This is a genomic window from Streptomyces sp. NBC_01525 (assembly GCF_045040405.1).
GTDB classification, from domain to species: domain Bacteria; phylum Actinomycetota; class Actinomycetes; order Streptomycetales; family Streptomycetaceae; genus Streptomyces; species Streptomyces benahoarensis.
The window spans coordinates 3,331,211-3,561,896 of the sequence record NZ_CP109397.1 but is presented as its reverse complement, the minus strand read 5'-3'; the positions used below and the strand labels follow the sequence as shown (position 1 = coordinate 3,561,896).

The 230,686-nt window shown below is 71.6% G+C and carries 201 protein-coding genes, 4 tRNA genes, 2 pseudogenes and 1 riboswitch (2 of these 208 cut by a window edge); of the genes and pseudogenes, 113 read left to right on the top strand and 94 right to left on the bottom strand.

Annotation, left to right across the window (positions count from 1 at the left end):
* The 3 genes from OG422_RS15940 to OG422_RS15930 all read left to right on the top strand — a co-directional run.
* On the top strand, positions 1-588 hold the 3' portion of the coding sequence (locus OG422_RS15940) for a DnaB-like helicase N-terminal domain-containing protein (protein WP_405743432.1). It extends 1,215 nt beyond the left edge of the window; only the last 588 of its 1,803 coding nucleotides appear in the window; the start codon falls outside the window, past its left edge; its stop codon occupies positions 586-588.
* Positions 589-838: 250 nt separating this feature from the next.
* Complete coding sequence (locus OG422_RS15935) at positions 839-1,015, top strand: helix-turn-helix transcriptional regulator (protein ID WP_384592194.1); 177 nt, start codon at positions 839-841, stop codon at positions 1,013-1,015.
* A 62-nt stretch (positions 1,016-1,077) separates the two neighbouring features.
* Positions 1,078-2,454, top strand: coding sequence for a tyrosine-type recombinase/integrase (locus OG422_RS15930; RefSeq protein WP_405743431.1), 1,377 nt, complete (start codon positions 1,078-1,080; stop codon positions 2,452-2,454).
* A 140-nt stretch (positions 2,455-2,594) separates the two neighbouring features.
* Here OG422_RS15930 and OG422_RS15925 read toward each other — a convergent pair.
* Together OG422_RS15925 and OG422_RS15920 are read right to left on the bottom strand one after the other, a co-directional pair.
* Positions 2,595-2,682, bottom strand: a tRNA-Ser gene (locus OG422_RS15925).
* 43 nt (positions 2,683-2,725) lie between these two features.
* Positions 2,726-4,426 carry a S1C family serine protease gene (locus OG422_RS15920; RefSeq protein ID WP_405743430.1) on the bottom strand — a complete coding sequence of 567 codons (1,701 nt, stop codon included), beginning with the start codon at positions 4,424-4,426 and terminating at the stop codon, positions 2,726-2,728.
* Positions 4,427-4,813: 387 nt separating this feature from the next.
* On the opposite strand from OG422_RS15920, the gene OG422_RS15915 reads away from it, so the two are divergent.
* The 3 genes from OG422_RS15915 (at position 4,814) to OG422_RS15905 (ending at position 7,907) form a co-directional block, all read left to right on the top strand.
* Positions 4,814-5,662, top strand: coding sequence for a glycerophosphodiester phosphodiesterase (locus OG422_RS15915; RefSeq protein WP_405743429.1), 849 nt, complete (start codon positions 4,814-4,816; stop codon positions 5,660-5,662).
* Between the two features lie 141 nt (positions 5,663-5,803).
* Positions 5,804-6,568: an ATP-binding protein gene (locus OG422_RS15910; RefSeq protein WP_405743428.1), complete on the top strand. Its 765-nt coding sequence runs from the start codon at positions 5,804-5,806 to the stop codon at positions 6,566-6,568.
* A 370-nt stretch (positions 6,569-6,938) separates the two neighbouring features.
* A complete protein-coding gene (locus OG422_RS15905; RefSeq protein WP_405743427.1) occupies positions 6,939-7,907 on the top strand; it encodes a DUF5926 family protein in 969 nt (322 codons plus the stop codon).
* A 628-nt stretch (positions 7,908-8,535) separates the two neighbouring features.
* Here OG422_RS15905 and OG422_RS15900 read toward each other — a convergent pair.
* Positions 8,536-9,240, bottom strand: coding sequence for a bifunctional DNA primase/polymerase (locus OG422_RS15900; RefSeq protein ID WP_405743426.1), 705 nt, complete (start codon positions 9,238-9,240; stop codon positions 8,536-8,538).
* A 455-nt stretch (positions 9,241-9,695) separates the two neighbouring features.
* Here OG422_RS15900 and OG422_RS15895 point away from each other — a divergent pair, with 455 nt between their 5' ends.
* Together OG422_RS15895 and OG422_RS15890 are read left to right on the top strand one after the other, a co-directional pair.
* A complete protein-coding gene (locus OG422_RS15895; protein ID WP_405743425.1) occupies positions 9,696-11,510 on the top strand; it encodes a PP2C family protein-serine/threonine phosphatase in 1,815 nt (604 codons plus the stop codon).
* 269 nt (positions 11,511-11,779) lie between these two features.
* Positions 11,780-13,243 (top strand): aminopeptidase P family protein, encoded by a 1,464-nt coding sequence (locus OG422_RS15890; RefSeq protein WP_143944494.1) that lies wholly within the window; start codon positions 11,780-11,782, stop codon positions 13,241-13,243.
* An 83-nt stretch (positions 13,244-13,326) separates the two neighbouring features.
* Here OG422_RS15890 and OG422_RS15885 read toward each other — a convergent pair whose 3' ends face one another.
* On the bottom strand, positions 13,327-13,605 hold the full coding sequence (locus tag OG422_RS15885) for a DUF1876 domain-containing protein (RefSeq protein WP_143944493.1): 279 nt from the start codon (positions 13,603-13,605) through the stop codon (positions 13,327-13,329).
* A 100-nt stretch (positions 13,606-13,705) separates the two neighbouring features.
* Positions 13,706-14,383 (bottom strand): TetR/AcrR family transcriptional regulator, encoded by a 678-nt coding sequence (locus OG422_RS15880; RefSeq protein ID WP_405743424.1) that lies wholly within the window; start codon positions 14,381-14,383, stop codon positions 13,706-13,708.
* A 459-nt stretch (positions 14,384-14,842) separates the two neighbouring features.
* Here OG422_RS15880 and OG422_RS15875 point away from each other — a divergent pair, with 459 nt between their 5' ends.
* Complete coding sequence (locus tag OG422_RS15875; protein ID WP_405743423.1) at positions 14,843-16,153, top strand: glycosyltransferase 87 family protein; 1,311 nt, start codon at positions 14,843-14,845, stop codon at positions 16,151-16,153.
* A gap of 77 nt (positions 16,154-16,230) precedes the next feature.
* On the opposite strand, the gene OG422_RS15870 is transcribed toward OG422_RS15875, so the two are convergent.
* Together OG422_RS15870 and OG422_RS15865 are read right to left on the bottom strand one after the other, a co-directional pair.
* Positions 16,231-16,527: a DUF397 domain-containing protein gene (locus OG422_RS15870; protein WP_143943720.1), complete on the bottom strand. Its 297-nt coding sequence runs from the start codon at positions 16,525-16,527 to the stop codon at positions 16,231-16,233.
* Positions 16,505-17,362 (bottom strand): helix-turn-helix transcriptional regulator, encoded by an 858-nt coding sequence (locus OG422_RS15865; RefSeq protein WP_143943721.1) that lies wholly within the window; start codon positions 17,360-17,362, stop codon positions 16,505-16,507. Before OG422_RS15865 ends, OG422_RS15870 begins: the two co-directional genes overlap by 23 nt.
* Before the next feature lie 114 nt (positions 17,363-17,476).
* Here OG422_RS15865 and OG422_RS15860 point away from each other — a divergent pair, with 114 nt between their 5' ends.
* From OG422_RS15860 to OG422_RS15845, 4 genes are all read left to right on the top strand, one after another.
* Entirely contained in the window at positions 17,477-17,701 is a 225-nt protein-coding gene (locus OG422_RS15860; protein ID WP_251076838.1) for a hypothetical protein, read from the top strand.
* Positions 17,698-18,183, top strand: coding sequence for an ATP-binding protein (locus OG422_RS15855; RefSeq protein ID WP_405743422.1), 486 nt, complete (start codon positions 17,698-17,700; stop codon positions 18,181-18,183). The genes OG422_RS15860 and OG422_RS15855 overlap by 4 nt, the downstream gene beginning before the upstream one ends.
* A 123-nt stretch (positions 18,184-18,306) precedes the next feature.
* The gene (locus OG422_RS15850; protein WP_405743421.1) at positions 18,307-18,981 is read left to right on the top strand and encodes a DUF4232 domain-containing protein; all 675 of its coding nucleotides are present in this window, start codon (positions 18,307-18,309) and stop codon (positions 18,979-18,981) included.
* A gap of 167 nt (positions 18,982-19,148) precedes the next feature.
* Positions 19,149-19,589, top strand: coding sequence for a hypothetical protein (locus OG422_RS15845; protein WP_405743420.1), 441 nt, complete (start codon positions 19,149-19,151; stop codon positions 19,587-19,589).
* Between the two features lie 78 nt (positions 19,590-19,667).
* On the opposite strand, the gene OG422_RS15840 is transcribed toward OG422_RS15845, so the two are convergent.
* The 3 genes from OG422_RS15840 to OG422_RS15830 form a co-directional block, all read right to left on the bottom strand.
* Positions 19,668-21,605: an FG-GAP-like repeat-containing protein gene (locus OG422_RS15840; protein WP_405743419.1), complete on the bottom strand. Its 1,938-nt coding sequence runs from the start codon at positions 21,603-21,605 to the stop codon at positions 19,668-19,670.
* A 127-nt stretch (positions 21,606-21,732) separates the two neighbouring features.
* On the bottom strand, positions 21,733-22,344 hold the full coding sequence (locus tag OG422_RS15835; protein WP_405743418.1) for a hypothetical protein: 612 nt from the start codon (positions 22,342-22,344) through the stop codon (positions 21,733-21,735).
* A 245-nt stretch (positions 22,345-22,589) separates the two neighbouring features.
* Positions 22,590-22,892, bottom strand: coding sequence for a hypothetical protein (locus tag OG422_RS15830; RefSeq protein WP_405743417.1), 303 nt, complete (start codon positions 22,890-22,892; stop codon positions 22,590-22,592).
* Here OG422_RS15830 and OG422_RS15825 point away from each other — a divergent pair.
* Positions 22,870-23,037 (top strand): hypothetical protein, encoded by a 168-nt coding sequence (locus tag OG422_RS15825; protein ID WP_405743416.1) that lies wholly within the window; start codon positions 22,870-22,872, stop codon positions 23,035-23,037. The genes OG422_RS15830 and OG422_RS15825 overlap by 23 nt on opposite strands.
* 109 nt (positions 23,038-23,146) lie before the next feature.
* Here OG422_RS15825 and OG422_RS15820 read toward each other — a convergent pair whose 3' ends face one another.
* A complete protein-coding gene (locus tag OG422_RS15820) occupies positions 23,147-23,608 on the bottom strand; it encodes an ATP-binding protein (protein WP_405743415.1) in 462 nt (153 codons plus the stop codon).
* A 246-nt stretch (positions 23,609-23,854) separates the two neighbouring features.
* Between OG422_RS15820 and OG422_RS15815 the strand changes: the two genes are divergently transcribed.
* The 11 genes from OG422_RS15815 to OG422_RS15765 all read left to right on the top strand — a co-directional run bounded on the left by OG422_RS15815 (position 23,855) and on the right by OG422_RS15765 (position 37,604).
* The gene (locus OG422_RS15815; RefSeq protein WP_405743414.1) at positions 23,855-24,721 is read left to right on the top strand and encodes a hypothetical protein; all 867 of its coding nucleotides are present in this window, start codon (positions 23,855-23,857) and stop codon (positions 24,719-24,721) included.
* Positions 24,722-24,909: 188 nt separating this feature from the next.
* A complete protein-coding gene (locus tag OG422_RS15810) occupies positions 24,910-25,701 on the top strand; it encodes a YcnI family protein (RefSeq protein ID WP_405743413.1) in 792 nt (263 codons plus the stop codon).
* A 70-nt stretch (positions 25,702-25,771) separates the two neighbouring features.
* Positions 25,772-26,422 carry an SCO family protein gene (locus OG422_RS15805; protein WP_405743412.1) on the top strand — a complete coding sequence of 217 codons (651 nt, stop codon included), beginning with the start codon at positions 25,772-25,774 and terminating at the stop codon, positions 26,420-26,422.
* The gene (locus OG422_RS15800) at positions 26,419-26,973 is read left to right on the top strand and encodes a copper chaperone PCu(A)C (protein ID WP_405743411.1); all 555 of its coding nucleotides are present in this window, start codon (positions 26,419-26,421) and stop codon (positions 26,971-26,973) included. The genes OG422_RS15805 and OG422_RS15800 overlap by 4 nt, the downstream gene beginning before the upstream one ends.
* Positions 26,974-27,108: 135 nt before the next feature.
* Entirely contained in the window at positions 27,109-29,502 is a 2,394-nt protein-coding gene (locus OG422_RS15795) for a copper resistance protein CopC (protein WP_405743410.1), read from the top strand.
* On the top strand, positions 29,502-30,869 hold the full coding sequence (gene efeB / locus OG422_RS15790) for an iron uptake transporter deferrochelatase/peroxidase subunit (RefSeq protein ID WP_405743409.1): 1,368 nt from the start codon (positions 29,502-29,504) through the stop codon (positions 30,867-30,869). Before OG422_RS15795 ends, efeB begins: the two co-directional genes overlap by 1 nt.
* A gap of 143 nt (positions 30,870-31,012) precedes the next feature.
* Positions 31,013-31,939: a prephenate dehydratase gene (gene pheA / locus OG422_RS15785; protein ID WP_405743408.1), complete on the top strand. Its 927-nt coding sequence runs from the start codon at positions 31,013-31,015 to the stop codon at positions 31,937-31,939.
* A gap of 741 nt (positions 31,940-32,680) precedes the next feature.
* Positions 32,681-33,970, top strand: coding sequence for a serine--tRNA ligase (serS, locus tag OG422_RS15780; RefSeq protein WP_143944908.1), 1,290 nt, complete (start codon positions 32,681-32,683; stop codon positions 33,968-33,970).
* A complete protein-coding gene (locus OG422_RS15775) occupies positions 33,967-34,794 on the top strand; it encodes an HAD family hydrolase (RefSeq protein ID WP_405743407.1) in 828 nt (275 codons plus the stop codon). The genes serS and OG422_RS15775 overlap by 4 nt, the downstream gene beginning before the upstream one ends.
* Positions 34,795-35,218: 424 nt before the next feature.
* The gene (locus tag OG422_RS15770; protein WP_143944850.1) at positions 35,219-35,929 is read left to right on the top strand and encodes a FadR/GntR family transcriptional regulator; all 711 of its coding nucleotides are present in this window, start codon (positions 35,219-35,221) and stop codon (positions 35,927-35,929) included.
* A 346-nt stretch (positions 35,930-36,275) separates the two neighbouring features.
* Positions 36,276-37,604, top strand: a complete 1,329-nt coding sequence (locus OG422_RS15765; RefSeq protein ID WP_405743406.1) for a CynX/NimT family MFS transporter — start codon at positions 36,276-36,278, stop codon at positions 37,602-37,604.
* Between the two features lie 167 nt (positions 37,605-37,771).
* Here OG422_RS15765 and OG422_RS15760 read toward each other — a convergent pair whose 3' ends face one another.
* The 6 genes and pseudogenes from OG422_RS15760 to OG422_RS15735 form a co-directional block, all read right to left on the bottom strand.
* Positions 37,772-38,401: an adenosylcobinamide amidohydrolase gene (locus OG422_RS15760; RefSeq protein ID WP_405747815.1), complete on the bottom strand. Its 630-nt coding sequence runs from the start codon at positions 38,399-38,401 to the stop codon at positions 37,772-37,774.
* Positions 38,402-38,533: 132 nt separating this feature from the next.
* Positions 38,534-38,752, bottom strand: a pseudogene (locus tag OG422_RS15755) (adenosylcobinamide amidohydrolase); the annotation flags it as partial.
* Between the two features lie 314 nt (positions 38,753-39,066).
* Entirely contained in the window at positions 39,067-39,834 is a 768-nt protein-coding gene (locus tag OG422_RS15750; RefSeq protein ID WP_405743405.1) for an ABC transporter permease, read from the bottom strand.
* 142 nt (positions 39,835-39,976) lie between these two features.
* A complete protein-coding gene (locus OG422_RS15745) occupies positions 39,977-40,888 on the bottom strand; it encodes an ABC transporter ATP-binding protein (protein WP_143944845.1) in 912 nt (303 codons plus the stop codon).
* Positions 40,889-40,943: 55 nt separating this feature from the next.
* Positions 40,944-41,900 (bottom strand): ABC transporter permease subunit, encoded by a 957-nt coding sequence (locus OG422_RS15740; RefSeq protein WP_143944844.1) that lies wholly within the window; start codon positions 41,898-41,900, stop codon positions 40,944-40,946.
* Positions 41,890-42,993: an ABC transporter ATP-binding protein gene (locus tag OG422_RS15735; RefSeq protein WP_405743404.1), complete on the bottom strand. Its 1,104-nt coding sequence runs from the start codon at positions 42,991-42,993 to the stop codon at positions 41,890-41,892. Before OG422_RS15735 ends, OG422_RS15740 begins: the two co-directional genes overlap by 11 nt.
* Positions 42,994-43,374: 381 nt before the next feature.
* Here OG422_RS15735 and OG422_RS15730 point away from each other — a divergent pair, with 381 nt between their 5' ends.
* From OG422_RS15730 to OG422_RS15720, 3 genes are all read left to right on the top strand, one after another.
* On the top strand, positions 43,375-44,241 hold the full coding sequence (locus OG422_RS15730) for a M24 family metallopeptidase (protein WP_405743403.1): 867 nt from the start codon (positions 43,375-43,377) through the stop codon (positions 44,239-44,241).
* Between the two features lie 56 nt (positions 44,242-44,297).
* Positions 44,298-46,136, top strand: a complete 1,839-nt coding sequence (locus OG422_RS15725) for an SDR family oxidoreductase (protein WP_405747813.1) — start codon at positions 44,298-44,300, stop codon at positions 46,134-46,136.
* 451 nt (positions 46,137-46,587) lie between these two features.
* Entirely contained in the window at positions 46,588-47,787 is a 1,200-nt protein-coding gene (locus OG422_RS15720) for a MerR family transcriptional regulator (RefSeq protein ID WP_405743402.1), read from the top strand.
* 98 nt (positions 47,788-47,885) lie between these two features.
* Here the strand turns inward: OG422_RS15720 and OG422_RS15715 are convergent, their stop codons facing one another.
* The gene (locus tag OG422_RS15715) at positions 47,886-49,205 is read right to left on the bottom strand and encodes a carotenoid oxygenase family protein (RefSeq protein ID WP_143943771.1); all 1,320 of its coding nucleotides are present in this window, start codon (positions 49,203-49,205) and stop codon (positions 47,886-47,888) included.
* Between the two features lie 4 nt (positions 49,206-49,209).
* Positions 49,210-49,797, bottom strand: coding sequence for a hypothetical protein (locus OG422_RS15710; RefSeq protein ID WP_405743401.1), 588 nt, complete (start codon positions 49,795-49,797; stop codon positions 49,210-49,212).
* A 116-nt stretch (positions 49,798-49,913) separates the two neighbouring features.
* Here OG422_RS15710 and OG422_RS15705 point away from each other — a divergent pair, with 116 nt between their 5' ends.
* Positions 49,914-50,531 (top strand): PadR family transcriptional regulator, encoded by a 618-nt coding sequence (locus tag OG422_RS15705; protein WP_143943773.1) that lies wholly within the window; start codon positions 49,914-49,916, stop codon positions 50,529-50,531.
* A gap of 45 nt (positions 50,532-50,576) precedes the next feature.
* On the opposite strand, the gene OG422_RS15700 is transcribed toward OG422_RS15705, so the two are convergent.
* Both OG422_RS15700 and htpX read right to left on the bottom strand, forming a co-directional pair.
* Complete coding sequence (locus tag OG422_RS15700) at positions 50,577-51,140, bottom strand: PspA-associated protein PspAB (protein WP_143943774.1); 564 nt, start codon at positions 51,138-51,140, stop codon at positions 50,577-50,579.
* A 114-nt stretch (positions 51,141-51,254) separates the two neighbouring features.
* The gene (gene htpX, locus OG422_RS15695) at positions 51,255-52,154 is read right to left on the bottom strand and encodes a zinc metalloprotease HtpX (protein WP_143943775.1); all 900 of its coding nucleotides are present in this window, start codon (positions 52,152-52,154) and stop codon (positions 51,255-51,257) included.
* 291 nt (positions 52,155-52,445) lie between these two features.
* On the opposite strand from htpX, the gene OG422_RS15690 reads away from it, so the two are divergent.
* Entirely contained in the window at positions 52,446-53,360 is a 915-nt protein-coding gene (locus OG422_RS15690) for an LLM class flavin-dependent oxidoreductase (RefSeq protein WP_405743400.1), read from the top strand.
* 113 nt (positions 53,361-53,473) lie between these two features.
* Complete coding sequence (locus OG422_RS15685; RefSeq protein ID WP_143943762.1) at positions 53,474-54,526, top strand: HAD family hydrolase; 1,053 nt, start codon at positions 53,474-53,476, stop codon at positions 54,524-54,526.
* A gap of 118 nt (positions 54,527-54,644) precedes the next feature.
* Here the strand turns inward: OG422_RS15685 and OG422_RS15680 are convergent, their stop codons facing one another.
* From OG422_RS15680 to hisC, 5 genes are all read right to left on the bottom strand, one after another.
* Positions 54,645-56,390, bottom strand: a complete 1,746-nt coding sequence (locus tag OG422_RS15680) for a GAF domain-containing sensor histidine kinase (protein ID WP_405743399.1) — start codon at positions 56,388-56,390, stop codon at positions 54,645-54,647.
* A gap of 126 nt (positions 56,391-56,516) precedes the next feature.
* Complete coding sequence (gene cydD / locus OG422_RS15675; protein WP_405743398.1) at positions 56,517-60,191, bottom strand: thiol reductant ABC exporter subunit CydD; 3,675 nt, start codon at positions 60,189-60,191, stop codon at positions 56,517-56,519.
* Positions 60,192-60,344: 153 nt separating this feature from the next.
* Positions 60,345-61,346, bottom strand: coding sequence for a cytochrome d ubiquinol oxidase subunit II (cydB, locus tag OG422_RS15670; protein ID WP_405743397.1), 1,002 nt, complete (start codon positions 61,344-61,346; stop codon positions 60,345-60,347).
* A gap of 9 nt (positions 61,347-61,355) precedes the next feature.
* A complete protein-coding gene (locus OG422_RS15665) occupies positions 61,356-62,861 on the bottom strand; it encodes a cytochrome ubiquinol oxidase subunit I (RefSeq protein WP_405743396.1) in 1,506 nt (501 codons plus the stop codon).
* A 267-nt stretch (positions 62,862-63,128) separates the two neighbouring features.
* The gene (gene hisC, locus OG422_RS15660; protein WP_405743395.1) at positions 63,129-64,208 is read right to left on the bottom strand and encodes a histidinol-phosphate transaminase; all 1,080 of its coding nucleotides are present in this window, start codon (positions 64,206-64,208) and stop codon (positions 63,129-63,131) included.
* 399 nt (positions 64,209-64,607) lie between these two features.
* Between hisC and OG422_RS15655 the strand changes: the two genes are divergently transcribed.
* Positions 64,608-65,708 (top strand): LacI family DNA-binding transcriptional regulator, encoded by a 1,101-nt coding sequence (locus tag OG422_RS15655; RefSeq protein ID WP_037680208.1) that lies wholly within the window; start codon positions 64,608-64,610, stop codon positions 65,706-65,708.
* 390 nt (positions 65,709-66,098) lie between these two features.
* The gene (locus tag OG422_RS15650; RefSeq protein WP_405743394.1) at positions 66,099-67,187 is read left to right on the top strand and encodes a metallophosphoesterase; all 1,089 of its coding nucleotides are present in this window, start codon (positions 66,099-66,101) and stop codon (positions 67,185-67,187) included.
* Between the two features lie 46 nt (positions 67,188-67,233).
* On the opposite strand, the gene OG422_RS15645 is transcribed toward OG422_RS15650, so the two are convergent.
* On the bottom strand, positions 67,234-67,626 hold the full coding sequence (locus tag OG422_RS15645) for a hypothetical protein (RefSeq protein WP_143943488.1): 393 nt from the start codon (positions 67,624-67,626) through the stop codon (positions 67,234-67,236).
* Positions 67,623-68,243, bottom strand: a complete 621-nt coding sequence (locus OG422_RS15640) for a TetR/AcrR family transcriptional regulator C-terminal ligand-binding domain-containing protein (RefSeq protein WP_405743393.1) — start codon at positions 68,241-68,243, stop codon at positions 67,623-67,625. The genes OG422_RS15645 and OG422_RS15640 overlap by 4 nt, the downstream gene beginning before the upstream one ends.
* A 157-nt stretch (positions 68,244-68,400) precedes the next feature.
* Between OG422_RS15640 and OG422_RS15635 the strand changes: the two genes are divergently transcribed.
* The gene (locus OG422_RS15635) at positions 68,401-69,444 is read left to right on the top strand and encodes an aldo/keto reductase (RefSeq protein ID WP_405743392.1); all 1,044 of its coding nucleotides are present in this window, start codon (positions 68,401-68,403) and stop codon (positions 69,442-69,444) included.
* Positions 69,445-69,545: 101 nt separating this feature from the next.
* Here OG422_RS15635 and thiC read toward each other — a convergent pair whose 3' ends face one another.
* Positions 69,546-71,339, bottom strand: a complete 1,794-nt coding sequence (gene thiC / locus OG422_RS15630) for a phosphomethylpyrimidine synthase ThiC (RefSeq protein ID WP_143943491.1) — start codon at positions 71,337-71,339, stop codon at positions 69,546-69,548.
* A riboswitch (TPP riboswitch) is annotated at positions 71,334-71,489 on the bottom strand. (Overlaps the previous gene by 6 nt.)
* 69 nt (positions 71,490-71,558) lie before the next feature.
* Here thiC and OG422_RS15625 point away from each other — a divergent pair.
* Complete coding sequence (locus tag OG422_RS15625) at positions 71,559-72,965, top strand: YibE/F family protein (RefSeq protein ID WP_405743391.1); 1,407 nt, start codon at positions 71,559-71,561, stop codon at positions 72,963-72,965.
* Positions 72,966-73,109: 144 nt separating this feature from the next.
* Here OG422_RS15625 and OG422_RS15620 read toward each other — a convergent pair whose 3' ends face one another.
* From OG422_RS15620 to OG422_RS15605, 4 genes are all read right to left on the bottom strand, one after another.
* On the bottom strand, positions 73,110-73,535 hold the full coding sequence (locus tag OG422_RS15620) for an SsgA family sporulation/cell division regulator (protein ID WP_143943492.1): 426 nt from the start codon (positions 73,533-73,535) through the stop codon (positions 73,110-73,112).
* 103 nt (positions 73,536-73,638) lie between these two features.
* Positions 73,639-74,415 carry an IclR family transcriptional regulator gene (locus OG422_RS15615; RefSeq protein WP_405743390.1) on the bottom strand — a complete coding sequence of 259 codons (777 nt, stop codon included), beginning with the start codon at positions 74,413-74,415 and terminating at the stop codon, positions 73,639-73,641.
* 739 nt (positions 74,416-75,154) lie between these two features.
* A complete protein-coding gene (locus tag OG422_RS15610) occupies positions 75,155-75,379 on the bottom strand; it encodes a DUF5326 family protein (protein ID WP_143944132.1) in 225 nt (74 codons plus the stop codon).
* Positions 75,380-75,680: 301 nt separating this feature from the next.
* Positions 75,681-75,998: a cupin domain-containing protein gene (locus OG422_RS15605; RefSeq protein WP_405743389.1), complete on the bottom strand. Its 318-nt coding sequence runs from the start codon at positions 75,996-75,998 to the stop codon at positions 75,681-75,683.
* A gap of 45 nt (positions 75,999-76,043) precedes the next feature.
* On the opposite strand from OG422_RS15605, the gene OG422_RS15600 reads away from it, so the two are divergent.
* The 4 genes from OG422_RS15600 (at position 76,044) to OG422_RS15585 (ending at position 78,770) form a co-directional block, all read left to right on the top strand.
* On the top strand, positions 76,044-76,424 hold the full coding sequence (locus tag OG422_RS15600) for a phage holin family protein (RefSeq protein WP_143944134.1): 381 nt from the start codon (positions 76,044-76,046) through the stop codon (positions 76,422-76,424).
* Between the two features lie 77 nt (positions 76,425-76,501).
* On the top strand, positions 76,502-77,002 hold the full coding sequence (locus OG422_RS15595) for a low molecular weight protein-tyrosine-phosphatase (RefSeq protein ID WP_405747811.1): 501 nt from the start codon (positions 76,502-76,504) through the stop codon (positions 77,000-77,002).
* Complete coding sequence (locus OG422_RS15590; protein ID WP_405743388.1) at positions 76,999-78,129, top strand: cystathionine gamma-lyase; 1,131 nt, start codon at positions 76,999-77,001, stop codon at positions 78,127-78,129. The genes OG422_RS15595 and OG422_RS15590 overlap by 4 nt, the downstream gene beginning before the upstream one ends.
* 161 nt (positions 78,130-78,290) lie before the next feature.
* Complete coding sequence (locus OG422_RS15585) at positions 78,291-78,770, top strand: NUDIX domain-containing protein (protein WP_030285604.1); 480 nt, start codon at positions 78,291-78,293, stop codon at positions 78,768-78,770.
* A gap of 119 nt (positions 78,771-78,889) precedes the next feature.
* On the opposite strand, the gene OG422_RS15580 is transcribed toward OG422_RS15585, so the two are convergent.
* The 3 genes from OG422_RS15580 to OG422_RS15570 all read right to left on the bottom strand — a co-directional run bounded on the left by OG422_RS15580 (position 78,890) and on the right by OG422_RS15570 (position 82,915).
* Complete coding sequence (locus OG422_RS15580) at positions 78,890-79,714, bottom strand: pyridoxamine 5'-phosphate oxidase family protein (protein ID WP_143944137.1); 825 nt, start codon at positions 79,712-79,714, stop codon at positions 78,890-78,892.
* A 49-nt stretch (positions 79,715-79,763) separates the two neighbouring features.
* Complete coding sequence (locus OG422_RS15575) at positions 79,764-81,803, bottom strand: globin domain-containing protein (protein WP_405743387.1); 2,040 nt, start codon at positions 81,801-81,803, stop codon at positions 79,764-79,766.
* Positions 81,804-82,279: 476 nt separating this feature from the next.
* On the bottom strand, positions 82,280-82,915 hold the full coding sequence (locus OG422_RS15570; protein ID WP_405743386.1) for an HAD family hydrolase: 636 nt from the start codon (positions 82,913-82,915) through the stop codon (positions 82,280-82,282).
* A 379-nt stretch (positions 82,916-83,294) separates the two neighbouring features.
* Between OG422_RS15570 and OG422_RS15565 the strand changes: the two genes are divergently transcribed.
* Positions 83,295-83,837, top strand: coding sequence for a MarR family winged helix-turn-helix transcriptional regulator (locus OG422_RS15565; protein ID WP_143943716.1), 543 nt, complete (start codon positions 83,295-83,297; stop codon positions 83,835-83,837).
* Positions 83,838-83,989: 152 nt separating this feature from the next.
* Positions 83,990-84,442: a GNAT family N-acetyltransferase gene (locus OG422_RS15560; RefSeq protein WP_405743385.1), complete on the top strand. Its 453-nt coding sequence runs from the start codon at positions 83,990-83,992 to the stop codon at positions 84,440-84,442.
* Between the two features lie 62 nt (positions 84,443-84,504).
* Here OG422_RS15560 and OG422_RS15555 read toward each other — a convergent pair whose 3' ends face one another.
* The 4 genes from OG422_RS15555 to dnaB form a co-directional block, all read right to left on the bottom strand.
* Positions 84,505-85,188: a TetR/AcrR family transcriptional regulator gene (locus OG422_RS15555; RefSeq protein WP_405743384.1), complete on the bottom strand. Its 684-nt coding sequence runs from the start codon at positions 85,186-85,188 to the stop codon at positions 84,505-84,507.
* A 743-nt stretch (positions 85,189-85,931) separates the two neighbouring features.
* Positions 85,932-87,059, bottom strand: a complete 1,128-nt coding sequence (locus OG422_RS15550; RefSeq protein WP_143943718.1) for an alanine--glyoxylate aminotransferase family protein — start codon at positions 87,057-87,059, stop codon at positions 85,932-85,934.
* A 182-nt stretch (positions 87,060-87,241) separates the two neighbouring features.
* The gene (locus OG422_RS15545) at positions 87,242-88,714 is read right to left on the bottom strand and encodes a serine hydrolase domain-containing protein (protein ID WP_405743383.1); all 1,473 of its coding nucleotides are present in this window, start codon (positions 88,712-88,714) and stop codon (positions 87,242-87,244) included.
* A 178-nt stretch (positions 88,715-88,892) separates the two neighbouring features.
* Positions 88,893-90,350, bottom strand: coding sequence for a replicative DNA helicase (gene dnaB / locus OG422_RS15540; RefSeq protein ID WP_185993797.1), 1,458 nt, complete (start codon positions 90,348-90,350; stop codon positions 88,893-88,895).
* A 477-nt stretch (positions 90,351-90,827) separates the two neighbouring features.
* On the opposite strand from dnaB, the gene OG422_RS15535 reads away from it, so the two are divergent.
* Together OG422_RS15535 and OG422_RS15530 are read left to right on the top strand one after the other, a co-directional pair.
* Positions 90,828-92,165 (top strand): MATE family efflux transporter, encoded by a 1,338-nt coding sequence (locus OG422_RS15535; RefSeq protein WP_405743382.1) that lies wholly within the window; start codon positions 90,828-90,830, stop codon positions 92,163-92,165.
* 39 nt (positions 92,166-92,204) lie between these two features.
* Complete coding sequence (locus OG422_RS15530; protein ID WP_405743381.1) at positions 92,205-93,065, top strand: trypsin-like serine peptidase; 861 nt, start codon at positions 92,205-92,207, stop codon at positions 93,063-93,065.
* A 70-nt stretch (positions 93,066-93,135) separates the two neighbouring features.
* Here the strand turns inward: OG422_RS15530 and rplI are convergent, their stop codons facing one another.
* From rplI to rpsF, 4 genes are all read right to left on the bottom strand, one after another.
* Complete coding sequence (gene rplI, locus OG422_RS15525; RefSeq protein ID WP_143939982.1) at positions 93,136-93,582, bottom strand: 50S ribosomal protein L9; 447 nt, start codon at positions 93,580-93,582, stop codon at positions 93,136-93,138.
* A gap of 18 nt (positions 93,583-93,600) precedes the next feature.
* Positions 93,601-93,837 (bottom strand): 30S ribosomal protein S18, encoded by a 237-nt coding sequence (gene rpsR, locus OG422_RS15520; protein ID WP_018838794.1) that lies wholly within the window; start codon positions 93,835-93,837, stop codon positions 93,601-93,603.
* Positions 93,838-93,940: 103 nt separating this feature from the next.
* The gene (locus OG422_RS15515; protein WP_405743380.1) at positions 93,941-94,549 is read right to left on the bottom strand and encodes a single-stranded DNA-binding protein; all 609 of its coding nucleotides are present in this window, start codon (positions 94,547-94,549) and stop codon (positions 93,941-93,943) included.
* 81 nt (positions 94,550-94,630) lie between these two features.
* Positions 94,631-94,921 (bottom strand): 30S ribosomal protein S6, encoded by a 291-nt coding sequence (gene rpsF / locus OG422_RS15510; protein WP_003978891.1) that lies wholly within the window; start codon positions 94,919-94,921, stop codon positions 94,631-94,633.
* 229 nt (positions 94,922-95,150) lie between these two features.
* On the opposite strand from rpsF, the gene OG422_RS15505 reads away from it, so the two are divergent.
* The 3 genes from OG422_RS15505 to OG422_RS15495 all read left to right on the top strand — a co-directional run bounded on the left by OG422_RS15505 (position 95,151) and on the right by OG422_RS15495 (position 97,872).
* On the top strand, positions 95,151-95,465 hold the full coding sequence (locus OG422_RS15505) for a hypothetical protein (RefSeq protein ID WP_143939984.1): 315 nt from the start codon (positions 95,151-95,153) through the stop codon (positions 95,463-95,465).
* A 197-nt stretch (positions 95,466-95,662) separates the two neighbouring features.
* Positions 95,663-96,781 (top strand): peptidoglycan bridge formation glycyltransferase FemA/FemB family protein, encoded by a 1,119-nt coding sequence (locus tag OG422_RS15500; protein WP_143939985.1) that lies wholly within the window; start codon positions 95,663-95,665, stop codon positions 96,779-96,781.
* Between the two features lie 59 nt (positions 96,782-96,840).
* Positions 96,841-97,872, top strand: coding sequence for an alanine racemase (locus OG422_RS15495; RefSeq protein WP_143939986.1), 1,032 nt, complete (start codon positions 96,841-96,843; stop codon positions 97,870-97,872).
* A gap of 85 nt (positions 97,873-97,957) precedes the next feature.
* Here the strand turns inward: OG422_RS15495 and OG422_RS15490 are convergent, their stop codons facing one another.
* Positions 97,958-99,436 carry a glycosyltransferase family 87 protein gene (locus OG422_RS15490; RefSeq protein WP_405743379.1) on the bottom strand — a complete coding sequence of 493 codons (1,479 nt, stop codon included), beginning with the start codon at positions 99,434-99,436 and terminating at the stop codon, positions 97,958-97,960.
* 152 nt (positions 99,437-99,588) lie between these two features.
* Entirely contained in the window at positions 99,589-102,252 is a 2,664-nt protein-coding gene (locus OG422_RS15485; RefSeq protein WP_143939988.1) for a transglycosylase domain-containing protein, read from the bottom strand.
* A 361-nt stretch (positions 102,253-102,613) separates the two neighbouring features.
* Between OG422_RS15485 and OG422_RS15480 the strand changes: the two genes are divergently transcribed.
* From OG422_RS15480 to OG422_RS15470, 3 genes are all read left to right on the top strand, one after another.
* Positions 102,614-103,294, top strand: coding sequence for a helix-turn-helix transcriptional regulator (locus OG422_RS15480; protein WP_405743378.1), 681 nt, complete (start codon positions 102,614-102,616; stop codon positions 103,292-103,294).
* A gap of 46 nt (positions 103,295-103,340) precedes the next feature.
* On the top strand, positions 103,341-104,423 hold the full coding sequence (locus OG422_RS15475; protein ID WP_143939990.1) for an inositol-3-phosphate synthase: 1,083 nt from the start codon (positions 103,341-103,343) through the stop codon (positions 104,421-104,423).
* A 78-nt stretch (positions 104,424-104,501) separates the two neighbouring features.
* Positions 104,502-105,782 carry an MFS transporter gene (locus OG422_RS15470; protein ID WP_405743377.1) on the top strand — a complete coding sequence of 427 codons (1,281 nt, stop codon included), beginning with the start codon at positions 104,502-104,504 and terminating at the stop codon, positions 105,780-105,782.
* Between the two features lie 251 nt (positions 105,783-106,033).
* Here the strand turns inward: OG422_RS15470 and OG422_RS15465 are convergent, their stop codons facing one another.
* Complete coding sequence (locus OG422_RS15465) at positions 106,034-107,512, bottom strand: CCA tRNA nucleotidyltransferase (protein WP_405743376.1); 1,479 nt, start codon at positions 107,510-107,512, stop codon at positions 106,034-106,036.
* 180 nt (positions 107,513-107,692) lie between these two features.
* Between OG422_RS15465 and OG422_RS15460 the strand changes: the two genes are divergently transcribed.
* The 7 genes from OG422_RS15460 to trxA all read left to right on the top strand — a co-directional run bounded on the left by OG422_RS15460 (position 107,693) and on the right by trxA (position 117,535).
* Positions 107,693-110,029 (top strand): DUF6049 family protein, encoded by a 2,337-nt coding sequence (locus tag OG422_RS15460; protein WP_405743375.1) that lies wholly within the window; start codon positions 107,693-107,695, stop codon positions 110,027-110,029.
* A gap of 45 nt (positions 110,030-110,074) precedes the next feature.
* Positions 110,075-112,279, top strand: a complete 2,205-nt coding sequence (gene murJ / locus OG422_RS15455) for a murein biosynthesis integral membrane protein MurJ (RefSeq protein WP_405743374.1) — start codon at positions 110,075-110,077, stop codon at positions 112,277-112,279.
* 104 nt (positions 112,280-112,383) lie between these two features.
* A complete protein-coding gene (locus OG422_RS15450; RefSeq protein WP_143939995.1) occupies positions 112,384-114,099 on the top strand; it encodes a protein kinase family protein in 1,716 nt (571 codons plus the stop codon).
* Positions 114,100-114,400: 301 nt separating this feature from the next.
* Positions 114,401-115,093 carry an RNA polymerase sigma factor SigM gene (sigM, locus tag OG422_RS15445; protein WP_405743373.1) on the top strand — a complete coding sequence of 231 codons (693 nt, stop codon included), beginning with the start codon at positions 114,401-114,403 and terminating at the stop codon, positions 115,091-115,093.
* Positions 115,090-116,073, top strand: a complete 984-nt coding sequence (locus OG422_RS15440) for an anti-sigma factor family protein (protein WP_405743372.1) — start codon at positions 115,090-115,092, stop codon at positions 116,071-116,073. The genes sigM and OG422_RS15440 overlap by 4 nt, the downstream gene beginning before the upstream one ends.
* A 113-nt stretch (positions 116,074-116,186) precedes the next feature.
* Positions 116,187-117,161 (top strand): thioredoxin-disulfide reductase, encoded by a 975-nt coding sequence (gene trxB / locus OG422_RS15435; RefSeq protein WP_143939998.1) that lies wholly within the window; start codon positions 116,187-116,189, stop codon positions 117,159-117,161.
* Positions 117,162-117,208: 47 nt separating this feature from the next.
* Positions 117,209-117,535: a thioredoxin gene (gene trxA / locus OG422_RS15430; protein ID WP_143939999.1), complete on the top strand. Its 327-nt coding sequence runs from the start codon at positions 117,209-117,211 to the stop codon at positions 117,533-117,535.
* Between the two features lie 72 nt (positions 117,536-117,607).
* Here the strand turns inward: trxA and OG422_RS15425 are convergent, their stop codons facing one another.
* The 9 genes and pseudogenes from OG422_RS15425 to rpmH form a co-directional block, all read right to left on the bottom strand.
* Complete coding sequence (locus tag OG422_RS15425; protein WP_405743371.1) at positions 117,608-118,225, bottom strand: GNAT family N-acetyltransferase; 618 nt, start codon at positions 118,223-118,225, stop codon at positions 117,608-117,610.
* 292 nt (positions 118,226-118,517) lie between these two features.
* The gene (locus OG422_RS15420) at positions 118,518-119,594 is read right to left on the bottom strand and encodes a ParB/RepB/Spo0J family partition protein (protein WP_405743370.1); all 1,077 of its coding nucleotides are present in this window, start codon (positions 119,592-119,594) and stop codon (positions 118,518-118,520) included.
* The gene (locus OG422_RS15415) at positions 119,591-120,661 is read right to left on the bottom strand and encodes an AAA family ATPase (protein WP_405743369.1); all 1,071 of its coding nucleotides are present in this window, start codon (positions 120,659-120,661) and stop codon (positions 119,591-119,593) included. The genes OG422_RS15420 and OG422_RS15415 overlap by 4 nt, the downstream gene beginning before the upstream one ends.
* A gap of 293 nt (positions 120,662-120,954) precedes the next feature.
* Entirely contained in the window at positions 120,955-121,680 is a 726-nt protein-coding gene (gene rsmG, locus OG422_RS15410) for a 16S rRNA (guanine(527)-N(7))-methyltransferase RsmG (protein ID WP_143940002.1), read from the bottom strand.
* A gap of 130 nt (positions 121,681-121,810) precedes the next feature.
* The gene (locus OG422_RS15405) at positions 121,811-122,317 is read right to left on the bottom strand and encodes a R3H domain-containing nucleic acid-binding protein (protein ID WP_143940003.1); all 507 of its coding nucleotides are present in this window, start codon (positions 122,315-122,317) and stop codon (positions 121,811-121,813) included.
* A gap of 13 nt (positions 122,318-122,330) precedes the next feature.
* Positions 122,331-123,506, bottom strand: coding sequence for a membrane protein insertase YidC (gene yidC / locus OG422_RS15400; RefSeq protein WP_143940004.1), 1,176 nt, complete (start codon positions 123,504-123,506; stop codon positions 122,331-122,333).
* 3 nt (positions 123,507-123,509) lie between these two features.
* On the bottom strand, positions 123,510-123,830 hold the full coding sequence (yidD, locus tag OG422_RS15395) for a membrane protein insertion efficiency factor YidD (protein WP_143940005.1): 321 nt from the start codon (positions 123,828-123,830) through the stop codon (positions 123,510-123,512).
* Between the two features lie 74 nt (positions 123,831-123,904).
* Positions 123,905-124,261 (bottom strand): annotated as a pseudogene (gene rnpA / locus OG422_RS15390) (ribonuclease P protein component); the annotation flags it as partial.
* A gap of 24 nt (positions 124,262-124,285) precedes the next feature.
* Positions 124,286-124,423 (bottom strand): 50S ribosomal protein L34, encoded by a 138-nt coding sequence (gene rpmH, locus OG422_RS15385; RefSeq protein WP_143940007.1) that lies wholly within the window; start codon positions 124,421-124,423, stop codon positions 124,286-124,288.
* Between the two features lie 376 nt (positions 124,424-124,799).
* Here rpmH and dnaA point away from each other — a divergent pair, with 376 nt between their 5' ends.
* The 12 genes from dnaA to OG422_RS15325 all read left to right on the top strand — a co-directional run bounded on the left by dnaA (position 124,800) and on the right by OG422_RS15325 (position 141,537).
* Positions 124,800-126,650 (top strand): chromosomal replication initiator protein DnaA, encoded by a 1,851-nt coding sequence (gene dnaA, locus OG422_RS15380; RefSeq protein ID WP_405743367.1) that lies wholly within the window; start codon positions 124,800-124,802, stop codon positions 126,648-126,650.
* Between the two features lie 1,036 nt (positions 126,651-127,686).
* Positions 127,687-128,817: a DNA polymerase III subunit beta gene (gene dnaN / locus OG422_RS15375; RefSeq protein ID WP_143940009.1), complete on the top strand. Its 1,131-nt coding sequence runs from the start codon at positions 127,687-127,689 to the stop codon at positions 128,815-128,817.
* A 161-nt stretch (positions 128,818-128,978) separates the two neighbouring features.
* The gene (gene gnd, locus OG422_RS15370; RefSeq protein WP_405743366.1) at positions 128,979-129,857 is read left to right on the top strand and encodes a phosphogluconate dehydrogenase (NAD(+)-dependent, decarboxylating); all 879 of its coding nucleotides are present in this window, start codon (positions 128,979-128,981) and stop codon (positions 129,855-129,857) included.
* A gap of 38 nt (positions 129,858-129,895) precedes the next feature.
* Positions 129,896-131,107, top strand: coding sequence for a DNA replication/repair protein RecF (gene recF, locus OG422_RS15365; RefSeq protein WP_405743364.1), 1,212 nt, complete (start codon positions 129,896-129,898; stop codon positions 131,105-131,107).
* Positions 131,104-131,634, top strand: coding sequence for a DUF721 domain-containing protein (locus OG422_RS15360; protein WP_143940012.1), 531 nt, complete (start codon positions 131,104-131,106; stop codon positions 131,632-131,634). The genes recF and OG422_RS15360 overlap by 4 nt, the downstream gene beginning before the upstream one ends.
* Before the next feature lie 320 nt (positions 131,635-131,954).
* On the top strand, positions 131,955-134,009 hold the full coding sequence (gene gyrB, locus OG422_RS15355) for a DNA topoisomerase (ATP-hydrolyzing) subunit B (protein ID WP_143940013.1): 2,055 nt from the start codon (positions 131,955-131,957) through the stop codon (positions 134,007-134,009).
* Positions 134,010-134,059: 50 nt separating this feature from the next.
* Positions 134,060-136,681 carry a DNA gyrase subunit A gene (gyrA, locus tag OG422_RS15350; RefSeq protein WP_405743362.1) on the top strand — a complete coding sequence of 874 codons (2,622 nt, stop codon included), beginning with the start codon at positions 134,060-134,062 and terminating at the stop codon, positions 136,679-136,681.
* 16 nt (positions 136,682-136,697) lie between these two features.
* On the top strand, positions 136,698-137,354 hold the full coding sequence (locus OG422_RS15345) for a DUF3566 domain-containing protein (protein WP_405743361.1): 657 nt from the start codon (positions 136,698-136,700) through the stop codon (positions 137,352-137,354).
* A 161-nt stretch (positions 137,355-137,515) separates the two neighbouring features.
* Positions 137,516-137,589: transfer RNA gene (locus OG422_RS15340), tRNA-Ile, on the top strand.
* 190 nt (positions 137,590-137,779) lie between these two features.
* Positions 137,780-137,914, top strand: coding sequence for a DLW-39 family protein (locus OG422_RS15335; protein ID WP_003958712.1), 135 nt, complete (start codon positions 137,780-137,782; stop codon positions 137,912-137,914).
* Between the two features lie 213 nt (positions 137,915-138,127).
* Positions 138,128-140,134, top strand: coding sequence for a vWA domain-containing protein (locus OG422_RS15330; protein ID WP_405743360.1), 2,007 nt, complete (start codon positions 138,128-138,130; stop codon positions 140,132-140,134).
* On the top strand, positions 140,128-141,537 hold the full coding sequence (locus tag OG422_RS15325; protein ID WP_405743358.1) for a hypothetical protein: 1,410 nt from the start codon (positions 140,128-140,130) through the stop codon (positions 141,535-141,537). The genes OG422_RS15330 and OG422_RS15325 overlap by 7 nt, the downstream gene beginning before the upstream one ends.
* A gap of 3 nt (positions 141,538-141,540) precedes the next feature.
* On the opposite strand, the gene OG422_RS15320 is transcribed toward OG422_RS15325, so the two are convergent.
* Positions 141,541-142,845: a serine/threonine-protein kinase gene (locus OG422_RS15320; RefSeq protein WP_405743357.1), complete on the bottom strand. Its 1,305-nt coding sequence runs from the start codon at positions 142,843-142,845 to the stop codon at positions 141,541-141,543.
* A 57-nt stretch (positions 142,846-142,902) separates the two neighbouring features.
* The gene (locus OG422_RS15315; protein ID WP_143941787.1) at positions 142,903-143,451 is read right to left on the bottom strand and encodes a DNA-binding protein; all 549 of its coding nucleotides are present in this window, start codon (positions 143,449-143,451) and stop codon (positions 142,903-142,905) included.
* Positions 143,452-143,579: 128 nt separating this feature from the next.
* Between OG422_RS15315 and OG422_RS15310 the strand changes: the two genes are divergently transcribed.
* Positions 143,580-143,652: transfer RNA gene (locus OG422_RS15310), tRNA-Ala, on the top strand.
* Between the two features lie 36 nt (positions 143,653-143,688).
* Here the strand turns inward: OG422_RS15310 and OG422_RS15305 are convergent.
* The 4 genes from OG422_RS15305 to OG422_RS15290 are packed head-to-tail and all read right to left on the bottom strand — an operon-like array spanning position 143,689 to position 145,084.
* The gene (locus tag OG422_RS15305; RefSeq protein WP_405747808.1) at positions 143,689-144,207 is read right to left on the bottom strand and encodes a hypothetical protein; all 519 of its coding nucleotides are present in this window, start codon (positions 144,205-144,207) and stop codon (positions 143,689-143,691) included.
* Positions 144,158-144,643, bottom strand: coding sequence for a ketoacyl-synthetase C-terminal extension domain-containing protein (locus tag OG422_RS15300; protein ID WP_405743355.1), 486 nt, complete (start codon positions 144,641-144,643; stop codon positions 144,158-144,160). Before OG422_RS15300 ends, OG422_RS15305 begins: the two co-directional genes overlap by 50 nt.
* Entirely contained in the window at positions 144,640-144,969 is a 330-nt protein-coding gene (locus OG422_RS15295) for a beta-ketoacyl synthase N-terminal-like domain-containing protein (RefSeq protein WP_405743354.1), read from the bottom strand. Before OG422_RS15295 ends, OG422_RS15300 begins: the two co-directional genes overlap by 4 nt.
* Complete coding sequence (locus OG422_RS15290) at positions 144,929-145,084, bottom strand: beta-ketoacyl synthase N-terminal-like domain-containing protein (RefSeq protein ID WP_405743352.1); 156 nt, start codon at positions 145,082-145,084, stop codon at positions 144,929-144,931. The genes OG422_RS15295 and OG422_RS15290 overlap by 41 nt, the downstream gene beginning before the upstream one ends.
* 445 nt (positions 145,085-145,529) lie before the next feature.
* On the opposite strand from OG422_RS15290, the gene OG422_RS15285 reads away from it, so the two are divergent.
* The 5 genes from OG422_RS15285 to OG422_RS15265 all read left to right on the top strand — a co-directional run bounded on the left by OG422_RS15285 (position 145,530) and on the right by OG422_RS15265 (position 148,730).
* Positions 145,530-146,027, top strand: coding sequence for a sigma-70 family RNA polymerase sigma factor (locus OG422_RS15285; RefSeq protein WP_251076624.1), 498 nt, complete (start codon positions 145,530-145,532; stop codon positions 146,025-146,027).
* Positions 146,012-146,689: a hypothetical protein gene (locus OG422_RS15280; RefSeq protein ID WP_405743350.1), complete on the top strand. Its 678-nt coding sequence runs from the start codon at positions 146,012-146,014 to the stop codon at positions 146,687-146,689. Before OG422_RS15285 ends, OG422_RS15280 begins: the two co-directional genes overlap by 16 nt.
* A gap of 491 nt (positions 146,690-147,180) precedes the next feature.
* Entirely contained in the window at positions 147,181-148,257 is a 1,077-nt protein-coding gene (locus tag OG422_RS15275) for a YncE family protein (RefSeq protein WP_405743349.1), read from the top strand.
* A 135-nt stretch (positions 148,258-148,392) separates the two neighbouring features.
* Positions 148,393-148,545, top strand: coding sequence for a hypothetical protein (locus OG422_RS15270; RefSeq protein WP_405743348.1), 153 nt, complete (start codon positions 148,393-148,395; stop codon positions 148,543-148,545).
* A gap of 14 nt (positions 148,546-148,559) precedes the next feature.
* Positions 148,560-148,730 carry a DUF5701 family protein gene (locus tag OG422_RS15265; protein WP_405743346.1) on the top strand — a complete coding sequence of 57 codons (171 nt, stop codon included), beginning with the start codon at positions 148,560-148,562 and terminating at the stop codon, positions 148,728-148,730.
* A gap of 461 nt (positions 148,731-149,191) precedes the next feature.
* Here OG422_RS15265 and OG422_RS15260 read toward each other — a convergent pair whose 3' ends face one another.
* The gene (locus OG422_RS15260) at positions 149,192-149,947 is read right to left on the bottom strand and encodes a DUF5324 family protein (protein ID WP_405743345.1); all 756 of its coding nucleotides are present in this window, start codon (positions 149,945-149,947) and stop codon (positions 149,192-149,194) included.
* A 295-nt stretch (positions 149,948-150,242) separates the two neighbouring features.
* Between OG422_RS15260 and OG422_RS15255 the strand changes: the two genes are divergently transcribed.
* On the top strand, positions 150,243-150,776 hold the full coding sequence (locus OG422_RS15255) for a peptidylprolyl isomerase (RefSeq protein ID WP_143941795.1): 534 nt from the start codon (positions 150,243-150,245) through the stop codon (positions 150,774-150,776).
* Positions 150,777-150,930: 154 nt separating this feature from the next.
* Positions 150,931-151,836: a rhomboid family intramembrane serine protease gene (locus OG422_RS15250; protein ID WP_405743343.1), complete on the top strand. Its 906-nt coding sequence runs from the start codon at positions 150,931-150,933 to the stop codon at positions 151,834-151,836.
* 270 nt (positions 151,837-152,106) lie between these two features.
* Here OG422_RS15250 and crgA read toward each other — a convergent pair whose 3' ends face one another.
* Positions 152,107-152,361 (bottom strand): cell division protein CrgA, encoded by a 255-nt coding sequence (crgA, locus tag OG422_RS15245; protein ID WP_143941797.1) that lies wholly within the window; start codon positions 152,359-152,361, stop codon positions 152,107-152,109.
* Between the two features lie 176 nt (positions 152,362-152,537).
* Between crgA and OG422_RS15240 the strand changes: the two genes are divergently transcribed.
* From OG422_RS15240 to OG422_RS15215, 6 genes are all read left to right on the top strand, one after another.
* Positions 152,538-153,308 carry a DUF881 domain-containing protein gene (locus OG422_RS15240; RefSeq protein WP_405743342.1) on the top strand — a complete coding sequence of 257 codons (771 nt, stop codon included), beginning with the start codon at positions 152,538-152,540 and terminating at the stop codon, positions 153,306-153,308.
* Positions 153,309-153,350: 42 nt separating this feature from the next.
* On the top strand, positions 153,351-154,055 hold the full coding sequence (locus OG422_RS15235) for a class E sortase (protein ID WP_143941799.1): 705 nt from the start codon (positions 153,351-153,353) through the stop codon (positions 154,053-154,055).
* A 71-nt stretch (positions 154,056-154,126) separates the two neighbouring features.
* Positions 154,127-154,303, top strand: coding sequence for a hypothetical protein (locus OG422_RS15230; protein WP_405743341.1), 177 nt, complete (start codon positions 154,127-154,129; stop codon positions 154,301-154,303).
* The gene (locus OG422_RS15225; RefSeq protein WP_143941800.1) at positions 154,300-154,938 is read left to right on the top strand and encodes an aminodeoxychorismate/anthranilate synthase component II; all 639 of its coding nucleotides are present in this window, start codon (positions 154,300-154,302) and stop codon (positions 154,936-154,938) included. The genes OG422_RS15230 and OG422_RS15225 overlap by 4 nt, the downstream gene beginning before the upstream one ends.
* Positions 154,935-156,521, top strand: a complete 1,587-nt coding sequence (locus OG422_RS15220) for a class E sortase (protein WP_405743339.1) — start codon at positions 154,935-154,937, stop codon at positions 156,519-156,521. Before OG422_RS15225 ends, OG422_RS15220 begins: the two co-directional genes overlap by 4 nt.
* A 25-nt stretch (positions 156,522-156,546) precedes the next feature.
* On the top strand, positions 156,547-157,287 hold the full coding sequence (locus OG422_RS15215; RefSeq protein WP_405743338.1) for a class E sortase: 741 nt from the start codon (positions 156,547-156,549) through the stop codon (positions 157,285-157,287).
* Between the two features lie 183 nt (positions 157,288-157,470).
* Here OG422_RS15215 and pknB read toward each other — a convergent pair whose 3' ends face one another.
* From pknB to OG422_RS15185, 6 genes are all read right to left on the bottom strand, one after another.
* Positions 157,471-159,456: a Stk1 family PASTA domain-containing Ser/Thr kinase gene (gene pknB / locus OG422_RS15210; RefSeq protein ID WP_405743337.1), complete on the bottom strand. Its 1,986-nt coding sequence runs from the start codon at positions 159,454-159,456 to the stop codon at positions 157,471-157,473.
* Positions 159,457-159,603: 147 nt separating this feature from the next.
* Positions 159,604-161,073, bottom strand: coding sequence for a peptidoglycan D,D-transpeptidase FtsI family protein (locus OG422_RS15205; RefSeq protein ID WP_405743336.1), 1,470 nt, complete (start codon positions 161,071-161,073; stop codon positions 159,604-159,606).
* A complete protein-coding gene (locus OG422_RS15200; protein WP_405743335.1) occupies positions 161,070-162,467 on the bottom strand; it encodes an FtsW/RodA/SpoVE family cell cycle protein in 1,398 nt (465 codons plus the stop codon). Before OG422_RS15200 ends, OG422_RS15205 begins: the two co-directional genes overlap by 4 nt.
* A 23-nt stretch (positions 162,468-162,490) precedes the next feature.
* A complete protein-coding gene (locus OG422_RS15195) occupies positions 162,491-164,068 on the bottom strand; it encodes a PP2C family protein-serine/threonine phosphatase (protein WP_405743333.1) in 1,578 nt (525 codons plus the stop codon).
* A gap of 130 nt (positions 164,069-164,198) precedes the next feature.
* On the bottom strand, positions 164,199-164,723 hold the full coding sequence (locus OG422_RS15190; protein ID WP_143941127.1) for an FHA domain-containing protein: 525 nt from the start codon (positions 164,721-164,723) through the stop codon (positions 164,199-164,201).
* 10 nt (positions 164,724-164,733) lie between these two features.
* Positions 164,734-165,558, bottom strand: a complete 825-nt coding sequence (locus OG422_RS15185; protein WP_143941126.1) for a DUF3662 and FHA domain-containing protein — start codon at positions 165,556-165,558, stop codon at positions 164,734-164,736.
* 481 nt (positions 165,559-166,039) lie between these two features.
* Between OG422_RS15185 and OG422_RS15180 the strand changes: the two genes are divergently transcribed.
* A tRNA-Leu gene (locus OG422_RS15180) sits at positions 166,040-166,123 on the top strand.
* 174 nt (positions 166,124-166,297) lie between these two features.
* Here the strand turns inward: OG422_RS15180 and OG422_RS15175 are convergent.
* The gene (locus OG422_RS15175) at positions 166,298-166,948 is read right to left on the bottom strand and encodes an FMN-dependent NADH-azoreductase (RefSeq protein ID WP_405743331.1); all 651 of its coding nucleotides are present in this window, start codon (positions 166,946-166,948) and stop codon (positions 166,298-166,300) included.
* Positions 166,949-167,074: 126 nt separating this feature from the next.
* Here OG422_RS15175 and OG422_RS15170 point away from each other — a divergent pair, with 126 nt between their 5' ends.
* Positions 167,075-167,437 (top strand): winged helix-turn-helix transcriptional regulator, encoded by a 363-nt coding sequence (locus OG422_RS15170; RefSeq protein ID WP_405743329.1) that lies wholly within the window; start codon positions 167,075-167,077, stop codon positions 167,435-167,437.
* Between the two features lie 10 nt (positions 167,438-167,447).
* Here the strand turns inward: OG422_RS15170 and OG422_RS15165 are convergent, their stop codons facing one another.
* Entirely contained in the window at positions 167,448-167,882 is a 435-nt protein-coding gene (locus OG422_RS15165) for a MarR family winged helix-turn-helix transcriptional regulator (RefSeq protein ID WP_405743328.1), read from the bottom strand.
* Positions 167,883-168,016: 134 nt separating this feature from the next.
* On the opposite strand from OG422_RS15165, the gene OG422_RS15160 reads away from it, so the two are divergent.
* The 3 genes from OG422_RS15160 (at position 168,017) to OG422_RS15150 (ending at position 170,630) form a co-directional block, all read left to right on the top strand.
* Entirely contained in the window at positions 168,017-169,225 is a 1,209-nt protein-coding gene (locus OG422_RS15160) for a hypothetical protein (RefSeq protein ID WP_405743326.1), read from the top strand.
* 129 nt (positions 169,226-169,354) lie between these two features.
* Positions 169,355-170,278 (top strand): hypothetical protein, encoded by a 924-nt coding sequence (locus OG422_RS15155; protein WP_405743325.1) that lies wholly within the window; start codon positions 169,355-169,357, stop codon positions 170,276-170,278.
* A gap of 22 nt (positions 170,279-170,300) precedes the next feature.
* Positions 170,301-170,630: a rhodanese-like domain-containing protein gene (locus OG422_RS15150; protein ID WP_405747806.1), complete on the top strand. Its 330-nt coding sequence runs from the start codon at positions 170,301-170,303 to the stop codon at positions 170,628-170,630.
* A 67-nt stretch (positions 170,631-170,697) separates the two neighbouring features.
* On the opposite strand, the gene OG422_RS15145 is transcribed toward OG422_RS15150, so the two are convergent.
* The gene (locus OG422_RS15145) at positions 170,698-171,837 is read right to left on the bottom strand and encodes an acyl-CoA dehydrogenase family protein (protein ID WP_405743324.1); all 1,140 of its coding nucleotides are present in this window, start codon (positions 171,835-171,837) and stop codon (positions 170,698-170,700) included.
* A gap of 372 nt (positions 171,838-172,209) precedes the next feature.
* Here OG422_RS15145 and OG422_RS15140 point away from each other — a divergent pair, with 372 nt between their 5' ends.
* From OG422_RS15140 to OG422_RS15130, 3 genes are all read left to right on the top strand, one after another.
* Positions 172,210-172,878: a DUF5819 family protein gene (locus OG422_RS15140; RefSeq protein WP_143941120.1), complete on the top strand. Its 669-nt coding sequence runs from the start codon at positions 172,210-172,212 to the stop codon at positions 172,876-172,878.
* A gap of 155 nt (positions 172,879-173,033) precedes the next feature.
* Positions 173,034-174,335 carry an HTTM domain-containing protein gene (locus tag OG422_RS15135; RefSeq protein ID WP_405747804.1) on the top strand — a complete coding sequence of 434 codons (1,302 nt, stop codon included), beginning with the start codon at positions 173,034-173,036 and terminating at the stop codon, positions 174,333-174,335.
* Positions 174,336-174,363: 28 nt separating this feature from the next.
* Complete coding sequence (locus OG422_RS15130; protein ID WP_405743323.1) at positions 174,364-175,080, top strand: TrmH family RNA methyltransferase; 717 nt, start codon at positions 174,364-174,366, stop codon at positions 175,078-175,080.
* A gap of 138 nt (positions 175,081-175,218) precedes the next feature.
* Here the strand turns inward: OG422_RS15130 and paaN are convergent, their stop codons facing one another.
* The gene (gene paaN, locus OG422_RS15125; RefSeq protein ID WP_405743321.1) at positions 175,219-176,901 is read right to left on the bottom strand and encodes a phenylacetic acid degradation protein PaaN; all 1,683 of its coding nucleotides are present in this window, start codon (positions 176,899-176,901) and stop codon (positions 175,219-175,221) included.
* A gap of 347 nt (positions 176,902-177,248) precedes the next feature.
* Between paaN and OG422_RS15120 the strand changes: the two genes are divergently transcribed.
* The gene (locus OG422_RS15120; protein ID WP_405743320.1) at positions 177,249-177,833 is read left to right on the top strand and encodes a TetR/AcrR family transcriptional regulator; all 585 of its coding nucleotides are present in this window, start codon (positions 177,249-177,251) and stop codon (positions 177,831-177,833) included.
* A 25-nt stretch (positions 177,834-177,858) separates the two neighbouring features.
* On the opposite strand, the gene OG422_RS15115 is transcribed toward OG422_RS15120, so the two are convergent.
* Positions 177,859-178,395, bottom strand: coding sequence for an Lrp/AsnC family transcriptional regulator (locus OG422_RS15115; protein WP_405743319.1), 537 nt, complete (start codon positions 178,393-178,395; stop codon positions 177,859-177,861).
* 221 nt (positions 178,396-178,616) lie between these two features.
* Here OG422_RS15115 and pdhA (OG422_RS15110) point away from each other — a divergent pair, with 221 nt between their 5' ends.
* The 9 genes from pdhA (OG422_RS15110) to OG422_RS15070 all read left to right on the top strand — a co-directional run bounded on the left by pdhA (OG422_RS15110) (position 178,617) and on the right by OG422_RS15070 (position 189,850).
* Entirely contained in the window at positions 178,617-179,786 is a 1,170-nt protein-coding gene (pdhA, locus tag OG422_RS15110; protein ID WP_405743318.1) for a pyruvate dehydrogenase (acetyl-transferring) E1 component subunit alpha, read from the top strand.
* Entirely contained in the window at positions 179,783-180,817 is a 1,035-nt protein-coding gene (locus OG422_RS15105) for an alpha-ketoacid dehydrogenase subunit beta (protein WP_405743317.1), read from the top strand. The genes pdhA (OG422_RS15110) and OG422_RS15105 overlap by 4 nt, the downstream gene beginning before the upstream one ends.
* Complete coding sequence (locus tag OG422_RS15100) at positions 180,817-182,217, top strand: dihydrolipoamide acetyltransferase family protein (RefSeq protein WP_143941113.1); 1,401 nt, start codon at positions 180,817-180,819, stop codon at positions 182,215-182,217. The genes OG422_RS15105 and OG422_RS15100 overlap by 1 nt, the downstream gene beginning before the upstream one ends.
* A gap of 191 nt (positions 182,218-182,408) precedes the next feature.
* On the top strand, positions 182,409-183,377 hold the full coding sequence (locus OG422_RS15095) for a DUF6457 domain-containing protein (RefSeq protein ID WP_405743316.1): 969 nt from the start codon (positions 182,409-182,411) through the stop codon (positions 183,375-183,377).
* 539 nt (positions 183,378-183,916) lie between these two features.
* On the top strand, positions 183,917-185,599 hold the full coding sequence (locus OG422_RS15090; RefSeq protein ID WP_405747802.1) for a molybdopterin molybdotransferase MoeA: 1,683 nt from the start codon (positions 183,917-183,919) through the stop codon (positions 185,597-185,599).
* Complete coding sequence (locus OG422_RS15085; protein ID WP_405743315.1) at positions 185,596-186,738, top strand: potassium channel family protein; 1,143 nt, start codon at positions 185,596-185,598, stop codon at positions 186,736-186,738. Before OG422_RS15090 ends, OG422_RS15085 begins: the two co-directional genes overlap by 4 nt.
* Positions 186,739-186,972: 234 nt before the next feature.
* Positions 186,973-187,950 (top strand): NAD(P)H-quinone oxidoreductase, encoded by a 978-nt coding sequence (locus OG422_RS15080; RefSeq protein ID WP_143941110.1) that lies wholly within the window; start codon positions 186,973-186,975, stop codon positions 187,948-187,950.
* Between the two features lie 317 nt (positions 187,951-188,267).
* Entirely contained in the window at positions 188,268-189,119 is an 852-nt protein-coding gene (locus OG422_RS15075; protein ID WP_405743314.1) for a hypothetical protein, read from the top strand.
* Between the two features lie 176 nt (positions 189,120-189,295).
* Positions 189,296-189,850, top strand: a complete 555-nt coding sequence (locus tag OG422_RS15070) for a bacterial proteasome activator family protein (RefSeq protein WP_185993921.1) — start codon at positions 189,296-189,298, stop codon at positions 189,848-189,850.
* An 85-nt stretch (positions 189,851-189,935) separates the two neighbouring features.
* Here the strand turns inward: OG422_RS15070 and OG422_RS15065 are convergent, their stop codons facing one another.
* Positions 189,936-191,603: a protein kinase domain-containing protein gene (locus OG422_RS15065; RefSeq protein ID WP_405743313.1), complete on the bottom strand. Its 1,668-nt coding sequence runs from the start codon at positions 191,601-191,603 to the stop codon at positions 189,936-189,938.
* Positions 191,604-191,933: 330 nt separating this feature from the next.
* On the opposite strand from OG422_RS15065, the gene OG422_RS15060 reads away from it, so the two are divergent.
* A complete protein-coding gene (locus OG422_RS15060; protein ID WP_405743312.1) occupies positions 191,934-193,562 on the top strand; it encodes a protein kinase domain-containing protein in 1,629 nt (542 codons plus the stop codon).
* Between the two features lie 73 nt (positions 193,563-193,635).
* On the opposite strand, the gene OG422_RS15055 is transcribed toward OG422_RS15060, so the two are convergent.
* The 3 genes from OG422_RS15055 to OG422_RS15045 all read right to left on the bottom strand — a co-directional run bounded on the left by OG422_RS15055 (position 193,636) and on the right by OG422_RS15045 (position 195,872).
* A complete protein-coding gene (locus OG422_RS15055; RefSeq protein ID WP_143942298.1) occupies positions 193,636-194,676 on the bottom strand; it encodes a phosphotransferase in 1,041 nt (346 codons plus the stop codon).
* Between the two features lie 15 nt (positions 194,677-194,691).
* Complete coding sequence (locus OG422_RS15050) at positions 194,692-195,117, bottom strand: pyridoxamine 5'-phosphate oxidase family protein (protein ID WP_143942299.1); 426 nt, start codon at positions 195,115-195,117, stop codon at positions 194,692-194,694.
* 98 nt (positions 195,118-195,215) lie between these two features.
* Positions 195,216-195,872, bottom strand: coding sequence for a response regulator (locus OG422_RS15045; RefSeq protein ID WP_405743311.1), 657 nt, complete (start codon positions 195,870-195,872; stop codon positions 195,216-195,218).
* Positions 195,873-196,200: 328 nt separating this feature from the next.
* Here OG422_RS15045 and pdhA (OG422_RS15040) point away from each other — a divergent pair, with 328 nt between their 5' ends.
* Genes pdhA (OG422_RS15040) through OG422_RS15030 form a run of 3 tightly spaced genes read left to right on the top strand, consistent with a single transcriptional unit; the run spans position 196,201 to position 199,851 of the window.
* The gene (gene pdhA / locus OG422_RS15040; protein WP_405743309.1) at positions 196,201-197,391 is read left to right on the top strand and encodes a pyruvate dehydrogenase (acetyl-transferring) E1 component subunit alpha; all 1,191 of its coding nucleotides are present in this window, start codon (positions 196,201-196,203) and stop codon (positions 197,389-197,391) included.
* A 2-nt stretch (positions 197,392-197,393) separates the two neighbouring features.
* A complete protein-coding gene (locus OG422_RS15035) occupies positions 197,394-198,377 on the top strand; it encodes an alpha-ketoacid dehydrogenase subunit beta (protein ID WP_143942302.1) in 984 nt (327 codons plus the stop codon).
* A gap of 22 nt (positions 198,378-198,399) precedes the next feature.
* The gene (locus OG422_RS15030) at positions 198,400-199,851 is read left to right on the top strand and encodes a dihydrolipoamide acetyltransferase family protein (protein WP_405743307.1); all 1,452 of its coding nucleotides are present in this window, start codon (positions 198,400-198,402) and stop codon (positions 199,849-199,851) included.
* Positions 199,852-199,947: 96 nt separating this feature from the next.
* Here OG422_RS15030 and OG422_RS15025 read toward each other — a convergent pair whose 3' ends face one another.
* Positions 199,948-200,124, bottom strand: coding sequence for a hypothetical protein (locus tag OG422_RS15025; RefSeq protein WP_185993923.1), 177 nt, complete (start codon positions 200,122-200,124; stop codon positions 199,948-199,950).
* Positions 200,125-200,420: 296 nt separating this feature from the next.
* Here OG422_RS15025 and OG422_RS15020 point away from each other — a divergent pair, with 296 nt between their 5' ends.
* The 3 genes from OG422_RS15020 to OG422_RS15010 all read left to right on the top strand — a co-directional run bounded on the left by OG422_RS15020 (position 200,421) and on the right by OG422_RS15010 (position 203,421).
* Positions 200,421-201,260 (top strand): GNAT family N-acetyltransferase, encoded by an 840-nt coding sequence (locus OG422_RS15020; protein WP_405743306.1) that lies wholly within the window; start codon positions 200,421-200,423, stop codon positions 201,258-201,260.
* A 149-nt stretch (positions 201,261-201,409) separates the two neighbouring features.
* The gene (locus tag OG422_RS15015; RefSeq protein WP_143942304.1) at positions 201,410-202,105 is read left to right on the top strand and encodes a GntR family transcriptional regulator; all 696 of its coding nucleotides are present in this window, start codon (positions 201,410-201,412) and stop codon (positions 202,103-202,105) included.
* Positions 202,102-203,421 carry a nitrate/nitrite transporter gene (locus tag OG422_RS15010; RefSeq protein ID WP_405743305.1) on the top strand — a complete coding sequence of 440 codons (1,320 nt, stop codon included), beginning with the start codon at positions 202,102-202,104 and terminating at the stop codon, positions 203,419-203,421. Before OG422_RS15015 ends, OG422_RS15010 begins: the two co-directional genes overlap by 4 nt.
* Before the next feature lie 139 nt (positions 203,422-203,560).
* Here the strand turns inward: OG422_RS15010 and OG422_RS15005 are convergent, their stop codons facing one another.
* Together OG422_RS15005 and OG422_RS15000 are read right to left on the bottom strand one after the other, a co-directional pair.
* On the bottom strand, positions 203,561-204,385 hold the full coding sequence (locus OG422_RS15005) for a maleylpyruvate isomerase family mycothiol-dependent enzyme (protein ID WP_143942306.1): 825 nt from the start codon (positions 204,383-204,385) through the stop codon (positions 203,561-203,563).
* Between the two features lie 182 nt (positions 204,386-204,567).
* The gene (locus OG422_RS15000) at positions 204,568-205,098 is read right to left on the bottom strand and encodes an LURP-one-related/scramblase family protein (RefSeq protein WP_405743303.1); all 531 of its coding nucleotides are present in this window, start codon (positions 205,096-205,098) and stop codon (positions 204,568-204,570) included.
* A 64-nt stretch (positions 205,099-205,162) separates the two neighbouring features.
* Here OG422_RS15000 and OG422_RS14995 point away from each other — a divergent pair, with 64 nt between their 5' ends.
* Complete coding sequence (locus OG422_RS14995) at positions 205,163-206,971, top strand: NHL domain-containing thioredoxin family protein (RefSeq protein ID WP_405743302.1); 1,809 nt, start codon at positions 205,163-205,165, stop codon at positions 206,969-206,971.
* Between the two features lie 49 nt (positions 206,972-207,020).
* Here OG422_RS14995 and OG422_RS14990 read toward each other — a convergent pair whose 3' ends face one another.
* The 7 genes from OG422_RS14990 to OG422_RS14960 all read right to left on the bottom strand — a co-directional run bounded on the left by OG422_RS14990 (position 207,021) and on the right by OG422_RS14960 (position 216,647).
* The gene (locus OG422_RS14990) at positions 207,021-207,710 is read right to left on the bottom strand and encodes a hypothetical protein (protein ID WP_143943881.1); all 690 of its coding nucleotides are present in this window, start codon (positions 207,708-207,710) and stop codon (positions 207,021-207,023) included.
* 109 nt (positions 207,711-207,819) lie between these two features.
* Complete coding sequence (locus tag OG422_RS14985) at positions 207,820-208,842, bottom strand: helix-turn-helix domain-containing protein (protein ID WP_405743301.1); 1,023 nt, start codon at positions 208,840-208,842, stop codon at positions 207,820-207,822.
* 143 nt (positions 208,843-208,985) lie between these two features.
* Positions 208,986-209,933, bottom strand: a complete 948-nt coding sequence (locus OG422_RS14980) for a hypothetical protein (RefSeq protein ID WP_405743300.1) — start codon at positions 209,931-209,933, stop codon at positions 208,986-208,988.
* A 352-nt stretch (positions 209,934-210,285) separates the two neighbouring features.
* Positions 210,286-211,122 carry a DUF4232 domain-containing protein gene (locus OG422_RS14975; RefSeq protein WP_405743299.1) on the bottom strand — a complete coding sequence of 279 codons (837 nt, stop codon included), beginning with the start codon at positions 211,120-211,122 and terminating at the stop codon, positions 210,286-210,288.
* 293 nt (positions 211,123-211,415) lie between these two features.
* Complete coding sequence (locus tag OG422_RS14970; protein WP_405743298.1) at positions 211,416-213,308, bottom strand: BTAD domain-containing putative transcriptional regulator; 1,893 nt, start codon at positions 213,306-213,308, stop codon at positions 211,416-211,418.
* Between the two features lies 1 nt (position 213,309).
* The gene (locus OG422_RS14965; protein ID WP_143943392.1) at positions 213,310-214,602 is read right to left on the bottom strand and encodes a M18 family aminopeptidase; all 1,293 of its coding nucleotides are present in this window, start codon (positions 214,600-214,602) and stop codon (positions 213,310-213,312) included.
* A 218-nt stretch (positions 214,603-214,820) separates the two neighbouring features.
* Positions 214,821-216,647, bottom strand: a complete 1,827-nt coding sequence (locus OG422_RS14960; protein WP_143943393.1) for an acyl-CoA dehydrogenase — start codon at positions 216,645-216,647, stop codon at positions 214,821-214,823.
* A gap of 193 nt (positions 216,648-216,840) precedes the next feature.
* Between OG422_RS14960 and OG422_RS14955 the strand changes: the two genes are divergently transcribed.
* From OG422_RS14955 to OG422_RS14945, 3 genes are all read left to right on the top strand, one after another.
* Complete coding sequence (locus OG422_RS14955; protein WP_143943394.1) at positions 216,841-217,311, top strand: SseB family protein; 471 nt, start codon at positions 216,841-216,843, stop codon at positions 217,309-217,311.
* A gap of 178 nt (positions 217,312-217,489) precedes the next feature.
* Positions 217,490-218,443, top strand: a complete 954-nt coding sequence (locus tag OG422_RS14950) for a pirin family protein (protein WP_405743297.1) — start codon at positions 217,490-217,492, stop codon at positions 218,441-218,443.
* 272 nt (positions 218,444-218,715) lie between these two features.
* Entirely contained in the window at positions 218,716-219,867 is a 1,152-nt protein-coding gene (locus OG422_RS14945; protein ID WP_405743296.1) for an AI-2E family transporter, read from the top strand.
* Here OG422_RS14945 and OG422_RS14940 read toward each other — a convergent pair.
* Complete coding sequence (locus tag OG422_RS14940) at positions 219,771-222,038, bottom strand: SpoIIE family protein phosphatase (RefSeq protein ID WP_405743295.1); 2,268 nt, start codon at positions 222,036-222,038, stop codon at positions 219,771-219,773. The two genes, OG422_RS14945 and OG422_RS14940, sit on opposite strands and share 97 nt — an antisense overlap.
* A 403-nt stretch (positions 222,039-222,441) precedes the next feature.
* On the opposite strand from OG422_RS14940, the gene aspS reads away from it, so the two are divergent.
* Positions 222,442-224,214 carry an aspartate--tRNA ligase gene (gene aspS / locus OG422_RS14935; RefSeq protein ID WP_405743294.1) on the top strand — a complete coding sequence of 591 codons (1,773 nt, stop codon included), beginning with the start codon at positions 222,442-222,444 and terminating at the stop codon, positions 224,212-224,214.
* A gap of 81 nt (positions 224,215-224,295) precedes the next feature.
* On the opposite strand, the gene metG is transcribed toward aspS, so the two are convergent.
* The 4 genes from metG to OG422_RS14915 form a co-directional block, all read right to left on the bottom strand.
* Complete coding sequence (metG, locus tag OG422_RS14930; RefSeq protein WP_405743293.1) at positions 224,296-226,026, bottom strand: methionine--tRNA ligase; 1,731 nt, start codon at positions 226,024-226,026, stop codon at positions 224,296-224,298.
* Between the two features lie 156 nt (positions 226,027-226,182).
* Complete coding sequence (locus tag OG422_RS14925) at positions 226,183-227,625, bottom strand: DHA2 family efflux MFS transporter permease subunit (protein ID WP_405747800.1); 1,443 nt, start codon at positions 227,623-227,625, stop codon at positions 226,183-226,185.
* Positions 227,626-227,895: 270 nt separating this feature from the next.
* Positions 227,896-228,054, bottom strand: a complete 159-nt coding sequence (locus tag OG422_RS14920; RefSeq protein ID WP_405743291.1) for a hypothetical protein — start codon at positions 228,052-228,054, stop codon at positions 227,896-227,898.
* Between the two features lie 141 nt (positions 228,055-228,195).
* The gene (locus OG422_RS14915) at positions 228,196-229,689 is read right to left on the bottom strand and encodes a VWA domain-containing protein (protein WP_405743290.1); all 1,494 of its coding nucleotides are present in this window, start codon (positions 229,687-229,689) and stop codon (positions 228,196-228,198) included.
* A gap of 694 nt (positions 229,690-230,383) precedes the next feature.
* Here OG422_RS14915 and OG422_RS14910 point away from each other — a divergent pair.
* A protein-coding gene (locus OG422_RS14910) for an alpha/beta hydrolase (RefSeq protein ID WP_405743289.1) crosses the window boundary here: on the top strand, positions 230,384-230,686 show its beginning. 1,014 nt of this gene lie beyond the right edge of the window; 303 of the gene's 1,317 nt are visible here — the first part of the coding sequence; its start codon is at positions 230,384-230,386; the stop codon falls past the right edge of the window.

The window sequence follows — 230,686 nt, the reverse complement described above, 5'->3', positions numbered from 1 at the left end:
AACCGCTTCCTGCCGATCTTCTGCCACCGCAACCTGATCCTGCCCGGGTCGCGGGGCGCCAGCGTCGAACTGATCACCAACCTGGCGGCCAGCTGGCGCACCGTCCTCGCCGACGCCGCCCGCATCGACGAGGTCCAATTCAGCGACTCTGCCTGGGAGTTGTACTGCGACCAGGTCTACCCGGCCCTGAGCGATGACTCGGCCGGCGGCGTCATCACGCAGTTCACCGCCCGCGCCGCCCCGTACGTCCAGCGCGTCGCCATGGTCTACGCCCTGTGCGACCACACCGCCACGATCTCCGCAGCCCACTTGCGGGCCGCGTGGCAACTCCTCAACTACGCCCGCGCGTCCGCCGTCCACCTGCTCGGCGGCACCACCGGCGACCCGAAGGTCAACAAGCTCGCCGAAGCGGTCCGCACGGCTGGCCCCGACGGCCTCACCGCCGACCGCATCCGCCGCCTGTTCAAGAACACCACCCGCCCCGAACGCGACCGCCTCGTAGCCCAGTTGCTCGACCTCCCCGGCTACACCCGCTTCCAAAAACCCACCGGTGGCCGCCCCACCACCGTCGTGAAGTACGCGGGCTGAGAACGGTAAGGGCGGTAGTGCCGGTATGCGCCCTGACCTGCGGAAACCTCGGAGCGATATGCGATGCGGTCGGCGGTGCGGTAAGCCCGCCGCCCCCTCGTAGCGGTCTTATCGCACCGCTCACCGCCCCGCATACCGCCCGCCTGAAACCCCAGGTCAAACGGCTTACCGCCGCTACCGCCCTTAACGCCCCCGACTCACCGCGCTCTCCCCCTCGATGAGAGGACCACTGCCCTTGCCCAAGGCCGAAATGCTCAAACTCCCCGAAGCCCTCACCGAGCTCAACATGTCCCGCGCTGCGTTCTACCGCATGCGCGCCCGCGGCCTCGGCCCTCGAATCGTCAAGTTGCCGAACGGACAGCTCCGTATCCGCCGTGCCGACCTCGACACCTGGCTGGTCGACCACGAAGAAGCTCCCGCCGCCTGATCCCCGCTCGGTGGGCCCGGCCCTCGTGGCCGGGCCCACTTCGTTGTCAGGAGAACAACTCAGTGCTGACCTTTGAATTCACGGTCTACACCATCCGGGAAAGGGCAAACCGCCCCAAGCCCTTTCAGCTTCGCTGGAAGGTGGGCCCGCGCACTCACTCAAAGAGCTACAGGACAAAGACGCTTGCCGACGGACGCCGCTCCCAGCTAATGGCAGCGGCACAGCGCGGCGAACAGTTCGATGTGGAAACCGGGCTTCCGAAGTCCGAACTGGAGGCGTCCAAACCGAAGCTGACCTGGCTCGACCACGCAACGGATTACGCCCGGATGAAATGGTCCGAAGCAGCATCAGCAAAGGGCCGGGCCACCCGCGCCGATGCGCTCGCGGCCGTCTCCGCCGCTCTGGTGCAGGACATGCGAGGAGCACCCGCACCGGCCGTACTGCGCCGCGCACTGACCGGCTACGCCTTCAACTTTTCCAAGCACCGCACGCCACCTCCCGACCACCTCGCCGCGGCGCTCACCTGGATTTCGGGAAAGTCTCTCCCCATGCCATCGCTGGAGGACGACTCCGAGGTGATCCGTATCGCCTTGAAGGCGCTGAGCACACGGCTCGACGGCAAGAAGGCCGCGGCGACGACCATCACGAACCGCCGTACGGTCTTCAACAACGCTCTCCGGTATGCCGTGGAACGAAAGCTCCTCACAGCCAATCCGCTGCCATCCATCGATTGGTCTCCGCCGCCGACGGACGACGAAATCGACCTGCGGTACGTCCCCAACCCACAGCAGGCGAAAGCCCTGATCGACGCTGTCGGGACGCTCGGCCCCCGCGGCGAGCATCTCCAGGCGTTCTTCGCATGCATCTACTACGCGGCTACCCGACCGGCCGAGGCCATGAATCTCCGGAAGTCCGACTGCACCCTTCCCGAAACCGGATGGGGCGTCCTGCTGCTCTCGGGCAGCGCGTCCCGAGTAGGAGCCGCCTGGACCGACGACGGCGAGTCCTACGAAGAACGCGGTCTGAAGCACCGGGCTCGCTCCTCCGTCCGCGATGTACCCATCCCGCCGGAGCTGGTGAAGATGCTGCTCGCTCATATCGAGCGGTTCGGCGTGGCACCAGACGGCCGACTGTTCCGGGCGGCACAAGGCGGGGTTGTGCTCAGCAAGGAGTACTCGGAGCTCTGGCAGAAGGCACGGAAGGCGGCCCTCACCGAGACGCAGGTGCTGCACCACTTCGCTGAGGTGCCGTACACCGGCCGTAAGGCGGGCATCTCGTTCTGGATCGCTTCCGGCGTCGATCCGACCGAAGTCGCCCGCCGCGCTGGCCACAGCGTGGCCGTCCTGCACAAGTTCTACGCCAAGGTCCTGGACGGCAGACGGGAGCACGCCAACGCCCTGATCGAGCAGGCCATGCGCGCGGCCGAGGCCGCGGAATGAGCCGAATCCTGGTCCACGGCTGGTCCACACAAGCTGATCCCGCGCGGGACATCCGTGACGCAGGGTGAGACACCAAGCAGAAGGGAGGGGCCTCGGGTTTCCCCGAAAGCCCCTCCCACCTGCATGTTCACCGACCTCTGCGGAGGCTGTGGGATTTGAACCCACGGTGAGGGATCACCTCACGACAGTTTTCAAGACTGTTCCCTTAGGCCGCTCGGGCAAGCCTCCCCGCGGCAGCGCCGGGGCGGTCCCGCGGGGTCAGGGTAGCGCGTCACTTGTCTCCTGTGCGCTGGCCCAGGGTGACGTCGGCGGTGTGCTCCTTGCCGGCGCGCTGGAAGGTCAGGGTGATCTTGTCGCCGGGCTTGTGCTGCCAGATCTCGCTGATCAGGGTGGGGCCGCTGTCGATGACGGTGTCGTCGAGCTTGGTGATCGTGTCGCCGGGGCGCAGGCCCGCGCGGTCCGCCGGGCCGTTGGGGGTGACGGAGTCGGAGCCGCCGTTGCCGTTTTCGGCGATGGTCGCGCCGTTGCCGGTGTCCTTCATCGCGACCTGCACGCCGATCTGCGGGTAGACCGGCTGGCCCGTACGGATCAGGTCCTGGGCAACGCGACGGGCCTGGTCGATGGGGATGGCGAAGCCCAGGCCGATGCTGCCGGACTGTTCGCCCTCGCCGCCCATACCGCCGTTGCCGGCCGACTGGATCGCGGAGTTGATGCCGATGACGTTGCCCGCGGCGTCCATCAGGGGGCCGCCGGAGTTGCCCGGGTTGATGGACGCGTCGGTCTGCAGGGCGCTCATGTACGAGGCGCTGGAGCCGCCGCCGTCGCTGGAGGCCACCGGGCGGTCCTTGGCGCTGATGATGCCGGTGGTGACGGTGCCGGAGAGGCCGAAGGGGGCGCCGATGGCGATGGTGGCGTCGCCGACCTGCACCTCGGAGGACTTGCCGAGCGGCAGCGGGGTCAGCTTGGCGCCCGCGGCGTTCTTCAGCTTGATGACGGCGACGTCGTAGCCCTGGGCGCGGCCGACGACCTCAGCGGCGTACTTCTTGCCGTCGGAGAACGTCGCGGTGAGCTTGCCGCCGTCGGCGGCGCTGGCAACGACGTGGTTGTTGGTGAGGATGTGGCCCTGCTTGTCGTAGACGAAGCCGGTACCGGTGCCGCCCTCGCCGGTCGCGCCCTGCGCCTCGATAGTGACGACGCTGGGCAGCGCCTTCTGCGCTATCCCGGCGACGGAGGTGGGCTTGCGGTTGAGCGCCCCGGCGTCGCCGGACGCGGAGACCGTCGTCGAGGAGCGGTCGTCACGGCCCGCGGCCCAGAAGCCGATGCCGCCGCCGACGCCGCCCGCGACCAGCGCGGCGACCAGGACCGCGGCGATCAGACCGCCGTTGCGCCGCCGGGGCGGCTGCCCGTCCGGGGCGCCCCAGCCGTTGCCGCCGCCACCGCCGCCGTACGGGGGCTGCTGCGCGCCCCAGCCACCGCCGCCGCCGTACGCGGGCAGCTGGGTGGTCGGCTCGCCGCCGGGGGCGCCCGGGGCGCCGTACGCGCCGGGGGCGGCCGGGCCGGAGGCGCCGGGTCCGATGGGCCCCGGCTCACCGGGGTGCCCGGCCGGGCCGTGCGGCGGTTCCTGCCCGGAGGCGACAGGTCCGGACGGGATGGGCCCGGACGCGACAGGCCCGGAAGCGGCGGGTCCGGATGACGCGCCACCGGGCGCCGCACCCCCGAAAGCCGCGCCACCGGGCGCCGCACCCCCAGGCACCGCACCCCCGGACGCCACGGATCCGGGCTCCCCACCCGGGGCACGCTCGGCAGCCCCCGGGGCGAACCCGGGGGTCGGGGGCGCCGCGGGCGGGGGCGGGGTGCCCGGGGCGGCAGCCGGGGCGGCGGAGGCGGACGTGGGTGCGCCGTCCGACGCCTGGGGCGCCGTTTGGGGCTCGGCCTCCGGCGGGACGGAAGCGCCCTCGTTCTCGGTGCTCACAGCTCTCTCCTCGCTCACGACTGTGCCGGCCCGCGGCCCGCCCCTGGGAGGCCCGGTCGGCCGGGGCGCCTTCTGGCGCTCCGGGCGTCCGGGCCGCCGCGGTACGGGGCCGGGCTCCGGTGTCCGGACGTTCCGGTCCTCGGTGCCGGGGACGCGCCTGTGGGACCGTGAACCGGGCTCCAGGATTCCGGATCCCGGCGGTCCGGGCGAGTCCCGGCCGGACGGGCGAACCTCGGCCTCAGCCTTTCCCACCGTGCGTCAGCGCACCGTAAGGCGAGGCTGTGACCGTCCCCTCATCCTTGATGCCGGGCCCCGGCGGCGCATCCCCTGTCGCCGCCCCCGGTCAGCGCGGGGCGGCCCCGGGACGGCGGATGGCACGATAACGCGGTGACCTATGCACGCCCCGCCAAGGACGCCCGTCCGGGCCGCCCCGCCCCCTCCGTCGTCGCCCACCGGGGCGCGTCCGAGGATGCCCCGGAGCACACGCTCGCCGCGTACCGGAAGGCCATCGAGGACGGCGCGGACGCCCTGGAGTGCGATGTCCGGCTCACCGCGGACGGCCACCTGGTGTGCGTGCACGACCGCCGGGTGAACCGCACGTCCAACGGGCGCGGCGCCGTCTCCGCCCTGGAGCTGGCCGATCTCGCCACTCTCGACTTCGGCTCCTGGAAGGCCGGGGCGGACGAGCCGGAGGCGCCGGACCGGCGGTACGCGGACCCAGAGCGGACGGGTGTGCTGACCCTGGAGCGGCTGCTTGAGCTGGTCGCGGACGCGGACCGGCGCGTCGAGCTGGCCGTCGAGACCAAGCACCCCACCCGCTGGGCCGGACAGGTGGAGGAGCGACTGGTCACCCTCCTCGGCCGCTTCGGGCACACCGCGCGGCCCGGACGCCCGGTGGCGGAGCCGCCCGCGGTCCGGGTGATGAGCTTCTCGGCCCGTTCGCTGTACCGGCTGCGGGCCGCGGCGCCGGAGATCCCGTCGGTGTACCTGATGCAGTTCCTCACACCGCGCTACCGTGACGGACGGCTGCCGCCCGGTGTCACCATCGCCGGTCCCGGTATCCGCATCCTGCGTGCCCACCCGGAGTACGTCGACCGCGCCCACCGCGCCGGGCACCCCGTCCATGTGTGGACCGTCAACGAGCCCGAGGACGTCGCGCTCTGCCGTGATCTCGGCGTGGACGCGGTCATCACGAACCGCCCGAAACAGGTACGAACCCAGCTCGGCCTCGGGTAGCCGCCCCCGCCGCGCGTGCGCCCGCGCCTGCGCCTTGATGGGACCACATGTCGGATGCGTCACTGCTTGGCATGTGGCCGGTTTCCGGTCCAGTCCATTGGGGAATTCATCCCGTGGCGTGGGGCAAAGGAGGTCTCGGGGGTGGCGTTGATGGTGGCACAGGAGGTGCCGACGTCGTCGATCATGGCCGTACCCCATGGTCCGGCGGGCGTGGGTATGGCCAGGCGGCGCATGCGCGGCGAGCTGTCGGCAAGAGGAATTCCGGACACGGTCATCGATGATGCCGCGCTGGTGCTGTCCGAGCTGTTGAGCAACGCCTGCCGGCACGCCCGCCCGCTGGACGCGAAGCATCTGCCGGACGCGGTCCGTGACGGCGCCGGGCGTCCGGGCAGCGCGTACGGGGCGTGTCACGAGGGCCGCGCGTACGGGCCGCGCCAGGAGGGCGCCGCGTACGGGCCGGAGGACGACCGCGGGGGTACGCCGCCCGAGGCGGTGCTCGCCTCCTGGCGGGTGGACGACCGGGAGCAGCTGACGGTCGCGGTCACCGACGGCGGCGGGCCGACCCGTCCCCGTCCGGCCACGCCCTCGGTCACCGCCCGCGGCGGCCGGGGCCTGGCCATCATCCGTTCGCTCTCCCGCGACTGGGGCGTGCGCGAGGTGATCGAGGGCGAGACCACGGTCTGGGCCGAGCTGTCGCTGCGGGACGCCTTCGCCGACCGCGTCGCGCTGACGCCGACGGCCACGGCGCCCGCCGCCGTCCCCGCCCAGGCCCCGGGCCCGGAGGCCGCCTACGCGGAATTCCCCGCCCCGGCCGCCCTGTCCGGCCTGCCGGGCCTGACCGAGCTGTCGGACCTCGCCGACCTCTCCGCCTTCCCGGACCTGGACGACCCGCTGCCGCCGCGCTGAGGGCCGGGCGGGAGGCGCCCCGGGGCCACGGCCACCAGGACCTCGACGCCCCGCACCGCCTCGACGCGCACCCGGCCACCCGGCCCGCCCGCGGGACGTACCGCCCGGCCCCGCGCACGTACCCCCGCCCCCGGCGCGCGCCCCGCGCCACGCGCCCCCTCAACGCCCGCGCCCGCCCCGGGCCGATCCGCGACCCTGCGCACCCCACGCCACAGCCGCCCCGTACCGCCCGAATCCGGCCACACCCCGTACCGTCCCTCGCGGCGCGCGCCGTGGCGCGGGCTCGGCCGACGCGCCCGCGCGCGTACTCCTCTAGGCTCGCGCCGACACCCGTCCACACGCACCGGATCGACCAGGAGACACCGCCGCCATGGCCAAGAAGCGCCGCCCCCAGCCCCAGGCCGCCGCACGTTCCACCCAGGACGGGCCGGTGCCGGTCGTCGGTGCCCGGGAGCCCTGCCCGTGCGGTTCCGGCCGCCGCTACAAGGCATGTCACGGCCGGAGCGCGGCGCAGGCCGTCACCGAGCTGGTGCGGCGGCCCTTCGAGGGGCTGCCCGGCGAGTGCGACTGGGTCGCGCTGCGCGAGCTGGTGCCCGCCGCGACCGCCCCGCTGACGCTCAAGGGCGGGCTGCCCGAGGGCGTGCCGTCGGTGACGCTGGCGACGGTGCTGCCGATGGCGTGGCCCGCGCTCCGCCGGGACGACGGTTCGGTCCTGATCGGGCTGCAGAACGACACCTCCTCGGGCGACCTCAGCCGCGACCTCGCGGACACCCTGCGGCGCGCGCTGGCCGCCGAGCCGGGCACCCCGGTGACCGCCGGTCGGCCCGCCGCGGACGGCCCGCGCCTCCAGGACCTGCTGGACACCGAGGCGCCCTTCGAGCCGGAGGTGCACACCGGCTTCGAGTTCTGGGTGGAGAACGCGGAGCAGGCGACCGGCGAGGTCGCCGCGTCCCTGGAGCGGGCGAACGCCGCCGCCCTGCCCACTGCCCGGATCGCCGGTCTGGAGGGTGCCTACTGGTGCGAGGCGCCCGGCAAGAACCACCTGCGCTGGGTCACCGCGCACCCCGAGGAGCGGCTGCTGGACGCGCTCGCCCGGCTGCACGCCGCCGGGGAGTCGTCGCTCGGCGAGGACACCCGGCTGGTCGGCTCGTTCCGCGCCCACGGGCTCGTCGTCCCGGTGTGGGACCTGCCGTCGTCGATGAGCGCCGAGGACGTCACGGCGCCGGCGGTCGCGTTCGGTGAGCGGCTGACGAAGGCGCTCGCCGACGAGACGCCGCTGACCTCGGAGGAGCGCCGGGCGCGCGGCGGCCTCACCAACCGTCAGGTCACGCTGAGCTGACAGTGACCACCCCGGACGCCTCTGACGTGACTCCTGTCACAACCCCCTCTCCTTCCGGGTAAAGAGGCGTCCGGAATCCCGCGATCGAATTTGCGAACCGCCGATCTCTTGTTACGGTTCTAGGAGCCCGGTCGCTGGTGCATCCCCCGTCGCCAGCGACCGGGCGCTTCCATGTCCGCGGCCGGGTGTTCCGTCCCCGCCGCCCCGCGCCTCCCGCCCCGTGATCGGCCGCCCGGCGCCCCTCCCCGAAGCCCCGCTCCGTACGGCCCGTACGGCGCTTCCACGGCCGCGCGGGCAACGAATCCCGCAGGGCGCCGCGGAGTTGCCCCGCGCCGCAGACGGCGGCGTACGGCCGCGAGGCCGGCCGGGAGGGCAGGGAGCCGGACGTACGCCACGGGTCCGGGCGAACGGGACCCCAGAAAGATGGCAGAGCGTCAGCTACCGCTCATGCCGCAGGTTTCCATGGCGTACCGCTGTGCCATCCGGGTGTTTTCCGTGGCGGGTCGCCGGGGCCGGGCCGCCTGGGGCCGTGGGGGCCGCCGCGCCGTCCTCGTGACAGCTCTCCCCAGGGCCGTGGGGGCGCGCGCACCGCACGCGCGCGCCCTTCAGAGGCCGCGGGCGCCCCGCCTCAGTAGGCGAGGCGGCTGCCGTCCGGGGTGCGGTTGCTCGCGGTGACCAGGGCGTCGACGACGGTGGCCACGTCGGGGAGCCAGGGGGCCGCGGAGGTGGCGGCAGGGGCGCGCTCCCAGCGGACCGCACCGGCGCCGGTCTGCGAGGGCGGCAGCACCAGATAGCCGCCGTCGCCGTGGAACCGCAGCGAGCTGGGCACCTCGTCCCGCGAGTGCAGCAGCTCGCCCAACTCCGCGAGGTCGTACGGCTCGACGAGCAGCGAGACGCGGGTGGGGGTGGCGACGACCGGGCCGAGGCGGACACCGAAGTGGTCCAGGGCGGCCAGCGCCCGCGCACCGGCGGTGGCCGGGAGGCTCACCGCGCACGGCGCGCGGCCGCCGGTGGCGAGGACGACCGGGGCGTCGGGCCGGTTCATCCACCACCAGCGGACCATCCGGGCGTCGGTGGTCGCCGCGAACAGTCCGGGCTCGAAGGGGTGCGCGCCCGGTACGACGCACCCGGCGTCGGGACAGCTGCACCGTGGAGCCGCGCGTTCACCACGTCCGGACCGGGTGCCGGGCGGCCGGGCTCCGGAGCGAAGCCGTACGCCGGGCACCACCGGCCACTGCCATTCGGTGGCGCAGTGGAGCGCCGCGCCGACCAGGGCCGACTTCCCGGTGCGCCGGAACAGGTACTTGCGTCGCCTTCCGAGGATCTCGCGCATGAGCGCTCGTTCCTTTCGTTAACGCCGAGGGTTGCGTCCATCGCACTACATGCCGGTTCGTCCCGCTGCGCGGCGCGTGGTCGTCCCGGTCGCCCGGCCCGGGGCCGGCCACGCCACGTGGAGCTTTGGTCACCGCGTTGTCGAAGGGGCAGCGCATCACGCCGTACGCCGAGCGTGGAACGTGGCGGGAGGTGGCGCGCCGGGGGCGCTTGCGGTGCGGTGGTGCGATCCCGCCACTTGTGGGTGCGTCGCGGTCGTCGTCCGTAATGACGCCCGTGCCTGCCGGTGGGTTCCGGTGCGGCCCCAACTGGCCCCGCATCTCTCGGAGTACGTACCCGCCATCGTGCATATGACGCGCTGCCGATCGCGGCCAGTCGACCCCAAATCACCTTATGCAGGGCCGTTTTCAGGCCACACAAAGGGTCCGATCGGGGGCCACAAACCCTCGCGGAACAGTGCTGGACATCACATCTCCGGTCCGTGTAGATGTGGAGTCGTGGAGAGCTGAGCGGCACGATATGGGGGTTTGCGATGCTATTCCTGGCAGCGAATGGGCGGCAGGGCCGCGCAACATCGCTCAACAAAAGGCGGCATTTCCCGCCCCGATCGGCGCTGAGCTGGGGAAACGGCCGGGTCGTCGGACGCCGCCGCTCGTGAGCGCCTCCCACGTCCCGAAAGTGGCCGGAATCGATCCTTCTTCTTCCGGACACGCGCACACTGCCGCCGCCCCTGCGGCGCCTCCGGCCGTGGAGCACTCCCCCGCCGCCGACACGGCCCCCGGACCGGACGCCCCCGAAGCTCCCGGCGCCGCCCGCCCGGCCGTCCCCGCCGAGGCCACGCCGCTCGACCGGATCGCCGTCGTCCAGGACCGGCTGGCGGGCTGGATCTCCGGGCTGACGACCCTCCACGACCTCGCCGAACGGCTCGCGCGCACCCGGACTCTGGACGCGGCGCTCCATGAGGTGCTGCGGGCCGGTGCCGCTCTCGTCGGCGCTCCTCGGGGCCTGCTCGTCCTCGAACCGGCCGACGGGCTCGGGCCCGTCACCACCGTCGGCCGCGGCCTCGACCACGCCGAGCTGGGCCAGCTCGAAACCGTCCCGCGCACCGCTCTGGCATACGGCCGCCTCCTCGACGGCCTGCCGGAGCCGGAGCCCGCCACCGGGCCGGGCACCGCGCCTGCCGCCCTGCCCGCCCCCGCGCCCCCGGCGCACGACGAGCCCCCGCACGCCCCCGGCCGCCCCGGGATCGCCGAGCCCGATGTCCTCGGGGCCCCGGGGCTCGATCCGCGGGTGCGGGAGGTCGCGACCCGGCTCGGGTACGCGGCCAGTTACGCCGTGCCGCTGGATGCCGCGCCCGTGGGGCGGCTCGGGGTCGCCGTCTGGCTGTACGACGAACCGGCCGAGCCCGACGATCACCGCCGCCATCTGCTGGGCCTGTACCGCGCGTACGCCGCCGAGCATCTGGCCCGCGTCCTGGAACTGCACCGGCAGCAGAAGGCCGCGGCGGCGCTCGCCGAGGGGCTGCTGCCGCATCGGCTGCCCCGGGTGCCCGGTATCCGGCTGGCGGTGCGGCACGCCGCCGGGCCGCGCGGCGGCGGTGACTGGTTCGACGCGCTGCCGCTGCCGGACGGCGCCCTCGGGCTGGCCGTCGGCTCGGTACCCGGGTCCGGGCCCGAGGCGGTCGCCGCAATGGGGCAGCTGCGGGCGTCGCTGCGCGCGTATGCGGTGATGGAGGGCGAGGATCCGGTCGCCGTCCTCTCCGATCTGGAGCTGCTGCTGCGGCTGACCGAGCCGGCCCGCGCCGCCACTGTGCTGTTCGCGTTCGCGGAGGCGCCGGGCGGCCCGTCGTCCGGCGCGCCGGACGGCCCGGTGGCGGGTTCCGGCGGAACGTTCCCGCGCACGCTCACCCTGGCCGGGGCCGGGCACTGTCCGCCGCTGCTCACTGGGGAGCGCCGCACCGAGTTCGTCGAGACGTCGCTCTCCGCGCCGCTGACGATGCTGGCGTGCTGGGAGGCGCCGAGCGTGGAGATCGCACCGGCGCCCGGCGAGACGCTGCTGCTCTACAGCGACGGGCTGCTGCACCGCACCGGCGACTCCACCGACCGCGCCTTCGCCCGGCTGCACGCGGCCGCCGCCGGGGCGCCCCGGGCCGTCCGGCAGGACCCCGAGGCCCTCGTCGACCACATCCTGGGCCGCCTGCTGCCCCAGGGGCTCGACGACCCGGCCTCCCCGGAGGACGTCGTCCTCCTCGCCGCCCACTTCGAGGCGTGAGCCGGGGGCGCGCCCGCCACTCATCAGGAACCCTCCCTGAAAGAAACCACCGCCTCGCGCGCCCGCCACTCACAGGAACCCTCCCTGAAAGAAGCCGCCGCCCCGTACGCCCGCCAGCCCGGCGACACAAGCCGCATGCCCCGCCCCGCAAGCCCGCCGCCCGCGGGCTCCCAAGACGAAGTGCCTGAGACGTCACACCTTCCGCCCTCTGGACCCGTTTCGGTGCGCACATACGATGGAGTGCGGTTCAGTCTTTACAAGGAGGCACCGTGACGGACGAGCTCACCCCGGAGACCCCGGACGAGGACGAGCAGCCGATCAAGCAGCGCAAGAACGGCCTGTACCCGGGCGTTTCGGATGAGCTCGCCGCGAGCATGCAGAGCGGCTGGGCCGACACCGAGCTGCGCGACCTGGAGCCGATCGAGCAGGCGCCGAACGCCGCCCGCCGCCGCGCCGCGCTCTCCGCGCGCTTCCCCGGCGAGCGCCTGGTGATCCCGGCGGGCAACCTCAAGACCCGCTCGAACGACACCGAGTACGACTTCCGCGCGTCGACGGAGTACGTCTACCTCACCGGCGACCAGACCGAGGACAGCGTCCTGGTGCTGGAGCCCCGCACCGGCGAGGACGGCCACGACGCGACGATCCACCGGCTGCCCCGCTCCAACCGTGAGAACGGCGAGTTCTGGCTCGACGGCATGGGCGAGCTGTGGGTCGGCCGCCGCCACAGCCTGGCCGAGGCCGAGGCGCTGCTCGGCGTCCCCTGCAAGGACGTCCGCGAGCTGGCCGCCGCGCTGACCGAGGCGACCGGCCCGGTCCGTGTCGTCCGCGGCCACGACGCCGGTATCGAGGCGGCGCTGCGCGACAAGGTCACCGCCGAGCGGGACGAGGACCTGCGCGTGTACCTCTCCGAGGCGCGCGTGGTGAAGGACGACTTCGAGGTCGGCGAGCTGCAGAAGGCCGTCGACTCGACCGTCCGCGGCTTCGAGGACGTCGTGAAGGTCCTGGACAAGGCCGAGGCGACTTCCGAGCGGTACATCGAGGGCACGTTCTTCCTGCGCGCCCGCGTCGAGGGCAACGACATCGGGTACGGCTCGATCTGCGCCGCCGGTCCGCACGCCACCACGCTGCACTGGGTCCGCAACAACGGCCCGGTCCGCTCCGGTGACCTGCTGCTGCTCGACGCCGGCGTGGAAACGCACAGCCTCTACACCGCGGACGTCACCCGCACCCTGCCGATCAACGGCCGTTACACCGACCTTCAGCGGAAGATCTACGACGCGGTGTACGAGGCGCAGGAGGCCGGTATCGCCGCGGTGAAGCCGGGGGCGAACTTCCGCGACTTCCACGACGCCTCGCAGCGCGTCCTGGCCGAGAAGCTGGTCGCGTGGGGCCTCGTCGAGGGCCCGGCCGAGAAGGTGCTGGAGCTGGGTCTCCAGCGCCGCTGGACGCTGCACGGCACCGGCCACATGCTCGGCCTCGACGTCCACGACTGCGCCGCGGCCCGCACCGAGGCGTACGTCAACGGCACGCTGGAGCCCGGCATGGTGCTGACCGTCGAGCCCGGTCTGTACTTCCAGGCGGACGATGTGACCGTCCCCGAGGAGTACCGCGGCATCGGCGTCCGGATCGAGGACGACATCCTCGTGACGGCGGACGGCAACCGGAACCTCTCCTCCGCCCTACCGCGCCGTTCCGAGGACGTCGAGGCGTGGATGGCCGAGCTGCGCGGCTGACCTGCCCGTATCCGTCCGTACACGCCACGGCCGGTGGCCCCGCGCGTCGGGGACCACCGGCCGTGGTGTGTGTACGCCCGCGTTCAGACCGACAGCGGGTGCGACGTCCGTCCCGACGCCTGGTCGATCTCGCCGTGGGCCTTGGTCAGCAGCCGCATCGCCAGTTCGTTGAGGGCTCTGGCGGCCGCGACCTCCTCGCCGACGCGCGGCTGGTTGGAGTCGATCGGGTGGCGGCTGGCGTAGCCGTGCGCCCGTACCTCCTGACCGTCCGGTAGCCGGACCAGTGCCGCGGCGCGGGTGCGGTGGGTGTCCTCCTGGAACTCCATCTCGATGTGCCAGCCGGCCACGGTGTTCACCGTCATGACGCTCACCTCCGGGGGGTCTCCTCTCCCTCCAGGGTGCGCCCGTCCGGCCTGCCCGTCAGCCCGTACGGGCCGGGCCTCACTCCGTACGGGCCGGGCCTCAGTCCGTACGGTCCGTGCGCTGCCGTCCGACGACGGGCGTCGCGCGTCCGACGCCGGGTGTCGCGCCGCCCACGCGGTACGCACCCGCCAGCGTCGCCGCCCAGACCGCGGTGGCGGTGGACTCGGCGAGGTCCGCGTCGACGGGCCCGCGGGCGATGAGGATGCGGTAGTAGAAGGGTGCGCCGAGCGCGGACATCACCGCTTCCGGGTCGGTGTCGGGCGGCACCTCGCCACGCTCGATGCCGCGCCGCACCAGCCCCCCGGCGACCCGGAGCCGGTCGTGGAAGAAGTCGGCGAGCACGGTGTCGGCACGGGGTATGCGGGCGGCGGAGGAGACGACGGCTTCGACGAGGCGCCGCATCGGGGCCGCGGTGTAGAAGGTGCCGATGCGGCGGGCGAGCAGCCGCAGGTCCTCGGGGAGGCTGCCGGTGTCGGGGAGCGGGATGCCGGTGGACGCCTCGGTGAGCAGTTCGCAGACCAGTCCCTCGACGGAGCGCCAGCGCCGGTAGAGCGTCGCGAGGTGGATTCCGGAGCGCTGGGCGATGCGTTCCATGCTCAGCGCGGCGAATCCGCCCTCGCTCAACTCGGCCTGTACGGCGTCGAGTACGGCCGCGCGGGTGCGGGCGGTACGTCCTCCGGGGCGGGTCTCTCCCGGCGGTTGCTGCGCGGGGGTCACAGGGGCTCCGTATTGCAGTGTGGGGTCATGCCACGTATCGTCCGTGAAACACTAACGCGAGCGATTTCGCGTTAGGGTGCGAGTGTCGTTCTTACAGGGACGGGGACACGGCGGGGGATGCCCTCTCGCCCTGTGAGACGACGCCACCCCCTTCGCCATGCGGCCTTTCCCGGGCACTGTGGGCACCTTTCACGGCATGACGACTCTCACATGGCGTTCGACCGCAGTCGCGTGATGCAATCGGGCAGGCGTCAGGACCACAGGGCCGGATTGTGCGGCACTTTGTCCGATTCGCACGTACACACCATGCGTATACCTCTTGCGTATACCTGGCGTTTATAGTTGCGGTATGACCCTCCCTCTCCCCCCACTCGGCATGCGCATGACCCGTGCCCGCCGAGCTGCCCGGCCCGCCCCGTCCGTTCCCGGCCCCCGGGCCCGCCGAGAGGCAGGCCGCTGATGGCTACGGACACCACGCACCCCGACGGCACGGCGGCGGCCCCCACCCGCCGCGGTGGCTGGCGCTGGGACTGGCCGGTCCTCGCGGGCTGCGCCATCGCGGGCCTCAGCGTCGGACTGGCCTCCCCGCCGAACACCTCGCAGCAGGCCTGGGGCCTGTGCAGCGCCGCCGGTTACGCCATCGCCGCGATCGTCGCCGCCTGCTCCGTCCGCCGCTGGGGCCGGCTGCCCGCGATCATCTCCGTCCTCGGCGCCGGCCTGGTGCCGCTGCTCTATCTGACGGTGATCGACAAGGAGCAGATGGAGGTCGGCGTCATCCAGCGCGGTGCGGCGCTGCTCCTGAAGTCCGGGACGCCGTACAACGCGGACCCGCACACCGTCCCGCAGTTCAACCCGTACCTGCCCGGGATGTCGCTGTTCGGCATACCCGACGCGCTGTTCGGCGACAATCCGCTGACCAGCGCGCGCCTGTGGTCCCTCATCGGTTTCCTGGTGGTGGTCGTGTGCGCGGTCCGCGTCCTGACGAAGGACCGCGGTCCCGCCCCGCTCGCCACGCCCGGCGGCGTCACCCCGAGCACCGGCGCCCTGTGGCTCATCGCCTGCCCCGTCCTCATCCTGCCGCTCACCATCGGCGGCGTGGACCCGCCGGTCATCGGCCTGATCGTGCTGGCCCTGGCGTTCCTCCAGCGGGACCGGCCGGGCGCCGCGGGGCTGGCGCTCGGCGCCGCCTCCGCCCTGAAGTGGACGGCGTGGCCGGCGATCCCGGTGGCGCTGGCGCTGCTGTGGGTGACGAAGGGGAAGGGCGCCGCCGCCAAGTGCGCGGCGGGCTCGGTGGGTCTCGCGGCGCTGGCCGCGATCCCGTCGGCGCTGATCGACTCCTCGGCCTTCTTCCAGAACGCGATCCTCTACCCGCTCGGCATGGGCGAGGCGAACTCCACGGCGCAGAGCCCGCTCCTTGGCCACCTGATCGTGCTGCTGCTGCCGGAGACCGGTAAGACGGTGACGGTCGCGCTGATCGGCGTGAGCGCGATCGGCGTCGCGGTGTCGCTGCTGGTCCGCCCGCCGCGGACGACCATCGCCGCCGCCGACCGCCTCGCCATCGGCCTCCTCCTGGCGATCGTCCTCTCCCCCGCGACCCGCCTCGGCTACGCGATCTACCCGGTCGTGCTGATCTTCTGGCCCCGCTTCGCGGCGGTACTGGCCCCGGCCACGCCGGACGCCGACCTGACGATCCCGCGCCAGAAGTCGGACGAGCCCGCGCTACCTGACGCGGAGTCCGGTACGAGCACGGAAGCCGCCAAGAACGGCTGACGCACCGCATACGAAAGGGCCGGGCCCGGGGATTTCCCTCGGGCCCGGCCCTTTGCATGCGTCCGCCCGGCTCTCGCTCAGACCGTGAGCGTCCCGCCCTTGACCGCCGTCACGAACCGGCCCCACGCACCGGCGCCCACCACGAGGGCGGGCCCACCGGGCACCTTGGAGTCACGGACGGGGACGATGCCGGGGAGGTCGTCGAGGATCTCGACGCAATTGCCGCCACTGGCGTTGCTGTAGCTGCTCTTGCGCCAACGGGCGGCACCGGCGAAGTCCTCGGCCACCTCGATGCAGTCGCCGCCGGAGGCGTTGCTGTAGCTGCTCTTCCGCCAACGGGCGCCGCTGAAGTCATTCCTGCTGTTGAACTGCATTCTCGTAGTCCTCTGCCGCCGCCTCGATCATGGCCAGGGACACACGCGGTGAGAGCGCCGTAGCCCTGAGCAGATCGTACGACCTGCGGTACTCGTTCACGAGGGGCGGATAGTCGATGAGTTGACCGCTGTGCACGCCCTCGGTGTACATCAGCGGCGGGGCGTCCGGGAAGGTCATGGACCGCACTTCGCCCATCATGAGCGGGTAGGCGACCTCGGTTTCCGGGAGGACCTGGAGAACGCCCTGGTTCGCCTGGACGATCTCCACGATGTGGCGGAGCTGGGCGGCCATCGGGCCGGGCTCCAGCAGCGGACGGCGGATCACCGACTCGTGCAGGATCACCCAGTACGCGGGCCGCGGTGCCTCCTGGTCCCAGATCTCCGCTCGCCTTATCCGGGCGGCGACCTGGCTCTCCACCGTCTCGGGCGGCAACCACGGGCGACCAGCCCGCACAACGGCCCGCGCGTACTCCTCGGTCTGAAGCAGTCCAGGAATGAGCATCGGCGCCCATTCCTCAATCCTGTCGGCGTGTTCCTCCATCTCCGCGACGTCGGCGAAGTACTCGGCGTGGCCCGCCATCCGGGCCTTGCGGACGTCTTCACAACGCCGCTCGAAAAAGCCGTCCGTGCCGAGCTTCCCGTCGACATGCTTGGCGAGGTCCATCGTCATGCGGCGCTCACCTCGCTCGACCTGGCTGAGGAACGAGAGCCCGCGAAAGCTCCCGTCCGAGCACTGTTCCAGCGTCAGGCCCGCGGCCTCCCGTCGGTAGCGCAGCTCGGCGCCGTAAAAGGCGGGCACGTCCGCGGATGCGTCGATCTCTTTGCGTGGGGGCACAACTCACCACCGTAATTAGCCAGTTACCCAGCGCAACCGTCGCTACTTCCACGCTACGACCGGCCGCGCCACTCTGTGAGGGATTCCTCACAGAACGCACTGGAAGGGTGAACCATGACCGACCACTCCCCCCACGGCACGCCCCCACGCGACGTCGACGAACAACTTGCCCTGCTCCGCGACGCGTTGCGGGCCAACGCCCTCACGCTGCCGTCGCTCGGCGTCGACCTGCCGAGCTTCGCGGCGCGGTACGCCCAGCCGCTGATCTCCCTCGGCAACTGCAACCTGGCCACCGCCGAGGCCCTGACCGCCGCCCTCCTGAAGGCGGCTGTGCGGTGAGGGAGTTGCGGATCGATGTGGCGGCCGTTCCGGAGGCCGTACTGGCCGTACGGCGGGTGATCCGGCGGGAGTTGGGGCCGGGTGGTTTCGATGTCGAGCTGTGCGTCGGGGAGTTGCTGAGCAACGCCGTACGGCATGTGGGCGGCGGGGTGCCGCTCTCGGTGCGGATCGCGGCGACGGCGTCGGGCGGGTGCCGGATCGCGGTGACCGATCCGGCGCGGCGGGCGCTGCCGGTGCTGCGGTACGTGGCCGGGGACGCGGAGTCCGGGCGCGGGTTGGCGCTGGTCAACGCCGTGGCGGTGCGGTGGGGGGTGTGGCAGCACGCCGACGGCAAGACCGTGTGGTGCGAGACGGCCGCGACGGTGCGGCAGGCACCGGTGACGCCAGGGCGGCAGGCGCCGGTGCGCGGTGCGCCGCGGCCTGGGGCGGCGCATTCGGCGGCGGGCGCGGTACGTGCGGGCGGAGGCGACGGGGCCTGGTAAGTCCGGGTGACGCCTCGCACCTTCACGGCGCCTTTCACCCGTACGTATTCCGCGGACATGTCAGGCTCGACGCCGAACGGCGCTCCCCCGCCGCTCTTCTGCCGAGCCCCACGAGGACCACGTATGCCCTTCCGCCTCCGCCGCTCCCTCGCCCTGGCCGCCGTCGTCGGCGCGACCGTGTTCGCCACCACCGCCTGCGACTCCGGCGCGGATGCCCCCGCCGCCGCCGTACAGAGCGGTGACGCAGGGTCACCTGCCGCCGGTTCGCCCGTCATCGGTTCGTCCGCCGTCAGTGCGCCCGCCGCCGGGACGCCGTCCGCGTCCGACGACGGGCAGGCGCCCGCGTCACCCGGCGCGGGCAAGGGCGGCGACTCCGGCGAGGAGGCGGGCGACGCCTGCACCACCGACAAGGTGCAGCTGGAGTTCGCGGACGCCGGGGGCACCCGCCCGGCGGTCCTCCTCAAGGCCACCAACATCTCGGACACCGCCTGCACCGCCTACGGCTTCCCGTCCGTCGGCCACCCGGGCGCGCAGGCACCCGTCGCCGCCGCCCCGCGCACCGACGCCCACGCCACGGTCGACCTGGACCCGGGCGAGACCGCGTACGCCGCGCTGCTCCTCCCCGAGAAGGGCGCGCACCCGCGCCAGGCGACCTCGTTCACCCTCGGCCTGCGCGGCAAGGACGGCGACCCGCTCGACGCGACGGCCACCCTGAAGGCCCCCGGTGAGGGCCTGACCGTCAACGACGCCTCCCGGGTCACGGCCTGGCAGGCGGACCAGGAGGACGCGCTCGGCTGACGCCGCCGTCTCCCCGTACGGGGCGGCCGGGGCCGTACGGCCCGGTCAGCGGCGTGCGGCCCGGCCGCCGAAACCCGGCTCGGCGAGGTTCGCCCGAATGGCGGCACCCCAGTGGTGGCCGCGGGCCGGGACCGGGACGGTGGGCGTAACCGAACAGAGGAGCGGTCATGGCGCATACGGCGACTCCGCACAACCGCCCGCACGGCGACGAACCGGACTCCACACCCCGCGCATGGGCGGTAGGCGGCACGGTGTTCGCCGGGATCGTCCTGCTGGTCGGCGGCGTCCTCGACATCCTCAAGGGCATCACCGCACTCTCCTCCGACGCGATCTACACGACCGTCAACCAGTACGTGTACCGGTTCAGCCTGAACACGTGGGGCTGGGTGCTGCTGGCGCTCGGCGTCGTCGCCGTCATCACCGGGCTCGGGCTGCTGACGGACGCGATGTGGGCGCGGATCCTGGGCGTGATGATGGCGTCCCTCACCCTCATCGCCAACTTCATGTGGCTGCCCTACCAGCCCCTCTGGGCCATCATCTCCATCGCCCTGGCCGCCTGGGTCATCTGGGCCCTCTGCGCCCACCGACCGCAGCATCCGACGCTCTGAGGTGAGGGTTCGGCCTGAGGGTTGCCCCGTACGGTGCCCGCCCGCGTTCCGCGTGGCGGGCACCGGTGTGTGAGGGACCTACGACAGATTCAGCTTGGGCTTCTGGACGTGGACGACGCCCATCTTTTCGATGTACAGGAATTCCGCCTTTCCGTCCCCGTCGACGTCGGCGAACTGGATGTCCTCCGGAGGGGCCTTGGTGTCACTCACGATCTCGCCGATGCCTTTGAGGTGTACACGCGTTTTCCCGCCGCGTTCGTTGAGCCAGGCCCGTGCGCCGCCCCGGGCGGTGATGAGGATCTGGTCAGCACGACCGTCCCCGTCGATGTCGGCAAACCTGATTTCACGGGGATGGGGAAGGGGGTTACTGATCAACTCGGGCGGGGACCATTCCAGGTACTTTCGGCCGTCCTTTTCCTTGAATCCCTGGTTGTACCAGGCGGTCACCCTGCCGTCCGGTTCAATCCGGAGGTAGTCGACGCGCCCGTCCCTGTCGAGGTCGGCAAACTGGATCTGCTTGATGTCCGGCACGCCGCCGATGGAACTGCCCAAGGGAACGTCTGCGACACCGTCGTACCTGTTCATGCACATCTTTGCGCCATCCTGACCGCCCGTCTTCCATGTGTGGACGGTCACCCCGCCGGTCCGATCGACCACCATGCAGTCGGGCCCGCCGTCACCGTCGATGTCGCCAAAGCGCAACGCAGCGCCGTCCGCCCCGGCGCCAGGGGTGTACGAGTTCTTCCCCGCCCCGTCGGAACGCAAGAGATTGCCCTTGACGCCACCGTTCCACCAGAACCGGAAGTGCTGGTCCTTGTAGACCGTCACATATTCGGCTTTATGGTTTTCGTCGACATCGACCAGCCAGAACCTGTTCGTGGCCGGAAATTTCTCGGGCGGGATGTCGCCGCTTCCGTACTGCGTCGGGCTCGGAGTGCTCGAATTGGTGCCGGCGGCAGATGGTTTGGCGTCTACAGCAGGTGGTTTGGCGTCTGCGACAGGTGAGTTGGCACCCGATGTCCAAGAAATCGGGGCGAAATACAGGACCGAGGCGGCGACCGCCAGGGCGGCGACCGCGGCGAACGTGATCACCGGGCGCCGCTGCTTCCCGGCGGGTTCTCCCTTGGCCGGGGCGGGCACGACGGGCCCCGTTGACGGTTCGGGGCCGGGTGCGGAGGCGGGCTCAGCGGTGGTCTTCGGCACAGGCTCACCCCTGCCTCCGAGCGGTGCACCGGCAGCTCCCGAGGCAGCCAACGCTTCGGGCGGAGACGGGAACAGGCTCGGCGACACAGGACCGGACGTGTGCAACTCGTCATGCGTGGCAAGAATGAGGCGGCGGAGTGCGGTGAATGTCCGATGCCGGGGCGAATCGGCCTTGAGGATGCCGGAGTGGTCGCCCGGTAGAGCGGAGCTGTCCGGGAAAACGGACTGCGCCGAGGAACGAGAGACCACGCCGTCGCTCTCACCCGCGTACACCGACACCGGAATGGGACAGGTCCGCTCGGTGACCGCAGTGGCGTGCACGACATCACGCAGGACCGTGCGCAGTGTCGCGCTGACTTGATCATTCAACGGGCGCAGATCCTTCTCCTGCGGATGACGCAGGCCCAAGGCGCGCCGACGTAAAGAAAGTAATAGCTCAGACCCATTGCTCGGGCAGGCGATCATCACCAGCCGCTGGATCCGTGCAAGCTCACTGCCTCTGCCGTCGTGGAGCATGCGCGCCAGGTAGCGTTGGGCGACCAGCCCTCCCTGGCTATGGGTGACCAGCAACAGCTGGTCGAATGCACCAGCTTCCGTGGCCAGATACTCCTTCAGGCTGTCGGCGACCGTGTCGATCGACGGGAAGACCCGCAGCGGATGGACCGGCCACAGCCCCGTTGCATATTCAAACCCGAGTGGCTCGACGAAATCGAGATCTCTGTCCGCGGCAATCAACTTGCGTAACGGCTCCCACACCGTCGGCCCGGACATGATTCCGTGGACCATCACCAGTCCCAATCGGCTGTCCACCACGACGCCAATCCTTCCCCGCACAGATGGAACAGAGGGAAACTCACTGTAATCCCCTCCCTCCACGTACAGCACCAGGAGTGTCTGAGCCGGGTAGCCGGGTCACGTTGCCGTGGCCCGGCCACCCGACTTAATGGAGCGTCCCGAGCAACCCGTAGTACAGCAGCGGGATCACGATCGAGAAGACCAGGGCGGAGGCTCCGAAGACGATGCGGGCGGTCGCGTACCGCTTGTGCGGGGGCAGCGCCGAACCGACGATCAGCAGGATGACGGGGAGGAGCAGCGCGCCGCAGTAGCCCCAGAAGTAGAGGCCGAAGCGGTGCAGTTCGGCGTCGTTGCAGGAGTCGCAGTAGATCGGCGAGAGGAAGCCGAAGAGCGCGTCGAGCGACACCATCGATGTGGTGAGGATGCTCGACGCCGATGTCCAGAGGATCGCCCAGGGATCGCGGGGCTCCGGCCGCCATCCCGGCACCCCGGCGAACGGGCCTCCGGCGTAGGGCCCGGTGCCGTCGTCCGCGGGGAGCCAGGTGCGGGGTGGGGCGGCGGTCGGCCGGGGGTCCGGGTGGGCGGAACCGGCGCCCGGCTGCGGCCCGTCCGCCGGGCCCGCCTCGTCCGCCTCGTCCGCCTCACCCACCGCGCCTTCCCGCACGAAGCCGGACGGGAGCGGGAGCGGCGGTACGGGGCGGGGCGGCGGCGTTCGGGCGTCGTCGACGGGCGGGCGTGCAGTTATGAGCCCATCCAACTGGGGAGCCTGGTGGGGTGCATGAGTCGCGGTACTCAGGGGGTGGCGGTCGTGATGAGAGTGGTCGTCGCGCCGGAGGGCGCGCGGAGGACATGCCTCCGCTCCAGGCCCGGTTGACGTTGTTCGACGGAATCCTCGGCCCGGCCCGGCGAGCCGATCCCGCAGATCGGCTACCTCATCTCGTACCACGCCTTCGCCATGGCCTACGGCGGCCCGCTGTTCGCCATCGCACTGCTGAGGTTGCGTCATAAGGCCAGCCTGGTGATGCTGTTCGTGACCTTCGTGATCGGTGAGGCGCGCTGGCAGTGGCCTCGCAGGGTCAGGGGGTGATGGTCCTCGCCCGGATCATCACCGGCGCGGTGTCCGGCGCGTTCTTCGGCGTGGCGCTGGCCGTCTGCGTCGAGGTCGTCGTCGCGCTGCTCGGCGTCGGGCTGGTGGGCGTCACCATGAACCCGGCGCTGGTCACCCGCGTGCGTGATGCGCACCGCCAACGGCTGCCCGCTGGTGAACACCGTCCGTACCTCCATGATCACCGTGGGCGTCGTCATCGGCTCCTGGACCGGCAGCCTGGGCATCGACGCGGGATACGGCCTACGCGCCCCGCTGTGGGTCGGCGTCGCCCTGGCGGTCCTCGGCTTTCTCTCCCTCCTGCCGGACCTCGTCGCGAGGTCTCGGCCCGGCGCGGCGGCCTGACGGGCCCGCGCACAGGAAACCTGATGGGCCCGCGCAGGAAAAAGGCGGGCCGCCATCAGCGGACCGTCGGAGAGCGGAGCCAGGAACGCCACCGGCGGCGCCGGGTGCGTTACGACGCCATGGGAAGCGCCGCGCCCTCGCGCCATTTGAGGATCTTGTCGAAGCTGACGACGGCGCCTCTTCGGCCGGTGCCGGTGGCGTAGCGGACGTGGTCGGTGAGGGCCTCGATGAGGAAGAGGCCGCGGCCGTCCTCGGCGTCGGCGGGGGCGGGGGGCGGAGTGAGCAGGGCCGGATCGGCGGGGCGGGGGGCGCGGACGAAGCCGGGGCCGGAGTCGCTGACCTCGATGTGGCAGGTGTCGCCGTCGATGTACGCCGTGACGCGGTAGTCGGAGCCGTCCTCGTCACCGCCGTGTTCGACGGCGTTCGCGCACGCCTCGGAGAGGGCGACCGACAGGTCGTAACAGATGTCCGGATCGACCCCGGCGGTCTCCATCGCCCCCAGAAGCAGTCGCCGGGCAAGCGGCACGCTGGCCGGTTCCCGGCGCAGATGGAGTGACCACCACATGCTCATCGCTCCAGCCTCCTGGCCGCGGCTCGACATACCGTTACGTATTGCCGCCGTAGGAGCGACGTAAGCATGCGCGGGGCGGCACACCGCTCGTTCGGCGGATGCGGAGTACCGAGCGCGCCGTGTAAGTGCGCTCCGGGGTATGCGCCCCCGCGCGCCCCGGCGTCCCCCGGTGGGCCCCCCTCGGGCGCCTCCGCGCGTCGACCTGCCGTAGGCCGCCGGGAAGGCGGGTGGGATGATGGCGCCGCCATGACTGCCCCCGCCCGCCACGCGCGTGCCGCCGCCGATCTGCGGCTGCTGAGGGCCGCGGTGTTCACCGCGGTCTGCGTCGTGCTGGCCGCGACCGGGCACATGGCCGGATCCCTCGCCTCCGTCCCGCTGTGGACGCTCGCCGCCGGGTGCGGCGTCGTCCTCGTCGTCGCCGCGCCGCTGGCCGGGCGGGAACGTTCCCTGCCCGGCATCGCCGCGGCGCTCACCGTCGGACAGCTCGCCCTGCACGCACTGTTCGCCGCCGGGCAGCACTGCGCGGCACCGTCCGTGACGGCCGACGGGCGGCTCGACGACGCCACCGTGATCGCCCTCGCCCGCCGTCTGACCTGCGGTCTCGACGGCGTACGGCTCGGCGGCGACACGGCGCACCGCATCGTCGCGCAGAACGGCTTCGACCCGTCCGACCCGCGCACCGCAGAGGTGCTCGGCACCGGCGGCACCCATGGCATGGCCGGGATGGATCACCTCGCGGGCGCGCCGATGGCGCACTCCGTGCTGCCGTCGCTGCCGATGCTGCTCGGCCATCTCCTCGCCGCGCTGGCCGCCGGGTGGCTGCTGCGCCGCGGCGAGGCGGCGCTGTGGCGGCTGGTCCGGCTGTCCGCGCCGGTGGCGCACGAGGCCGCGGCGCAGGCGCTGGCCGGGGCGCTGCGCTCCGCGCTCACGCTCGTCCGCGCCCTCCTCGCCGGACTCCCCGGCCACCGCACCGGCCCCTCGGCGCCCCTCGCCCACGCGGCGGGCCCGTCCGGGCCGGAGGATCCCGCACTCCAGCACAGCGTCGTCCGGCGGGGCCCGCCCGCCACGGCCCCGGGGCACGTCCGCACCGCCGGATACGCCCTCGCGGCCTGACGCGCGCGCAGCATCCCGCCCACCGGGCCGGACTCCCGCGCCGTCACCGCCTGCGCCGAACCTTCCCATTTGATGCTTTTGACGCTTTCGATGCTTTGGGTGTCGACACCGCTCTGTCGACGCCCGTGACGCTGATGTGGAGACATTTCGCCATGGCTTCTGAGATGACGCCCGAGAGGACGGCTGAGATGACGGCTGAGACGACGACCTCGAACACGACTCCGGGTACGAACCCGGGCACGAACCCGGGCACGCCTTCGTACGCGCCGCGGCGCGTACGCCGGATCGTGCGGCGGCTGCCGGTGCTCGGCGGCCTCGCGGCGGGCGGTGTGCTGATGCTGGCCGGGCCCGCGTTCGCGCACGTCAGCGTGCAGCCCGGCACCGCCGAACAGGGCGGCTACGCGACGATCAACATCAAGGTGCCCAACGAACGCGACCACGCCTCGACGGTCAAGGTCGAGGTGAACCTGCCGACCGACCACCCGCTGGCGTCCGTCATGCCGCAGCCGGTGCCGGGCTGGAAGGTCGAGGTCACCGAGGCCAAGCTGGCCAAGCCGCTGGAGATGCACGGCGAGAAAATCGACAAGGCGCCCTCGAAGATCACGTGGACGGCGGACGGCAAGGGCATCGCCCCGGGCCAGTTCCAGCAGTTCCCGCTCTCCGTCGGCCAGCTGCCCGACCACGCCGACCAGGTCATCTTCAAGGCGCTCCAGACGTACGACAACAAGGAGGTCGTGCGCTGGATCGAACCGGCGAAGAAGGGCGCCCCGGAGCCGGAGAACCCGGCGCCGGTCCTCGCCCTCACCCCGCCCGCCGGTGACGCCGGTGACGCCGGTGACGCCAAGCCCGCCGCCACCACCGCCGCCGCGGACGCCTCCGGCAGTGACACGACGGCCCGGGTCCTCGGCGTCGTCGGCATCGTCGTCGGCATCATCGGAGTCGGCTTCGGCGTCTTCGCCGGACGCCGCCGCACCGCCTGACCGCCTCCGGGCCGGCGTCCGCACGACGTCGGCCCGCCCCCCCCGTTCACCGACCCCCGGACATATCGCCATGCGTGGAAAGACCCTGATCGCGGCCGTCCTCACGGCCGCCGCCGCCCTCACCCTGACCGCCTGCGGGCCCGACGACGACGGCGGCGACAAGCCCGCCGCGTCGGTCTCCGGCGCCACCGCCAAGCCGATCGTCACGCTCGACAACCCGATCGAGAAGCCGGACCTCACCCTCACCGACTCCGACGGCAAGCCGTACGACCTGCTGGCGAAGACCAAGGGCCACCCGACCCTCATCTACTTCGGCTACACCAACTGCCCCGACGTCTGCCCGCTGACGATGGCCAACATCGCCGTCGCGGTGAAGCAGCTACCCAAGGCCGAACAGGACGATCTCCGGGTCCTGTTCATCACCTCCGACCCGGAGCGCGACACCCCGCAGGCCCTCAAGAAGTGGCTCGGCGGCATCAACAAGGACTTCACCGGCCTGACCGGGAAGTTCGCCGACATCCAGCGCGGCGCCCGCGACGTCAACATCGGCATCGACAAGCCGGTGGTGAAGAAGAACGGCGACGTGATCTCCACCCACGGCGCGCAGGTCCTGATGGCCTCCCCCAAGGACGACCGCATCCACTGGATGGGCATGCAGGACGCCACCGCCGACACCTACGCCTCCGCACTCCCGAAGCTCATCAAGGGGCAGAACCCGTGAACCGCCGCACCCTCACCGCCACCGCCCTCGCCGCCGTCTGCGCCCTCGGCCTCGCCGGATGCGGCGGCTCCGGTACGTCGGCCACGTCCGACAAGCCCGACGCCGCGGGCAGAGCCCCGCATCTGAAGGTCTCCGGCGCGTACATGCCGCAGCCGGTCACCGACAAGATGGCCGGGGCGTTCCTCACCGTCGAGAACACCGGCGGCGCCGACAAGCTCACCTCCGTCACCAGCGACCTCTCCGACGACGTCTCCCTGCACACCACCAAGGGCAACGCTATGGAACACGTCAGCTCCCTGCCTGTTCCGGCGGGCGGTGCGCTGAAGCTGGCCAGCGGCGGCAACCACGTGATGTTCATGGGCCTCAAGCACAAGCCCGCCGAGGGCGAGAAGGTCACCGTCGAGCTGCACTTCGCCAAGGCCGACGCGATCACCGTCGAGGTGCCGGTGAAGTCCGCGACGTACCGGCCCGGCACCGCCGCCACCGGCGGACACGACGCGGACTCCGGCCACTCCGGGCACGCGGACCACTCCGGGCACGCCCGCAAGTAAGCCGCCCCGGGGCGCACCGGGCCCGGCCGCCGCCCTCGGGCGCACCGGGCCCGGCCCGGCCCACGGGCCCGGGTACGTCCGCTCCGTACCCGGGCCCCGCGCCCGCGCACTCCACGAACACGAAGGGGAGCTTCCATGACGACGCCCACCGGCATCGCCGCCGCCCGTCCCCGCCCCGGTGCCGCCCGGCTCCGGCGGCCGGTGGCCGCGCGCCTGCTGGCCGTCGCCGTCGCCCTGTGCGGTCTGCTGCTCGCCACCGCCGCACCGGCCCAGGCCCACGCGGCGCTGACCGGCAGCAACCCGGCCCAGGGCGCGGTGGTCGCGCACGCCCCCGAGCAGGTCACCCTCAGCTTCTCCGAGGGCGTCGCGATGGGCGACGACTCCGTACGCGTCCTCGACCCGCACGGCACCCGCGTCGACCGCGGCAAACTCCGCGACCTGTGCAGCGGCGAGACCGTCAAATACGGCACCGGCCTGCCGCCCGGCCTGCCCCACGGCACCTACACCGTCGCCTGGCAGGCGGTTTCCGCCGACAGCCACCCGGTCTCCGGCGCCTTCACCTTCTCCATCGGCGCGCCGTCCGCCACCAAGGCACCGCTGCCGCAGCAGGAGGCGGGCGGCGGCCCGGTCGGCGCGCTCTACGGCATCGCCCGCTACCTCGCCTACGCCGGTTTCGTCCTGCTCTTCGGCGGCGCCGCGTTCGTCCTGGCGTGCCGCCCCGCCGCCGCGGGCGTCCGCTCCGTACAACGCCTGACCGTCCACGGCGGCTGGGTCCTCCTCACCGCCGCCACCCTCGCCCTCCTCCTGCTCCGCGGCCCCTACACCGGCTCCGGCGACCTCGCCGACCTCGCCGACCTCGACGCCCTCCGCGCCGTCCTGCCGACGAAGACCGGCATCGCGCTCACCTCCCGGCTGCTCCTCCTCGCGGGCGCGGCACTGTTCGTCACGGTGCTCTTCGGGGCGTACGAGCGGACGCGGGCGGCCGCGGCGGACGGTACGGGTCCGGTCCCGCTCTCGGACTCGGACTCGGACTCGGACCGGGAATCGGACGATGCGGTACGGGCCCCGGACGGCGCGGGCGGTACGGGTACCGCCCCGGGCGACGCGGCGCAGGTCCGGGGCGGCGCCCCGGGCGGCCCGGCGCGCACCCGGCTTCGGCGGCTCACCGTCGGGCTCGCCGTGGGCGGCACGCTGCTGGCCGCCGGGATCGCCGCAACCTGGTCGTTCGCCGAACACGCCTCCACCGGGCTGCAGCCGGGCCTCGCCATCCCCGTCGATCTGCTGCACCTGCTCGCCGTCGCCGCCTGGCTCGGCGGCCTCGCCGCCCTCGTCGTCTCCCTGTACTGGGGGCCGCCGGTGGAACGCACCGCCGTCCGCCGCTTCTCCCGCCTCGCCTTCGCCTCGGTCCTCACCCTGGTGGCCACCGGCCTCTACCAGTCCTGGCGCCAGGTCGGCACCGTGCCCGCCCTGACCAGCACCTCCTACGGGCAGCTGCTCATGCTCAAGGCGGGCCTGGTGATCCTGCTGGTCGGCCTCGCCTGGGTCTCCCGCCGGTGGACGGGGCGCCTGGCGGAGAGGGCGGCTACGAAGACGGGGGCGGGCGCTGAGGCCGGTACGGCCGCGGAGGCGGCCCGTACGGTTCCGGTTCCCGGCCAGGCGTCGGCGCCGGAGGCAGGGTCGGAAGCGGCGTCGGGCGCGGCCCCGGGCCAGGACTCGGCTCCTGCCCCGGAGCGCGCGGCAGCGCCGGAGCGCACCGCGGCCGACGCGCTCCCCGCACCCGCGCTCCGGGACGCCCCCGACACCGCCCCCGAGGCGGCCGCCCCCGACCCCGTACGGGAAACCACCCCGGCCCCCTCGGCCCCCGATGCCGAACGCCCCTCCTCCCCCGGGCCCGACCCCGTAGGGGCGACCGAACAGACCCCGGACGCCACCCCGGAGGCCGAGGCCCCCGACCCCGTAAGGGCCGCTCAACTCGCCCGGCAACGGTCCGCGTTGAGCACCGCCCGGGTCAAGCGGCTGCGCGACGCCGACCCGCAGCGGCTCGGGCTGCGCCGTTCGGTGCTGGCCGAGGCGGGCGTCGCCGTCGTCGTGCTCGCCGTCACCACCGTGCTGACCGGCACCGAACCGGCCCGCACCGAAGCCGCCCTCCAGGCCGCGTCCGCCGGGCGGTCCCCCGACGCCAACCAGCCCCAGGTGCTGACCATCCCGTTCGACACCGGCGGCCCGCACGGCAAGGGCACCGCCCGTATCGACCTCGACCCCGGCCGCGCCGGAGGCGGCAACCAGCTCCGGGTACGGATCTCCGACCCCTCCGGGGCCACCATGGACGTCCCCGAGATGAAGGTCTCCTTCACCCTGAGCGCCCAGCACCTCGGACCGCTCCCGGTGGCCGCCACCCCCACCGACAAGGGCCACTGGCGCGCCACCGACGTCCAGCTGCCCGTCCCCGGCCGGTGGCAGCTCTCCCTCCTCGTCCGGACCTCCGACATCGACCAGGTGACCGAAACCAGGAACGTGAAGATCGACTGATGAGCACGAAGAAGCCGCACGGCAACCGCGAAGCGACACCGGACACGAAGGCCGTCCCCCCGCAGGCCCCGCGCCCCGGAACCGCCCCGTCCGCATCGGCCGCCCCGGACGCGTCCCCCGGTGACGCCGGGCCCACCGTGGAGCTGTCCCGCCGCCGCCTGCTCGGCACCGTCGGCGCCGCCGGGGCGGCCGGACTCGTCGTCGGCGGCGCCGGGGGCGTGATCGGCGCGTCCGCCGCCCGCGGCGACGCCCCCGCCCCGCTCACCACCGTCGGCACCACCCGCGTCCCCTTCCGCGCCGACCGCGCCGCCCACCAGGCGGGCATCACCACCCCGCTCCAGGCCAGCGGCCACCTCCTCGCTTTCGACCTCGCCCCCGACGCCGACCGCAAGGCCGCCGCCGCCCTGCTGCGCCGTTGGACCCGCACCGCCCAGGACCTGATGGAGGGGCGCGCCCCCGCCCACGACACCGCCGTCGCCGCCGACGCCGGACCCTCCTCCCTCACCGTCACCTTCGGCCTCGGCCACTCCTTCTTCGACCGCACCGGCCTGACGAAACAGCGCCCCGTCCAGCTCGACCCGCTGCCCGACTTCTCCGCCGACGCCCTCGACGCCCGGCGCAGCAACGGCGACCTGTGGCTCCAGATCGGCGCCGACGACGCCCTCGTCGCCTTCCACGCCCTGCGCACCCTCCAGAAGGAAGCCGCCCCCACCGCCCGTCTGCGCTGGCAGATGAACGGCTTCAACCGCACCCCCGGCGCCACCGCCCGCCCCATGACCACCCGCAACCTCATGGGCCAGCTCGACGGCACCAACAACCCCAAGCCGTCCGACCCGGACTTCGACACCCGCATCTTCGTCGGCCGCGACGCCGACGCCACCTGGATGCGCGGCGGCTCGTACGCCGTCGTCCGCCGCATCCGGATGCTCCTCGACGACTGGGAACAGCGCCCCCGCACCGACCAGGAGAAGATCATCGGGCGGCGCAAGGACACCGGCGCACCCCTGACCGGCGGCGACGAGACCACCCCCATGCGCCTCGACGCCAACCGCCCCGACGGCCTCCCCGTCATCCCCGCCAACGCCCACGCCCGCATCGCCGCCCCCGAGTCCAACCAGGGCGCCGCCCTGCTCCGCCGCCCGTTCTCGTACCACGACGGCTTCCGCGACGACGGAGCCCCCGACGCCGGGCTCCTCTTCATCTGCTGGCAGGCCGACCCGCTGCGCGCCTTCACCCAGATCCAGCGCAAACTCGACCGTGGCGACGCCCTCTCCCCCTTCCTCCGCCACGAGGCCAGCGGTCTGTACGCCGTCCCGCCCGCCCCGGAGTCCGGCGGATACGTGGCCCAGCCCCTGCTGGAGGGCTGATCCGGCCTCCGTTTTCCACAGGGTGGCGGCAGGCGGCGGCCGCCCTGTGGACACCGGCCCGGCGCACACCGCGGGCTCGGTATCGTGACGGCACAGGGAGATCGGCGGGGCGTCCCCCGCAAGAACGCGAGGGAGACACCCGCATGTCGGCCAGTCGCTACACCTATCTCGGCCCGGCGGGCACCTTCACGGAAGCCGCGCTGCGCACGCTCCCCGAGGCGGCCACCCGCGAGCTGGAGCCGATGGTCTCGGTACCCGCCGCCCTCGACGCCGTCCGCAGCGGCGAGGCGGCCGCCGCCCTCGTCCCCATCGAGAACTCCGTCGAGGGCGGCGTCACCACCACCCTCGACGAACTCGCCTCCGGTGAACCCCTGATGATCTACCGCGAGGTGCTGCTGCCGATCGCCTTCGCGCTGCTGGTCCGCCCCGGCACCACCCTCGCCGACGTCAAGACCGTCACCGGCCACCCCGTCGCCCAGCCGCAGGTCCGCAAGTGGCTCGCCGCCCAACTCCCGCACACCGCCTGGGAGTCGGCCGCCTCCAACGCCGACGGCGCCCGCCTCGTCCAGGAGGGCCGCTACGACGGCGCGTTCGCCGGTGAGTTCGCCGCCGCCACCTACGGCCTGGAGCCACTGGTCACCGACATCCACGACGCGCAGAACGCCGCCACCCGCTTCGTCCTCGTCGGCCGCCCGGCCCGCCCCGCCGCGCCGACCGGCGCCGACAAGACCTCGCTGGTCCTGTGGCTGCGCGCCGACCACCCCGGCGCGCTCCTCGAACTCCTCCAGGAGTACGCGGTCCGTGGCGTGAACATGATGCGCATCGAATCCCGGCCGACCGGCGAGGGCATCGGCCGGTACTGCTTCTCCGTCGACTGCGAGGGCCATATCACCGACCGGCGGGTCGGCGAGGTCCTGATGGGCCTCAAGCGGGTCTGCCGCGGCGTCCGCTTCCTCGGCTCGTACCCCCGCGCCGACCAGGTCCCGGCCACCGTCCGCCCCGACATGACCGACGCCGCCTTCACCGACGCCGCCGACTGGCTCAACCGCTGCCAGGACGGGCGCCCTTGAGGGGCGGATTCCTGACGGGGGCGAGGTGGCCGGATCGGTGATTCCGGCCGGCGCCGGGAGGCCGTACGAGCCTCCGCCCGGCGCCCTCACCACGGGCGTTCCACCCCGCTGTGGACTATCCACAGAGTTATCCACAGGCGCGCCTCGGTGCCTGTGGGTAAGTCCTCGCGGGATTCGGACAGAATCGACAAATCACTCTACCGATCCCAGATCCCGCCACGCCGCCCCACACCGCCATGCCCCGCGCCGCGTCACCCCTTTTTCCGTGATCAGCCCTTTAGGGCTAGGTAACGCCACACGAAAGAGTGCGCGAAGGGGGCTTGGAAGCCCAATCCACCGCAGGTGATTCATCGCCCGGAGGGTGAAGTTCCGAGTTCCACAGATCTCACACACAGCCTGTGGATAAGAATGCCCACACCCCCCACACCTGTGGACAACTCACCTTTTCCCCACAGCCCGGACCCGGAAATCACCACCCCGCGGCACGCACCTCACCCGACGGACGCCGCCCCGGGACCCTCCGCACCGCCCCCGGGAAACCGCCACTCGCGACATAAACGACACCCCGCCCTCCCTGGCGGGAATGCCACCGAATTCCCTCCACCATTCCCGCCTCACCACCCCGCCCGAAGGCTCCGTACGGCCATCCACCCTCGCGGAATAAACAGCCCAAAACAGACATTGCGACATGCGCGGGAATATCGCGTCGAGCCCCGCCGCCCGCCCCGGTAGCCTGGGAGGGTGATTGACCTTCGCCTGCTCCGTGAGGACCCCGACCGTGTGCGCGCCTCCCAGCGCGCCCGTGGAGAGGACGTCGCACTCGTCGACGCGCTTCTCTCCGCCGACGAGCGGCGCAGGTCGTCCAGCGTCCGCTTCGACGAACTGCGCGCCGAACAGAAGGCGCTCGGCAAGCTGATCCCCAAGGCCACCGGCGACGAGAAGGCCGTCCTGCTGAAGAAGGCCGGCGAACTCTCCGCCGCCGTCAAGGCCGCCGACGCCGCCCAGGACGAAGCCAAGGAAGAGGCCCAGACCCTCCTCCGCCAGCTCGGCAACCTCGTCCACCCCGACGTCCCCGTCGGCGGCGAGGAGGACTTCACCGTCCTGGAGACCCACGGCACCATCCGCGACTTCGCCACCGAGGGCTTCGAGCCCAAGGACCACCTGGAGATCGGCGAACTCCTCGGCGCCATCGACGTCGAACGCGGCGCCAAGGTCTCCGGCTCGCGCTTCTACTACCTCACCGGCATCGGCGCCCTGCTGGAACTGGCCCTGGTCAACGCGGCCATCGCCCAGGCCACCGCCGCCGGATTCACCCCGATGCTCACCCCCGCGCTGGTCCGCCCCCGCGCCATGGAGGGCACCGGCTTCCTCGGCCAGGCCGCCGAGAACGTCTACCACCTGGAGAAGGACGACTACTACCTGGTCGGCACCTCCGAGGTCCCCCTCGCCGCGTACCACATGGACGAGATCCTCGAAGCGAGCCAGCTCCCGCTGCGCTACGCAGGCTTCTCGCCCTGCTTCCGCCGCGAGGCCGGCACCTACGGCAAGGACACCCGCGGCATCTTCCGCGTCCACCAGTTCGACAAGGTCGAGATGTTCTCGTACGTCACACCGGACGACGCGGAGAACGAGCACCGGCGCCTCCTCGACTGGGAGAAGCAGTGGCTGACCGGCCTGGAGCTGCCGTTCCAGGTCATCGACGTCGCCACCGGTGACCTCGGCGCCTCCGCCTCGCGCAAGTTCGACTGCGAGGCGTGGATCCCCACCCAGGGCAAGTACCGCGAGCTGACCTCCGCCTCGAACTGCAACGAGTTCCAGGCCCGCCGGCTCTCCGTCCGGATGCGCGAAACCGTCGACGGCAAGCCGAAGGTCCAGCCGCTCGCGACGCTCAACGGCACGCTCTGCGCCGTCCCCCGCACCATCGTCGCGATCTTCGAGAACCACCAGCAGGCCGACGGCTCCGTGCGCGTCCCGGCGATGCTCCGCCCGTACCTGGGCGGCCGCGAGATCCTGGAGCCCACCTCCAAGTGACCGCCCCCGGACCGGCCCCCGCCCTGCCCTACCAGCTCATCGCGACGGACCTCGACGGGACGCTGCTGCGGGAGGACGGAACGATCTCCGACCGCACCCGCGCGGCCCTCGCCACGGCCACCGCGGCCGGTGCCGCCCACATCGTGGTGACCGGCCGCGCGGTGCCCTGGACCCACCACATACTGGAAGGGCTCGATTACCGGGGCATCGCCGTCTGCGGGCAGGGGTCGCAGGTCTACCACGCGGGCGAGCGGCGCCTGCTGACCTCCGTGACCCTCGACCGCCAGCTCGCCGGTCTCGCCATCGCCAAGATCGAGACGGAGACCGGCCCGCTGCGGCTGGCCGCCAGCCGCGACGGCATCGAGGGCGAAGTGCTGGTCGGCCCCGGCTACCGCTACAAGGAGGGCCCGCTCCCGGCCCTCCCGATCGAGGACCACGCCGACCTGTGGACCGCCCCGGTCAACAAGGTCTACATCCAGCACTCGACGCTGGACGACGACGCGCTGGCGCAGGTCGCCCGCGTGACCGCCGGCGACCTCGTCGGCGTGACGGTCTCCGGACCCGGCATCGTCGAACTCCTCCCCCTCGGCCTGACCAAGGTCACCGGCCTCTCCCTGGCGGCCCGCCGCTTGGGCGCCAAGGCCGATTCCACCATCGCCTTCGGCGACATGCCCAACGACCTCACCATGTTCGCCTGGGCCGCCCACGGCGTCGCCATGGCCAACGCCCACCCCGAACTCAAGGCCGTGGCCGACGAGGTCACCGCGTCGAACGAGGACGACGGGATCGCGGTGGTGTTGGAGCGGTTGTACGGGGGGTTGTAGCGCGGTGCCTCCCGCCAGGAGCAGGACGCCTGCCCCTGGCGGGTCGGGGTACCTGCCCTGGGGTGCGTGGTCCGTCGCGGCTTCGATTACTCTCCGTGAACGAGTACAGGCTTCGCATCGTTCCAATTACCGAGCGTCATTATCACAGAGAGTGATGTGGGGTGTCGAGGGTGGCACCGACTCGGGTGAGCAGGTCCGCGCTCCGGGCCCGTGAGGCACCCTGAGTATCCGGCGCAAGCGCTGCTGCCGCCTCCCACCCTGCCGCCTCCTCCTCGATCACCTTCGGGGCGCCCTGCCGCTTCCGTCGCGCCCGGCCCGTCCCCGAGCGGGCCCCGCATTCACACGTCACGAACATTCCGTGTAGCGTGAACGTACGAGTTGTAGGATAACTGGGCAACCGGGCAGGAAGGATGCGTGAGGGCGGATGGCGCTGCAGGCGGCGGGACGGCGATCGTTGGTGGATACGGTCGTCGAGGCGTTGCGGGCCCAGCTCGTCGCCGGTGAGTGGAAGGTCGGGGAGCGGATTCCCACCGAGCACGCGCTTGCCGAGCAGCTTGAGGTGGGGCGTAACACCGTGCGGGAGGCGGTGCGGGTACTGGTGCATGCCGGGATGCTGCGTTCCCGGCAGGGTGAGGGGACGTTCGTGGTGTCCGCCGCCGACCCGGGCGCGATCATGCGTGGGGTGCAGCGGGCCGGCATCCGGGACGTGCTGGAGGTACGGATCGCGCTGGAGGCGGAGGCCGCCCGGCTGGCGGCGGTCCGCCATGAGCCCGCCGACCTGGAGCGGATGCGGGCGGCGCTCGATGCGCAGGCCCATTTGGAGGACGAGGACGGGCAGCCCGCGCACGGCAACCTGGAGCTGTACGCGGATCACGACATCGCGTTCCACCGGGCCGTGGTGGAGGCGGCGCACAACACCGCGTTGACGGCGACGTACGGCTGGTTCAGCAGTTCCGTGCGGGAGGCGCTGGTCAGCGCGTTGGACGACCACGCGATTCCGAAGATCGTGCACGGCGATCACCACGCGGTCATGGAGGCCATCGCCTCCGGTGACCCGGAGGCGGCGGAGCGGGCGACCCGGGTGCTGCTGGACAAGCCGAAGCGTGCTCTGGAGACGCTGCTCGACGGGCGGTGACGGGGGGGCGGCTGCGGGGGCGGCTGCGGGTGGTTCCCCGGCTGTGAGGTGGTATTCCCCAGTACCGGTCGGGTGGGGGCGGTCCCGGGGGCGTTGATCAGCGTCGGGCTGCCGGGTGGACCGGCCGCCGGTTCCGTGGCGTTGTCTTCCGGGCGCCGCGTTCGTCTGGGGCTGCTTCGTCCCCGCTGGCGTCTGCCTCCGTAGGGCCCCTTCTTAGGGCCCCGTCGCCCCACCGTTCGCCGTACTCCGTTGGTCGGCATCTTGCCGCCCGGCCCCTTTTCGATTCCTCAACTCCCTTTCTCAGTCCCCCCTTTTCTTCGAGTTCCGATGGGTGAGGTGTGTACGCATGTCCGGGATCAGATCCGAGGCCCCGTTGTCCGAGGCCCGGTTGTCCGAGGCCCCTTTGATCGAGGCCCCTTTGATCGATGCCGAGGAGGATCTGGCGGCGGCGCCGCAGGTCGTCGTGGCGCGGCGGCGGTTGCGGGCGCATCCGGCGTTGTTGCTGGCCGGGATCGTGCTGGCGTCGTTGAACATGCGGGCGGCGCTGGCAGGGGTGTCGCCGCTGCTCGGTGAGATCGGCGGCCACTTCGGGCTGGCGGCGACGGCGAGCAGTCTGGTGACGGTGATTCCGCTGGTGTTCATGGGGCTCGGTTCAATCGTCGCGCCGAAGCTGGCGCGTCGGTGGGGTACGGAGACGGTGCTGTGCGGGGCGCTGGTGCTGCTGTGCGGGGGCATCGTGCTGCGGGTCGCGCCGCCGGTCGTGGCGCTGTTCGCCGGGTGCGCGGTGGTGGGGACGGCGATAGCCCTGCTCAACGTGTTGATGCCCGGCCTGATCAAGCGGGACTTCCCGGAGAAGGCGGCCGGGATGACGGGGCTCTACACGACGGCGATGGTCCTGGGTGCGACGGTGTCGGCGGCGACCGCGGTGCCGTTGGAGGAGGCGTTCGGCAGCTGGCAGGGGTCGCTGGTGTCGTGGGCGTTGCTGGCGGGGGTGGCGGCGCTGGTCTGGGTGCCGCAGGCGGTGATGTCCCGTAGGGGTACGCACCACGGGGAGGCGGCCGCGCGTCCGGCGCACGGCGTCGAGGACGGGCCGCGGTTGAGCCGGTCGGCGCTGGCGTGGCAGGTGACGCTGTTCATGGGGTCGCAGTCGCTGATCGCGTACGTGACGATCGCGTGGATGCCGACGATCTTCACGGATCACGGCATGGGGAAGGGTGAGGCGGGGCTGGTCTTCGCGTTCAGCACGTTGGTGCAGATGGCGGGTTCGTTCGTGGTGCCGCTGCTGGCGGGGCGGATGCGTCGGCAGCGGGTGCTGGGTGTGATGGTGTCGGCGCTGATGGCGTGCGGTGTCGTGGGGCTGATGGTGGCGCCGGTCGCGGGGGCGTGGCTGTGGGCGGTGCTGCTGGGGCTCGGTCAGGGTGGTGCGCTGGGGCTGGCGCTGACGATGATGGTGCTGCGTTCCGGTGATGCGCATACGGCGGCCCGGGTGTCGGGGATGGCGCAGACCGGTGGGTATCTGCTGGCGGCGGTCGGCCCGTTGGCGCTGGGCGCGGTGCATCAGGTGACCGATGGCTGGAGTGTGCCGCTGGTACTGATGCTGGTGGTGTGTGCGGGGCTGGCGCTGCTGGGGATGGGCGCCGGGCGGGATCGGCGGATTGGGGTTTCCCAGGCCTAGGGGGGGCGTAGTGGGAGCGGGGCGGTGTCCGGGGGGAGCGCCGCCCCGCTTGGCGTTTGGGGGGCGCGGGCGGTGGCGGTTCGCTTGCGGGCGGGGTGCGTTGGGGGGCGTCCCTTACGGGGAGGGGTGCGGGTGCGTGTCCCGTACGGGTGCGAAGCGGCTAACTGTCAGGGGCACGGGTCCGGCGGGGTGGCGCGGAGGTGGGCGTCGCGGGCGACGGCTTCGTGGGTGGCGCGGTGGACGGCGCGGGCGAGGCGGGCGCCCCAGAGGGAGCGGGGACCGGCGAAATGTTCGGCGAGGGCGCCGGGCCTGGGGATGCGGGCGGCTATGCAGACGGCGTCGGTCGGGGTGCCGGAGGCGTCGTAGCCGTTGTCGCGGAGTGCCTGGACCTTGGCTTCGGTGGCGGTGGCGACGGCGTTGACGAGGGCGGCGTCGGTGAGGGCCACGGGGAGCGCGACGAGGATGTTGATCGTGCCGGGGCCGGGGTGGGGTGCGGCGCGCGGGGGCGGGACGGCGGCCCAGCCGGAGACGCCGACACCGGCGGTGACCAGGGCTTCGACGCCCTCGTCCGTGGTGTGGGTGGCGGTGGCGAGGATGTCGGCGGCGGTCATCAGCCCTACGCCGGGTGGGAGTTGGGGCGCGGGCTGGGCGGTGGGGGCGTGGTCCGTGGCTGAGCCCGTAGGGGAGGTGGCGCCCTTGAGGGGAGGCGCCGTTGGGCTCGGGATCGCGAGAAAGGCTTCCGCTGCGCCTGCGCCCGTACGGGGAGCCTCTACGGGACCTGCGCTCGCAGGAGGAATGCCCGAGCCCCCCGTTCCCGTAGGGGAAATGTCCGGGTGGCCCGTTCCCGTGGAAGGAGTGGGCGGAGGGTAGGTGCCTGGTGCGGGCGCATCGCCAGGAGCCGTGATGGTAGCGGGAGTTGGGGGTGCGGGAGGCCCGCTGAAGGCGAGGGCGGCTATGTCGGTGAGGTGGTGGTGTGGGTCGTGACGGGTGTAGCCGTGGGGGACCTGGGCGTTGAGGAACCAGTGGCGTTCGCCGATGCCTCCGCCGAGGACGGCGCTGGAGATCATGCGCCAGCCCGGTCCGGCCCGCCAGAGAAGAACCGGGAGGGTGGCGGGTGCGCCGGGGCCGGCGGGGCAGGGGTGGGACAGGGGCTCGGTGCTGATCAGCGGGGTGGCGACCGGTGCCGTGGTGGGCCCGGGAGGAGTCGGGGGTGTCACCCGGTCACCTTACGGAGGGCCCGTACGGGTGGGAGGGCGTCTCCCCTGCGGTGGCCCTGTGCCGTGCCCCGCACCGCGGCTCGGGCTGTGGCTCGGGCTCCAGGTCCGGGTTCGTGCGCGCGGCTCCGGGTCCGGCTCCGGCTCCGGCTCCGGGTCCGGCTCCGGCTCCGGCTCCGTACAACGATCGGCGGGGGCCCGGCCCGTACGGCGGGACGGCGCTCCGGCCCCGCCCGGCCGTACGGCGGTCACTCCTCCCCGGCGAGGGTGAGGGCGCGGAGTCGGCGGGTGGCGTACCAGGTAGCGGCGGTGGTGACGGCGATGAGGAGGACGGCGGCGGTGGGGAGGGTGACGTCGGAGGTGAGGGTGGAGTCGGGGGCAAGGCGGCCGCCGAGGGCGAGGGCCCACTGCTGGATGCTGAGGGTGCGGGCGCCGGGGACGAGGTTGCCGAAGAGGGATTCCCAGACGAGGGCGTAGACCAGGCCGATGACGACGGCGTGGCGGGTGATCGTGCCGAGGAGCAGGAAGACGGCGGCGTAGGCAACGGAGGCGATGGCCGCGGCGGTGGCGTAGGCGACGGCGATCTGCTGACTGTTGCCATTGAGGATGAATCCGGCGACGAGGACGGGGACGGCGGAGAAGGCGAGGGTGACGCCGGTGGCGACGGTGAGTTTGGTGAGGACGATGGTGCTGCGGCGGACGGGTTTGGCGAGGAGGTAGACGACGGAGCCGTCGTCGATCTCCGGGCCGATGGCGCCGGTTCCGGCGATGACGCCGATCAGAGGGACGAGGGTGGCGAGGGCGAAGCCGCCGAGGATTTCCTTGGCGGTGGTGTCGTCGGCGCCGGTGAGGGCGCGGACGGCGACGGCGATGACGAGGAGGAGGGCGGGCAGGGCGAAGAGGATCAGGGCGCGTCGGCTGCCGAGGAGGGTGCGGTAGGTGAGGCGGGCGACGGTGGGGTGGAAGAGGGCGGGGGGCGGGGCCGCCGCGGGGGTGGGTGGGCTGGTGGTGGACATGTGCGGGTTCCTTCCGGGGCGGGCGGCGTCGGGCGGGGGTGGTGAGCGGGGCTGCCGTACTCCGTGCACCGTGCGGGTGCGGGCGGCGGGCGGAGGTTCCTGGGGCGCGGACCGAGGCGGGCGCGGGCCGCGGCCGCCCAGGTCAGGCCGTGACGAGGTAGGAGAAGACGGATTCCAGGGATTCGTCGGAGGGGGTGACCGTCAGGAGGCGGATGCCCCGGTCGTGGGCGACGCGGGGCAGGAGGGTGGTGAAACGGGTGAAGTCGACGGCCTGGATGTGGAGGGCGCCTTCGGTGTGGTCGACCTGGATGCCCGCGGTGGAGGGGTCGGCGATGAGGGCGGCGGCGAGGGCTCGGTCGTCGTCGGAGCGGACGAGGTAGCGGTGCGGGCGGTCCGTCATCAGGCGGCGGATCTTGCGGAAGTCGCCGGAGGCGGCGTGGCGTCCGGCGACGACGACCTCGATGTGGGTGGCGAGTTGTTCGACCTCTTCGAGGATGTGGGAGGAGAAGAGGACGGTGCGGCCCTCGTCGCCCATGTGGCGCAGGAGTTCCATGAGGTGCATGCGCTGGCGGGGGTCCATGCCGTTGAACGGTTCGTCGAGCAGGAGGACCGAGGGGTCATGGACGAGCGCGGAGGCCATTTTGACGCGTTGGCGCATGCCCTTGCTGTAGGTGGAGATCTTGCGGTCCTGGGCGTACGTCATGTCGACGGTGGCGAGGGCGGCGGCGGCCTGGGTGCGGCCGAGGCCGTGGAGTTCGGCGTTGGCGAGGACGAATTCGCGGCCGGTGAGGACGTCGTACATGGCTTCGCGTTCGGGGACGATGCCGAGGTGGCGGTAGCTGCGTGCGTTGCGCCAGACGGGGTCGCCGTCGAGGGTGACGGTGCCGTGGGAGGGGGCGAGGAAGCCGCCCATCATGTTGATGAGGGTGGATTTCCCGGCGCCGTTGGGGCCGAGGAGACCGGTGACGCCGGGGGCGATGGTCATGGTGATGTCGTTGACGGCGACGACGTTGCCGAACCAGCGGGAGACATGGTCGATGCGGACGGTGCTCATGGGCGCGGCTCCTCGTCGGTGCGGGTGGCGGTGTGGACGTGGCGTACGGCGTGGGTCACAGGCCGGCCTTGCGGTAGCGGCGCATGAGCAGGGCGAACGAGGCGGCGACGGTCACCAGGGTGACGAGGAGGTAGAGGCCGCCCGCGGCGGTGGTGGGGGCCAGGGCCTGGGGGAAGGAGGTGGTGCCGCCGAGGAAGGTGGCCTGGACGCCGTCGATCAGGGTGATCGGGGAGAAGAGGCCGAGCCAGCCGACGGCGGATTCGTGGCCCTGGACGTAGGCGATGCCCTGGAGGGCACTGACGGCCCCGTAGGGGAGGGTGAGGGCGGCGATGACGGCGGCGACGCCGAAGCCGCGGCGTGGGGTGACGGCGGCGAGGACCAGGCCGATTCCGGCGAAGAGGAGGGAGAGGAGGGCGACGGTGAGCAGGCCCTGGGCGAGGCCCTTGGTCTGGTCGGCGAAGTCCAGCTTCGCGAGGAGGGCCCCGGCGTAGAGGATCACCAGCGGGGTGGCGGTGAGGAGGAAGAGGGCGGCGGCGAGGGCGGCGAATTTCGCGGTGACGTAGTCGACGCGCTCGATGGGGCGGGAGAAGTAGAGCGGCACGGACCGGAAGCGCAGGTCGCGGGAGACGGACTGGGGTGCCTGGGCGGCGAGGTAGAGGCCGATGACGGCCTGGAGGTAGATCGCGTAGCGGCTGTAGTCGAGGGGGAGGCTGTGGGCCTTCGTGACGACGGTGACCGCGACCATGATTCCGGCGGGCAGGCACATGACGCCGAGGAGGAGCATCGGCAGCACCTTGGATTTGGCGGAGCGGCCGAGTCCGTAGGCGCCGCGCAGGCTCTGGACGAAGAGTGATCTGCGGGCGTAGGCGCGGCCGAGGCGGGGGCCGTCGTAGTGGCGGTAGCCGATGTTGTGGATGACGTCGGGAGCGTGCGGCCCGTAGGGGGCGTCGGGGCCGGGGCGGTGGTCGCCGGGCGTGGCGGCGGGGACCGGTGACGTGCGGTCAGCGGGCATCGGGGGCGCCTCCCTTCGGGGTGGGGGTTGCGGGTTCGGGGCCGGTGCCGAGCGGGGTTCCGGTGCTGGTGGTGGCCTCGGATTCGGTGGTGGCCGCGGTTCCGGTGGTGGCCTCGGTGGCCGTGGTGGTTCCGGTGTCGGGGGTGCGGAAGACCTCGGCGATGTGGTGGCGGCGGGGTTCCATGCGGACGAGGCCGAGGCCGAGGGCCGCGACCGTGTCTCGGACGAGGTCGTGGGGGTCCGCGCCACTGGGTGCGCCGGTGGCCTCGATGTGGAGGAGGTGGCCGGCGGGGGTGGCCGGGGCGGCGCCGGGGACGTCGCGGGTGACGGTGGCTCCGGCGGCGGCGAGGGCGGTGTGGAGGGCCGCGGTGCCGTCGGGGTGCTCGTCGGTGTCGGTGACCTCGACGACGAGGGAGGTGGTGGCCCGGGTGAACTCGTCGGTGGCGGAGGAGCGCAGCAGCGTCCCGCCGTCGATGACGACGACGTGGTCGCAGGTGCGTTCCAGTTCTCCGAGGAGGTGGGAGGTCACCAGGACGGAGATGCCGAAGTCGGTGTGGACGCGGCGGATCAGGGCGAGCATGTCGTCCCGGCCGACGGGGTCTAGGCCGTTGGTCGGCTCGTCGAGGAAGACCAGCTCCGGGTCGTGGACGAGGGCCTGGGCGAGTTTGACCCGCTGTTTCATGCCGGTCGAGTAGCCGCCGATGGGGCGGTATCGCTCCTCGTAGAGGCCGACGTGGCGGAGGGTGTCCGCGGTGCGTTCGCGGGCCGCAGTGGGCGGCAGGCCGGACATGCGGGCCATGTGGACGACGAATTCGGTGGCGGAGACATCCGGGGGCAGGCAGTCGTGTTCGGGCATGTAGCCGACGCGTTCGCGGATGGCGGCGCCGTGGGTGGTGACGTCCATGCCGAGGACGTGCGCGGTGCCCTCGGTGGCCGGGGCGAGGCCAAGGAGGATCTTGATCAGGGTGGATTTTCCGGCCCCGTTGGCGCCCACCAGGCCGGTCACACCGGGCGCGATGTCCACGGTCAGCCGGTCCAGGGCGGTCACCCGCGGGAACCGCTTGCTGAGGCTTTCGGTCAGGATGACGGTCACGCCTCGACGGTAGTGGCGCCCGCCACACGGATCGTCAACCCAGGCGACGGTCCGGCCCTACCTCTTCGGGACGACGACCCTTAGGGGATGCCGTCCTCGGGGGGCATGGCGGAGGCGACGGGGGCGGGGTTCGGGGTGGTGAGGCCGGGTGGGGCGGGCCTGGGGCTCGGGCCGGGTGCGGCTTGCGGGGCCGGTGGGGGCGGGCCCAGGTCTCGGGCCCGGTGCGGGCGGTCCCGGTGCGGGGGGCGGCGGCGGGCCCGTGGTGGGTTCCGTGAGGGTTACCCGCACGCCTCTTGACGTAGACGTCAGCCATTGTCACATTCATCAGTGTCAAGTTACGCGCACGTACCGCGATGCTCTGCTACGGACGGACGGTTGACGATGCCTGCAGTGACCTCACAGAATCCGGCGGCGGCCGGGGCCCTCGGCGCGCGGCTGCGCGGCTTCCGCGAGGTCCAGCGCCTCGCCTACGCGTGCGCCGAGGCCGTCGCCGCGCAGCTCAAACCGGGCGTCACCGAGCGTGAGGCGGCGCGGATGCAGCGGGTGTGGCTGCGCGAGCGGGGGGTGCGGGACTGGTTCCACCTGCCGTTCGCATGGTTCGGGGACCGGACGGCGTTCGCCGGGTTCCGCGTCCCGCTGCAGTTCTTCCCGACGGGGCGGAGGCTGGAGCCCGGGATGCCGTTCATCCTCGACGTGGCTCCGGTGCACCGCGGCTTCACCGCCGACATCGGGTACTCCGGCTGCCTGGGCCTCAACCCGGTGCACGACCGGCTGATGGCCGACCTGGAGGCGCACCGCGAGCTGATCCTCCGAGAGGTGCGCGAGCGCCGTCCGCTGCGGGAGATCTACGAGGACGTCGAGCGCCTGATGGTGCGCCAGGGGCATACGAACCGGCACCGGGCCTATCCGTTCGGCGTCATCGCTCACAAGGTCGACCAGGTCCGGGAACGGCGGTGGGCGCCGACGGTGTTCGGCTTCGGGACGCAGTCCCTGAAGGGGCTGGCGTCGGACGCGCTGCACGGGCACCGGGAGGGCTGGTCCCCGCTGTGGAGCCCGTACTCCTTCTCCGACCATCCGCCACAGCCGGGCCTGTGGGCCGTCGAACCCCACCTCGGCTTCCGGGGCACGGGCACGAAGTTCGAGGAACTCCTCGTCGTGACGGACTCCAAGGACCCGCAGGAGAGCGCCTTCTGGCTGGATGACGATCTGCCGCATGTGCGGCGGTGGCGGGAGGAGAAGGGCGCGTGACGCAGCTTCCGGATCCGGTCGGGAACGAAGTCGAAGGAGAGGGCGAGGGCAAGGACATGGCGGACGCGGTGGAAGGGTACGGGGCGGATGGCGCTCCCGGTGCGGCGGGCTCCGGGGGCGGTGGTACGGCTGGGGCCGGGATTCCGGGGGCCCGGGAGCGGTGGGTGCGGACCGGCGGGATCGAGCTGTGCGTCGCCGAGCTGGGTGATCCGGAGCGGCCCACGGTGCTGTTGGTGCACGGCTATCCGGACAGCAAGGAGGTCTGGTCCGATGTCGCGCAACGGCTCGCCGACCGCTTCCATGTGGTGTTCTACGACGTGCGGGGCTGTGGGCACTCGACCGCGCCGCAGCCGCTGCGCGGCGGGTTCACGCTGGAGAAGCTGACCGATGACTTCCTCGCCGTCGCAGACGCCGTCAGCCCGGACCGGCCGGTGCATCTGGTGGGGCACGACTGGGGCTCGGTGCAGTCCTGGGAGTTCGCGACGGTCCGGCGGACCGAGGGCCGGATCGCGTCGTTCACCTCGATGTCCGGGCCGTCCCTCGACCACTTCGGCCACTGGATCAAGCGGCGGCTGTCGCGCCCCACCCCACGCCGCGCAGCGCAGCTCCTGTCCCAGTCCTTGAAGTCCTGGTACGTCTACCTGTTGCACACCCCGGCCCTGCCGGAGATGGCTTGGAAGGGTCCGCTCGGCAAGCGCTGGCCGACGCTCATGGAACGGTTCGAGAAGGTGCCGGGCGGCGCCTACCCGACGCCATCGCTGCCCCGTGACGCGGCCCACGGCGCCTGGCTGTACCGCGACAACATCCGCTCCCGGCTGAGCCACCCCCGCGACGACGCCTTCGCGCACTGCCCGGTGCAGCTCATCACGCCGACCGCTGACGTGTTCCTGTCCGAGCGGCTCTACGACGACCTGGACCGGTGGGCGCCCCGGCTCACCCGACGTACGCTCCCGGCCAAGCACTGGGTACCGCGCACCCGCCCCGATCAACTGGCCGCCTGGATCACGGAGTTCGTCGCCGCTCAGGAGGAGGGCGACCCGGCGAAGGAGGTCGCGGCGTCCGGGGCGTACGCGGACCGGTTCGGCGGGCAGCTGGTCCTGGTGACCGGTGCGGCGAGCGGGATCGGCCGGGCGACGGCGTTCGCGTTCGCGGAGGCCGGGGCGCGGATCATCGCGGTGGACCGGGACGCGGAGGGCGCCGCGCGGACCGCGGACATGGCCCGGCTGATCGGCGCTCCGCAGGCGTACGGCGAGGTGGTCGACGTCGCGGACGCGGCGGCGATGGAGAAGCTCGCGGACCACGTCGAGGCCGCCTACGGCACAGTCGATGTGCTGGTGAACAATGCGGGCATCGGGCTGTCGGGCTCCTTCATGGAGACGTCGGTGGAGGACTGGCAAAAGGTCCTGGACGTCAATCTCTGGGGCGTCATCCACGGCTGCCGGACGTTCGGGAAGCGGATGGCGGAGCGCGGCCAGGGCGGGCACATCGTCAACACCGCGTCCGCCGCGGCGTTCCAGCCGTCCCGGGTCCTGCCCGCGTACAGCACGTCCAAGGCGGCGGTGCTGATGCTCAGCGAGTGCTTGCGTGCCGAGCTGGCCGGGCAGGGCATCGGGGTTTCGGCGATCTGCCCGGGGCTGGTCAACACCAACATCACCGCCACCTCGCGGTTCACCGGGGTGTCGGCCGACGAGGAGAAGGCCCGCCAGACCAAGGCCACCCGCGCCTACGGGCTGCGCAACTACCCGCCGGAGAAGGTCGCGGACGCCGTCCTGCGCGCCGTGGCCCGCAACCAGGCGGTGGTCCCCGTCACCCCCGAGGCACGCGGCGCACGATTCCTCTCCAGGGTGGCACCGCGGGCACTACGGGCCATCGCCCGTATCGAGCCTCCGCTGTGAGACGGGCCTGGGCACGATGTAGCTGGTGGCGCCGGGGATGTCTCGCGGTGGGGGCCGGGCGAGCGGGACGGCGCTGGGCCGGGGGCGGGCGTGTGGGGTGGCCCGGGCCGGGTGGCCGTTGGGCGGCGGCGCGCCGGACGGCGGCTCATCCTGGCGCGGGCCGGGCAGTGGCGCGGCAGGCGGGAGCGCGTCCCGGCACGGGTCAGGCAGGACCGCGTCGCCGCGCATGCCAGGTCGGCACCTGCCGCGTCCCCGCAGGCCGGGCCCATGGCGAGACCCGGGCTCGTCAGCCTGGCCCGGCCGCCGGTGCGATGCGGGGCCGGGCGGGCCGCCCGTACCATCCCTCGCAGGGCGGGGCGTTGCACGGCCGTCGCCCCGCCGGCGCCGCCACGGTCGTACGCGCCGCGGCGGGTGCGGTGGGCGGCGCGGCCGACCTGTGAGGAGCACCGCCTTGACCGACCAGCCGCAGCCGGAGTACCGCATCGAGGACCTGGCCCGCCTCAGCGGTGCCACCGTCCGGACCATCCGCGCCTACCAGGACCGCGGTCTGTTGCCCCGCCCGGAGCGCCGGGGCCGCGCCAACGTCTACGGCGACGCCCACCTCGCGCGACTGCGGCAGATCACCGACCTGCTGGAACGCGGCTACACCCTCGCCAGCATCAAGGAACTCCTGGAAGCCTGGGATGCCGGACGGGACCTCGGCGGGGTTCTCGGGCTGGCCGCCGAGGTCGACGGGCCCTGGAGCGAGGAGCAGGCGTCCCGTATCAGCGTCGAGCAGCTGCACGACGCGTTCGGCGGCACATCTGACGGGCCGGGGCTCGACGAAGCGGCACTCGCCGAGGCCGTCGAACTGGGCGTCCTGGAGCCCGTACCGGGCCGCACCGACGTGTACGCGGTGCCCAGCCCGCGGCAGTTGGCCGTCGCCGCCGAACTGCACTCCGCGGGCGTCCCGCTCACCGCCGTCGCCACCCATCTGCGGGAGGTGCGCGCGCAGGTCGAGCACATCGCCTCCCGCTTCCTGGACTTCACCACCGAGCACGTCTTCCAGCCGTTCCTCGACCACCCGCCGACGGAAGCGGCGGCAGCCGAGGCGGCGGCGTTGATTCGGCGGCTGCGTCCGCTGGCCCGGCAGACCATCGACGCCGAACTCGCCCGCGCGCTGCGCACACTCGCCACCCGCCATCTGCGCCGGCACCTCGCCGGTGCCCTCCCACCGGGCGACACCCCCGGTGCGCACGGGACCGGCACCACCGACGCCCACTGGCCCGGCGTCGGGGCGGAGGCCCACGAGCCCTTCGCCGCCGCACCGCGCCGGTACGGCGGTATGCCCCTGCGCCCCCGGCGCGAGGACGGTTCCGCGCTGCTCGCCGTGCCCGGCCCCGCCTCGGCCCCCCGTGCCGAGGCGGGCCGGGTGTCGGTCATGCTGCCCACCGACGCGGTGGCGGCCGTGCGGGAGCTCGTCGGCCCGGAGAACACGGCCGCGTTCATCGCGGCGGCCGCGCGGCGGGAGGTGCAGGCCCGCGCCCTGGACTCCCTGGTCACGTCGGTGCCGCCCCACCCCCACGATGCGGGACCGGGCGGGGCTGCAGCGGCACCCGGGCCCGACGGTACCGGCAGCTCCGGCGAGACCCGCGGCACCATCGGCGGCTGAGGCCGTGGGCCCGGGCCGACGCCGGTACCGAGGCCCCAGCCTCGCCGCACTGTGCTGTTGTCAAAGAGCAAGCCGGAAGCGCCGTGGCGTCGGCACGGTCAACAGGCCGGGTCCGGCAGCCAGTTGCCGTGGAATCCGTAGGGGACGCGCCGGGGAAGGCGGACGGTGGCGACGGGGCCGGCGGCTATCTCCTCCGCGTCGAGGATCACGAGGTCACTGGTGTCCGTCGCCGCGTCATGGACGTAGGTGAGCAGCCAGCCGGGGCCGCCGGGGGTGTCGTCGGCGGGTGCGAAGGCCGCCTCTCCGGGGGTGCGGCCGGGCCCGAAGTCGTACCGCTCGGATGCTCCGGTCTCCAGGTCGTAGCGGAGCAGCGCGCCGGGCACCGGACCGGAGCCGGGGCCCTCGGCGGCGGTGGCGTGGCCGAAGCGGGTGGGGCGCCCTGCGAGGCGGTCGTCGATCCGGGGGAACTCGCAGTCCCGGTCGTCGAGTTGCTCCTCACGGACGGTGCCGGAGGACAGGTCGAGGGTCCACCGCCACAGGTGCGCCGGGGCCGGGCCGCCGTAGGACGCGTACCGGGAGACGTACAGGACGATGCGGTCGTCGCCGTCGTCGTGGGCGTTGAGCGCGTGGAAGACGTAGCAGGGGTCGATGGGCAGTCGGCGGACCGGGCCGAACGGGTCGTCGCGCCGCAGGACGCAGAGGCGGGCGCCGTACTCCGGGTCCCAGCGGTAGGGCATACCAGGGGTGGTGTGGTCGAAGACGACGGGGAGATCCATGAAGACGACGTGGGCGTCGGTGAGGTGGAAGTCGTGCATCATCGTGTGGCCCGGTACGTCGATCGGGCGACTGAGCACCAACTCCCCGGCGGCGTCGGCGCGATGGTAGGTGAGATACGGGGGCCGGAGCCCGCCGTAGCCGAAGAAGTGCAGCTCGCCGGTGGTGGGGCAGGTCTTCGGGTGGGCGGTCATCGCGGTGGTGAGGCGGCCGCCGAAGTCGTACGGGCCGAGTGTCTCCAGCTCATGGCCCGGGCGGTGGTCCAGGACGTAGGGGAAGGACGACTCGACGAGGGCCAGGGTGCGTCCGGCGTGCCGGACGACGTGGGTGTTGGCGAGACCGGCGGTGCGGTCGAAGCCTCCCCGGCCGTCGTAGAGCGGGGCGCCGTCGGTGAAGGTCTTGGTGCGCACCCAGCGGTTGCGGTAGGCGGTGGCGCGGCCGCCCTCCAGGCGTACGCCGTGGACCATGCCGTCGCCGAGGAACCAGTGTGCCGAGGCGGCGGCGTGCGGGTTGGGGCCGTTGCGCAGATACCAGCCGGTCAGCTCGGGCGGGATGGCGCCGGTGACCGGCAGGTCGTGTGCGGTGAGTTCGTCGAGCACCGGGGCGAAGTTGCCGGCCAGGTGCGGTGCGGGTGCGGTGGTCATGGCGTCAAGCTCCCTGGGTCTGTGCCGGGTGCTGCGGGACGGTGTCGCGGAGGTAGCGGGCGCGGGCCCGCTCCGGGTAGGCGGCGGTGAAGCGGGCCGGGAGGACGAACCCGGCGATCTGCACCACGGCGGAGAGGCCGGGGAGCCCGCTGCGGAAGGACAGTGCCGCCTGGGCGAGGGCGGTGAGGGTGAAGGAGAGCGCCCAGGCCGCGGTGAGGACGGTGTTGATCCTCAGGAAGAGCGGGCTCGCGGCGACCTCGGGCGTCACCCGGCGGCGGGCTATGGCGAGGGTGAAGGGGGAGCGCGCGGCGATCGATCCCCAGGCGACGAGCGCCAGCCAGCCCATGGACAAGGACCCGGCGTAGACCTTGAGGCCGCTGTCCGGCCGGAGGAAGGCGAAGGCGGTGAGGGCCGTGAAGAAGAGGACCGTGCCGTAGTCGAGGAGGCGCTCGGAGGGCGCCCAGCCCGTGGTGCGGTCGGTGAGGAGGAACGCCGCCGCGAGTGCCAGTCCGGCCAGCGCGCCCCACTGCCACCCGACCGCGGAGACGACTCCGAAGGCCAGCCAGGGAATGAATCCCCGTAGGTACTGCATGACTTCTCCCCCCCGTCGGCGGGCCACACCCGCACACATTTCTGTTTCGACATGTCGAATGTAGAAGGTCAATCTCTGACGTGTCAAGAGTGGAATGTGGGAGGTAGTGTGCGGGCATGAGCCTGAGACATGCCGTGCTGGGCCTGCTGTCCGAGTCCCCGGCCAGCGGCTACGACCTGATGAAGCTGTTCAACGCCTCGCTGGCCAACGTCTGGCCGGCCACGCAGAGCCAGGTCTACGGCGAGCTGGGCAAGCTGACCTCCGCGGGCCTGGCCGAGGTGTCCGCGCACGGCCCCCGCGGCCGCAAGGAGTACGCGATCACCGACGAGGGCCTGGCCGAGCTGCGGCACTGGCTCGCCGAGGTCCCGCCCAGCGGCCCGCACCGCGACGACAGCCTGCTGCGGGTCTTCTTCCTCGGCGTCCTCACCCCGCTGGAGGCCCGTACGTTCCTCCTCGGGCGCGCGCAGGAGACCGCCCGGCTCCATGCCACGTACCGCCGGATCGACGAAGAGGCGGAGTGGGACGACGACATGATCTCCGTCTACGGACGGCTCGCCCTGGAGTACGGCCTGCGCATGACGGCGGCGCAGGAGGAGTGGGCCCGGTGGGCCGCGGAGCAGATCGACTCCGTCAAGGCCCGCGAGGCGGGCAACCGCGCCCGCAGCCGCCTCCGGAACGGCACCGGCACCAGGAACGGCACCAGGAACGGCGACGACCTCACGCCCACGGAATAGCGCGCCACCGGGACGCGCCCCGGGCGGGGCCGTCGGCCGCGCGGCTCAGAGCCCGGGCGCTCCCCACACCGGGAACCACCGGGCGAGATCGCTCTCGATCCGCAGATCGTCGCCGAGCATCGCCTTGACCTGCAGTTCCAGCGGGTTGTCGCGCTTCTCGGCGCCGTCCGCGGCGGGTGCGAAGGGGTAGAACGTGCCGCGCTTGTAGAGGTAGACGAGCGCCAGCCGCCGCCCCTGCTCGTCCTCGAACCCCATCAGCGAACAGAGCAGCTGCGGGCCGAACCCGGCGCCCTCCAAGGCGGAGTTCACCGCGTGCAGGTCGTTGACCAGCCCCGCGACGTCCTGCGGGTCGTGCCGGGCCTGCATCCAGGTGTAGCCGTACGCGTCCCGGCTGAAGTCGACCGGCGCTCCCAGGAGGGCGCGGACCTCCGCCTGGATGCGGGCGAACTCCCCGCCCTCGACGCTGGCGAAACAGACCGACCCGCGGCCGGTCGGCCTGAAGTCCGCCGCCGCCTCCAGCGTCACCGCCGCGGACGGCAGCGCGAAGAGCTGATCGAGGTCGGGGCGTACCGGCTTGCTGCGGCCGAGAAGCGCGTCCAGAAATCCCATGGCGTCATTCTCCCCGCTCGCCCCGCGCCCCGCCCGGAGCACACCCGCCGGACACGACGAACGGCGCGCCTTCCGGAGCCCCGTGAGGACGTGCGCCCCGGGGCGCACGCGCCGTCACGGGCGCCCCAGCTGCGCCGAGATCCGCCCCAGCTGCTCCAGCCGCTGCTCCAGCGTCGGGTGCGAGGACAGCAGCTGGTTGAAGGTCTCCTTGTTGAACGCCGGGGCGAAGAAGAAGGCGTTGAACGGCTGCGACTTGCGCAGATCGTCGGTGGGGATCCGGGCGATCTGCCCGGTGACCTTCGTCAGCGCGGAGGCCAGCGCCGACGGGCGGCCGGTGAGGATCGCCGCGGCACGGTCGGCGGACAGCTCGCGGTACCGGGACAGCAGCCGGGTCAGCAGGAAGCTGATCGCGTAGACGACTGCGCTGACCGCCGTGACGACGAGGACGGCGACCGCGGCGTTCTGATCGCGGTTGCTGCGGCCGACGCCGCTCCACAGGGCGGCGCGGGTGATGATTCCGGCGAGCACCCCCAGGAACGACGCGATGGTCATCACCGCGACATCGCGGTGCGCGACATGCGACAGCTCATGGGCGAGCACGCCCTCCAGCTCCTCCGGCTCCAGCCGCCGCAGCAGGCCCGTCGTGGCGCACACCATGGAGTTCTTCTGGTTGCGCCCGGTGGCGAAGGCGTTCGGGACGTCCGTCTCGGCGATGGCGACCCGCGGCTTCGGCATGTCCGCCAGCGCGCACAGCCGGTCGACGGCACCGTGCAGCTCGGGCGCCTGCTCCGGGGTGACCTCCCGCGCGCCCATGCTGAACGCGGCGATCCGGTCGCTGAACCAGAACTGCGCGACGAACATCCCGCCCGCCAGGAGCAGCACGATCACCCAGGCGCCCTTGAGCAGCACCACCAGCACACCGACGACCACCACGTACAGCAGCCCGATGAAGAACATCGTGGTGACCATCCGCGAGGTCAGCCCGCGATCGGGGGCGAATCGGGTCCGTGCCATGACTTCCTCCACGCGCCGCGCCTTCGCGCACCGGCCGACCCCGGCGTACACACCTTCCTGCGCGCCGGGCCCTGCTCACTGCGCCGCTCGCTTCCGATTCTCCCTCTTCCCCGCCGTACGCGGCATAAGTCCAGGTCAGCGGGGGCGGCGGAACGGGCATGGACGCCGGTGCAGGCCGCACGCGCCCCGGCAGGCCCCGCGCGCCCCTGGGGCGGCGGGCCCTCGCCACCCGTATACGAGCCGACCGGACGTCCCGGCCCGTCCGTGGGGCGCCCCCGTACGCTGAGAGGCATGAGTCTGCGTCTGAGCACCGTGATCCTCCCGTACCGCAGGTGGCACGAAGGGGGTCGCGCCACCTGGCAGCGGGCGGAGGAGCTGGGCTTCCACACGGCGTACACGTACGACCACCTGTCCTGGCGCGTACCGTTCCGCGACGGGCCGTGGTTCGGCGCCGTGCCGACGCTGACCGCCGCCGCGGGGGTCACGGAGCGGATGCGGCTGGGGACGCTCGTCACCTCGCCGAACTTCCGCCACCCCGTCACCCTGGCCAAGGAACTGATCTCGCTCGACGACATCTCCGGCGGCCGGATCACGCTCGGCATCGGCGCGGGCGGCACCGGCTTCGACGCCGGCGCCCTCGCCCCCAGCGGCCGGGAACCGTGGACGCCGCGCGAGCGGGCCGACCGCTTCGCCGAGTTCGTGCCCCTCCTCGACCGGCTGCTCACCGAGGACACCGTCACCTGCGACGGCACCTTCTACGCGGCGGGCGGCGCGCAGAACATCCCCGGCTGTGTGCAGCGCCCCCGCCTGCCCTTCGCCGTCGCCGCGACCGGCCCGCGCGGCCTCAAGCTCGCCGCGCGCCACGGGCAGGCATGGGTGACCACCGGGGACCCGAAGCTGTACGCGACGGGCACCCCCGAGCAGTCCGTCGACGCGCTCCGGGCCCAGATGGACAAGCTCGGCAAGGCATGCGCCGACGCCGGACGCGACGCCACGGAACTGGACAAGATCCTCCTCACCGGCTTCACCCCGGACCGCGCCCGCCCCCTGGAATCCGTAGCCGCCTTCGTCGACTTCGCGGGCCGCCACCGGGAGCTGGGCTTCACCGAGCTCGTCGTGCACTGGCCGATCCCGGGGACGGATTTCGCGGCGGATCAGGGGGTGTTCGAGGCGATCGCCACGGAGGCGGTGGGGCAGCTGGGGTGACGGCGAGGCCGTCACCGGGGCCCGGCTCAGCTTCCCCGGAGCCCCCACCCCCACCTCGGAAAGCCCCCTGCCCCAGGGGTTCCGCCCGCCGCCCCGTGCGCGAAGATGGGCCGGTGACCTCTGCGACGCCTTCCCGATCCTCTGTGACGGGCGCCCTGCCCCGGCTGATCGCGACCGATCTCGACGGGACGTTGCTGCACGACGACAAGACGGTCTCGGAGCGGACGGTCGCCGCGCTCGCCGCCGCCGAACGGGCCGGCGTCGACGTCTTCTTCGTCACCGGGCGGCCGGCCCGGTGGATGGATGTGGTCAGCGCTCATGTCCACGGGCACGGTCTGGCGATCTGTGCGAACGGTGCGGCCGTCGTCGACCTGCACCGGGGGCGCCGGTTCGTCGAGGTCAGCCCGTTGCCGCTGGCGGCCGCGCGGGAGGTCGTGGAGGCGCTGCGGTCCGCCGCGCCCGGTACGTCGTTCGCGGTCGAGCGGACCGGGGGCATCCACTACGAGCCTCACTACCCGCCGTTCCACCGCGATCCGGCGGCCGTCACCGCCCCGGCGGAGAAGCTGCTCGCCGACGACTTCGACCCGCCTCCGGGGCCCGCACCCACCACCCTGGGCGCGGGGGACGAGGTGATCGCCGCGCCCCTGGGGGCCCCGGACGCCGTCCCGGTGGGTGCTCAGGGCGCCGTCCCCGTGGGAGCGTCGGACGCCGGTCCGCCCCGTACCGTGAGCGTCATTCCGGGGGCCTCGGCGCCCGGGGTCGTCGCGGGTGAGATCCCCACGGCGGGCCCGGGGCAGCCCGTGCTCAAGCTGCTCGCGCACCACCACGAGTGGGAGCCGGACGCGTTCCTCGCGCTGGCGCGGCGGACCGCCGGGACGCTCGCCTCGATCACCCGGTCCAGCCCCACCTCCCTGCTGGAGATCAGCGGCCTCGGGGTCAGCAAGGCCGGGACGCTCGCCCGGTGTTGTGCGGAACGCGGCATCGCCCCGGAGGAGGTCACCGCCTTCGGGGACATGCCCAACGACATGGAGATGCTGGCCTGGGCGGGCACCTCGTACGCCATGGCCAACGCCCACCCCGACGTCCTCGCCGTCACCACCGGCCGCACCGCCTCCAACAACGAGGACGGTGTGGCGGCGGTGATCGAACGACTGCTGGGCACCTAGAGCCAGCCGGGTCCGGCGCAACGCCAGCGGGCCCGGCGCACGCCAGCCGTTGCACGCCCCCCGCCCGGCCCGGCGCGCGCCCCCGAGCCGCGCGCCGGTCGCCGAAGGCACACCGCCCTCACAAAGGCGCCTCCCACACCACCGTCGTCCCCCCGCCATCCGGCCCGATCCCAGGGCCGTGCGTGCTCGATCCGCCCAGCGCCTCGGCGCGTTTGGCGAGGTTGCGGAGGCCGCTGCGGCGGCCGTCCGCGGGGATGCCGGTGCCGTCGTCGGAGACGGTCAGCCGGACGCCGTCCGTGCCGTCGGGGAGCGTCACCGTCGCGTCGACGACGACCTCGATCCGCGCCGCCCGGGCATGCCGGAACGCGTTCGACAGCGCCTCGCGGACCGCGGCGATGAGGTTCTTGCCGGTCAGCTCGCCGACCCGCGCGTCGACGGGGCCGATGAACGACGCCGACGGGCGGAAGCCCAGCGGGACGGCGGCCGTGCCGATCTCCCGCAGCACCCGGGTGCGCAGCCCGGACGGCGCCTCGGCGGGCTCCTGCTGGAGCGCGAAGATCGCCGTCCGGATCTCCTGGATCGTCACGTCCAGCTCGTCGACGGCCTTGGCCATGTTCTCCTTCACCTCGGGCACCACGGCCCGCCGCTGGGCGCTCTCCAGCAGCATCCCGGTGGCGAACAGCCGCTGGATGACCAGGTCGTGGAGGTCGCGGGCGATGCGGTCGCGGTCCTCGTAGACGGCGAGCCGGGCCCGGTCGCGCTGGGCGTCGGCGAGGACCAGCGCCAGCGCCGCCTGCGCGGCGAACTGCGTGGCCAGGGTGCGCTCCGCCCCGGTGAAGGGGCGGGCGCCGCGCGCCCTGGGGGTGGCGAGGGTGCCCAGGACCCGGCCGTCGCTCTTGAGGGGCAACATCATGCTCGGCCCGAACCGCGATGCCAGAGGGGTGACCATCCTCGGATCGGTCGCCGAATCGTCGAGGAACAGCGGTTCCCCGGCCAGCAGTTGCTCCGCCACGGGGCTGTCCGGCGGGATCTGCGTCCCCATGATGCCGACCGGGTCGTCCGCCGACACCGCGACGATCTCCAGGCCACCGTCCTCGTCGGGCAGCAGCACGATCCCGGCCGCCGAATCCGCCAGCCGTCGGGCCTGTTCGGCGACGACGGCGAGCGCATCGTCGACGTCGCTGCCCTTGAGCAGTTCGGTGGTGACGGCGACGGAACCGTCGATCCAGTGTTCCCGCTGCCGGGTCGCGGCGTAGAGGCGGGCGTTGCCGATGGCGATGCCCGCCTCGGTGGCGAGGACCCGCACCATGTGCAGGTCCTCCTCGCTGAACTCGCCGCCGCCGCGCTTCTCCGTCAGGTAGAGGTTGCCGAAGATCTCGTGCTGGACGCGGATCGGCACCCCCAGGAACGTCCGCATCGGCGGGTGTCCCGGGGGGAATCCGCACGCGCGGGGATCCCGGGTGAGATCGGCCAGCCGCACCGCCTGGGGGGCGTGGATGAGCGCGCCGAGCAGGCCCTTGTGGCCGTCGGGCAGCGCGCCGATGCGCCGCCGGTCCTCCGCGGTCACGCCGTACGTCACGAAGTCCGACAGGCCCTCGCGCGCCTCGTCGATGATGCCGATCGCGGCGTACCGGGCGTCGGCGAGTTCGGCGGCGGTCTGCACGATGCGGTCGAGGGTGACGTGCAGGTCGAGTCCGGCGCCGACGGTGCGCATCGCCTCCATCAGCCGCGGCACCCGCGCGGTCAGCTCCGCGGAGAGCCCCTGGAGGCTGCGGGTCGCCTCGGTGGCGGCCTGCAACGCGTCGGTGTCCGCCCCGGGATGCCCGGTGTCCTGCGGTACGGAAGACCCTTCGGTGGCTGCCATACCCAGAGCCTAATACGGGCTGGTTTGTGGGCGTTTGCGGTGCTGGACGGTGCCGGTGACCCGTGGCCGCGCCCGGGGACGGTACGTCCCGGGCGGGCGCCCCCGGGCGGGCAGGGGCACGTTCCCCTACCCGCGCGCCGCCCCCGCCATCGCCTCGCGCCCCTCCGGGCCCGGTACGGACCCGGCACCGTACACCGCGTCCACCGCCCGTTCGCGCTCCAGCATCCGGCGGAACGGGCCGTCCGCCGCGGCCAGCTCCCCGTAGCCGCCGTGCTGGACGGGGCGGCCGTCGGCCAGCACCAGGATCTCGTCGACCGCGTCGAGGCCGGTGAGCCGGTGGGTGATCAGGACCGTGGTGCGGCCCTCCGTCGCGGCCAGCAGATCGGCGGTGAGTGCGTCGGCGGTGGCCAGGTCCAGATGCTCGGCGGGCTCATCCAGGACGAGGACGGGGAAGTCGGCCAGCAGCGCGCGGGCCAGCGCCAGCCGGCGGCGCTGGCCGCCCGAGAGGCGGGCGCCGTGCTCGCCGACCATCGTGTCGAGCCCGTCGGGCAGGGACCGCACCCACGCGGCGAGCCGGGCCCGTTCCAGCGCCTCCCACAGGTCGTCGTCGCCGGTCACCTCCGGTGCGGCGAGCCGGAGGTTCTCCCGCAGCGAGCTGTCGAAGACGTGCGCGTCCTGCGCGCAGAGCCCGACGAGCCGCCGCACCGCGTCGCCGTCCAGCTCCGCGGCGTCCGTCCCGGCCAGGGTGTACGCGCCCGCCTCGCGGTCCAGGAACCGCACCAGCACCTGCGCCAGCGTGGTCTTGCCGGAGCCGGACGGCCCGACGACCGCGAGCCGCCGCCCGGCGTGCAACGTGAAACCGACCTCGTCCAGCGCCGGTACCGCCTGCCCCGGGTGGCGCGCCGTCAGCCCCCGTACGACCAGCGGGAACGGTGCGTCGGGCGCTGTCTTCGGCGCCTCCGGCTCGCGGACCGGTGCGGGCGCGTCCAGCACCTCGAAGACCCGCTCGGCGGCGCGCCGGGTCCGCAGCCGGTACTGCGCGGCGAGCGGCAGCCCGGACACCGCCTCGAAGGCGGCCAGCGGTGTCAGCACCACGACGGCGAGGGCGACGCCGTCCAGCCGCCCGGCGTGCACCGCCTGCACGCCCAGCAGCGCGGAGGCGGTGACGGTCAGCCCGCTCAACAGCGCCGACAGTCCGGCGCCCGCCCCGGCGGCCCGCGCGGAGCGGGACGCGATCCGGGTCAGCTCCCCGTCCGCGTCCTTCACCGACGCGGTACGGGAGGCGAGCGCGCCCGCGACGGTCAGCTCGGCGGTGCCGGTGAGCAGGTCGACGACGCGGGTGGCGAGGGTGCCGCGGGCCGGGGCCAGGCGGCGTTCGGCGCGCCGGGACAGCGCGGCCGACAGCAGCGGCACCCCGGCCCCGGCGAGCAGCAGTCCGACGGCGAGCACGGCGCCCGCTTCCGGCAGCAGCCAGGCGGTGAAGCCGACGGCGCCCACGCCGACCACCACGGCCGCCCCGGCCGGGAGCAGCCAGCGCAGGAAGTGGTCCTGCACGGCGTCGACGTCGGCGACCAGCCGGGAGAGCAGATCGCCGCGGCGCCGCTCCCGCAGCCCGGCGGGCGCCAGCCGCTCCAGCCGCCGGTAGACCGCCACCCGTACGTCGGCGAGCATCCGGAACACCGCGTCGTGCGCCACCAGCCGCTCCGCGTAACGGAACACGGCGCGGCCGATGCCGAAGGCGCGGGTCGCGGTGACCGCCACCATCAGGTAGAGCACCGGGGGCTGCTCCGAAGCCCGGGAGATCAGCCAGCCGGACGTCGCCATCAGGCCGATCGCGCTGGCCAGCGCGAGGCTGCCGAGCAGCAGCGCCAGCGCGAACCGTCCCCGGCGCGCCCGCGCCATCCGCCGCAGCCGGGCGAGCGCGGAGCCGCCGGAGGGGTGCGTGTCCGGGCTGCCCGAAGTCTCCGGTGCCGTCGCGTCCCCGGAGGCGTCCGCCGGGGCCGCCGCCCGCGCCGCCGCGCCGGGCTCCCGCCGCAGGGCCGCACCCTCGGCCTCCGCCGCATCGGCTTCCGGATCCGGCAGCCGCACCACCCGGTCCGCCACCGCCAGCAGCGCCGGACGGTGGACGACGAGCAGCACCGTCCGTCCGGCGGCCAGGCGGCGGACCGCGTCGACGACGGCCGCCTCCGTCGCGCCGTCCAGGTTCGCGGTCGGCTCGTCCAGGAGCAGGACCGGCCGGTCGGCGAGGAAGGCCCGGGCCAGTCCGATGCGCTGTCGCTGACCTGCGGAGAGACCCGCGCCGGACTCGCCGATGCGGGTGGCGGCACCGTCCGGGAGCGCGTCGATGAAGTCGAGCGCGCCCGCGTCCCTCAGCGCCCGGCGCAGCGCCGCATCGTCGGCGTCCGGGCGCGCCAGCCGGACGTTCTCGGCGAGCGTCCCGGCGAAGAGGTGCGGCTGCTGCGGCACCCAGGCGATCCGGGCGCGCCAGGCGTCGGGGTCGAGGGTGGCGAGGTCGGTGCCGTCGACGAGGACCCGGCCGCCGGACGGCGTGGTGAAGCCGAGGGCGACGCTCAGCAGGGTGGACTTCCCGGCGCCGGACGGGCCGGTCAGGGCGACGGTCTCGCCCTCCCGCACCTCGAACGACGTCGCCGGGAGCGACGGAGTCCGGCGCCCCGGGTGGCGGACGACGAGGCCGTCGACGGTCAGCGCGGTACCGGCGGGCGGCGGAGCCGTCCCGGCGGGCGTCAGCGGCGTCTCCAGGACGGCGAAGATCTCCTCGGCGGCCGCCAGGCCCTCCGCCGCCGCGTGGTACTGCGCGCCCACCTGCCGCAGCGGCAGATACGCCTCGGGCGCCAGGATCAGCACCATCAGCCCGGTGGTCAGGTCGAGTTCGCCGTGGACCAGCCGCATGCCGATGCCGACGGCGACCAGCGCGACGGAGAGGGTGGCGAGGAGTTCCAGCGCGAAGGAGGAGAGGAACGCGATCCGCAGGGTGCGCAGGGTCGCGCGGCGATAGGTGCCGGTCAGCGTGCGGATGGCGGTGGCCTGGGCCTTGGCCCGGCCGAAGACCTTCAGCGTCGGCAGGCCCTCGACAACGTCGAGGAAGTGGCCGGAGAGCCGGGACAGCAGCCGCCACTGCCGGTCCATCCGCGCCTGGGTGGCCCAGCCGATGAGGACCATGAACAGCGGGATCAGCGGCAGCGTGACGACGATGGTCAGCGCGGAGATCCAATCGCCGGTGACGATCCGCGCCAGCACGGCGACGGGCACGACGACGGCGAGGCCGAGCTGCGGCAGATAGCGGGCGAAGTAGTCGTCCAGCGCGTCGATACCGCGGGTGGCGAGGGTGGCGAGTTCACCGGTGCGCCGCTCGGCACCGTCCGCGCCCCGCGCTTCGCCGCCTTCCGGCACCGGCACCGGAACCGGCGCCGGTTCCGCAGAGCCGTCGCCGCCGGTGCGCCGCGTGGGCGCGCCCGGACCGAGCAGCGCCGCCCGTTCCACCAGCCGGGTCCGCAGCTCGGACTTGACCGCGGCGCTCGCCCGGTGCGCGGCGAGTTCGGTGAGCCAGGAGACCAGCCCACGCCCGGCAGAGACGGCGGCGAGCAGCGCGACCGGAACGGCCAGGTCACCGAGGTCGCGGCCCTGCTGGAAGGCGCCGACCACGATCTCGGCGACGAACATCGCCTGGCCGATGACGAGACCCGCGCCGGCCAGCCCTAGGAGCACCACGGCGACGAGGAATCCACGGGTGGCGCGGGCGTGACGGATCAAGCGCGGGTCGATGGGTTTCACGTGAAACATCCGTCCTGGCAAGCCGGTTGGCGCCGCTCCGGGGAGCGGAACCGCCCGGCGGGCTCGGGCTGGCGGTCCGGGAGGGCGCCGGTCCCCGGCAGGAGATCCGGCACCACCCCGGCGGGTGCCCGCGGCGCCCCCTAGTGGGAAGGCGCCACGGACCTAGTGGGCCTCGGCGATGTGCTGGGTGCCGATGCGCTTGCGGAACACCCAGTACGTCCATCCCTGGTAGAGCACCACGATCGGCGTCGCGATCCCGGCGCACCAGGTCATGATCTTCAGGGTGTACGGGCTGGACGAGGCGTTGGTGACCGTGAGGCTCCAGGCATCGTTCAGCGTCGACGGCATGACGTTCGGGAAGAGCGTCAGGAACAGCATCGCCACCGCGGCGATGATCGTGAGGCCGGAGAAGCTGAACGCCCAGCCCTCCCGGCCCGCCCGGTTGGCACCGAGCGCCGCGAGCAGCGCGACGACCGCCACGACCAGTGCGACCAGGCTGGCGCCGTCGCCCCGGTGCGCCTGCGTCCAGACCAGGAAGGCGGCCGCCAGCACCGCGGCGACCAGCCCGAGCCCGGTCGCCATCCGGCGGGCCCGCTCCCTTATGTCACCGACCGTCTTGAGCGCGGTGAAGACCGCACCGTGGAAGGTGAACAGCGTCAGCGTGACCAGCCCGCCCAGCAGCGCGTACGGGTTGAGCAGGTCCAGGACACCGCCGACGTACTCCTTGTGCGCGTCGATCTTCACGCCGTGGACGATGTTGCCGAACGCCACGCCCCACAGGAACGCGGGCAGCAGCGAGGTCCAGAAGATCGCGTGCTCCCAGTTGCGCTGCCACCTCTCCTCGCTGCGCTTGGCGCGGTACTCGAAGGCGACACCGCGCACGATCAGGCAGACGAGAATCACCAGCAGCGGCAGGTAGAAGCCGGAGAAGAGAGTGGCGTACCACTCCGGGAAGGCGGCGAAGGTGGCGCCGCCGGCGGTCAGCAGCCACACCTCGTTGCCGTCCCAGACCGGACCGATGGTGTTGATCAGGACCCGCCGCTCCGTGCGGTCCCGGGCGAGCAGTTTGGTGAGGACACCGACCCCGAAGTCGAAGCCCTCCAGGAAGAAGTAGCCCGTCCAGAGCACGGCGATGAGGACGAACCAGACGTCGTGGAGTTGCACGGTCGCCTCCTAGTACGAGAAGGCCATCGGCCGGTCGGCGTCGGAGTCGCCGCCGATCCTGGTGGGCGGGTTGAGGTCGTCGTCGGTGAGTTCTGGCGGTCCGGCCTTGACGTACTTCACCAGCAGCCGCACCTCGACGACGGCGAGGATCGCGTAGAGCGCGGTGAAGACGATCATCGAGGTGAGCACCTCGCCCTGGGAGACGCCGGGGGAGACCGAGTCGGAGGTGCGCAGCACGCCGTAGACGGCCCACGGCTGGCGGCCCATCTCGGTGAATATCCAGCCCCAGGAGTTGGCGATCAGCGGGAAGCCGAGGGTGACGAACGCCAGCGACCAGTACCACTTGCTCAGCCGGGCGCCGAGCGCGGTGTTCTTCGTGAGCGCGAGCCGGGGTGGCTCATCGTCCCCGGTCCGCAGCCCCGGCGCGAGCCAGAACTTCTTCCGGGTCAGCCAGAGCCCGGCCAGGCCGATGGCGAAGGACGTCATCCCGAAGCCGATCATCCAGCGGAAGCCCCAGTACGCGACGGGGATGTTGGGCCGGTAATCGCCCGGCCCGAACCGCTGCTGTTCGGCCTTGTTGACGTCGTTGATGCCCGGCACCGGCGAGGAGAAGTCGTTGTGGGCGAGGAAGGAGAGGAGGCCGGGGATCTCGACGGCGACCTTGTTGTGGCCCTTGTCGACGTCGCCGTAGGCGAAGACGGAGAACGGTGCGGGCTCCTCCTTGTCCCACAGCGCCTCGGCGGCGGCCATCTTCATCGGCTGCTGCTTGAACATCACCTTGCCGAGCGTGTCGCCGCTGATCGCGGTGAGCATCCCGGCGATCACCAGCGTGACCAGCCCGAGCCGCAGCGACGTTCGCATCACCGTGACGTGCTTCTTGCGCATCAGGTGGTACGCGGAGATGCCGACCATGAACGCGGCGCCGGTGAGGAAGGCGGCGGTGAGGGTGTGGAAGACGACGACCAGCGTGGTGTCCTGGGTGAGCACCTTCCAGAAGTCGGTCAGCTCGGCCCGGCCGTTCGCGGCGTTGTACTTGTAGCCGACCGGGTGCTGCATCCAGGAGTTGGCCGCCAGGATGAAGTAGGCGGACAGCATGGTGCCGATCGAGACCATCCACATGCAGAAGCAGTGGATCTTCTTCGGCAGCTTGTCCCAGCCGAAGATCCACAGTCCGATGAAAGTGGACTCGAAGAAGAACGCCAGGAGCGCTTCGAACGCGAGCGGGGCACCGAAGATGTCACCGACGAAGCGTGAGTAGTCGGACCAGTTCATGCCGAACTGGAACTCCTGGACGATGCCGGTGACGACACCCATCGCGATATTGATCAGGAAAAGCTTGCCCCAGAACTTGGTGGCTCGAAGGTACTTCTCCTTGCCCGTCCGTACCCATGCGGTCTCCAGCCCGGCCACCAGAGCCGCGAGGGAGATCGTCAGGGGCACGAAGAGGAAGTGGTAGACGGTGGTGATGCCGAATTGCCATCGCGCCAAGGTCTCTGGCGCCAACGCCAGCTCCACGTCGGTTCTCCTTACGTCGCCGCTTCACTACGGCTTTCGCCCTTTATGCACGCAGTGAAGCGGGACATAAACGGCGCGCTTGTGAACGCGTTCACATTCACAAGCGATTATCTCCTATGCCCCGGAGCTGCCCGGACGGGGGGTACGTGACCGTGGTCACGCCCCCGGAACCGCTCCGCATCGCGACTCCCGGCGGCCGAACCACCCCGCGCACGCAAAAGGCCGCGGGCCCGTAGGACCCGCGGCCTCCTGACCTGAAATGTTCCGTCACACCGTCTTGCGGAACTCCTCGGCGACCCCCAGGAACAGATCCATCGCCGCGCTCTCGCCGATCGTCACGCGCACACCCTCACCCGCGAACGGCCGCACCACGACCCCCGCCCGCTCACACGCCTCGGCGAACTCCACCGTCCGCTCCCCCAGCCGCAGCCAGACGAAGTTCGCCTCGGACGGCGGCAGCTCCCAGCCCTGCGCGGCCAGCGCCGCGACGACCCGCGTCCGCTCGGCGACCAGCGCATCGACCCGCTCCAGCAGCGCCGCCTCACTGCGCAGCGACGCCACCGCCGCCTCCTGCGCCAGCTGACTGACACCGAACGGCACCGCCGTCTTGCGCAGCGCCGCGGCCACCGGCTCGTGCGCCACCGCGAACCCGATCCGCAGCCCCGCCAGGCCGTACGCCTTGGAGAAGGTCCGCAGCACGCAGACGTTGGGGCGGTCCCGGTAGAGGTCGACGCCGTCCGGCACCTCGGGGTCGCGGATGAACTCGCGGTACGCCTCGTCCAGCACCACCAGAATGCCGTCCGGCACCCGGTCGAGGAACGCCTCCAGCTCGGCCCGGCGCACAACGGTGCCGGTGGGATTGTTGGGGTTGCAGACGAAGATCAACCGGGTGCGGTCGGTGATCGCCGCCAGCATGGCGTCCAGATCGTGCACCTCACCGGAGGTCAGCGGCACCTTCACGGAGGTGGCCCCCGAGACCTGGGTGACGATCGGGTACGCCTCGAACGACCGCCAGGCGTAGATCACTTCGTCGCCCGGACCGGCCGTGGCCTGCACCAGCTGCTGCGCCACACCCACCGAGCCGGTGCCGGTCGCCAGGTGCTCCACCGGCACCGAGAAGCGCTCGGCCAGCTCCGCCATCAGCCCCGTGCAGGCCATGTCGGGGTAACGGTTGAAGGCGCCCGCCGCCTCGACGGCCCGCTCCAGGACGCCGGGCAGCGGGGGATAGGGGTTCTCGTTGGAGGACAGCTTGTACGCCACCGGCCCGTCCGACGCCGCCGGCCGGCCGGGCTTGTAGGTGGGGATGCCGTCCAGCGCCGCACGCAGCTTCGGGGTCTTCTCGCTCACCGCAGGTCCTCCTCGACCGTCCCGCTCGACACGAATACTGCACACCTTATGAGGATTCCCCCGCCCGGCGGCAGTCCCCACGGAGCCATGGCGGCCGCCGCTCCGTGCTCCCATGCCGCGCCCGCCGCCCGGCCGCACAAGGGGCGCACGCTCCATAACCGTGCGCCGGTGGCTCACTCCCTGGCGCGCGTCCCCCGTGAAGGTGACTTGAGACCTCTTCGAGACCTGAGAACATCGCCAGGCGAACACCCCAACCGACCCAGCGAACCATCAAACACCCCGTTAACTACCTTTCTTTCCATGGCAACTGACGATGCATCACCATGCAGAAATGTTCCTCCTCCGGCACGTCAGGCGATCCCCTCCGATGGGCTTTCCGAGCCCTACTATCGGCTCGCCATGACAGCAGCAGGGAACCACCAGGTGAGCCGGTCGACCGGTCGCCGGCTGGGGCGGGCAGGCATCCGGGATGTGGCCGCCGCGGCCGGTGTATCGATCACGACCGTCTCCGACGCGCTCAACGGCAAGGGCCGGCTTCCGGACGCCACCCGCAGCCACGTCCGCGAAGTGGCCGACCGGCTGGGTTACCGCCCGTCCGCCGCCGCCCGCACGCTCCGTACCGGCAAGTCAGGGCTGATCGGCCTGACCGTGACCACGTACGGGGATGAACCTTTCACCTTTACGGAATTCCCCTACTTCGCCGAGATGGCGAGAGCCGCCACCTCCGCCGCCCTGGCCCGCGGATACGCGCTGGTCATCCTCCCCGCGACGTCCCGCCACGACGTGTGGTCCAACGTCGCCCTCGACGGCACCGTCGTCATCGACCCGGCGGACGGCGACCCCGTCGTCACCGAGCTCGTCCGCCACGGCCTCCCCGTCGTCTCCGACGGCCGCCCCGGCGGCTCCCTGCCCGTGACCGGGTGGGTCGACAACGACCACGAGGCCGCCGTCCTCGGCCTCCTCGACCATCTCGCCGCGGCCGGCGCCCGCCGCATCGGCCTGCTCACCGGCACCACGACCGACACCTACACCCGCCTGTCCACCACCGCCTACCTGCAGTGGTGCGAACGCGTCGGCCAGGACCCGGTCTACGAGTCCTACCCGGCGCACGACCCTTGTGCGGGCGCCGTCGCCGCCGACCGGCTGCTGGCCCGCCCGGACCGCCCCGACGCCGTCTACGGGCTCTTCGACCCGAACGGCACCGACCTGCTCGCCGCCGCGCGCCGCTACGGCCTGCGCGTACCGGACGATCTGCTGCTGGTGTGCTGCAGCGAGTCCACCGTCTACGCCACCACCGAGCCGCCGATCACCACGCTGTCCCTCAAGCCCCGCCGGATCGGCACCGCCGTCGTCCAGATCCTCATCGACGCCATCGAGGGGCTGGCCACCGAGGGCCCCGTCGAGCAGGTGATACCGACCGACCTGATCGTGCGGACGTCGTCCCAGCGGCGCTCGCCCCGCACGACCGTCAGTCCGCCGCGCGGCCCGGCCGGCGACTGACCGGGCGCGTGGCCGGTGCGCCGGCCACGGGCACCGTACGGTGTCCTCGGCCGACGCACCTCCGCGCGGCGGCACCGCACTTGTACGCCGTGGGCCGTGATCATGGGCCGATCGGCGGGTACGCTCCCGGAATCGGCGGGGCGCACGCCCCGGCGGTGAACGGGCGCCCTTGTCGGTGCCCGGAAAAAACGGGTTGATCTCGGGAGAAAACATCCGGGAACGCCGGGCTCCGGCGGATTGACCACCCCCTGGTGCGTCACAACCCGCGAGCAGCGTTCCTATGATGGGCGAACGACACCGCGGACCGCCGTCGACCAGGCAAAGGTCCGAGAGGTACACGGCGGCGCGATGGTGGAGGGGTCAATGACTCAGGGGGCCGGTCAGGGACCCATGGCATGGACCATGGCGGCACACACTCCGGCGTCCTCATCGCCGTCCGGACCGTTCGACGGCGCCCCCTTGGACCCGCCGCAGGACAACACCCCCGCACCGCCCCCCGCGGCGCCCGCCGCCCCGCCGCAACCCGACGAACTGCCCGACGGGTACACGCCAACCGCCCGCGATCTCCCGGTCATCGGCGCGGGCCGCACGGACACCCTCATCGACCAGCCCGCCGCGCATCTGCTGCCCGCCCCGGAGACCGAGGGCGAGGCGGCCGCCGGTCCCGGCCCCCTCTACGTCGTCGGCGATGTGCACGGCTACTACGACGAGCTGCGCGAGGCGCTGACCGCCGAGGGCCTGATCGACGCGGATGGCAGCTGGGCGGCGGGCAACGCCCGGCTGTGGTTCCTCGGCGACTTCACCGACCGTGGTCCGGACGGCATCGGCGTCATCGACCTCGTCATGCAGCTGTCCGCCGAGGCGGCGGCGGCCGGTGGGTACTGCAAGGCGCTGATGGGCAACCACGAGCTGCTGCTGCTGGGCGCCAAGCGGTTCGGTGACACCCCCGTCCAGTCCGGCGCGGGCACCGCGTCGTTCCAGGCCGCCTGGCTGCTCAACGGCGGCCAGAAGACCGATATGGACCGTCTGGAGGACCACCACCTCCAGTGGATGGCCCGGCTGGACGCCGTGATGGAGGAGGACGGGCATCTGCTCGTGCACTCCGACACCACCGCGTACCTCGAATACGGCGATTCGATCGAGGCCGTCAACGACACCGTCCACGACGTCCTGACCCGCAGCGAAGCCGACGAAGTCTGGGATCTCTTCCGGAAGTTCACCAAGCGCTTCGCGTTCCGCGACGCATCCGGCGCCGAGGCCGCGCGCCGTCTCCTCGACACCTACGGCGGCACGCGCGTCGTGCACGGCCACAGCCCGATCCCGTATCTGCTGGGCGAGGTCGGCACGGAGGACAGCGACGGCGAGCAGGTCGCCGTCGAGGGCCCGCACGTCTACGCCGATGGTCTGGCCATCGCGATGGACGGCGGCGTGACCATGGCCGGAAAGCTGCTCGTCACCCAACTACCGCTGAATTCCTGAACGTTGATACGCGGCGCGTCCCCCAAGGGTCGCCGTCCGGGGTGCGTCAGGTGACGGCGAGCCAGATGACCCCGGCGCTGAAGAAGGTGGCGGCGAGAGCGAGCGGCGCGTAACGGATGCGGCGTATGCGGTCGACGCGGTGGAGCCCGAAGCCCAGCAGCACGGCGAGGAGCAGCACGGCGAGCGTGCCGATCGTGCCGGGCAGGGCGCCCTGGCTGAATCCGAACTCCCCGGCATGCCGGAGAAACCAGACCACGCCCACCCACTTCATGTCCCACCCCTGTGTGTCTCCGCTGCCCAGCCCCTCGCCGAGGCGGGCCGGGACGGCCAACGTAGCAATCCCGGGCGGCGAGCCGCGGCACGGGGACGCGGCGGACGGCAACCGGAACGCGTCCGCCGGTACGGTCGCCGCGCCCGGTACGGCCGACAGCCCAGTCACTCCGCCGACCTGGTGAAGACCCCCGCCCGTGCGGCCGCGACCGTGGCTTCCGCGGCGCGGTCCGCGGCCGCCTCGTCGAGCAGCGCGTCGCTGGTCAGCAGGCGGTAGTAGAGCGGGGCCGAGACGGCGCGTACGACCTCGCGGGTATCGGTGTCCTCGGGGAGTTCGCCCCGTTCGACGGCCTGTTGGACGCACGGTTGCCACGCGTCGACGCGGATCTCGTAGAAGCGGTGGAGGGCGGCCGCCGTCTGGTCGTCGCAGGTGGCAGCGGCGATCACCGCTTTGAAGAGGGCCCCTTGGCGCGGGTCGGCGAGCGTGCGCCGCACCAGTCGGGCGTTCGCGCGGAGGTCGCCGAGGAGCGTGCCCGTCTCCGTACGCGGCAGTGACTGCTCGGCCATGTCCGCGAGCAGGTCGGCGACGAGCTGCGTCGGCGAACCCCACCGGCGGTACACCGTCGTCCTCCCCACCTCGGCGCGGCGGGCCACCTCGGCCAGGTCCAGGTGGGCGAGGCCGCCTTCCGCGAGGGCGTCCCCGGCGGCCCGCAGGACCGCGGCCCGCACGCGTGCGGTGCGTCCGCCCGGGCGCACGCTCCCGGGATCCGTACTTTCGGTCGCCATAACGGGACTCCCGTTCCATTAGATGGATGGACTCTGCTACGTTGAGCCTCATATTAACGGGATGGCAATCCCTTTAGTTGGGCTGTCCCGTGTCGTCGGGCACCGTCCCGTCCCACCCGTCTCCGCGGACGGGGCGGCACAAAGAAGGGGAAACGGCATGGAATACAGGCAGCTGGGCGCGTCGGGGCTGAGGGTTCCGCAACTGAGCTTCGGCGCGGGTACCTTCGGCGGACGCGGCGAACTCTTCGGCGCCTGGGGCACCACCGACGCGGTGGAAGCGCGCCGCCTCGTGGACATCTGCCTCGACGCGGGAGTCACCCTGTTCGACACCGCCGATGTCTACTCCGGCGGCGCCTCGGAGGAAGTCCTCGGCGCCGCCATCAAGGGCCGCCGCGACCGGGTCCTCCTCTCCACCAAAGCCGGTCTGCCCCTGGGCGACGGCCCGGCCGACTGGGGAACCTCCCGTTCCCGCCTGCTCAAGGCCGTCGACGACGCACTGCGCCGCCTCGGCACCGACCACATCGACCTCTTCCAGCTGCACGCCTTCGATGCCGGAACACCGGTCGAGGAAGTCCTCTCCACCCTCGACGGCCTCGTACGGAGCGGAAAGATCCGCTACACCGGGGTCTCCAACTTCTCCGGCTGGCAGCTGATGAAATCGCTCGCCGTCGCGGACCGGTACGGCTACCCGCGCCACACGGCCCACCAGGTCTACTACTCGCTCGTCGGCCGCGACTACGAGTGGGAGCTGATGCCCCTCGCCCAGGACCAAGGCGTCGGCGCCCTCGTCTGGAGCCCCCTCGGGTGGGGACGGCTGACCGGGAAGATCCGCCGGGGCGAGCCGCTCCCGGACGGCAGCCGCCTGCACCGGACGGCGGACTACGGCCCTCCCGTGGAGGAGGAACTCCTGTACCGGGTCGTCGACGCCCTCGACAAGATCGCCCAGGAAACCGGGAAGACCGTGCCGCAGATCGCCCTCAACTGGCTACTGCGGCGCCCGACCGTCTCCTCGGTGATCATCGGCGCCCGCGATGAGGCACAGCTCCGGCAGAACCTCGGCGCGGTCGGCTGGAGCCTGACCCCCGACCAGGTGGCGCGGCTCGACGCCGCGAGCGCCAAGGCCGCCCCGTACCCCTACTTCCCGTACGAGCGCCAGGAGGGCTTCGCGCGGCTCAACCCGTCGCCGCTGGGGCGCCCGTAGAGCCGGGACGCTGCCGCACGCGGCCGACCTGGGACGTTCGTCGGTCGACCGGAGCGCACCGGGGCCCGCCCATGGCGGAGGAGCCCCGGTGCGGCGGAGGGTCAGTCGGCCAGCGGGAGGTAGACGCGGTTGCCCGCGGCGGCGAACTCCTTGGACTTCTCCAGCATGCCCGCCTCGACCTCCTCGGGGCTGGCGCCGTCCCCGCCGCCGAACTGCTCCGTGATGCTCCTGCTGATCTTCATCGAGCAGAACTTCGGCCCGCACATGGAGCAGAAGTGCGCCGTCTTCGCCGGTTCCGCGGGCAGCGTCGCATCGTGGAACTCCCGCGCGGTGTCGGGGTCGAGGGCCAGATGGAACTGGTCCTCCCAGCGGAACTCGAAGCGGGCGTCCGACAGCGCGTCGTCCCACTCCTGGGCGCCGGGGTGTCCCTTGGCGAGGTCCGCCGCATGGGCCGCGATCTTGTACGTGATGACGCCGGTCTTCACATCGTCGCGGTCCGGCAGGCCCAGATGCTCCTTGGGCGTGACGTAGCAGAGCATCGCCGTACCCCACCAGGCGATCATCGCGGCGCCGATACCCGACGTGATGTGGTCGTAGGCGGGCGCGATGTCCGTGGTCAGCGGGCCGAGCGTGTAGAACGGCGCCTCCTCGCAGATCTCCTGCTGAAGGTCGACGTTCTCCTTGATCTTGTGCATCGGGACATGGCCCGGGCCCTCGATCATCGTCTGCACTCCGTGCGCCTTGGCGACCTTGTTCAGCTCGCCGAGCGTCCGCAGCTCCGCGAACTGCGCCTCGTCGTTGGCGTCCGCGATCGACCCCGGACGCAGCCCGTCACCGAGCGAGAACGTCACGTCGTACGACGCCAGAATGTCGCACAGCTCCTCGAAATGCGTGTAGAGGAACGACTCCTGATGGTGCGCCAGACACCAGGCGGCCATGATCGAGCCGCCACGGGAGACGATGCCGGTCTTGCGGCGGGCGGTCAGCGGCACGTACCGCAGCAGCACACCGGCGTGGACCGTCATGTAGTCGACGCCCTGTTCCGCCTGCTCGATGACGGTGTCCTTGTAGATCTCCCAATTCAGCTCCTCGGCCTTGCCGTCGACCTTCTCCAGCGCCTGGTAGAGGGGGACGGTGCCGATCGGCACGGGGGAGTTGCGCAGCACCCATTCGCGGGTGGTGTGGATGTTGCGGCCGGTGGAGAGGTCCATGACCGTGTCGGCGCCCCAGCGTGTCGCCCAGGTCATCTTCTCCACCTCCTCCTCGATGGACGAGGTGACCGCGGAATTGCCGATGTTGGCGTTGACCTTCACCAGGAAGTTCTTGCCGATGATCATCGGCTCGATCTCCGGGTGGTTGACGTTCGCCGGGAGCACCGCGCGGCCCACCGCGATCTCGTCACGGACGAACTCGGGCGTCACGCCCTCGCGGACCGCGACGTACTCCATCTCCGTGGTGATCTCGCCGCGCCGCGCATAGGCGAGTTGGCTGACCGCCGAGCCGCCCCGCCCGCGCCGGGGCCGGCGGGGCCGCCCGGGGAAGACCGCGTCGAGATTGCGCAGGCCACCGCGGGGTGAGGTGTGTTTGAGACCGTCGTCCTCGGGTCGCGGCGGGCGGCCCGCGTACTCCTCGGTGTCGCCCCGCGCGGTGATCCAGTTCTCCCGCAGCGGTGCCAGACCGCGGCGGACATCGGTGTCGATCTGGGGATCGGTGTACGGACCTGACGTGTCGTACAGCGTCACGTCCTTACCGTTGGTGAGGTGCACTCGCCGGACCGGTACCCGCAGGTCGGGGCGTGATCCGGCGACGTAGTCCTTGTGCTGGCCGAACTCCTTGACGGAGCCGTCCCGCTCGGACTCGCCGTTTTCGGGCGTGCGTGCATCCTGCAGAGCCATGAAGACCCAACTCCCTACGCCGGCATTACCCGGTAACAGGTTCGGCGGTCGACGCAGCGGCTTCCGTCCGCGACGTTTCACGTGAAACGTCGTCGGGACGAAGGTCAGCGCCCTCTCAGCCCGGTGCTCCGAGCTCCCGCGATTGCAAAGGTGGCACCACGGTAGCGGCCGGTACGGCGAGGTGGCCAGGGGGCCCGGGCTTCTTGCGATGATCGGGCGGTGACCGGCATCGACACGTCCTCGCCCTCTTCCGTCCCGCCCCAGGCCCACGGCCATGGGCACGGGCACGGGCACGGCCATACGCACGGGCACGGGCACGGCCCGGCGGCGCCCGTCTCCCGGCATCTGCGGAAGATCATCGCCGCGGTGCTGATCCCGTTCGCCGTCGCCGTCGCGGTCGGCCTGGTGGTGCTGTGGCCGGGCGGCGCACCCGGCCACAAACCGTCCGGCGTCGGCTTCGACCAGCCCCAGGAGTCGGCCCGCGTGACCAAGGTCGCCGAGGTCGACTGCGCCAAGGTCCACGCCCAGGAGCAGCCGGTCCCGGGCGAGCAGCCGAACGGGCGCCCGGCGAAGGCCAAGGGGCCCTGCGAGGTGGCGACGGTGGAGGTGACGACGGGCGAGAACGCCGGGCGGACCTTCGAGACGGTGGTCACCCCGGACGCGCTGCGCCACTACACCACCGGGCAGGAGGTCCGGGTCGCGTACTCCCCCAAGGCGCCGAAGGAGTTGCAGTACTCGATCAGCGATGTCGACCGGACCGTACCGATGTGGGTGCTGGCCGCGCTCTTCGCGTGCGCCGTCGTCGTGGTGGGAAGGCTGCGCGGGGTGCTGGCCCTGGTCGCTCTGGTGGCGAGCTTCGGGGTGCTGACGCTGTTCATCCTCCCGGCGATCCTGCAGGGCTCGAATCCACTGGTCGTCGCGGTGGTCGGCGGCAGCGCGATCATGCTGATCGCGCTGTACATGTGCCACGGTCTGACGGCCAGGACCTCGGTCGCGGTCCTCGGCACCCTCGCCTCGCTGCTGCTCATCGGGCTGCTCGGCTCGGTGTTCATCGGCTGGGCGCTGCTGACCGGCAACACCGACGACTTCACGGGGCTGGTGCACGGGCTCTTCCCGGACATCGAGATCCGGGGCCTGCTGCTGGCGGGCATCATCATCGGTTCGCTGGGGGTGCTCGACGATGTGACGGTCACCCAGACCGCGGCCGTGTGGGAGCTGAAGGAGGCCGATCCGTCGGCGTCCTGGCGCACGCTGTACCGCGCGGCGATGCGGATCGGCCGGGACCACATCGCCTCGGTGGTGAACACCCTCGTCCTGGCCTACGCGGGCGCGGCGCTGCCGCTCATGCTGCTCTTCTCGATCGCGCAGAGCGGGGTGGGCGCGGTCGCGGGGAGCGAGGTGGTGGCCGAGGAGCTCGTGCGGACGCTGGTCGGCAGCATCGGGCTGGTCGCGTCGGTGCCGCTGACGACGCTGCTGGCCGCGCTGGTCGTCTCGGCCGACCGCGTACGGCCGGGCACTGCCGGGAACGGGGCGGCCGGCCGGGACGCCGGTGCTCCACCGGCCGGGGGCCGGGCGGCCGCGCGGCGCGGCGGACGCGGGACGCGCGGGCGGCGCCGCAAGGTGTGAGGGCCGCCGGGGGCGGAGTCGGGTACCGGCGAGAGCGGTCGCCGGGCCGACCGGGCCCGAGGGTGGCGCTCGGCCCGGACCGCCGGGGGACAGGGTGGTTCGGGCCGCCGCGGACGGCGGGGCTGCCCGCGGACGAGGGCGAGGTCAACTCGCCTTCGACGCCTCGGTGAGGATGCGGTCCAGTACGGCCTCCAAGGTGTCGCACACCTCTTCCGCACCGAGCGGCACCAAGCGGTCCGTACGGTCGAGGAAGGCCACCAGAGGCGGGGCGCTGACGCGGAAAAGCGCGCGTTCGGAGCCCACTTGGAGACTGATGAAGACATCGCTGAGATGCCCGCCGCCGGCCGGTTCGATGCGCACATCGCCCTCACCGGAGGGTCTGCTCAGCCCGTCGAGCATCAGCTCACGACTGAAGGCCCAGGTCACCGGCATATCACCGGGTAGGTCGAAGGTGAGGCGGACGGCGTACGGATCGGCGCTGTCGAAGTCCAGCTGCACCGGGATCCGGAAGGCGAGTTCCTCGGAAACGAGGAAGCTCATGATCACTTCTGCCTGAACTGTGTCGGTCATCAACCACTGCCCCGCACTAGATCGGGATGGCCGGGATTCGTCCCCCGAGGCCCTATTGACGCCATCGTCTGTCACGTGCCAGCAGATCACAAGGAGTGAGTTTTCAGATACTGATAGAGAAGGCGAGTGTCGTTAGCGTCGCCTCCGCCATTTTCCGTAGTCGCACCGTGACAGAACGCAATCGATGCAGTTCCTCGGCGGGGAGAGAAATCGCCAGCGCCGCGGCGACGGAGCCGACTTGGACGGGAATCGCAGAGCAAACCGTGCCAAGGGCATATTCCTGTTGTTCGTACGCCACGTGCCCGCGACGCACCGTATCCAATCGGTGCAGCAGATCGTCCTTGGATCGCACGGAAAAGGGGGTTACGGACTGCACCGGATAACGGGACAGGTGTTCCTTGCGCGTGGCCGTGTCGAGCTGCGCCAGGAGGCACTGACCGATCGCATGGGCATGGGCGGTGGAGCGGAAGTCGGCCCACTCCTGCACCGGCGGCCGTTCCGGTGTGCCGCCGGCCGCGACCACCTCCACCTCGCCCTCGCGGTAGACGGCGAAGTAGACCGCTGCGTTCAGACGTTTGCCGAGCACGGCCAGCGCCTCGGAGAGCTCCTGGCGCCGGTGCCGCTGCTCACCGGCCCGGCCGAGGGAGTCCGCGGCCGGGCCGAAGACGAAGACGCCGTTGCGGCGACGGAGATAGCCCTCGTGGGTCAGGGTGCGGAGCAGGTGATACGTGGTCGGCAGCGGTAACCCGGCCTCGCGGGCGAGCTGCTTGGCCGGGGCACCCTCCGGATGCGCGCCGACCGCTTCGAGGAGCCGTAGGGCGCGCTGGACGGACCCGATCAGTGTGGGGTGAGAAATGGATTCGCCACTCTCGGCTGCCAACGTCAACCCCCAGTCCGATCGCCCGTGGGGCACGGGGAGCCCCGGTCACGGGACCGTTCCCGCGCCGCGCGCGTCTCCCAGGGCCCGTTCTCGACGTCCGGGCCGCATGCTCGCCTCGGTCGTTATTTTCCGGAACGTCATCATCCGGAAGACGCATGCGACGGCACTCTAACGCGGTGCAACCGAGTGGTAACCCGAATGGCCTGGTAGTTAACTCACCTGGCGCACTTCTTGACGCTGCCCACCAAGCGGCGCCACCCCACCCTCACGCCGGGCCCGCGCGGGCTCACAGCGCATAGCTGCAAGGCGGTTGAGCTGCTGCGATGTGACGGGCGGGGCTGCGCTGGGTGGGGTGCGAAACCCCCGCCGTCGCGGGGGAGCCGTGGGTGGGATGTGGCTGAATATGCCGGGGGGTGTGGGGGCCTGGTGTTCGGGGGTGAGGGTGGGGTGTCGGGCCGGCTCGATTTGGCCGGGGGAGGTCGGGCCTTGCTCCGTCACGCTCTGTGGGGGCCCTCCCCCTCCCCCTCCCCCTCCCACCCCACCCCTCCTCGCCCCCCGCCATGCCGTCAGGCAGACCGCCCCTCCTCGCCCGCCGCCGTGCAGCAGTCGGACAGGCCCCTTCCACGCCCCGAATCCCCCAGCGTCAGCCCCCGGACACACCGACGCCCCGCTCCAGGGGGAGGAAGCGGGGCGTCGGTGGCGAGCGGGGACGGCGGTGTCGTTACCGCCGCGGAGCGGGTTACCAGTCGCTCTTCGACGAGGTCGTGGAGGAACCGCTGAACCTGCGCACCAGATAGATGACGCCCGCGATGAGGGCCACCGCGATGAGGATCTTGAACAGCAGGCCGATCAGGAAACCGACCGCGCTGGCGATCAGCCCGCCGAAGACGACGAGCAGGACCACGGGCACCACGACCCAGGTCACCCACCACGGAAGCCCCGCGAATATTCCCTTACCTGCCACTGCTCTGCCCTGCTTTCTGTGTCCGCGGCGGGCCCGGCGCGGCCTGCCGTGTGCCGCACCGGGTCCTTGCCGTCGTCAACCGCTGCTGTGTGTACTGCGTACTGCCGTATCCGGAACTGCCGTTGACCGGAGATGGTCCGCTTCGCCTCTGCCTTGGGCGGAGTACGTGGTGCCCCTCCGCTGTGGGCTCGGGCTCTGCGTCCCCCTTCACTCACGATGCTAGGGCGGTGGGGGGCGGTGTGGGGGCTTTGTATCCCTGGGGCATCCCTGAACCGACCCTTACGGGTTCCGGGGGCCGCCCTCAGCTTTCGGGGGGAGAGAACACCACCATGACCCTCAGGTCCTCGCTGATGTGGTGGAACTTGTGGGGCACCCCGGCGGGGACGTAGACCACGCTGCCGCGGGCGACCGACTGGGTTTCGGTGCCGACGGTGATCGCGGCGCGGCCGCTGACCACGAGGTATACCTCGTCCTGGTGGTGCGGCTGCTGTGGGTCGGTGTCCCCGGAGTCGAGCGCGTACAGCCCGACAGACATGTTGCGTTCCTTGAGGAACTGCAGATACGCACCGTTGTGGGCGGCTCGTTCCGCCTCCAGCTCGTCCAGTCGGAAAGCCTTCACGTCCTACCCCTCAGTCATCCAGGACTCGTCTGCGACGATCTCACCATGAAGAACTTCTTGGTCAAGACGATCGCCAACGCCGCGGCGCTTGCCGTGGCCGTCTTCCTGCTGAAGCCGGACATCTCGCTGACCGGCGACAGCAGCGGTCATCAGGCGCTGACGCTGATACTGGTCGCGCTGATCTTCGGAGTGGTGAATTTCGTCGTCAAGCCGGTCGTGAAACTGCTGTCGTTCCCTCTGTTCATCCTCACGCTCGGCCTGATCACCCTGATCGTCAACGCGCTGATGCTGATGTTGACGTCCTGGCTGGCCGGCAACCTCGATCTCGCGTTCCACGTCGACGGCTTCTGGACCGCGGTGCTCGGCGGCGTGATCGTGTCGATCGTCTCCTGGGCCATGCACATCATGCTGCCCGACGAGGACTGACCCGCACCGTGACCCGCCCGCCCCGCCGCCCGTTCCGCGTCTGCTTCGTGTGCACCGGGAACATCTGCCGTTCGCCGATGGCCGAGTCCGTTTTCCGCACCGAGGCGGCCGCGGCCGGGCTCGGGGACCGCGTCGTGGCCGACAGCGCCGGTATCGACGGCTGGCACGAGGGCGAGGGCGCCGATCCGCGCACCGTCGCCGTGCTCACCACGGCCGGCTATCCGGCGGCCCACCGCGCCCGCCGCTTCGACGCCTCCTGGTTCGCGGACCGTGACCTGGTGATCGCGCTGGACGGCGGCCATCTGCGGGCGCTGCGCCGGATGGCGCCCGGGCCCGACGATGCCGCCAAGGTCCATCTGCTGCGCGCGTACGACCCGGCCGGGCCCGCCCCGGGGGCGCTCGACGTTCCCGATCCGTACCACGGCGGCCCGGCGGAGTTCGCGGGGTGCCTGGAGATGGTCGAGGCGGCGTGCGCGGGTCTGCTGGCGGCGGCCTCCGATGCCCTCACCCGGGGGAGCTCCGGGGCACCACCGCTCCCCCGGGGACGGCACCCCCTCTCACCCAAGGAGCGCTCATGACCGGTGACGGCACCCGCGCCGTCCGCGCCGGGCTCCCCGAGCCCGCCGCCCACGAACCGTCCCTGCCGGGGCCGGTGTTCGCGGCCCATTTCCATCTGCCCGGCGACGCCGTCGGCCCGTACACCTACGGTCGCGACGGCAATCCGACGTGGACGCTGCTGGAGGAGGGCATCGGCGCACTGGAGTCGCCGCACGCCCCCGCGCACACCGTGACGTTCGCCTCCGGGATGGCCGCGATCAGCGCGGTCCTCTTCTCGCAGCTCCGGTCCGGGGACGCGGTGGTGCTGCCCTCGGACGGCTACCAGCTGCTGCCCGCGGTCCGCACCCGGCTGGAGAGCTACGGCATCGAGGTCCGTACCGCGCCGACGGCGCACGACGCGCAGCTCGATGTCATGGACGGTGCCCGGCTGCTGTGGCTGGAGACGCCGTCCAACCCGGGTCTGGACGTATGTGACATCCGGCGGCTGGCCGACGCGGCGCACGAGCGGGGCGCCCTGGTGGCCGTCGACAACACCCTCGCCACCCCTCTGGGCCAGCGCCCGCTGGATCTGGGCGCCGACTTCTCGGTGGCCAGCGGCACCAAGGCGCTCACCGGGCACGGCGATGTCCTGCTCGGCTACGTGACCACCCGTGATGCCGCGCTGGCGGACTCCGTGCGGCTGTGGCGGAAGACGGTCGGTGCGATCCCGGGGCCGATGGAGAGCTGGCTGGCGCACCGTTCGCTGGCCACCCTCGCGCTCCGGGTGCGGCAGCAGTCGGCGGGCGCGCTGGCGCTCGCGGAGGCGCTGTGTGAGCGGGCGGAGGTCGCCGGGGTGCGTCATCCCGGTCTGCCGTCCGATCCGTCACACGGGCTGGCCGTGGCGCAGATGCGGCCGGGGCGGTTCGGCTCCGTGGTGTCGTTCACGCTGCCGGACCGGGCGCACGCCGAGCGGTTCCTCGCCGCGCTGACGCTGGTGGACGACGCGACGAGCTTCGGGAGCGTGCGCTCGACCGCGGAGCGCCGGGCCCGCTGGGGCGGCGACGCGGTACCGGAGGGCTTCATCCGCTTCTCGGTGGGGGTCGAGGACCCGGACGATCTGATCGCGGACGTCCACCGGGCGCTGGATACGGCGCTGCGCGGCGCCTGACGTTCGGACCCCGTGCCGCCGTCACCGGGCGAGCGGGGGTCGTCGCCGCCCGGTGGCCGCGGCCCTGCGGTGGCGGTGGTCCCCGGGTCGTCCCGTACGGGGTGCGGAACCGGCGGCTCCGGCGGGGTTTCGGTGGCCGGTGGCTGCGGCATCTGTCCTCTATGACCGTACGGCCAGTCGTCAAACGGACCGCCCGGGCGATTCTGCTCGACGGCGCGGACCTCATCCTGATCAAGCGCACCAAGCCGGGCCGCGCCCCTTACTGGATCACTCCCGGCGGTGGCGTCGAGCCCACGGACGCCACGGTGACCGACGCACTCCACCGTGAGCTGGACGAGGAGTTGGGCGCGAAGGTCAAGGACGTCGTCCCGGTGTTCGTGGACACCGTCGAGCACATCGGCGACAGCGGTGTGGACGGCGTGAAGGTGCAGCATTTCTTCGTCTGCCGGCTGGACACCATGGATCTCTCCCGGCGGCACGGGCCGGAGGTCGAGGAGCCGTGCGGGGAGTACGAGATCGTGCGGGTGCCGTTCACCCGCGTGGGCATCGCCTCCGTCGAGGTCGTCCCGCTCTCCCTGCGGCACTACCTGGACGGCAACATCGAGGGCGTACGGGCGATGCACGCCCCTGACCTGGGGTGATCGGGGACGGTCGGCGTTCCCGTCCGGCCGGCCCGAGGAGCGTACGGGCGTGACGCCAGGGCCCGGGGGCGCGCGGTTCCGCGCGCCCGCCGTCACCGCGCCCTCCGGGGCCGTGGGTGTCAGCCGAACCAGCCGCGGAACCCCGGTTCCTCGGCGGGACGGCGCTGCCGGGCTCGGGCCAGGACCCGTTCGACTTCGCCCTGGAACCCCTGGGTGAGCGCCTCGACGAGGCCGTCGGGCTCGCCGCGGAGCCGGGGCCCGGCGGTGTCCTCGTGGCGGCCGCCGCGGAGATGTTCCTGATCGTGGCCGGGGTGGCGGAACGGCGGGCGGGTGGTGGCCTCGGCTGCCGCGCCGAAGAAGTCGCCGCCCTTGCGCCGCTGGTCATCGGTGCCCCAGGCACGCGCGCCGCGCTCTTGCGGCGGCACCTTCCGGAGGTGCGGTATGTGCTTGGCGCAGTGGATGTACGCCTCCTCGACCTCGACGGCCACCCACAGCTGCGCGCGCCGCCCGGGGACGGGGTCGGTGGGCAGCCACGGGTACTGCTGCCGCATCTCCTCGTCGAGGACCACCCGGGCACGGCCGTTGATGTGCAGTCCGATCCGGTCCCGGAGGAAGTCGACCATCAGGATGCCCAGGCGGGGGTTCTCCGAGAGGTTGCCGACCGAGGCCATGACGCCGTTGCCGCGGTACTCGGGGTAGGCGAGATACCGGTCGCCGAGCACCTGGATGAAGCCGGGCGGTCCGGCCCGGAACGAGGAATCGCATTCGCCGTGCCGGTCCGCGGTGGCCAGGAAGAGCATCTCCTGCCGGGCCACGAACTCCCGCATGGCGCCGTTGAGGTGGTCGAGGACTTGGTCTCTGTAGAAGCGGTTCGCCCGCTCGGTCGTTCCCAGCCGCTGCTGGACGAGGTGCTCCCCGTCGCTGCCCGGACGCGCGTCGTGCATGCCGTGTCCCTCCCGTGAACCACTGGGTTCACCCTGTACTGGCAAGACCTCACTCCCCCACCGGGACCAGCTCGTCGACGGAGTCGTGCCGGATGCGGCCGGTCGGGACCCCGGCCCCCACCAGTGCCACCACTCCGCTGCGGATGAGTCCGGGCGGCCCGGACAGGTACGCGTCGAACTCCTGCCACGGGCCGTACTGCCGTACCGCGTCGGGCAGTTCACCGGTGACGCCGTTCGCGCGGCCGGCCGCCGGGCCGGTGGAGACGACCGGGCGCACCTGGAGCCACGGGTAGGAGGACTCCAGCCGCAGCATGGTGTCCATGTCGTAGAGGTCGTGGTCGCTGCGGGCTCCGTAGAAGACCTCGACGCGGCGCCGGACACCGTGGGTGGCGACGTCCTCGATGAGCGCCTTGATGGGCGCGATGCCGGTGCCGCCGCCCACGCACAGCAGGCCGTCACGGGTGGTGTGGTCGACGGTCATGGAACCCACGGGTCCGCCGAGGCGCAGGACGTCGCCGGGACGGGCGCGGTGCACCAGCACGTTGGAGACCCAACCGGCCGGGACCGCCTTGATGTGGAAGGACAGCAAGCCGTCCGAACGGGGCGCCGACGCGAAGGAGTAGTGCCGCCACACCCGCGGCCACCAGGGCGTTTCCAGGCTGGTGTACTGCCCGGCGCGGAACGGGTAGGGCTGGTCGGGGCGGACGGTGACCACGGCGATGTCGGGGGTGCGCAGTTCGTGGGAGACGACCTCGGCCTGCCACCAGGCGGGCGCGACCGCTTCGTTCTCCGCCGCCGCGTCGATCATGATCTGGGAGATCGCGGTGTACGCGCGCACCCACGCGGCCTCGGTCTCCGGGCCCCAGCTCAGCGTCGCGTACCGGGCCAGCGCGCCCAGCAGGCTCTCGCCGACGGCCGGGTAGTGGTCAGGCAGCGTGCCGTACTTGCGGTGACCGCGGCCGAGGTGCGAGAGGTACGCGGTGAGCCGGTCGCTGTCGTCGATGTGCCGGGCGGCGGTGAGCAGCGCCTTGAAGAGCCGGTCGCGCTGAGTGTCCATCGCGGCGGGGAACAGCGCCCGCAGATCGGGGTGCTGGACGAAGAGCATCGCGTAGAAGTACGACGTCACCTTGTCGGAGACCGGCTCAATCTCGGCCAGCGTGCGCCGGATGAGCGCCGCGTCGGCGGACTCCGGGGCGTCGGGGGAGACGGCCGAGACGAGGGATTCCAGCGCGGCCGGGGAACCCTGGGGGGCTGCGGTGGCCGGGGTGGTGGCTTCCGGGGTGGGCGCGGCGGCGGATTCCTGGGGGGCTGCGGGGGACTGGTCGGTGGGGGCAGCGGCCGTCGGGGCAGCCGGGGCCGGTGCGGTGGCCCCCGCTGGTGCGGCGGGAGCCGGTGTGGCCGGGGCCGGTGCGGTGGCTGCCGGAGCCGGTGCGGCGGGAGCTGGAGCGGCCCCGGCTGGCGGCGGGAATCCCGTCGGGACCGGTGCGGCGTCGGCCGGGGCCAGGGGTCCCGTCGGGGCCGGTCTCGTTGCGGCGGGCGGGGGGGCGGCCGGGGTGGGGCTCGCCGGAGCCGTCGGGGCCGGGGCGGTGTCCGGGGCCGACGCGGCCTGGAAGGGGCGGTTCCCGAAGGCGGAGAACGGTGCGGGCCCGGGCGGCGCGGCGGCCTCGTCGGGCCCGGGCGCTACGCCGCGGGCGGCGGCGGTGCCGACCGGGCGTACCGGGGTCGGCCGACGCTCGGGTATGCGCTCCTGGTGGGTCGCCGGAGTCTGCTCGGGCACGCGCGGCCCAGGCCCGTCGAACGCGGTGTCGTGGCGCTCGGCGAACCAGTCGAGGTCGGGGGCGTGGCCGTGCCCGTCGGCGGGTCCGTGGCCGCCGTGATCCGGCTCCGGTCCGAGGTCGTAGCCATGGGCGCCACCGTCGGGGATACCGCCGTCCACCTGGGCGTCGGGCCCGCCGTGTGCGCCGTCCGGTCGCTCCTGCTGTTCGTCGGGGGACTCCTTCGACGGTTTCGCCGGAGTGAACCAACCCCAATCGCCACTGCTGCCTCCGGAGGAGCCGTTATCGGCCGTCGCGGTGGTCGGAGCGTCCATGGTTTGCCTCGCCTCGAACGTCTTTTGGTTGTCGTCGCACTTTCCGTCGGCCGGAACGTGCCTGAATTCCCCCAGCCTGCCCCGGAATTCTTCAACACCACACGCCATTCCGGCAATACCCGCCAAGGCGGACAAAACTCACATTTCCGCCATAGCGCCGGTAGGCGCCCTCCATGCGCCTCGACCTCTCGACCCGTCAGAACGGACAGATGCACAGAAGTCCGGATACCGTGGCTGGTCTCACCGCCGGACCGCGTCGCTTCCACGCCCGTCGCGCGGGGGCTCACGCCGCCCCGTCGCCCCGCCGCCGAACCGCCCTGACCATACCGGCAGTAGTTGAAACCACAAGTCCCTTCCGCACCAGACTTCTGCACCACACCCGCGCACCCTCCACACGCGGCATCCGATATCCGCGGTTCCCTCCGGAGGGAAAAATCCATCCCGCGCAACGGACGAATCCGCCACGAAATCCCGAATTACCAAGGGGTGGCGGCGAGTTCATATGCCTCCCTGAGATCACGCCCGGTGTACGCGCATGTCGCCAGCCCACTGACGTGGTGATCGGCATTGACCGCGACCGACGTCGGCACCGCGGCGAACAGCGCACTGTCCGACATCGAATCGCCGTACGCCACGCAGTCCGTGCGGGTCAGCTCGTACCGCGCGCACAGCTCGTCGGCTATCTCGACCTTCGCGGCCGCGGAGAGGATGCCCGCCGGATCCACCCGCTCCCGGATCGGCACCGCGGGCCAGCGGGAGCCACGCGCGACGTCGACACCCCAGCCCAGCAGCCGCTCCACGAAGAAGCCGGGCGAGAGCGAGATCACGGCACACCGCTCGCCGCGCGCCCGGATGTCCGCCCAGACCTCCCGGATACCGGCCAGCCAGGGCGCCCCCTCGAACGCCGCGGCCACCAGGGGCTCCGTCAGCCCCTCCGCCCACAGATCGCACGCCCGCTGTGCGAACTCCGGCGGCGCCAGCTCCCCGGCCGCGAACCCACGCTCCAGCTCGGCGATCTCCCGGTCGAGCCCGAGCAGCCGGGAGATCTCCACGGCGGCGGCCGAACCGTGGAGCAACGTCCCGTCCATGTCGAACAGATGCAGCTTCCCCATGCCGCGGAGCCTAGGCGCTCCACGTCGCCCCGCCACGCCCCCCGTACCCCTACTTCTCACCCATTTCGACCCCTACCCCCCGGCTCAGGCAAACGGCTCTCATAGGGGTGGGCCGTCTCGGGGCGGAGATCTCCGGGAGAGTTCCGGGACGATGGCGGGACGGGCACTGAGGCGGGGTCGGGGGCCGTATCAGGGATCGGTCGGGGAGGGGCCCTGAGACCGGGCCGGAGGACGGGCCGGTCTCAGGCCGCCGTGTCGGCCTCCGGCGGCCGGCCGGGCGCTCCTCACCAAGCCGGCAACCGCTCCCCTCCCCTCCTTGCACACGCCCTCCATTTCGCTCGTGACCTACGCTGGTTCGTACGCCCCGAGGAGGTCTTCGATGACGCAGCCGACGCCCCGCACGCCGCAGGCCACCCCCGTGGCGCAGGCGGAACCGGCCACCGCCCCGGTCTCCGGCGACGCGTCCGGCTGCCCGACCCCCACCGCCCGGGGGCTCGCCCAGGGCTGGTGCGCGCTCTCCGCGCTGCACGGCCGCATCGAATCGCACATCGAGCGCGCACTGCAGAGCGGCCACCAGCTGAGCGTCCGGGAGTTCTCGGTGCTCAACGTCCTGAGCGAACAACACGACGGACCGGGCGGCCACCTGCGGATGCACCAGGTCGCGGACGCGGTGGTGCTCAGCCAGAGCGCGACGACCCGGCTGGTCACCCGCCTTGAGGAGCGCAGCCTGCTGTCCCGGTATCTGTGCGCCGACGACCGCCGGGGCATCTACACCGACGTCACCGCCGACGGCCTCGCCCTCCTCGCGGAGGCCCGCCCCACCCACGACACCGCCCTGAGCGAGGCCCTCACCGAAGCCGCGCGCCGCCCGGAGCTGGCCCCCCTGGTGCGAGCCGTCGAAACGCTCGCCCCGACGGTCTGACGGCACGCCGGTATGAGCCGGTGGCCGACGCGAACGGGCGGTCGGCCCGCCACTCCTCCCGGAACGGCCCACGCCCCGGGCGTGCCCACGCCCCTCGGCCGCCTCTCCCCGGGCCGTACCGGCCCTACCGGGTACCGCATAGGGTCGCGCGCATGAGCGATATCGAGATCCGCCGCGCGGCCGAAGCCGACCTCCCGGACATCGTCGCGATGCTCGCCGACGACCCGCTGGGCGCCACCCGCGAGTCCCCGGACGACCTGACCCCGTACCGCGCCGCGTACGAGGTCCTCGCCTCGGATCCGCACCAGCACCTGATCGTCGCGGTCCGCGACGGCCGCACCATCGGCACCCTGCAGCTCACCGTCATCCCGGGGCTCTCCCGGCGCGGGGCCACCCGTTCGATCATCGAGGGCGTCCGCGTCCACGCCGACGAGCGGGGGAGCGGCCTGGGCACCCAGCTCATCGAGTGGGCCGTCGACCGCTCCCGCGACCTCGCCTGCCACCTCGTCCAGCTCACCTCGGACGCGACCCGCATCGACGCCCACCGCTTCTACGAACGGCTCGGCTTCGAAGCCTCCCACCTGGGCTTCAAGCGTCAGCTCTGACGGCGCGGGCCGCCCCTGATCCTGGCCCGCGCCCACCTCCGAGGTCCGCACGTCACGCTCTCCTACGGGCGCCGTGGCTCGACCGACGCCCCGTCGCCGGTCCGCGCCCGTGCCCGCCGTGCGCGGTGTGCCTTCTGCCGGCACGCCCCGCCGCAGTACCGCGCCGGTCGTCCCGTTCGTGCCACCGGCACCGGGGCACCACAGGTGCCACACTCCGTTGCGTTACGCCTCCGGGGGCCGGACGGGAGTTTCGTTACGGTGCGGCTCGCCCTGAGCGCGTCGCACGCCAGTTCCGTCATCCGCCCCGGAACACCGGCCGTATCGCCCTCCGCCGCCCGCCGCCGCTCCATCGCCAGGCAGCCCACCAGCAGCGTCCGCACGTCGCCGATCACGACGTCCGCCCGTACAGCACCGGCCTCCTGAGCCCGCCGCAGCAGGACGTCGAGCCCCGCGACGAACTCCCGCCCGGCCTCCGCCGCTCCGCCGGGCCCGGCCGTGTCCGCCGCCTCCAGCGCCTCGCCCAGCGCCCGGTTCTCCGTGGCCAGCCGGACCACGGAGGCGAGGAAACGGAAGAACACTTCACCGGGTTCCGTGACATCCACCAGGTCCCGCGCGGTGTCGGCGAAGAGCCGGACGCGGTCCGTCACCGCCGCCGCGAACAGCTTCCCCTTCGACGGGAAATGGCGGTGAACGGTGCCCGCACCCACTCCCGCGCGCCGCGCGATCTCGTCGAGCGTGACCGCCAACCCACCTTTGGCAAAGGCTGATCGGGCCGCCTGAAGCACCAGCGCACGGTTACGCCGGGCATCCGACCGCGCAGCCCCCGAACCCCCGCCAGACATCCGCATCCCTCCAGCGAGCAGCACCCACGTACCTCGGATTCAGCCGCCATATTAAACGGGTCGAGGCACCCGTTTTATCTCTGGCCTCAAAACCGGGCTGTGACGGAGCTACGGACGAGCGTGAGGAAGCAAAAGAGGAAGAGCGAGCGGCGAGAAAACAGGGCAGGACGAGACGACCGCGCGGACGCGGAGGAATCCGAGGGAACGGAGAACGGAGAAACGCGAGGAGGAGAACCCGGAGAGAAGAAGGCTGGAGAGGAGAGACGAGGCGAGGAATTCCGCACAGAGAGCCCCAAGGCGCGCCCCGGCAGCACGTACAAGGCCCACGTACAGGCAAGGCCCGCGTACCGGGCGCACGCTCAGGCCCGCCTCAACAACGCGCCCCCGAATGTCCCAGCACGCCCCACATCCCCATCCGCCCCTGCCACCGAGCTACCCGCGGCGGCCACCCCGAGAAGACTCACGCCCCCTCTCCACCCCTCGCCCATCCACCCACAACTCGCCTACTTCACAGGGAAGTTGCCGCATAAATCTGCCAACTCCCCTTACCGCACAAAGGGGTGGGGCCGTGTTTCACGTGAAACACGGCCCCACCCCTCGGGTTCACCGTCGACCGGCGCCTCGCGCGAGCCCGCCGCCGCTCCGCGTCAGCCGCCGAGCACCCCGTGCCACGCGGCCTCGGCGGCCTCGACCGCGGCAGCGTCGTCGGCCGTCACACCCCGGGCCTCCAGCCCCGCGGCCAGCGCCGCCAGCGAGGACCGCACCACGGAAAGGTCCGCGGCCCGGCCGTAGTGGTTCACCCGGATCATCTCCGTGGCGAGCGCCCCCGCCGCGGCCTGCACCGGGACCGTGCCATCGGCGGCCAGCGCGGCTGCCACCAGCTCACCGGCGTCCAGCCCGTCCGGCGCCCGCAGCGTGGTCGCCGCCGGGGCCGCGTCCTCGTCCCGCGTCACGTACGGGGTGAGCCCGCCCAGCGCCCGGACGCCCGCCCGGGTGGCGGCGGACGCCGCGCGGTGCCGGACGATGACCGCGTCCAGCGCCGCGGCGTCGACGCGGTCGATGGCCTGCTCCAGGGCGAGCATCTCCAGCTGCGCCGGGGCGTGCGGCAGCGCGGTGCGGCCCCCGTCGATCCAGCGGTGCTTCCAGTCCAGCAGCGAGAGGTACGAGCGCCGGGGCGCCTGCGGGTTGGCCTCGATCCGCTCCCAGGCGCGGGCGCTGACCGACACCACGGAGACGCCCGCCGGGCCCGCCAGCGCCTTCTGCCCGCCGATCACGCAGAGGTCCACGCCCCACTCGTCGGTGAGCAGCGGCTCGGCGCCCACCGACGCCACCGCGTCCAGCATCAGCAGCGCGCCGTGCTCCCGCACCACCGCGCCGATCTCCGCCACCGGGTTGGTGTTGCCGGTCGCCGCCTCGGCGTGCACCAGGCTGACGAAGTCGATCTCCGGGTGCTCCCGCAGCGCCGCCGCGACCTGCTCCGGGGTGACCGCTCCCGTGAACGGTGCCGTCACCGTCACCACCTCGGCGCCGCAGGACCGCAGCCAGCCGCCGAAGGTCTCGCCGTACGGCCCGGTGATGATGTTGAGGGCCGTGCTGCCGGGCCGTACGGCCGAGCGGATGCACGCCTCCAGCGGCAGCAGCGCCTCCCCCTGCGTCGCCACGACATCGCAGCGGGTCCGCATCAGCGCGGCGACCTTGTCCTCGATCCGCGCGAAACGGGCCGCGTCGAGCGGCGGCAGATCCAGCAGAACCGGGGCTTCGGCATTCGCAGTCACGGCAGTCACGGCAGTCACAGTGGCCTTCCAGCGGTAGCGAGCCGCACGGTGGCACGGCTCCTGACATCTCGCTCGACTGTACGTCCGGGCCCGCCGCCCCCGCCGTACGGGCCCGGGGCGCCGACCGGAGGCCCGGCCGCCAGCCCGTACGGGCCCCGGCCACGCCCCGTCCGCGACCGGTATCAGATCCGCCAGCCCTCCGGATCCACCCCGCCCGGCACCGGCGCCTGCGGTGCGTACGGGCCCCGGGTGAGGACGAACGTCCCCAGGTCGAGATGGCTGACGGAGCCGTCGGCACCGCGCACCACGCGCAGCGTCTCGCCCGCGCAGTAGCCGTCGAGGCCGGTCCAGGTACCGTCCGGTTCCACGTGAAACCGCGACGCGCGGCCGGTGCCGGACAGCGGCGCCAGCTCCAGCCACCTCGCCTCGCGCAGCCGCAGCGCGAACGGGTTCGCGCCCCAGTACCAGGGGCCGGTGAGCGCCAGCAGCTCCTCGTCCAGCGGTCCGGTCAGCGGCCGCCACAGCTCCGGGATGCGTGGTTCACGGTCGGCCACGGCCTCCAGCAGGCCGGTGGCGATCCCGGCGACGGACGGCCCGTGCGTGCAGTTGGCCAGCGCGACGGCGGCGAGGTCCTCCTCCGGGTCGCACCACAGCGAGGCGAGGAAGCCGGGCATCGACCCGCTGTGCCCGGCCAGCAGCCGCCCGCCCGGTGCCGTACGGGGGCTCGTCCGTGCCAGTTGGAGCCCCAGGCCGTACCCCGCGTCCCAGCCGTCGCCCTCCGGCGGCACCGCGGGCACCCGCATCTCCGCGACGCTCGCCGTGGACAGCACCCGCTCGTCACCGCGCAGCAGGAACGCCGCCCACCGGCACAGATCCTCCACCGTGGACCACAGCTGGCCCGCCGGTCCCATCAGCCCCGTGTCGTGCGCCGGTTCCGGCAGCAGCGCGTCGGCCCACGGGTGCACGGCCCAGCCCCGCGCGTACGGTTCCCGGGGCCGCGTCGTCGTCTCCGTCATGCCCAGCGGCTCCAGCACCTCGGCGCGCAGCACCTCGTCCCAGGGGCGGCCGGCCCGGAGCCGTTCGACGAGCGCGCCCAGCAGGGCGTAGCCGAGGTTGGAGTAGTGGTGGCGGTCACCGGCCGGGAGGCGCTGCGGGCGCTTGCCGAAGAGGTCCGCGAGCTCCGGGCGCAGCGTGCCCGCGGTCCGCTCCCACCAGGGGCCGCGCGGCTCGGCGGCGAGCCCGGAACGGTGCGACAGCAGCTGGCCGACCGTCGCGTCGGGCGCCTCGGTCCCGTCGAGATGTCGCCCCAGCGGATCGTCCAGCCGCAACGCGCCCTCGTCGCGCAGCCGCAGCACCAGCACCGCGACGAAGGTCTTCGTCAACGAGCCGATGCGGTACTGCACGGTGCCGTACGCCGCGGGCGGATCCGCCGCCCGGACCCCGCTCCACGCCATGCGGCCGCCCCGCACGACCGCTCCGACCACGGACGGCGCCCGCCCCTCGCGCTGCCCGGCCGCGAGCCGGTACGCCAACTCCCGCCGGGTCTCCGGCAACAGCCCGGCGAACGCCTCATCCCCAGGACGGGCCGACGCTGCCTCGGCACCCGGCGCGCGGACGGACTCGGGACCCGAGCCCTCGGACGGCACGGCGGACATGCTCCTCCTCGACAACGTCCGACCGGCGGCCGCGATCCCGCCCGCCGCCGCGCCCACTCTCCCCCACCGGGCCCGCCCCGGGAGACCCCATCCCGCGCACCCGGCGTCCGCCGGTGCCCGGGCACAGCTGGTCGGGTGCGGCGCAGTAATGCGCCGCACCTACCCGACCAGCGGCCCCTTACGTCTGCGCCATGTCCACGAACCGCGAGTAGTGGCCCTGGAACGCCACCGTGATCGTGGCCGTCGGGCCGTTACGGTGCTTGGCGACGATCAGGTCCGCCTCACCGGCACGGGGGGACTCCTTCTCGTACGCGTCCTCGCGGTGCAGCAGGATGACCATGTCCGCGTCCTGCTCGATGGAGCCGGATTCACGCAGGTCGGAGACCATCGGCTTCTTGTCCGTGCGCTGCTCGGGGCCACGGTTCAGCTGGGAGAGGGCGATGACCGGGAGCTCCAGCTCCTTGGCGAGCAGCTTCAGGTTCCGGGACATGTCCGAGACCTCCTGCTGACGGCTCTCGGCCCGCTTGGAACCACCCGACTGCATCAGCTGGAGGTAGTCGATGACCACCAGCTTCAGTTCGTTGCGCTGCTTGAGGCGGCGGCACTTCGCGCGGATCTCCATCATGGAGAGGTTCGGCGAGTCGTCGATGTAGAGCGGCGCGGCGGACACGTCCGGCATCCGGCGGGCCAGCCGCGTCCAGTCCTCGTCGGTCATGGACCCGGACCGCATGTGGTGCAGCGCCACCCGCGCCTCGGCGGAGAGCAGACGCATCGCGATCTCGTTGCGCCCCATTTCCAGGGAGAAGATCACGCTCGGCAGATTGCTCTTGATCGAGCAGGCGCGGGCGAAGTCCAGCGCGAGGGTCGACTTACCCATCGCGGGACGGGCCGCAATGACGATCATCTGGCCCGGGTGCAGGCCGTTCGTCAGCGCGTCGAGGTCGGTGAAGCCGGTGGGGACGCCCGTCATCTGGCCCTGGCGGGAGCCGATCGCCTCGATCTCGTCGAGCGCGCCCTCCATGATGTCGCCGAGCGGGAGGTAGTCCTCACTGGTGCGCTGCTCGGTGACGGCGTAGATCTCCGCCTGGGCGCTGTTGACGATCTCGTCGACGTCGCCGTCCGCCGCGTATCCCATCTGCGTGATGCGGGTACCGGCCTCGACGAGGCGGCGCAGCACCGCCCGCTCGTGGACGATCTCCGCGTAGTACTCCGCGTTGGCGGCGGTCGGCACGGACTGCACCAGGGTGTGCAGATACGAGGCGCCGCCGACCCGGGCGATCTCGCCGCGCTTGGTCAGCTCCGCCGCGATGGTGATCGGGTCGGCCGGTTCGCCCTTGGCGTAGAGGTCGAGGATCGCCTGGAAGACCAGCTCATGGGCGGGGCGGTAGAAGTCCTCGCCCTTGAGGACCTCGACGACGTCCGCGATGGCGTCCTTGGAGAGCAGCATGCCGCCGAGGACGGACTGCTCGGCGTCCAGGTCCTGGGGCGGGACGCGCTCGAAGCCGCCGGCCCAGGAACCTCCCTCCTCGTCGCGCTCGGGGCGGTCGCCGCGGCCGCGGCCCTTGCCCTCGCCCCGTCGGAAGCGGCCGGCCGGCAGCCGGTCCCCCGGACCGGAGTCCGCCCAGGGGTCGTCCATGGGCTCTGCCACGCTCACCCCGGCACCTCCTCCCGTCCGCGACGCGGACCTCGCCGTGCCTCTTCCTTCTTACGGCACGGCTCCGACAATTGAGACGCCCGACTCCGGTTATGACGCGTCGAGTTCGCAAGGTCCTCGGGCCGAAAACAGGTGGCGGGCGCCGGTCAACGGTAGGCCCGCGGGCACCGTCCGCCAATCTGGTTATCCACAGGTGGTGTGGATGACCGGCCCTCAGCTGTGGAGAACTCCCCCGTTCCTGTGCACGGCCTGGGGGAAACCACTGTGTACAAGCACACAATCACCCCAGCCGCACCGCCGTGACCTGCAGGTTTGCCATCCAGAGGCTGTGGGGGAGAAAAACTTCGACAACCTGTTCATGATCGACGCCGCAGACGTGTGCCCCCTCACCCCGTCCGGCGAAAAGTAAGGATCACAATCGCCTTGCATCCATTACCTGTGGAAGATTAGATTGAGTGCATGACACAGGCTCCCGCGACGCCGCGGCGCTCCGCCCGCCGCCACGACCGCGAGATCATCACCCTCGCCCTGCCTGCCTTCGGCTCCCTCGTCGCGGAACCCCTGTTCGTGATGGTCGACAGCGCCGTCATCGGCCACCTCGGCACGCCACAACTCGCCGGTCTCGGCGTCGCCGCCGCACTGCTGACCACCGCCGTCTCCGTCTTCGTCTTCCTCGCCTACGCCACCACCGCCGCGGTCGCCCGCCGGGTCGGCGCCGGTGATCTGCCCGCCGCGATCCGGCAGGGCATGGACGGCATCTGGCTGGCCCTCCTCCTCGGCGCCGCCGTCATCGCCGCCGTCCTGCCGACCGCCCCCGCGCTCGTCGAGCTGTTCGGCGCCTCCGGCACCGCCGCGCCGTACGCCACCACCTACCTGCGGATCAGCGCCCTCGGCATCCCCGCGATGCTCGTCGTGCTGGCCGCCACCGGCGTCCTCCGCGGGCTCCAGGACACCCGCACCCCGCTCTACGTCGCCATCGGCGGTTTCACGGCCAACGCCGCCCTCAACATCGGCCTGGTCTACGGCGCCGGACTCGGCATCGCCGGTTCCGCCTGGGGCACGGTCATCGCCCAGTGCGCCATGGCCGCCGTCTACCTCGTCGTGGTGGTCCGCGGTGCCCGTCGGCACGGCGCCTCGCTGCGCCCCGACGCCGCCGGGATACGGGCCGGCGCCCAGGCGGGCGTGCCGCTCCTCGTCCGCACCCTGTCGCTCCGCACCGTCCTCATGATCGCCACCGCGGTCGCCGCCCGGCTCGGCGACGCCGAGATCGCCGCCCACCAGATCGTCCTCACCCTCTGGTCGCTGCTGGCCTTCGCCCTGGACGCCATCGCCATCGCCGGTCAGGCCATCATCGGCCGCTACCTCGGGGCGGGCGACCGGGACGGCGCCAGGGCCGCCTGCCGCCGCATGGTGCAGTGGGGCATCGCCTCCGGTGTCGCCCTCGGCATCCTCGTCGTGGCCGCCCGGCCCCTGTTCATCCCCCTGTTCACCAGCGACCCCGCGGTGCGCGGACCGCTGCTCACCACTCTTCTGGTCGTCGCCCTCACCCAGCCCGTTTCCGGCATCGTCTTCATCCTCGACGGCGTCCTGATGGGCGCCGGGGACGGGCCGTATCTGGCCTGGGCGATGCTGGTGACGCTCGCGCTGTTCGTCCCCGCCGCGCTGGCCGTCCCGGCGCTCGGCGGCGGGCTCACGGCGCTGTGGTGGGCGATGGCCCTGATGATGACCGTCCGCATGCTCACGCTGTGGCTCCGCGCACGCTCCGGCCGGTGGATTGTGACCGGCGCCTTCCGCTGAACCTCTACCGATCTTCGAAGCGTTGCCGATAATGACGGAGTGCGCCCGCTTGCCTGGAAAACGCTCCTCCCCCTGACGCTGGTGGTCATGGGGGCAGGCGTCCTCACGGGGTACGCCACCGAGGAGGCCCCGCCGCCCCTCGCCGCCCGGGACGGCTTCGGGAAGTCCGGCATCGGGGACGAACCACCCCAGGACCAGGACCCCGCCGCGACCGCTCCCGCATCGGACGGCAGCGCCTACACCCCGCGCCGTACGAAGGAGAACGCCCGGATCGGCGCGGTCTTCGAGAAGGACGACACCGGCAACCACTTCTGCACCGCCAGCGTGGTGCAGAGCCCCAGGCGGAACATGCTGGTCACCGCCGCCCACTGCGCCTTCGACCCGAACACCGGAAAGACCGTCGACGACCTCGTCTTCGCCCCGGACTACCGCGACGGCACGGAACCCACCGGCCTGTGGAAGGTCCGGAAGGTCTTCGTCGACCCCCGCTGGGCCGCCTCCGACGACGAGGACCTCGACGTCGCCTTCCTCACCCTGGACTCCAATGGCGGCAAGCAGATCCAGGACGTCCTCGGCGGCAACACCCTCGGCATAGACCGCGGCTTCGACAACGAGGTCAAGGTCACCGGCTACCCCACCAGCCGGAACACCCCGATCTCCTGCCAGAACCGCACCACGAAGTACAGCAGCACCCAGATGCGGATCCAGTGCGACGATTTCGCGGGCGGCACCAGCGGCAGCCCCTGGCTCGCCGACTACGACCCCAAGAGCCAGACCGGCACGGTCATCGGCGTCCTCGGCGGCCACCTCGGCGGCGGGGACGAGGACGATGTCTCGTACGCCGCGTACTTCGACGACGACATCGCCGCCCTCTACCGGCGTGCCCAGGACGGCGACTGAGCCTCCCTGGAGACGGCGAAGGGCCGCACCCCGTTCCCGGGATGCGGCCCTTCGGCGTTTACTGCCTGGCTCAGGCGGCGACGACCTCGACGCCGACCTTCGCGGTGACCTCGGCGTGCAGACGCACGGAGACCTGGTGCGCGCCCAGAGTCTTGATCGGCGAACCGATCTCGACGCGGCGCTTGTCGATGTCCGGACCACCGGCAGCCTTGACCGCCGAAGCGATGTCGGCCGGGGTGACAGAGCCGAACAGACGGCCGGCCTCGCCGGCACGGACCGCGAGCTTCACCTTGACGCCCTCGAGCTGGCCCTTGACCTCGTTGGCCTGCTCGATCGTGGCGATCTCGCGGATCTTGCGACCGCGGCGGATCTGCTCGACGTCCTTCTCGCCGCCCTTGGTCCAGCGGATCGCGAAACCGCGCGGGACCAGGTAGTTGCGGGCGTACCCGTCCTTGACGTCAACGACGTCGCCGGCGGTGCCGAGGCCGGAGACCTCGTGGGTGAGGATGATCTTCATGTTTCGGTCACCCTTCCCTTATCGCGCGGTGGACGTGTAGGGCAGCAGCGCCATCTCACGGCTGTTCTTCACAGCCGTGGCGACGTCACGCTGGTGCTGGGTGCAGTTGCCGGTGACTCGGCGGGCACGGATCTTGCCGCGGTCGGAAATGAACTTCCGCAGCAGGTTCGTGTCCTTGTAGTCGACGTAGGAGATCTTCTCCTTGCAGAACACGCAAACCTTCTTCTTAGGCTTGCGAGGAGGCGGCTTCGCCATTGTCTCTCTCCAGTGAGTTCAAGAAGTTTTGTACTGACGCCCTGGGCCGCGGGCCGGGATCCCGCGACGTTTCACGTGAAACGTCGCGGACGGCCGCGCGGACCTAGAAGGGCGGCTCGTCCGAGTAGCCGCCGCCGGAGCCACCGCCCCAGCCACCGCCGCCGCCACCCTGCTGGCCGCCACCCTGCTGGCCGCCGCCGGAGGGGCCGCCGGTCGCCCACGGGTCGTCGGCGGGAGCACCGCCGCCGCCCTGCGGCTGGCCGCCGCCGGGGCCGCCGCCCCAGCCGCCGCCACCCTGGCCACCGCCCTGCTGGCCGCCGCCGAAGCCGCCGCCCTGGCCACCGCGACCGCTGGTCTTGGTGACCTTGGCCGTGGCGTTGCGCAGGCTCACGCCGACCTCGTCGACGTCGAGCTCGTAGACCGTGCGCTTCACGCCCTCGCGGTCCTCGTACGACCGCTGCTTGAGGCGGCCCTGCACGATCACGCGGGTGCCCCGCGTGAGGGACTCGGCGACGTTCTCCGCCGCCTGACGCCACACCGAGCAGGTCAGGAACAGGCTCTCGCCGTCCTTCCACTCATTGGTCTGACGGTCGAAGGTGCGGGGAGTGGACGCGACGCGGAACTTCGCGACCGCCGCACCGGACGGGGTGAAGCGCAGCTCGGGGTCGTCGACAAGATTGCCGACGACCGTGATGACGGTCTCGCCTGCCATTAGGGGAACCTCTCGGCGGGTGTGCTGCTGGCTGCTGGTGTTGCTGCTACTCGGACCCGGTTACCGCTGACGCCGAAGCGTTCAGTGGGTCTCGGGACGGAGGACCTTGGTCCGGAGGACCGACTCGTTCAGGTTCATCTGACGGTCGAGCTCCTTGACGACCGCAGGCTCGGCCTGCAGGTCGATGACCGAGTAGATGCCCTCGGGCTTCTTGTTGATCTCGTACGAGAGACGACGACGGCCCCAGGTGTCGACCTTCTCGACCTTGCCGTTGCCCTCACGGACGACGGAAAGGAAGTTCTCGATCAGGGGAGAGACAGCGCGCTCCTCCAGATCGGGGTCGAGGATGACCATCACCTCGTAGTGACGCATGTGGAACCCACCTCCTTTGGACTCAGCGGCCACGGTCGTTCCGTGGCAGGAGGGTCGTGATGCGTTCCGCACCGGCCCTGCCCGGAGTATCCGGACAGAGATGGGCGCAGACCGTCCAGCGTACCCGCTGCCACGCTTCCGGTTGAAATCCGGCCACGGAACCCCGCAATCTGGAACACATCGGGCGTGAGCGGCGCCACACCGCGCCGCCTCTCTTGGGAGGTGCCGCATGGCACAGGCAGTAAAGACCCAGCGCAACCTGCTCTCGTTCCTCAACAGCGACGGCAGGGCACATCCAGTGGAAAACACACTGGCTGCCGTGACCCTGGTGCTCGGCGCCATCGCCGTCTTCACCACCCTCGCGCCCGGCCTGCACCTGGTCAGCTCCTGGGTCGGCATCGTCGGCATCGCCACAGGGCTCTGGGCACAGTTCATCTCGTCCACGACAGGCGAACGCTTCATGGCGATCATCGGCCTCGGTGCCTCGGCCGTCGGCCTCTACATCGGCATCGCGCACGGCGGCCCCTTCGGCGGCCTCTTCTGACCGGGCCGGACCGTTCCGCACCGGAGGCGACGCCCACAGCAGGCGCCGCCTCCGCCGTGGACCGCGGCCCCCTCGCCGCCCGGTGAGGCGGGCGCGCACCCGGCTCCCGTACGCCTGAACGGGACGCTCCCCAGTAGGCTTCGGCGCGAGAGCCGGAGCCCCGACCCTGGGGACACACCTGCCGAGGAGCGCCCCGCATGAGCCTGACCCTGAGGACCATCAGCCGAGAGCAGCATCTGGCATACATCCAGAGTCTGCCCGCGGCGAGCCACATGCAGGTCCCGGCCTGGGCAGACGTCAAGTCCGAGTGGCGCTCGGAGAACCTCGGCTGGTTCGACGCCGCCGGCGAGCTGGTCGGCGCGGGCCTGGTCCTCTACCGCCAGCTCCCGAAGATCAAGCGGTACCTCGCCTACCTGCCCGAGGGCCCGGTCATCAACTGGTACGCGCCGAATCTGGAGGACTGGCTCCAGCCCATGCTGGCGCACCTCAAGCAGCACGGCGCGTTCACCGTGAAGATGGGCCCGCCGGTGATCATCCGCCGCTGGGACGCCCCCGCGATCAAGGCCGGTATCCAGAACCCGGACGTCAAGCGGCTGCGGGACGTCGAGGCGACCCACATCGAGCCGCGCGCCTTCGAGGTCGCCGACCGGCTGCGCAAGATGGGCTGGCAGCAGGGCGAGGACGGCGGCGCCGGATTCGGTGACGTCCAGCCCCGGTACGTCTACCAGGTGCCGCTCGCCAACCGTGCGCTGGAGGAGGTCCACAAGGGCTTCAACCAGCTCTGGCGCCGCAACATCAAGAAGGCCGAGAAGGCCGGTGTCGAGGTCGTCCAGGGCGGTTACGAGGACTTGGCCGAGTGGCAGCGGCTCTACGAGATCACCGCGGAGCGCGACAAGTTCCGGCCGCGCCCGCTCGGCTACTTCCAGCGCATGTGGACGGCCCTCAACTCCGAGGACCCCAACCGCATGCGGCTCTACTTCGCCCGCCACAACGGCGTGAACCTCTCGGCCGCGACGATGCTGGTCGTCGGCGGGCACGTCTGGTACTCGTACGGCGCCTCCGACAACATCGGCCGCGAGGTGCGCCCGTCCAACGCCATGCAGTGGCGAATGCTGCGGGACGCCTACGCGCTCGGCGCGACCGTCTACGACCTGCGCGGCATCAGCGACTCGCTGGACGAGACCGACCACCTCTTCGGCCTGATCCAGTTCAAGGTCGGTACGGGCGGCCAGGCGGCGGAGTACCTCGGCGAGTGGGACTTCCCGCTCAACAAGCTGCTGCACAAGGCGCTCGACATCTATATGTCGCGCCGCTGACCGCTCCTCCGTACGTCCCTCCGTCACACCCAGCCACGAGAAAGGTTCCGGGCCCGGCCATGGCGCTCACCCTCTACGTCGACACCGCGCGCTGGCGGGCGCATCACCAGAGCGTTCTCCAGCAGTTCCCCGGGCTGGTCCCGGTCTGCAAGGGCAACGGCTACGGCTTCGGCCACGAACGCCTCGCCGATGAGGCCGCCCGCCTCGGGTCCGACATCCTCGCCGTCGGGACGACCTACGAGGCGGCCCGGATCAAGGACTTCTTCAGCGGTGACCTCCTCGTCCTGACGCCGTTCCGCCACGGCGAGGAGCCGGTGCCGCTGCCCGACCGCGCGATCCGTTCGGTCTCCTCGGTCGAGGGGGTGGGCGGCCTGGTGGGCGCCCGCGTCGTCATCGAGGTCATGAGCAGCATGAAGCGGCACGGTGTCACGCCGGAGGACCTGCCCAAGCTGGCCACCGCCATCGAGGACGTCCGGCTGGAGGGCTTCGCCATCCACCTGCCGCTGGACCGCACCGACGGCTCCGACGCCGTCGAGGAGGTCATCGGCTGGATGGACCGGCTGCGGGCCGCCCGCCTCCCGCTGCACACCATGTTCGTCAGCCATCTCAAGGCCGAGGAGCTGGCCCGCCTCCAGCAGCAGTTCCCGCAGACCCGCTTCCGCGCGCGGATCGGCACCCGGCTCTGGCTCGGCGACCACGAGGCCACCGAGTACCGCGGTTCGGTCCTCGACGTCACCCGGGTCGCCAAGGGCGAGCGCTTCGGCTACCGCCAGCAGAAGGCCGCGTCCGACGGCTATCTGGTCGTGGTGGCCGGTGGCACCTCGCACGGCGTCGGCCTGGAGTCGCCCAAGGCGCTGCACGGCGTGATGCCGCGGGCCAAGGGCGTGGCGCGCGCGGGCCTGGCGACGGTCAACCGCAATCTCGCCCCGTACGTCTGGTCCGGCAAGCAGCGCTGGTTCGCGGAGCCGCCGCACATGCAGGTGTCGATCCTCTTCGTCCCGAGCGACGCGCCCGCGCCGCAGGTCGGCGAGGAGCTGGTGGCGCATCTGCGGCACACCACGACGCAGTTCGACCGGATCGTCGACCGCTGACCCGCCCGGGCCACGGCCCGTACGGCGAAGGCCCGGCGCCGCGGCACTCCCGCGGGGCCGGGCCTTCGCCCGTTCCGGCTCCGGCTCACTCCCGTACGGCGCCCCAGCGCACCCGCGGGGCGCCCTCGAAGTGCACGGCGGGGCGGGGGAGCGGGGCCCGGCCCAGGACGAAGACGTCGGGTGCCCGGTCGAGGACGCCGCCGGACGGGTCGTCCTCGCCGTCCCGGCGGACCACGTCACGCTCCGGCAGCAGCACATCACGGATCACGACGGCGCACAGGTAGAGCGTGCCCAGCAGATGCACCAGGATCGCCAGCTGGTAGCCCTCCGGCGGCAGCCCCTGATGCTTGTCGCCGCTGCCCGTGTAGGCGAGGTACGTCCAGATCCCCAGGTAGTACAGGACCTCGCAGCCCTGCCAGACCAGGAAGTCCCGCCACCGTGGCCGGGCCAGCGCCGCCAGCGGGATCAGCCACAGCACGTACTGCGGGGAGTACACCTTGTTCGTCAGGATGAAGAGCGCGACGACGAGGAAGGCGAGCTGTGCGAAGCGCGGGCGGCGCGGCGCGTAGAGGGTGAGCAGGGCCAGACCACCGCAGCCGAGGAGCATCAGCAGCGTGGCGTAGAGGTTGGCGTTCTCCAGCGGGTTCCCGGTGCGTTGGGAGAGCAGCAGCCATACGGAACCGAAGTCGATCGGCCGTTCCTGGCTGAAGGTGTAGAACTTCGCCCACCCCTCACGGAGGTGGAAGCCGCTCGCATCGTGGGTGAGCATCACCGGGAGGTTCACCACGAGCCAGGAGGCCACGGCGCCGGTCAGGCACCGCCCGTAGGCGCGCCAGGCACCGGCCCGCCAGCAGAGCACCAACAGGGGGCCCAGGAGCAGTACGGGGTAGAGCTTGGCGGCGGTCGCCAGCCCGATGAGCACTCCGGCGCGGAGCGGGCGGCTCCGGGACCACAGGAGCATGCCCGCTGCGGTGAGCGCGACGGCGAGCAGGTCCCAGTTGATCGTGGCGGTCAGCGCCAGCGCGGGGGCCAGCGCGACGAGCAGCCCGTCCCAGGGACGGTTCCGGTGCGTACGGGCCACGCAGACGACGAGGACGGCGGCGCAGACCATCAGCATCCCGGCGTTGACCAGCCAGTAGATCTGCTCGCGCTGGACGATCTCGCCGCCGTTCGGGGTCAGCCAGGAGGCGACCTCCATGAACAGCCCGGTCAGGACGGGGTACTCCAGGTACTCCATGTCGCCGGGCAGCCGGTCGAAGTAGGGGATGAGCCCGTCGGCGAAGCCGCGTCCCGCGAAGAGGTGGGGGATGTCGGAGTAGCAGGCGTGGACGTACTGAGAGGTGGCGCCGAAGAACCAGCCGCCGTTGTAGCAGGGGAGCTTCTGCACCATCCCGAGGGCGAACATCCCGAGGGCCACGAGCACGATCACCCTGACCGGGGTCAGGCGGCCCGTGCCGGGCAGCGCCCGACGACCGAGCGGGCCCCCGAGCATCTCGCTGCCGGCTGCCGCGACCTCGTCCCGCTGTGTGGGCCGTACGGACTCGTCCCCGCGCACGCTCGTCATGGCCCCATCCTGCCGCACGCCCCTGTGTGGAACGCGGCGAAGCCCCCGCCCGGTCGAGCCGGGTCGGGGGCTTCGTGGTGCGCTGTTTCACGTGAAACAGCCGTGCGTTCGGCTGCCGTGGCGGCGGACCGTTTCACGTGAAACGGAGGGGGTCAGGGACTTTCCCCGCTGGGGCCACCGAACCAGCCGCCGCCGGTGCCGGGTCCGCCCGTCGGATCCGGCGACTGGGTGTCCCCACCGGTGTCGCCGCCGGGCCCGCCGCCGGGCCCGCCGCCTGGGCCGCCGCCGGGGCCGCCGGTCGTACCGCCGTTGTTCTGGCAGCCGATGTCCCAGTCGGCACACGTCTCCGTGGCCGTGGGCGTCGGCGAGTGGGTCGGCGTCTCGGAGTGCGAGGGCGTCTCCGAGGGCTTCTGGGACGGCGTCTCCGAGGGCTTCTGGGTCGGCGTCGGGGAGGGCATGCCCGGCTCGTCGATGCGCTGGCCGAGGGGCGTGGCAGCCGGGAAGTCCTGAACCGGCGTCCCCTGCAGCGCCTGGATCATGTACTGCGTCCAGACCTGGGTGGGCAGCGCACCACCGTGGATCGAGTCGAAGCCGCCGACGCCGTTCATGGAGAGCTGTCGGGGGTTCTTCGGGTCCTCACGGAACATCGAGATCGCGGTCGACAGCTGCGGGGTGTACCCCACGAACCACGCCGACTTGTTCTCGTCGGTGGTACCGGTCTTGCCCGCCGCGGGACGGCCCAGCTTCTGCGCTTCCTCCTTGGCCGTACCGTTCGTGATGACGTTCTCCAGCACCTTGGTGACGTTGTTGGCGATGTCCGGGTCGATCGCCGGTTCCGTCGTGGGCGCCTCGATACCGTCCACCGCCTCGCCGTGGTGCTTCACCTCCGTGACCGAGTACGGCTCCACCTTGGTGCCCGACTTCGCGAACGTCGCGTAGGCGTTGGCCATGCGGATCGCGCTGGGCGTCGAGGTGCCGAGGGCGAACGAGGGGTTGAGGTACTTGTCGAAGCTCGTGTCCGAGATGCCTGCGGCCCGCGCCATGTCCCGCACCTTGCTCATCCCGACATCCATGCCGAGCTGCACGAACGGGGTGTTGATCGACTGCTCCATCGCCTTGTTCAGGGTGATGTAGCCCCAGGCGTGATTGCTCTCGTTCTTCTGGTAGAAGGGCGAGTTGTCCTTTGACAGGTAGTCGGTGCCGTCGGCGTTCTTCACCTTGAGGTGGTCGTCACCGTTGTAGCGGCTCTCCGGTGACAGCGGCTGGCCGTTGCTGTGCTGCGTCCCGTACTTCATCGCCGCCGCGAGGACGAACGGCTTCCAGGTCGAGCCGACCGGCACACCGAAGGTGTCGGCGTTGTTGCTGAAGTGGCCCTTGTCGTAGCCCTCACCGCCGTAGAGCGCGACGATCTTGCCGGTTCCGGGCTCCACCGAGGCACCACCGAACTGGACGTACTTGTCCTTCTCCCGCTTCTCCGGGTCGATGTAGTGCTTGTCGACCTTCTTGACCGAGTTGGCCAGCGCGGTGACCTTCTTCTTGTCGAAGGTCGTGTAGATCTGGTAGCCGCCCTTGTCGAACGCCGCCTGACTGAGGTGGGTGTTCTTGAGGACGTACTTCTTGGCCGTGTCCATCAGATAGCCGATCTGGCCGTTCTGGCTGGCCGACGACTTCGGCTGCTTCGGCGTGGGGAACTTCGTGTACTTGGCCCGCTCGCTCTTCGACATCAGGCCCACATGGACCTCACGGTCGAGCACCCACGACCAGCGGCTCTTCGCCCGCTTCGCGTTCTCCTGGGGGCTGGCGTGCGGCACCGAGCCGCCCGCGGGGTCGTAGAGCTCGGGGCCCTTGAGCACCGCCACCAGGAGGGCCGCCTCGTCCGGCTTCAGATCGCGGGCGTCCTTGCCGTAGTACGCCTGGGCCGCCGCCTGGATGCCGTAGGAGCCGCGCCCGAAGTAGCTGGTGTTGAAGTAGCCCTGGAGGATCTGGTCCTTCCCCACCTTCCAGCCGACCTTGATGGAGATGAACAGCTCTTTGAACTTACGGGTGAGCGTCTGGTCCTGGCTCAGCATGGCGTTCTTGACGTACTGCTGAGTGATCGTCGAACCGCTCTGGGTCTCCTCGCCCTTGGCCATCTTGATCAGGGCGCGGATGATACCCCCGGGGGCGACGCCGGAGTCGTCCCGGAAGTTCTCGTTCTCCGCCGCGATCGCCGCGTTCTGCATCGACATCGGGATGTCGCTGATCTGGACGATCTGGCGGTTGGTCTCGCCGTCACGGGCCATGACGCTGCCGTTGGCCCAGTAGTAGATGTTGTTCTCCTGCCGGGCCGCGATGCTCTCCTTGGGCACCTCCACCAGCCACAGAGCAACACCGGCGACCCCGACTATGACGCCCAGGAAGGCGACGCACAACGTCGTGACCTGCTTCCACGACGGCACGAAGCGGCGCCACCCGACGCGTCCGGCCCGCGGGTAGTCGATGAAGCGCTTCTTGGCCGGACCGTTTCCGCCGCGGCCGCGCCCACCGCCCGCGCCGTCCGCGCCGCCACCGCGACGGCCCCGGCCGCCGCCTCGTCCGCCACCGGCAGCCCCCGCCGCGTCGGACGCGCGCCGGCGACCGCCGCGCTGAGCCGCACGACGTGCTTCCGCCCGCCCGCCTGGTGGCCGCTCCTGACCGTGCGCGGCAGAGTGGGATGTGGAGCCGGAAGCAGCATCACGGGGCGCCGAACGACGCCCCGATGACTGCTGTGCGGCACGTCGGGCCGCGGCGCGACCGCCACCTTGCGGCTGTGGCGGTTTGCGACGGTGCTCGCTCATGGAACGAATACTCCTCGGGCAGGCGCGCTATCTCGTCGCCTGAAGGCGGTGGTTGTCTTCAGGTCCCCCCGATGCACGGCCCGTTCCTGAAGCGCGGGCCGCACTACACCGAGCACAGGGACGCCAGTTATCGGCCCACGGTTCCCGGCAGTCTGCATGCCGCACAGACTACGCACGGCCAAAACCTGCCCACCGTTGAAATTCACTCCAAATCAGGCAGGTTGGACGCTATGAATCGGTGATGTGACGCCGTTCACCGCACCCTTGCTTGTCCCGCCCCACGTGGCGTTCTATCGTCTGGATGTATCGAGTCGATACATCAGCACGGCATAAAGAGTGCGCGAGGTCGAGGAGGCGGAGGATGAGCAGGCGCTCCGGTGTCCTCGAATTCGCCGTTCTCGGCCTGCTGCGCGAGTCCCCGATGCACGGCTACGAGTTGCGCAAGCGGCTCAACACCTCGCTCGGGGTTTTCCGCGCGTTCAGCTACGGGACCCTCTATCCCTGCCTCAAGGCGCTGGTCGCGAACGGCTGGCTCATGGAGGAGCCGGGCGGCCCGCCCGAGGGCGCGCCCGCCACGGCTCTGACCGGACGCCGGGCGAAGATCGTCTACCGCTTGACCGCGGCGGGGAAGGAGCACTTCGAGGAGCTGCTCTCGCACTCCGGGCCGGACGCGTGGGAGGACGAGCACTTCGGCGTCCGCTTCGCGTTCTTCGGCCAGACGTCGCGGGACGTGCGGATGCGCGTGCTGGAAGGGCGTCGCAGCCGGTTGGAGGAACGTCTCGAAAGAATGCGTACCTCCCTGGCCCGCAGCCGTGAGCGGCTGGACGACTACACCCTCGAACTCCAGCGCCACGGCATGGAATCCGTGGAGCGCGAGGTCCGCTGGCTGAACGGACTCATCGAGAGCGAGCGCACCGGGCGCGATCGGCATCCGCCCGGGACCGCTGAGCGGGACAAGCAGGATCAGTCAGGAGATACGGACGGCCTGCCCCGGCACCGGGGTGGTTCCCGGCCGGATCCGTCCGATGACACCACCACATGAGGTCCTGTCCGGCAGGACCTCAGCGAGAACACAGGGAGCAACCGGAATGGGTTCGGTTCGCGTAGCCATCGTCGGCGTGGGCAACTGCGCCGCCTCGCTGGTACAGGGCGTCGAGTTCTACAAGGACGCCGATCCGGAAAGCCGTGTGCCCGGCCTCATGCACGTGCAGTTCGGCGACTACCACGTCCGTGACGTCGAGTTCGTGGCCGCCTTCGACGTCGACGCCAAGAAGGTCGGCCTGGACCTCTCGGACGCGATCGACGCCAGCGAGAACAACACCATCAAGATCTGCGATGTGCCGAACGCCGGTGTGACGGTCCAGCGCGGCCACACCCTCGACGGCCTGGGCAAGTACTACCGCATGACGATCGAGGAGTCGGAGCAGGCTCCGGTCGACATCGTCCAGGTCCTCAAGGACAAGCAGGTCGACGTGCTGGTCTGCTACCTCCCTGTCGGTTCCGAGGAGGCGGCGAAGTACTACGCGCAGTGCGCCATCGACGCCAAGGTCGCGTTCGTCAATGCCCTTCCGGTCTTCATCGCCGGTACCAAGGAGTGGGCGGACAAGTTCACCGAGGCCGGTGTCCCGATCGTCGGTGACGACATCAAGTCGCAGGTCGGCGCCACCATCACGCACCGCGTGATGGCCAAGCTCTTCGAGGACCGGGGCGTCATCCTGGACCGCACGATGCAGCTGAACGTCGGCGGCAACATGGACTTCAAGAACATGCTGGAGCGGGAGCGGCTGGAGTCCAAGAAGATCTCCAAGACGCAGGCCGTCACCTCGCAAATCAGGGACCGTGACCTGGGCGAGGACAACGTCCACATCGGTCCCTCGGACTTCGTGGCCTGGCTGGACGACCGCAAGTGGGCGTACGTCCGCCTCGAAGGCCGTGCGTTCGGCGATGTCCCGCTGAACCTTGAGTACAAGCTGGAGGTCTGGGACTCCCCCAACTCCGCGGGGGTCATCATCGACGCGCTGCGCGCCGCGAAGATCGCCAAGGACCGCGGCATCGGCGGCCCGATCCTCTCCGCGTCCTCGTACTTCATGAAGTCGCCGCCCGTGCAGTACTTCGACGACGAGGCACGCGAGAACGTCGAGAAGTTCATCAGGGGCGAGGTCGAGCACTGACGCTCCCCTCATCACCACCTTCCGCGGGCCTCCGGGTATCTCTCCCGGGGGCCCGCGGGCTGTGTGAGGCTGTGCCTCATGTCTGCTGTGCGCGACCTCGCCGCCCTGCTCCGCCTGCGCGACTTCCGGTCCCTGCTCGCCGCACGGTTGCTCTCGCAGGCTGCCGACGGCGTCTTCCAGGTGGCGCTCGCAACGTTCGTCGTCTTCTCTCCGGAGAAGCAGGCCACGCCCGCCGCCATCGCCGGTGCGATGGCCGTCCTGCTGTTGCCCTATTCGCTGCTGGGGCCGTTCACCGGCGTACTGCTGGACCGCTGGCGGCGGCGTCAGGTGCTGCTCCACGGAAATCTGCTGCGTGCGGCGCTCACCACGCTCTCTGCGACGCTGGTGATCCTGCCGTCGGTGCCCCTCTGGCTGTTCTATGTCGCAGCGCTGTCGGTCACCGCGGTGAACCGCTTCGTCCTGGCGGGTCTCTCCGCCGCGCTGCCCCGAGTCGTCGATGACGCACGGAAGTTGGTCGTCGCCAACTCCCTCACGCCCACGGCCGGGACGCTTGCCGCGACGGCCGGTGGCGGGCTGGCCTTCGTGGTCCGGCTCCTCGGCCCGGACGCGGACGCCCTTGTCGTCCTCATCAGCGCGGCCCTGTATCTGACGGCGGCCCTCACCGCACTGCGTATGACGCCGGATCTGCTTGGGCCGGACGCCGCGCAACTTCAAGTCGACCTGAAGGCCGTCCTGTTAGAAACGGCGCATGGCCTCGTGGACGGGCTGCGTCACCTCGCCCGGCGGCGAGCCCCGGCGCGCGCCCTGGCGGCGATGACCGCCGTCCGCTTCTGTTACGGCGCGCTGACCGTCATGGTGCTGATGCTCTGCCGCTACGCCTGGTCCACAACGGCAGCCGACGGCTTAGCCCTGCTGGGGATGACGGTCGCCGTATCGGGCGCGGGCTTCTTCGCCGCGGCGCTCGTCACGCCTTGGGCGATCTCCCGGTTCACGCTCTTCGGGTGGATCGCCTGCTGCGCCGCCCTCGGAGCCGTCCTGGTCCCGGCGCTGGGCCTGCCGTTCACCCTACGGCCGATGCTGGTCGCCGCCTTCGTCCTCGGATTGAGCACCCAGGGCACGAAGATCGCGACGGACACGGTGGTGCAGGCCACGGTCGACGACGCCTATCGCGGCCGGGTGTTCGCCGTCTACGACGTGCTGTTCAACGTCGCGTTCGTCGGCGCCGCTGCGGTCGCCGCGCTCATGCTGCCGCCGGACGGACGCTCGGTCCCGCTCGTGATCGTGATCGCCTGCCTCTACGCGGCGACCGTCGTCGCGGTGACCCGCTCCGGATTCCTGAAGCTCCGCCCGTCCATGTGAGTCGCGCCCGGCGGCCGGAGGGCAGTACCGGTCCGCACCTCGGCGAACGCACCGGAGAATGTTTCACGGGAAACATCACTGAGGGCGGGGCGCCATGTTTCACCTGAAACGGCCCGTCGGGCACAGCGTTTCACGGGAAACCAGCGCGCACTCCACGTCGTGTTTCACGTGAAACACCACGCACCCGCCCCACTCGGTTTCACGTGAAACCGCGCGGTCGTCCACCCGGTTTCACGTGAAACACCACGACATCAGCCCTGCTGGGCTGCCCACCACTCCTTGAGCGCGGCGATCGCGTCCTCGCGCTCCATCGGGCCGTTCTCCAGCCGGATTTCCAGCATCTGCTTGTACGCCTTGCCGACGGCCGGGCCCGGGGCGATGTCCAGGATCTGCATGATCTCGTTGCCGTCCAGGTCGGGACGGATCGCGTCCAGCTCCTCCTGCTCCTGCAGGCGCGCGATGCGCTCCTCCAGACCGTCGTACGCGCGCGACAGGGCGCTCGCCTTGCGCTTGTTACGCGTCGTGCAGTCCGAGCGGGTGAGCTTGTGCAGCCGGGTCAGCTGCGGGCCCGCATCACGGACGTAGCGGCGGACCGCCGAGTCCGTCCACTCGCCGGTGCCGTAGCCGTGGAAGCGCAGATGCAACTCCACCAGCCGCGCGACGTCCTTCACCAGGTCGTTGGAGTACTTCAACGCGATCATGCGCGTCTTGGTCATCTTGGCGCCGACCACCTCATGGTGGTGGAACGAGACCCGGCCGTCGCCCTCGAACCGACGGGTCTTCGGCTTCCCGATGTCGTGCAGCAGCGCCGCCAGCCGCAGCACCAGGTCCGGCCCGTCCTCTTCGAGGTCGATCGCCTGCTCCAGGACCGTGAGCGTGTGCTCGTAGACATCCTTGTGGCGGTGATGCTCGTCACGCTCCAGCCGGAGTGCGGGCAGCTCGGGCAGCACTCGGTCGGCGATCCCCGAATCGACCAGCAGCCTGAGCCCCTTGCGCGGGTTGGGCGCCAGGATCAGCTTGTTCAGCTCGTCCCGGACGCGCTCCGCGGACACGATCTCGATCCGTCCCGCCATCGCCTTCATCGCCGCCACGACCTCGGGGGCGACCTCGAAGTCCAGCTGAGCCGCGAAACGGGCCGCACGCATCATCCGCAGCGGGTCGTCCGAGAACGAGTCCTGCGGCGTACCGGGCGTCCGCAGCACACGGGCGGCCAGGTCCTCCAGACCGCCGTGCGGGTCGATGAACTCCTTCTGCGGGAGGAAGACGGCCATCGCGTTCACCGTGAAGTCGCGGCGGACGAGATCTTCCTCGATGGAGTCGCCGTAGGAGACCTCGGGCTTGCGCGAGGTGCGGTCGTACGCCTCGGAGCGGTACGTCGTCACCTCGATGTCGAAGGAGCTCTTCTTGCAGCCAACGGTGCCGAACGCGATGCCGACCTCCCACACCGCGTCGGCCCACGGACGGACGATCTTCAGAACGTCCTCGGGGCGCGCGTCCGTGGTGAAGTCCAGGTCGTTGCCGAGCCGGCCCAGGAGCGCATCCCGCACCGAGCCGCCGACCAGGGCAAGCGTGAACCCGGCCTCCTGGAATCGGCGGGCCAGGTCGTCCGCCACGGGGGAGACCCGCAGCAGCTCGCTCACGGCACGGCGCTGCACCTGGCTCAGCGCGTTCGTCGACTGCGCAGACCGCTCGGGCTGCGGGGCGGGGATGTCATTGTTGGCGTTCGGCACAACTGAAAAGGGTACGTGCCCGTGCCACGCCCGGCGTCCCGCCGTCGAGGGCGCCGCCGTGACCGGTCCGGCCCGTGATCTTGTGGCGCACACCATGGCACGACGCCACTGCGCACCTCGTTACCATGCGTGGACGCACATTCCGACGACCACTGACGACGACGAGGGACGGGCGAGCGCGTGGCCGATGCGGCAAGGTTCCGGTGGACTGAACGGCCGCGCGGGCGCCGGCTACGACGCGGCGCCGCGCTGCTCACCGGGGTGCCCCTGCTCATGGGCCTGCTGCAGCTCCCGCAGGCCCCGGCGGCGCACGCCGCCCCCACCGGGCCGCGCTCCGTCGACGTCAGCATCGACTCGCTGACCCCGACGGCCCCCGGCAAGGGCGACACCGTCACCGTCTCCGGCACCGTGACCAACGAGAGCCGGTCCACGGTCACCGACGCCCACGTCGGCGTCCGGCGCGGCCCGGCGGTCAGCGGGCGCAGCGCGCTCGACACCGCCGCCCGGCGCACCGGGTTCTCCCCGGCGGAGGACGGCCCGGAGGTCAAGGGCCACACCGCAGACGTCGACGCGCTTCGGCCCGGCGTCAGCCGTTCCTTCTCGCTCCGCGTCCCGGTCAAGGACCTCGACCTCGGTGACGGCGGGGTGTACCAGCTCGGCGTCTCTCTCTCGGGCCGGACGCAGGGGCAGTACGAGCAGGTGCTCGGCATCGAGCGGACCTTCCTGCCCTGGCAGGAAGGCGATGCTGGGAAGAAGACCCAGCTCACCTACATGTGGCCGCTGATCTCCTCCACCCACCTCACCGCTCAGACGGACGCCGATGCTCAGCAGACGCCGGTCTTCCGCGACGACGACCTCGCCTCGGAGATCAAGCCCGGTGGCCGGCTGCAGCAGATGGTCGCGCTGGGCAAGGACCTCCCGGTGACGTTCGTCATCGACCCGGACCTCCTCGCGACGGTCGACGCGATGACCAAGCCGTACCGGGTGCACGGCCCCGACGGCCCCGCGGGCAAGAACCAGGCCGTCGCCAAGCAGTGGCTGAACGACCTCACGGAGGCGGTGAAGACCCACGAAGTCGTCGCGCTCCCGTTCGCCGACCCGGACCTCGCCTCCCTCGCCCACCAGGGCAAGAACGTGCCCAGCGCGCTCGGGCACCTCGGCCCGGCCACGGAGCTGGCGTCCACGACCGTCGACACGACGCTGGGTGTGAAGCCGCGCACGGACTTCGCCTGGCCCGTCGACGGTGCGATCGACTCCTCGATCGTGGACGTCGCCACCTCCGCCGGTGCCCACAACGTCATCACCCGCAGCGACAGCCTGCGGGAGTCCGACCAGCTGACCTACACGCCCACCGCCGCCCGGCCGATCGGCGGCGGCAACACCGCCATCGTCGCGGACGAGGGGCTGTCCACCGCCTTCGAGGGCGACCTCACACAGAGCGGCCGGGCCACCGAAGCGGTCCAGTCGTTCCTCGCCCAGACCCGGCTGATCGGCCTGCAGGACCCCGGCCGGCAGCGGAGCATCGTCGTCGCACCGCAGCGGATGCCGTCCACCAGCCAGGCACAGGCCATGGCCGGGGCGCTGCGGACGCTGGAGACCACCGACTGGACGCAGCCACTGGACCTCAGCGACGCCGCCAAGGCCGAGCCCGACGAGGCGGCGGCACGGAGCGTCCCGAGCCGCGCCGCGTACCCGTCGTCGCTGCGCCGTCAGGAGATGCCCACCGAGGCGTTCCGCCAGATCCAGGAGACCCAGGCGGCGCTGGACGACTTCCGGGTGAATCTGGACCGCCCCGAGCGCGTGGTCACGCCGTTCGGGAACGCGATCATGCGGGGGATGTCGACGCAGTGGCGCGGCAACCGGGCCGGAGCGGCCGCGTTCCGCGGCTCGGTGCGGGACTACCTCGACGAGCTGACGCGCAAGGTCCACCTGATCCAGAAGTCGAACGCCACGCTCTCCGGGCGCAGCGCGACGATCCCGGTGACGGTGCAGAACAACCTCCTGCAGGGCGTCGAGGGGATGACGCTGAAGCTGACGTCCTCGCAGCCGAACCGGCTGAGCGCGGGCGAGCCGCAGCGCATCAAGGTGGACGGCGGGCACAGCCAGTCCTTCAAGTTCGACACCACGGCGAACGCCAACGGCCCTGTCCGGGTGAACGCCCAGCTCTACACCGCGGACGGAAAGCCGTACGGTCAGCCGATGACGTTCGTCGTGAACGTCACGGAGATCACCGCGACGGTCATGCTCGTCATCGCGGGCGGCGTGCTGCTGCTCGTCCTGGCCGGTGTGCGGATCTACCTCCAGCGCAAGCGGGCGGCCGTCCGGAAGACCGGCGAGGGCCCGCAGGGCGAGGCCGGTCCGGACGGCGCCGCCGAGCCCGGTGACCCGGCCGGTCCGGACGGCCGGAACGGCATGGACGCGACCGACGAGGACGCCGGGCAGCCGAGTGACCCCACGCCGGACACCGGTTCGGGAAACTCCGGTCCGTCCGGCTCAGGTGAGAAAGTGGACCGTTGATATGTGGCGGGGCCGGATGGCCGGCGACGATGAGGTGGGGCAGCGATGAACGCGCCGTTTGACGGTGACCGCGGCCGGGGCGCCGAGGGCGACCCCGCGGGGCCGGTCCCACCGACGCCGCAGGCGCCGGGCGCCCACGACGCCTACGCACAGGAGCCGTACGGCCCGGACGCGTACGGCCGGACCCCCTACGTGCAGGGCGGCCACCGCTACGAGGCGCACCAGGGCCATGGACCCGCAGCCGCCCCGGCATACCCGGGCGGCGCGGCGCAGCCGCCATCGGGCGCGCCCGCCGAACCGTTCCCGCCGCAGCCCACGGCCCCGTACGCCCCCGAGCAGCAGGGCTGGGGCGCGCCCGCGCCGACCGGGCCCGCCGGGGCGCCGTACGCCGATGCGGCCGCGACGGTGCAGTTCGCCGGTGTGGGCGACGCGGTCGGGCAGACGGCGGATCAGCAGCCGGAGTCCGACGCGTTCGCGCACCTCTTCCGCGACCAGCAGTCGTATGAGCCCCGTCGTCCGATGGCGGCGGAGCCCGGTCCGGCGGCGGTCCCCGAGGCGGCTCCGGAGCCTCCGGCGCCCGAGCCGGAGCCGGTCGCGGCCGCCGGGAAGCCCTCCGGGGGCCGCGCCTCCGGTCTGCTCAAGTCCAGCGCCGTGATGGCCGCCGGCACGATGGTCTCCCGCCTCACCGGCTTCGTCCGCTCCGCGCTGATCGTCGCCGCGCTGGGCGGCGCGGTGCTGGGTGACTCCTGGCAGGTGGCATACCAGCTGCCGACGATGATCTTCATCCTGACCATCGGCGGCGGTCTGAACTCTGTCTTCGTCCCGCAGCTGGTGCGCGCGATGAAGGAGGACGACGACGGCGGCGAGGCGTACGCCAACCGCCTGCTGACGCTGGTCGTCGTCATTCTGGGCGTGCTCACGGTCCTGGCGGTCTTCGCGGCGCCGTTGCTCGTGAAACTCGTCTCGTTCGACATCTCACGCGATCCGGCGGCCAACGAGGTCGCCGTCGCGTTCACGCGCTACTGCGTGCCCACGATCTTCTTCATGGGGCTGCACGTCGTGATGGGGCAGATCCTCAACGCCCGCGGCCGCTTCGGCGCGATGATGTGGACCCCGGTCCTCAACAACATCGTCATGATCGCCACGTTCGGGCTGTTCATCTGGGTGTACGGCACCGCCAAGACCTCCGGCATCGGCGTCACCACCATCCCCGACGAAGGCATCCGCCTGCTGGGCATCGGCACCCTGCTCGGTCTCGTGGTGCAGTCGCTGGCGATGATCCCGTACCTGCGGGACGCCGACTTCACGTTCCGGCTGCGGTTCGACTGGCGCGGGCACGGGCTGGGCAAGGCCGCCAAGCTCGCGAAGTGGACCGTCCTGTTCGTCCTCGCCAATCAGGCGGGCGTCCTCGTCGTCACCCAGCTCTCCACCTGGGCCGGAAACACCGCGGACCACCAGGGACACCCCGGCACCGGCTTCATCTCGTACGCCAGCGCCCAGCTGATCTGGAACATGCCGCAGGCGATCATCACCGTCTCCGTGATGGCGGCGCTGCTGCCGCGGCTGGCCCGGTCGGCGGCCGACGGCGACACCGGCGCGGTCCGGGACGACATGTCCCAGGGCCTACGGACCTCGGCCGTCGCCATCGTCCCGATCTCGTTCGGCTTCCTGGCCCTCGGCATCCCGCTGTGCACGCTGGTCTACGGCTCGTCCGGCGCGGGCGTCCCGATGGGCTACATGCTGATGGCCTTCGGCATCGGCCTCATCCCGTTCTCGGTGCAGTACGTGATCCTGCGGGCCTTCTACGCCTACGAGGACACCCGGACGCCCTTCTACAACACCGTGATCGTCGCGGCGGTCAACGCTGCCGCCTCGGCCGCCTGCTTCCTGATCCTGCCCGCGCGCTGGGCGGTGATCGGCATGGCGGCCGCGTACGGCATCGCGTACATGATCGGCGTCGTGGTCGCCTGGCGGCGGCTGAGCAAGCGGATGAACGGTGACCTGGACAGCTCCCGTATCGTGCGCACGTACGCCCGTCTCGCGGGCGCGAGCATTCCCGCGACCGTCATCGCCGGTGCGGCGGTGTACGGCATCATGCAGGGGCTCGGCAGTGGGCTCCTCGGGTCGCTGGCCGCACTGATCGTGGGTGCGGTCGCCCTTCTGGGGGTCTTCTACGTGGCCGCGCGGAAGATGCGCATCGAAGAGATGACGGCGCTGGTCGGCATGGTCCGCGCCAAGCTGGGGCGCTGAGGCACAACCATCGACCGCCACCGCGTGTCGTGCATAGTGGCGGACTGTGGGCACAATTGTCGTGGCTCATTGAGCCTGCAACGGATGGGGAGGCAGGAACGACGGTGGCGGAACGGAGCACGGCTGCCGTCGACGTGGCCGACACAAGCGGTGACGAACCGCTGACCGCCAAGGCGGAGAAGGCCACGGACGACGGCACGAAGCCCGACAAGGCGTCCGGCGCGGAGGAGGCAGCCGTCGGCACCGATGACGCGACCACGGTGGCCGACGCACAACCCTCCGAGCTGCACAGCGGCCACAAGCTCGCCAAGCGCTACCGCTTGGAGGAGTGCGTCACCCGGCTGGAGGGGTTCAGCAGCTGGCGCGCGGTCGACGAGAAGCTGCGCCGCGCCGTCGGGGTGCACATCCTGCCCGCCGACCACCCGCGGGCCCGCCCGGTGCTGTCGGCGGCCCGTTCCGCGGCGCTCCTCGGTGACCCGCGCTTCGTGCAGATCCTCGATGCCGTCGAGGAGAACGATCTCGTCTACGTCGTCCACGAGTGGCTGCCGGACGCCACCGATCTGGCCACCGTGCTGGCCGCCGGGCCCCTGGAACCGCACGACGCCTACCAGCTCGTCAGCCAGGTCTCCCAGGCGATGGCCGCCGCCCACCGCGAGGGCCTGTCGCATCTGCGGATCAACCCCGGATCGGTGCTCCGCACGGAGTCCGGGCAGTACCGCATCCGTGGCCTCGCCATCATGGCGGCGCTGCGCGGTCTCACCTGCGACGAACCACAGCGTACGGACACGGAGGCGATCGGCGCGCTGCTCTACGCCGCGCTGACCCAGCGCTGGCCGTACGAGAACGACGCCTACGGCATGACCGGGCTGCCCAAGGGCGTCGGGCTGATCGCTCCCGACCAGGTGCGGGCCGGCGTCCACCGTGGTCTGTCCGAGCTGGCCATGCGCGCGCTGGTCAACGACGGTGCCACCGCCTCCCGCCAGGAGCAGCCGTGCACCACTCCGGACGAGCTGGCGAAGGCGGTGGCGGCGATGCCCCGCATCCGGCCCCCGGAGACGGCGTTCACCACTCCGCCCCCGTACCAGCGGACCCAGTACCAGCAGGGCAGTTACGGCCAGGCGGCGCGCAGCCACCCGATGAACCGCGCCACGCAGCCCGTGCCGACGCCGCCGCCCCCGTTGCAGAGCCGCACCGGCAAAGCGCTGAAGTGGTGTGTCTCCGCGCTGCTGATCGCTGCGCTGGGTCTCGGCAGCTGGCAGCTGGCGGACACCCTGCTCAAGCGGGAGAACGACACCTCCGGCAGCGGGACTCCGCAGGCCAACTCGCACCACGACACCAAGCCGAACGGCAAGCCGATCAAGATCGAGGACGCGGCCGAGTACTACCCGGACGGGCGCCCGCAACATCCCGATCAGGTGCGCTACACCTACGACAAGGACTCCAGCACCTACTGGCGGAGCATGAGCTACCGCGACGGTCCCGACATGAACCCGCACTTCAAGCAGGGCGTCGGCATCGTCTACGACCTCGGCTCGGAGCAGCCGGTCGGCGGCGCGTCGATAGACCTGCACTACGCGGGTCCGCACACCAAGGTCACGCTCTATGCGGCGTCGTCCCTGTCGCCCTCCGCTCCGCTAGGTTCGATGAAGCGCCTCGGCGGTGCGGATACCTCGGAGACCGTCGCGAAGGTCAACCTCAGCTCCCCGGCGAAGGCGCGCTACGTCCTGGTCTGGATGACGGCGATGCCCTATGCACCGGGCGACGACTACAGCAACGCGGGCTACAAGCAGGCCATCCGGGAGATCTCCTTCACCGGATGAGCGGGAAACTCCCCGAGACAGCGCAGGGGCCCGGCCGATCCGTCGGCCGGGCCCCTGTTTTTCCCACCCACCGGACGGATCGACCGGTACCGCCGGGTTTTCCCCCGCATTCCGGAACAAGCCCGGTTTTCCCCGTGCACGAATACCGCATTTCTCCCCTCTTTATCGCAGGCCGCGGCGGCACGGGATCGTTTGCGCTGGTCAGTGGCTTTCTTGTGAGGCTGTGCACCCGCCATTTCATTTACTTTCGCCATGCGGCGGGCTTCAATGGGGCGGGGGAAAGAGCACCTGTGGGAGGGCCGTGCGCGCCGAAGATGACGAAGCAGCCACGTCGAGTGACGCCGAGCTTCTCGCGCTGCACGTCAAAGGTGATCCCGATGCCTTCGGGGAAATCGTCCGACGCCACCGCGACCGGCTCTGGGCCGTCGCGATCCGCACCCTCGGCGACCGCGAGGAGGCCGCCGATGCCGTGCAGGACGCACTGGTCTCCGCCTATCGGGCCGCCCACACCTTCCGCGGCCAGTCAGCCGTCACCACCTGGCTGCACCGCATCACGGTCAACGCCTGCCTGGACCGGGCCCGCAAGGCGGCCTCCCGGCGGACCTCCCCCGTCGCCGAGACCGACCAGCTCGACCAGCTCCTGGAGCCGCAGGAGTCGGCCGCGGTACCGGCGGAGCGGCAGGACCTCCACCGCGAACTGCTCGGCGCGCTGCGTACCCTGCCGGAGGAACAGCGCGCCGCGCTCGTCCTCGTCGACATGCAGGGCTATCCCGTCGCGGAAGCCGCAGCCGTCCTCGACGTGCCGACGGGCACGGTGAAGAGCCGCTGCGCCCGCGGCCGGGCCCGCCTGCTGCCTCTGGTCCGGCATCTCAGAGCCGAGGACGGGGACGGAACGGCGGGGGCGGCAAGGAACCAGGAGCCGGGGGGATCCGTCCCACCGACACCAGGACCGAACGACACAGGTGCCGTGAAGGGCGGAGGTGGGCGAGCGTGACGTCGACAACCGGCACGGATGAGCACCCGGAGGTCTCAGAGATCTCCGACCTCACGGAGGGGCTTCTCTCCCCGGCCCGTACCGCCGCACTCCGCGCTCACCTGGAGTCGTGCACACTCTGCGCGGACGTCTTCGCCTCACTGGAGGAGATCCGGGGCCTGCTCGGTACACTCCCCGGCCCGGTGTCCATGCCCGCCGAGATCGCCGGACGCATCGACGCCGTTCTCGCGGCCGAGGCGCTGCTGAACGCCACGCCGGATCCCTCGGTTTCACGTGAAACACCTGACGAACCCACCGCGGATTCCCCCGAGTTCGCCGCCGGATCCGCGCCTGCTCCCCGCGAAACCCCTGACAAGCCCAGCACCGTTTCACGTGAAACCGAGGCCACGCCCCCGTCCGGGGGTGTCGACCGGCCCGCCGGGCGCCCCCGCGGCACCACCGGCCCCGGGCGGCGTGCACCGGGCGGTCGCTCGCCAGGGTCCCGTCGCTGGCCCCGCGTGCTGCTGGGCACGGCCGCGGCCGCTGCCCTGATCGGTGTGGGCGGAATCGTCGTACAGAACTCCTCGACCGAGACCGGCCACGACGGCGGGACGGACCGGCACACCACGGCGACGGAAAAAAGCACGGACACGCCCGGAGAGCTGTCCGCCGCGACGCTCGCCACACAGGTCCACAAGCTCCTCGCCACCAAGGGCTCGCAGAACTCCCCCGAGATCGGCACCCGCAGCGAAGCGGAGACCCCGATGCGCGGCGGGGACAACACCGTCCCGTCCTGCGTCAGCAGGGGCATCGGCCGCCCCGAGGCCCCGCTCGCCGCCCGGCAGGACACCTATCAGGGCAAGAACGTCTACCTCGTCATCCTCTCGATGCCCGCCGACCCGAAGCGCGTCACCGCGTACGTGGTCGACGCCTCCTGCATCTCCGCCACACCACCGGCGCCCGGGGACGTTCTGCTGAGCCGCTCCTACCCCCGGGACTGACCGGCCACTGTGCGCTGCGGCACGCCGGGAATGCTCGACCCGTAGGATCCGTTGGGTGGGGTGAGAGTTCCCAGAGCCCCAGCAAGCAGTCGGCAGAGACAAGGAAGACACCCGTGAGCGACGTCCGCAACGTGATCATCATCGGCTCCGGGCCCGCGGGGTACACCGCAGCGCTCTACACCGCCCGTGCTTCCCTGAAGCCGTTGGTGTTCGAAGGTGCTGTCACCGCCGGCGGTGCGCTGATGAACACCACCGACGTGGAGAACTTCCCCGGTTTCCGTGACGGCATCATGGGCCCCGACCTCATGGACAACATGCGGGCCCAGGCCGAGCGTTTCGGCGCCGAGCTGGTGCCGGACGACATCGTCGCCGTTGATCTCTCCGGGGAGATCAAGACCGTCACCGACACCGCCGGTACCGTGCACCGCGCGAAGGCCGTCATCGTCACGACCGGCTCGCAGCACCGCAAGCTCGGTCTGCCCCGTGAGGACGAGCTCTCCGGCCGCGGCGTCTCGTGGTGCGCCACCTGCGACGGCTTCTTCTTCAAGGACCAGGACATCGCCGTGATCGGCGGCGGCGACACCGCGATGGAGGAGGCCACCTTCCTCTCCCGGTTCGCCAAGTCCGTGACGATCGTGCACCGCCGCGACACCCTGCGGGCGAGCAAGGCGATGCAGGAGCGCGCCTTCGCCGACCCGAAGATCAAGTTCGTGTGGGACAGCGAGGTCGCCGAGATCCAGGGCGACAACAAGCTCTCCGGCCTGACGCTGCGCAACCTCAAGACCGACGAGACCTCCGAACTTCCGGTCACCGGCCTGTTCATCGCGATCGGCCACGACCCCCGCACCGAGCTGTTCACGGACCAGCTGAAGCTCGACGACGAGGGCTACCTGAAGGTCGACGCGCCCAGCACCCGCACCAACCTGCAGGGCGTCTTCGCCGCCGGTGACGTGGTGGACCACACCTACCGCCAGGCGATCACCGCCGCCGGCACCGGCTGCTCCGCCGCGCTCGACGCCGAGCGTTTCCTCGCGGCGCTCTCCGACGGCGACGCCACACCCGAGCCCGAGAAGACCGCGGCCGTCTGAGCCCGCGGTTCCCCAGCTTTCCACCACCCTTCACTAAGGAGACTGCCATGGCCGGCGCCACGGTTACCGTTACGGACGCCAACTTCGAAGAGGTCGTCCTCAAGAGCGACAAACCCGTTCTCGTCGACTTCTGGGCCACCTGGTGCGGCCCGTGCCGTCAGGTTGCCCCGTCCCTGGAGGCCATCGCCGCCGAGCACGACGAGATCGTCATCGCCAAGCTCAACACCGACGAGAACCCGGCCACCACCGCCAAGTACGGCGTCATGTCGATCCCGACCATGAACGTCTACCAGGGCGGCGAGGTCGTGAAGACCATCGTCGGTGCCAAGCCGAAGGCCGGCATCGAGCGCGAGCTGGCGGACTTCCTCGCCTGAGCGAAACGCCACAATGTTTCACGGGAAACGGGCCTGTCCCCTGCGGGGCGGGCCCGTTTCTCATGCCATCGCTCACAGGGGCCGTAGCGCGGGCTCCTTCTGCACCGCCCCCAGCAGCCGGTCGAGCGCCAGCTCCACGTCTTCCTTCCACGACAACGTCGACCTCAGCTCCAGCCGCAGCCGCGGGTACCGGGAGTGAGGCCGTACGGTCTTGAAGCCGACGGCCAGAAGGTGATCCGCGGGCAGTACACAGGCGGGCTCGGACCACTGGGCATCGCCGAAAGCCTCGATGGCCTTGAAGCCCCGCCGGATCAAATCCTTCGCCACGGTCTGCACCATCACCCGGCCCAGCCCCTGCCGTTGAAAGCCGGGCACCAACCGGGCCGTCAGCAGCTGCACCGCATCAGCGGACACCGGGCTCGTGGGGAACGCCGCCGCACGCGGCACATACGCGGGCGGCGCGTAGAGCACGAAGCCGGCCGGTACGTCGTCCACATAGACCACTCGCCCGCAGGACCCCCAGTCCAGCAGGACGGCGGAGAGCCAAGCTTCCTTCTCCGGACCGGCGCGGCCCGCCGCCACCGCGGCATCCCCGCTGACGGGGTCCAGCTCCCAGAACACACAGGAGCGACAGGGCTTGGGGATATCCGGAAGGTTGTCCAGGGTGAGCGGTACGAGCCGACGGCCCATGGCGCCAGATCCTCACTTCTCTCGCCCGCCGCACGCGGCCGCCCTCCGCACCGTCGCACCCGGCGAACCGCGGTGCCTCCTCCGGCACCCGAGCCGGATCCGACGGCGAGCGGTTCCGTGCGGCTCACCGGTCGCATGGCTCGCTCCCCGGTGTCAGGGCACAGGGGTGTGTGAGCCACTCCGCTCGCATCGTATCCACCCTTCAGGGGCGGAAGTACCGCGAGAAAGCAAAGGGCGGGCCGTGTCCCGGAAGGGATCCGGGACACGGCCCGCCCTTTCCCCGGCGGTCAGCTCACTTCTCAGTGCTGTTCTCCTGAGAGGCACCGAGCACGGGGCCTTCGCCCGGGGCGAGGGTCCCCAGGATGCGCTCCAGATCGTCCATGGAGGCGAACTCCACGACGATCTTTCCCTTCTTCTGGCCGAGGTCGACCTTCACCCGGGTCTCGAAACGGTCCGAGAGCCGGGACGCGAGACCGGTGAGCGCGGGGGAGACCCGGGTGCCCGCCCGGGGCCCCTTCGCCTTCGCCTTGGCGGCCGGTTCCGATCCCTGGAGCGCCACGATCTCCTCGGTCGCGCGGACCGACAGCCCCTCCGCGACGATCCGCCGGGCAAGCTCGTCCTGCACCTCGGCATCGTCGACCGAGAGCAGCGCACGGGCGTGTCCCGCGGAGAGCACACCGGCCGCGACCCGGCGCTGCACGGACGGGGAGAGCTTGAGGAGCCTCAGCGTGTTGGTGACCTGCGGGCGGGAGCGCCCGATCCGGTCCGCCAACTGGTCATGCGTGCAGGCGAAGTCCTTCAGCAACTGGTCGTAGGCCGCGGCCTCTTCCAGCGGGTTGAGCTGTGCCCGGTGCAGGTTCTCCAGGAGCGCGTCGAGCAGCAGCTTCTCATCGTCCGTGGCCCGGACGATGGCCGGGATCTTCGTCAGCCCCGCCTCGCGGCACGCCCGCCACCGGCGCTCACCCATGATGAGCTCGTACCGGACGGGCGACGCCTGCCGCACCACGACCGGCTGCAGCAGGCCCACTTCGCGGATGGAGGTGACCAGCTCCGCCAGCGCGTCCTCGTCGAACACCTCACGCGGCTGCCGCGGGTTCGGCGTGATCGCATCCAGCTCCAGCTCGGCGAAGTGCGCGCCCGCCACCTCCGGGCCCGCCGCGGGAGGCTCGGTTGTTTCACGTGAAACATGGGCAGCCGGCAGCGATGCCACCTTGGCCGCCGCCACTCCCCGTTCCGGTGCCAGCACCGGAACGGCCGACGGTGACGTCGCGCCGCGACCCACCGCCGTACCCCCCTGCTCGGCGCTCTGCGGCGCCGCGGGAATCAGTGCACCGAGCCCACGGCCCAGTCCCCTACGTCGTTCGCTCACTGCGTCCCCTCCGGCGTTCCGTGCTGCGGTTCATAGTTCACACTCAGTTCCTGTGCCGCGGTACCACCCGCGCCGCGCAGGGCAATCTCTCTGGCCGCTTCCAGATACGAGAGCGAGCCGCTGGATCCCGGGGCGTAGGTGAGCACCGTCTGGCCGTAGCTGGGCGCTTCGGAGATACGCACCGATCGCGGGATGCTCGTGCGCAGCACCTCTTTCCCGAAGTGGCTGCGCACCTCCTCGGCGACCTGGGAGGCGAGCCGCGTACGGCCGTCGTACATGGTGAGCAGGATCGTCGAGACATGGAGCTTGGGGTTGAGATGCCCGCGCACCAACTCAACGTTGCGCAGCAGTTGCCCCAAGCCCTCCAGCGCGTAGTACTCACACTGGATCGGGATCAGCACCTCGACACCGGCCACCAGCGCGTTCACGGTGAGCAGGCCGAGCGAGGGCGGACAGTCGATGAGGACGTAGTCCAGCGGCTGTTCGTACGCCTGGATCGCACGGTCCAGGCGACTCTCCCGCGCCACGAGGGAGACCAGCTCGATCTCGGCACCGGCCAGATCGATGGTCGCCGGTGCGCAGAACAGGCCCTCGACATCGGGCACCGGCTGCACCACGTCCGACAGTGGCTTGCTGTCCACCAGTACGTCGTAGATGGACGGCACTTCGGCGTGGTGGTCGATCCCGAGCGCGGTGGAGGCGTTGCCCTGCGGGTCGAGGTCGATGACCAGGACGCGCGCTCCGTGCAGCGCCAGCGACGCCGCCAGGTTCACGGTCGTGGTGGTCTTCCCCACACCGCCCTTCTGGTTGGCGACCACCATGACGCGTGTCTGCTCCGGCCGAGGCAGCGCCTCGCCCGAGCGGCCGACTGCCTGCACCGCCAGCTGAGCTGCACGACCGATCGGGGTGTCGTCCATCGGGGACGGTGTTTCACGTGAAACATCCTCCCCGAGCGACTCGCTGCGGGGACCGGGGACCGGATCGGTCATCGGTCCCGCGATATTGGCGTCGGACCGCAAGGATTCACTCTCCTCGACATCAGGCTCACAGTGCTCTGAGCCTGCCATGCTTTCGGTATCACGAACCAGTGAGGTCCGCTCTCCTGTGGATGAACCCACGTCTGTGGATACTTCGGTGCCCCGTGGGGGCTTACGATCCCGCGGCTCGGCTGAGGCTCGACCACGCACGATGATCCCTTGCAGCAGAGAACGACGTTTCACGTGAAACACGATGCCAGCGACGCGCCCGAATAGGACGCGACACTCCGCCTTGCCTCTTTTGCCTGGACCGCGCGGTGGGCGCGCCCTTCGTCGATCGAGGACGCGCCCACCGGTGCGTTGACAGTTCCGCCGAGGCCGGGTCAGCGGCGTCGCCCCCGCGACGCGCGGCTGGGGCGGGCCGCCTTGGCGCGCTTCGCGGCGAACCGCACGCCGCCGGGGCTCTCCCCGACCTCGACCCGGACCACGGTCGACAGCGGATCCACCACGCCCTCGCCGACCTGCACCACCGAGGTCTCCACCACGCCCAGCTTGCTCAGCGCGGCCCGGGAACTCTTCAGCTCCTCCTCCGCGGTGTCGCCCTTGAGCGCCAGCATCTGACCGTACGGACGCAGCAGCGGCACACCCCAACCCGCCAGCCGGTCGAGCGGCGCCACCGCACGGGCGGTCACCACATGCACCTGCGGCATCTTGCCCATGACCTCCTCGGCCCGCCCGCGGACGACCGTGACATGGTCCAGGCCCAGCAGCTCGACGACCTCCTGGAGGAAGTTCGTCCGCCGCAGCAGCGGCTCCAGCAGTGTGATCTTGAGGTCCGGCCGGACCAGGGCCAGCGGGATACCGGGCAGGCCCGCGCCCGAGCCCACGTCGCAGACCGAGACACCCTCGGGGACGACCTCGGAGAGCACCGCACAGTTCAGCAGGTGCCGCTCCCACAGCCGCGGCACCTCTCGGGGGCCGATCAGGCCCCGGGTCACACCGACGTCGGCGAGCAGTTCGCCGTACCGCACGGCCTCCGCAAAGCGCTCACCGAATACCTCCCGCGCCTCTTTCGGCGCGGGAGGGAGCTCCGCTGCTGCCTCCGTCACGGGAACCGCCCTTCCTCTGAACTGCTGGTGCTGCCGGAACCGGGATTTTCCCCGGGATAACACAGAAGGCTGACAAGATTTGGCCCCGCCTGGCATGCAGACGGGGCCAACGGCACGGGGGTGGAGAGGGTCAGGCCGGAAGGACGACCACGCGCCGCTGCGGCTCCTCGCCCTCGGACTCGCTGCGCAGCCCGGCCGCCGCCACCGCGTCGTGGACGACCTTGCGCTCGAACGGCGTCATCGGGTCCAGCTTCACCGGCTGACCGGTGTCCTTCGCCTCTTCCGCCGCCTTCGCGCCCAGCTCGGCCAGCTCCTCGCGCTTCCGCGCCCGGAACCCGGCGATGTCGAGCATCAGACGGCTGCGGTCACCGGTCTCCCGGTGCACGGCGAGGCGGGTCAGCTCCTGCAGAGCCTCCAGCACCTCACCGTCGCGGCCCACCAGCTTCTGCAGATCGCGGCTGGTCGAGTCGCTGATGATCGAAACGGCGGCGCGGTCGGCCTCGACGTCCATGTCGATGTCGCCGTCGAGGTCCGCGATGTCCAGCAGACCCTCGAGGTAGTCGGCCGCGATCTCGCCTTCCTGCTCCAGGCGGGTCAGGGTGTCGGTGCCCTCGGCGGCAGGGGTCGTGTCCGTCACGAAAGGACTCCTCTTACTTCTTGGACGGGTGCTTGGGGCGCTGCTGGCCCTTGCGCTGTCCGGACTTGGTGGAACGGGATCCGGAGGAGCTGCCCTCGGCAGCATCGCCCTTCCCCTTGCCGCTCTCGGTGGACTTGCTGCCCTGCGGGGTCTTCTTCTCCAGCGACTGCTTCTTCTCGTCGCCCTGCGCATCGGTCTCACCGGACTGCGAGCTGGCCCGGGTCCGGCCGCCGGCGGGACCCGGGGCCGCGGTACCGGTGGGCGCCTGGCGCTTGGACTTCGGCTGTCGCTTGGGCTGCTGGCGGTTCTGCCGCGCCTCTTCGGCAGCCTTCTTCGCCTCGACCTCGGCCGGGTCCTCGACGATCTTTCCCTTGGCCCGCAGCCGCTCCTGGCGCTCCTCGAACGCCTTGCTGCCGGGGGTCGGGTTCCGGCGGATGACGAACATCTGCTGGCACATGGTCCACACGTTGGTGGTCAGCCAGTAGACGAGGACACCGACGGGGAAGTTGATACCGAAGACGGCGAACATGATCGGGAAGACGTACATCAGCATCTTCTGCTGCTGCATGAACGGCGTCTTCACCGTCAGGTCGACGTTCTTGGTCATCAGCTGGCGCTGCGTGTAGAACTGCGACGCCGACATCAGGACGATCATGATGATGGTGACGACGTGGACGTTGGTCAGCGTGGCGCCGAGCGCCTCGACCTTCGACGCGGAGTCCATGAACTTCACGGACAGCGGAGCACCGAAGATGTGCGCCTTCTGCGCGCTCTCCAGCAGCGACTGGTCGATGACGCCGACGACCTTGTTCTGCGCGATGTGGTTCAGAACCTGGTACAGCGAGATGAAGAACGGCGACTGGGCCAGAATCGGGAGACAGCTCGAGAGCGGGTTGGTGCCCGACTCCTTGTAGAGCTTCATCATCTCTTCGGACTGGCGCTGCTTGTCGCTCTTGTAGCGCTCCTGGATCGCCTTCATCTTCGGCTGCAGCGCCTGCATGTTCCGCGTCGCCTTGATCTGCTTCACGAAGAGCGGGATCAGGCAGATACGGATCAGTACCACCAGCGAGACGATGGACAGACCCCACGCCGCGCCACTGTTCTTGTCGAAAATGAGGCTGTAGAACGAGTGGAACTGGACGATGATCCAGGAAACGGCGTAATAGAGGGGATTCAGGATCGTGTCCACGAATCAGGCTCCTTGGGCATTGGGCTGAGTCTCGGGCTGGGCGACGACGGGCTCAGGGGCGGTGGGCCCGCCCAGGCGGCTCCTCAGCCGCTGATGCCACACCGGACGCTTCCGGGGAGGGACGTGGTCGACGCCACCGAGCGACCACGGGTTGCAACGCAGAATGCGCCAGGCGGTCAGCGCAGTCCCTTTCACCGCGCCATGCCGGTCAATGGCGGTGTAGCCATAGTGCGAACACGACGGGTAGTACTTGCAGACCGGGCCCAGCAAGGGGCTGATGGTCCACTGATACAGCTTGATCAACAGCAGCAGCGGGTACTTCACTGTGCGCTCCCTCCCGGTCCCCTGTCGGGGATCCGAGGGTTGCCCCCCGTGGGATGGCAGCCGCGCGGCACCTCGCCCAGCAGCCGCTTCAGGGCGGCGTCCAGGTCGCGGGCCAGCTGATCGTGGTCCGACTCACCCGCACCGGGCAGTGCCCGTACGACAACCAGGCTACCGGCGGGCAGCGCGGGCAGCCGATCACGCAGCAGATGACGGAGTCGGCGCTTGACCTTGTTGCGGACGACGGCGCCCCCAACGGCCTTGCTGACGACGAAACCCGCACGCGCGGGGGAAACGTGTTCCCCCGCTGCGTGCGGGTCCGTTGCACCGCTACGTAGATGAACGACAAGGAGCGGGCGCCCGGCCCTGCGTCCCCGGCGTACCGCGGTCGCGAAGTCCTCGCGCCGCCTCAGCCGATTCTCGGTAGGCAGCACGTCATGGACCTAGGGTCTGGCTGCTCAGGCCGACAGGCTGGAGCGACCCTTGCCACGGCGGGAGGCCAGGATGGCGCGACCGGCGCGGGTCCGCATGCGCAGACGGAAGCCGTGGGTCTTCGCGCGGCGGCGGTTGTTCGGCTGGAAGGTGCGCTTGCTCACTCGGGGGCTCCAGAAATGCTTGTTGCCTCATAAGAGACAGATGTGGGGCGTCGACTGGCTGTCACCGTGCGCCCACGAGTAGCTCGCAACGCCCAAGTGCACCGCTTCTTGACCGCTTGGTGCGATCTTTGCCCATCGGAGGCAGGCGGCAGCAGCCATCGACAACTCGACCTGGTCACGGTACGCGCGACTACGCCATCCGGTCAAACCACCGCCCGATCCCCCCGGACCGGGGTCGACCGGGACACACTATGCACAGCCTGTGGACAACGACTTGAATCCCCAGGCCCAGCCTGACTACCGTGGCTGAACTCCGATTACTTCCCGCCCGTCCTGAGAATCACACATTCGTGGGACTGCTGAGAGAGCGTGTTCCGTGGCTGATGTACCTGCCGATCTTGCCGCAGTGTGGCCGCGTGTACTCGACCACCTCCTACGGGCGGACGGCGACGGCCTCAAGCCCAAGGACCAGGACTGGCTCAAGCGCACGCAGCCGCTGGCGCTGGTCGCCGACACCGCGCTGCTCGCCGTCCCCAACGAATTCGCCAAGGGCGTGCTCGAGGGGCGGCTGGCGCCGCTGATCGGTGAGGCCCTCAGCCATGAGTGCGGCCGCCCGATCCGGATCGCGATCACCGTCGACGACTCCGCAGAGGAGCCCGCGGCGCCCACGCACGCCCCTCTGCCGCAGGCCCCTCAGCATCCGCAGCAGGGCCAGCACCCGCAGCCGCACGAGACGTACGAGGGGTACGACGGACGGCAGGGCTACGCGCGTCAGGGCGACGAGCTGCCGCATGTGCGGCCCGCCTACCCCGATTACCCGCAGCACCAGCAGCCCCGGCACGAGCCCGGCTCCTGGCCGCAGCACTCCTCCTCCCTGCCGCCCGCGCCCGGTCCCCGGGAGGACTACGGCTGGCAGCAGCAGCGCCTCGGCTTCCCCGAGCGCGATCCGTACGCCACGCCGCCGCCCGCACACGTACAGCAGCAGGGCGAGTACCGCGGGCAGGTGCCCGAGCACCCCCGGGCGCAGCGCTCCGAGGGGCGCAACCCCTACGACCCGCAGGCGCCGCGCCGGGACGCCGCCGAGCGCCAGTCCGGGCGCCACGCCGGTCCCGGCGGCTCCTCGCTGCCCGCGTCCAGTGGTGCGCCCGGTCCGCTCGCGGCGCAGCCCGCGCCCGCGACCGGCCCCGGTGAGCCGACGGCCCGGCTGAATCCGAAGTACCTCTTCGACACCTTCGTCATCGGTGCGTCGAACCGCTTCGCGCACGCCGCGGCCGTCGCCGTCGCGGAGGCGCCCGCCAAGGCGTACAACCCGCTGTTCATCTACGGCGAGTCCGGGCTCGGCAAGACGCATCTCCTGCACGCCATCGGGCACTACGCGCGGAGCCTGTACCCGGGGACCCGGGTGCGGTACGTGAGCTCGGAGGAGTTCACCAACGAGTTCATCAACTCCATCCGCGACGGCAAGGCGGACGCGTTCCGCAAGCGCTACCGCGACATGGACATCCTGCTCGTCGACGACATCCAGTTCCTGGCGAGCAAGGAGTCGACGCAGGAGGAGTTCTTCCACACCTTCAACACGCTGCACAACGCCAACAAGCAGATCGTGCTCTCCTCCGACCGGCCGCCCAAGCAACTGGTCACCCTGGAGGACCGGCTGCGCAACCGCTTCGAGTGGGGCCTGATCACGGACGTCCAGCCGCCCGAGCTGGAGACCCGGATCGCGATTCTGCGGAAGAAGGCGGTGCAGGAGCAGCTGAACGCGCCGCCCGAGGTGCTGGAGTTCATCGCGTCCCGGATCTCGCGCAACATCCGTGAGCTGGAGGGGGCGCTGATCCGGGTCACGGCGTTCGCGTCGCTCAACCGGCAGCCGGTCGACCTCGGGCTCACCGAGATCGTGCTGAAGGACCTGATCCCCGGTGGTGAGGACGCGGCGCCGGAGATCACCGCGACGGCGATCATGGCGTCGACGGCCGACTACTTCGGGCTGACCGTCGACGACCTGTGCGGCTCCTCGCGCAGCCGGGTGCTGGTGACGGCCCGCCAGATCGCGATGTACCTCTGCCGGGAGCTGACGGATCTGTCGCTGCCGAAGATCGGCGCGCAGTTCGGCGGGCGGGACCATACGACGGTGATGCACGCCGACCGCAAGATCCGGGCGCTGATGGCGGAGCGCCGGTCCATCTACAACCAGGTCACCGAGCTGACCAACCGCATCAAGAACGGCTGACGCGCGCCGGCACCGCAGCCGGTGGTGCGCCCCAGGGCGCTCCGGGAGATCCCGGGGCGCCCTCCGTGCCTCCCGGGGCCCGTCTCCCCCTCCGGCCTCTCTCCTGTACCTCTTCTGTGCCTCTCCTTCGCCCTTGCTCCCGTCGTCGCCCGGTGCCTCCACAGGGCGGTCCGGCTTCGCTGTGCGGCGTTCTGCGGTGGCGGGGCGATCGTCCCCAGCGGGGTGCGGGAAGGGCCCGGGAAGGGGTTCCGAGGGCGTCGGCAGGCCCGCCAAGCCTGTGGATGGCGCCCAGATCTGTTCGATTCCGGGCGAGGTCACGGCCTCTCTCCACAGATTGGGGGAAAATCTTCCGTCCACACCCTGGGGACTGGAAAGTTATCCCTATGGCATCCACAGGCCGGGCTTCTGATGGATCATCGAGCGAGGTCAGGCGGGTGTGGATTTGTGGCAAACCGTAATCCACAGGCTGTGGACAGAGAGTTCGTCCACAGGGGGCCGTTCGGGTTGTCCACCGGCTGCCCACAGGCTGAGGGCTGTTGTCCCCAGCTTCTCCACACCCCTGTCCACTGTTCGGCAACACGACACCGCCTCTCACCGTCCTGAGTGAAAGCGGTCACATCAACACCGGGGGTTGGGCTGTGGGGAACGTGGGTAAAACTGGGGACGGCGCTGGGGAGAAGTGGCCTTCCCCTGTGCATGGGGTGTGCAGAACTTTCGGCGGTCCACAGATCCGCCGGGTTATCCACGACCGCCACCCACAGGCCCGGTGGATAAAAAATCCGCGTTGACCTGCGCAAAGGCAGTTGTCCACGGTTTCCACAGGCCCTACTACTACGACCACGGATATCTACCGGGGAACTCGTTCGGAAACGGGGCCTGTGCACAACTCGCGCTCGGGGCGCAGACCGCCCGCCGAGCCGACTTGACCCCGAGCAGCAACGGCTGTCGGTGGCGTGCGTCAGACTGGAATCCGGCAACTCAGCCGACGACGAAAGCCAGCAGGGCGAGAGCCAGCAACAGCAGGAGGCGGTTTCCGGTGAAGATCCGGGTGGAGCGCGATGTACTCGCGGAGGCAGTGGCCTGGGCGGCCAAGAGCCTCCCGGCCCGTCCGCCGGTGCCCGTCCTCGCGGGCCTGCTGCTGAAGTCGGAGGACGGCAAGCTGTCGCTCTCCGGCTTCGACTACGAGGTCTCGGCGCGGGTCTCGGTCGAGGCGGAGGTCGAGGAGGAGGGCACCGTCCTCGTTTCCGGCCGGCTGCTCGCCGACATCTGCCGGGCGCTCCCCAACCGCCCGGTGGAGATCTCCACCGACGGTGTCCGCGTCACCGTCGTCTGCGGCTCGTCCCGCTTCACCCTCCACACCCTGCCGGTGGAGGAGTACCCGTCCCTGCCGACGATGCCCACCGCCACCGGCACCGTCCCCGGTGAGGTCTTCGCCGCCGCCGCCGCGCAGGTGGCCATCGCCGCCGGTCGCGACGACACCCTGCCGGTGCTGACCGGTGTGCGGATCGAGATCGAGGGCGACACCGTCACGCTCGCCTCCACCGACCGGTACCGCTTCGCCGTCCGCGAGTTCCTGTGGAAGCCGGAGAACCCGGACGCCTCCGCCGTCGCCCTGGTCCCCGCCAAGACGCTCCAGGACACCGCCAAGTCGCTGAGCAGCGGCGACACCGTCACCCTGGCGCTGTCCGGGTCCGGCGCGGGCGAGGGTCTGATCGGCTTCGAGGGCGCCGGTCGCCGGACGACGACGCGGCTGCTGGAGGGCGATCTGCCGAAGTACCGCACGCTCTTCCCGACCGAGTTCAACTCCGTCGCCGTGATCGAGACCGCGCCGTTCGTCGAGGCGGTCAAGCGCGTGGCGCTGGTGGCCGAGCGGAACACTCCGGTCCGGCTCAGCTTCGAGCAGGGCGTGCTGATCCTGGAGGCCGGCTCCAGCGACGACGCACAGGCTGTGGAGCGCGTCGACGCGGACCTGGAGGGCGACGACATCTCGATCGCCTTCAACCCGGGCTTCCTGCTGGAGGGCCTGTCGGCGATCGACTCCCCGGTCGCGCAGCTGTCCTTCACGACGTCGACCAAGCCCGCGCTGCTCAGCGGCCGTCCCGCCAAGGACGCCGAGGCGGACGAGACGTACAAGTACCTGATCATGCCGGTGCGGCTCTCCGGCTGACGTCCGCGTTCACGGGCCGGCCGGGGCTCCCGGCCGGCCCTCCGCTTCTCCCGGCGGGCGCTGCCGATGAGCGCTCGGGCCCACAGGTGTGCACGCACCACCCGGCGTAGGCTCGGACTCGGGTACGAACAGCAACGACTACGTGCAAATGAGGGTCTCTGATGGAGCTCGGTCTCGTCGGTCTCGGCAAGATGGGCGGCAACATGCGCGAGCGCATCCGCCGCGCCGGCCACACCGTCGTCGGATACGACCGCAACCCCGATCTCGCGGATGTCCACAGCCTGGAAGAGCTTGTGGGCAAGCTCAAGGGTCCGCGGGTCGTGTGGGTCATGGTCCCGGCCGGTGACGCCACCCAGGCGACCATCGACGCGCTCGGCGAGCTGCTGTCCGAGGGCGACATCGTCGTCGACGGCGGCAACTCCCGCTGGACCGACGACGAGAAGCACGCCAAGGAGCTGGCGGCCAAGGGCATCGGCTTCGTCGACTGCGGCGTCTCCGGCGGCGTCTGGGGCCTGGAGAACGGCTACGCGCTGATGTACGGCGGCTCCGCGGAGCACGTCGCCACGGTGCAGCCGATCTTCGACGCGCTCAAGCCCGAGGGTGAGTTCGGCTCCGTGCACGCGGGCAAGGTCGGCGCCGGTCACTTCGCGAAGATGGTCCACAACGGCATCGAGTACGCGATGATGCAGGCGTACGCCGAGGGCTGGGAGCTGCTGGAGAAGGTCGACTCCGTCACCGATGTGCGCGAGGTCTTCCGCTCCTGGCAGGAGGGCACGGTCATCCGCTCCTGGCTGCTGGACCTCGCGGTCAACGCCCTCGACGACGACGAGCACCTGGACAAGCTGCGCGGCTACGCGGCCGACTCCGGTGAGGGCCGCTGGACGGTCGAGGCGGCGATCGACAACGCGGTGCCGCTGCCCGCGATCACCGCGTCGCTGTTCGCCCGGTTCGCCTCCCGCCAGGAGGACTCGCCGCAGATGAAGATGATCGCGGCGCTGCGTAACCAGTTCGGCGGCCACGCCGTCGAGAACAAGAAGTAACCAGCAGGTCCGCAGCCGCGGGAGGTCGGCGCAGCTCCATGCACGTCACGCATCTGTCGCTCGCCGACTTCCGTTCGTACGCCCAGGTCGAGGTCCCGCTCGAACCGGGCGTCACGGCGTTCGTGGGCCCCAACGGCCAGGGCAAGACCAACCTCGTCGAGGCGGTCGGCTATCTGGCGACGCTCGGCAGCCACCGGGTCTCCTCCGACGCGCCGCTGGTGCGGATGGGCGCCGAGCGCGCCATCGTCCGCGCCGCCGTCGCCCAGGGCGACCGGCAGCAGCTGATCGAGCTGGAGCTGAACCCGGGCCGCGCCAACCGCGCCCGGATCAACCGCTCCTCCCAGGTGAAGCCGCGCGATGTGCTCGGCATCGTCCGTACGGTGCTCTTCGCGCCGGAGGACCTGGCGCTGATCAAGGGCGATCCCGGTGAGCGGCGGCGGTTCCTGGACGAGCTGATCACCGCGCGGGCGCCGCGGATGGCCGGGGTGCGCGGCGACTACGACCGCGTCCTCAAGCAGCGCAACACCCTGCTGAAGTCCGCGGCCCTCGCCCGGCGGCACGGCGGACGGAGGGGGGCACCTCCCACGCGAGCGGATTCGAGCGTGGGGGCGGACCTGTCCACGCTGGACATCTGGGACCAGCATCTGGCGCGGGCCGGGGCCGAACTGCTGGCGCAGCGCCTCGACCTGATCGCCGCGCTGCGCCCGCTGACGGACAAGGCGTACGGCCAACTGGCGCCCGGCGGCGGCCCGGTGGGCCTGGAGTACCGCGGTTCGGCGGGCGAGGCGATGGCCCGTGCGTCGAACCGCGAGGAGCTGTACGGCGTGCTGCTGGAGGCGCTGGGCGAGGCGCGGAAGAACGAGATCGAGCGCGGCGTGACGCTGGTCGGGCCGCACCGCGACGACCTGCTGCTGAAGCTGGGCGACCTGCCCGCGAAGGGGTACGCCAGCCACGGCGAGTCCTGGTCGTACGCGCTGGCGCTGCGGCTGGCCTCGTACGACCTGCTGCGGTCGGAGGGCGAGCCGTTCCAGGTGCCGGAGGGCGGCGGGCGGCGCAGCGGCGAGCCGGTGCTCATCCTCGACGACGTCTTCGCCGAGCTGGACGCGCGGCGCCGGGAGCGGCTGGCGGAGCTGGTGGCGCCGGGCGAGCAGGTGCTGGTCACGGCGGCGGTCGAGGACGATGTGCCGGGGGCGCTGGCCGGGCGGCGGTTCGCGGTGTCCGGCGGCACGGTCCGCGCGGAGACGCCGTGAGCGACGGCGCGAAGGAGCCGAAGCCGCCGGAGCTGTCGGGCATCGATCTGGCCCGGCAGGCGCTGGTCGCGGCGAAGGAGCAGGCGCGGGCGCGGGGCGCCGCCGCGCAGCAGAAGAAGCAGGCGCGCCGCGGCGGGCTGCGCTCGGGCGCGCGCGCCGACGGCCGCGATCCGCTGCCGCTGGGCGCGGCGATCAACCGTCTGATCACCGAGCGCGGCTGGGAGACCCCGGCGGCGGTCGGCGGGGTGATGGGCCGCTGGCCGCAGCTGGTCGGGCCCGAGGTGGCGCAGCACTGCGAGCCGCAGCGGTACGACGAGGACGCCCGGGTGCTGACGGTGCAGTGCGATTCGACGGCGTGGGCGACGCAGCTGCGGCTGCTGGCGCCGCAGTTGGTCCGGCGGCTCAACCAGGACCTGGGCCAGGGCACCGTGAAGCTGATCAAGGTGCTGGGTCCGGGCGGACCGGCGCGGCGGTACGGACCGCTGCGCGCGCCCGGCAGCACGGGCCCGGGCGACACGTACGGCTGAGGCGGTTCACGCGTCTCGGGACGGTTGTGCACAAGGGTTGTGGATGAGACTCCGCTCACGGTTGCGACCGGTTGACAGTCCGAAGCGCTGAGTGCCGGTGTGAGCGTCCTGAGGCCCCGTTCCAGATATGGGGAGTCGGCGGACGTTAGTTCAGGGCGGCACGTGCGGACTCAGGCGCCCGCAAAGCCCCATGAGTGTCGGCGCCACCGGTACACTGGTACGTAATCCCGCCGGCTCGCGGGACACGTCGATCAAGACAGAACGACGCAGCCGCTCCCCTTCGACTCCGTGGGGTGTCCCCCACGGGCTGGGGAGGGCTCGTGCTGTGCCAGAAAGGGCGCTTCGTGGCCGACTCCGGCGACCTCAACGAGAACAACACGGCTTCCACCGCAGAGGGGGTCCCGGCAGGCGCCGTGGACGTCCCCTCGGGTGAGAAGTCGTACGACGCCAGCGCGATCACCGTCCTGGAGGGCCTGGACGCGGTACGCAAGCGACCCGGCATGTACATCGGCTCGACCGGCGAGCGCGGACTGCATCACCTGGTGCAGGAGGTCGTCGACAACTCCGTCGACGAGGCGATGGCGGGGCACGCCGACACCATCGACGTCACGATCCTCGCCGACGGCGGTGTGCGCGTCGTCGACAACGGCCGTGGCATCCCCGTCGGCATCGTGCCCTCGGAGAACAAGCCGGCCGTCGAGGTCGTGATGACGGTGCTGCACGCCGGCGGCAAGTTCGGCGGCGGCGGCTACGCGGTCTCCGGTGGTCTGCACGGCGTGGGTGTCTCCGTCGTGAACGCGCTGTCGCAGCGGGTGGCGGTCGAGGTCCGCACGGACGGCTACCGCTGGACGCAGGAGTACAAGCTCGGTGTGCCGACCGCCCCGCTGGCGCGGAACGAGGCGACGGAGGAGACCGGCACCTCCGTCACCTTCTGGGCCGACGGCGACATCTTCGAGACCACGGTCTACAGCTTCGAGACGCTCTCGCGCCGCTTCCAGGAGATGGCGTTCCTCAACAAGGGCCTGTCGATCGCGCTGACCGACGAGCGCCCCGACCATGTGGACGAGGAGGGCAAGCCGCTCTTCGTCCGCTACCACTACGAGGGCGGCATCGTCGACTTCGTGAAGTACCTGAACTCCCGCAAGGGTGAGCTGGTGCATCCGACGGTCATCGACGTCGAGGCCGAGGACAAGGAGCGGCTGCTCTCCGCGGAGATCGCGATGCAGTGGAACACCCAGTACAGCGAGGGTGTCTACAGCTTCGCCAACACCATCCACACCCATGAGGGCGGCACCCACGAAGAGGGCTTCCGCGCGGCGCTGACGGGTCTGATCAACCGTTACGCCCGCGACAAGAAGCTGCTGCGGGAGAAGGATGACAACCTCACGGGTGAGGACATCCGCGAGGGTCTGACCGCGATCATCTCCATCAAACTGGGCGAGCCGCAGTTCGAGGGCCAGACGAAGACGAAGCTCGGTAACACCGAGGCGAAGACGTTCGTCCAGAAGGTCGTCCACGAGCACCTGACGGACTGGCTGGACCGCAACCCCAACGAGGCCGCGGACATCATCCGCAAGGGCATCCAGGCCGCCACCGCGCGTGTCGCGGCGCGTAAGGCGCGCGATCTGACCCGCCGCAAGGGCCTGCTGGAGACGGCGTCGCTGCCGGGCAAGCTGAGCGACTGCCAGTCCAACGACCCGACCAAGTGCGAGATCTTCATCGTCGAGGGTGACTCCGCCGGTGGCTCGGCCAAGTCCGGCCGTAACCCGGAGTACCAGGCGATCCTCCCGATCCGCGGCAAGATCCTCAACGTCGAGAAGGCCCGGGTCGACAAGATCCTGCAGAACAACGAGGTCCAGGCGCTGATCTCGGCGTTCGGCACCGGTGTTCACGAGGACTTCGACATCGAGAAGCTCCGCTACCACAAGATCATCTTGATGGCGGACGCCGACGTCGACGGTCAGCACATCAACACCCTGCTCCTCACCTTCCTCTTCCGCTTCATGCGGCCGCTGGTCGAGGCGGGCCACGTCTACCTCTCCCGCCCGCCGCTGTACAAGATCAAGTGGGGCCGGGACGACTTCGAGTACGCCTACGCCGACGCCGAGCGCGACGTGCTGATCGAGCGCGGCAAGCAGGCGGGCAAGCGCATCAAGGACGACTCCGTCCAGCGCTTCAAGGGCCTCGGTGAGATGAACGCCGAGGAGCTGCGCGTGACGACGATGGACATCGACCACCGCGTGCTCGGCCAGGTCTCCCTGGACGACGCCGCCCGCGCCGACGACCTGTTCTCGGTGCTGATGGGCGAGGACGTCGAGGCGCGTCGCTCGTTCATCCAGCGCAACGCCAAGGACGTCCGCTTCCTCGACATCTGAGCCTGTCGGCCCACCGCAACAGCCGCAGCGCGAAAGGACTTTGATCAACCATGGCCGACGAGACTCCCCCCGTGACCCCTGACGGCGTGACCGCCGAGGGCGCACCCGCGACCATCGAGGGCGTGGGTATGCGCGTAGAGCCGGTCGGGCTCGAAACGGAGATGCAGCGCTCCTACCTCGACTACGCGATGTCCGTCATCGTCTCGCGTGCGCTGCCCGACGTCCGCGACGGCCTCAAGCCGGTGCACCGCCGCGTGCTCTACGCGATGTACGACGGCGGCTACCGCCCCGAGAAGGGCTTCTACAAGTGCGCCCGCGTCGTCGGTGACGTCATGGGTACGTACCACCCGCACGGCGACTCCTCGATCTACGACGCGCTGGTCCGCCTGGCGCAGCCGTGGTCGATGCGGATGCCGCTGGTCGACTCCAACGGCAACTTCGGCTCCCCGGGCAACGACCCGGCGGCGGCCATGCGGTACACCGAGTGCAAGATGAAGCAGCTCTCGATGGAGATGCTGCGGGACATCGACGAGGACACCGTCGATTTCCAGGACAACTACGACGGCCGTAACCAGGAGCCGACGGTCCTGCCGGCGCGGTTCCCGAACCTGCTGATCAACGGCTCGGCCGGTATCGCGGTCGGTATGGCCACCAACATCCCGCCGCACAACCTCCGCGAGGTCGCCGCCGGTGCCCAGTGGGCGCTGGAGAACCCGGAGGCGTCCTCGGAGGAGTTGCTGGAGGCGCTGATCGAGCGCATCAAGGGCCCCGACTTCCCGACCGGCGCGCTGGTGGTGGGCCGCAAGGGCATCGAGGAGGCGTACCGCACCGGCCGTGGCTCGATCACGATGCGCGCGGTGGTGGCGGTCGAGGAGATCCAGAACCGCCAGTGCCTGGTCGTCACCGAGCTGCCCTACCAGGTCAACCCGGACAACCTCGCGCAGAAGATCGCCGATCTCGTCAAGGACGGCAAGATCGGCGGCATCGCGGACGTCCGTGACGAGACGTCGTCCCGTACGGGTCAGCGCCTGGTCATCGTCCTCAAGCGAGACGCGGTCGCCAAGGTCGTCCTCAACAACCTCTACAAGCACACCGACCTCCAGACCAACTTCGGCGCCAACATGCTCGCGCTGGTCGACGGGGTGCCGCGCACCCTCTCGCTGGACGCGTTCATCCGCCACTGGGTCACCCACCAGGTCGAGGTCATCGTCCGGCGGACCCGCTTCCGGCTGCGCAAGGCCGAGGAGCGGGCGCACATCCTGCGCGGTCTGCTGAAGGCGCTGGACGCGATCGACGAGGTCATCGCGCTGATCCGGCGCAGCGAGACCGTCGACGTGGCGCGCGAGGGCCTGATGGGCCTGCTGAGCATCGACGAGATCCAGGCCAACGCGATCCTGGAGATGCAGCTGCGCCGACTGGCGGCCCTGGAGCGCCAGAAGATCACCGCCGAGCACGACGAGCTCCAGCTGAAGATCAACGAGTACAAGGCGATCCTCGCCTCGCCGGAGAAGCAGCGGCAGATCATCAGCGAGGAACTGGCCGCCATCGTCGACAAGTTCGGCGACGACCGCCGCTCCAAGCTGGTGCCCTTCGAGGGTGACATGTCCATCGAGGACCTGATCGCCGAGGAGGACATCGTCGTCACCATCACGCGTGGCGGCTATGTGAAGCGGACCAAGACCGACGACTACCGCTCGCAGAAGCGCGGCGGCAAGGGCGTACGCGGCACGAAGCTGAAGGAAGACGACATCGTCGACCACTTCTTCGTCTCGACCACCCACCACTGGCTGCTGTTCTTCACCAACAAGGGCCGCGTCTACCGCGCCAAGGCGTACGAACTCCCGGACGCCGGGCGGGACGCGCGCGGCCAGCACGTCGCCAACCTCCTGGCCTTCCAGCCGGACGAGCAGATCGCCCGCATCCTGGCGATCCGCGACTACGAGGCCGCGCCGTACCTGGTCCTCGCCACCAAGGCGGGCCTGGTGAAGAAGACGTCGCTGAAGGACTACGACTCGCCGCGCTCCGGCGGTGTCATCGCGATCAACCTCCGCGAGCAGGAAGACGGCGGTGACGACGAGCTGATCGGCGCCGAGCTGGTCTCCGGTGCGGACGATCTGCTGCTGATCAGCAAGAAGGCGCAGTCGATCCGCTTCACCGCCACGGACGACGCGCTGCGCCCGATGGGCCGCGCGACCTCCGGTGTGAAGGGCATGAGCTTCCGCGAGGGCGATGAGCTGCTGTCGATGAACGTGGTGCGCGCGGGGACGTTCGTCTTCACCGCGACGGACGGCGGCTACGCCAAGCGCACGCCGGTCGACGAGTACCGCGTCCAGGGCCGTGGCGGCCTCGGCATCAAGGCGGCCAAGATCGTGGAGGACCGCGGTTCGCTGGTCGGCGCGCTGGTCGTCGAGGAGAGTGACGAGATTCTGGCCATCACCCTCGGCGGTGGCGTCATTCGTACGCGGGTCAACGAGGTCCGGGAGACCGGTCGTGACACGATGGGCGTCCAACTGATCAACCTGGGCAAGCGCGATGCCGTCGTGGGCATCGCACGGAACGCCGAAGCCGGGCGCGAAGCCGAAGAGGTCGACGGGGCCGGGGAGCCCGAGGAGACCATCGAGGCGACGGGTGCCGAGCCGGCGGCCGAGGGCGGGCAGCCCGCGGCGGAATAAGCACAAGGAGTAGGTCGTGAGTGGAGCCACGGGCGCTGCGGCGGGTGGAGAGGGAGCCGGGAAGGGCGCCTCGTCCGGACCCGCGACCGTGACGGAGGACAGCGCCCGTGGCTCCGGCATGTCCGGCAGCCCGCATCAGGGGGGAAGCGTGACCGACACACGTCAGCCGTATCCGCAGCAGTCACAGCCGCAGCCCGAGGCACAGCCGCCGCACAAGCCGTACGAGCCGCCGCGGGCCTACCCGGCGGACGGCGGCACCGGTTCGGTGCGGCTGCCGCGCACCGACGCCCGTACGGCGCCGCGGACCCGTAAGGCGCGGCTGCGGGTGGCGCGCACCGACCCGTGGTCGGTGATGAAGGTGAGCTTCCTGCTCTCGCTGGCGCTGGGCGTCTGCACGATCGTGGCGGTCGCCGTGCTGTGGATGGTGATGGACGCGATGGGCGTCTTCTCCACCGTCGGCTCGGCGATCAGCGAGGCGAGCGGCTCCACCGACGGCAAGGGCTTCGATCTGCAGGCGTTTCTTTCGCTGCCGCGGGTGCTGCTGTTCACCACCGTCATCGCGGTGATCGACGTGGTGCTGGCGACGGCGCTGGCGACCCTCGGTTCGTTCATCTACAACCTGTCGGCGGGCTTCGTCGGCGGGGTGGAGCTGACGCTCGCCGAGGACGAATGACCCGTGGGGCCTGTCGTCCCACTCCCGTCGTCGCCCGGAGGGCGTCGCAAGGCAGGCGGGAGTTGGACCACAGGTCCCAGGGGAGCGGGCCGTGAAAGTGGCCCGTTCCCCGATTTTGGGAACGCCTCTGAAGTGCGCTAATCTTCTGGTGCAGCGAACGAGCGGCTATAGCTCAGACGGTTAGAGCGCTTCCCTGATAAGGAAGAGGTCCCAGGTTCAAGTCCTGGTAGCCGCACCGCCCATCGGCCCGGCCGGAGATTTCTCCGGCCGGGCCGATGTTGTTGTACGGGCGCGGCAGTTGGACCGCCGGTGGTGGCCGTGGGCCGGTCGTCGCCGGGCGCGGAGGAGATAACCGATCGGTATCGGCCGGTGTGTATCATCGGCCCACATAGGTCCCCTACGTCAACGAAAGACGAGGTCGCGCGGTGAAGAAGCTTCTCCTGGTCGCACTGGCCGCCATCGGCGGGCTCCTCGTGTACCGCCAGATCCAGGCGGATCGCGCCGAGCAGGATCTGTGGACGGAGGCGACCGACTCCGTGCCCGCAGGTTCGGGTGTGTGAGACCAGACGCCCAGCACAGTTTGTACGGACCCCGGTTGCCGCTGGCTTCCGGGGTTTCGTGCGTCGGGGGGCGGGCGTTCCCGGCCCGCGGGGTGCGGATGCCGCGGTGTGCGGCCGGTGCCCCCTCCCCTTGTATTTGCCATAGCACATGATTAAGTTGCACTAGCAAAGTTACGTGGTGGGGCACCCGTACGGCGCGAGGGGGACGAGGGCATGGCACGACGGCATCGACGGTGGCGGGCGGCGCTGACCTGTGGGCTGCTGCTGGCATCGGCCGCGGCACCGGCGCACGCCGCCCGGACCGCTCCGGCCACCCGGGCCGCCGACGGCGGTGGCATGGTGATGGTCCTCGACTCCTCCGGTTCGATGGCGAAGGACGACGGCTCCGGCACCACCCGGATCGCCGCCGCCCGCAAGGCCGTCGGTACCGTCGCCGACGCCCTGCCGGACGGCTACCCCACCGGGCTGCGGGTCTACGGCGCCGACAAGACGCAGGGGTGCGACGACACCCGGCTCGTGCGGCCCGTCGCCCCGCTGGACCGCGACGGACTCAAGAAGGCGGTCGCCGCCGTCGAGCCCAAGGGGGACACCCCCATCGGACTGTCGTTGCAGGCCGCCGCGGACGACCTGCGGGCGCACGGCGGGAGTTCCGGCGGCGGCCGGACGATCCTGCTGGTCTCGGACGGCGAGGACAGCTGCCGTACGCCGTCGCCGTGCGAGGTCGCCGCCCAGCTCGGGCGGTCCGCCGGGGACCTGCGGATCGACACCGTCGGCTTCCAGGTCTCCGGACGGGCCCGGCAGCAGCTGGAGTGCGTCGCCAAAGCCGGGAACGGGCGGTACTACGACGCCCCGGACGCCGGCGCCCTCGCCCGGCAGCTCCAGCGGGCCGGGCAACTCTCCGCCGACGGCTACCGCTTGAAGGGCGAGCGGGTGCGCGGGGAGCCCGCCCGCGAGACCGCGCCGCGCCTCACGCCCGGTCAGTACACCGACACCATCGGCCCGAACGAGAAGCGGTATTACGCCGTCGATCTGGACGCCGCCTCCACCGCCGACTTCTCGGCGACCGTGGCCCCGCAGCCCGGCGCCGCCGTCGACTCCCTCGACGCGCTGCACACCGAGATCGCATACGGCACGGACAGCGTCTGCGAATCCGCCACGGAGCTGTTCGGCCAGCGCGAGGGCGCCGCCCCGCTCGCCTCCGGGCTCAGCCGGGTGCCGTCGGAGAGCGGCTACCGCGGCTGCGACAAGGCCGGGCGGTACTGGTTCGTGGTCGAACGCAAGGCGGCGCAGGGTTCGGACGGCGCGCGGTGGCCGCTGGAGCTGACGTTTCACGTGGAACATCCGCTGAAGAAGGGCGTCACGCCCGCGCAGTCGGCGCCGGAGTACGGCATGGGCGGCAAGGACGCGACGCTGCCCGCGGGCGCCCCGCAGGACGTCCGGGGCGGCACCGGCTTCAACGACGCCCGGACGCTCCGTCAGGGCGTCTGGCGCGACCGGCTGCTGCCCGCGCAGACCGTCTGGTACAAGGTGCCGGTCGGCTGGGGGCAGCAGCTCCGCTACGACGTGCAGTTCGCCAACGAGCCGACGGTGAACGACCGCGGCGCGCACTACTCCTACGCCGCCACCCAGGTCTACACCCCGGACCGGGTGCCGGTGGGTGGCGGCACCGGCGAATTCACCCCGCGCAAGCTGTACGCCGGGAAGCCGACGTCGTTGCAGATGGGGACGGTGCCGGTGGCCTGGAGCAACCGCTACGAGTCCGGCACCCATGTCGTACCGGTGCACCGCGCGGGCGGCTTCTACCTCGCGGTGACGCTGGGCGCGAAGGCGGCCGAGATCGCCCGGAATCCGCAGATCGGGGTGGTGCTGCGGGTCGCCGTACTGGGCACCGCCAAGTCCGGCCCGGGGGCGAACGCGGGCCGGGCCGCGCACACCGCGTCCGGTGACGCCGCGCCGACGCCGGACAACGCCCCGGAATCCGGGGGCGGCTGGAAGCCGGGGCCGATGGTGGCCGGAGGGTCCCTCGGGGTGGGCGTCCTGCTGCTGGCCGGGCTCGCGGCGGCCTACCTCCGCGCGCGCCGGGGCCCCGTACCGGACGGCGCCGGGGCCGGGCCGGTGGACCCGCGGACGGCCGGGGAGCCGTTGCGGCCGGGCATTCCGGGGCAGGAGCGGCGGGCGCAGGACCATCAGGGGAACGCGGCGAAGGGGGAGACATGGTGACGGGGTGTGCGGTACGGAGGGGCGTCGCCGTGCTGGCGGCGCTCTCGGCGGTGGCGTGGGCGCCGGGGGCGGTGGGCACGGCGTCCGCCGCCGACGGCGCCGCGGACCTCAAGGAGGTCCCCCGCTACACCACGGCGCCGGACGCCACCCCGGTCAACGGCCGGGCCAGCGCGGCCGATGCGCCGGAGATCGGCAAGGGGACGTACACCGACTCCATCGAGCGCGGTGAGCAGAAGTACTACACCGTCCCCCTCGACGCCCGTTCCACCGCGTACTTCTCCGTGGTCGCCGCCCCGCCGCCGGGCACCAAGGTCGAGGACCACACCGACCGGCTCAAGATCAGCGTCCAAAACGTCGACGGCACCCTCTGCGACCGCGAGGCCGATCCGGCGTTCCGCGGGGGCGGCACGGCCTATCCCATCGCGGACTACGCGACCCGCGGCGTCGACGGCGACAGCGCACAGTGCCGGAACGCCGGGGCGTACTACCTCGTCGTCACCCGCGAGGGCTCGGCGACCTCCGGGCCGCAGGCGTGGCCGATCGAGATCACCCATCTCTCCGAACCGGGCCTGAAGGGCGCCGCCCCCACCACGCCCGCCGAGAGCAGCCAGCCGTCCGCCACGCCCGCGCCGCCCGCCTCCGGCACCAAGCGGAAGGCCCGCGGCGGCTCCGGTTTCCACACCGCCGGTGCCGTGGGCACGGGCCTGTGGAAGGACCGCATCCGGCCCGGCGAGTCCCGCTTCTACCGGGTGCCGGTCGACTGGGGCCAGCGCCTCAACCTCAGCGCGGAGCTGCCCAACGCGGCCACCGGCACCGCCGAGGGCGTCTTCAAGGCGCTCGGGGTGACCGCGTACAACCCGGCGCGCGGCGTGATCGACGAGGACACGTTCGTGCGCTACGACGGGCGGCCCGCCGCCTCCAAGCTGTTCACCGCGCCCGTGTCGTACGGCAACCGCTTCGCCGTCACCGACGACGTCCGGGCCATGCGGGTCGCCGGGTGGTACTACCTGGAGGTCACGCTCCACCCGGACGCCGCGCGGTTCTTCCCGGACGGCGCGGACGTCACACTGCGGGTGGACGTCCGTGGCGCGGCGCGGTCCGGGCCGGGGTACGCCGGGCCCGCCGGGGACTTCTCGGTGACGCCCGGGGACCGCGAGACGGCGGAGAAGGGGCTGGCCGGGGAGCAGGCGGGCGGCGGCAACCTGCGGACGCTGGGCTACGCGGGGATCGCCACGGGCGCGGTGCTGCTGGCCGTCCTCGCGGCCTGGACACTGCTGGCCCGCCGGACGGCCGTCGCCGCGGTCACCGCCCCCGCCCTGTCGCCGCAGGCGCACGCCGCGGAGCCCACCCGGTCCGGGCCGCGGGCCCCGGGCACGCCGCCCGGGTGGCCGGACCGCCGGTAGCGGTCAGGAGACGGTGAGCGCCCAGATGCCGAAGGCGATGCAGAGCAGCGCGACGACGAGGACGGGGACCGCCACCTTGGCCGGTGGCCCGGGCCGCCGCACCGCCACGGGCGCGGCCGGTTCCGGGACGCCGGGAGGTACCGGCGGCGCGGCGGCGGGCGGCTGCGGCGACGTGTAGGGCCGGGTCGCCGGCGGCTGCTGCCAGGAGCCCGAGGTCGGCCGGTACGTCCCCGAGGGCGGCGTACCCGGCGGCGTCGCGGGGGCCGGGATGTGCGGGGCGGCCACCGGGACCGGCGGGGTGGCGGGCGGCTGCGGGAGCGACTGCCCGGGAGGAGCGAGGACGAAGCTTCCGGTGTCGGACGGGGAGAGCGGCGCGCCGGTGGCGCCCGGCGCCCCAGAACCGGCCGTGCCGCCGTCGCGCGGCGCGGCGAGCGGACCGTCCGGCCCGAACCCCTCGGGCAGGGGGCCTATGTGGTCGAAGACCTCGACGGCCTCGTCGTCGAGCCCCGCCTCGGGCAGCAGCTCGACGGCGGCCAGCACCGCCTTCCGCGCCCCGGTGGCCGTACGGAACCGGGACTCCGGATCGGGGTGGAGCAGCGTCGCCAGCACCTGCCACAGCGGCTCAGGGACACCCTCGGGCGCGTGCGGTACGCCGTGCTCGGTGAAGTGCCGCACCAGGGCGTCGGCGTCCGGTTTGGTGCCGGTGATCAGATACAGCGCGACCAGGCCGACCGCGAACAGGTCGGCGGGGAAGTCCGGTTCCGCGCCCAGCATCTGCTCGGGCGCGAAGTAACCGGGTGTGCCCACCACGTAGTTGGTCTCGGTGAGCCGCGGCTCGCCCTTGCGCATCGCGATGCCGAAGTCGGAGAGGCGCAGATGGGGCCGGCCGGTGCCGGTCGCCTCCAGCAGGATGTTCGCCGGTTTGATGTCGCGGTGCACGACACCCTCGTCGTGCACCGCGGTCAGCCCGGCCAGCAGCTGGTCCAGCAGGGTGCAGACGTACCGCGGGGGCAGCGGGCCGTAGTCGCCGATGAGGTGGGCGAGCGAGCCGCCGTGCACCAGATCCATGGTGAACAGGACCTTGGCGTCGTCGGCGGCCCAGCTCGCCGGGGCGAGCACATGCGGATGGTCGATCCGCAGCGCCTGCTCCCGGACGAACCGCAGCAGGGTGTGCGCATCGCTCTGCTGAAGCACCTTGGCGGCGACATAGCGGCGTCGCCGGTGGTCCCAGGCGCGCCAGACGGCGCCCACGCCTCCGCGCCCGACCGGGTCGACCAACTCGTACCGCCCGGCGAAGATCTCACCCATGGTGCCCCGTCGCTTTCTGACCTGTGCGTACCCCGCGGTGACCGGCCCGCTGTACGGCTAGCTCTGGTGCGCCTCGTAGTGCGCGACCGCGTCCCCGGTGCGGCCGGCACCGTAGACCCGGAGGAACTCTGCCAGCTCCGGGTGGGTGGGGGCGAGGGCGTTCGCCGCCTCGATGATCTCTCCCGCGTCCGAAACCGAGCGCAGCAGCGACTGGATCTCGCGCACCACGCGCCGCACGGTGGTCGAGCCGGTCGACGAGACGGTCTGCGCGGTGTTGCTCAGCACCGAACCCCCCGCGGTCTTCTTGATCTCGTCCATCCGATCGGTGGCCTCGGCGGCGCTGACGCTGCCGTCGGCGACCTGACCTGCCAACTCCTGGAGCGCCTGGACCCGTTGGACCACGGCGGGGTTGCCTATCTTCGCCCGCTGACCGCTCATCAGCTGCGACAGCATCGGCGCGGAGAGACCGAGCACACCCGCGAGCCGGGCCTGATTGAGCCCGAGATCGTCGATGAGGCGGCGGAAGAGAGCGCCGAGTGGTTCCCCGTACCAATTGCGCTGCAGCTCCCGGGCCCGCGCGGTGGCTTCCTGCTGTGCTGCGTCCATGCCGTCTCCCCATCTCCCCGGTCACGCTTCGCTGCCGCGAATCTCGCGAAGCATCCTACGGAGAGCGACGGTGCCGGGCGATACCCGGTCGGGAATGCACCCCCGCACCAGGTACTCTGGTCGGCGACGGGGCCTTAGCTCAGTTGGTAGAGCGCTGTCTTTGCATGGCAGATGTCAGGGGTTCGACTCCCCTAGGCTCCACCCTTCAAATGCCCTCTGACCTGCGGAAACGCGGGTTCAGGGGGCATTTTTGGTGCGCATACGGTGCGCACATGTGCGCACGTCGGGGCGGGGGATGGGGCGTGCAGCCCTTGTTTCCCAAGGGGTGTGCGCACTCGCCTGTCTCCTGTTGCTCCCCTGGTGATCCCCCAGGTGTGGTGCCTCAGGGCAGAACTCGCGCCACGGATTGATTCCTCGCCGCTGTTGGCATGCATAAGTTCTTTTGGTGAGCCGGGTCGGACAGGGGCTCCACTGCCCGGCCGGCCAGGCACCCAGCCCTGGCGAGTCAAGTGGGACAGATGGAGGGCGGACTCGTCCTTGTCCGCCGCGTCGAAGAAGGCGATCGCCTTCACATCGTCTTCCGGGATCGCAGTGCGGGAGTTCGGCCCGGCTCGACGCCATCACCGCCCCGCGGTGCGGCTGGTGAGAGCGCCGCACGGCCAGCGTGTACGCGACATCGCCGAGTCCGGCCCCCTTGCCCTGCCCCTCAAGCCAGTCGCCAGCCGTCCTGCCGACGTCCGTACCGCTCCCGAGGATGCGGCGCTGAGCAGGAACGTGTGGTGCCGCGCGTCCGGCTGGTCCGTGACAGCCTGCGGGGACGGGACGGGCCTGGGGCTTCTTCGACGATGACGTGGGCGTTCGTTCCTCCCACCCCGTAGGAGGAGACCGCCGCGATGCGGGGACCGTCCACCGGCCAGGGCTGGAGCTCCGTGGGCACGAAAAGCCGGCACGCACGCGCGTCGATCTGCGGGTTCCACTCGGAGAAGTGCAGCGTGGCCGGTACTTTCCCGTGCCGTACGCTCGTGATTGTCTTCAGCAGGCCCACCACGCCCGAAGCCGACTCGGTGTGACCGATGTTGGTCTTGACCGAGCCGACCGCACAAGGCTGGTCACCCGCGCCGTACACCTGCTTCATCGCCGTGAGCTCCAGCGGATCGCCCACCGCCGTGCCCGTGCCGTGTGCCTCGATCATCCCCACCTGTTCACCGCGCCCCCTGACCGTTCCAGGGCCTGGGCGAACACCGCGGCCTGTGCCTGCGAGGACGGCGCCATGGGCATCCCGGCGTTCTCGCACGCCTCCCAGGCGACCATCAGCAGCAGCCGGTGCTGTGGATCAAGCCAGTTGGCCTCCGTCCCGGAGAGCCCGAAAGCCTGCGCGTCGAAGGCACCCAGGTCGCCTTCGAGGAAGCCCCCCAGGCGCATCCGGCGCGCCATGCGGTCAGGCAGTCCCGCAGCGATCGCCTCCGCATCCCAGCGGTCAGTTGGCACAGGCTTGGCGGTCTCCTGCTCCTCGACCAAGCAGGTCCCACAGCGAGTCCAGGGAGTCCACCCCGCCCGGAAGCCGGCAGCTCCCCCCGATCACCGCGACCGGTTCGGCCGCCGAACTCCCCGCAGAGCCTGTCTTCGCGCTCATGGACAAACACTTCTTCGTACTCCGCACTGATGTTCAGCTCCGGTCAGTCAAGCCGGGTGGGCACGAGGCGAGAAGCGGCTGGAGGCGGGCAAGGTGTTGAACGTGTTGAAAGCGCGCCGTGAGCCGGCCGTGTAGGGCGCGGGACGGCGAGCCGGGGGTGCCCCCGGTGCCGCGGCGATCGCCCTACGATCGTGGCCGGTACGGCAGGAGCGGGCGCGGAGTTCCCGGGCGGGTCGCGATTTTTCTTCCCGTCGTTTCAACACACGCGGTGGGGCACGCGTATCCCGTAGCGAACGTCGTCTCGGGAGATGGGGAAGCACCATGAACGCCTGGCGCCGAACGGATGCGAGCAGCCGTGGCTGTAAGCGGTAACCCGCTGCGGTGGCTTCGCGGACGGGCGGCGACGACCGCTCCGGAGCCCGTCAGATTCCGGACGGAGCGAGAGGTGGGGGCCGCCTACGATCTCTACGGCGGCGAACTCTTCGGGTTCGCCTTCAAGGCGCTGGACGACCGGCAACTCGCCGAGGACGTGGTGCAGGAGACCTTCCTCCGCGCCTGGAGGTCGCCACGCGGCTTTGACCCGGGGCAGGGCAGCTTGCGGACCTGGTTGTTCGCCATCGCCCGGAACGTCGTGGTGGACGCCATGCGGCGGCGCAAGGTCTGTGAGGGCCCCGGCCTTGCGCCGTGGGACGTGGCGCCCGAACCGTCGCCGGCGTTCAACGACATCGATCAGCTTCTTGACCGGATACAGCTCGGGGAGGCCCTGGAACGGTTGAGTCCGCAGCACAGAGAGGCGGTGGTGGGGGTGTACCTCGGCGGCCGTACCTGCGCCGAACTGGGGGAGGAGCTGGGAATTCCGGCTTCCACCATGCGCAGCCGCCTGTACTACGGAGTGCGGTCTCTGCGGCTCGTCCTGGAGGAGAACGGGTGGCTGGCACCATGAACAAGGAATGTCTTCCCCACCGCGCGCTCCTCACCGAGCTTCTGCTGCTCGGGAGGCCGCTGCCGAAGGAGCTCTCCCGGCATCTGGTCCAGTGCCCGGACTGCACACGTGAGGCATCCGAGACCCAGGACGTGGTCCGCACACTGCGGCGGGCGAACCCGCGCGAGGGCTGGGAGCCCGCACCGGGCTCCGGACCGCAGGCGCGCCCTTCGTGGGGGCTCGGGCACCGCATCCGCCGGGAGGCGGCCGGCGCCAGGACCGCCCGGTTCCGTCCCGGGCGGGTGACCGCGATGAGCGTCATCGTCGCCTTCGCCCTGGCCGTCGCGGTGATCATCCCGCTCGGCGCGGCGGACCAGGCGGGCCGCACGGCCGACGCGGCACCAGTGGTGATGGTGCGTCAGGGAAAGATGGTGGACCGCCCGTGGGGCACCGAGGTCCCGGTGGCCCTGTCGGGCCTGGAGGCGGGAGAGACCTACCGGGTGATGACCGTCAACGCCCGCGGTGTGCGCATCCCCGGCGGCACGGTACGGGCCGAGAGCGGCGGGCGGGTGTCCTTCCGCATGGTGACCGCCATGCGGAAGGACACCATCACCGAACTGCTCGCAGAGGATGAGGACGGGCACGTAGTGAGCCGCCTGCCCGTGGGCTCCTCCCCGGCCTGACAACCGCAGGGGCAACGGCCGACGGGGCGACGCCCCCGCCGGCCGTCGCCCGCGCCTCCCGCATGGCGGGTCGGCGAAGCCCCGTGAACGCGCGCTGTTCTCCGGTCCGTTCCCTCAATGTGCGGACGGAGGGACCTTCCGGGAGCGGACAGGTTCCGTGGGTCCGGCGCCGCATCTCCTGATGATCGGGCGACCTTTCGTTCAACGCGATGCGGTGCCGGTGCGTATCCCTCATGAAAGCAGTCGCCGGGCCATCAGAGAGCGCGAGCGGCACGCAGCAGAGCCGCTCCCTGGATGTGGCTGCGGTCATGTCCCGCTCACACGGGCGCGGACCAGAAAAGGGTTCACGCACCTCGGCGAACCCCCCGGTGGGAACCAATACGGCGAAGGCCGCCGGTGACCATGTCCGTACAGGTTCGGGGACTCGCGTCGTGCAGGGCCGTACGGGCATCCACAGCGGGTGGGTGCCCTGAAGCAAGGAGACATTCCAGGTGAAACACGCCAAAATTACTCGCCGGATGCTTACCGGCGCCACCGCCGCTGCCGTCCTGACCATCCCGGCCGCGATGGCTTCGGCGGACGAGAGCCCGGCCGCGGCCCCCGCGCGGCACGCCGCGGTACCGGCGTTCGGCGCCTACAGCGGAACCCTCGACGGAGCCCCCAAGCCGTTCGACCCTCACATCAGCAACAACACCATGGCGGTCAGCCCCGACGAGCGCGTCGCGGTGGTCACGAACTCCAAATCGGACCACCTCGTCGTCATCGATGTGCGCCGGGGCCGGAAGATCACGGAGATCAACGGATACGTCAGCCCGCGCAACATCCTCTTCGCCCCGGACGGCAAGACCTTCACCGTGTCCGACAGCACCCTCGGCGTCGTGGACCGGATCTCCCTGAGCAGCTTCCAGGTGGTGAACCGCCTCCCGCTCGGCGCCGGAGTGTTCGGCACCGCACAGTCCACGGACGGCAGGTGGCTGTACGCCAACAACGAAGCGGCGGGCACGGTCACGGTGGTCGACCAGGCCGACAGCAGGGCGGATGCCGTCCTCACCGGCTTCGCCGAACCGCGTCAAGGGGTCAAGCTCGCCCCCGCGGGGGACAAGCTGTACGTCACCAACTACAAGGGCGACCGGATCACGGTCGTCGACGTCAAGACCAAGAAGACCCTGCAGCAGATAGAGGGGTTCAAGGCAGTCCGGGGACTGTCCATCAGCCGCGACGGAACCCGGCTCTACGCGGCCAACAGCGAGACCGACACGGTGTCCATCGTCGACACCGCGTCCGGCGCGACCCTGAAGCGGGTCGCGGTGGGGCAGAAGCCCTACGGTGCCGCGCTCTCTCCCGACGGGAAGGTCCTCTTCTCCGGGAATCTGGAGGGTAATTCGCTGACCGCCGTCAACCCGGCCGACGGCGAGGTGCGCGGCACGGTGAAGGGCCTGAAGGAACCCCGTCAGGCCATCAGCTTCAGCGCCGACTCGAAGACCGCGTGGGTCCTCAACGAGGACCTGACCGTCGCCGAAGTCGACGTGGCCGCCCTCAAGGTGACCCGGACGCTCGGAACGGGCTGAGCCTCAGTGGCAGGTGGCTGTGAGGCTGCCTGCCACGGGGCGACAGTCAGGGCGGTCCTCTGCGGTCCGGGGCAGGATCTGGGCCGGCCGCGGAGGCCGCGTGCACGCTTACGGCCGGGTCTGTCCGGGCTTGACGTGGACGGGCTCCGGGCGCTGGTGGAGCGGCTGCGGGCGCTGGTGGAGCGGCTGCGGGAGAGCGCCGGGGCCGTGGCGGCCGAGCGGTGGGAGCCGGAGAGCGGGCGGGTGCCGTTCGTGCTGGTCGTGCCGCGTGCGCTGGTGGGCTCCTGACCCGGCACCCGCGGGTGCTGGTCAAGAACAAGTGCTTCTCCGTCGGCGGCTCGCGCTCCGGTGACCGCCGGGTGCCGGTGCTCTGGATCAGTCAGCGGGCGCCGAAGCTCGGCTGGTGCTGGGAGGGCAACCCGCACACCTGGCTCGGCATGGCCTTCGCGGGCGCCCTCCGCACGGCCGGGTAGCCGCGGCGGCGGGCCGGTGGGCGCGCCCGGTCCGGGGCCCATCGGCCGCCGCTCAGCCCTTCTGCTCCTCCGGCCTGCTCAGCGCCCGTACGAGGTGGGGCAGGGCGCGGTGGACGAGCGCCGGGGTGTCGCGGTCGCCGGTGTGGGTGACCTCCATGGCGGTTAGGCCCTCGAAGAAGGCGACGAGTGAAACCGGCGGTCGCCCCGAGGCGGCACGGCGGCCGTTTCACGTGAAACCGGCGATCGTCCCGGGGCGTGAACGCGCGATGTTTCCCGTGAAACCACGGTGGTGCCCCGGCCGCGTGCGTGCCGCCTACCGCCTGTCTGTACGCGACGGTGCCCGCCACCCACCAGGGGCGACGGGCACCGTTCGGCGTCCGGAGGGTGCGTGGCGGCCGTTCCGAGGCGTCGGGTCGGGCACGGGCGCCGCGTCGGGCGGCGGGGCCTCGGGAGGCTCCGTGTCAGGCGGAGGCCCCGCCCGGCCCGTCGCCGCGCTCCTTGTCCTCGTCCGGGCGGTCGGTCCGGGCCGTGGACCCACTGCCGTCGACGGCGCTCAGCCGACCGCGTTCGTTCACCTCGGTCGGCGCGGGCGGCTCCACCAACCAGTCCGGGTTGGCCTGCTTGTCCCACCACTTCCAGGCGGCAACGGCGCCCCCGGCCAGCAGGCCCACCACCAACAGCCGCTTGGCGGCCTTCCCGGCACGGGCCCGGCAGCGGTTCTTCCGCGCCAGCTTCTCGATCTCGGCGGCCGTCACCTGGCCGCGCAGCGCCGCGAGGGCCGCGGTGCCACGGGCGAACGCCTCCTCGCGGACCGGCTCGGCGGCCGCGCGGGCCTGGTGCACGGCGCTCTCGACCCGGGGCGCGGCGTAGTCGGCGGCCTGGCGTGCCGCACAGCGGGTGCGGTGGGCGGCGCGGCACGCCGCCGCGTCCATCTTCGGCGGCAGGGCGCCACGGGCGTGCTCGATACGCGGCACCAGATGGGTGTCGTAGTGGGCGCGCGCCTGCTGAGCGGCCTCCGACACCATGGGGGCCACCCGGGTGCGGGCCTGCTGCGCGGCCTCCGTCACCATCGGCGCCACGCGCGTCCTCGCCTCCTGGGCGAACTGCACCGCGGTGTCCCTGGCCGTACCGGCGTACGGAGCCACCACCTCAGCGGCGTGCCGCACGCTGTCCCTGGCCGAACCGGTCGCGGCGCGCACGCTGTCCTTGCGGGTCACTGGATCCTCCTCCTCGGTGGCGTGTCCGGGTCCATGGGGGCTGGTCCCCCAGGTCTGCTGTCTCGCCTGTCCACCCGATTGACGATCATGCCTGCTCGTCCGCCGTACGGCATGTACGCGCGGGCATCCGGGTCACGGCGGGGCCCCCGGCGGCGACGGGGTACGGGGTGCCCGCCGTCGGCGCCGGACGCGCCGGGGCCGGACGCGCCGGGGCGGGGCGCGGCATGGGCCGCGTGCCCGGTCGGTCCGTGCGAGGATCGGAACCCGTCAGCGAAGACTCATGGAAGGCAGATCCGTGGCTGAGCAGCTCTACGCCACCCTGAAGACCAACCAGGGCGACATCACCCTTCGGCTGCTGCCGAACCATGCCCCCAAGACGGTGAAGAACTTCGTCGAACTCGCCAAGGGCGAGCGGGAGTGGACCGACCCGGCGACCGGCCGCAGGTCCGCGGACAAGCTCTACGACGGCACCGTCTTCCACCGCGTGATCAGCGGCTTCATGATCCAGGGCGGCGACCCGCTCGGCAACGGCACCGGCGGCCCGGGGTACGAGTTCGCCGACGAGTTCCACCCCGAGCTGGCCTTCACCAAGCCGTACCTGCTCGCCATGGCCAACGCCGGTCCGGGCACCAACGGCTCGCAGTTCTTCATCACCGTCGCGCCGACCGCGTGGCTGACCGGCAAGCACACCATCTTCGGTGAGGTCGCCGACGAGGCCGGCAAGAAGGTCGTGGACGCCATCGCCGCCGCCCAGACCAACCCGCGCACCGACCGCCCGGTGCAGGACGTCGTCATCGAGTCGGTCGTCGTCGAGAACCGCGAGAGCTGACCCGAGAGCCGACCGGCGGGCCGCCGCGCCCGCCGTCTCCGGGAACCTTGCGCCCCGTCCGGTCGTAGACCAGGCGGGGCGCCCCGCGTGCTGGCCCGGCGGTGGGCGGGTGTGTTGTGATGACGCGTCCAGCCGCAGAGAGGACGACCGAGCGATGGACCAGGTGCCAGGCACCCCGCAGGAGCCGCAGGGCGCGGACGGCGCGAGTGGCCTGCCGGGCTGCTACGGCCATCCCGACCGCCCGACGGGCGTCACCTGCACCCGCTGCGAGCGGCCGATCTGCCCCGAGTGCATGGTCAGCGCCTCGGTCGGCTTCCAGTGCCCGGAGTGCGTACGCACCGGCAGCGGTACGGGCCACTCGGCGCACGCCACCACCCCGCGCACCCTCGCGGGCGGCTCCATCGCCGCCGACCCCAAGCTGATCACCAAGATCCTGCTGGGCCTCAACGTCGCCGTCTTCATCGCCGTCTACGCCTCCAGCGGCCTCATCGGACGCCTCGACATGATCGGCCTGGCCTTCGATCCGCAGCACTACCAGCTCGTCGGGGTCGCCGAGGGCCAGTGGTACCGCCTGTTCACCGCGGTCTTCCTGCACCAGGAGATCCCGCACATCGCGTTCAACATGCTGTCGCTGTGGTGGCTGGGGCCGCCTCTGGAAGCCGCGCTCGGCCGGCTGCGCTACACCGTGCTCTACCTGCTCGCCGGGCTGGGCGGCAGCGCCCTGTCGTATCTGCTGGCCGCGCAGAACCAACCGTCGCTCGGCGCCTCCGGCGCGATCTTCGGCCTGCTGGGCGCCACCGCGGTCCTGCTGCGGCGGCTGAACCACGACATGAAGCCCGTCCTGATCCTGCTGGGCCTCAACCTCGTCTTCACCTTCCTGTGGCCGAATATCGCCTGGCAGGCGCATGTCGGCGGCCTGGTGATCGGCGCGGCCGTGGCGTACGGCATGGTGCACGCGCCGCGCGAGCGCCGCACGCTGGTGCACACCCTGACGTGCGTCGCCGCGCTGTTGATGATCGTCGGCGTGGTGTGGGTGCGGACCCTCCAGCTGACCGGCTGAGGCGCCGCGCGAGCCTGGGGGTAACGGCTGCGCCCGGGCCCGTTCCGCGATGTTGTCCACAGTGCGTGGCGGATCTTGTGCACGCTGTGGGGAACACCCTTCCCGGATCGCACGAAACCGCGTTTCCCCAGTATGCAAGGGGGAGGCGGGCCGCCTGGAGGGGCGTGACCGGTCACACCGGCGTCAACATCCCGAGAGGTTATCCACAGATCTTCTGAAGTTTTCCCCGACTGTGGATAACTGTGTGGATGGCCTTGGGCAGGGCTTGCGTCACTTCCACTGCGTGGAGACGCCGAAGCCCACCGCGATGAAGCCGAATCCGCACACGATGTTCCAGTCACCCATCGCCTTGATCGGCAGATCCGCCTCGGACACGTAGTACAGCACGATCCAGGCGAGCCCGATCACGAACATCGCCAGCATCACCGGGGCGACCCAACCACGGCCGGAATTCATCTTCAGGCTGGTGGTCTTCGCCGGCGGCGGCGTGAAGTCGTCCTTCTTGCGGATCCGTGACTTCGGCACGAGGAACTCTCCTGTCGATGCGCTGCTCTCCCGCTCGCGACCCCTCTTGAGCGGGAGGTGCCCCCGTCCGCGCGGTGTACGGGCGGGAGCCGGACGGATGCGCCGGGGAGCGGTCAGGCGCCCCGGGGCGTCCGTTAGCGTAGTGCTTCCGCGGCGTCGTAAGGAGCAAGGGTACGTTGAGCGCTTCAGCTGACTCCTCCGGCCGCCCGGCCCGCCCGCGGCTGCGGCCCGTGCGCCTGCTCACTCTCGCCGTCTTCGCGCTCGCGGGCCTGATGTTCTGGCTCAGCTTCGACACCGCACGCGGCACCGATCTGCGCTCCGACGACTCCATGCTCCGCCTCTCCGACCTCATTCAGCAACGGAGCCAGAAGAACGGTGCCCACGACGAACGCAACGCGGCGCTCCGCGGGGACGTCGAGGCCCTGGCCCGGCGAGACAACGGCACTTCCCACGCCGAGGAGGCGAAGCTCAGGGCGCTGGAGGAGCAGGCGGGCACGGAGAAGCTGAAGGGCGAGGGCCTGTCCGTCACCCTCACCGACGCCCCGCCGAACGCCACCGCCAAGATCCCCGGCGTCCCGGAACCGCAGCCCAACGACCTCGTCATCCACCAGCAGGACCTGCAAGCCGTGGTGAACGCGCTGTGGCAGGGCGGCGCCACAGGCATCGAGGTCATGGACCAGCGACTGATCTCCACCAGCGCGGTGCGCTGCGTCGGCAACACCCTGATCCTCCAGGGCCGCGTCTACTCCCCGCCCTACAAGATCACCGCTGTCGGTGACCGGGACGCCCTCAACCGCGCGCTGACCGCGGCACCCGCGATCCAGAACTACCTCCAGTACGTCAACGCCTACGGGCTCGGCTGGAAAGTCGACCAGCGCGAGGCGGTGACTCTGCCCGGCTACTCCGGCACAGTGGAGCTCCACTACGCACAGCCGGTGCAGCCGTAGCCCGCGCGCCGGTGACGGCGACGGGAAGGGGCGGGGCCGGCGATGACGGTGCGGTGGATCGTCCGGACACTCAGCGAGCTCTGTGTCACGACCGGCACGCTCATCGTGCTGTTCGTCTGCTACCTCCTCTTCTGGACCGGCGTACGTGCCGACAGCGCCATGGACCAGGAGATCGGCCGTCTCCAGGAGCGCTGGTCGGCCGGAGCGCCCGCGACCGGTGCGGCGCGGCCCGGCCCGGCCACCGCACCCGCGCCGCCCGGCCGCCCCCGCCCGTACGGGAACGGCGCGGCGTTCGCCGTCATGTACCTCCCCCGCTTCGGTGCGGAGTGGTCCAAGCCCGTCCTCGAAGGCACCGGCACCGGCGTGCTGCGGCGCGGTCTCGGGCACTACGCGGTCACCGCGCGCCTCGGCGAGGTCGGCAACTTCTCCGTCGCGGGACACCGGCGCACGTACGGCGATCCGTTCAAGGACTTCCCGCGGCTGCGGCCCGGCGATGCGGTGGTGGTCTCCGACGGCACCACGTGGTTCACCTACCGCATCGACCGGCGGCCCTACCGGACGCTGCCCGACGACATCGGCGTGATCGACCCCGTACCCCGCGCCTCCGGCTACCGCGGACCCGGCCGCTATCTGACCCTGACCACCTGCGACCCGGAGTGGGGACACAGTCACCGGCTCATCACCTGGGCGCATCTCGACGCGACGCGGCCGGTGGCGGAGGGAAGGCCCCCGGCTTTGTCCGGCTGACCCACCCGGGCCCCTCCCCGCCCCGTACTCTGGTGGGGCAATCGACACCGTCATCGGCGAGTAGGGACAGCATGTACGGCTGGATCTGGCGGAATTTGCCGGGCAATACATGGGTGAAGGCGCTGATTTCACTGGTGCTGGTGCTGGCGGTTGTCTTCGTGCTTTTCCAGTACGTCTTTCCGTGGGCGGAGCCGCTGCTCCCCTTCAATGACGTCACGGTCGATCAAGGGATGGCAGCCGTCCGATGAGTGCACGCATTCTCGTCGTCGACAACTACGACAGCTTCGTCTTCAACCTCGTGCAGTACCTCTACCAACTCGGCGCCGAATGCGAGGTGCTGCGCAACGACGAGGTCACTCCCGGCCATGCGCAGGACGGCTTCGACGGAGTGCTGCTGTCGCCCGGCCCGGGTGCACCGGAAGAGGCCGGGGTCTGCATCGACATGGTCCGGCACTGCGCGGACACCGGCGTCCCGGTCTTCGGCGTCTGCCTGGGCATGCAGTCCATGGCGGTCGCCTACGGCGGGGTGGTCGGCCGGGCCCCCGAGCTGCTGCACGGCAAGACCTCGCTGGTCTCACACGCGGGCGAGGGCGTCTTCAGCGGCCTGCCGTCGCCGTTCACGGCCACCCGCTACCACTCGCTCGCGGTCCAGGAGGGCACGGTGCCGGACGAGTTGACCGTCACCGCCTGGACCGACAACGGCATCGCGATGGGGCTGCGTCACCGTGAACTGCCCGTCGAGGGCGTCCAGTTCCACCCCGAGTCGGTGCTCACCGAGTGGGGCCACCGGATGCTTGCCAACTGGCTCGTCGCCTGCGGTGACGCGGGAGCGGTGGAGCGCTCGACGGGGCTCGCCCCGGTGGTCGGCAAGGCCGGCGCGTGACCGACACACGCCCCGAGCGTGACGGCACCCCCCAGGATCCGTACGGCTCACGGGGCGTGGACGGTGATCCGTACGGCGGGGACGCGGCCTTCGAGGCGGCGGTGGGACGGCTCAACGACCCGCTGACGGACCCGCTGCCGAGCCCGGGCGGCCCGCCCGGCGGGACGGATGCCCTGGCCGGCGACGGCTCGGGGACCACGGGCCCGGCGGGCACGGCGAACCCGGCGGCTGGGCACGCGGCGGCCCCGGGCCGGACGGCCTCGCATCCCTCGCCCGGGGCCACACCGTCCGCCACCGGCACCCCCGTGCCCGACCGCCCCGGTGCCCGCGCCCGGATCGCCGGGACGCCGGCGCCCGGCAACGGCTCGCCGTGGTTCCGCCCGCGCCCGGCGGCGGAGGAGACACCGGCGGACGGCACGCCACCGGGCTCCGCCACCGGCTTCGGGCCCGAGGCGGCCGCGGGCCGTGGCCCGGACGGTGCCGCGGGCGCGGCCCAGGTCCCGGCGTTCGGCCCCGCGGGCGCCCGCCCGGAGGCCCCGGGCCCGTCCGCTCCCCCCGTACCGCAGCCCACCACCGGTCCGGTGGCCGACGACGAGACCATGGCGCTACGCCAGGCGGAGCGGACGGGGAGTCCGGACGGCGGCGACCCCTCCGACGACGCCGTTTCACGTGAAACAGCGTCGGGCGTGGCCCCGGTTTCCCGTGAAACCGAGGGCGTTTCACGTGAAACGGCGGGCGCCCCGGGCCCCGGCGGACGCGCCGCACGCCGTAAGGCGGCCCAGCAGGCGGCGAAGCGCGGCGGGCGTCGCGGCAAGCACGGCGGCACCGCGGTCGCGAGCGCCCCGCCGTCACCGCCGCCCGCGCCCACCTCGCGCCTGGAGGCCCGCCGCGCCGCCCGCGCCGCGAAGGAGAGCCTGAGCCTCATCGCCAGCCGCGCCATCGGCGAGGTGTTCATCACGCTCGGCGTGGTGATGCTGCTGTTCGTCACCTACCAGATGTGGTGGACCAACGTCCTGGCCCAGCAGGAGGCGGGCGGCGCCGCCAACACGCTCCAGCACCAGTGGGAGGAGGGCGGCGGGGAGAAGAAGTCGCCGGCTTCGGGCGAGCGCTTCGCCATCATGTACATCCCGAAGCTGGACGTGAAGGCGCCGATCGCCGAGGGCATCGACAAGCACTCCGTGCTGGACCGGGGCATGGTCGGGCACTACGGCAAGGCCAGCGGGATCAAGACGGCGATGCCCTGGGACAAGAAGGGCAACTTCGCGGTGGCTGCCCACCGCAACACCCACGGCGAGCCGTTCCGCTACATCAACAAGCTCAGCCCGGGCGACAAGATCGTCGTGGAGACGCAGAGTACGTACTACACGTACCAAATGGAGAGCATCCTCCCGCAGACCAGCCCGCAGAACGTCAGCGTCATCCAGCCGGTGCCGCAGGGGTCCGGTTTCAAGGCGCCGGGCCGCTACCTCACGCTGACGACCTGCACCCCGGAATTCACCAGTACCTACCGGATGATCGTCTGGGGCAAGATGGTCGCGGCGCAGCCGCGGAGCAAGGGCGAACCGGATGCGCTCACCGGCTGACCGAAGGTAAGAGGGGTACTACGCGGTGACTGCCACGGGCCATGACGAGGACATCGAACGGTCCGCGCCGCCGAACCGACCGCGCCGGATGCGTCGCTCCGTCGCCGCCGTGTTCAGCGTGCTCGGCGAGCTGCTGATCACCGCCGGGCTGATCCTCGGCCTGTTCGTCGCGTACTCGCTGTGGTGGACGAACGTCCTCGCCGACCGCGCCGCCGACAAGCAGGGCGACGAGGTGCGCCGTCACTGGTCCGCCCCGAGTCCCAAGGGGCCGGGGAAGCTGGACACCAAGGACGGCATCGGCTTTCTGCACGTCCCGGCGATGAAGAACGGCGAGGTGCTGGTCAAGAAGGGCACCGGCTCCGAGATCCTCAACGAAGGTGTGGCGGGCTACTACACCAAGCCCCTCGCGTCCGCGCTGCCGCAGGACAAGAAGGGCAACTTCACGCTCGCCGCCCACCGCGACGGTCACGGCGCGAAGTTCCACAACATCGACAAGCTCCGCGAGGGCGACCCGATCGTCTTCGAGACCAAGGACACCTGGTACGTCTACAAGGTCTACGCGGTGCTCGACCAGACCTCGAAGTACAACGTGGACGTCCTCGACCGTGTCCCCAAGGAGTCCGGGAAGCACCAGGCGGGCCGCTACATCACGCTGACGACCTGCACCCCGGTCTACACCTCGAACTTCCGCTACATCGTCTGGGGCGAATTGGACCGCACCGAGAAGGTCGACGCGGACCGCACCCCGCCGAAGGAACTGCGCTGACCGAACGGGAACCGCGCGCCGGCCGAAGGACCGCACCGGGCGTCCGCCCGAGCCCCGACCGGCCCGCGAGCCGCGACCGACCTGCGCCGCCACCCGCCGCATACGACATGAGCCCCGGCCCCCCATTTCAGGGGTCGGGGCTCATGTGCGGAGCGGGGTTGGTTAAGTAAATTCAGTTGATGGTCAGTGCCAGCCGGGCCAACCGCCGTCGTTGCCGTTGTCACCGCCGCCGCCGGCGGTGGTCAGCGTCACGGTCGTGGAGGCGGGGTCGGACGGGGTATCGCCCGCGGGGTCCTGCGACATGACCCGGGCGTTGTCGTCCTGGTTGCTGCCGTCCGCGAACTGGATGTTGGTGAACCCGGCGTCCTGGAGCGCCTTCTTCGCGTCCTTCACCTTCTGGCCGACGACATTGGGCACCGGCTTCTGCGCCGCCGCCTTGCCGACGGTCAGCGTGATCGTGGTGTTGACGTCGACCTCCGTCTGGCCCGCCGGATTCATGGCGGTGACCTTGCCGACCTGCGCCGGGTCGGTCACCTCCTGCTCCTGCTTGGTGACCTGGAGCTGGAGGTCCTTCAGCTGCTTCTCCGCCGCGGCGAAGTCGTTACCGACGACGTCGGGGACCTTCACCTTCGGGTTGGCCTTGGCGATCGTCAGCGTGATCGTGGTGTTCTTCGGCTTGCTGGCGCCCGGCTTCGGGTCCTGGTCGAGGACGGTGCCCGGGGACTGTTCGGATACCTTCTGCGCGACCTCGATGTTCTCGAAGCCCTTGGCCTTCAGCTCGGACCGCGCCTCGTTCTCGTTGAAGCCGCGGACGTTGGGGACCTGCACCTGCTTGGGGCCGGTGCACATCGTGACGGTGATCGTGCCGCCCTCGTCGGTGGTGCCGCGGTACGCCGGGTCCTGCTTGGTGATCTGGCCCTTGTCGACGTTCTCGCACGCCTCGCTGCCGCCCTTGACGATCTTCAGATCGCCGTTGTTCCGGGCGGAATCCTTCGCCTGAGCCAGGGTGCTGCCGACGACATTGGGCACCGACACCCCGCCCCCGGCCTTGTTGCCGCTGAACATCGCCTTGCCGATGAAGATCGCCCCGACCAGGACGAGGACACCGGCGACGGCCAGCAGGACCGTCGAGGTGTGGTTCTTCTTCGGGGGACCGGAGGCACCGGCGCGGCGCCCCGCGGGCCGTTCGTCGTAGCCGTAGCCGCCGTCGTCGGGGTTCATCGGCGGCAGCATCGCGGTCTGCGCGCCCGGGTCCTGCGGCCGCAGCATCGTCGTGGGCTGGTCCTGGTCGAAACCGCCCGCACCCATCGCGGAGGTGGCCGCGACCGGCTGGCCGTCCAGCGCCGCCTCGATGTCGGCCCGCATCTCATCGGCCGACTGGTAGCGGTAGTCCGGGTCCTTGGTCAGCGCCTTGAGGACGATGGCGTCCATCTCCGGCGTGATCTCGGGATCGAAGTTGCTGGGCTTCTGCGGCTCCTCCCGCACATGCTGGTACGCCACGGCGACCGGCGAGTCACCGATGAACGGCGGCCGGACGGTGAGGAGTTCGTAGAGCAGACAGCCGGTGGAGTAGAGGTCGGAGCGGGCGTCGACCTGCTCGCCCTTGGCCTGCTCCGGGGAGAGGTACTGCGCCGTGCCGATGACCGCGGCGGTCTGCGTCATGGTCATCCCGGCGTCGCCCATCGCCCGGGCGATACCGAAGTCCATGACCTTGACCTGGCCGGCGCGGTTCAGCATGACGTTGGCAGGCTTGATGTCGCGGTGCACGATGCCGGCCCGGTGCGAGTACTCCAGCGCCTGGAGCACCCCGGTGGTCATCTCCAGGGACCGCTCGGGCAGCAGCTTCCGACCGGAGTGCAGCAGCTCCCGCAGCGTGGAACCGTCGACGTACTCCATGACGATGTACGGGATCGAGACGCCGTCGACGTAGTCCTCGCCGGTGTCGTAGACCGCGACGATGGACGGATGGTTCAGGGAGGCGGCCGACTGGGCCTCACGGCGGAACCGGGCTTGGAAGGACGGGTCGCGGGCGAGGTCCACCCGCAGCGTCTTCACCGCTACGGTGCGGCCCAGGCGGCTGTCGTGGGCGAGGTACACCTCGGCCATGCCACCGCGGCCGAGCACCGAGCCCAGCTCGTACCGGCCGCCGAGGCGACGCGGCTCATCCATAAGCTTCTCCAGCCCTCTCCGTCAGTCCCGACCGCACCCGTGTGTGGTCCGGCGGTGTGCTGTCCGGGCACACCGTACCCGGCGCGCCGCACCGTGCCGGGCCGTAACCGCAACCTGATATCTGACCGGTACGGCCCCGCCCAGGAGTCACTTCTTGTCGCTGAGCACCGCTTCCATCACGCTCTTCGCGATCGGGGCGGCGAGCTTGCCACCCGCGATGTCGTTGCGGGTTGTGTCGGATCCCTCAATGACGACGGCCACGGCGACCGGGGTGCCCTTGTCGGTCTTCGCGTAGGAGATGAACCACGCGTACGGGTTGTCCTTGTTGTCCGCACCGTGCTGCGCGGTACCGGTCTTGCCACCGACCGTCACGCCCGGGATCTGGGCGGAGGTGCCCGTACCGTTCTTGACGACGGTCTCCATCATGTCCTGGAGCTTCTGGGCGTTCTCCGGCTTGAGCGGCTGGCTCATCTCCTTCGGCGTGTGCTGCTCCACGACGTTGAGATTCGGCGCGACCAGCTTGTCGACCATGTACGGCTGCATCAGCTTGCCGCCGTTGGCGATGGCCGCGGTGACCATGGCCATCTGGAGCGGGGTGGCGCGGTTCGACGCCTGGCCGATGCCCGCCTGGGCGTTCTGCGGGCGGTTGTCCTCGGGGTAGATGCTCTCGGAGAGGCGGACCGGGGTGTCGATCTTCGCGTTGTTGAACCCGAACTTCTCCGCCTCGGCCATCATCTTCTTGTTGCCGAGATCGGCGCTGATCTTGCCGAAGACGGTGTTGCACGACCAGCGCAGCGCCTCGCGCAGGCTGGCGTCCTTGCAGGGAATGTTGCCCTCGTTCGGCAGCGGGACGTGGTTGGTGTCCGGCAGGTACCAGGGCAGCGGCGAGCGCGTCGGGGCGTCGATGTCGGTGTAGAGACCGTTCTCCAGAGCCGCCGCCGCGGTGACGACCTTGAAGGTGGAGCCGGGCGGGTACGTCTGCCGCAGCGCGCGGTTCAGCGTCGGGTCGTCCGGGTCGTGGGTCTTCTGCAGCGCGTTGTACGCCTCGGAGTCCTTGTCACTCATACCGGCGAAGGTGGACGGGTCGTACGACGGCGCCGTGGCCAGTGCCAGGATCGCGCCGGTCTCCGGGTTGATCGCGGCGACCGCGCCCTTCTTGTCGCCCAGCCCCTCGAAGGCAGCCTTCTGGGCCTTGGCACTGAGGGTGGTGACGACGTCACCGCCCTCCTGCTTGCGGCCGGTCAGCATGTCGACGGTGCGGCTGAAGAAGAGCCGGTCGTCGGTGCCGGTGAGGATCTTGTCGTACAGCTTCTCCAGCTGGTTGGCGTCGAACGCCTGCGAGGCGTAGCCCGTGACCGGCGCCCACATCTTGCCGTTCTTGTACGTCCGCTTGTACTTGTAGTCGCCGACGCCGGTCGTCGTGGAGTCGGTGACGGCATTGCCGTCGACGATGATGTCGCCGCGCGGCGTGCTGTACCGCTCGATGGCGACGCGGCGGTTGTTGTCATCGTTCTTCAACTCGTCGGCCTGGACGAACTGCACCCAGTTGACGCGGACGAGCAGGGCGAGGACGAGCAGGCCGCAGAAGATCGCGACCCGGCGCAGGGGCTTGTTCACGGGCGGACCACCTGGGTCATCTCGGCATCGGTGGAGGGGGCGGGGGCCGGGGCGGGCCGCCGGGCGGTGTCGCTGATCCGCAGCAGGATGCCGACCAGCGCCCAGTTGGCGATCACGGACGAACCACCCTGGGCCAGGAACGGCATCGTCATACCGGTCAGCGGGATCAGGCCCGTCACGCCACCGGCGACGACGAAGACCTGGAGCGCGAAGGCGCCGGACAGGCCGACGGCCAGCAGCTTGCCGAACGGGTCGCGGGCGGCGAGCGCCGTGCGGATGCCCCGCTCGATGAGCAGGCCGTACAGCAGCAGGACGGCCATCAGACCGGCCAGCCCGGTCTCCTCGCCGACGGTGGCGAGGATGTAGTCGCTCTTGGGCGCGATGCCGCCGATCAGCCGGGAGTAGCCCTGGCCGAGACCGGAGCCGAGGATGCCGCCGGAGCCGAAGGAGTACATCGCCTGCGCGGTCTCGGTGACGCCGCCGTTGAGCAGTTCCAGCGGGTTGAGCCAGTTGTGGACACGGACCTGCACATGCGATTCGAAGGTGGCCACCGCGACGGCGCCGCCGGCGCTCAGCAGCAGACCGAAGACGATCCAGCTGGTCCGCTCGGTCGCGACGTACAGCATGATCACGAAGAGGCCGAAGAAGAGCAGCGAGGTGCCCAGGTCGGTCTCGAAGACCAGGATCATCAGGCTCAGCGCCCAGATGACGAGGATCGGTCCGAGGTCACGCCCACGCGGCAGGTACAGGCCCATGAAGCGGCGGCTGGCCAGCGCCAGCGCGTCCCGCTTCACCATCAGGTACCCGGCGAAGAACACCGCGATGATGATCTTCGCGAACTCACCGGGCTGCAGCGAACCGATGCCCGGCAGCGTGATCCAGATGCGCGCGCCGTAGCGGGCGGGGAAGAAGATCGGCGCGATCAGCAGGACCAGCGCGAGCACCATCGAGATGTAGGTGTAGCGCTGCAGGACGCGGTGGTCCTTGAGGAAGATCAGCACGCCGAGGAAGAGCGCGACCCCCAGCGTCGACCACATCAGCTGGCCGGGCGCCATCGGGCCGCCCAGCGCCGGAGTGGTGATCTTCGGCTCCTGGTCGAGCCGCCAGATGAAGACCAGCCCGAGTCCGTTGAGCAGGGTGGCGATCGGCAGCATCAGCGGGTCCGCGTACGGCGCCCACTTGCGGACGACGAGGTGCGCCACGCCCGCCAGCAGCGCCAGCCCGAGCGCGTAGCCGAAGACCCCGGCGGGGATGGCCTGCTCCTTGGCGAGCCCGACGTTGATGTACGCGAAGACCGGGATGATCACCGCGAAGACGAGCAGCGCCAGCTCGGTGTTGCGGCGGCTCGGGGCTCCGATGGTGCCGATGGTGGTGGTGTTGGTGGTACTGCTCATGACGTGTACGGCCCCCTACGCCCTCACTGCTGGGTGCTGCAATTCTTTTCCAGCTTCAACTGCTCCTCGGAGGGTGCCTGGCTGGTGATGTCGGCCGGGGGAGTCGACGGGGACACGAGCGCGCCGGGGGTGCCGGCGGTGGCGGTCCGGTCGCCCGGGACCGTGGGAGTACCGGGGGCACCGGGCTTGTGACCGGTCGTGTTGCCGGTCTGGCCGTGGCCCCCCGCCTTCTCCTGATCCTTCTTGGCCTTGGCCGCGGCGCGCTCGGCGGCCTCCCGCTGCTGCTTGCTCAGGCAGGCGTGGGCCTGCTTGCCCAGCTCGGTGACCTTGAGGGTCGCCTCGTCGCGGTTGTCGGCCGGGATCGTCTCCTTGACCTGGTTCCGCTGGTACAGCGGTAGGTACTTGAGTTCGATCTCGGGGTGATCCTGATCGACCTTGTTCAGCGAGATCCACGCGAGGTCCTGGCTGAGGCCCTGGTAGAGCGCGACATGGTCGTCCTTGGCGCCGACGAAGTACTGGGTCTGCGTCCAGCGGTAGCCCGCGTAGAGCCCGCCGCCGACGACGGCCAGCGCGAGCGCCGAGAACAGCGACCGCTTGATCCAGGTGCCGCGGCGCCGCGGCTTGGCGAAGTCCTCGTCGGCGAAGGTGCCGAACGAGCCCTGCGGCTCCCCGCCCGCCTCACCGTCGCCGCTGCCGGGCGGGCCGAAGGCGCCGCCGGGTGCCGCCTGCGCCGGGACGTCCCGGCCGCGGCCCAGCTCGGCGGCGCGGGCGGCCGGGGTCTGAAGGGTGCTCGGGTCGCTGAGCTGGTGCTGGTTCTCGGCGACCGCGCCGACGATGACCGGGGTGTCGTTGAGCTGCCCGGCCAGCGCCTCGTTGCCGTCGACGTCGAGGACATCGGCGACGATGCAGGTGATGTTGTCGGGACCGCCGCCGCGCAGCGCGAGCTGGATCAGCTCCTGGATCGTCTCGTGCGGTCCGTGATAGCTGGCGAGGGTCTCCTCCAGCGTCTGGTGGCTGACGACACCGGAGAGGCCGTCCGAGCAGATCAGGTAGCGGTCACCGGCGCGGACCTCGCGGATCGACAGATCCGGCTCCACGCGGTCACCGCTGCCCAGGGCCCGCATCAGCAGCGAGCGCTGCGGGTGCGTGGTGGCCTCTTCCTCGGTGATCCGGCCCTCGTCGACGAGGCGCTGCACCCAGGTGTGGTCCTGCGTGATCTGGGTGAGCTGACCGTCCCGCAGCAGGTAGGCGCGGGAGTCGCCGACGTGCACCAGGCCGAGGCGCTGGCCCGTCCACAGCAGCGCGGTCAGGGTGGTGCCCATGCCGTCGAGCTGCGGGTCCTCCTCGACCATGACGCGCAGCTGGTCGTTGGCGCGCTGCACGGCGTTGCCGAGGGAGGTGAGGATGTCGGAGCCGGGAACGTCGTCGTCGAGCTGGACGAGGGTGGAGATCACCTCGGACGAGGCGACCTCGCCCGCGGCCTGGCCGCCCATGCCGTCGGCGATGGCCAGCAGCCGCGGGCCGGCGTAACCCGAGTCCTCGTTGCCCTCCCGGATCAGGCCCTTGTGCGATCCGGCGGCGAAGCGCAGGGAAAGACTCATGCGCACCTCACCTGTCGGCTCGGGGTACAGCCGGTCTCGTCGAGCCACACTGCCCACCCTCCGGTCGGGAGCACGCTCGGGGCCGAGTGGACCGCCGCGGCTCGCTCGCTCCGCTCGCTCATAAGTCGTACTACTTCCGCAGCTCGATGACGGTCTTGCCGATGCGGATCGGGGCCCCCAGCGGGATCGGGGTCGGCGTCGTCAGGCGGTTCCGGTCCAGGTACGTGCCGTTGGTGGAGCCGAGGTCCTCGACGATCCACTGGCCGTCACGGTCCGGGTAGATCCTGGCATGCCTGCTGGACGCGTAGTCGTCGTCCAGGACGATCGTCGAATCGTGCGCCCGGCCCAGGGAGATGGTCTGGCCCTGGAGGGCGACGGTGGTGCCCTGCAGGGTGCCTTCGGAGACGACCAGCTTGGTGGGGGCGCCCCGGCGCTGCCGGTTGTTGCCGCGGCCGCCGTCCTGGCGCCGCTGCTGCGGTGGCGCGGCGGACTGCCGCTGGGCGCGCGCCTCCTGACCGCCCCGCCGGGCGGCGCCGCGCTGTGTGACGCGCGTGCCGAACAGATCGCTGCGGATGACCTGAACGGCCACGATGACGAACAGCCACAGTACGGCGAGGAAACCCAACCGCATGACCGTGAGGGTCAGCTCTGACATTGCCCCCGCTTCACCCTTCGGCTTGCCGGTAAACGATGGTGGTACTGCCCACGACGATCCGCGAGCCGTCGCGGAGACTAGCGCGGGTGGTGTGCTGCCCGTCCACCACGATCCCGTTCGTGGAGCCCAGGTCCTGGACCATGGGGGGCGGGCCGACGCGGATCTCACAGTGCCGCCGGGAAACCCCGGGGTCGTCGATCCGGACATCGGCGTCGGTGCTGCGGCCCAGTACGAGCGAGCCGCGTGAGATCTGGTGGCGGGTGCCGTTGATCTCGATCCAGCGCCGCATCTGTGCGTGCGGCTGCGGCCCGGCACCGGGCGGTGCCGTACGGGGTGGTGCGCCGGACGGCGGGGACGAGGGCATGGGGGGCGGGCCCACATGGCCGCCGCCGGTCTGGCCGCCCCGGGGCGCCGACGGGCCGCGCCCGGCGGGCGCCTGCCCCGGCTGCTCCTGGGACGTGCTGGAGGCGAGGGTGCGGCTGCGTACGCGGTACAGGCCGGTGTCGAGATCGTCGGCCTTCTCCAGGTGCACCTTGATGGAGCCCATGAAGGTGTACCGCTGCTGCTTGGCGTAGTCGCGGACCATCCCGGACAGCTCGTCACCGAGCTGTCCGCTGTACGGGCTGAGCCGCTCGTAGTCGGGTGTGCTCAGCTCGACGATGAAGTCGTTGGGGACGACCGTGCGGTCGCGGTTCCAGATGGTCGCGTTGTTGTCGCATTCGCGCTGGAGCGCACCGGCGATCTCAACGGGCTGCACCTCGGACTTGAACACCTTGGCGAAGGTGCCGTTGACGAGACCTTCGAGACGCTGCTCGAAGCGCTTCAGTACTCCCACGGGGCACCTCCTTCCTCAGTCTTCGACAGGGTCGTCCTGATACTGCTTACCGATCGTATCCACGCGCCGGGAAATCAGCTGGTTCCCCTTTCCCGCCCGGAGTGACGAGTGTCCCCCCTCACAGGGTTGCCTGTTGGGGCGTTGAGCCGTGCCCGTCGTCCGTGCACTGCGATGGTAGAGGTGCCCCGCGGACAGTGTCCCGCAACCGTTCACCTCGCTCCGGGCGGGGCCGGGTCCCGACGCCGGGTGGCCGGGACCGAGGGGGTGTCCGTCGAGGTGGGGCGCTTTTGCGCCCGCCGGGCGGACCGGCACCGGGGCCGCGGCCCGCTGTCGGCCGTCGGTGCGCGGCCTCGCCGGGGGCGAAAGGGCAGGTGAAACCACCCGCCGCGCCGTGCTAATGTTCTGCATGTCGCAAGGCACTCCCCCCGAAACGGGAAAGAAAAACCCGGGTCGGATGAGAGAATCGAACGACAACACCCATGCGCGGGTGGCGGAATAGGCAGACGCGCTGGATTCAGGTTCCAGTGCCCGAAAGGGCGTGGGGGTTCAACTCCCCCCTCGCGCACAGATGAGACCCCCGGTCTCCGGAGAAATCCGGAAGCCGGGGGTTTTTCGTTGTGCTTCTCACATCTCCCGTTCCGGGGGCGGGAGATCGTCCCGTCCGAAATATCGGCCGGGTTCCGCCCCGGGGTGACGCGGTGTGACCGGTCGTCCCCGGGGCGTACGGAAGCAGCGGGTGTCAGACGGCGGCGAGGGTGGCGGTCGCCCGGCCCTTGGCGGCGGCCTCGGCGAGGGCCTTCTCGCGGGACGCCTCGTACAGCGGCACCAGTTCGCTCATCGCGGGGTTGGTGGGGGCCATGGTCAGCTCGGGCACGATGAAGTCGACCTCCAGCCCGAAGCCGTCGCCCAGGACGGTCTCCAGGTAGTTCTGCACGAAGTCGGCTCCCTCGCGAGGGGTGCCCGGGGCGTACGAGCCGCCGCGGCTGGCGACGACGGTGACGGGGGTGCCCTTGGCGGACGGCTCGGCGCCGGCCGTGCGGCCCATGATGATCGCCTGGTCGAGCCATGCCTTGAGGGTCGAGGGGATCGTGAAGTTGTACATGGGGGCGCCTATGACGATGGCGTCGGCCTGCTCCAGCTCCTCGGCGAGGCGGGTGCGCAGCGCGAAGGCGGCCTGCTGCTCCGGGGTGTGGGTGGCCGGGTCGGAGAAGCCGGCCGCGGCGGCGGTGCCGTCGAGGTGGGGCAGCGGGTCGGCGGCTAGGTCGCGGTAGATGACGGTGCCCTCGGGGTGCTCTTCCAGCCAGGCCGCGCGGAAGGCGGCGGTCACGGCGCGGGACGCGGAGCCGTCCTCGGGGAAGACGGAGGAGTCGAGGTGGAGGAGTGTGGCCATGGTGATCGGTCCTTCGGTCGTGGCCGGACACTGCACGGCCCGATGGTTGAAGTTTGTACGTAACTATTCATAACATAGGTACTTACTTTTCCGCAGCACCAAACGGGAAGGCGGTACGCTGGGGGCATGGCGGACCACGGCGAGGCGGTGTGCAGGCAGGTCGACGGCGGGATCACGCGCGTCTTCGGGCTGTTCGGGAAGCGCTGGACCGGCCTGATCGTGGCCACGCTGATGCCCGGACCGGTGCACTTCGCCGATCTGCGGCGGGCGATCCCGGGCATCAGTGAGCGGATGCTCTCCGACCGCCTCGCGGAGCTGGCGGCGACCGGCCTGGTGGTGCGCGAGGTGGACGCCGGGCCTCCGCTGCGCGTCGCGTACCGGCTGACCGAGGCCGGTCGCGCCATGGAGCCCGCGCTCAAGGAGCTGGGGCGGTGGGCCGAGACGTATCTGGCCGACGGCGGCCGGTGCCCGGAGCGCTTCCGTACGTAGCCGCGGGCGGTCAGCCCTTCAGCTCCTGGGCGGTGTTGTAGCGCAGCAGGTAGGACGCGAAGCGGGCGAGGTCGGCGTCGTCCCAGTCGCCGAGCCGTTCGTGGAACGCCTGGCGGCGGCTGGTCATCGCGTTCGACAGCACCGCGGCGCCCGCGGGTGTGGGATGCAGCACCTGCACGCGGTGGTCGTCCGGGTCCACCCGGCGCTCCACGAACCCCAGCTTCTCCAGTGCGGCGATCTGCCGGCTGACCGTGGACTTGTCCAGGAAATAGTGCGCCGCGAGGTCCGTTGCCCGGCATCCCTGCTGGTCATCGAGGTGCGCCAGCAAGGTGTACGAGACCAGCGACAGCTCGGGATGGATGCGGGCGGCGGTGGCGCGGGCGCGCCGGGCGAAGGCGGTGAGCTGCTGCTGGATGATCTCGACGGACGCGTTGCGCTGGGTCATGGATTGCCTTTCCGGGAAGTAGTTGTATAGTACAACGTGAATTGAGTTGCATAAGCCAACCAATGAACCCTGAAGGTTGCAAAAGCCATCCATTGGCCCGCAGCCGAGCCGACTAGCGTGAGAAGGCATGCCCCATGAGTCCGGTCCGCTCCGACCCTCACCCCGATCACGGACGTGACCACCGCCGCAATCCGCACGCCGCCGGGCTGCGCCACGTACTGACGCACCTGATCACCCCGCTGTTGATGTGCATCGGGATGGGCCTGGCCTACCTGGGCGCGTTCGCCAACCCGGCACCGCACGACCTGCCGGTCGCCGTCGTCGGCTCCGGACAGAGCGCCCAACTGCTGGCCCAGTCGATCAACGGCAAGGCCGCCGGAGAACTCCAGGTACGGACGGTCGCCCACCGCGCGGACGCCGTGGACCAGCTCCGCCACCAGGACATCTTCGGCGCGTACGTCCTCAAGGGCCCCACGGCCCACGGCGGGCAGCGGCAGGCGCCCGAACTGCTCGTGGCCACCGCCGGATCGGACACCAGCGCCACCGTGGTCCAGAAGATCTTCACGCCGCTCGCCGCCGCGCAGGGGCAGCCGCTGAAGGTCACCGACGTCGCGCCGACGGCGAAGGACGACCCCACCGGCCAGGGCATCTTCTTCCTGCTCGTGGCGATCAGCATCGGCTCGTACGCGTCGGTCGCGGTGATCGGCGGCGCCGGAGCGGTCCTCCCGATGCGGCTGCGGGCGCTGCTGGCCGCCGGTACGTCTCTCGTGGTCAGCGTCCTCGGCGTGCTGTTCGCCGGACCCGTCTTCCACCTCGTCGACCACGGGCTGTGGGGGCTGTGGGGCATGGCCTGGCTGTATTCCGCAGGGATCCTGCTGATCGGCGTCGGCCTGCACACCTTCCTCAAGCGCTGGACGACGCTCGGCGTGATGGCCCTCTTCGTGATGCTCAACTTCACCTCGTCCGGCGGCATCTTCCGGCCCGAGATGCAGAACGGCTTCTTCGCGGCCCTGCACTCCTTCTGGAACGGCGCGGGCTTCGTCGAAGGCACCCGCAGCCATGTCTACTTCGACGGCCACGGGCTGGCCGGACACGTCTGGACCCTGGCGATCTGGCTGCTCGCCGGCGCCGCCGTGGTCACCGTCGCGGGCCTGGCGGAACGGCGCCGTAAGGCCGCCGAGAACGAGGCCGCCGAACGCGCCACGGCAGTGGCGGCAGCGGCGGTGGCCGCCACGGTGACCGAGGCCGGGCCACGGGCGGGCGCGGGGCGCGGCGGCGCTCCCCGCGAGACCGCTGAACAGGCCGCGGAGGAAGAGGAGATGGAGGAAGCGGTGGGGGTGTGAGTCCGGGCGCCGCTGGTGGCGCGTCGCGCTTCGCGCTTCGGGGGCCAGCCGGTGGCGACCGCCCCCCAGGCCACCCCACCTCCCCCGACGACAAACCGCCCCCCCATCCCAGGGCCGTACGCTGGCCGGGTGACGAACTCGTACGCGGAGAACGCGCAGGACGGCCGGCACGGAGCCGACGCCACGGGAGCGGCGGACGCCACCGACTCCAGGGGGGCGGCGGTCGCGCCGGATGCGACGGATGTGCCGGGGGCGTCCGGTACGGAGGGCGTGGCCGCGGAGGCGGCGACGGCGCGGCTTGCGGTGGCGGTGCGCGCTGCGGAGCAGGCGTTGATCGAGTTCGAGATCGCGGTGGAGACGTTCCGGGTGGAGGTGGAGAACTTCTCCCGCCTGCACCATCAGCGGCTCGGCCCGATGTATGCCCGGCTCGACGAGCTGGACGCGCAGATCGCGGAGGCGGTCGCCGCGCGGACCGGTGACCCCGAGGACGTCCGTAAGGCCCGGGAGGCGCGGGCGGCGGTGTTGCCGATGCCCGAGGTGGAGGAGTTGTTCCACGGCTGGATGGGGTCGGACGGGCTGTTCCCGGAGGCGCAGGCGATGCTCACCGAGCAGCCGGTGCAGCCGCCGCAGAAGGTGCGGCCCAGTGAGGGGGCGCGCCGGGCGTACCGGGATCTGGTACGCAAGGCCCATCCGGATCTGGCGCGGGATGACGCGGAGCGGCGGCGCCGGGACGCGTTCATCGCCCGGGTCAATGCCGCGTACGCCGCGGGGGACGAGGCGGCGCTGGGTGCGTTGACGCGGGAGTGGGAGGCCGGTCCGGTGCCCGCCGAGGAGCGGCTGACCGCGAGCGAGGAGCTGTACGCGCGGCTGGAGTGGCTGGCGGAGCGGAAGGAGATGCTCGCGGCGGTCGCGGCCGAGCTGGAGGACAGCGCGATCGGCGCGATGATCAAGATGGCGCCGCAGGACCCGGACGGGCTGCTGGACGAGATCGCCGAGAAGCTGCTCGCCGATGTCGCCGAGCGCGAGGCGCACCTCTCCCAGCTGGTCGGGTAGCGTCGGGGACATGCACACTTCTCTGCCCACGGTTGGTGTCGACGCGCTCACGTCCGAGGATTTCCTGCTGGACGTCCGGGAGGACGACGAGTGGACGGCGGGGCACGCCGAGGGCGCCCTGCACCTCCCGATGAGCGATTTCGTCGCCCGTTACGGCGAGTTGACGGAGGCGGCGCCGGCCGACGGCAAGGTCTATGTGATCTGCCGGTCCGGTGGACGGTCCGCGCAGGTCGCTCAGTATCTGATCCAGCAGGGCATCGACGCGGTGAACGTCGCCGGCGGGATGCAGGCGTGGGAGTCTGCCGGTCGCCCGGTCACGGACGGCAAGGGCGGCACCGGCGCGGTCGTCTGAGCCCGGGGCCGGTCGGCGCCCGCGCTTTCCGGCCTGCGGCGACTCCCCCTGAGCCCCGCCCCCAGGTTCAGTCCTCCTCCCGTAGCGGGTGGACGGCGAGGAGGTCGCCGAGGGCTTCCTCATGGGCGGCGGCGGGGCCGAGGGAGAGTTCCAGCTGTTTGGCCCAGGCGTGGTAGCGGTGCAGCGGGTAGTCGGTGTCCGCGCCGAATCCGCCGTGCAGATGCTGGGCGGTCTGCACGGTGCGGCGGATGCCGTCCGACGCCCAGATCTTGGCGACCGCCACATCCCCCTCCGGCGGCAGCGCGCCCGCCGTGCCCGTGCCGATGCGCCAGGCGGCCTGCCAGAGGGTCGCCGCCATCGCCCGTAGATCGATGAACCGGTCGGCGGCCTGCACCGCGACCGCCTGGAAGGTGGCGAGGGGGAAGCCGAACTGTTCGCGCTTGCCGGTGTAGTCGGCGGTCATCGCGAGCACCGCCTCGCCCAGGCCCAGGGCCAGGGCGCAGGTGCCGCAGGTCAGCAGCTGTCGTAGCTCCTCGGTGGCGCCGGGGGCGGTCAGGACGTCCGGGGCGGTGAGACGTACCGAGGCGAGCCGCAGTTCGGCGTACCGTTCGCCGGTGGTCGAGATCTGCTCGTGGCGGGTCAGGCCGGGGGCGGTGAGCGGGGCGAGGGCGAGGACCGGCCGTCCGTCGGGGGTGTGCGCGGGCAGCAGCACCCGGTCGGCGCCGTATGCCCAGGGGACGGCGGTCTGGACGCCGTCGAGCAGCCAGCCGTCGTCCTGTCGCGCGGTGACGGCCAGCTCCGCCGCGTCATGGCCGGTGCGGCCGTCGGAGGCCGTGGTGATCACCAGCTCGCCGCGGCCGATACGGGGCAGCAGTTCGGCGCGTACCGCCTCCGTTGCGTGGTGTTGCAGGAGGCGGGAGGCGGCGGCGCACTCCAGGAGCGGGACGCGGGCCAGTACGCGGCCGGCCTCGCGCAGCACCAGGCAGAGGGCGATCGGGTCGAGCCCGGCGCCGCCGTACTCGGGCGCCGTCAGCAGGCTCAGCAGGTCGGCGTGGGCGAGGGCGCGCCACAGGTCCCGGTCGAAGTCGTCGGCGACGGCGCCCGCGGTGAGCGCGGGGCTGGGCACCGCATCGGGCGCCACGTGCGCGAACACGGCCTTCGCCGCCTCGGTGGCGGCCTGCTGCTCCTCGGTGAAGGTGAAGTCCACTGGTTGTCCTTCCGCGGGCGGCTGACCTGACGAGGCGTCAAGGTAGAACAGGTTGCAGGAATTGGGAATGCGTACGGCTTCGGGGGCGGGGTCTTCGCCGGGCGGGGGTGGGCGCGCACGGCGCTGGCCCGGAGGGCGGGCGGTCCGGAACGCGTACGGCGGCGGGGCCGGAATGCGCACGGCGGCGGGCCCGGAATGCGCACGGCGGCGGGCCCGGGAGCTGTCCGGCGAGGCCCGTCCCGGGCGTCGGCCCCGTGCATCCGACCCGGCGCCAGGGCCGGCGGTGATCGGGTGCGGCTGTGCCCGGTGGGGGTCTCTGGGTACGGTTCCGGGGCGTAGTGGGCCGGTCAGGAATCTGGGAACGGGGCGGGAATGCAGTCAATCGGGGACGAATCGCGGTCGGTGGCTGCGCTCTCGCTGCCCTCGCGGATCGTCATATGCCTGGCGGTCAGTGCCGTGGCCGTGGCCGTGGCGATCCATCTGGCCATGATGTTTCTGCACGTCGCGCCGGAGAACACGCTCACCAAGGCGCAGGGTTCGGCGATCGGCGAGTACGTCTACCCCGAGTACGAGCAGAACTGGAAGCTCTTCGCCCCCAACCCGATGCAGCAGAACATCGCCGTCCAGGCGCGCGCGGAGCTGCGTACCGGCGACGGCGGGCTGCGGACCACCGGCTGGACCGATCTCACCGCGCGCGACGGCGGGGCGATCCACCACAATCCGGCCCCGAGCCATACGCAGCAGAACCAACTGCGGCGCGGCTGGGAGTACTTCGTCAGCACGCACAACGAGCAGAACGCCGCGATCGGGGTGCGTGGTGAGCTGTCCGAGCGGTACATCCGGCGGATCATGATGGAGCGGATGGGGCCGGAGTGGTCGCGGCAGGGCCGGGTCGAGCGGCTTCAGGTCCGTTCGGTGACGACGCCGGTCGCCCCGCCGCGCTGGAGCAGCGAGAAGATCAGCGACAAGCCCGCGTTCCGTGTGCTGCCCTGGTGGCAGGTCACCACGGCCGACCTGCCCGAGGGGACGAAGACCAAGTGACCGCAGCACCGGACGCGCCACGGGACCGGCAGGATCAGCGCGATCAGCAGGATCAGCAGGATCAGTTGGATCAGGGGCATCAGGAGGGGCAACGGGTCCCGCAGGCGCGGGAGGCCGCTCCGGGCTCGCCGGCCGCTCCGGCCTCGTCGGGCTCACTGGCCTCGTCGGGCTCACCGGCCACGCCCTCCTCGGACACCCCACCGTCCCCCGGCGCGCCGGAACGCTCCACCTCCCCCCTCCCCGAGACCCGTATCGAACGTCTCGTAGGGCGCGGTTTCCGGCTGGTCACCGGGCGGGCGATGGCGCCGTACCAGACGGCGGTGGTCCGGATCGGGTTCGCGGCGACCTGGCTGCTGTTCCTGCTCCGCGAGTGGCCGCACCGTGCGGTGCTCTACGGGCCGGACAGCCCGTTCAGCCTGGACATGGCGCGGCGGCTGCTCGACGGCAACCACGCCTTCTCGGTGCTGCCGTGGTCGGACGGGCGTGGCTGGTTCGAGGTGGTCTATCTCCTCGCGATCGTCTCCGCCGCGCTGCTGATGCTGGGCTGGCGCACCCGCACCATGTCGGTGCTGTTCATGATCGGCGTGCTGTCGCTGCAGAACCGCAGCGTCTTCATCGGCGACGGCGGCGACAACATCATCCATCTGATGTCGATGTACCTGGTGCTGACCCGGTGCGGGCAGGTGTGGTCGCTGGACGCCCGCCGCGCCCGGCGCGCGGCCGAGCGGGGCGAGGACGCCGGGCGTGATCTGCCCGGCATCGCGCTGTGGGCCGTCCTCGGCCTGGCCCTCGCCGTCGCCCAACTGCTCGGGTGCTACGGCCTGAGCTGGTTCGGGCACGGTCCGTTCCCGTACGTCGGCTGGGGTCTGGCGCTGTGGCTGTTGTGGGCCGCGCACGGGCTGCGGTGGGTGGTGGACCGCCGCGCGCCGGGCGAGCCGCGGACCGTGCTCGATGTTCTCGGCGCGGTGCTGCACAACGGCGCCCTGCTGGTGATCATGGTCGAGGTCTGTCTGGTCTACGCGACCGCCGGCTGGTTCAAGATCCAGGGCTCGCGCTGGCAGGACGGCACCGCGGTCTACTACCCGATGCACCTGGACTACTTCTCGCCGTGGCCGGAGCTCTCCGGGCTGTTCGCCACCAGTGGCCTGCTGGTCCTGCTGTTCACCTACGGCACGGTGATCGTGCAGGTCGCCTTCCCGTTCACCCTCTTCAACCGGCGGCTGAAGAACGCGCTGCTGGTTGTGATGGTCTGCGAGCACCTGTCGATCGCGTTCCTGCTCGGGCTGCCGTTCTTCTCCGCGGCGATGATCGCCGCCGACCTGGTGTTCCTGCCGACGCCCTTCCTGATCCGGGTCGGCGGCCGGATCTCGGCGCTCCGTGCCCGAAGCGTCCGGCGGGGCGGTCCGGCGGAGCCGTCGGCCGTACCGGAGGGCGAGCGGGCACCGGCCGGTGCGTAGCGCTTCGGCGGGGTTCTACGCTCGTGGGGTGAGCAGCGAGAGAACCACCCCGGCCGAGCAGGGCCCCGGGGCCGTGGCGGAGCCGTCCGCCGCGGCCGAACCGCTCCAGTACGACGAGGGCTACGGCCCGAAGGTCGGCGTCGGGCCGCACCCGGAGCCGTGGCCGGAGGGCGGCCGGTACGACCCGGAACTGCTCGCCGGGGGCGACCGGCGCAATGTCGTCGACCACTACCGCTACTGGACGCGGGAGGCGATCGTCGCGGACCTCGACACCCGGCGCCATGACTTCCATGTCGCCGTCGAGAACTGGGGCCACGACTTCAACATCGGCTCCGTGGTGCGGACCGCCAACGCCTTTCTGGCCAAGGAGGTCCACATCGTCGGGCAGCGGCGCTGGAACCGCCGCGGTGCGATGGTGACCGACCGCTACCAGCACGTCCGTCACCACCCGGGCACCGAGGAGCTGACCGCCTGGGCCGCCGCTGAGGGGCTGCCGATCATCGGGATCGACAACCTTCCCGGAGCCGTGCCTCTGGAGACCACCACGCTGCCGCGCCGCTGCGTCCTGCTCTTCGGCCAGGAGGGCCCGGGGCTGACGGAGGAGGCACGGCGTCACGCCTCGGTGGTCTGCTCGATCGCGCAGTTCGGCTCGACGCGGTCGATCAACGCGGGCGCCGCCGCAGCCATCGCCATGCACGCCTGGATCGGCCGCCACGCCGTCATCGAGCCGCCCGCCGCGCCCTGACGGCACCGCGGGCGCCCCGGCCGGAAGCGATCAGCGCCTCCGGCCGGGGCGTCGGGGTGCGGGCCACGGACGGGTGGCCCGGACCGGCGTGACGTTTCACGTGAAACGTCACCGACGGCCCGCCGCGCCCGCCATGTTTCACGCCGGTCGCCGTACCTCCACCGTCCGGAAGCGGTTGGCGACGAACGCGCCGTCGCACAGGGCCGCGTTGGCGGACGGGTTGCCGCCGGAGCCGTGGAAGTCGGAGAACGCCGCGGTCTGGTTCACATAGACCCCACCGGTCAGATTGAGCGACAGCTGGGCGCACTCCTCCAGGCAGACGTCCTGCACCTGCCGCTCCACCTCGGGTGAGGTGGTGTACGCGCCGACCGTCATGGCGCCCTGCTCCCGGACCGTGGTCCGCAGCAGCGCCACCGCGTCGTCCGCCGAGTCGACGGCCACCGCGAACGAGACGGGGCCGAAGCACTCCGTCCGGTAGACCGCTTCCGACTCCGGCTTCGCGCCGTCCAGCTTGATGATCGCCGGGGTGCGTACCGTCGCCCCGGGGAACTCCGGATGCGCCACCGACCGGGAGGCCAGCGCCACTTCGCCCAGCTCGGTCGCGCCGTCGAGACGTGCCTTGACCTGCGGGTTCACCAGCGCCCCGAGCAGGGCGTTGGCACGGGCGTCGTCCCCGAGCAGCCCGCTGATCGCGCCCGCCAGATCCGTGACCACCTCGTCGTACGACTTGGGCCCGGCGTCCGTGGTGATGCCGCCCCGGGGGATCAGGAGGTTCTGCGGGGTGGTGCACATCTGGCCGCTGTAGAGGGACAGGGAGAAGGCGAGGTTGCCGAGCATGCCCTTGTAGTCGTCGGTCGACTCGATGACGACGGTGTTGACCCCGGCCTTTTCGGTGTACACGTGCGCCTGGCGTGCGTTGGTTTCCAGCCAGTCTCCGAAGGCGGTCGAGCCGGTGTAGTCGATGATCCGGACCTCCGGCCGGACGGCCAGCGTCTTGGCCAGGCCCTCGCCGGGGCGGTCCACCGCCAGGCACACCAGGTCGGCGGGGAACCCGGCCTCGCTGAGCACCTCGCGGGCCACGCGCACCGTCAGGGCCAGCGGGAGCACGGCCCGCGGGTGCGGCTTGACCAGCACCGGGTTGCCGGTCGCCAGGGAGGCGAAGAGGCCGGGGTAGCCGTTCCAGGTGGGGAAGGTGTTGCAGCCGATCATCAGGGCCACGCCGCGCGGCACGGCGGTGAACGACTTGGTCAGCTCCAGCGGATCGCGCTTGCCCTGCGGCTTCGACCAGGGCGCCTGCTCGGGGACGCGCGCCTGCTCGGCGTAGGCGTACGCCACCGCCTCCAGGCCGCGGTCCTGGGCGTGCGGCCCACCGGCCTGGAACGCCATCATGAACGCCTGCCCGCTGGTGTGCATCACGGCCTGGGCGAACTCATGGGTGCGGGCGCTGATCCGGGCCAGGATCTCCAGGCAGACGGCCGCCCGTGCCTCGGGGCCCGCGTCCCGCCAGACCGGCAGCGCCGCACGCATCGCGGGCAGCAGCACATCGGGGTCGGGGTGCGGGTACGTGATGCCCAAATCCGGCCCGTACGGGGAGACTTCCTCGCCGACCCAGTCGTCCGTGCCGGGCTGGTCGAGGGCGAAGCGGGTGCCGCGCAGCGCCTCGAAGGCGGCGAGGCCGTCCGGCGCCGCGGTCTCGCCGTACGCCTTGGGGTGCTCGGGGTGGGGCGACCAGTAGGCGCGGGTGCGGATCGTCTCCAGCGCCGTATCGAGCGTCGGGCGGTGCTTCTCGATCAACTGCGCGGGGGTCATGTCGGCGGCCATCGAAGACCAACTCCTCGTCGAACCGGGCGGAGGGTGAACAGGAAAGCGGAGTGCAAAGGCTGGGCGGACGGGGTAACGGAGTTAGAGTAACCGAACGATCGGTCGGGGCAAGGGGGTCCGGTGAGCCTGTGGAAAACTCGGCCGGGAAGTGCCGGGCGGTGTAGGGCGCGGGGCGTCCGCCCGTACGGAGAAATTGTCGGGCGGGCGGACGGAGCTCGCGCGTGTGGGGCCGGTCCGGGGCGCCCGGCGGGAATTCCGCGAGACCTCGGCCACCTGCGTGAACGGCCGGTCGGTGCCGTCCGGTTTCCGAGGCGCCGTGCGCGGGCGGTGGAAGGGGTGCTGTAATCATGACCATGGCCAAGCGCGACACCTACACGCCCGATTCGCTGCTCGCGGTCGCCGTCGAGGTGTTCATCGAGCGCGGGTACGACGGCACGTCCATGGAGCACCTCTCCCGGGCGGCGGGCATCTCCAAGTCCTCGATCTACCACCACGTACGCAGCAAGGAAGAGCTGCTGCGGCGGGCGATAAGCCGTGCGCTGGACGGCCTCTTCGGCGTCCTGGAGGAGCCGGGCGCGACCGGTGGCCGGGCGATCGAGCGCCTGGAGTACGTCACCCGCCGCGTGGCCGAGGTGCTGTTGGACGAGCTGCCCTATGTGACGCTGCTGCTGCGGGTGCGGGGCAACACCGACACCGAGCGGTGGGCCATGGAGCGTCGCCGCGAGTTCGATCACCGGGTCGCCGAGCTGCTGATGGAGGCCGCCGCCGACGGTGATCTCCGCCCTGACGTCGATATCCCGCTGGCGACCCGGCTGCTCTTCGGCATGATCAACTCGATCGTCGAGTGGTACCGCCCCGGACGTGGCGCCAGCCGGGACGAGGTCGCCGAAGCCGTCGTCCGTACGGCCTTCGCGGGGCTGCGGACGTCCTGACGGGGGCGGGCCGTGGGGCGTTCGCTCACTGGGGCTGCGGGCCCAGCCCGGTCTCCTCGAAGACCAGCAGGGTGCGGGTGCTCAGCACCTCCGGCATCGCCTGGATGCGGGTCAGCACCAGCTCCCGCAGCTCGCGGTTGTCCCTGGTGTGCACCAGCAGCAGCACATCGAAATCGCCGCTGACCAGCGCGATGTGCGAGGCGCCGGGCAGCGCGGTGAGCTGTTCGCGCACGGTGCGCCAGGAGTTCTGGACGATCTTCAGCGTGATGTAGGCAGATGCGCCCTGACCTGCCCGTTCCTGGTCGACGCGGGCGCTGAAGCCGCGTATCACGCCGTCGTCGATCAGCCGGTTGATGCGCGCGTACGCATTGGCGCGCGAGACATGGACGCGCTCGGCGACCGACCGTATCGAGGCGCGTCCGTCGGTCTGCAGCATGTGCAGGATCGACCGGTCGATGGTGTCCAGCGGGCGGGCCGGAGGCGCCGACGGTGCGGGTGGAGGCGGCGGTCCCGTCGCTCCCGACGGCGCTGCGCCGGGATGGGCCATCTGTTCGTCCGGCATATGGTCCCGCCTCCCCTTCGTGGACGCCCTGCCTTCATCTGAAGCTGCGGAGAACCGTTTGTCCACAGGCTGGGCCCGCCTGTAGCCAAAATGCATCAGCGACCGAACAATCGGTAGGGAAGGGCTGGGTGCCCCGACCCGTTTCATCCTGCCCATCCGTCGCCCGCCCCCATCCCACGAGGCGCTTCGCGCCACCCCTTCGATTCGAGGAGGTGCTCGTCATGACGGTCCTTGAGCAGCCCGGCAGCAGCAGGCGCAAGGGCGGCCTGCCCGGCCCGCCGCCCGCCTGGCACCCCCGCGTCGACCCGGCGCCACTCCTGCCCGACGCGGAACCCCACCGGGTGCTCGGCACGGACGCCGCCCGGCAGCTCGACGCCGCGCTCCTGAAGCGGCTCTACGTCCAGCTCGTCCGCGGCCGCCGGTACAACACCCAGGCCACCGCCCTCACCCGCCAGGGGCGCCTCGCGGTCTACCCGTCGTCCACCGGACAGGAGGCGTGCCAGGTGGCGGCGGCGCTCGCCCTCCAGGAGCGGGACTGGCTCTTCCCCAGCTACCGCGACACCCTCGCCGCCGTCGCCCGTGGCCTGGACCCGGTCGAGGCGCTGACCCTGCTGCGCGGCGACTGGCACACGGGCTACGACCCCCGCGCCTGCCGCATCGCCCCCCTGTGCACCCCGCTCGCCACCCAGCTCCCGCACGCCGTCGGGCTGGCCCACGCCGCCCGCCTCCGGGGCGACGACGTGGTTGCGCTCGCCCTGGTCGGCGACGGCGGCACCAGCGAGGGCGACTTCCACGAGGCGCTGAACTTCGCCGCCGTATGGCAGGCACCGGTCGTCTTCCTGGTGCAGAACAACGGCTTTGCGATCTCCGTCCCGCTCGCCAAACAGACCGCCGCGCCGTCCCTGGCCCACAAGGCTGTCGGGTACGGCATGCCGGGCCGCCTGGTGGACGGCAACGACGCCCCGGCGGTGCACGGCGTGCTCACCGAGGCCGTGCGCCGGGCGCGGGAGGGCGGCGGCCCCACCCTCGTCGAGGCGGTCACCTACCGCGTCGACGCACACACCAACGCCGACGACGCCACCCGCTACCGCACCGCTGACGAGGTCGAGGCGTGGCGGGCGCACGACCCGATAGCCCTGATGGAGCGCGAGCTGACCGCCCGGGGCCTGCTCACCGACGACTTCGCCGCCGCGACACGGGACGGCGCCGAGGAGATGGCGGCCGACCTGCGCGAGCGGATGCACCAGGACCCGGCGCTCGACCCGGACGACCTGTTCACCCACGTCTACGCCGAGCGGACCACCCAACTCCGGCAGCAGTCCGACCAGTTGCGCGCCGAGCTGGCCGCGGAGGCCGCCACCGACGAGCCCGCCCAGGAGGCCCGGCCATGACCCCGACCGCCGCCGCCACCGCGCGCAAGCCCGCCACCATGGCGCAGGCGCTCACCCGCGCGTTGCGCGACGCCCTGGCCGAGGACCCGACCGTCCACGTGATGGGCGAGGACGTCGGCACCCTGGGCGGCGTCTTCCGCGTCACCGACGGACTGGCCGCCGAATTCGGCGACGACCGCTGTACGGACACCCCGCTCGCCGAGGCGGGCATCCTCGGCACCGCGGTCGGCATGGCCATGTACGGCCTGCGGCCGGTCGTCGAGATGCAGTTCGACGCCTTCGCCTACCCGGCGTTCGAGCAGCTGGTGAGCCATGTCGCCAAGATGCGCAACCGCACCCGCGGCGCCCTCCCGATGCCGCTGACGATCCGTATCCCGTACGGCGGCGGCATCGGCGGCGTCGAGCACCACAGTGACGCCTCCGAGGCGTACTACCTGGCGACTCCGGGGCTCCAGGTGGTCACGCCCGCCACGGTCGAGGACGCGTACGGGCTGCTGCGCGCGGCCATCGCCTCCGACGACCCGGTCGTCTTCCTCGAACCGAAGCGCCTCTACTGGTCCAAGGCCGACTGGTCGCCCGAGGCGCCCGGGGAGGTGCCGCCCCTGGGGCGCGCCGCGGTACGCCGCCGGGGCGCGGACGCCACGCTGATCACGTACGGGCCGTCGCTGCCGGTCTGCCTGGAGGCGGCGGAGGCGGCGCGCGCCGAGGGGTGGGATCTGGAGGTTGTCGATCTGCGGTCGCTGATGCCGTTCGACGACGAGACGGTCTGCGCGTCGGTGCGGCGCACCGGGCGGGCGGTCGTCGTCCATGAGTCGAGCGGTTTCGCCGGTCCGGGAGGGGAGATCGCGGCGCGGATCACGGAGCGCTGTTTCCACCATCTGGAGGCGCCGGTCCTGCGGGTGGCAGGATTCGACATTCCCTATCCGCCGCCGATGCTGGAGAGGCATCATCTCCCTGGAGTGGACCGCATTCTCGACACCGTCGCCCGCCTCCAGTGGGAGTCGGACTGGACCGAAGGGAGGGGCGAGTGATGGCTGTGGTCCGTGAATTCACCCTGCCCGACCTGGGGGAGGGCCTCACCGAGGCCACCATCGTGCAGTGGATGGTCGAGATCGGTGAGGTGGTCTCGGTCGATCAGCCGGTCGTCGAGGTCGAGACGGCCAAGGCGATGGTCGAGGTGCCCTGCCCGTACGGCGGTGTGGTCACCGCGCGCTTCGGGGAGGAGGGCACCGATCTCCCGGTCGGGGCGCCGCTGATCACCGTTGCCGTCGGCGCATCCACGTCGGCGGAGGCGCCCGCGGACCTGTCCCCGGACGCCGCTGCGGAGGCAGTGCCCGCGCCGTCGGAGGAGGCCGTTCCGGCGGAGTCCGGTGAGGGCTCGGGGAACGTCCTGGTCGGCTACGGCACGAGCGCCGCGGCGGCGCGTCGGCGGCGCGTCCGGCCTGGTGGCGGCGGTGGCGCCGCCGGGAACGGCGGGGCGGCGGACGGCCCCGGCACCCGGCCGGAGACCGCCGCACCCGAGGAGCCCGGGGCGAGCCGTACGGTGGCGGTCATCTCCCCGCTGGTACGCCGGATGGCCCGGGAACACGGTCTGGATCTGGCCACGCTGCACGGCACCGGGCGGCACGGGCTCATCCTGCGGACGGACGTCGAACGCGCGGTCCGGGAGCGGCAGGCCACGGCCGCCGCGGCCACCGGTCCCGCCACCGGAGTCGTGACGGCCACCGGCCGGTCCCGGGCCGAGGGCGAGCGGATACCGCTGCGGGGGATGCGCGGGGCGGCGGCCGAGAAGTTCACCCGCAGCCGCCGGGAGATCCCGGACGCCACCTGCTGGGTCGACGCCGACGCCACCGAACTCCTCGCCGCCCGGCGGGCGATGAATGCCCCGGGCGCCCCCAAGGTGTCGCTGCTGGCGCTGCTCGCCCGTATCTGCACGGCGGCGCTCGCGCGCTTCCCGGAGCTGAACGCCACGATCGACACCGAGACCCAGGAGATCGTCCGGCTGCCCGAGGTCCATCTGGGCTTCGCCGCGCAGACCGACCGTGGCCTGGTGGTGCCGGTGGTGCGGGACGCCCACACCCGTACGGTCGAGGGCCTGTCCGCGGAGATCGCCCGGCTCACGGACAGCGCACGCTCCGGCGGACTGTCGCTCGCCGACCTGACACGCGGCACCTTCACCCTCAACAACTACGGCGTCTTCGGTGTGGACGGCTCCACCCCGATCATCAACCACCCCGAGGCCGCGATGCTCGGAGTGGGCCGGATAACCCCCAAACCCTGGGTCCACAACGGCGAGTTGGCGGTACGCCAGGTCGTCCAGCTGTCCTTCACCTTCGACCACCGGGTGTGCGACGGCGGGACGTCCGGCGGCTTCCTGCGCTATGTCGCGGACTGCGTGGAGCAGCCGGCGGTGTTGTTGCGGGGGTTGTGAGACCGCGCTCCGGGGCCGGGTGGTGTCATCCGGCTCCGGGGGGCGATGGGGGGCGTGCTCCGGTGCCGGGCGCCGAGGTGGGGATGCCTGGCTCCGGGGTGCTGAGCTGGGTGGGGTGCATCCGGTCGTCGCAGGTGCGGGCTGTGGGCGGTGGGCGGTGTGAGCGTCGTGAACGCGGCGATACTCAGGGGGTGAGCGATACGCGACGTCCGCCCGGGGTCACCGGGGCACGCGAGGCCATCCCCGTCCATGACGCCCTCGTCCTGGCCGGGGGCGTGGCCCGTCGGCTCGGCGGGACGGACAAGCCCGCGCTCTCCGTCGGCGGCCGCTCGCTGCTGGACCGGGTGCTCGCCGCCTGCCCCGACGCGGCGACGACCGTCGTCGTCGGCCCCACGCGCCCGACCGCCCGCACCGTGGTGCATGCCCGGGAGGACCCGCCGGGCGGCGGTCCGCTGGCCGCCCTGGACGCGGGCCTGCGGCACACCACCGCTCCGACGGTGCTGGCCCTCGCCGCCGATCTGCCCTTTCTGACCGCGTCGACGGTGCGTGCGTTGCTGGCGGCGGTGGCCGGTGCGCCCGCCGACGGCGCCGCCCGTGTGGACGGCGCGGTCCTGCGGGACGCCGGGGGCCGCGATCAGCCGCTGGTGGCGGCGTACCGACGCGCCCCGCTGCACCGGGAGTTGACGGCGCTGCGCGCGGCGCACGGCACACTCTCCGGTCTGCCGCTGCGCGCGGTGACGGCCGCCCTGGCGCTGGAGCGCGTCGAGGACGTGACGGCCGCGGCGTCCTTCGACTGCGACACCTGGGAGGACGTCGGCGCGGCCCGCGCCCGGATCAGGGAGCATGGAGGCGTGTTGGACGAATGGATCACCGCAGTCAAGGCCGAACTGGGCATCGAGCTGGATGTCGACACCAAGGCGTTGTTGGACCTCGCCCGTGACGCGGCGCACGGGGTGGCCCGCCCGGCGGCACCGCTGACGACGTTCCTGATCGGGTACGCGGCGGGCCGTCAGGAAGGCGGCGGCGACGTGGCGGAGGCGTCCCGACGGATCGCCGCGCTGGCCGAGCGCTGGGCGGCGGAGAACGCTTCCGGCGATGGGGCTTCCGGCGGTAGCGCCTCCGGCGACGCGGGGCGGCCCGAGCCGAAGTCCGCCCCATGACCGAGGGCGATTTTGATGACGCCTTCGCTGATGCCCTCGCGGTGGCCAACGGCGATCGGGACGCGTGGGCGGAGGAACCCGGCCCGGCCGGGTCGGCAGGCTCCGGTGAAGGCCCGGCTGTGACGGTGGCGTCGGCGGCGGGCGGGGACGAGCCGGTTGCGACCCCGGCTCCGAAGCGGGCCCGGTCCACGGACACTTCCCAGGCTTCGAAGCAGGCCCGGGACACGGACACGTCCCTGACTCCTGGCTCCGACGCGGACGGGTCTCCGAGCCGGAGCCCGGACCCGATCCTGCCGTCGGCCCCGGCCCCGGCCCCGGCCTCGGACCTGGATCTTCTCGCCCGGCTGGTGGGAGAACCCGGTGCGGCGCGGCGGGCTGTGGCGGAGCGGGAGACGGCCGGAGCGCATGGCTCCGGAGATCCCGTTCCGGCGGAGTGCGGGGCCGCGGCTTCCCGTGCGGCCTCCGGGGCGACGACCGCCGCGATCGCCGGTCCTGGCGGCGCCGGTCCCTTGGACTCCTGGGCGGCGGTCCTCGGCCCGATGGCGCTTGGCGCGGTGCACCCCGGCCGGGCGGGGAGCGGTGGTTCCGGTGCGTCCGGTTCCGGGGCGACGGTGCCCAGCGGCTCCGGTACGTCGCCTGACGGCGTGGCACCGGGCGGCGCCGCGTCCTCGGCGGCGGGAAGTGGCCCGGCCTCCAGTGGCGTGGGCTCCGACGCCGGGACACCGGGCTCCGGTCCTGCTCGCGACGCGCGTACCGACCCCGACGACGGCCCCACGGGCCCCGCCGAGCAAGCGCATTCCAGGACCGAGCGGCACGGGCACCTCCGCTCCGGCCCCGCCGGGAACGTGCGCCCCGAGAACGCCGCCAGGGACGCGCGCCCGGAGGACACCACGGACGGCCCCACCCCCTGGCCGCTCGCCCGGAAGCGAGCCGCACGGGCGGCCGGGGGCCCCCGGCCCCCGGAACCCTCCGAGCCGGAGGACGCGCTGGGGCGGACGTTGGCGGAGCCGCTCACCGCGCTGACCGATCTGCCCCCGTTCGACACCTCGGCCATGGATGGCTGGGCCGTCTCCGGTCCCGGCCCCTGGGACCTCGACCGTGCGGCGGGAGGCGACCGCGGGATCCTCGCCGGGCACGCCGCCACGGCGCTGGCGGACGGGCATGCCGTCGCCATCGCCACCGGGGCGCGGGTGCCGGACGGTGCCACCGCGGTGCTGCGCAGTGAGCACGGTGAGGTCCACGACCGGGGTGACGGGCGGGCCCGGCTCGTCGCGCCGCGTGCGGTGCGGCTCGGCCAGGACATCCGCCCCCGCGGCCAGGAATGCGGCCGCGGCGAACCGCTGCTGCCGGCCGGTGTGCCGGTGACGCCCGCCGTTCTCGGGCTGGCCGCGGCCGCCGGGTACGACCGGCTGACGACCTACCCCCGGTCCCGCGTCGAGGTGCTGGTGCTGGGCGATGAACTGCTCCGGCACGGGCTGCCCCGGGAGGGCCGCATCCGGGATGCTCTCGGGCCGATGCTCGGGCCCTGGCTGCGGGCGCTGGGCGCCGACGTCACCGCGCCCCGGCCGCTCGGTGACGACGCCGACGTCCTCCACGCGGCGATCACCGGCTCCACCGCCGATGTCGTCCTCACCACCGGCGGCACCGCGTCGGGCCCCGTCGACCACGTCCACCCGGCCCTGCGCCGCATCGGCGCCGAGGTGCTGGTCGACGGCGTGGCGGTACGTCCGGGGCACCCCATGCTGCTGGCCAGGGTCGCCCCGGACCGGTATCTCGTGGGGCTGCCCGGCAATCCGCTCGCCGCGGTCTCCGGTCTGCTGACCCTGGCCGAGCCGTTGCTGCGGACCCTCGCCGCCCGCCCGCCCGCGGCGTCCTCCCGCACTCCGCTGGGCGCGGCAGTGGATGGGCACCCGCACGACACCCGGCTCGTTCCGGTCGCCTACCGCGACGACCCGCGCCACGGCCGCACCGCGACGCCGCTGCCGTTCCACGGGTCGGCCATGCTGCGCGGTATCGCCGCCGCCGACGCGCTGGCTGTCGTCCCGCCCGGCGGCGCCGACCGCGGGGACCTGGTCGAGGTGCTGGAGCTGCCCTGGCCTGCGGGCAGCGCGGCGCGTGGCCCGGAGGGTGCCGGGCGGCCGTACGGACCCGGTGCGCACCCCGGCGGCGACCGTCCCGTACGCTCCACCTTTTCCGCACCCCCGACCGGAGGCGCCGCGTGAAGCTTCCCTCCTACGACGCCGCGGCGCGTGAGGTCCCCGAGGAGAACTCCCACCGGGTCCTGCTGCCACGCCGGACACCCGTGGAGCCGATACGGCAGGTCGCCAGACGGCTCCTGATGGCGCTGCTCGTTCTCATCGCGACGGTCTTCATCGTCTGGATAGACCGCGACGAGTACCACGACAGTGCCAACGGCACGGTCGACTTCCTCGACTGCGTCTACTACGCCACCGTCACGCTCTCCACCACCGGTTACGGCGACATCGTCCCGTACGGCGACAGCGCACGGCTGCTGAACATCGTGCTGATCACGCCGCTGCGGGTGCTCTTCCTGATCATTCTGGTCGGCACCACACTGGAGGTGCTGACGGAACGCACCCGTGAGCAGTGGCAACTGAAACGCTGGAGAAAAACCTTGCGTGACCACACCGTCGTCGTCGGATTCGGCACCAAGGGCCGGTCCGCCGTCCAGACTCTCTGTGCCACCGGACTGACCCGCGAGCGCATCGTCATCGTCGACCCGAGTCCGAAGGTGATCGACTCCGCCGTCGCCGAGGGGTTCGTGGGCGTGGTCGGCGACGCCACCCGCAGCGATGTGCTCGTCCGTGCGGAGATCCAGCGCGCACTCCAGGTGGTCATCGCCACTCAGCGCGACGACACCGCCGTGCTGGTCACGCTGACCGCACGGCAGTTGAACAAGAAGGCCAACATCGTCGCCGCGGTCCGGGAGGAGGAGAACGCCCCGTTGCTGCGGCAGTCCGGCGCCGACTCCGTGATCACCTCGGCCAGCGCCGCCGGCCGGCTGCTGGGCCTCTCCGTCCACAGCCCCAGCGCCGGAACGGTCATGGAGGACCTCATCCAGCAGGGCAGTGGCCTCGACCTGGTCGAGCGCCCGGTCGTGAAGTCCGAGGTCGGCAAGTCCGTGCGGGAGACCGATGACCTGGTCGTCTCCGTGCTGCGTGGCCATCGGCTCCTCGGATACGACGACCCGGCGGCCAGCCCGCTGCAGGCCGCCGACCGGCTGATCACGATCGTCCGCGCCGCTGTCGCCGAGGAAGGCGACCTGCCGGGCAAGCCCCGCGCGCCCATGCCGCCGCTGCCGGGCTCCGGTGTCTCCTCGATGCGCCGCGCCGACGACTGACCGCGCGCTCTCCGGCCGACCCCGGCCCATGATCCGGCTCGTTTCACGTGAAACGAGCCGTTTCCCGTGAAACGCGGTGGGCCGGAGGGCTCGTCAACTCCCTTACCGCTCGGCCTGTTTCACGTGAAACAGGCCGAGCGGTTCGTCGTGCGGCACTCATTCGGGGGCCGTTCGGGCGTCGGCGGTGCGCGCGCACTGTCGCTGCGGGCATCCCCGGCGAGTAGCCTCGCGGCCATGCGAGCGATCACCATTCCCGAACCCGGTGGCCCCGACGCCCTTGTCTGGGCCGAGGTGCCCGATCCGCAGCCCGCCGAGGGCGAGGTCCTGATCGACGTCGCGGCGAGCGCCGTCAACCGTGCCGATCTGCTGCAGCGCCAGGGCTTCTACGACCCGCCGCCCGGCTCCTCGCCATATCCCGGGCTGGAGTGCGCGGGCCGGATCACGGCTCTCGGCCCGGGGGTGCACGGCTGGGCGGTCGGCGACGAGGTGTGCGCGCTGCTGGCCGGTGGCGGTTACGCGGAGAAGGTGGCGGTCCCGGCCGGTCAGGTGCTGCCGCTGCCGGACGGCCTCGATCTGGTGACGGCCGCCGCGCTGCCCGAGGTCGCCTGCACCGTGTGGTCGAACGTCTTCATGATCGCCCACCTGCGTCCCGGCGAGACGCTGCTGGTGCACGGCGGATCCAGCGGTATCGGCACCATGGCGATCCAACTCGCCAAGGCGGTCGGCGCCCGCGTCGCGGTCACCGCGGGCAGTGCCGAAAAGCTGGCGCGCTGTGCGGAGTTGGGCGCCGATGTGCTCATCGACTACCACCAGCAGGACTTCGTGGCGGAGGTGCGCGAGGCCACCGACGGCAAGGGCGCCGATGTCATCCTCGACATCGTCGGCGCGAAGTACCTGGAGCGGAACGTGAAGGCGCTGGCCGTCAACGGCCGCCTCGCCATCATCGGTATGCAGGGCGGGGTGAAGGCGGAGCTGAACATCGGCGCCCTGCTGGCGAAGCGCGCCGCGATCACCGCTGCGGGACTGCGTGCTCGACCGTTGCAGGAGAAGGCCGCGATCGTGGCGGCGGTACGCGAACACGTCTGGCCGCTGATCGGCAACGGTCAGGTCCGCCCGGTCGTCGACCGCACCCTCCCGATGGCGGATGCTGCCGAGGCCCACCGCGTGGTCGACGCGAGCAGCCACGTCGGCAAGGTCATCCTGACGGTCTGAGGGCTACGGAGACGGGCGGCGGCGAGGCCGGTGCCGAGGCCCTGGCGCGGATGCCGAAGCCGGGCGCCGGGTGGCCAGGTGCCAGGGCGAGCGCCCCGCCCGCCCTCCGGCCGCCACCTGGCCGCCGCCCGCCCTCCGTCCGCTCGTTCTCTGGTCGCCGCTCCCCGCCCCTCGGCTGCGGCCACCCGGCTGCCACCACCCAGCCCGCGCCCTCGCCCCTCACCCTCCCCCGCACAGATCGCCCGAGATGCCGGAATTGTGGCGTCATGTGACGCTGAGTAGGTCACACGGCGGCTCGGCACGGGAGGGGCACATCCGTGGCTCGGTTCCCTACGCGTATCCCCACCGGCCTGCTGGTGGTCACGGTGGCACTGCCCTTCTCCCTGGCGCTCGGCACGGTGATGGCCCATGCGGCCGCACCCGCACCCCTGGGGCAAGGAGCGCTTCGCACGGCCCGGGCTCTCGCGCCCGAGGCATCCGGCATCCGGGACCCGCGGCTCTCCGACCACCGGCACCGTTGGGGCGAGGGCTCCGGCCCGCTCAGCCTCACCGACGCCTTCGGGATCGCCGGTATCGGGAACCCCGTATCGGACTTCGCCGATCTGCCGGGCAGCGACGTGCTGCCCGGCGGGGGGCTCCGGCCGCCCCATCCCGCCGGGAGCACGGTCGGCCCGCCGCGGCCGCACGTACCGCCGCGTAAGCCGCACCGGCCATCCGCCCCAGCACCGCCCGCCCCCGTACCGCCCGCCCACGCGCCGGGCGCCGCCGCCCCACACCCCCCGGTCCCGCACGCCTCTCCTACGGCCGCGCCGCACCGCGCCCCGGGAGACCGCCCGGCCAAGGCCGCCGCCCCGTCCCGCGAGGCCGCACCGTCACACCGCCACACCGCGCACCGGCACCCCGCCGTCCCGCCGCACCGCCCGAAGCGGGTGCCCGCCGCCGTACCGCAGGTGGTCCCGGCGGAGACGCCCGCACCGGGGAACCGGACGGCCCGGGAAATGGACGACCAGCAGGCGCCGGACACCCAGGCCGAACCGCCGGCCAACGACAGCTCGTACCCCTTCGCCGGGACGGGCACCCACGCCGAGCGGGTGCTCCCGATGGGCGCGGGCATGACGCTCACCGGCCTGGGGCTGGCCTTCCTTGCCCTCCGGCTGCGGCGCGGCTGACCCGGCGGCCCGGCCCGTACGCCGTTTCACGTGAAACGTCATCGACGCGGCCCGCCTCCGACCACCGGCCCGCCTCCGAAGGAACCACCGGGCCCAGCAGCCAGCCCGCCCGCGCCCCTGTCGTAGCCCGATGGGGTCACCGCCTCCGGCGTACCCGTGTACGAGAGAATGGCGGTATGGATATGCCGATGAACGAACGGTCGCAGGAGAACCAGCACGTCCTGGTGGTCGGCCCGGACGGCATGGCGCTGGGCAGCGCCGCCTCCGGCGGCGAGGGCGACGGGGAGTCCCGGGAGACGCCGGTGGCGGACATGGTCGAGCAGCCCGCCAAGGTCATGCGGATCGGCAGCATGATCAAGCAGCTGCTGGAAGAGGTGAAGGCCGCGCCGCTCGACGAGGCCAGCCGGGTCCGCCTCAAGGAGATCCACTCCAGCTCGGTGAAGGAGCTGGAGGACGGGCTCGCGCCCGAGCTGGTCGAGGAGCTGGAGCGGCTGTCCCTGCCGTTCACCGACGAGTCGGTGCCCACCGAATCGGAACTCCGTATCGCACAGGCCCAGTTGGTCGGCTGGCTGGAGGGGCTGTTCCACGGCATCCAGACGGCGCTGTTCGCCCAGCAGATGGCCGCCCGCGCCCAGCTGGAGACGATGCGGCGCGCGCTGCCGCCCGGCGCCCCCGCCGAGGAGGGCGATCAGCCCGGCCACGGCGGCGCACGCTCCGGCCCCTACCTCTGAGCGGCGCCGCAGAGGGCCGAGGAACCACGAAGGGCCGGGCACACACTCCGTGTGCCCGGCCCTTGGCGTCTGCGCAGCCGGTGGATCAGTCGCTGCGGCCCGTCGAGACCGTGATCTCCAGCGGCTGACCGCTGTCCGGGTCCCAGGAGCTGAAGCCGCTCGGCTCCTGCTTGGTGACGGTGTTCTTCCCCCAGAGAACCTCGTTCACCTCCTTGACGGTGTACTTCCAGCCCGCCGCGTCCATGCACTCCTTCACCGAGTCCAGGTTCCGGAACAGGAAGGAGGGGACGTAGATCTTGCGCTTCTCGCCGTAAGGGTGCGAGGGGTTGGTGCACAGGCTGGCCTGGACCGTCGCGGACTTGTCCTCGGGCCGGGTGCTGACCTTCGGCGACGTGGGCTCGGGGGCGGAATACGCAGACGTCGACTCGTCACTCGTGGAGCTTTTGCTGTTGCCGTTACCGGCGCTCAGACCGATGGCGATCGCGATGGCGGTCACCACCACCACACCCACGATCGTCGCGACGACGACCACCGGGGTGTTGTTCTTGCGCGGCCGCGGTCCGTTCGCCGGGGGCATCGTCGGTGCCACCGGCGGCGGCGTGAACGGTGCCGGGGCAGGCGCCGGGGTCGGGTACCCGCCCGCGTGGTACGGCGCGGGGCCGGGTGCCGGGGTCGGGAAGGCGTTGTTCACCGGCGGCGGCGTCGACGGGCCGAACCCGGCGGTCTGCGTCGGCTGGTACGGCTGCTGCACATGCGGCGGCGCGGGGGTGTGCGGGGTGCCGGTCGCGGACGGGAAGACCGCGGAGGAGACGGACGAGCCGCTGGTGCGCGCCCGGGGGCCCTCGCTGATGATCAGCGGTGAACCGCCGGACTGCGCGGACCCGGCGATCCGCAGACACTCGTCCCGCATCGCCTCGGCGGTCGGGAACCGCTCATTGGGGTTTTTCTTGAGCGCCCGGGCGACCAGCGCGTCGACCGCCGGGGGCACCGACTGGTTGATGCTCGACGGGAGCGGCGGCTCCTCCTGCACATGCGCGTACGCGATGGCGAGCGGGGAGTCCGCGTCGAACGGCAGCTGCCCGGTGAGCAGCTCGAAGAGCATGATGCCGACGGAGTAGAGGTCGGAGCGGGCGTCCACGCCGCGGCCCAGCGCCTGCTCCGGCGAGAGGTACTGCGGGGTGCCGACGACCATGCCGGTCTGTGTCATCGATGTCACACCGGACTGCATGGCGCGGGCGATGCCGAAGTCCATGACCTTGACGACGTTGCGCTTGGTCAGCATGACGTTGCCCGGCTTGATGTCCCGGTGGACCAGGCCCATCTCATGGCTCACCTCCAGCGCGGCGAGCACATCGGCGGTGATCTTCAGCGCCTTCTGGGTCGGCATCGCGCCATGCTGGGCCATGTCGCCGTCCAGCTCCGAGCGGAGCGGCTGACCGGAGACGTACTCCATGACGATGTACGGCACCGTGGCGCCGTCGAGCTCGTCCTCACCGGAGTCGAAGACCGAGACGATGTTGGTGTGCGCCAGCTTCGCGACGGACTGCGCCTCGCGCCGGAAGCGTTCGCGAAATGCCTGCTCACGGCCGAGTTCGCTGTGCAGGGTCTTGATCGCGACCTCGCGGTCGAGGACGCTGTCGTAGGCGAGGTGGACGGCTGCCATGCCGCCCTCGCCGAGAAGGTCACGAAGCTGGTAACGTCCGCCGCCGACCGAACGGCCCTCGTATGGGCCCTGAGCGCCGTCCTGGCTCATCGTTCCGCTTCCCCCTCGGCGCAGTGCCCGCACGTATGGCGATCAAATCCGGTAATTGTGCAGCCAAGTCTGCCCCAGGGCAGTGACACGTCAAGCTGTGTGCCCGTTCCGTGACGGTTGTGCCCGATGCCACACGGGCGGCCGGATACGGTCCGCCGTTGGTCAACTTGCGACGCGGGGCGGCCGGAAGGTTTGATGGCCGGTCTGCTCGGACCAGCGGGCGTTCCCGAGCCTGTAGCGTGCTCCGGAGGGGCGGTGCGATCAGCGCGTCCGTCCCGCGAGGACCGAGACCTTACCGCTCAGGCGGATCGATTTCGACGGCGAGGACCGATGGCACCGACGCAGGGCCCCCAGGGCCCGTCCGACCCTGACGCCACCGGCTCCCACGCCTCCGATGCACCGGAGATGTGGGGCAACGGCGGACTGGTCGGCGACGGCCGCTACCGCCTCACCCACCGTCTGGGCCGCGGCGGCATGGCGGAGGTGTTCGCCGCCGAGGACGTGCGGCTGGGCCGCACCGTCGCCGTGAAGCTGCTCCGCGCGGACCTCGCCGAGGACCCGGTGTCCAAGGCCCGCTTCACCCGCGAGGCACAGTCCGTCGCCGGGCTGAACCACCACGCCGTCGTCGCCGTGTACGACTCCGGCGAGGACTACGTCGGCGGCAGCACCGTGCCGTACATCGTGATGGAGCTGGTCGAGGGCCGCACCATCCGTGACCTGCTGCTGAATGCCGACGCACCGCCGCCGGACCAGGCGCTGATCATCGTCTCGGGCGTGCTGGAGGCGCTGGCCTACAGCCATCAGCACGGCATCGTGCACCGCGACATCAAGCCTGCGAACGTGATCATCACCCACAGCGGCGCCGTCAAGGTCATGGACTTCGGCATCGCCCGCGCGCTGCACGGCGCCCAGTCGACGATGACCCAGACCGGCATGGTCATGGGCACCCCGCAGTACCTCTCCCCGGAGCAGGCGCTCGGCAAGACCGTCGACACCCGCTCCGACCTCTACGCCACCGGCTGTCTGCTCTACGAACTGCTGGCGCTGCGGCCGCCGTTCACTGGTGAGACGCCGCTGTCGGTGGTCTACCAGCACGTCCAGGACATGCCGGTGCCGCCGTCGCAGGTCGCCGATGTGCCGCCGGAGCTGGACGGCCTCGTCATGCGCTCCCTGGCCAAGGACCCGGACGACCGGTTCCAGACCGCCGAGGAGATGCGCGGTCTGGTCCAGTACTCGCTGCAGATGCTGCACGAGCAGGGCGGCCACACCGGCACCTGGAACACCGGCCCGGTCGCCGCGCACGAGGGCGGTGGCACGCCCGCGATGGGCGTCGCCGCGACCACCGCGATGCCGCACGCGGGCGCCGGGCCGACCGCGGCGAACCCGATCCTGCCGCCCGGTATGCACGCCGACGACGGTGCGTTCGAGGGCGGTCACCGGCCCGCGCGGCGCAGCCGCGGCAAGGTCTGGCTGATCGCCGCGCTCGCGCTGATCGCCATCGCGGTGGGCGTGGCCTTCGCGGTGCAGAACAGCGGCGGCGGCGGCGGTTCCTCGCCCGAGCCCACCAAGCCGCCCACGTCCTCCTCCGCGACCAAGGACGAGCAGACCGAATCGCCCAGCGACGAGCCGACGCACGAGACCACCGAGCCCGGCGGCATCGGCGGCTACACCCCGCCGGCCGAGGACACCGCGCCGCCGTCCCAGGCGCCCACCACGCCGCAGTCCCCGACCGCCCCGACCCGGACCCCGCAGACGACGCCGCCGACCTCGACGACCGGCGGCGGCAACAGCAACGGCGGCGCCGCCAACGGCGGTACGGACACGGGCGGCACGGACACCGGCGGTACCGACACCGGGGGCACCACCACGGGCGGCACGGACACCGGCGGCACGGACACCACCGGCGGCACGGGCACCGGCGGCACGGACGCGGGCACGGCGGCCGGCACCACCCCCTGACCGCACCGGAGGCCCGTACCTCCCCGCGCGGCTGCACGGCCCCGGACGGCGACCGCCCGTCCGGGGCCGTCGTTCATCCCGTGAACGCGTCCCGGACCGCCTGGTACTCGCGGGTCCACCACACCGCCAGCGCGGACGCGGCGGGGAACTGCGGGTCGGTGCGCCGGTCGCCGAGGCGGTAGCGCCAGGTCAGCATCCAGAAGTCGTTCAGCCGCTCCCACCACACCCGGTGGACGGCCGCGGCCAGCTCCCCGGCGTCCGCGCCGCGCGCGCCGCGGTAGGCGCCCGCGTACGCCGCCACCTTCGCCAGGTCCAGCGTGCCGCAGGGCCGGACGAAGAAGATCGCGGCGGCGCGGACCGCCTCCTCGGCGCGCGGCTGGACGCCCAGCCGGTCCCAGTCGACGATCGCGGCGGGCGCGGCGCCCCGGTAGAGGACGTTGAGCGGGTGGAAGTCCCCGTGCACCCAGCCGACGGCCGCGGCGCCGGGGTCGGCGGGGCGGCGGTGGGCGTGACGCTCCAGGAGCGCCCGGCGCTCCCGCAGCCGGTGCTCGGCCAGCTCGTCGAAGCTGGTGCGCGGGCGGGTCACCCGGGCCAGCGCCAGCAGCTCGTCGATGACGTCGAAGGTCTGCGCGGGCTCGGCGCTGGGCTGGGCGTACGGGGCGGGGCCCGGCCGCCGCTGGGCGGGCATGACCCGCTCCAGTGCGGTGTGGACGAGGCCGAGCAGCGCGCCGAGGCGGCGGGACTGGGCGAGGGTGAGCGCGGTGCCGCCGAGGTGTTCGCCGTCGACCCAGGGGTGCAGGGCGTAGCAGCGGCCGTCGAGCACGGTGACGGTGCGGCCGTCGGCGCGGGCGAGGGGCGGGGCGAGCGGCAGGCCGAGCGCGGCGAGTCGGAGGGTGGCGCGGTGCTGGCGGGAGATGGAGCCGCGGTCCCCGTCGAGATGGTGCTTGAGGAAGTATCTGCCGTCGGTGGTGACCAGCGTGTATCCGCGGTTGAGCAGGCCCTCGGCGACCGGCTCGCAGGAGAGCGGCTCCCCGGCGTCGGCGTAGTGGGCGAGTAAGGAGCCGAGCGTGCGGCCGTCAGGGGCCGCCGTCCGGACTACAGATGAGCGCAGCACGCGCCAGATGTTAGATCACTGGCCAGGGGCCCAGGGGGCGGTTCTGAATTCCGGTACATCGGTCAGGTGGTGCAAGGCGATGAATTCCGGCTCAATCCGCAGGAAAACCGGGTCGAACGGAACACCGTCGGCCAGCCGTGGCGTACGGCCGAAACGCTGCCGTTCGGCGTCGGTCGGCTCGGCGAGCCGGGCGGTTCCGGTCAGATGCACCGACCAGGCGTCGGCGGCCCCGCTGTGCAGGTTGTCCGCCTCGTACGCGACGACCGCACCGTCCATGGCGCGGTGGTATCCGTAGCCGCTGTGCAGGCGCACGATCAGCCGGTGGCCGGTGACCAGATGCCGGGAGATCGCGGTGAAGGGCAGCGCACGCAGGCTCGACGACACCCGCCCGTAGGGGGTGCGGTCGAGCAGTTCCGTCGCGCGGGGATCGTCGCAGGGCATGGCTCCCAGCCTGCCGCCGGGCGGGCCGCCGCCGACAGGGGCAGCGGCCCTCAGCTCGCCGGGACGTTGGTCCCGCCGGGCCCGTGCGGCCGGGGCCGTCAGCGGCGTTCGGCCTGGCGCCGGGCGACATACGCGGCGGCCTGGGAGCGGCGCTCCATACCGAGCTTGGACAGCAGGCTGGAGACGTAGTTCTTGATGGTCTTCTCGGCGAGGTGGAGGCGTTCGCCGATGGCGCGGTTGGTCAGGCCCTCGCCGATCAGGTCGAGGATCCGGCGCTCCTGGTCGGTGAGGGAGGCCAGCTTGTCGTCGTCCTTGGTGCCGCCGCCCCGCAGCCGCTCCAGGACCCGCGCGGTGGCCACCGGGTCGAGGAGGGATTTCCCGGCGGCGACATCGCGTACGGCGGCGAGGAGTTCGTTGCCCCGGATGGCCTTGAGGACATAACCGGCCGCACCGGCCATGATCGCGTCGAAAAGGGCCTCGTCGTCCGCGAACGACGTCAGCATCAGGCAGTTGATCTCGTCGTTCTGCGAACGGATCTCGCGGCAGACCTCGACGCCGCTGCCGTCCGGTAGCCGGACATCGAGCACCGCAACGTCCGGTCGGGTGGCCGGGATCCTGACCAGGGCGTCTGCGGCGGTGCCGGCCTCGCCGATGACCTCGATGTCCGGTTCACCTGCCAGCATTTCGTGGACGCCGCGCCGCACCACTTCATGATCATCGAGCAGGAATACCGTGATTTTTCCATCCTCGTGCACGGCCCCAGTCTCACACACCGCCCCTTCCCGTGCTCCAGGTCGCCGATATAACGTGCCGGTGTCCCGGCGGCCTGCAACGCTGTGACCAGGACTTGTTCCCAGCTTTCGCGATTTACTTGGAAATCCAAGCAAAATCGCAGGTCAGCGCCGTTTCCGCTTAGGCTTTGACAATGGGTAACGTGCGATGAGCAGGCCACCTTCCGGGACGCTTTGTTCCACCCGGATCCGGCCGCGTTCGCACCCACCCCGTGCGCCGTATCGGATACCGGGTGAGCCGCAATACGGCCACCGGCGGACCCCGGGGGCCGGACAGACGGAGGAGCAGCACGTGACCGTGGAAGGCACTGCCCAGCGGAAAAACACCCGCAGCGGCAGCAAGCGCACCACCGCCAAAAAGGCGTCACCGGCCAAGAGCAAGGCCACGCGCCCGGCGGAGCAGGACGAGCTCGTACAACTGCTGACCCCCGAGGGGAAGCGGGTCGAGCACCCGGAGTACGCGATCGACCTGTCGCCCGAGGAACTGCGCGGTCTCTACCGCGACATGGTGCTGACGCGGAAGTTCGACGCCGAGGCCACCACGCTGCAGCGCCAGGGCGAATTGGGCCTGTGGGCCTCGCTGCTCGGCCAGGAGGCGGCCCAGATCGGCTCCGGACGGGCCCTGCGCGATGACGACTACGTCTTCCCGACCTACCGCGAGCACGGCGTCGCCTGGTGCCGCGGGGTCGATCCGACGAATCTGCTGGGCATGTTCCGCGGCGTGAATCACGGCGGCTGGGACCCGAACAGCAACAACTTCCACCTCTACACCATCGTCATCGGTTCGCAGACGCTGCACGCGACCGGATACGCGATGGGGGTGCAGAAGGACGGCGCGGATTCCGCGGTGCTCGCCTATTTCGGTGACGGCGCCTCCAGTCAGGGAGATGTCGCCGAGTCGTTCACCTTCTCCGCGGTCTACAACGCCCCGGTGGTCTTCTTCTGCCAGAACAATCAGTGGGCGATTTCCGAGCCGACGGAACGGCAGACCCGCGTTCCGCTCTATCAGCGCGCCCGCGGCTTCGGATTCCCCGGCGTCCGCGTCGACGGCAACGACGTGCTGGCCTGTCTGGCCGTGACCCGGGCGGCGCTGGAGCGGGCACGCACCGGCCAGGGCCCGATGCTGGTCGAGGCGTTCACCTACCGGATGGGCGCGCACACCACTTCCGACGACCCGACGAAGTACCGCTCCGACGAGGAGACCCGCGCCTGGGAGGCGAAGGACCCGATCCTGCGGCTGCGCCGGTATCTGGAGGCAGAGGGGTTCGTCGACGACGCCTACCTCGCCGCCGTCGAGGAGGAGAGCGAGGCGCTGGGCAAGCGGGTGCGGGACGTCGTCCGGGCGATGCCCGACCCCGACACCATGGCGATCTTCGAGAACGTCTATGCGGACGGGCATGCGCTCGTCGACGAGGAGCGCGCGCAGTTCGCCGCGTACCAGGCGTCGTTCGCCGACGCCGATGTTGCCGCGGAGGAGAACTGACCATGGCCGTCCACGAGAAGATCACCATCGCCAAGGCGATCAACGCGTCGCTGCGCGCCTCCATGGAGGCCGACCCCAAGGTCCTCGTGATGGGTGAGGACGTCGGCAAGCTCGGCGGCGTCTTCCGCGTCACCGACGGGCTGCAGAAGGACTTCGGCGAGGACCGGGTGATCGACACCCCGCTCGCCGAGTCCGGCATCGTCGGCACCGCGATCGGCCTGGCGCTGCGCGGCTACCGCCCGGTCGTGGAGATCCAGTTCGACGGGTTCGTCTTCCCCGCCTACGACCAGATCGTCACCCAGCTCGCGAAGATGCACGCCCGGGCGCTGGGCAAGGTCAAGGTGCCCGTCGTCATCCGCATCCCGTACGCGGGCGGCATCGGCGCGGTCGAGCACCACTCGGAGTCCCCGGAGGCGCTGTTCGCGCACGTCGCGGGCCTGAAGTGCGTGACGCCGTCGAACGCCTCGGACGCCTACTGGATGCTCCAGCAGGCCATCGCCGGGGACGACCCGGTCATCTACTTCGAGCCCAAGCGCCGCTACCACGACAAGTCGCGTCTGGACACCGAGGCGATCCCGGACCCGTTGCACACCGCCCGGATCGCCCGCAGCGGCTCGGACCTCACGCTCGCCGCTTACGGCCCGATGGTGAAGGTCTGCCAGGACGTCGCCAATGTCGCGGCGGAGGAGGGCAAGTCGATCGAGGTTGTCGACCTGCGGTCGCTCTCCCCCATCGACTTCGACACCGTCCAGGCGTCGGTCGAGCGGACCGGCCGTCTGGTCCTGGTGCACGAGGCGCCGGTCTTCCTCGGCATGGGCGCCGAGATCGCCGCCCGGATCACCGAGCGCTGTTTCTACCATCTGGAGGCTCCGGTGCTGCGGGTCGGCGGTTTCCACGCGCCGTACCCGCCGTCCCGGCTGGAGGACGAGTACCTGCCCGGCCTGGACCGGGTGCTGGACGCCGTCGACCGCGCGCTGGCGTACTGAGGGGGAGAGGAGAGCCGTGACCATGACTGCAACCGCCGCCTCGGCGCAGCGTTTCCGCGAGTTCAAGATGCCCGACGTGGGCGAGGGCCTCACCGAGGCCGAGATCCTCAAGTGGTACGTCCGGCCCGGTGACACCGTCACCGACGGTCAGGTCGTCTGCGAGGTCGAGACCGCCAAAGCCGCGGTCGAACTGCCCATCCCCTACGACGGGGTGGTGCATACGCTCAACTTCGACGAGGGCACCACCGTCGACGTCGGCACCGTCATCATCTCCGTGGACACCGATCCGGGCGCCGGTCCCGTGCCGTCGGCCGAGGCCGCTCCGGTCGCCGAGCCGGAGCCCGCCGAGGCCGAGGAGCCGCAGGGCCGCCAGGCGGTGCTCGTCGGCTACGGCGCCGCCCCGGCGTCGACGAAGCGGCGGCCGCGCAAGGCGCAGGCCCGGCCCGCGGCGCAGCCGGTGACCGCGGGGCTCCAGGCGGAGCTGAACGGGCGGGCCGCGGTGCCCGCACCGGCCGTCGTCCCTGCTCCGGCCACCCCCGCGCCCGCCGTGCCCGCACCGGCCGCTCCCGGCGCGCCCCGGCCGCTGGCCAAGCCGCCGGTGCGCAAGCTCGCCAAGGACCTCGGCATCGACCTGGCCACCGTGGTGCCGACCGGCGCCGACGGGGTCGTCACCCGCGAGGACGTGCACGCCGCCGCGGCCGCCGCGGCGCCTGTTTCACGTGAAACGGTGACGGTGCCGACCGCCCTGCCGGAGGCGGTCGCCGTGCCGTCGGCCGGGGAGACCCGGATCCCGGTCAAGGGTGTCCGCAAGGCCACCGCGCAGGCGATGGTCGCCTCGGCCTTCACCGCGCCGCACGTCACGGAGTTCATCACCGTCGATGTGACCCGCACGATGAAGCTCGTCCAAGAGCTGAAGCAGGACCCGGACATGGCGGGGCTGCGCGTCAACCCGCTGCTGTTCGTCGCGAAGGCGTTCCTGGTCGCCCTCAAGCGGCACCCGGAGGTCAACGCGTCCTGGGACGAGGCGAACCAGGAGATCGTGCAGAAGCACGAGGTGAACCTCGGGATCGCTGCGGCCACCCCGCGCGGGCTGATCGTGCCGAACATCAAGGACGCGGGCGGCAAGACGCTGCCGCAGCTCGCCGAGGCGCTGGGCGAGCTGGTGGCGACCGCCCGCGAGGGCAAGACCTCACCGGCGGCCATGTCCGGCGGGACCGTCACGATCACCAACGTCGGCGTCTTCGGCGTCGACACCGGTACGCCGATCCTCAACCCGGGGGAGTCGGCGATCCTCGCCTTCGGCGCGGTCAAGCTCCAGCCGTGGGTCCACAAGGGCAAGGTGAAGCCCCGTCAGGTCACCACGCTGGCGCTCTCGTTCGACCACCGGCTGATCGACGGCGAGCTGGGCTCGAAGCTCCTCGCCGACATCGCGGGCGTCTTGGAGAAGCCGAAGCGGCTGATCACCTGGGGCTGACCCGGTAGCGCACGGAGAGCGGCCGACCCTCGCATCCGCGGCGGTCGGCCGTTGTGCTGGGTGTGCCGTGACGCGTCGGTCGTCCGGCGGCGCGTATCAGCTGCGGATGAGGTCGACGACGTTCCGGAGGTGGGCGACCGGGCCGGTCGGCGCGGAGGTGTCCGCGTGCGAGGCGTTGCGGACCACCGTGGTGCCGGCCCAGACGGCGGCGGCGATCAGCACGACCACGGCGGTGGTCCGGGCGCGGCGGGCGGTGTTCGTCCTGGTCTGCATGGCTTCTCCCCCTCAGGTGCCGGAACCTTCCCGGCGTGGTGCCTCCATTCACCCATGGATTTCCGGCCCGCCCGTACGCGTCAGGTACGGATTCGGCTACGACTTGAGAGGGAGCCGGTACCGCACTTCGGGCGGACCGGCGGGGGACGGGCACCCCGGAGAGCGGTGCGCCGACCGGTTCGGGCGGGCCCGGGGCGGCCACCTGCCACGGCGGGCGCGGGCCCGGTGCGCGGGGCCGTGCGGACCGGGCCGGAAAGGACTTGCCGCAGGCCAAGGCGGTGTTTAGCTTCGGTGCCATGAGTAGCAGCGACTTGATCATCCGGCGCTACCGGGGAACCGACGAGGACGTCGTCGTCGGCCTGTGGTCCCGCGCCGTCCGCCAGACACACCCCTTCCTCCCCGGGGAGGGCGGCGGCGAGCGGGCCCGCAAGCTCCGGGAGGTGTATCTCGTCCAGGCGGACAACTGGGTCGCCGAGCGGGACGGCACCGTCGTCGGGCTGCTGGGGCTCATGGGCGCGGAGGTCGGCGGGCTGTTCGTCGACCCCGAGGCACAGGGACGCGGCACCGGCCGGGCGCTGCTCGAACACGCCGCGTCGCTGCACGGCGCGCTGACCCTGGAGGTCTACGAGCGCAACGACCGCGCCCGCCGCTTCTACGACCACCTCGGCTTCACCGAGCGCTCCCGCCGGGCCGAGGAGGAGACGGGCGAGACCCTGATCGCCCTGGACCGCGTCGCGCCGCTGCGGTCGGTGTCCTGGCTGCATGTGCGCGAGGGGCGGCTGCTCAGCGTGCGGACGCGCGGCAACGACACGTTCTACCTACCCGGCGGCAAGCACGAGGACGGGGAGACCGCGCCGGAGGCGCTGTCGCGCGAGCTGGCGGAGGAGTTGGGCCTGACGGTTCCGGCGGCGGAGCTGACCGAGGCGTTCGTCATCCATGACGTGGCCCACGGGCAGAGCGGCCGCCGGCTGCACATGACCTGCTTCACGGGCGGCCCCCAGGACATCGCGCCGCGCCCCGGCCGGGAGATCGCCGAGTACGCCTGGTTCGGCCGCGCGGAGGCACGCGAGCGCTGCGCCCCGGCCCACGGCCAGGTCGTCGACCGGTTGGTGGCTCAGGGGCTAATGGAGGGCTGACGGGCCGGGGGCGGGGCCCGGCGCGCGGCTCTGACCTGCGCCTTCGGGCCCGGCCCGGCCTTCGGTTCCGGCCCCGTGCCCCGGGCCGCCCCTGTCCGGATCCTGGAAGCCGCCGACGCACGCATACATGTTGTATCTATCCTGTGTGCATGCCATCTGCCTCCGCACCCGCCGCTCCCGGCCGGCAGTCCGCCGGGACCCCGCACGCCAAGCAGCCACCCGCCGCCGAGCGCGTCTACACCCACGTCAAGGACGCCGTGCTCCAGCGCCGTTACGAGGGCGGCATGCTGCTCACCGAGGGCGAGCTGGCCGAGGCGGTCGGGGTGTCGCGGACGCCGGTGCGCGAGGCGCTGCTCCGCCTGGAGGTCGAGGGGCTGATCAAGCTCTACCCGAAGAAGGGCGCGCTGGTGCTGCCGGTCTCCGCGCAGGAGATCGCCGATGTCGTCGAGACCCGGCTGCTGGTGGAGGAGTACGCCGCGGCCAAGGCCGTCCCGGCGTCCGAGGCGCTGCTCGACGAGCTGGCCGAGCATCTGCGGACCATGCGGGAGCGATCCGCGGCGGGCGACCTGGCGGCGGTCTCCGTCGCCGACCGCTGCTTCCACGCGGCCCTGGTGCGCAACACCGGCAACCAGATCCTCGACCGCCTCTACGAGCAGCTGCGCGACCGTCAGCTGCGCATGGGCGTCGCGGTGATGCACGCCCACCCGGACCGCATCGCCAAGAACGTCACCGAGCACGCCGAGATCCTCGAAGCGCTGCGCACCGGTGACGCCGAGGCGGCCACCGCCGCCGTGCACCGCCACGTCAGCTGGGTGCGCAACCTCGCGCAGGGAGACGCCCGATGAGCGGTTCCGGCACCACCGCGGCGCGGTCCCTGCCCGGCGACCCACCCGGCGGCGCCCGTGCCGTGGCCGTCTGGGGCACCGGCGTCGCCGTCTACTTCGTCGCCGTCACCTACCGCACCAGCCTCGGCGTCGCCGGTCTGGACGCCGCCGACCGCTTCCACATCAACGCCTCCGCGCTGTCGACCTTCTCGATCCTCCAACTGCTGGTCTACGCGGGCATGCAGATACCCGTCGGCCTGCTCGTGGACCGGCTCGGCGCCAAGAAGGTGCTGGCCATCGGCGTCGTCCTCTACACCATCGGCCAGTTCGGCTTCGCGTTCTCCGAGTCGTACGCCATGGCGCTCGGCTCGCGGGCGATGCTCGGCTGCGGTGACGCGATGACCTTCATCAGCGTGCTGCGGTTGGGGGCCCGCTGGTTCCCGGCCCGGCGCGGGCCGCTGGTCGCGCAGCTCGCCGCGCTCGTCGGCATGGCGGGCAACCTCATCTCCACACTGGTGCTCGCCCGGCTGCTGCACTCCCTGGGCTGGACGGCGACCTTCGCCGGGAGCGCGGCGGGTGGCGTCGTCGTCCTCGTCCTGCTGCTGCTCTTCCTCAAGGACCACCCGGAGGGCTTCGCCCCGGCGCCCGCGCCCGCCACGCACACCGGCGCCGCCTTCATCCGGCGGCAGATCGCGGACGCCTGGCGCGAGCCCGGCACCCGTCTGGGCATGTGGATCCACTTCACCACACAGTTCCCCGCGATGTTCTTCCTGCTGCTGTGGGGGCTGCCGTTCCTCGTCGAGGCGCAGGGTCTGTCCCGGGCCACCGCGGGCACTCTGCTGACCCTGATCGTCCTCGCCAACATGGCGGTCGGCCTGGTCTACGGACAGATCATCGCCCGCCACCATGCGGCCCGGCTGCCGCTGGCGCTCGGCACCGTCGGCGTCACCGCCGCGCTGTGGGCCACCACCCTCTTCTGGCCCGGCCCGCACGCGCCGATGGCGCTGCTCGTGGTGCTCTGCCTGGTGCTCGGGGCCTGCGGTCCCGCCTCGATGATCGGCTTCGACTTCGCCCGTCCGGCCAACCCGCCGGAGCGCCAGGGCACCGCCTCCGGCATCGTCAACATGGGCGGCTTCATGGCCTCGATGTCGACGCTGCTGGCTGTCGGGGTGCTGCTGGACACGACCGGCGACGACTACAGCGTCGCGTTCTCCTCGGTCTTCGTGCTGGAGGCGCTCGGTTTCTCGCAGATCCTGCGGCTGCGCCGCCGCGCGGTGCACCGTGAGCGGGAGCGACAGGCCGTCAGCCGTGTCGAGGCGGTCCACGTCCCCGCCTGACGTCCGGGGCGCCACGCCGCCGGTCCGGGTCCCGCCGTCCGTCAGCTCCGTAACGTCCGTACGGAGACGGCCGGTTGGCCGCGGGCCGGCGGCGCGCGTTTCACGTGAAACACCGCCGCGCCGGGCCCGCCGAACGGACCTACGGCGTGACGGCGAAGTGCTCCAGGATCGCCGCGGCCAGCTTCTGGTCACCGTCGATCTTGACCTGGTCCGCCACCGCCTGCGGACGGGACCGGCCGCAGGCCAGCCGGGCGAAGACGTCCCAGTCCAGCGCGAAGGTCACGGTCGGCCCGAGCGACACGCTGCCGTCGACGGTGCCGTGGCCCTCGGCGTCCACCCGGACCGTCCGCATGAACTCCAGCGGACCGGTGACATCGAAGACCACCGCCGAACCGGCGGGCGCCTGCGCCCTCTTGGCCACGACGCCCGGCAGCGTCTTCACCAGGATGTCCCGGGCCACCTGGGCGCCGGGGGAGTCGAGATTGCCCGGTGCGCTCAGCGCCCGCCGCAGATCCTGCTCGTGCACCCACACGTCGAACGCCCGCAGCTGGAGCACGAAGTCCAGCGTGCGGTCCTCGTCGAACGGGCTGCGCACCAGGGCGTCCGGCTGCCGGGTCTCGTTGCGCAGCTGCCGCGAGCGCCGGATGACGGTGTACTCCAGCTCGGAGACCATCTCCAGGGCGGTGTGGTGACGGCGGACGTCGACCTGCACCTCCATGCGGCGGGCCGACTCGCTCTGCACGTGGTAGAGGTCGCGCGGCAGCGAGTGGATCGGCCGCGGGTCGCCGAGCATCTCGCACTCCAGGCCGATGATGTGCGACACCACATCGCGGACCGACCATCCCGGCAGGTCCGTCGCCCTGCTCCACTCACCCTCGGCGAGCGGTGTCACCAGCTCGGTTATCGCTTCTATGGAGTGAGTCCAGGCATCGATGGAGGATTGAAGGCTGGGATGGACGGTCACGTGACCCCTCGGACGATTCGTACGCGGGCTGCTGTCTGGCAGTTAAGTTACGCTGCGCACGGGCACCCCGGCAGTGCTTTCGGGTGACCATCGTAGGCACTTTTCCGCTGGCAGCCAGGTCTTCACGCCCCTGCGGTGGTACTGTGCCCCGCCCTCGTCCCCGCCCCTCGCCTCCCCGGCCGTCAGTCGTCGTCCCGCTCCCGCTCCGCCATGCGGATCACGCAGACCGCCACCCCGATCAGCAGCGTCGGATCGGCGTCCTCGCGGACGACCTTGAGGCCGTAGGAGTCACGCAGCGTCAGCCAGCGCCGGGAGATCTCGGCGAGCAGTTCGCCCTCGTACTCGACGGCGAACTCGCGGTCCAGGATCTTGCCGCTGACGTCGAGTTCGGTGCCGTCGACCAGCTCCACGCGGTAGTGGTTGCGCAGCAGCGACAGGCGCTTGCGGCGGATGGTGGCGAGCGGCCGGTCGTCCCGCTCGATGGTCATCGCGTCGCGCAGGCTGAGCATCTTCTTGCGCAGGGTGATCAGCACCCGGCCGTCGGTGTCCTTCAGCTCGAAGGTCTCCCGCAGCCGCAGTGCCTTGCCGTCGACGAGGAACGCGTGGTGGCCGTGTTCGTCGTCGATCCAGTAGTCGTCGCCGATGCCGAAGATCCGGTCGTGGACGAGGTAGGTGCGGGTGGACGGGGCGTGCCCCCCGGAGAATCGCTGCATTGCTGACGTGTTCCCCACCGCCCCGGCGGAATGCGTGGTCAGGTGGGTGACGTTGAATGGAGGCATGGCTTCACGTGCGCGCGTCAGGGCCCCCGAGCTGATCGGCAAGGGCGGCTGGCTGAACACAGGCGACAAGGATCTGGCCCTCGCCGATCTGCGGGGACGCATCGTCGTCCTCGACTTCTGGACCTTCTGCTGTGTGAACTGTCTGCATGTCCTCGACGAGCTGCGGGAGCTGGAGGAACGGCACCGCGACACCGTCGTGATCGTCGGCGTGCACTCCCCCAAGTTCGTGCACGAGGCCGACCATCAGGCGGTCGTCGACGCCGTCGAGCGGTACGGCGTCGAGCACCCGGTCCTGGACGACCCGGAGCTGGCCACCTGGAAGCAGTACGCGGTCCGCGCCTGGCCGACGCTCGTCGTCATCGACCCCGAGGGGTACGTCGTCGCCCAGCACGCCGGTGAGGGCCACGCCCACGCCCTCGCGACGCTGGTCGAGGAACTGATCGCGGAGCACACCGCCAAGGGCACGCTGCGCCGCGGCGACGGCCCGTACGCCCCGCCGGAGCCGGTCGCCACCGATCTGCGTTTCCCCGGCAAGGCGGTGGCGCTGCCGTCCGGGAACCTCCTCGTCTCGGACACCACCCGCCATCAGCTCGTGGAGCTGGCGCCGGACGGCGAGCGGGTGGTCCGCCGGATCGGCAGCGGCGAGCGCGGTTTGGGCGCCGACGCCTTCAACGAACCGCAGGGCCTGGCGCTGCTGCCGGACGGCACGGTCGCCGTCGCCGACACCGTCAACCACGCCCTGCGCGTCTTCGACCCGGAGAACGGCACGGTCGAGACGGTCGCCGGCACCGGCCGCCAGTGGTGGCAGGGCTCGCCGGTCTCCGGCCCGGCCCGTGAGATCGATCTGTCCTCGCCGTGGGATCTCGCCTGGTGGCGGGAGCGCCTCTGGATCGCGATGGCCGGTGTCCACCAGCTGTGGACGTACGACCCGGCGACCGGCACCGTCGAGGCCGTCGCGGGCACCACCAACGAGGGGCTGGTGGACGGTCCCGCCGCCGAGGCGTGGTTCGCGCAGCCGTCCGGGCTCGCGTCCGGTGGCGACCGGCTGTGGATCGCCGACTCGGAGACCAGCGCGGTGCGCTGGGTGGAGCGCGCGGACGACGGCGGGTACGTGGTGCGGACGGCCGTCGGCACCGGGCTGTTCGACTTCGGGCACCGTGACGGCGCGGCGGAGCAGGCACTGTTCCAGCATCCGCTGGGCGTCACCGCGCTGCCGGACGGTTCGGTGGCCGTCGCCGACACGTACAACCACGCGCTGCGCCGCTTCGACCCGGAGAGCGGTGAGGTGACGACCCTCGCGACGGATCTGCGGGAGCCGTCCGGCGCGGTGCTCGTCGACGGCGACATCGTGGTGGTGGAGTCCGCGCGGCACCGGCTCACCCGGCTGCGACTGCCCGAGGAGGCGGTCCGGGTCGCGGCGGTGGCGCACCACACGCAGCGCGCGGCGACGGAGGTGGCGCCCGGCGTGCTCCGCCTCGACATCGTCTTCCAGGCGCCCGCCGGGCAGAAGCTGGACACCCGCTACGGCCCGTCGACCCGGCTGCTGGTCAGCGCCACTCCGCCGGAGCTGCTGGCCGACGGCGCGGGCGCGGGCACCGATCTGGCCCGGGAGCTGACGCTCGCCGACGGCGTCACCGAGGGCGTGCTGCACGTCTCGGCGATGGCCGCGTCCTGCGACGACGACCCGGCGATCGAGTACCCGGCCTGCCATGTGCACCAGCAGGACTGGGGCGTGCCGGTGCGGGTCACCGACGGCGGGCGGGCCCGGCTGGGCCTGGTGCTCGCGGGGCTGGACGCGGAGGGCTGACGGCGGGCCGGTGACCGGGGCGCGAGCCCGTACGGTCACCGGCCGCGGCTCACCGGGAGACGCCCGCCTTGATCCGTGCCTCGGGGAGGCTGGAGTACCAGTTGCCGACCTTCGCCTGCTGGGTGGCGTAACGCGGCTGGTACTGCGAGAAGGAGAGGTACGCCCCGCCGCCCCGCTTCATGCCGCGGTTGTCCGTGAAGGTGACTGTCAGCTTGTTGAGCGGCTTGGTGCCCTTCGTGGCGGGCTTGGTGGTGGGGATCAGCGCGTACGCGTCCGAGCGCGCCTGCACGGTGACCTGGCGGCCGAGGAACGAGTCGCCGGGGTCGCCCTCCAGGAAGCCCAGCGGGGTCGGCGAGTCGTTCACGGCCACCTGCGGGGCGCCGTGCAGGATGCACGGGCGGCCGAGCGGGTTGTGGTAGGTGAGGACCAGCACGGACGGGTCGGTCTCGGACGTCGCCTTGAGCTTGGTGGGCCCCGCCGAGCACTGCGTGGGGCGGGCACGGTGGGCCGCCGCGCCCGCGCCGACGCCCGCCGCGCCCGCCCCCGCGCCGATGAACCGGTGCTTCTTCTTGTCCTTCTTCTTGCTCTTGTAGGTCGAGGAGGAAGAAGAGGACGAGGAGTGCTTCCGCGAATTCGAGGACTTCGCGTGGGTGCAGCCCGTCAACGCGAGCGTGCCGCAGAGTGCTGCGGCCAGCGTCGCGCAGGCGACGGAACGGCGACGGGAGCGGCGTGCGGTCATGGTTGGTTCCCCCAGTGGTTCGCTGCGTTCAGCGAGCTGTGTGTGTCATGGCACCGCCACGATATCGATGCGGGCCCACCGCGCCAGGGCCGGTGGGCACGGAGCCGGATCAGTGGTGGCACACCGGTAGATCGATGTTCTGGAGCTGTTCGGGACGGATGCGGATGCCCGGCATCCACGCCTGGCCGTCGCCGTGGTCGACGCGCAGCCAGATGCTGCTGTGCCCGCCCGCCTCGTCGGTGACGGAGACCCCGTCGGCGATCCGGCATCGGGCGTGCAGGGGGTCGTCGTGCCAAACACGGCCGGTGACGTTGGCGCGGCGGTAGAACTCGTACGGGTCCCGGGCCAGCGCGAGCGCGCAGTCCGGCCTGCGGTCGCCGCGGCAGGCGCGCTCGACGTTGAACACATTGACGGTGGTGCCCGCGCCGGGCCCCGTCCCTGCACTGGGCTCCGTCCCCGTCCCGTTCCCCGCCTCCGTGCCGGAGTCCCTGCCGGTGCCGGTGAGCGCGAGGACGGTGAGCGCGGCGGCGACGGCGACGGCGGCGCCGAGCCCGATGAGCAGGGAGTGTGGCCCTCTCGGGCGGACGACGGCCGGTGCGACGGACGCGGCCACCGGGGCCGGAGGGGCCGCGCGGGGCCCCGGCACGGTCACGGTCCCGCCCGGATGCGGGGCGACGGGGGCGGGGATGACGACGGCGGGCGTGGCATCGGCGAGCGCCGGCGCGTCCGGTACGTCGCCTCCGCCGGGCGCCGGGGATGCGTCCGAAGGCCGGGCGACGGCGGCCCCTTCCGCCTCCTCCGCCCCACCCGCCGACTCCTGTGCCGCGCAGGCCGCGTGCAGCAGGGTGATGAGGGCGGGCAGCCGGTCCTCCCCGGTGAAGGAGAGCTTGCACCACTCCACCAGCAGCCGTTCGTCCGGCAGGCTCTGGCCCCGCAGATACCGGGAGAGCGAGGAGCGGCTGGCCGGCAGCCGGGACTCCATCTTCTTGAGGCTGTAGCCCAGTTCGCCGTGCATACGCCGGAGTGCCGTGACGAAATCCCGTACGGGTCCGGTGAGTTCGGCGGGCAGCGGCGCGAGCGGCTTGCGGCGGACGTTCGCGGCGCGGTTCTGGTGGCCAGGCACGCCCAGCATTCCAGCACAGCGGCCCTACGCGCGCGAGGGGCACTCCCGCTCCCCAGTGGCGGAAGTGCCCCTCGTGACACGATTCGGACCGGAACCTGACCGCCCCGTGCAGCATGCGCGCCCGTGCGCCCCGTACGGGCGCGCATGACGGCTCAGTCGCCGAAGGCCACCGGGCGGTAGGGCCTGAACTCGGAGCCGCCGCTCAGCCCGTACGTCAGGCTCCGGTGATCGGTGCCGTGGCCGCCGCGCTGCTCGTACGCGGTGTACGAGCTGTGCGCGTCGTTGTTCCACTTCTCGAAGATCACGACATGGCGGGTGTCGCTGGTGCCGTCCGCGTCGATCAGCAGGTCACCGGGGGTCAGTTCGCCGAGCGAGATCGGGCGGGTGAGCGAGCGGTCGTTCGCCAGCCCGACGGTGTTGGTCCCCGGCGTCGGCAGGCCGAGCGTCATCGACACATAGCCCGAGCAGTCCTGCCGGTAGCCGTCCTTCCAGTTCGTGGTCTGGCTGTACGGGACCTGCGCACCGTCGTTCGCGGTCAGCCAGGTCGTCGCGCGCCGCAGCATCTCCTCACGGGAGGCGCTCGGCTCCTGCGGCGCCGGGCCGTCCTCGACCGGCACGCCCGGCAGCCGGTCCTCGGGGATGGCCACCGCGACGACGCTGAGGAAGCCCTCGACCGGGCCGGTCACATGCGCCATGTACGTGGAGCAGGCGTCGCCCTCGCAGACCTTGCGGCCGGTGTCGACCTGGTAGTCGGCGGTGATCCGGTCCTGCCCCGCGGCGGTCTTGTTGATCATGCCGACGGCGGGCGAACCGGCGTCGGCGGAGGCGTGCACCACCCAGCGGGTGCCCCAGGTCGGGAAGGACGCCTCGGCCGCCTGCACGGCGGCCGGGCCCTGCGCGGAGACGGTCTGGCCGTGGGCCGCACCCGCGAAACCGGTGATGCCGATTCCGGCCGCCGCGAGCGCGGGCAGCACCCGCCGCAACATCCGCCGTCCGGTCCGCCGGGTGTCCGTTGCCGTGCCGCTGTCCGCCGCCGGGCCCTCGCCGGTGCCCGCGAGGGTGGAGCCGTACGTCGCATCCGTGGTGCTCTGGCCGCGCATCCGATGTTCCCCTTCTGTGCCGTCCGTTGCCGTGTGCGTCGCCGCTGCGGGCGCCCGGCCCGTCGGAGCGGGCCGCTCGGTCCGCTGCGGCGGAGCCATCGTGGGGCGCCACGGCGGCCGGACGGGGCTGCGTATGTCCCACGGGACGTCCGGTCGCTGTCCCGCGTCGGTGACCTGCGCGAACGCGTGCCGCGGCGGGGTGGAACGGGACGCGCGGCGGGGCGTGTGGGACATGACGGGACGGCGGGAGAGGACGTGGCCCGTACGCGGGAGGCGGCCCCGGAAACGGGACAGGGCGCCCGCTGGGGGATGCGGGCGCCCTGGTTCGGGGGGGCGGATGCCCCGGGGTGGCCTACCAGTTGGCGGCCGTGGCCGCGTCCGACTGCCAGTACGTGACCCAGGCGCTGTCGTCGAGGTACGTGGAGCCGCCGGGCAGCGCGACCGGCGCCGACCCCCCGCCGCCCTGGCCGTCGCGGTCGGCCAGGCTGACGCTCAGCGAGGTCCGCTGGTGGCCGTTGGTCCCGCTGCCGTCGGCGGACGAGGTCATGACGCTGGCGTAGCCGGAGGCGCCGGGGGCGAGGGTGACCACCGCCTGCGGTTGGCTGTCCTCCAGCGGGGCGAGCGGCGCCTGCGCCTCGTCGAACTGGAGGAACGGGTAGGAGTACAGGTCGCAGGTGGTGCCGGAGGTGTTCTTCGCCTCCAGGAGAAGGTGGTTGGCGCGCTGGGGCAGCGGCGTGGCGACGATGCTGATGTTCGCCGGATCGCAGGCGGTGGACTCGCCGGTGCCGTCCGTCGGGGGCGGCGTCGAGCCGTCCGTGGCGGGGGCGTTGCCGACGTGGCCGGAGTCCGTCTGCCCGCCGCCGGAGCCGCCCTTGCCGGTCGTACCGGCCGGGGTGTCCTTGCCGGACGCGCCGCCGTTGCCGCTCGCGTGACCACCGTCCGCGTGGACCCCGCCGTTCTTGCCGGGTGCGCCGGTGTCCAGGCGGTCCTGCGGCGCCGCGTCGAAGGGCCGCCCGTCGCTGGTCTTGAGCCGGTTCTCCGACTGGCCGCACGCGGTGAGGCCGAACCCGGCGACGGCGACGAGGCCCGCCACCGCGAGGCGCATTCCGGTCCGCCGGGAGCCGGTACGGGAGGCGGCGGCCGCACCGTCGGTACGCCGGGCGCGCTGCGCCGACTGCGGCTGCGACATACGTGACATGGCGGTCTCCCCCGGTGGGCGGTGGCTGATGGCCTCTTTCGAGCTGTCCACCACCTTGCCGACCGCCGCTGGCGCGTTGCTAACGGACGCCTAACGCGACGGGGCGGCGGCCGGGGCGCGGGCCGCGGCCTCGCCGGGGCCGACGCGCCTGGCCGGGGCCGACGTCTGGGCCGGGCCGTGAGCCTCGTGAAGCGGCCACCGGGCGGGCACCACCGAGCACCGGCCGGGCGGGCACCCGTCGGTCCCCGCCCGGACCCCCGCGGGCTCAGGCCCCGCCCCCCCGCTCAGGCGCCGGAGCCGTCCCCCTCCCCCCGCTCATCGCGCGCGAACAGCTGGGTGAGCGTGCTGATCGTGTAGACGTCGGTGGACTCCTCGTCCACCAGATGCATCTCCGCGAGCCGGTCCAGCGCGTCCTGAGTACGCTCCTGGTCGTACCCGGCGAGGGCCGCCGCCACCGACGAGTTCAGGTGCCCGTCGGCGTTGGTGGCCAGCGCGCTGAGCAGCCGGGCGTCGTCGGCCGACAGCCGGGCCACGGACATCCGCAGCGCGGCCGCGATGCCGGTGTCCTCGGCGGACAGCAGCGCCAGCCGCCGCCGCTCGTCGCGCAGCGCCGCGGCCAGCCGGGCCAGCCGCCACCGCGGCCGGGCCGTCAGCTGCGCGGCGGCGGCCCGCAGCGCCAGCGGCAGCCCGTCGCAGAGCGCGACCAGCTCCTGCGCCGCCGCCGGATCCTCGGCGACCCGCTCGGCGCCGAGCATCGCCCCCAGCAGCGCCGCACCCTCCTCGTAGCCCATCGCCTGCAGGCCGACGGGCCGGGCCCAGTCGGTGGCGACCAGCCCGTCGAGGCGGCTGCGGCTGGTGACGATGGTGGCGCAGTGCGGGCCGCCGGGCAGCAGCGGCCGCACCTGCGCCGAACCGCGCGCGTTGTCGAGGACGACCAGCAGCCGCCGCTCCGCCACCAGCGACCGGAACAGTGCGGACGCGGCCTCGGCGGAGGTCGGCACCCGCTCCGGCGGGGTGCCGAGTGCCAGCAGGAAGTCGCGGAGGATCTCGGCGGGCGCCGCCTCGTCGCCCTCCCCGAAGCCCCGCAGATCGGCGAAGAGCTGACCGTCCGGGAACGCCGCGGCGTGCTGATGCGCCCACTGCACGGCGCACGCCGTCTTGCCGACCCCGGCCGGACCGGCAACCACCGCGAGCGGACTCTCCTGCGGCGTACGGTCCGTCAGGATCGCGGTGAGCGCCGCGAGCTGACGCTCCCGTCCCAGGAAACGGGCCGGAGGCCGGGGCAGCAGCCGCGGCGCCGCGGCGCCCCGCCCGGAACCGTCCGCGCCGCCGGACGCCGGGCCGCCCTGCGAGGGCACCCGGGCGCCGGGTTGTGCACCGGCCGTCCCGGCGCCTGTTTCACGTGAAACAGCGGCCGGTTTCGCGGTCGGCCGGGCCTCCTCCGCCCGCAGGATCTCCTCGTACGCCCCGCGCAGCCGCTCGCCCGGGTCGACGCCCAGCTCCTCGTTGAGCAGCCGACGGGTGCGGTGGAACCACTCCAGCGCGTCGGACTGACGGCCCGTACGGAACAGTGCCCGCATCAGACCGGCGATCAGGCCCTCGCGCAGCGGATGGTTGACGGCCGCGTTGTAGAGCACCGCAGCGGCCTGTTCGTGGGCGCCGAGCGCGCCGTGGGCGCGGCCCAGCGCCTCGACGGCTGTCAGCCGCCGCTCCTCCAGCGCATGCGCGGCGGCGGCGAACGGCGGGCTGGTGACCGTGCCGGTCAGCGCCGGACCGCGCCACAGCCCCAACGCCTCCCGCAGCAGCGGCACCGCGTCGCCCGGTGCCTCCTCGGGCCGGGCCAACGCGACGAGTTCACCGAAGCGATGGGCGTCGATCAGCTCCTCGGGCAGCCGCAGCACGTAGGCCGAGCCATGGGTGGTCAGCTCGATGCCGTACGCGTCGGCGCCGCCCTGGGCGAGCGTCGCGCGCAGCCGCGAGACATGGCCCTGGACGACCGTACGGGCGTGTTCGGGTGGCTCGTCCTCCCAGAGCGAGTCGATCAACTGTTCCAGGGGGACGGTGGTGTTGGGCTGCAACAGCAGCAGCGCCAGCACACTGCGCCGTTTCGCCGGCCCGAGCGACAGCTCCCCGGAGCCGGTGGTGACGGCGATCGGGCCCAGCAGTGAGAAGTCCAACTCAGCCCTCCAGGAAGGCCGTCAGGGCGTTCGCGAGCAGGTACGGGTCCTCGGCGCCGCACAGCTCACGTGCCGAGTGCATGGAGAGGATGGCGACACCGACATCGATGGTGGTGATGCCGTGCCGGGCGGCGGTGATCGGTCCGATCGTGGTGCCGCACGGAATCGCGTTGTTCGAGACGAACGACTGCCAGGGCACCTCGGCGCGCTCACAGGCGGCGGCGAAGACCGCGCGCCCGTCGCCGTCCGTGGCGTACCGCTGGTTGACGTTCACCTTCAGGATCGGCCCGCCGTTGGGCATCGGGTGGTGCCCGGGCTCGTGCCGCTCACCGTAGTTGGGGTGGACGGCGTGGCCGGTGTCGGAGGAGAGGCAGACGGTCCCGGCGAAGGCGCGGGCGCGGTCCTCGTACGCGCCGCCGCGGGCGAAGACCGAGCGCTCCAGGACCGAACCGAGCAGCGGGCCGTCGGCGCCGGTGTCGGACTGGCTGCCGTTCTCCTCGTGGTCGAAGGCGGCCAGCACCGGGATCGTGGTCAGCTCGCCACTCCCGGCGGCGGTGATCAGGGCGGCGGTGGCGGCGTGCACGGACAGGAGGTTGTCCATCCGCGGCCCGGCGAGCAGTTCGCGGTCGCGGCCCAGGTAGGCGGGCGGCTCGATGCTGTGGACCATCAGGTCCCAGCCGCGGATCTCACCGGCGGGCAGCTGCGCCTCCTGCTCGACGAAGGCGATCAGATCTCCCTCGGAGACCTCGCCCAGGCCCCAGACCGGCGTCATGTGGCGCTGCTTGTCGAGCTTCAGGCCGTCGGTGTTGACCGACCGGTCGAGGTGGATGGCGAGTTGCGGCACCCGCAGCAGCGCGCGGTCGACGTGGACCAGGCGGTGGCTGCCGTCCCGCAGCGTGACCCGGCCGGAGAGCCCGAGGTCCCGGTCGAGCCAGGTGTTGAGCAGCGCGCCGCCGTAGATCTCGACGGCGATCTGCCGCCAGCCGTGCGCGCCGGTGTCCGGCAGCGGCTTGACCCGGAGGTTGGGGGAGTCGGTGTGCGCGCCCAGGATGCGGAACGGGGTGGCGGGCTCGGCGCCCTCGGGCACGTACCAGGCGATGAGCGCTCCGCCCCGCAGGACGTACTTGCCACCGTGCGTACCGTCCCAGGCGTCGGTCTCCGCGACCTGCCGGAAACCCGCCTCGTCCAGCCGCGCCGCCGCGTTCGCCACCGCGTGGTACGGCGACGGACTCGCGGCGAGGAAGGACATCAGGTCGTCGGTGTGGCCGCGGTCGAAGCGGGTGGAGTTGGTCATGGCTCCAGCATAAGGAGGAGGACTCCCGGTGGCCCGCGCCGATGCAGGCGGACCGCGTACCTCTCCGTCCTCTTCCGGCCAGGATGTGGGCGTTCGCCGGGGTTGCGCCGCGGGGCGCGCAGGTGCGGTGTACAGCGGTGCCTGCCGTCCCCGGGGGATGGGGAGGCGGGCACCGCCGGTGGGCGGCGGGTCCGGGTGCGGCCGGACCTGCCGCGGGCTCAGAACGCGGACTCGTCCAGCTCCATCAGGGACTGGTCGATGCCCTCGGCCAGGGAGCGCTGCACGGAGACGGCCGGCAGGACGTTGTGCGCGAAGAACTTCGCTGCGGCGATCTTGCCGGTGTAGAACGGCTTGTCCTTGGTGGAGGCGCCGTCCAGCTTCCCGGCGGCGACGGCCGCGCCCTTGAGCAGCAGGTAGCCGATGACGACGTCACCGGAGGCCAGCAGCAGCCGGGTGGTGTTGAGGCCGACCTTGTAGATGGACTTGACGTCCTTCTCGGTGGCGGCGAGGTCGGTCAGCATGGCGCCGACGATCGCCTCCAGGTCGGCGGCGGCCTTGGCCAGTTCGCCGCGGGCGGCGGCCAGCTCCTCGCCGCCGGTCTCCTGGCCCAGGAACTCCTTGATCTCGTGGGAGAGCACGGTCAGCGCCTGGCCCTGGTCGCGGACGATCTTCCGGAAGAAGAAGTCCTGGCCCTGGATGGCGGTGGTGCCCTCGTAGAGGGTGTCGATCTTGGCGTCCCGGATGTACTGCTCGATCGGGTACTCCTGGAGGTACCCGGAGCCGCCGAAGGTCTGCAGCGACTGCGCCAGCTGCTCGTAGGACTTCTCCGAGCCGTAGCCCTTGACGATCGGCAGGAGCAGGTCGTTGAGGCGGGTGGCGGCGCTCGCGTCCTCGCCCGCGGCCTCCTTGACGAGGATCTCGTCCTGGACGGTCGCGGTGTAGAGCACCAGGGCACGCATGCCCTCGGCGTACGCCTTCTGCGTCATCAGGGAGCGGCGCACGTCGGGGTGGTGGGTGATGGTGACGCGCGGGGCGGCCTTGTCGGTGAAGGCCGCGAGGTCCGGGCCCTGCACGCGCTCCTTGGCGTACTCCAGCGCGTTGAGGTAGCCGGTGGAGAGGGTGGCGATGGCCTTCGTGCCGACCATCATCCGCGCGAACTCGATGATCTTGAACATCTGGCGGATGCCGTCGTGCTTCTCGCCGAGCAGCCAGCCCTTGGCCGGGTGGTTGGCGCCGAACGTCATCTCGCAGGTGTTGGACGCCTTGAGGCCCATCTTGTGCTCGACGTTGGTGGCGTAGGCGCCGTTGCGCTCGCCCAGCTCGCCGGTCTCCCAGTCGAAGTCGTACTTCGGGACGATGAAGAGCGACAGACCCTTGGTGCCCGGACCGGCACCCTCGGGGCGGGCGAGGACGAAGTGCACGATGTTCTCGGACATGTCGTGCTCACCGGAGGTGATGAAGCGCTTCACGCCCTCGATGTGCCAGGTGCCGTCCTCCTGCTGGAGGGCCTTGGTGCGCCCGGCGCCGACGTCCGAACCGGCGTCCGGCTCGGTCAGCACCATGGTGGAGCCCCACTGCTTGTCCACCATCAGCTGCGCGATGCGGTGCTGCTCCTCGGTGCCCTCGTCGTGGAGCACACCCGCGAAGGCGGGGCCGGAGGCGTACATCCAGACCGCCGGGTTGGCGCCCAGGATCGTCTCGGCGAAGGCCCACAGCAGCGAGCGCGGCGCGGTGGTGCCGCCGATCTCCTCCGGGATGCCCAACCGCCACCACTCGGCGTCCATGTACGCCTGGTAGCTCTTCTTGAAGGTGTCCGGGACCGGCGCGGTGTTGGTCTCCGGGTCGAAGACCGGCGGGTTGCGGTCGGCGTCGGCGAAGGAGTCGGCCAGCTCGTTCTCCGAGAGCCGGGCGATCTCCGACAGCACGCTCTTGGCGGTGTCGACATCCATCTCCGCGAACGGACCGGTGCCGTAGACGCTGTCACGGCCGAGCACCTCGAAGAGGTTGAACTCGATGTCGCGGAGATTCGACTTGTAGTGCCCCATGGGTACGGCTCCGTATCAGTTCAGCAAGAGAGTGGCGCGTGGCGCCTCGTCGCGAGGTCTTGTGTGGCGCGAGGGCCCCGTCACGCAATTACCAGCAGGTAGCTCCGATGATGCTACCCATCGGTAATAAGAAGCAACCCCTATCCGGCCATCTGTGACGAGCGTCCCCTCCCGACTCAGTACGCTGTGCCGCATGTACGGCTACGACCAGAACGCGGGTGCGGGGCAGCAGTACGGTGCGCCGCCCCCGCCGCAGCAACCTCCCTCCGGGGGCTACGGCGAGCAGCCGCTGTATCCGGAGCCGTCCCCGCCCTCGCTCGCGGACGCGGTGCGCGCCTTCACCACCGGCTCGATGTCCGCCGAGGACTTCCAGGGGATCTTCTCCACCTCGAAGATCTACTGCCCGCGCGGCGACAACCCCGGCTTCCTGGCGCTGCACAACACCCAGCAGCCGGTGATCCCGATGTTCACCTCGCTCAAGGAGCTGCGGCGGTACGCGGGCAAGGAGTCCAAGTACTTCGTCATCACCGGCGCCGAGGTGCTCGATCTGCTGCCCACCGGGTACGGCTTCGTCCTCGACATGGAGGGCGATCACCGGATGGTCTTCGATGCGAAGGCCGTGGAGCAGATGGTCGACTTCGCGATGCGCCGGATGTACGGCTGACCCGCCTCCCCTGACCGGACCGAAGGGCCGGCCCGCACGCCGCGGGTCGGCCCTTCGGTGTGCCGTGGTGCCGGAAAATTCCGCGCCGGCCTGCGGTGATGCGGTGGGGAATGCCGTGAGCCTTGCGGGTTGTTCAGTATTCAACTAAGTTGACATCCGAACGACCGAGGAGGCCGTCATGCCCGCAGTGACCGTTGAGAATCTGTTGACCCTGCCGCGTGTGGCGGCATCCGCCGAGGCGCGTCCCCGCCCCGTGCTGGCCGTCGCGACCGCGCCGAGCGGTTTCGAGGGCGAGGGCTTCCCGGTGCGCCGGGCGTTCGCCGGGATCGACTACAAGCACCTCGACCCGTTCATCATGATGGATCAGATGGGCGAGGTGGAGTACGCGCCCGGGGAGCCCAAGGGCACGCCCTGGCACCCGCACCGTGGCTTCGAGACCGTCACCTATCTGATCGACGGCACGTTCGTGCACCGCGACTCGCACGGCGGCGGCGGGGTCATCAACGGTGGCGACACCCAGTGGATGACCGCCGGGTCGGGGCTGTTGCACATCGAGGCGCCGCCGGAGTCGCTCGTCATGTCCGGCGGGCTCTTCCACGGCCTCCAGCTGTGGGTGAACCTCCCCAAGCGCGACAAGATGATGGCGCCGCGCTACCAGGACATCGACGGCGGCCGGGTCAAGCTGCTCACCTCCGCCGACGGCGGCGCGCTGCTGCGGCTGATCGCCGGTGACCTCGACGGCAACAAGGGCCCCGGCATCACGCACACGCCGATCACCATGCTCCACCTCTCGGTCAACCCGGGCGCGGAGGTGACCCTGCCGTGGCGGGCCGACTTCAACGCCCTCGCGTACGGGCTCGCCGGGCGCGGCACGGCGGGCGCGGAAGGCCGTCCGTTCCGGACCGGGCAGGCGGTGGTCTTCGGCTCCGGTGACTCGCTCACCATCCGGGCGGACGAGAGCCAGGAGTCCCGCAGCCCGAACTTCGAGGTCGTGCTGCTGGGCGGGGAGCCGATCCGGGAGCCGATGAGGCACTACGGCCCGTTCGTCATGAACACCCACGCCGAACTGGCCCAGGCCTTCGAGGACTTCCAGGCCGGGCGGCTCGGGACCGTTCCCGCCGAGGAGAGCTGAGCGCGGTCCCCGCGGGCGCGGACGTACCGCTGCCACCCTCCCGATCCCCGTCGTCGGCTACGCGCGGTCCCCGCGGGCGCGGACGTGCCGTGTTTCACGTGAAACGGGAAGCGCGACGCGCCAGGTTTCACGTGAAACGGCTCGGCCCGTGTTTCACGTGAAACACGGGCCGAGCCCGGCGCCCCCGTACGGCCGTGCCCGGCAGGGGCGCCGGGCCCGCCGCCTCCGTGCCACGGCGGACGGTCGCCCGGTGCACATGGTGGACTGTTCGGGTGCAAAACGACCTGAAGAGAGACCGGCCCCGCGGCGAGGCGCCGCTGCTTCCGATCGCCGCCCGCCGGACCGCCGCCTGGTGCGCGGTGGTGCTGCTGGTGGCGGGCGTGATCGCGGTCGGCGTCTGGCTCTGTGTGGAGCTGAGCGCCGCCGTCACCCCCGTCCTGCTGGCCCTGCTGGGCAGCGCGCTGCTCGGGCCGGTGTACCGGCGGATGGTGGCGATGAAGCTCAACCGTTCGCTGGCCGCCGGGCTGACCTGCGCCGTCCTGGTGATCGTGGTCGGCGGCGCCGGTTATGTCGTGGTCAGCGCGCTGGTCGACACCGGTGACCAGATCATCGCCTCGCTCAAGGAGGCGGCCAAGCAGCTCTCCCGGCACTTCGGCGCCGCCGGTACCTCCCTCGACGACCTCGCCACCAACGCCAAATCGCTGATCGGCAAGTTCGGCACCACCGCCGCAACCGGGCTGCTGGCGGGCGTCAGCGTCGTCGGCCAGTTCGTCGCGGCGGCGGTCCTCGCGCTGCTGCTGACCTTCTTCTTCCTCCGCGACTCGGGCAAGGCGCTGGCCGCGCTGCGCGACTGGGCGCCCGGCGATTCCGCGCCGCAGTTGGAGGGGATGGCCCGCCGCGGCTTCCAGGCGGTCGAGGGCTTCATGCGCGGCACCACCCTCATCGCCCTGATCGACGCCACCTGCATCACCGTCGGACTGCTGGTCCTGGGCGTCCCCAACGCCTTCGGGCTGGGCGCGCTGGTCTTCGTCGGCGCCTACATCCCCTACCTCGGCGCCTTCATCTCGGGTGCTGTCGCGATCCTGGTGGCGCTCGCCGAGGGCGGCTTCGTCAAGGCGCTGTGGGCGCTCGGGGTGGTCCTCGCGGTGCAGGTGCTGGAGGGCCATGTCCTCCAGCCGATGATCCAGAGCCGTACCGTCCAGATGCACCCGGCGGTCGTCATGCTGGCGATCACCGCGGGTGCCGGGGTCGCGGGCATCCTCGGCATGCTGCTGGCCGTGCCGCTGACCGCCGCCGCCTTCGGCGCGCTCCACGAACTGCGCCGCCACTACGTCAGCTCGGCCACCGACTCCTCCGGGCCGGACGCCACCGACTCCGGGCCGGACGCCACGGACCCGGAGGCGCCCGGCTCCGCGCCCGCGTAGCGCGCCTCACCGGCGGCCGGCTCTGCCGGACCGTCGCCGCCCGCGTCCTCATAGATCTCGAACCATGTCGACTTGCCGTCGCCGCGCGGTTCCACCCCCCACGCCCCGGCCAGCAGCTCCATCAGCACCAGGCCGCGGCCCGAGGACGCCAGCTCGCCGGGGCTGCGGCGGTGCGGCAGCTCGTCGCTGGCGTCGGTCACATCGACCCGCATCCGGCGGTGGCCGGCCGGGCCCGACAATTCGACGACCAGCAGCGCGTCCCCGTCGGTGTGTGTCAGCACATTGGTGACGACCTCGGAGACGAGCAGCACCGCGGCGTCCACCTGCTCCGGGTCGGCCCAGTCGTGCAGCACGTCGCGGATCTGCGCGCGGGCCGCGGCGATCCGTTCCGGCTCGGCCTGGGCGACGGTCAGCACCGTGCGCCGCACCGGCCGTACCGCCTCCGGGCCGCCCGCGCCCACCCGGCATGCGGCGGCGTCCCGGGAGAGCAGCAGCATCGCGATGTCGTCCTCCCGCCGGTCCACCAGCGGCCCGGTCATGTGGTGCGAGGGCGGGCCGTGGACGGCCTGGACCAGCGCGTCCGCCAGCCGTTCCAGGCCCCCGTCGGCCACCCCGCCCGGATGGGATGCGACGACGCCGCGCAGCCGGGCCCAGCCGGTCTCCAGGTCGTGTCCGCCGGTCTCGATGAGCCCGTCCGTGCAGACCAGCATCGTCTCGCCGGGCTCCAGGACCAGCCGGGTGATGGGGTAGTCGGTGTCCGGCACGATGCCCAGCGGCAGCCCGCCCGCGGTGGTGCGGACCAGCATGGTGCCGTCGGCGGTGCGGATCGCCGGTTCGGGGTGCCCGGCCCGGGCGATGTCCAGCAGTCCGGTCGCCGGGTCGACCTCGATGTAGAGGCAGGTGGCGAACCGCGGATCGGTGCCCTCGGTGCCCTCGGTGCCCTCGGTGCCCTCGGTGCCCTCGGTGTCGTTGATGCCGGACAGGAAACGGGAGGCGCGGGAGAGCACCCCGTCCGGGTGGTGGCCCTCCGCCGCGTAGGCGCGCAGCGCGATCCGCAGCTGTCCCATCAGCCCCGCGGCCCGTACGTCGTGGCCCTGGACGTCGCCGATGACCAGCGCGGTCCGGCCGGACGGCAGCGGGATCATGTCGTACCAGTCGCCGCCGACCTCCAGGCCGCCGCCGGTCGGCACGTACCGCGCGGCGACCGTCATCCCGGGGATGTCCGGCCGCACCGTCGGCATCATGCTGCGTTGGAGGCCGACGGCGAGTTCGTGCTGCGATTCCTGGGCCCCGGCGCGGGCCAGCGCCTGGGCGAGCATCCGCGCGACGGTGGTGAGCACCGCCCGCTCGTCGGGCGTGAAGGTCACCAGGTGGTTGAACCCGGCCATCCAGGCGCCGATCGTGCGTCCCGCGTTGACCAGCGGCAGGAACGCCCACGAGGTGCGCGCGAAGCGGGCGGCGAGCGGCCAGGCGGTGGGGTAGCGGGCGCGGTACGCCTCGGGTGTCGGCAGGTAGATGGCCCGCCCGGTCCGGACGACCTCGGCCGCCGGGTAGTCGGTGTCCGTCGTCATATCGGTGAACGGCCGCTCATCGCCGGTCGGCTGGCCGTGGTGGCCGATGACGGTGAGGCGCCCGCCGACGATGCCGAAGACGGCGAGGCCGTCGGGTATGAATCCCGGCATCGACAGCCCGGCCGCCACCCGCAGCACCTCCGCGGTGGACCGTGCCTCCGCCAGCGCCCGCCCGGCGTCCAGCAGGAACGCCTCGCGCGAGCGCCGCCAGTCGCCGGTGACGGGGGTGCGTACGGCGGTGGCGTCGGGTTGTGGGTCGGGCACCTCCTGGAGCGTGCCGAGCAGGGTGAAGGCGCCCTCGGGCCGCAGCGGGCGGAAGCGGGAGCGGACGGTGCGCAGCACCCGGCCGTCGGCGTCGACGATGCGCAGCCGGGACTCGGCGAGGCTCCGCTCGGCGACGGCGAGCTGCACCACGCCGTTGATCTCGGCGAAGTCGACCGGGTGGAAACGGGACCGCACGGTCGCCTCGGAGAGTTCCACGGCCCGCGCCGGGAGCCCGAGCAGCCGGGCGGCCTCGGCGTCGAGCCGGACCCGTCCCGAGGCGTCGTCCCAGCTCCACAGGCCGGTCGCGAGGGCGGCCAGGAGATCCTTCGTGCGCATTGCCTCACTTTAAGTTGATTCCTCCGGGCGCCACCAACGCGGTGGGCCGGTACGTGCGGGCCCGGCCGCGGCGGCACCGGGCCCGCCGGAAGCACCGAGCCCGCGCCCGGCCCCCCGCCGCGGCCCGAGCCCGCACGCGGCCGCGCCCGATCCCGCACGCGGCTCCCGCCCGGCCGGGCCCGCCCGCCCCGGCCCGCGGGCCGCGCCCCGCGCCCGGCCCTGTACCGCCACCCCCGGCCCGGTGTCACGTATATGCCAACCCAGCCCCCAGCGCCGGGACGGTAACCTGGAGCGGTTATCACATACCCGGGGCGGTCCTCCACGGACGGCAGCGGTTCGGCCACGGACGGGCAGCGTCCGTGTGCGGCCTCCCCACCTCGACTCGCGACGACTTGGATGAGCGATGCATCGGTACCGGTCCCACACCTGCGGCGAGCTTCGGGCCGCGGACGTCGACACGGACGTCCGCCTCAGCGGCTGGCTGCACAATCGACGTGACCTGGGCGGCATCCTCTTCATCGATCTGCGCGACCACTACGGCCTGGTGCAGCTCGTCGCCCGTCCCGGCACCCCCGCCAACGAGGCGCTCTCCTCGCTGACCAAGGAAACCGTCGTCCGCATCGACGGCAAGGTCAGCGCCCGCGGCGCGGACAACGTCAACCCCGACCTGCCGACCGGCGAGATCGAGATCGAGGTTTCCGAGGTCGAGGTGCTGGGCGCCGCCGAGCAGATCCCGTTCACCATCAACGCCGAGGACGGCGTCAACGAGGAGAGGCGCCTGGAGTACCGCTTCCTCGACCTGCGCCGCGAGCGGATGCACCGCAACATCCTGCTGCGCACCGCCGTCATCTCCGCCATCCGGCACAAGATGACCGCGCTCGGCTTCAACGAGATGGCCACCCCGATCCTCTCGGCCACCTCCCCCGAGGGCGCCCGCGACTTCCTCGTCCCCTCGCGGCTGCACGCCGGGAAGTTCTACGCGCTGCCGCAGGCGCCGCAGCAGTTCAAGCAGCTGCTGATGATCGCCGGGTTCGACCGCTACTTCCAGATCGCGCCCTGCTTCCGCGACGAGGACGCCCGCGCCGACCGTTCGCCGGGCGAGTTCTACCAGCTCGACGTCGAGATGAGCTTCGTCGAGCAGGAGGACGTCTTCCAGCCGATCGAGAAGCTCATGACCGAGCTGTTCACCGAGTTCGGCAACGGCCGCACGGTCACCTCGCCGTTCCCGCGCATCCCGTTCCGCGAGTCGATGGTGAAGTACGGCTCCGACAAGCCGGACCTCCGCGCCGAGCTGGAGCTGGTGGACGTCTCGGACGTCTTCGCCGGTTCCGGTTTCAAGGCGTTCGCCGGCAAGCACGTCCGCGCGCTGGCCGTGCCGGACACCGCGGGCCAGTCGCGGAAGTTCTTCGACCAGATGGGCGACTTCGCCGTCCAGCAGGGCGCGAAGGGCCTGGCCTGGATCCGCGTCGCCGAGGGCAATGAGCTGACCGGCCCGATCGCCAAGTTCCTCACCGACGAGGACACCAAGGCGCTCGTCGAGGCCCTGGGCCTGGCGCCCGGCCACGCCGTCTTCTTCGGCGCCGGTGAGTTCGACGAGGTCTCCAAGATCATGGGCGCGGTCCGCGTCGAGGCGGCCAAGCGCACCGGTCACTTCGTCGAGGACGAGTTCCGCTTCTGCTGGATCGTCGACTTCCCGATGTTCGAGAAGGACGAGGACACCGGCAAGATCGAGTTCTCCCACAACCCGTTCTCCATGCCCCAAGGCGGCCTGGAGGCGCTGGAGACCAAGGACCCGCTGGACATCCTGGCCTGGCAGTACGACATCGTCTGCAACGGCACCGAGCTGTCCTCCGGCGCGATCCGCAACCACGAGCCGGACGTCATGTACAAGGCGTTCGCCATCGCCGGTTACGACAAGGAGACCGTCGAGGCGGAGTTCGGCGGCATGCTCCGCGCCTTCAAGTTCGGCGCCCCGCCGCACGGCGGCATCGCCCCGGGCGTCGACCGCATGGTGATGCTGCTGGCCGACGAGCCCAACATCCGCGAGACCATCGCCTTCCCCCTCAACGGCAACGCCCAGGACCTCCTCATGGGCGCACCCAGCGAGGTCGAGGAGGCGCGCCTGAAGGAGCTGCACCTCAGCATCCGCAAGCCGCAGGTGAAGACCCAGGGCTGACACAGGCACCGCATACGGCGAAGCCCCCGCGACCTTCCGGAAAGGTCGCGGGGGCTTCGCCGTACGTGGGGCCCGTCGTGGCTACGCGTCGTCACCGCCGCCGAAGCGCGCGCGGTACGCCTCCAGGTCGTCCTCGGTGATCTTCGCGAAGAGGACCGGCGGCACCGTGAACGGCGTACCCGCCGGGACGAACGCCAGCGCCGCGGCCTCCTCGCCGGTGACCCACGCCGCGGTGTCGTCCGCCAGTGCGAACGCGCCGCGCATGGCCTTCGCCGACGCCGGGATGAACGGCTCGGAGACCACCGCGTAGAGGTGGATGAGGTTCATCGCGGTGCGCAGCGTCAGCGCCGCGGCGTCCTTGTCGGTCTTGATCTCCAGCCAGGGGGCCTTCTCCTCCAGGTAGGAGTTGCCCGCGCTCCACAGGGCGCGCAGTGACGCCGTGGCCTTGCGGAACTGCAGCGCCTCCATGTGGCCCTCGTACTCCGCGAGCAGCCGCGCGATCTCCTCGCCCAGCTTCCGCTCGGCCTCGCCCGCCGCGGCACCGGCCGGGACCTCGTCGCCGAACCGCTTGCGGGAGAACGACAGCACGCGGTTGACGAAGTTGCCGAGGGTGTCGGCGAGGTCCTTGTTGACGGAGGAGGAGAACAGCTCCCAGGTGAAGGAGGTGTCGTCGGACTCCGGGGCGTGCGCCATCAGGAAGTAGCGCCAGTAGTCGGCGGGCAGCAGCTCCAGCGCCGCGTCGGTGAAGATGCCGCGCTGCTGGGAGGTGGAGAACTTCCCGCCGTAGTAGTTGAGCCAGTTGAACGCCTTGAGGAAGTCGACCTTCTTCCACGGCTCACGGGTGCCCAGCTGGGTGGCCGGGAACATCACGGAGTGGAACGGGACGTTGTCCTTGGCCATGAACTCCGTGTAGCGCACGTCGTCCGCCTCGTACCACCACGACTTCCAGTCGCGGCTCTCCGGAGCTGTGTCCCGCGCAGCGTCCGCCCACTCCTTCGTCGAGCCGATGTACTCGATCGGCGCGTCGAACCAGACGTAGAAGACCTTGCCCTCGGCGGCCAGCTCGGGCCAGACGTCGGCGGGGACGGGGACGCCCCAGTCGAGGTCGCGGGTGATGGCGCGGTCCTGGAGGCCCTCGGTCAGCCACTTGTGGGCGATGGAGGAGGCGAGCGTCGGCCACTCCTTGCTGCCGTTGCCAGCCAGCCAGCCCTCGACCTCGTGCTGGAGCTCGGACTGGAGGAGGAAGAGGTGCTTGGTCTCGCGGACCTCCAGGTCACCGCTGCCGCTGATCGCCGAGCGGGCGTCGATCAGGTCGGTCGGGTCGAGCACCCGGGTGCAGTTCTCGCACTGGTCGCCGCGGGCCTTGTCGTAGCCGCAGTGCGGGCAGGTGCCGACGATGTAGCGGTCGGGCAGGAACCGCTCGTCGGTGTTGGAGTACACCTGGCGGATCGCCCGCTCCTCGATGAAGCCGTTCTCGTGGAGCTTGCGCGCGAAGTGCTGCGTCAGCTCGACGTTCTGCTGCGAGGAACTGCGGCCGAAGTGGTCGAATTCCAGACCGAAGCCGTCGTAGATCGCCTTCTGCTTGTCGTGCTGCTCGGCGCAGAACGCGTCCACCGACTGCCCCGCGGCCTTCGCGGCCAGCTCCGCCGGGGTGCCGTGCTCATCCGTCGCACAGATGTAGAGGACGTCGTGCCCGCGCTTGCGCATATAGCGCGCGTACACATCGGCCGGGAGCATGGACCCCACCATGTTGCCCAGGTGCTTGATCCCGTTGATGTACGGAAGGGCGCTGGTGATGAGGTGTCGAGCCATTGCCGGCTGCTCCCAAGTCGCTACGGTGAGTGAGGAATTGCTTTACGGAACGTCAATATCGTACTGGACCGGGCGCGGCCAATTCACAGGTGTTTCCGCGGGTATTTCCGCTGGCAATGCGGCGGGTGCGGGGCGTACCGGGGGCCCCGTCCCTGCTCAGCGCGTGGTGTCCGTCGTGGGCCCGGCGTCGGGGCCGGGCGCCGGCCCGTGCCGTGGGGCCCGGGCCGTGACCAGCAGGCCCGCGACGAAGGCGGCCAGCAGCATCACCGTCGCGGAGACGCCGATCGCGACGGTGAAGCCGTGGACCACCCCGTCCTTGACGAGGGCGGCGTGCACCGCGGGCGTCAGCTGTCCGGCCCGTGCCGCGGCCGCCAGCCGGTCCGCGATGTAGGCCGCCCCGGTCGACGTCGCGATGGTGTTCAGCAGCGCCGTCCCGATCGAGCCGCCCACCTGCTGCGCCGTGTTGACGGTCGCCGACGTGACCCCGGCGTCCCGCGCCGCGACGCCGGAGGTGGCGGTCGCCATCACCGGCATGAAGATCAGGCCCATGCCCAGCCCGACGAGGAGTTCGGCGGGCAGTACGTGCGAGACGTACGCGGAGCGCGCGGTCAGGAACGTCAGCAGATACAGCCCGCTCGCCGCGAGCAGCGCACCGGGCACCATCAGCAGCCGCGGCGGGAGGTGGTGCAGCAGCCGCGCCGATATCTGCGTCGAGCCGACGATGATTGCGACGGTCATCGGCAGAAACGCCATTCCGGCCTTCACCGGCGAATAGCCGAGCACAACCTGGAAGTAATAGGTCAGGAAAAGGAACATGCCGAACAGCGCGATGGTGGCCAGCGCCATCGTCAGAAACGCGCCGCCACGATTGCGGTCCCGCACGATGTGCAGCGGCAGCAGCGGATGGCGGGCCCGCGTCTGCCACACCGCGAACACCGCGAGCAGCGCGACGCCCCCGCACAGCAGCCCCACCACCAGCGCATCGCCCCAGCCCCGCGGCCGTGCCTCGCCGCACCCGTAGACGATCGCGACGAGCCCGCCGCAGCCCAGCAGCACACCGGGGATGTCGAGGCGGGCGCCGCCCCGCTCCGGACGGTCGTGCAGGAACACCACGGCGCCGAGGAACGCCAGCGCCGCGATCGGCACGTTCACATACAGGCACCAGCGCCAGTCCAGATACTCGGTCAGCAGCCCGCCCACGATCAGCCCGATCGCCGCCCCGCCACCCGCGATGGCCCCATAGATCCCGAACGCCTTGCCGCGCTCCTTCCCCTCCGTGAACGTCGTCGTCAGCAACGACAGCGCGGACGGCGCCAGCAGCGCCCCGAACGCCCCCTGCAACGCCCGCGCCCCGAACAGCAACCCCGGCCCGCTCGCCGCACCCCCGAGCCCCGACGCCACCGCGAACCCCACCAGCCCCACCATGAACGTCGTCTTCCGCCCGACGAGATCCGCGATCCGCCCGCCCAACAGCAACAACCCACCGAACGCGAGCGTGTACGCGGTGATCACCCACTGCCGCTCCGCATCCGAAATCCCCAGCTCCCGCTGCGCCGACGGCAGAGCGATGTTCACGATCGTGGCGTCGAGGACCACCATGAGCTGCGCGAGCGCGATGGTGACCAGAGCCCACCAGCGGCGGGGGGCGGGGTGGGCACCCTTGGCCTGCCCCGCCTGCGGCCCGCTTCCCGGTTCCGCCCGCCCGGTTCCCGCACCGGGCGCCCCGGCCCGCTCCGCCCGCGGCCCGTCCGCGGTGGCCTCCCCGTGTCCCCCTTGGCCGTCTCCGCTCATCACCCGACCTGCTTCCACCGGCCGTCGCCCCGGAGCGCCCGCCCCATCGACGGGCAGACCGGGGCAAACTGGATCAGTTCACGCACTCAGCGTAGGAGGGGTGGGGTGGGGGCGCCTGGTGGGGCGGGGCGGCGGGAAGAGCATGCCCAGCTCGCTGCCGGCGTTCAGCGCCACGCCCGCCGGGCTGCCGATGGCGGGGATGACGACGTCCAGCAGCCGGGCGCCGACGGCGGTCACCTATCCAGCTCAATAACCGGCCCGTGGGTCGGTTATTTGGTTCGGGGGAAGGGGGAATACGGGGACGGAAACGCCGACCGGCCGCGGCGCCAGGCCCGGTGGGGCCCGGCGGCGCGGCCGGTCGGTGCAGATGTGCGGGTGTCAGTTGTCCTTGAGGACGCCTGCGGTGCGGGCTTCGGTGAGCCATTCGGGGAACTCGACCATCAGCTGCTGGTAGAGCTCGTCGGAGGAGAGGGCGCGGGGGTCGCGTCCGGCGTGGAAGAAACCGGCGTTGTCGACGACGCGCTTTTCCGGTACGGCCAGGTCGTCGAGCTTGCGGAGGAAGTCGAAGCCCTTGGCGTCCGGGTCGCCGAAGCCGATGAACTGCCAGAAAATGGGGAGTTCGGCGGCTTCGCAGAGCGCCCTTTCGGCAGCCGGCCGGGAGGTCGGGGCGCCGTCGGTCTGGAAGATGACGAAGGCCGGGGCCGTGGTGCCGGACTTCTTGTAGTGCTGGACCACGGCGTCGATGGCCCAGTGGTAATTCGTCCGCCCCATGTGGCCGAGTCCGGCATGGAGTTCGGCGATACGGCCCTCGTAGTGGGTGAGGTCGAGGTCGGCGGTGCCGTCGACGTCGGTGGAGAAGAAGACGACGGGGACGATGCCGTCGTCGTCGAGGTTCGCGGAGAGGCCGAGGGCCTGTTCGGCGAGGTGCTGGACGGTGCCGTCCTTGTAGTAGTTGCGCATCGAGCCGGAGCGGTCGAGCACCAGGTACACGGCGGCGCGCTGGGCGGTGAGGCCGTGCTTGTCGAGGGTCGCGGCGGCGGACTTGACGAGGCTGACGAGGGCGGGGGCGGTGGCCTCCACCTTGTGGAGGGCGGTGTTGCCCTGGGGGGCCTCCGTGTCCTCCGTGGCTTGCGCGGTCTCCGTGACCTCCGTGGGGACCGTGGCCTCCGTGACCTTCGTGACCCCTGCGGTTTCCGCGGTCTTCCGGGCCTCGATGGACTCGGTCGCGTCGGAGGCCGGAGCGTCAGAGACCGAGGCGTCAGGCGCCGGAGCGTCAGATGCCGGGGCGTCGGCAGTGGCCTCGCCCGGGACGGTGTCCCCGTCCGTAGGGGTGGTGTCCCCGTCCGTAGGGACGGTGTCCTCGCCCGTAGGGGTGGTGGCCTCGTTCGGGACGAGGGCCTCATCCGCAGCGGTGGCCGTAGCGGTACCGGACTCGTCCACGGCAGCGACGGCCTCGGGCGCGTCGTCGGGCGTCGCCGCAGCCTTCGGGGCCTGCTCCGGTTCCGGGCGCTCGGCCCGGTGATCCACGTGGCCGGCCTGGGCCGGAACGGTCGGGGACTCCGGCTCGGCGGTGGATTCCTGGGGGGCCGTCCGGGCGGCGGGGACCTCGGCCACCGGGCGTTCCGCCACGGGCCGTTCCGTCGGGGGCTGTTCGGCGGCCGAAGCCTCGGCCGCCGGCTCTTCCGTCGCGGGCGCTTCGGCGGCGGCCCGGTCGGTGGGGGTGCCGGGTGCGGACTCCTCGCGGGCCTCCGGGATGGCGGTGGCTGGGGTGGCCGGTTCCGGCGTTTCCGTGCCGCTCGGTGTGGTGCCGGACTCCTCCCGAGTCGCCTTGGAGCGACCGAAAGCGTTGCGCAGCAGACTCCGAATGCCCATCGGCGGACCTCTCTTGGGGGTGGTGGGTGCGGCGTATGTCCGTGAAGCTGCGGACATGTCCCTGACCAGGACGGATACGTAAGAGTAGCGGCCCGCACCGGCGTCACCGTGGGATCTCGGGCGTCGCGTTGCCTGTACGAGGGGGCGTTGTGCGGGGCGGTGCGGAGCGCGACGGGAGCCGAAGGGAAGGGGTGCCGGGCCCCTCGCGGCGCGCGGCTGGACGGTGGAGGGGACGGAACCGGCCAGGGATGGGGGAACGGTGACGGCTGGAGCGAACCGGCCAGGTGGCGAGCCACGGTGACGGCCGTACGGAGGTGGCCCGGCCGGATTCCGTACGCGGCCCCCGCCGAGCCCAGAGGAAGGGGCGCGGCGGCACCCGGCCGAGGTCGCCCCGCCACCTTCGTCCGGGCCATTTCCGGGTACCTGGATTCCGCTTCGTTATGCGGGCTCCCGTATGATCACCGCTCCTCTCCTGGTGTGTGAATGCGGCCGCGCGGGGGTGGGCTCATATCACGGTGCGGACACGGGTCGGCAAGGTGTGGGTAAGGAAGTGGTTCGGACAGGTATCCGATGTCCGGTCGATCCCCTCTTATCCGGTGACCATCGGTCTGAGCCGCCCGTTGTTGGTCAAAGGCGGTCGCAAGCCGGGAGCCGGGCGAGAGCCTTTGCGAGGGTGACAGGAGATGTGGGGCGGATGGGGCTGACCAGTCGGTCGCTCGAAATCGCGGTGGTGGCGCTGGCGGTGGTGCTCGTCGCGCTGACGGTGTGGCAGTGGCCGCGGCTGTCGGGGCGTGGGGCGCGGGTTCTCCTCGGCAGGCTCGGCGCCGTCGTGGTCACCCAGGTGGCGCTGGTGTGCGCGCTGGCCCTCGCGGTCAACAACAGTTTCGAGTTCTACGGAAGTTGGGACGACCTCCTCGGCAACGAGGACAAGGCGCCGGTCGCGGTCAGTGACAACGGCGGGCAGTACGCCTCCGTCGGCACCACCAAGGGCGCGCTC

Excerpts from the sequence above, each read along its gene's own strand:
- OG422_RS15935 (WP_384592194.1), top strand. The coding sequence starts at position 839 with ATGCTCAAACTCCCCGAAGCCCTCACCGAGCTCAACATGTCCCGCGCT.
- OG422_RS15905 (WP_405743427.1), top strand. The coding sequence starts at position 6,939 with ATGGCCAAGAAGCGCCGCCCCCAGCCCCAGGCCGCCGCACGTTCCACC.
- OG422_RS15900 (WP_405743426.1), bottom strand. The coding sequence starts at position 9,240 with ATGCGCGAGATCCTCGGAAGGCGACGCAAGTACCTGTTCCGGCGCACC.
- OG422_RS15885 (WP_143944493.1), bottom strand. The coding sequence starts at position 13,605 with ATGACGGTGAACACCGTGGCCGGCTGGCACATCGAGATGGAGTTCCAG.
- OG422_RS15875 (WP_405743423.1), top strand. The coding sequence starts at position 14,843 with ATGGCTACGGACACCACGCACCCCGACGGCACGGCGGCGGCCCCCACC.
- OG422_RS15870 (WP_143943720.1), bottom strand. The coding sequence starts at position 16,527 with ATGCAGTTCAACAGCAGGAATGACTTCAGCGGCGCCCGTTGGCGGAAG.
- OG422_RS15860 (WP_251076838.1), top strand. The coding sequence starts at position 17,477 with ATGACCGACCACTCCCCCCACGGCACGCCCCCACGCGACGTCGACGAA.
- OG422_RS15850 (WP_405743421.1), top strand. The coding sequence starts at position 18,307 with ATGCCCTTCCGCCTCCGCCGCTCCCTCGCCCTGGCCGCCGTCGTCGGC.
- OG422_RS15845 (WP_405743420.1), top strand. The coding sequence starts at position 19,149 with ATGGCGCATACGGCGACTCCGCACAACCGCCCGCACGGCGACGAACCG.
- OG422_RS15825 (WP_405743416.1), top strand. The coding sequence starts at position 22,870 with ATGATCACCGTGGGCGTCGTCATCGGCTCCTGGACCGGCAGCCTGGGC.
- OG422_RS15830 (WP_405743417.1), bottom strand. The coding sequence starts at position 22,892 with ATGACGACGCCCACGGTGATCATGGAGGTACGGACGGTGTTCACCAGC.
- OG422_RS15820 (WP_405743415.1), bottom strand. The coding sequence starts at position 23,608 with ATGAGCATGTGGTGGTCACTCCATCTGCGCCGGGAACCGGCCAGCGTG.
- OG422_RS15815 (WP_405743414.1), top strand. The coding sequence starts at position 23,855 with ATGACTGCCCCCGCCCGCCACGCGCGTGCCGCCGCCGATCTGCGGCTG.
- OG422_RS15810 (WP_405743413.1), top strand. The coding sequence starts at position 24,910 with ATGACGGCTGAGACGACGACCTCGAACACGACTCCGGGTACGAACCCG.
- OG422_RS15805 (WP_405743412.1), top strand. The coding sequence starts at position 25,772 with ATGCGTGGAAAGACCCTGATCGCGGCCGTCCTCACGGCCGCCGCCGCC.
- OG422_RS15795 (WP_405743410.1), top strand. The coding sequence starts at position 27,109 with ATGACGACGCCCACCGGCATCGCCGCCGCCCGTCCCCGCCCCGGTGCC.
- efeB (WP_405743409.1), top strand. The coding sequence starts at position 29,502 with ATGAGCACGAAGAAGCCGCACGGCAACCGCGAAGCGACACCGGACACG.
- pheA (WP_405743408.1), top strand. The coding sequence starts at position 31,013 with ATGTCGGCCAGTCGCTACACCTATCTCGGCCCGGCGGGCACCTTCACG.
- OG422_RS15770 (WP_143944850.1), top strand. The coding sequence starts at position 35,219 with ATGGCGCTGCAGGCGGCGGGACGGCGATCGTTGGTGGATACGGTCGTC.
- OG422_RS15765 (WP_405743406.1), top strand. The coding sequence starts at position 36,276 with ATGTCCGGGATCAGATCCGAGGCCCCGTTGTCCGAGGCCCGGTTGTCC.
- OG422_RS15750 (WP_405743405.1), bottom strand. The coding sequence starts at position 39,834 with ATGTCCACCACCAGCCCACCCACCCCCGCGGCGGCCCCGCCCCCCGCC.
- OG422_RS15745 (WP_143944845.1), bottom strand. The coding sequence starts at position 40,888 with ATGAGCACCGTCCGCATCGACCATGTCTCCCGCTGGTTCGGCAACGTC.
- OG422_RS15740 (WP_143944844.1), bottom strand. The coding sequence starts at position 41,900 with ATGCCCGCTGACCGCACGTCACCGGTCCCCGCCGCCACGCCCGGCGAC.
- OG422_RS15730 (WP_405743403.1), top strand. The coding sequence starts at position 43,375 with ATGCCTGCAGTGACCTCACAGAATCCGGCGGCGGCCGGGGCCCTCGGC.
- OG422_RS15725 (WP_405747813.1), top strand. The coding sequence starts at position 44,298 with ATGGCGGACGCGGTGGAAGGGTACGGGGCGGATGGCGCTCCCGGTGCG.
- OG422_RS15715 (WP_143943771.1), bottom strand. The coding sequence starts at position 49,205 with ATGACCACCGCACCCGCACCGCACCTGGCCGGCAACTTCGCCCCGGTG.
- OG422_RS15710 (WP_405743401.1), bottom strand. The coding sequence starts at position 49,797 with ATGCAGTACCTACGGGGATTCATTCCCTGGCTGGCCTTCGGAGTCGTC.
- OG422_RS15705 (WP_143943773.1), top strand. The coding sequence starts at position 49,914 with ATGAGCCTGAGACATGCCGTGCTGGGCCTGCTGTCCGAGTCCCCGGCC.
- OG422_RS15700 (WP_143943774.1), bottom strand. The coding sequence starts at position 51,140 with ATGGGATTTCTGGACGCGCTTCTCGGCCGCAGCAAGCCGGTACGCCCC.
- htpX (WP_143943775.1), bottom strand. The coding sequence starts at position 52,154 with ATGGCACGGACCCGATTCGCCCCCGATCGCGGGCTGACCTCGCGGATG.
- OG422_RS15690 (WP_405743400.1), top strand. The coding sequence starts at position 52,446 with ATGAGTCTGCGTCTGAGCACCGTGATCCTCCCGTACCGCAGGTGGCAC.
- OG422_RS15680 (WP_405743399.1), bottom strand. The coding sequence starts at position 56,390 with ATGGCAGCCACCGAAGGGTCTTCCGTACCGCAGGACACCGGGCATCCC.
- cydD (WP_405743398.1), bottom strand. The coding sequence starts at position 60,191 with ATGTTTCACGTGAAACCCATCGACCCGCGCTTGATCCGTCACGCCCGC.
- OG422_RS15655 (WP_037680208.1), top strand. The coding sequence starts at position 64,608 with ATGACAGCAGCAGGGAACCACCAGGTGAGCCGGTCGACCGGTCGCCGG.
- OG422_RS15650 (WP_405743394.1), top strand. The coding sequence starts at position 66,099 with ATGGCATGGACCATGGCGGCACACACTCCGGCGTCCTCATCGCCGTCC.
- OG422_RS15640 (WP_405743393.1), bottom strand. The coding sequence starts at position 68,243 with ATGGCGACCGAAAGTACGGATCCCGGGAGCGTGCGCCCGGGCGGACGC.
- OG422_RS15635 (WP_405743392.1), top strand. The coding sequence starts at position 68,401 with ATGGAATACAGGCAGCTGGGCGCGTCGGGGCTGAGGGTTCCGCAACTG.
- thiC (WP_143943491.1), bottom strand. The coding sequence starts at position 71,339 with ATGGCTCTGCAGGATGCACGCACGCCCGAAAACGGCGAGTCCGAGCGG.
- OG422_RS15620 (WP_143943492.1), bottom strand. The coding sequence starts at position 73,535 with ATGACCGACACAGTTCAGGCAGAAGTGATCATGAGCTTCCTCGTTTCC.
- OG422_RS15600 (WP_143944134.1), top strand. The coding sequence starts at position 76,044 with ATGAAGAACTTCTTGGTCAAGACGATCGCCAACGCCGCGGCGCTTGCC.
- OG422_RS15595 (WP_405747811.1), top strand. The coding sequence starts at position 76,502 with ATGGCCGAGTCCGTTTTCCGCACCGAGGCGGCCGCGGCCGGGCTCGGG.
- OG422_RS15590 (WP_405743388.1), top strand. The coding sequence starts at position 76,999 with ATGACCGGTGACGGCACCCGCGCCGTCCGCGCCGGGCTCCCCGAGCCC.
- OG422_RS15585 (WP_030285604.1), top strand. The coding sequence starts at position 78,291 with ATGACCGTACGGCCAGTCGTCAAACGGACCGCCCGGGCGATTCTGCTC.
- OG422_RS15580 (WP_143944137.1), bottom strand. The coding sequence starts at position 79,714 with ATGCACGACGCGCGTCCGGGCAGCGACGGGGAGCACCTCGTCCAGCAG.
- OG422_RS15575 (WP_405743387.1), bottom strand. The coding sequence starts at position 81,803 with ATGGACGCTCCGACCACCGCGACGGCCGATAACGGCTCCTCCGGAGGC.
- OG422_RS15570 (WP_405743386.1), bottom strand. The coding sequence starts at position 82,915 with ATGGGGAAGCTGCATCTGTTCGACATGGACGGGACGTTGCTCCACGGT.
- OG422_RS15565 (WP_143943716.1), top strand. The coding sequence starts at position 83,295 with ATGACGCAGCCGACGCCCCGCACGCCGCAGGCCACCCCCGTGGCGCAG.
- OG422_RS15560 (WP_405743385.1), top strand. The coding sequence starts at position 83,990 with ATGAGCGATATCGAGATCCGCCGCGCGGCCGAAGCCGACCTCCCGGAC.
- OG422_RS15545 (WP_405743383.1), bottom strand. The coding sequence starts at position 88,714 with ATGTCCGCCGTGCCGTCCGAGGGCTCGGGTCCCGAGTCCGTCCGCGCG.
- dnaB (WP_185993797.1), bottom strand. The coding sequence starts at position 90,350 with ATGGACGACCCCTGGGCGGACTCCGGTCCGGGGGACCGGCTGCCGGCC.
- OG422_RS15535 (WP_405743382.1), top strand. The coding sequence starts at position 90,828 with ATGACACAGGCTCCCGCGACGCCGCGGCGCTCCGCCCGCCGCCACGAC.
- rplI (WP_143939982.1), bottom strand. The coding sequence starts at position 93,582 with ATGAAGATCATCCTCACCCACGAGGTCTCCGGCCTCGGCACCGCCGGC.
- rpsR (WP_018838794.1), bottom strand. The coding sequence starts at position 93,837 with ATGGCGAAGCCGCCTCCTCGCAAGCCTAAGAAGAAGGTTTGCGTGTTC.
- OG422_RS15515 (WP_405743380.1), bottom strand. The coding sequence starts at position 94,549 with ATGGCAGGCGAGACCGTCATCACGGTCGTCGGCAATCTTGTCGACGAC.
- rpsF (WP_003978891.1), bottom strand. The coding sequence starts at position 94,921 with ATGCGTCACTACGAGGTGATGGTCATCCTCGACCCCGATCTGGAGGAG.
- OG422_RS15505 (WP_143939984.1), top strand. The coding sequence starts at position 95,151 with ATGGCACAGGCAGTAAAGACCCAGCGCAACCTGCTCTCGTTCCTCAAC.
- OG422_RS15500 (WP_143939985.1), top strand. The coding sequence starts at position 95,663 with ATGAGCCTGACCCTGAGGACCATCAGCCGAGAGCAGCATCTGGCATAC.
- OG422_RS15495 (WP_143939986.1), top strand. The coding sequence starts at position 96,841 with ATGGCGCTCACCCTCTACGTCGACACCGCGCGCTGGCGGGCGCATCAC.
- OG422_RS15490 (WP_405743379.1), bottom strand. The coding sequence starts at position 99,436 with ATGACGAGCGTGCGCGGGGACGAGTCCGTACGGCCCACACAGCGGGAC.
- OG422_RS15485 (WP_143939988.1), bottom strand. The coding sequence starts at position 102,252 with ATGAGCGAGCACCGTCGCAAACCGCCACAGCCGCAAGGTGGCGGTCGC.
- OG422_RS15480 (WP_405743378.1), top strand. The coding sequence starts at position 102,614 with ATGAGCAGGCGCTCCGGTGTCCTCGAATTCGCCGTTCTCGGCCTGCTG.
- OG422_RS15475 (WP_143939990.1), top strand. The coding sequence starts at position 103,341 with ATGGGTTCGGTTCGCGTAGCCATCGTCGGCGTGGGCAACTGCGCCGCC.
- OG422_RS15470 (WP_405743377.1), top strand. The coding sequence starts at position 104,502 with ATGTCTGCTGTGCGCGACCTCGCCGCCCTGCTCCGCCTGCGCGACTTC.
- murJ (WP_405743374.1), top strand. The coding sequence starts at position 110,075 with ATGAACGCGCCGTTTGACGGTGACCGCGGCCGGGGCGCCGAGGGCGAC.
- trxA (WP_143939999.1), top strand. The coding sequence starts at position 117,209 with ATGGCCGGCGCCACGGTTACCGTTACGGACGCCAACTTCGAAGAGGTC.
- OG422_RS15425 (WP_405743371.1), bottom strand. The coding sequence starts at position 118,225 with ATGGGCCGTCGGCTCGTACCGCTCACCCTGGACAACCTTCCGGATATC.
- OG422_RS15415 (WP_405743369.1), bottom strand. The coding sequence starts at position 120,661 with ATGGCAGGCTCAGAGCACTGTGAGCCTGATGTCGAGGAGAGTGAATCC.
- gnd (WP_405743366.1), top strand. The coding sequence starts at position 128,979 with ATGGAGCTCGGTCTCGTCGGTCTCGGCAAGATGGGCGGCAACATGCGC.
- recF (WP_405743364.1), top strand. The coding sequence starts at position 129,896 with ATGCACGTCACGCATCTGTCGCTCGCCGACTTCCGTTCGTACGCCCAG.
- gyrA (WP_405743362.1), top strand. The coding sequence starts at position 134,060 with ATGGCCGACGAGACTCCCCCCGTGACCCCTGACGGCGTGACCGCCGAG.
- OG422_RS15330 (WP_405743360.1), top strand. The coding sequence starts at position 138,128 with ATGGCACGACGGCATCGACGGTGGCGGGCGGCGCTGACCTGTGGGCTG.
- OG422_RS15325 (WP_405743358.1), top strand. The coding sequence starts at position 140,128 with ATGGTGACGGGGTGTGCGGTACGGAGGGGCGTCGCCGTGCTGGCGGCG.
- OG422_RS15320 (WP_405743357.1), bottom strand. The coding sequence starts at position 142,845 with ATGGGTGAGATCTTCGCCGGGCGGTACGAGTTGGTCGACCCGGTCGGG.
- OG422_RS15315 (WP_143941787.1), bottom strand. The coding sequence starts at position 143,451 with ATGGACGCAGCACAGCAGGAAGCCACCGCGCGGGCCCGGGAGCTGCAG.
- OG422_RS15300 (WP_405743355.1), bottom strand. The coding sequence starts at position 144,643 with ATGATCGAGGCACACGGCACGGGCACGGCGGTGGGCGATCCGCTGGAG.
- OG422_RS15290 (WP_405743352.1), bottom strand. The coding sequence starts at position 145,084 with ATGAGCGCGAAGACAGGCTCTGCGGGGAGTTCGGCGGCCGAACCGGTC.
- OG422_RS15250 (WP_405743343.1), top strand. The coding sequence starts at position 150,931 with ATGGACCAGGTGCCAGGCACCCCGCAGGAGCCGCAGGGCGCGGACGGC.
- OG422_RS15235 (WP_143941799.1), top strand. The coding sequence starts at position 153,351 with ATGACGGTGCGGTGGATCGTCCGGACACTCAGCGAGCTCTGTGTCACG.
- OG422_RS15230 (WP_405743341.1), top strand. The coding sequence starts at position 154,127 with ATGTACGGCTGGATCTGGCGGAATTTGCCGGGCAATACATGGGTGAAG.
- OG422_RS15225 (WP_143941800.1), top strand. The coding sequence starts at position 154,300 with ATGAGTGCACGCATTCTCGTCGTCGACAACTACGACAGCTTCGTCTTC.
- pknB (WP_405743337.1), bottom strand. The coding sequence starts at position 159,456 with ATGGATGAGCCGCGTCGCCTCGGCGGCCGGTACGAGCTGGGCTCGGTG.
- OG422_RS15200 (WP_405743335.1), bottom strand. The coding sequence starts at position 162,467 with ATGAGCAGTACCACCAACACCACCACCATCGGCACCATCGGAGCCCCG.
- OG422_RS15195 (WP_405743333.1), bottom strand. The coding sequence starts at position 164,068 with ATGAGTCTTTCCCTGCGCTTCGCCGCCGGATCGCACAAGGGCCTGATC.
- OG422_RS15190 (WP_143941127.1), bottom strand. The coding sequence starts at position 164,723 with ATGTCAGAGCTGACCCTCACGGTCATGCGGTTGGGTTTCCTCGCCGTA.
- OG422_RS15175 (WP_405743331.1), bottom strand. The coding sequence starts at position 166,948 with ATGGCCACACTCCTCCACCTCGACTCCTCCGTCTTCCCCGAGGACGGC.
- OG422_RS15170 (WP_405743329.1), top strand. The coding sequence starts at position 167,075 with ATGGCGGACCACGGCGAGGCGGTGTGCAGGCAGGTCGACGGCGGGATC.
- OG422_RS15165 (WP_405743328.1), bottom strand. The coding sequence starts at position 167,882 with ATGACCCAGCGCAACGCGTCCGTCGAGATCATCCAGCAGCAGCTCACC.
- OG422_RS15160 (WP_405743326.1), top strand. The coding sequence starts at position 168,017 with ATGAGTCCGGTCCGCTCCGACCCTCACCCCGATCACGGACGTGACCAC.
- OG422_RS15140 (WP_143941120.1), top strand. The coding sequence starts at position 172,210 with ATGCAGTCAATCGGGGACGAATCGCGGTCGGTGGCTGCGCTCTCGCTG.
- paaN (WP_405743321.1), bottom strand. The coding sequence starts at position 176,901 with ATGGCCGCCGACATGACCCCCGCGCAGTTGATCGAGAAGCACCGCCCG.
- OG422_RS15120 (WP_405743320.1), top strand. The coding sequence starts at position 177,249 with ATGACCATGGCCAAGCGCGACACCTACACGCCCGATTCGCTGCTCGCG.
- OG422_RS15115 (WP_405743319.1), bottom strand. The coding sequence starts at position 178,395 with ATGCCGGACGAACAGATGGCCCATCCCGGCGCAGCGCCGTCGGGAGCG.
- pdhA (WP_405743318.1), top strand. The coding sequence starts at position 178,617 with ATGACGGTCCTTGAGCAGCCCGGCAGCAGCAGGCGCAAGGGCGGCCTG.
- OG422_RS15105 (WP_405743317.1), top strand. The coding sequence starts at position 179,783 with ATGACCCCGACCGCCGCCGCCACCGCGCGCAAGCCCGCCACCATGGCG.
- OG422_RS15100 (WP_143941113.1), top strand. The coding sequence starts at position 180,817 with ATGGCTGTGGTCCGTGAATTCACCCTGCCCGACCTGGGGGAGGGCCTC.
- OG422_RS15090 (WP_405747802.1), top strand. The coding sequence starts at position 183,917 with ATGGCGCTTGGCGCGGTGCACCCCGGCCGGGCGGGGAGCGGTGGTTCC.
- OG422_RS15080 (WP_143941110.1), top strand. The coding sequence starts at position 186,973 with ATGCGAGCGATCACCATTCCCGAACCCGGTGGCCCCGACGCCCTTGTC.
- OG422_RS15070 (WP_185993921.1), top strand. The coding sequence starts at position 189,296 with ATGGATATGCCGATGAACGAACGGTCGCAGGAGAACCAGCACGTCCTG.
- OG422_RS15065 (WP_405743313.1), bottom strand. The coding sequence starts at position 191,603 with ATGAGCCAGGACGGCGCTCAGGGCCCATACGAGGGCCGTTCGGTCGGC.
- OG422_RS15060 (WP_405743312.1), top strand. The coding sequence starts at position 191,934 with ATGGCACCGACGCAGGGCCCCCAGGGCCCGTCCGACCCTGACGCCACC.
- OG422_RS15050 (WP_143942299.1), bottom strand. The coding sequence starts at position 195,117 with ATGCCCTGCGACGATCCCCGCGCGACGGAACTGCTCGACCGCACCCCC.
- OG422_RS15035 (WP_143942302.1), top strand. The coding sequence starts at position 197,394 with ATGGCCGTCCACGAGAAGATCACCATCGCCAAGGCGATCAACGCGTCG.
- OG422_RS15030 (WP_405743307.1), top strand. The coding sequence starts at position 198,400 with ATGACTGCAACCGCCGCCTCGGCGCAGCGTTTCCGCGAGTTCAAGATG.
- OG422_RS15025 (WP_185993923.1), bottom strand. The coding sequence starts at position 200,124 with ATGCAGACCAGGACGAACACCGCCCGCCGCGCCCGGACCACCGCCGTG.
- OG422_RS15020 (WP_405743306.1), top strand. The coding sequence starts at position 200,421 with ATGAGTAGCAGCGACTTGATCATCCGGCGCTACCGGGGAACCGACGAG.
- OG422_RS15015 (WP_143942304.1), top strand. The coding sequence starts at position 201,410 with ATGCCATCTGCCTCCGCACCCGCCGCTCCCGGCCGGCAGTCCGCCGGG.
- OG422_RS15010 (WP_405743305.1), top strand. The coding sequence starts at position 202,102 with ATGAGCGGTTCCGGCACCACCGCGGCGCGGTCCCTGCCCGGCGACCCA.
- OG422_RS15000 (WP_405743303.1), bottom strand. The coding sequence starts at position 205,098 with ATGCAGCGATTCTCCGGGGGGCACGCCCCGTCCACCCGCACCTACCTC.
- OG422_RS14995 (WP_405743302.1), top strand. The coding sequence starts at position 205,163 with ATGGCTTCACGTGCGCGCGTCAGGGCCCCCGAGCTGATCGGCAAGGGC.
- OG422_RS14990 (WP_143943881.1), bottom strand. The coding sequence starts at position 207,710 with ATGACCGCACGCCGCTCCCGTCGCCGTTCCGTCGCCTGCGCGACGCTG.
- OG422_RS14985 (WP_405743301.1), bottom strand. The coding sequence starts at position 208,842 with ATGCTGGGCGTGCCTGGCCACCAGAACCGCGCCGCGAACGTCCGCCGC.
- OG422_RS14980 (WP_405743300.1), bottom strand. The coding sequence starts at position 209,933 with ATGCGCGGCCAGAGCACCACGGATGCGACGTACGGCTCCACCCTCGCG.
- OG422_RS14975 (WP_405743299.1), bottom strand. The coding sequence starts at position 211,122 with ATGTCGCAGCCGCAGTCGGCGCAGCGCGCCCGGCGTACCGACGGTGCG.
- OG422_RS14965 (WP_143943392.1), bottom strand. The coding sequence starts at position 214,602 with ATGACCAACTCCACCCGCTTCGACCGCGGCCACACCGACGACCTGATG.
- OG422_RS14960 (WP_143943393.1), bottom strand. The coding sequence starts at position 216,647 with ATGGGGCACTACAAGTCGAATCTCCGCGACATCGAGTTCAACCTCTTC.
- OG422_RS14955 (WP_143943394.1), top strand. The coding sequence starts at position 216,841 with ATGTACGGCTACGACCAGAACGCGGGTGCGGGGCAGCAGTACGGTGCG.
- OG422_RS14950 (WP_405743297.1), top strand. The coding sequence starts at position 217,490 with ATGCCCGCAGTGACCGTTGAGAATCTGTTGACCCTGCCGCGTGTGGCG.
- OG422_RS14940 (WP_405743295.1), bottom strand. The coding sequence starts at position 222,038 with ATGCGCACGAAGGATCTCCTGGCCGCCCTCGCGACCGGCCTGTGGAGC.
- aspS (WP_405743294.1), top strand. The coding sequence starts at position 222,442 with ATGCATCGGTACCGGTCCCACACCTGCGGCGAGCTTCGGGCCGCGGAC.
- metG (WP_405743293.1), bottom strand. The coding sequence starts at position 226,026 with ATGGCTCGACACCTCATCACCAGCGCCCTTCCGTACATCAACGGGATC.
- OG422_RS14925 (WP_405747800.1), bottom strand. The coding sequence starts at position 227,625 with ATGGTGGTCCTCGACGCCACGATCGTGAACATCGCTCTGCCGTCGGCG.
- OG422_RS14915 (WP_405743290.1), bottom strand. The coding sequence starts at position 229,689 with ATGGGCATTCGGAGTCTGCTGCGCAACGCTTTCGGTCGCTCCAAGGCG.